Below are 230,686 nucleotides of genomic sequence, written 5' to 3' on the forward strand. Positions count from 1 at the left end.
GCACCTACGAGACCTTCGTCGAGGCCGGTCGCCAGCATTACGACGCCAACCTCAAGGGGCGCTGGGTCCTCACGGCCGGCCTGGGCGGCATGGGCGGTGCGCAGCCGTTGGCCGCGACCCTGGCCGGTGCTTGCTCGCTGAACATCGAATGCCAGCAGGTGAGCATCGATTTCCGCCTCAAGACTCGTTATGTCGACGAACAGGCCACTGATCTGGACGACGCCCTGGCCCGTATCGAGAAATACACCGCAGAAGGCAAGGCGATCTCCATCGCGCTCTGTGGCAACGCCGCCGAAATCCTGCCGGAAATGGTCCGTCGCGGTGTGCGCCCGGACATGGTCACCGACCAGACCAGCGCCCACGACCCGCTCAACGGTTACCTGCCGGCCGGCTGGACCTGGGACGAGTACCGCGCCCGCGCCAAGACTGAGCCTGCTGCCGTGGTCAAAGCGGCCAAACAATCGATGGCCGTCCACGTCAAAGCCATGCTGGCCTTCCAGAAAATAGGCGTGCCGACCTTCGACTACGGCAACAACATCCGTCAGATGGCCCAGGAAGAGGGCGTCGAAAATGCCTTCGATTTCCCAGGGTTCGTGCCGGCGTATATCCGTCCGCTGTTCTGCCGTGGCATCGGTCCGTTCCGCTGGGCTGCGCTGTCGGGCGACCCGCAGGACATCTACAAGACCGACGCCAAGGTCAAGGAACTGATCCCCGACGACGCCCATCTGCACAACTGGCTGGACATGGCCCGCGAGCGCATCAGCTTCCAGGGTCTGCCGGCGCGTATCTGCTGGGTCGGCCTGGGCCAGCGTGCCAAGCTGGGCCTGGCGTTCAACGAAATGGTGCGCAGCGGCGAATTGTCGGCCCCTATCGTGATCGGCCGCGACCACCTGGACTCCGGTTCCGTGGCCAGCCCCAACCGCGAAACCGAAGCCATGCAGGACGGTTCCGATGCCGTGTCCGATTGGCCGTTGCTCAACGCCTTGCTCAACACCGCCAGCGGCGCGACCTGGGTGTCGCTGCACCATGGCGGCGGCGTCGGCATGGGCTTCTCCCAGCATTCGGGCATGGTCATTGTCTGCGACGGCACCGACGAAGCGGCCGAGCGAATTGCCCGCGTGCTGCACAACGATCCGGGTACTGGGGTGATGCGCCATGCTGATGCTGGCTACCAGATCGCGATTGATTGCGCCAAGGAACAGGGGCTGAACCTGCCGATGATCACCGGCAAGTAACCCCGGAGCCCATGTGGGAGCGAGCTTGCTCGCGATGTGGCCGGCACATTCAACACTTGTGTTGGCTGATAGGCCGCCATCGCGAGCAGGCTCGCTCCCACAAAAAAGCAACGCTCGAACTAGGACAATCCACAGAGGTTGAACCATGGCCGTCACCCGCACACGCGCAAGCAGCAAGCCGTTGATCGAGAGGCGTTCGATCGACTACATACCGGAAGCGGAGAGACACGGCCGATTGTTGAGCCAGTTCACCCTCTGGATGGGTGCCAACCTGCAAATCACTGCCATTGTCACCGGCGCATTGGCGGTGGTGCTGGGTGGTGATGTGTTCTGGTCGTTGATCGGTTTGCTGATCGGCCAACTGCTCGGCGGTGGCGTCATGGCGTTGCATGCCGCGCAAGGGCCCAAGCTTGGCCTGCCGCAGATGATCTCCAGCCGGGTGCAGTTCGGTGTGTACGGCGCGGCCATCCCGATCGTGCTGGTGTGCCTGATGTACCTGGGTTTCACCGCAACCGGAACCGTGCTTTCCGGCCAGGCGCTGGGCCAGTTGTTTGGTGTCAGCGACAGTGTCGGCATCCTCATTTTCGCCAGTACCATCGTGCTGGTCACGGTGCTCGGTTATCGGGTGATTCACTTCATTGGCCGTGTCGCCAGCGTCATTGGTGTGATCGCCTTTGTTTACCTGTTCGCTCGCCTGATGAGCCAGACGGACGTTGGCGCACTCCTGCAAATCCGCCATTTCAGCTGGAGCAGTTTCCTGCTTGCGGTGTCGCTCGCGGCTTCCTGGCAGATCGCCTTCGGCCCCTACGTGGCGGACTATTCGCGTTACCTGCCGAGCAAGACTTCCTCGGTGAAAACCTTTTTTGCCGCAGGCGCAGGTTCAGTCATCGGCGCGCAGGTGGCGATGATCCTTGGCGTGTTTGCCGCCGCCTCGGCCAATGGGCAGTTCGCGGGTCACGAAGTGGCCTACATCGTTGGCCTGGGTGGTACCGGTGCCACCGCTGCGCTGCTGTACTTCAGCATCGCTTTTGGCAAGGTCACTATCTCCACGCTGAACTCCTACGGCAGCTTCATGTGCATTGCGACCATCATCAGTGGTTTTCGGGGTCACCTGAACGTCACGCGCTTGCAGCGTCTAGGCTTCGTGCTGGTCATCGTCGGCGCGGCGACCCTGATCGCGCTGCTCGGTCAGCACTCGTTCCTCGGTGCGTTCAAGTCTTTCATCCTGTTCTTGCTGGCGTTCTTTACGCCTTGGAGCGCGATCAATCTGGTGGACTACTACTGCATCACTCGCGAGCGCTATGACGTGCCGGCGCTGGCCGACCCGAACGGTCGCTACGGTCGTTGGAATGCCCTTGGTATCAGCGTCTATGTCTTCGGTGTACTGGTTCAACTGCCGTTCATCGCCACCAAGTTCTATACCGGTCCGCTGGTGGAAGCGATGGGGGGTGTGGATATTTCCTGGATCATCGGCCTGGTGGTTCCGGCGGTGTTGTATTACCTCGCCGCCAGGAAGTGGCACAGCGCTGTACCCGATCAATTGATCCTGCCGGTCGAGCAGGACGCGGTTGACGCACAACCGAGCAGGGCGGGTCGCATCCAAGCGGCCTGATGGGATGTTGACAGGGCTGGATGCCTCTTGACTGCCGTAAGCCAATTCACTGATTAGGAGCGTCACATAATGAAATCGAACAAGACCCTGCTGACCACATTGCTTTGCATGGGCCTGCTGGCCAGTGCCGGCGCCACGCAAGCGGCGGGTTGGTGCGAGTCGGGCAAGCCGGTGAAATTCGCCGGTCTGAACTGGGAAAGCGGCATGTTGCTGACCGACGTCATGCAAGTGGTGCTGGAAAAAGGCTACGGCTGCAAGACCGACAGTTTGCCAGGCAACTCCATCACCATGGAGAACGCCTTGAGCAGCAACGACATTCAGGTGTTCGCCGAAGAATGGGTCGGTCGCAGTGAAGTCTGGAACAAGGCCGAGAAGGCCGGCAAGGTCGTCGGCGTCGGCGCCCCGGTCGTAGGCGCCATCGAAGGCTGGTACGTGCCGCGCTATGTGATCGAGGGTGACGCCAAGCGTAAGCTTGAAGCCAAGGCGCCGGGCCTGAAGAACATCGCCGACCTGGGCCAGTACGCCGCTGTGTTCAAGGACCAGGAAGAGCCATCCAAGGGCCGCTTCTATAACTGCCCGGCCGGCTGGACCTGTGAGCTGGACAACAGCGAAATGCTGAAAAGCTATGGCCTGGAAAAAACCTACACCAACTTCCGCCCCGGCACCGGTCCGGCCCTGGATGCGGCGGTGCTGTCGAGCTACAAGCGCGGCGAGCCGATCCTGTTCTACTACTGGTCGCCAACCCCGCTCATGGGTCAGGTGGACCTGGTGAAACTGGAAGAAAAACCGGGCGTGGACAAAAGCGTGACCATCAAGGTCGGCCTGTCCAAGACCTTCCACGACGAAGCGCCTGAACTGGTGGCGGTGCTGGAAAAGGTCAATCTGCCCATCGATATCCTGAACCAGAACCTCGGGCGCATGGCCAAGGAGCGGATCGAGTCGCCGAAACTGGCGAAGATCTTCCTGAAGGAACATCCTGAAGTCTGGCACGCCTGGGTCAGTGAAGACGCGGCCAAGAAAATCGACGCGGCTCTGTAGGTCGAATACACCCGGCCAACCCTAGGGCTGGCCGGGACGTTCACTGCATCCACTTGATCGAGAGTCTCTTATGTTTCCCGAAAGCTTTACCTTCTCCATCGCCGACTGGGTCAACAGTTGGGTCGACTCCCTGGTGACCAACTACGGCGATGTGTTCCGGCACATTTCCGACACCTTGCTGTGGGCCATCGTCAACCTCGAAGGCCTGCTGCGCATGGCACCCTGGTGGTTGATGCTGGCCATCGTCGGCGGCATAGCCTGGCACGCCACCCGCAAGGTCGCGACTACGGCGGTGATTGTCGGCCTGCTGTTCCTGGTGGGCGCGGTGGGCCTGTGGGACAAACTGATGCAGACCCTCGCCCTGATGCTGGTGGCGACATTTATTTCGGTGTTGATCGGCATTCCGCTGGGCATCCTCTCGGCCCGCAGCAATCGCCTGCGTTCGGTGTTGATGCCGTTGTTGGACATCATGCAGACCATGCCGAGCTTCGTGTACCTGATTCCGGTATTGATGCTGTTTGGCCTGGGCAAGGTCCCGGCGATTTTCGCCACGGTGATCTACGCCGCGCCGCCATTGATTCGTCTGACCGACCTGGGCATTCGCCAGGTGGACGGCGAAGTGATGGAAGCCATCAATGCGTTCGGCGCCAACCGTTGGCAACAGCTGTTCGGCGTGCAACTGCCCCTGGCCCTGCCAAGCATCATGGCCGGGATCAACCAGACCACCATGATGGCCCTGTCCATGGTCGTCATCGCTTCGATGATCGGCGCCCGTGGCCTGGGCGAAGATGTGCTGGTGGGCATCCAGACCCTCAACGTCGGACGCGGCCTGGAAGCCGGGCTGGCGATCGTGATTCTCGCCGTGGTCATCGACCGCATTACCCAGGCCTATGGTCGTCCTCGGCATGAGGTGAGCAAATGAACAACGCAGCCATCAGCAAGATCGAAGTCAAGAACGTCTTCAAGATTTTCGGCAATCGCTCCAAGGAGGCTTTGGAGCTGATCCGCCAGAACAAGACCAAGGACCAGGTACTGGCCGAAACCGGTTGCGTGGTCGGTGTGAACGACTTGTCGTTGAGCATTGGCACCGGTGAGATCTTCGTGATCATGGGGCTTTCCGGCTCCGGCAAGTCCACTTTAGTGCGCCACTTCAACCGGCTGATCGATCCTACCAGCGGCGCGATCCTGGTGGACGGCGAAGACATTCTGCAACTGGACATGGAAGCCCTGCGCGAATTTCGCCGGCACAAGATCAGCATGGTGTTCCAGAGCTTCGGCCTGTTGCCCCACAAGAGCGTGCTGGACAACGTCGCCTATGGCTTGAAAGTGCGTGGCGAGAGCAAGCAGGTCTGCACTGAGCGTGCGCTGCACTGGATCAACACCGTGGGCCTGAAGGGCTACGAGAACAAATATCCGCACCAGCTCTCCGGCGGCATGCGCCAGCGCGTGGGCCTGGCCCGTGCCTTGGCGGCGGATACCGACATCATCCTGATGGACGAAGCGTTCAGCGCCCTCGACCCGCTGATCCGCGCGGAAATGCAGGACCAGTTGCTGGAACTGCAAAAGACCCTGCACAAGACCATCGTGTTCATCACCCACGACCTCGACGAAGCCGTGCGCATCGGCAACCGCATCGCGATTCTCAAGGATGGCAAGCTGATCCAGGTCGGCACACCCCGAGAGATCCTGCACTCGCCGGCGGATGAGTATGTTGATCGGTTTGTGCAGCGCAGGGCTGCGGTGGTTTGAGGGATTTGTGGTGGCTGGGCTGCTCCCATCGCGAGCAGGCTCGCTCCCACAATGGGGTCTTTTTTGTTCACCCCATTTTGTGTCCAAAGCAAATCCCTGTGGGAGCGAGCCTGCTCGCGATGGCGCCGGTAAAGCTGCATCAATGTTCAGGTTATAGGCATGAGGTTGAAGATGTCCCAGGCTGAAAAAATCGTAATCGCCGACGCGCCGTTGCGTTGGCAGGATGTGGTCGCGGTCGCCCGCTTCGGTGCCGAGCTTGAGCTGTCGGCCCAGGCCTGGGCGCGGATCGACAATGCCCAGGCCATCGTCCAGCGCATCGTCGAAAGCGGCGAGCGCGCTTATGGCGTCAACACCGGCCTGGGTGCCCTGTGCAATGTCTCGCTCAAGGACGAACAGCTCAGCCAATTGTCGCGCAACACACTGCTCAGCCATGCCTGTGGCGTTGGCGCGCCGCTGGCCGATGAACAGACCCGGGCGATTGTCTGCGCGGCCATCCTCAACTACAGCCAGGGCAAGTCCGGCATTCATCGCCGGGTGGTCGAAGCCCTGCTGGCGCTGCTCAATCGCGGCATCACCCCGCAAGTGCCGTCCCAGGGTTCGGTGGGCTACCTGACCCACATGGCCCATATCAGCATCGCGTTGTTGGGCGTTGGCAATGTCAGCTATCGCGGGCAAATCGTCTCGGCGCAACAGGCTCTGGCCGCAGAGGGCTTGCAACCGGTGCAACTGGGGGCCAAGGACGGTTTGTGCCTGGTCAACGGCACGCCGTGCATGACCGGCCTCAGTTGCCTGGCCCTGGCCGATGCGACGCGGCTGCTGCAATGGGCCGACGTGATCGGCGCCATGAGCTTCGAGGCCCAGCGCGGGCAGATCGCGGCGTTCGATGCCCAGATCATCGCCCTCAAGCCGCACCCTGGCATGCAACAGGTCGGCGTCAACTTGCGGGCACTGCTGGACGGCAGCGAAGTCATCGCTTCGAGCCTGGGCATTCGCACCCAGGATGCGTTGAGCATCCGCTCGATTCCTCAGGTCCACGGTGCCGCTCGCGACCAACTGGCCCATGCCCGGCAACAGATCGAAACCGAACTCAACGCCAGCACCGATAACCCGCTGTTGTTGGGCACGCCCGAGAGCTTCCGGGTCATGTCCCAGGCCAACCCCCACGGTCAGTCGGTGGCTTTGGCGGCGGATCTGCTGGCGATTGCCATGGCCGAAATCGGCTCCATCGCCGAACGTCGTCTCGACCGTTTGATCAACCCCCACGTCAGCGGCCTGCCGGCCTTTCTGGTGGCCAACCCCGGGGTAAATTCGGGGATGATGATCGTGCAATACGTCGCCGCGTCGCTGTGTGCGGAAAATCGCCAGCTGGCCCAGCCGGCGGTGCTCGACAACTTTGTCACCTCGGGCTTGCAGGAAGATCACCTGAGCATGGGCACCAACGCCGCCCTGAAGCTGCACCGGGCGTTGGAAAACTGCACGCAGATCCTCGCCATCGAATACCTGCTGGCCGCCCAGGCTTTTGAGTTTCTCAAGACGCAACGCTTCGGTGCCGGCACTGACGTTGCCTGGAAACTGCTGCGTGAGCATGTGCCGGCCTACGACCAGGACCGCTGGCTGGCGCCGGACATCGCCAGCGCTGCCGCGCTGCTTAAAGATCCAGCCGTGTTGCACAACGCCTTACCGAATTTGAATTGATCAAAAAACCGCCAGCGTGCCAAGGCATCCACCGCCCAAAAGGCGAGGGTGACGGATAACGGAACATTCCGGAGCGACTGGCGGGTGAAAACAAAACTCTCAAAAGGAGCAATACATGACTGCCTTAAACCTGATTCCCGGCCAATTGAGCCTGGCTCAATTGCGTGACATTTATCAGCAACCCGTGACCCTGAGCCTCGACGCCAGCGCGTCGGCGCAGATCGAAGCCAGCGTCGCCTGCGTGGAGCAGATTCTCGCCGAGAATCGCACGGCCTACGGCATCAACACCGGTTTTGGTTTGCTGGCCTCGACCCGCATCGCCAGTGAAGACCTGGAAAACCTGCAACGCTCTCTGGTGCTGTCCCATGCCGCTGGCGTGGGCGAGCCGATCAGCGATGCGCTGGTGCGCTTGGTCATGGTGCTCAAGGTCAATAGTCTGAGCCGGGGTTTTTCCGGCATCCGTCGGCAGGTGATCGATGCGCTGATTGCGCTGATCAATGCCGAGGTCTATCCACACATTCCGTTGAAAGGCTCGGTCGGCGCTTCGGGTGATCTGGCGCCGCTGGCCCACATGTCCCTGGTGCTGTTGGGCGAAGGCAAGGCCCGTTACAAAGGTGAATGGTTGCCGGCTGTCGAAGCGCTGAAAGTGGCCGGCCTTGCGCCGCTGACCCTGGCTGCAAAAGAAGGACTGGCGCTGCTCAACGGCACCCAGGTGTCCACGGCGTTTGCCTTGCGTGGCCTGTTCGAAGGCGAAGACCTGTTCGCCGGCGCCCTGGCTCTGGGCAGCTTGACGGTAGAAGCGGTGCTCGGTTCGCGTTCGCCATTCGATGCGCGTATTCACGCCGCGCGCGGCCAGAAAGGCCAGATCGATGCCGCCGCTGCTTATCGCGATCTGCTGGGCGAGCGCAGCGAAGTCTCCGCTTCCCACCAGAATTGCGACAAGGTCCAGGACCCGTATTCCCTGCGCTGCCAGCCACAAGTGATGGGCGCCTGTCTGACCCAGTTCCGCCAGGCCGCCGAGGTGCTGGTGATCGAAGCCAACGCCGTGTCGGATAACCCGCTGGTGTTCGCCGCCGAGGGCGACGTGATTTCCGGTGGCAACTTCCACGCCGAGCCGGTGGCAATGGCCGCTGACAACATGGCCCTGGCAATCGCCGAAATCGGTTCGCTGAGTGAGCGGCGTATTTCGCTGATGATGGACAAGCACATGTCGCAACTACCGCCGTTTCTGGTGGCCAATGGCGGGGTGAACTCCGGCTTCATGATCGCCCAGGTCACCGCTGCTGCCCTGGCCAGTGAAAACAAGGCGCTGTCCCATCCGCATTCGGTGGACAGCCTGCCGACTTCGGCCAACCAGGAAGACCATGTGTCCATGGCCCCCGCCGCCGGTAAGCGGCTGTGGGAAATGGCCGAGAACACCCGGGGGATTCTGGCGGTGGAATGGCTGGCGGCGTGCCAGGGGCTGGATCTGCGCGGCGGTTTGAAGACCTCTGCCAAGCTGGAGCAGGCCCGCGCCCTCTTGCGCGCAGAAGTGCCGTTCTATGAGAAAGACCGGTTCTTCGCGCCGGACATCAATGCGGCGAGCGAGTTGTTGGCCAGTCGTTGCCTGAATGAACTGGTCACGGCGCAGTTGTTGCCGAGCCTGTAAGGACCTCATCGCGAGCAAGCTCGCTCCCACAGGGGGTGGTGTAGAGCCCCGGTACACCAGAAGTCCTTGTGGGAGCGAGCCTGCTCGCGATTCGATCTTCAATAATTCGAGGAAACCGGGATGAAAACCCTCTGGCAAAACTGCCACGCCGCCACCATGGCCCAGGGCGTCTACTCGATCATCGAAGACGCCGCCATCGTCACCCACGGCGAGCTGATTCAATGGATCGGCCCGCGCGCCGAGCTGCCGGTCGGTGACTATCCGGCCGTCAACGACCTCAAGGGCGCCTGGGTCACTCCTGGGCTGATCGACTGTCACACCCACACGGTGTTCGGCGGCAACCGCAGCGGTGAATTCGAACAGCGCCTGCAGGGCGTCAGCTACGCCGAGATCGCAGCGGCCGGCGGGGGCATCGCCAGCACCGTGCGCGCTACCCGGGCCGCCAGCGAAGATGAACTGTTCAACAGCGCCGCCAAACGCCTGAAAAGCCTGATGCGCGATGGCGTGACCACGGTGGAAATCAAATCCGGCTACGGCCTTGACCTGGCCAGCGAACGCAAGATCCTGCGGGTCATCCGTCGCCTGGGTGAACAGCTGCCGGTCAGCGTGCGCAGCACCTGCCTGGCGGCCCACGCCTTGCCACCGGAATACGCTGATCGCGCCGATGACTACATCGAGCACATTTGCACCGAAATGCTCCCGGCCCTCGCCGCCGAAGGGTTGGTGGATGCGGTGGATGCATTTTGCGAGTACCTGGCGTTTTCCCCGGCGCAGGTCGAACGGGTGTTTATCACCGCCCAACAACTGGGCCTGCCGGTGAAGCTGCACGCTGAACAATTGTCGTCGCTGCACGGTTCAAGCCTGGCGGCCCGTTATCAGGCGCTGTCGGCCGATCATCTGGAATTCATGACCGAGGACGACGCCAGGGCCATGGCCGAATCCGGCACGGTGGCGGTGCTGCTGCCGGGGGCATTTTATTTCCTGCGCGAAACCCAGCTGCCGCCCATGGATGCCCTGCGCAAGCACGGCGTGAAGATCGCCGTGGCCAGCGACCTCAACCCCGGTACATCGCCGGCGCTGTCGTTGCGCTTGATGTTGAACATGGCCTGCACCTGCTTTCGCATGACCCCTGAGGAGGCCCTGGCGGGGGCGACGATTCATGCGGCCCAGGCCTTGGGCATGGCTGCCACTCACGGTTCGCTGGAAGTCGGCAAAGTCGCGGACTTTGTCGCCTGGCACATCGACCGCCCGGCCGACCTGTCGTACTGGCTGGGTGGCGATCTGGATAAACGCGTCGTGCGTCACGGCGTGGAAATCGATTAAGGAGAACGGTTGTGGAGAAGGTCCTGAATTTCAAGCAAGGGCGCGTGCCGCTGTTGATCAGCATGCCCCACGCCGGCCTGCGCCTGACCCCGGCGGTGAAGGCTGGTTTGATCCCTGAGGCCCAGAGCTTGCCGGACACCGACTGGCATATTCCCAAGCTTTACGAGTTCGCCGCCGAACTGGGCGCCAGCACCCTGGCCGCTGAATATTCACGGTTCGTGATCGATCTGAACCGCCCCGACGATGACAAGCCGATGTACGTCGGTGCCACCACCGGTTTGTATCCTTCGATCCTGTTCGATGGCGTACCGTTGTTTCGCCAGGGGCTGGAGCCGTCCGCCGCGGAGCGGGCGACTTATCTGCAACAGATCTGGGTGCCTTACCACCAGACCCTGCGGCAGGAACTGGCGCGGCTCAAGGCCGAATTCGGCTATGCCTTGCTGTTCGACGCCCACTCGATCCGTTCGGTGATCCCACACCTGTTCGACGGCAAGTTGCCGGACTTCAACCTCGGCACCTTCAACGGCGCCAGTTGCGCCCCGGCGCTGGCCAGCCAGCTCGAAGCCATCTGCGCCCGCCACGGCGAATTTACCCACGTGCTCAACGGACGTTTCAAGGGCGGACATATCACGCGGCACTACGGCAACCCGGCTGAGGACATCCACGCGGTGCAACTGGAACTGTGCCAGAGCACCTACATGGAAGAGTTCGAGCCGTTCAACTACCGTGCGGATCTGGCGGAACCGACCCAGGTGGTGCTCAGGGAATTGCTGGAAGGCTTGCTGGCGTGGGGGCAGCAGGCCTACAAGAAATAATGCCTGTTTCCTGGGGCTAGGGGGGGGTGGGAGCAAGCCTTGCTCCCTCAGATAGATGTGGCCTTGAGCCTCGCAGGGGAACGGTCGCCACCGTGCAAAACCGGGTCGCCACAGTTCATCTTCAGCCCCTCGACGCTGCGTAATGTTCCGGTCACGGTGCACTAAGACACCGACCTACAATAATCGCTGCCGCACGAGACCTTCCCGATGAAAAGACTGTTCAAACGCTGTCTGTCGATCCTCTGCGGTACCGCCATCCTGAGCAGCGGGGCAATGGCCGCCGAGCCGGCGTCCTGCCAGACGGTGCGCATGGGCGTGGTCAACTGGACCGACGTGATCGCCACCAGTGGCATGGCCGATGTGTTGCTCACCGGTCTGGGTTATGAAAGCAAACAGACCAGCGCCGTGCAGCAGATCATCTTCGCTGGCATTCGTGACAAGCGCCTCGATATCTTCCTGGGCTACTGGAAACCGGCGATGGACAACAACATCGCTCCGTTCCTGGCGGCCAACCAGGTGAGAGTCCTGGACCAGCCAAGCCTTGCCGATGCCCAAGCCACGCTGGCGGTGCCGGACTACGTGGCCGCAGCGGGCCTCAAGACTTTCGCCGACATCGCCCGGTTCAAGGAGCAGCTCGGCGGAAAAATCTACGGCATCGAGCCGGGCAGCGGCGCCAACACCACCATCAAGACCATGATTGAAACCAATCACTTTGGCCTCAAGGACTTCAAGCTGATCGAGTCCGGTGAGGCCGGGATGCTGGCGGCGGTGCAGCGGGCGGTGAATCGCAAGGAGTTCGTGGTGTTCGTCGGCTGGACCCCGCACCCGATGAACATCAATATGAACATCACCTACCTGACGGGCAGCGAAGACGTCTACGGCCCGAACGAAGGCGCCGCGACGGTCTCCACCGTCACCGCGCCGGACTACGCCCAGCGTTGTCCGAACGTGAACCGCTTGCTGGAAAACCTCACTTTCACCGCCGCCCAGGAAAGTCAGTTGATGGTGCCGATCATGGCGCGCAAGACACCCCAGGACGTCGCCCGGCAATGGCTGCGTGAGCACCCCGAGGATCTTCAGCGCTGGCTCACCGGGGTGACCAGTTTTGACGGCAAGGATGGCGTGGCGGCGGTGCAGGCCAGTCTCAAGAATTGACGATTAGATGATCGTGGCGAGGGGATTTATCTGTAGGAGCAAGGCTTGCCCGCGACGGCGATATGTCAGTCGACACTGATGTTGAATGTACCGCCGTCATCGCGGGCAAGCCTTGCTCCCACTTAGATCCCCTCGTCTCATAATCAGCGCCCATCCCGATCCTCTATGTTGGCGTCGTTCCATGGCTACTTATCCACTCTCCCAGGCAATGTCCGCCTTCATCGACCAAACCCTGAGCTTCAACGCCCCGGACAACAGCCTCCCTGGTCTACGCCAGGCCTACAGCCAGATGTGCCGGGCCTTCACCCCGCCATGCCCGCAAGCGCTGGCAGTCGAGGATTTCGAGCTGGCCGGGGTAGCCGTGCGGGCTTACTGCCCTCGGAGCGCGCCGCCGTCCGAAGGCTGGCCATGCATCCTTTATCTGCACGGTGGCGGCTGGGTGGTGGGTGATCTGGACTCCCACGACTTCATCTGCATGGAACTGGCCGCGACCCTCGGCGTGCTGGTGCTGGCGGTAGATTATCGACTGGCGCCGGAGCATCCGTTCCCCGCCGGCTTTGAAGACTGCCTCGCCGTGTGGCATCACCTGGCGGCCACCCCCTTTGCCATCGACCCTCGCCGTCGGCTGGTGGCCGGTGACAGCGCCGGAGGCAATCTCGCCGCCGCGTTATGCCTGGCCTTGCGCGATGCCGGGCAAGCGCTGCCACGGGGTCAGGTGCTGATTTATCCCGCCCTCGGTGGCCCGGCCCATCTGCCCTCGCGGCGCGAATGTGCCGATGCGCCACTGTTGAGCAGCAGCGATCTGGACAGTTATCACGCCCTCTATCTGAGCGACGCTCAACCGTCTTCCCTCGCCATGCCGTTGCTCGCCGATGACCTGAGCGGCCTGCCGCCAGCGCTGGTCGTCGTGGCGCAATGGGACCCGTTGCGCGACGACGGCGTCCTTTATAGCGAGCGGCTGAACAGCGCAGGTGTGGATGCTGTGCTGTATGTCGGGGGAGGATTGGTTCACGGCTGTTTACGTGGCCGGGGCCAAGTGCCGGAGGTCGATCAGATGTATCGCACACTGCTGGCGTATCTGGCTGACACGCTTTGACTGCGCAGGGGACATGCTCATTCGGGTAATTCGGGTTTATGATGCCGGACGGCAGATTAAATAGAAGTCCCCCCAGGGATGACTCGACCCCTTACGGAGCGCGCAATGCAGACTTTGTACCCGCAGATCAAACCTCATGCCCGGCACGATCTGGCTGTCGATGACACCCACACGCTCTATGTCGATGAAAGCGGTTCCCCGGAAGGCCTGCCTGTGGTGTTCATTCACGGTGGCCCGGGTGCCGGTTGCGATGCCCAGAGCCGTCGCTACTTCGATCCGAACCTGTACCGCATCGTTACCTTCGACCAGCGCGGCTGTGGCCGCTCCACCCCTCATGCCAGCCTTGAAAACAACACCACTTGGGATCTGGTCGAAGATCTGGAGCGCATCCGCAAACATTTGGGCATCGAAAAATGGGTGCTGTTTGGCGGCTCCTGGGGCTCGACCCTGGCCTTGGCTTACGCCCAGACCCATCCCGAGCGGGTACACGGCCTGATTCTGCGTGGGATCTTTCTCTGCCGTCCGCAGGAAATCGAGTGGTTCTACCAGGCCGGCGCCAGTCGCCTGTTCCCCGATTACTGGCAGGATTACATCGCACCGATCCCCCTGGACGAGCGCGACGACCTGCTCGCTGCTTTCCACAAACGCCTGACAGGCAATGACCAGATCGCCCAGATGCACGCGGCCAAGGCCTGGTCGACCTGGGAAGGCCGTACGGCGACCCTGCGCCCGAACCCGCTGGTGGTCGATCGCTTCTCCGAGCCGCAGCGCGCGCTGTCGATTGCCCGGATCGAGTGCCACTACTTCACCAATAACGCATTCCTTGAACCCAACCAGTTGATCCGAGACATGGGCAAGATCGCCCATCTACCGGGCGTCATCGTGCACGGGCGCTACGATGTGATCTGCCCGCTGGACAATGCCTGGGAACTGCATCAGAACTGGCCCAACAGCGAACTGCAGGTGATCCGCGACGCCGGTCACGCCGCTTCGGAGCCGGGTATTACCGATGCGTTGGTGCGCGCCGCCGCCCAAATGGCCCGGCGCCTGCTCGACCTGCCGCCCGAAGAAGCATGAAGGGGCTGTTGCAACGGGTCCGCGGCGCCCGGGTCGAGGTCGCAGGGGAAGTCGTTGGCGCGGTGGACCAAGGCCTGCTGGTCCTGGTAGCGGTCGAGCCCGAGGACACCCGGGCCAGCGCCGACAAGCTGCTGCACAAGCTGCTGAACTACAGGGTGTTCAGCGACGCTGATGGCAAGATGAACCTGTCCCTGGCAGATGTCGGCGGTGGCTTGCTGTTGGTGTCGCAGTTCACCCTGGCGGCGGACACCAAAAGCGGATTACGCCCGAGCTTTTCGACGGCCGCACCTCCGGCCTTGGGCGAGGAACTCTTTGACTACCTGCTCACCCACGCGAAACAGGTGCATGGCACTGTGGCATCAGGTAGATTCGGCGCCGACATGCAGGTGCATCTGGTTAACGACGGCCCGGTAACCTTCCTGTTACAGGTCTGAAAGTGTTTGAAACATCTTTTCGGTCCTGTTTCGAGGCAAAACAGGGAGTTTTCTCGATAAATACTTTGTTACCCCTGATGCGTTGTCACGCGGGCTACTAGATAATCGCGCGCTACGGGGGACCAGCGTTCGCTGGTCCATTTGACTTAGGTAGAGACTTGTCCTGGGCCGTTTGGGGAATCATTTTGTCCCATCGGAGTCGGAACAATGCTCGCCAACTTGGCAAGAGTGGCCTGCAGGTGCGGATTTCAATGCCGATACCTTGCAGATACTTTATCTGGCCGTTGGTTTTTTGATCTGTTTTCGGCGAGGGTTGCTCGTGATTGTTAGTCCCTGTAATGCACCAAAAATGACTGCCAAACGGTTTAGAAACGCTCTGGTAGCGGGCTCGGCCCTGCTGTGCCTGTTTGGCGCGGGCCAACTGTGGGCATTCAGCCTGGATGATGTATCGGCGAAGGCTCAAGAACTGGCCGGGCAAAAATTCGAAGCCCCGCGCAGCAATCTGCCGAACGAATTCCGCGAAATGAAATTCGCTGACTATCAAAAAATCCGTTTCCGCACCGAAAAAGCCGAGTGGGCCGATCAGAAGACGCCGTTCAGGCTGTCCTTCTATCACCAAGGCATGCATTTCGACACGCCGGTGAAGATCAACGAGATCACCGCGACCACCGTCGATGAAATCAAGTATGACCCGACGCGCTTCGATTTCGGTGACGTCAAGTTCGATCCCAAGTCCACGGAGAAACTGGGCTACGCGGGTTTTCGCGTGCTGTACCCGATCAACAAGGCTGACAAGCAAGACGAAATCATGACCATGCTGGGCGCGAGCTACTTCCGCGTCATCGGCAAGGGCCAGGTTTATGGTTTGTCCGCCCGTGGCCTGGCCATCGATACCGCCCTGCCATCGGGTGAAGAATTCCCGCGCTTTCGCGAGTTCTGGATCCAGCGTCCGAAGCCGACCGATAAGCACCTGGTGATCTTCGCCCTGCTGGATTCGCCACGGGCTACCGGTGCCTATCGCATGATCCTGCGTCCGGGCACCGACACCGTCGTCGACGTGAAGTCGCGCGTGTTCCTGCGAGATCGCGTCACCAAGCTGGGCATTGCTCCGTTGACCAGCATGTTCCTGTTCGGCGCCAACCAGCCGTCCAAGATCCTGAACTACCGTCGAGAGCTGCACGACTCCAGCGGCTTGTCGATCCATGCCGGCAACGGCGAGTGGATCTGGCGCCCGTTGAACAACCCGAAACACCTGGCCGTGAGCAATTTCTCGGTAGAAAACCCGCGTGGTTTCGGCCTGCTGCAACGCGGTCGTGACTTCAGCCACTACGAAGACCTCGATGACCGCTACGACAAGCGTCCAAGTGCCTGGATCGAACCGAAAGGCGATTGGGGCAAGGGCTCCGTCGATCTGGTTGAAATTCCGACCGCTGACGAAACCAACGACAACATCGTGGCGTTCTGGAGCCCGGAAAAGCTGCCTGAGCCAGGTCAGCCGCTGGACTTCGCCTACCGCCTGCACTGGACCCTCGACGAAGCCAACCTGCATTCGCCGGACAGCGCCTGGGTCAAGCAGACCCTGCGTTCGACCGGTGACGTGAAGCAGTCCAACCTGATCCGTCAGCCGGACGGCAGCGTGGCTTATCTGGTGGACTTCGAAGGTCCTTCTCTGCAAGCCCTGCCGGAAGACGCCGAAGTGCGTAGTCAGGTGAGCGTCGGCGAAAACGGCGAGATCGTCGAGAATAATGTGCGTTACAACCCTGAAACCAAGGGCTGGCGCCTGACCCTGCGACTGAAGATCAAAGACCCGAAACAGTCCACTGAATTGCGCGCCGCGCTGGTCCGTCCGTTGGTTCCGGTTGAAGCGCCGGCCGCGTCCCATGCGGTGACCACGACCCTTGCCAAGGCTGACAAGGTCGCCAGGCAGCAGAGCGATAAGGAAACCGCGCAAGAGAAAGAGCAGGAAAAAGAAGCCAAGGCCGACAACGCGTCCACTGCCGCTGAGTCGACCCCAACCCCGCAGGAACCGGAACCGACTGAACAAGTCCTGACCGAGACCTGGAGCTATCAGTTGCCAGCCGATGAGTAATACTCCAGTACAGCCAGAGACGCTCAGCGAGTATCTGGCCCATTTGCCCATGACCGATGCGCAGCGTGCCGAGCTGGCGGGCTGCAAGTCTTTCAGCGAGTTGCACGAGCGCCTTTCGTCGTCGACCTTCGATGCACCCACCGAGGCGGCGCAAGCCTCGGTGGGTCGTCGGCTGACCCTGAGCACCGCCGAAGAACTCGAAGACGCCGAAATGCTGGCGCTCGACGCCAGCGGGCGTGTCTGTCTCAAAGCCACGCCGCCGATTCGTCGGACCAAGGTGGTACCGGAGCCGTGGCGCACCAATATCCTGGTGCGCGCCTGGCGTCGCCTGACAGGTCGCACCAACCCGCCGAAGCCACCCAAGGACGAGCGCGTGCTGCCGCACGCACGCTGGCGCACCGTGGGTTCGATCCGTCGCTATATCCTGCTGATCCTGATGCTCGGCCAGACCATCGTCGCCGGCTGGTACATGAAGGGCATCATGCCGTACCAGGGCTGGTCGTTGGTGGACCTGGACGAAGTCCTGCACCAGCCGCTGTTGCAGACCGCTACCCAGGTGCTGCCCTATGCATTGCAGACCAGCATCCTGATTCTGTTCGGGATCCTGTTCTGCTGGGTATCGGCCGGTTTCTGGACGGCGCTGATGGGTTTTCTCGAGTTGCTGACCGGTCACGACAAGTACCGCATCTCCGGTGCCAGTGCCGGCAACGAGCCAATTCCCAAGGACGCCCGCACCGCGCTGGTGATGCCGATCTGCAACGAGGACGTGCCGCGAGTGTTCGCCGGTTTGCGCGCCACGTTCGAGTCGGTTGCGGCCACCGGGGACCTGGATCGTTTCGACTTCTTCGTACTCAGCGACAGTAACGAAACCGATATCTGTGTCGCCGAGCAGCAAGCCTGGCTGGACGTCTGCCGTGAAGCCGGGGGCTTTGGCAAGATTTTCTATCGCCGCCGCCGTCGTCGCGTCAAGCGCAAGAGCGGTAACCTCGACGACTTCTGCCGTCGCTGGGGCAGTGACTACAAGTACATGGTCGTGCTCGACGCCGACAGCGTGATGAGCGGCGAGTGCCTGACCAGCCTGGTGCGCCTGATGGAAGCTACGCCGGATGCTGGCATCATCCAGACCGCGCCACGCGCCTCGGGCATGGACACGCTGTATGCGCGTATGCAGCAATTCGCCACCCGGGTGTACGGTCCGCTGTTCACCGCCGGCCTGCACTTCTGGCAGTTGGGGGAATCCCACTACTGGGGTCACAACGCGATCATCCGCATGAAGCCGTTCATCGAGCACTGCGCCCTGGCGCCGTTGCCTGGTAAAGGGGCGTTCGCCGGAGCCATCCTGTCCCACGACTTCGTTGAAGCAGCGCTGATGCGCCGTGCCGGCTGGGGCGTCTGGATTGCCTATGACTTACCGGGCAGCTATGAAGAGTTGCCGCCGAACCTGCTGGACGAACTCAAGCGTGACCGTCGCTGGTGCCACGGTAACCTGATGAACTTCCGGCTGTTTCTGGTCAAGGGCATGCACCCGGTGCATCGCGCGGTATTCCTGACCGGCGTGATGTCCTATCTGTCGGCGCCGCTGTGGTTCTTCTTCCTGGTGCTATCCACCGCGCTGCTGGCGGTGAACACGCTGATGGAACCGCAATACTTCCTCGAGCCACGCCAGCTGTACCCGTTGTGGCCGCAGTGGCATCCGGAAAAAGCCATCGCGCTGTTCTCCACCACCATCGTGTTGCTGTTCCTGCCCAAGCTGCTGAGCATCATCCTGATCTGGGCCAAGGGCGCGAAAGAGTTTGGTGGCAAGTTCAAGGTAACGATGTCGATGCTGCTGGAGATGTTGTTCTCCATGCTGCTGGCGCCGGTGCGGATGATTTTCCACACCCGCTTCGTGCTCGCCGCCTTCCTGGGTTGGGCCGCTACCTGGAATTCACCCAAGCGTGACGACGACTCCACGCCCTGGAGCGAAGCCGTCAAGCGCCACGGCCCGCAAACCCTGCTGGGCTTCTTCTGGGCCTTGCTGGTGATCTGGCTGAACCCGAGCTTTTTGTGGTGGTTGGTGCCGATCGTCGGTTCGCTGATGCTGTCGATTCCGGTGTCGGTGATCTCCAGCCGAGTGGGCCTTGGCTTGAAGTCCCGCGATGAAAGCCTGTTCCTGATCCCCGAGGAATACGCACCGCCACAGGAACTGCTGTCGACCGACCAGTACACCCATGAAAACCGTTGGCACGCGCTGAACGACGGTTTCATCCGCGCAGTGGTCGATCCGCAACAGAACGCCCTGGCCTTTGCGCTGGCCACCTCGCGTCACGGCCAGGCCGAGCCGATCGAATGGCTGCGGATCGAACGGGTTCGTCATGCCCTCAAGGTTGGCCCGGCGGGCCTGAACAACAGCGAGCGACTGGCGCTGCTGAGCGACCCGGTGGCCCTGTCCCGCCTGCATGAGCAGGTCTGGAGCGAGGGGCATACCGAATGGCTGTCGGCGTGGCGTGCATCGGTCAAGGCCGATCCCCACGCTCCGTTACTGCCGCTTCAGCCCATGAGCGCACAGCCTCAACTGGCCTGATACGCAAAAAGCCCCGCTTCTGAAAGGAAGCGGGGCTTTTTGTTGGGGGCTGTTTGAGTATGTGAATACCGCCCGAATGGACCCTATGCGCAGACCATTACCCTAACCGTAACAGTTCGCCACTTAGCTTGATTGATGCCCTCGCCACAACACTCCTAATGTGGCCTCCACGACAGCGAACCCGTGGAGTGGTCATGACAACAACAATATCCCCCGACTCGCGCTGGACGCGGCGGCGTTGCGAAAAGCAGCGGCGTCTCGAGCTGGTGAAGGGGCTTGCCGACGGTGTGGTGTTGCCCACCGACAAGATCGTTGCGGCGCTGGAGGCGTTGATCCTTCCGGGCGATCGCGTGGTGCTGGAAGGCAATAACCAGAAGCAGGCGGATTTCCTGTCACGCTCTCTGGCCAAAGTCGATCCGGCGAAGCTGCACGACCTGCACATGATCATGCCCAGCGTCGGTCGCTCCGAACACCTGGACCTGTTCGAACGCGGCATTGCCCGCAAGCTGGATTTTTCCTTCGCCGGAACCCAGAGCCTGCGCATCAGCCAGTTGCTCGAAGACGGTCTGCTGGAAGTCGGCGCGATCCACACCTACATCGAGCTCTATGCCCGGTTGGTGGTGGACCTGATTCCCAACGTGGTGCTCTCGGCCGGGTTCATGGCCGACCGTGCCGGCAATATCTACACCGGCCCCAGCACCGAAGATACCCCCGCGCTGATCGAGCCGGCGGCCTTCAGCGATGGCATCGTCATCGTCCAGGTCAACCAATTGGTGGACGATGTCAGCGACCTGCCACGGGTTGATATCCCGGCGTCCTGGGTCGATTTCGTGGTGGTGGCCGACAAGCCGTTCTACATCGAACCGTTGTTCACTCGCGACCCGCGCCACATCAAGCCGGTGCATGTGTTGATGGCGATGATGGCCATCCGCGGGATCTACGAAAAACACAATGTCCAGTCCCTCAATCACGGCATCGGGTTCAACACCGCCGCCATCGAGCTGATCCTGCCGACCTACGGCGAGTCCCTCGGCCTGAAGGGCAAGATCTGCCGTAACTGGACCCTCAATCCCCATCCAACCCTGATTCCGGCCATCGAAAGCGGCTGGGTCGAAAGCGTGCATTGCTTTGGCACCGAACTGGGCATGGAAAACTACATCGCCGCGCGGCCGGACGTGTTCTTCACCGGTCATGACGGCTCGCTGCGCTCCAACCGCATGGTCTGCCAACTGGCCGGGCAATACGCGGTGGACCTGTTCATCGGCGCCACTTTGCAGGTGGACGGTGACGGACATTCTTCGACGGTGACCCGTGGCCGACTGGCCGGTTTCGGCGGTGCGCCGAACATGGGCCACGACCCGCGGGGGCGCCGTCACGGCACGTCGGCCTGGCTCGACATGCGCCACGGCGATGGTGAGGCGCCGCTGCTTGAGCGCGGCAAGAAACTGGTGGTGCAGATGGTCGAGACCTTCCAGGAGGGCGGCAAACCCACCTTCGTCGAAACCCTCGACGCGGTGGAGGTGGCGAAAAAAGCCGGCATGCCCCTGGCACCGATCATGATCTACGGCGACGACGTCACCCATTTGCTCACCGAAGAAGGCATCGCCTACCTGTACAAGGCCCGCTCGCTGGAAGAGCGTCAGGCAATGATCGCGGCCGTGGCCGGGGTCACTGCCATCGGTTTGCGCCATAACCCGAAAGACACTGCCCGTATGCGCCGCGAAGGCTTGATTGCCCTGCCTGAAGACCTCGGCATTCGTCGCACCGATGCCACCCGCGAGTTGCTCGCCGCCAAGAGCGTGGCCGATCTGGTGGAGTGGTCCGGTGGTCTCTACAACCCGCCCGCCAAGTTCAGGAGTTGGTAAATGCACGCCTTCAACCTGCAACCGAAAAAATTGTCCTTGGCCGAGCGCTTGGCGGATATGGCCGTGGACGCGCTGATCGACGAAGCCGACCTGTCACCCAAACCGGCCCTGGTGGATCGGCGCGGCAATGGCGCCCACACTGATCTGCACTTGGGGCTGATGCACGCTTCGGCGCTGTCGCTGTGGCCGGCATTCAAGGAAATGGCCGACGCCGCCCTTGAATGCGGCGAGATCGGCCTGCCGTTGCGCGAAGCCCTTGGGCGGATCGGCCGTGAGGGGGAAGCGGCGATGCTCGCTACCACCGATGGTGTGAACACCCACCGCGGCGCGATCTGGGCGTTGGGGTTGTTGGTAGCTGCGGCCGCGCTGGAACCTGAATCCAGCGTCGCCAGCGCCGTCACCTTACGTGCCGCCCGTCTGGCCTTGCTCAACGATCGCTACGCCCCCAAACCTTTCAGCCATGGCGCTCAAGTGGCCCAACGCTACGGCGTGCGCGGTGCCCGGGAAGAAGCACAACTGGCATTCCCGGCCGTCACCGGCCTGGGCCTGCCACAACTCAAGCGCAGTCGCGCGGCGGGGGCGGGAGAACAGAACGCTCGGCTCGATGCCTTGTTGGCGATCATGACGACGTTGGCCGACACCTGCGTGCTCTACCGCGCCGGTGAGCCGGGTTTGCAGGCCATGCAGCACGGTGCCAGAGCGGTGCTCGACGCCGGTGGCAGTGCCAGCCTGGGCGGTCGTCGCCAGTTGCATGCGCTGGACCAACAACTGATTGCCATGAACGCCTCGCCCGGCGGCGCTGCTGACTTGCTCGCCGCCTGCCTGTTCCTCGACCGTATCGAGCGCGGCGATGGCCTCTTCCCAGGAGTGTGCTGATGCAAACCTTATCCTTTGAATTTCCCGCCGGGCAGCCGCCACGGGGCCGGGCGCTGGTGGGCTGTGTCGGCTCGGGCGACCTGGAAGTGCTGATCGAGCCGGGCCTGGCGGGCAAGTTGACCATTCAGGTGCAGACCTCGGTCAACGGCAGTGAACAACGCTGGCAACACCTGTTCGCCCGCATGTTCGACGGCCAGATGCCGCCGGCCCTGGCGATCGACATCCACGATTTCGGCGCCACCCCCGGGGTGGTGCGGTTGCGCCTGGAACAAGGCTTCGAGGAGATCGGCCATGACTGACAGCGCCGCGTTGCTCAACAAACACAGCTTCGTCGAGCTGGGTGCCCGGCAACGGGCCAAGGCCTTGCTGGATAACGGTTCATTCCGTGAACTGCTCGACCCCTTTCAGCGAGTCATGTCGCCGTGGCTGCTGCGCCAGGGCGTGGTGCCGCAAAGCGACGACGGTGTGGTGATCGCCAAGGGTTTGCTGGATGGCCTGCCGGTGGTGATCGCGGCCATCGAAGGCGCGTTCCAGGGCGGCAGCCTTGGCGAAGTCGGCGGGGCGAAGATCGCCGGCGCGCTGGAGCTGGCCGCTGAAGACAACCGCAAGGGCATCCCGACCCGCGCCGTGTTGCTGCTGGAAACCGGCGGCGTGCGTCTGCAAGAGGCCAATCTGGGGCTGGCGGCGATTGCCGAGATTCATTCGGCGATTGTCGACTTGCGCCAGTACCAGCCCGTCATCGGCGTGGTGGCCGGCAGCGTCGGTTGTTTTGGCGGCATGTCCATCGCCGCCGGGCTGTGCAGCTATCTGCTGGTGACCCAGGAAGCGCGACTGGGCCTGAACGGTCCGCAAGTGATCGAGCAAGAAGCCGGGATCGACGAGTACGACTCGCGTGATCGGCCGTTCATCTGGAGCCTGACCGGCGGTGAGCAACGCTTCGCCACCGGGTTGGTGGACCGCTATGTGGCTGATGACGTGGCGCAGATCCGCGAGCAAGTCAGCCAGTTGTTGCAGTTGGGTGTACCCGCCGAGCACCGCAGCGGTCAGGCCGAAGTGTTCCTGCAACGTTTGGCCCGACTGGACACTGAAGTGCAAATCGAACCGGCCGCGGTTCGCCAGCTGTATCAGGGAGAACGCCCATGAATTCGTATTCGTTGAGAGGCTTGCGCTGGTTCGAGGCTCTGAGCGACGGCGCCACGCCGTTGGCAGGATTGCCCGCTTCTCTGAAAGTGGCCGACGTCACGCTGGGCGAGCAGAACGTGCGGCTGTTGGCCGTCGTGGCCGATCCCGATAGCCGTTTCCCTCGTGCCCGCAACGGCGAAGTCGGTTTGCTGGAAGGCTGGGGCTTGGCCAAGGCCGTGGATGAGGCTATTGACGCCGACCGTGATGCGTCCAGCAAGCGCGCGCTGATTGCCATCGTCGATGTGCCGAGCCAGGCCTATGGTCGTCGCGAAGAAGCCCTCGGCATTCATCAGGCCCTGGCCGGTGCCGCAGACAGTTATGCCCGAGCGCGGCTGGCCGGGCATCCGGTGATTGGTTTGCTGGTGGGCAAGGCGATGTCCGGGGCGTTCCTGGCCCACGGTTATCAGGCCAACCGGTTGATCGCCTTGCGTGATCCGGGTGTGATGGTCCACGCCATGGGCAAGGCCTCGGCGGCGCGGGTGACCCTGCGCAGTGTCGAAGAGCTTGAGGCCCTGGCCGCCAGCGTGCCGCCGATGGCCTACGACATCGACAGTTTCGCCAGCCTCGGTTTGCTCTGGGAAACCCTGTCGGTGGAGCAGATCGAACAGCCAAACGCGGCGGATCTGGCACGGGTCAGGGATTGTCTGCAACAGGCGATCAACGAAGTGGCAGGTGCGCCTCGGGACCTGAGCAGCCGTCTCGGGGCGACGCATCGTGCGGCTTCCAGCACCGTTCGCCAATTGTTGAGAGCGCAGTGGTGAGCACCTTCCTGGCCCACGACCTGCTATGGGGAATGACTCCACAGGCGTTGCCTGCGGATGCGCCGGCGTGGGTCATTGAGTCCTTGAGCCTTGAGCAGCCGGTGGTGGTGCGGCGAGCGATCACCGCGCCGGGACACATTGCCGTGGGCGTGCGAGGCGTCTCGCGGGAACAGCGTTACGCCACGTCGATGCCGGTGGCGGCGATCCAGCGCCGGGTGCGCCCGGAGGACCTTTGCCATGTCGCATTGCGCCGTGACTTGCCGGCGTTGCAGGCGCTCGCTCAAGTGCGGCCAATGCTGGATGCCAGCGGCTGGATCTGGGGCGTCAGCGGCAGCGCCGGATTTGAACTGGCCAGTGGCATCCAGGCGCTGCATGCACGCAGCGATCTGGACTTGATCCTGCGCACACCGGATCCGCTGGATCGTATCCAGGCCAGGGATTTGTTGGCACAACTGGACGGTTCGACGTGCGCCGTGGACATGCAACTGCAAACCCCCTTCGGCGCCGTCGCCCTGCGCGAGTGGGCCGGCTCGGCGCGGCGGGTATTGCTCAAGGATAATCTTCAGGCGCGTCTGGTGACCGATCCATGGCAACCGGCGCTGGAGCAAGTGGCGTGAGCAGCCTTTTGGTATTCCCCGGCCAGGGTGCGCAGCGAGCGGGCATGCTCCAGGGCGTGTCGCCGCAACTGCTGGAACTGGCTTGTGAAGTGCTGGGCGAAAACGTACGACAGCTGGACAGCACCGAGGCGTTGCAATCGACCCGAGCCGTACAACTGTGTCTGTTGATCGCGGGTGTCGCGGCGGCCCGGCAATTGTTGGAACAGGCACCTGTGCCGGATTACGTCGCGGGCCTGTCCATCGGCGCGTACCCGGCGGCGGTGGTGGCTGGTGCGCTGGGGTTCGATGATGCATTGCGCCTGGTCAGCCTGCGTGGCGAACTGATGCAGCAGGCGTATCCGCGAGGCTACGGCATGACGGCGATCATCGGCCTTGATCTGGCGACAGTGGAGGCGTTGCTCGCGCAGGTACACAGCGCCATGACGCCGGTTTACCTGGCCAACATCAATGCCGATAACCAGGTGGTCATCGCTGGCAGTGACGAGGCCATGGCCAGCGTTGCCGAGAGAGCACGCCGCCAGGGCGCCGCGAAAGCGTGTCGGCTGGCGGTGAGCGTACCGTCCCACTGCCCGTTGCTGGAGGTCCCGGCCCGGGCGTTGGCCCAGGTGTTTGCCGACGTGTCGTTGAAAGCGCCCGCTTTGGGTTATCTGAGCGGCAGTCGTGCCCGGCCCGTGGTGAACACCGACGCCTTGCGTGAGGACCTGGCCTTCAACATGTGCCGCGTGGTGGATTGGCGCGGCACCGTGCAAAGCGCCTACGAGCGAGGCGTGCGGTTACAGATCGAACTGCCACCCGGTGCGGTTTTGACGGGACTGGCGCGTCGGGTGTTCGAGCAGGGCACCGTCATTGCCTTCGACGGTGCGCGCCTGGACACCTTGCAGACGCTGCTCAGAGAGGAGGGACGCCGCCGACCCTAAACCACCGACTCAAGCTGGCGAAGCACAAAAACAACAACTTCGACGATGCACTTTGAGGACTACAACAATGATTATTTACGGTGTGGCGTTTTTGGCCTTTTGTACCCTGGCGGGTATTTTCATCGGTGAGCTGCTGGGCAAACTGATCGGCGTGCCGGCCAACGTCGGCGGTGTCGGCATTGCGATGCTGCTGTTGATCGGCCTGGGCAGTTACCTGAGCAAACGCGGCCTGTTCAAGGGCAAGTCCGAAGCCGGCGTGGAATTCTGGAGTGCGATCTACATTCCTATCGTGGTCGCGATGGCGGCCCAGCAAAACGTCTATGGCGCGCTCAAGGGCGGGCCAATGGCGATTCTGGCTGGGACCCTGGCGGTGGTGATTGCCTTTGCGATGGTGCCGGTGCTGGTGCGCATCGGCAACAAAGGGCCTGAAACCGATGTTTCCGCCAAGACAGTCGGGTGATTGCCATGTACGAATCAATGATGAAAGTGATCACCGGCTACGGTCTGCTCAGTGGCTTTGCGATTGTCGGCATCACCATGTGGGTGTCGTACTGGATCAGCGACACGTTCACCAAGGGCCGCCTGCACGGTTCGGCCATCGCGATTCTCCTGGGGTTGGTGCTGTCGTACATCGGCGGTGCGATGACCGGCGGGCAGAAGGGTGTAGTAGACATTCCGCTGCTCTCAGGCATCGGCCTGCTGGGCGGCGCCATGCTGCGTGACTTCGCCATTGTCGCCACGGCGTTTGGGGTGAGTGTCGAGGAACTCAAGCGCGCCGGGTTCGTCGGGGTGCTGGCGTTGTTCGTCGGGGTGGCCACCTCGTTCATCGCCGGTGTCGGAGTGGCGATGGCCTTCGGTTACACCGACGCGGTGAGCCTGACCACCATCGGCGCCGGAGCGGTGACCTACATCGTCGGGCCGGTCACTGGCGCGGCGATCGGTGCCAGTTCCGAGGTGATGGCGCTGTCCATCGCCGCCGGTTTGATCAAGGCGATCCTGGTGATGGTGGCGACGCCGTTCGTGGCACCTTTTATCGGCCTTAACAATCCGCGCAGTGCGGTGATCTTTGGCGGGTTGATGGGCACATCCAGCGGCGTGGCCGGCGGCCTGGCGGCCACCGATCCGAAACTGGTGCCGTATGGTTGCCTGACGGCGGCGTTCTACACGGCGCTCGGGTGCTTGCTCGGGCCTTCGCTGTTGTATCTGATCATGCGGGGGTTGTTGGGCTAAGGCTTTGAATTTTCGCTGAGCGGGCTGTCCTCATCGCGAGCAGGCTCGCTCCCACATTGGATCGGTGTTCGCCATCCTGTGTGGGAGCGAGGCTGCTCGCGATGAAGGCGACTGGGTCTCAAGCCTGGCGATTGGCATACATCCGGCACTCCGCCAGCAACGCCAGCAAATTCGGATCGCGCTCCTTGGCCTTCAGGAATACCACGCCGATGTGCTGCTGCAGCCGATACTTTTCCTGCAACGGGATCAGTTTCACCCGGTTTTCATACACCGCCGCAATCCGTCCCGGCAGCAAGGCATAACCGACCCCGGAGCTGACCATGCTCAGCAGGGTGAAGATGTCGTTGACCTGCATCGCCACCTTCGGCTCGAACCCCGCCTGCTTGAACACTCGATTACCATCCTGATGGGTGGCGAAGCCCTGGGTGAGGGTGATGAAGGTTTCGTTGCACACTTCGGCCAAGTCCACTTCACTGCGTTGGGCGAAGGCGGAATCGGCTGGCGTGGCGAGAAAAATGTCGTCTGAAAACAGCTCGATATGCTCGCAGTCAGGGTCGTTCACGCTGTCGTCCAGGGAGATCAGGATGGCGTCCACCTCCATGTTCTTGAGCTTGTACAGCAGGTCGATGTTCGAGCCCAGGATCAGGTCGATGTTCAGTTCGCTGCGGCGGATTTTCAGGCCCATGATCAACTGCGGCACGGTCTTGACCGTCAGTGAATACAGCGAGCCGAGCTTGAACCGCTCCGCGGAAAACCCGGCGGCTTCACGGGTCAGGCGCACGCTTTCGATCACGTCCTGAATCAGCTTCTGTGTGCGTTCTTCCAGCACGTAAGCGCTTTCCAGGGGGGTGAGGTTGCGGCCCTCGTGCTTGAACAACGGGCAACGCAAGGCGCTTTCCAACGAGTGAATGGCCCGGTGTACGCTGACGTTGCTGGTCTGCAATTCGGCCGCCGCCCGCGCAAGATTGCCGGTGCGCATGAACGCCAGGAACACCTCGAGTTTTTTCAGGGTCAATTCTTCGTCGATCAGCATGGGGTGGACTCTTATTCGTATCGCCCGATTGTGCCCCAATCGGTAGGAGGATGTTGATCTGTGGGAGCAAAGCTTGCTCGCGATGCAGGCGACTAGGCTCCTGAGGCACCGCGTTATCTTCATCGCAGGCAAGCCTTGCTCCCACAGAGAGCTAAACATTGCACTTTGTAGCGCCAAGCCTGAGCCTTGGCGTCTGTTTTGGAATGTGAGGTGGGACTGGATGTATCACGGAGAGCGACTCAACGCCTGGACCCACCTGGTCGGGGCGGTGGCGGCTTTTATCGGGGCGGTGTGGTTGCTGGTAATTGCCGGGATGACGGGCGATGCGTGGAAAATCGTCAGCGTGGCGATCTACGGTTTCACCTTGCTGGTGCTGTACAGCGCTTCGACGGTTTACCACAGTGTGCGCGGGCGCAAGAAAGCAATCATGCAGAAGGTCGATCACTTTTCGATCTATCTGCTGATCGCCGGCAGCTATACGCCGTTCTGCCTGGTCACCCTGCGCGGGCCGTGGGGCTGGACCTTGTTCGGGATTGTCTGGGGGCTGGCGCTGATCGGGATCTTGCAGGAGATCAAGCCGCGCTCTGAAGCACGAATCCTGTCGATCGTGATCTACGCGGTGATGGGCTGGATCGTGCTGGTGGCGGTCAAACCGTTATTGGCCGCCTTGGGCAGCGCCGGCTTTGCCTGGCTGGCTTCGGGTGGTGTGTTGTACACCGTCGGCATTGTCTTTTTCGCGCTGGACCATCGGTTGCGGCACGCCCATGGCATCTGGCATCTGTTCGTGATCGCCGGCAGTTTGCTGCATTTTGTGGCGATCTTGTTCTATGTGCTCTAGCTCATAACCACCGCTGGTCCTGTGGGAGGGAGCAGGCTCGCTCCCACACGGCTTCTTCATTCGACTTTAGAAATCCCCCCACAGCTGCTGTGCCACGGCCAGTGCCACCACCGGTGCGGTTTCAGTGCGCAGCACGCGCGGGCCGAGGCGGGCGGCGTGGTAGCCGGCGGTCTTGGCTTGTGCCACTTCGGCATCCGACAAACCGCCTTCGGGGCCGATCAGGAAGGCCAGGCTCGACGGTCTGGCATGGCTGACCAGCGGCTCGGCCACCGGGTGCAGCACCAGTTTCAGTTCGGCGTCGGTTTGCTTCAGCCAGTCGGCCAGTAGCAGCGGCGGGTGGATCACCGGCACGGTGGAGCGCCCGCACTGCTCGCAAGCGCTGATCGCCACCTGGCGCCAGTGCAACAGGCGTTTGTCGGCGCGTTCGTCCTTGAGGCGCACTTCGCAGCGCTCGCTGAAAATCGGCGTGATCTCGTTGACGCCCAGTTCGGTAGCTTTCTGGATCGCCCAGTCCATGCGCTCGCCCCGGGACAGGCCCTGACCGAGGTGGATGCGCAAGGGCGATTCAACCTGCCCGGCGAATTGTTCGTTCAACTGCACAAGCACGCGTTTTTTGCCGACTTCGGCCAGGGTGCCGCGAAACTCCTGGCCAGAGCCGTCGAACACCTGCACCGCATCGCCCTCGGCCATGCGCAGCACCCGACCGATGTAGTGGGCCTGGGCTTCGGGCAGTTCGTGAGCGCCGAGGCTGAGGGGGGCGTCGATGAAGAAGCGGGACAGTCTCATTTCGAATCTCTGAAAAAGTTAAACCTGTGGCGAGGGGATTTAGCGAAACGTCGCACCGCCCCGCTGGGCTGCGAAGCAACCCCAAATGCTTACAACGCGATTCGCCTGAAGTATCGGAGTGTCCGGTTTTAGGGCTGCTGCGCAGCCCAGCGGGGATAAATCCCCTCGCCACAACAGTATTCCAACAAGAACACCGGGGTTTAACCCGGATCACGGAAACCGGGATGAAAATCCTTCGGCACCGCCACGCTGACCTTGTCCCGGGTGGCGATGTCGATGCCCTCGCTGGCCACTTCAGCCAGGAAGTCGATTTGCTCGGGGGTGATGACATACGGCGGCAGGAAATACACCACGCTGCCCAGCGGCCGCAGCAATGCGCCGCGCTCCAGAGCATGCTGGAAGACCGTCAGGCCGCGACGTTCCTGCCATGGGTAAGCGGTCTTGCTCGCCTTGTCCTTGACCATCTCGATGGCCAGGACCATGCCGGTCTGGCGCACTTCGGCCACATTCGGGTGATCGGCCAGGTGCGCGGTGGCGCTTGCCATGCGTTGGGCGAGGGCCTTGTTGTTTTCGATGACGTTGTCTTCTTCGAAGATATCCAGCGTCGCCAGGGCCGCCGCGCAGGCCAACGGGTTGCCCGTGTAGCTGTGGGAATGCAGGAAGGCGCGCAGGGTCGGGTAGTCGTCGTAGAACGCGCTGTAGACCTCATCGGTCGTCACGCACGCCGCCAGCGGCAGGTAGCCGCCGGTCAGGGCCTTGGACAAACAAAGGAAGTCCGGGGTGATACCGGCCTGTTCACAGGCGAACATCGTGCCGGTGCGGCCGAAGCCGACGGCGATTTCGTCGTGGATCAGGTGCACGCCATAGCGATCACACGCCTCGCGCAGCAGCTTCAGGTACACCGGGTGATACATGCGCATGCCGCCGGCGCCCTGGATCAGCGGCTCGACGATTACAGCGGCCACGGTGTCGTGGTGTTCGGCCAAGGTCTGTTCCATGGCCGCGAACAGATTGCGCGAATGCTCTTCCCAGCTCATGCCTTCGGGGCGGAGGTAGCAATCGGGGCTCGGCACTTTGATCGTGTCCAGCAGCAACGCCTTGTAGGTTTCGGTGAACAGCGGCACGTCGCCCACCGACATCGCTGCGATGGTTTCGCCGTGGTAGCTGTTGCTCAGGGTGACGAAGCGCTTCTTGGCCGGCTGGCCACGATTGATCCAGTAGTGAAAGCTCATCTTCATCGCCACTTCGATGCAGGACGAGCCGTTATCGGCGTAGAAACACCGGGTCAGGCCTTCAGGTGTCATCTTCACCAGGCGCTCGGACAGTTCGATCACCGGCTGGTGACTGAATCCGGCGAGGATCACATGCTCCAGTTGATCGACCTGGTCCTTGATGCGCTGGTTGATCCGCGGGTTGGCATGGCCGAACACGTTGACCCACCAGGAACTGACGGCATCGAGGTAGCGCTTGCCTTCGAAGTCTTCCAGCCACACGCCTTCACCGCGCTTGATCGGGATCAGCGGCAGCTTTTCGTGGTCTTTCATCTGGGTGCAGGGATGCCATAGCACCGCGAGGTCGCGTTGCATCCACTGGTTATTCAGGCCCATATACAGTCTCCTCGAGGCGGCTCGCGGCGGGCGCGGGCAAAACAATCGGGCAAGCCTATGCAATGGCAGCCCCGGGGACAACCCATTGTGTCATTCCTGCTACCTTGAGTAAGGCGATAGACGCCGCTGGCGGCGCTGGGGTGGCTGACGTATTCTTCGCCGTTCTCTGAGCCGTCTGGCTCGAAAAACTGATCGTTCCTGCGTTTTATTCCGGAGTTCGCTGAATGTCTGTTGGTTGGCTGCGCGCCTGTGCGCTGGTGGTGATAGGGCTGTTCAGCGTGTGTGCGCTGGCCAAGGACAAGCAACCGACGGTGATCGTCATCGGCGGCGGCCTGGCGGGGCTCACGGCGGCCTACGAGCTGCAGAACAAAGGCTGGCAGGTAACCCTGCTGGAAGCCAAGCCAAGCCTGGGCGGTCGTTCGGGCATGGCCACCAGTGAATGGATCGGCAACGAAAAAACTCAGCCGGTACTGAACAAGTACATCTCGACCTTCAAGCTGAGCACCACACCGGCCCCGGAGTTCGTGCGCACCCCCAGCTATTTGATCGACGGCACCTACCTCACCGCCGCTGACCTGGCGACCAAGCAACCGGCCACGGCTGAGGCCCTCAAACGTTACGAAACCACCCTGGACGACCTGGCCCGTTCCATTGAAGACCCACAGAACCCGTCGGCCAACAACACGTTGCACGCACTGGACCAGATCAGTGTCTCCAACTGGCTCGACCGTCTGCAATTGCCGACCACCGCGCGGCAGTTGGTGAACCAGCAGATCCGCACCCGCTATGACGAGCCGTCGCGACTGTCGTTGCTGTATTTTGCCCAGCAAACCCGGGTCTACCGTGGTGTGTCCGACCGTGACCTGCGCGCCGCGCGCCTGCTGGGTGGCAGCCCTGTGTTGGCCCAGGCTTTCGTCAAGCAACTGAAAACCATCAAGACCAGCTCGCCCGTCTCGGCCATCTCCCAGGACAAGGACGGCGTTACCGTCAAGGTTGGCAGCGTCGGCTATCAAGCTGACTACGTAGTGCTGGCGGTGCCGTTGCGAGCCCTGAACAAAATCCAGCTGACCCCGGCCCTGGACGCCCGGCATCAGGGCGCGATCAAGGGCACCAACTACGGCTGGCGCGACCAGATCATGCTCAAGTTCAAGACCCCGGTCTGGGACAGCAAGGCGCGCATGTCGGGTGAGATCTACAGCAACACCGGTCTGGGCATGATGTGGATCGAGCCGGCCATGAAGGGCGGCGCCAATGTGGTCATCAATCTGTCCGGCGACAACGCCCGGGTGATGCAGGCCTTTGGTGACAAGCAGATGGCCGATCAGGTGCTGATTCGCTTGCACGCGTTTTACCCGCAGGCCCGGGGTGCTTTCACCGGTTATGAAATTCGCCGCTACAGCACCGACCCGTCCATGGGCGGCGCGTACCTGGCCTTCGGACCGGGCCAGATCAGCAAGTACTGGCGCCTGTGGGAAATGCCGTTGCAGCGCGTAGCCTTTGCCGGCGAACACACCGATACCTTGTATCCGGGCACCCTGGAGGGCGCGTTGCGTAGCGGTCAGCGGGCAGCCAGCCAGGTTGAAGACCTGGCGGCGGGCAAATCGTTTGAACCGGCCAAGGTCGTGCCGGTGGCAGCGGCAGCAGCTGCCGGTGCGGTGGCGGCGAAGAAGGGTAATTTTTTCTCCAACCTGTTTGGTGGCTCGGATGACGACAAGAAGCCGGAGCCGGTCAAGGCTCCGGAGCCGGTAGCGCCTGCTCCAGTGCCGGCACCCGCCCCAGCGCCTGCACCGGTGGCACCATCCGCGCCAGCCCCGGCGAAAGTTGAGCCCGCCAAGAAAGCAACCACCAAACCAGCGGTGAAAAAACCAGCCGCCAAGACCCCGGCCAAAAAAGCCCCGGCCAAGGCTCCGGTGAAAAAGGCCCCGCCGGCGAAGAAGCCGGCAGTCAAACCGACGACGACTACTGAAACCAAGGCTCAGTAACGATCAGGTGGAAAGAACGCGGCTCAAGGGCCGCGTTTTTTATCCAGTATCAAGCGTACCGGCGGCGCCACTCAAAGCCCGGCGTCGCTTAATAAGCGCTACGTCCTACACGCCTTGGCGATATATCGGAAACTTCCCACCCTTTAACCAGAAGCAGGCTATAGCGCTTACCAAGCCATAAGTCTAGGCTCCTCGAAAAACAGGAGCGCGTATGAAAATACTAATGGCAGTGGTTGTATTGGTTTCGATATATGGATGTGTGTATGGCGAATGCCGGGATCCTTTGACAATTCCGATGATTCCAAAAAGAGATCCGCAGTTAGCACACAAATGCTCCATCGATCCATATAAGCCTGAGTGTTCGGTAAACTAATTCTTCAAGTTTCAGGCTCGTAAACTGGAGCGACCATGAAACCGATAGAAGCTTTGATGTTCTTTATAATGCTCGCCAGTAGAGGCTTTACTGACGGTCGTATGACGCTTAAAAAATACGACCCTCAATTGGCGTACAGATGCGATATGGATCCACAGGTCCGAGTACCCCATTAAGTAACATTACCTAAGAGAATTTTTAGAGGGGGGGTAACGAAAATGACCACGTATGAATTGGCACGTCCTCAAACAGGATCCTGACCCGCTTCGGCTTCGACATACGTCCCGGAACGAAGCCAAAGCGGGCCCAGCAGAGGTTGCCTGTTCGCATGTCAAAAATGACTAGGTTTCCATCGTCCTGCATGGTCATACAAGTGTTATACCAAAGTGACTTATCAGTACTGTGGGTGCTTTCGGCGATCCACAATCGCCGTCTGGACGGATCATAAAGAAAGCCGCTGTTGCTGACGACGAATTGTAGAGGTTCACGCATTCTCCTTGGATACAACGTGACGCTGTGAGGTTGTTTATCACCAGCGGTCCAGATAATTGCCTCGCGGTCCTTGATTACCAAGTTTCCATCGGCCTGCAATATCAATCGGAACCGCCCATTACTGGATTTTAGGTATTGCCCCGGGGACATCGTTTGATTAGGGGGTAATTGCGGCGAGCCGTTAGCTTTAAAATGGGTATAACGAACAGCCATTTTGTTCACCTTGTTCAATGAGTTGTGGAGCGCTCATTTGATCAAGGGTGAAAGTGAAAATGGCGATAGATATATATTGAATGGAACAAATAGTTGGACGGCGGTGACGGCTCCGGTGCGGTCCCCTGTGGGAGCGAACCTGCTCGTGATGAGGTCCATACAGGCCCCAAAGGCTGCCTGATCGCCTCGCCATCACCCGCCGTTTCCCCTTTAATCTTTCCTTAACCCACCCCCTCCAGACTGATGATCGTATTTCTCGATATTTCAAAGCAAAATTTTCCGCTTTAAATCGATAGATAACTCGCTAGTCTTGGTCGCAGTTTTCACAGGATATGAGCAATGCAGCTACGCAACTCTTCTTCTCGCTATGGCTGGGTCAGCATCGTTTTGCACTGGGGCATTGCACTGGTGGTGTACGGGCTGTTCGCGCTGGGGCTGTGGATGGTCGGCTTGGATTACTACAGCACTTGGCGTAAAGACGCGCCGGACCTGCACAAGAGCATTGGCTTGGTGCTGCTGGCGGTCATGTTGCTGCGGGTGATCTGGCGGGTTGTCAGTCCGCCACCACCGACCTTGTCAACCTATGGCCGCCTGACCCGCGTCGGCGCCAAGCTTGGCCATAGCGCACTGTATCTCGGGTTGTTCGCCGTGATGATTGCCGGTTACCTGATTTCCACCGCAGACGGTGTCGGGATTCCGGTGTTTGGTCTGTTTGAAGTACCCGCGCTGGTGTCCGGACTGCCCGATCAGGCAGACGTTGCCGGCCAGATTCACTTCTACCTGGCATGGGCGCTGGTAATTTTCTCCGGCCTCCATGCGTTGGCAGCATTGAAACACCACTTTATCGATCGTGACGCGACCCTCAAGCGCATGCTGGGACGCCAAGCCTGATGTTCAACCTCGACTCCAAAGGAATAGAAAGCATGTTGAAAAAAACGCTCGCCGCCCTGGCAATCGGTTCTGCCCTGCTGTCGGCCGGTCAGGCCATGGCTGCCGACTACGTGGTCGACAAGGAAGGCCAACACGCCTTCGTCGACTTCAAGATCAGCCACCTGGGCTATAGCTACATCACCGGTACCTTCAAGGACATCGACGGCAAGTTCAGCTTCGACGCCGCCAAGCCTGAAGACAGCAAGATCGAGTTCAACGTGAACACCGCCAGCGTGTTCACCAACCACGCCGAGCGCGACAAGCACATCGCCAGTGCTGACTTCCTGAACGCGAGCAAATTTGCCAAGGCCACCTTCGTGTCCACCAGCGTCAAATCCACCGGCAAGAACGCTGATGGCAAGGAAACCGCCGACGTGGCTGGTGACCTGACCCTGCTGGGCGTGACCAAGCCTGTCGTGGTCAAAGCCACCTTCCTGGGTGAAGGCAAGGACCCGTGGGGCGGCTACCGTGCCGGCTTCGAAGGGACCACCAGCATCAAGCGTTCCGATTTCGGCAAGCAGAAAGACCTGGGCCCAACGTCCGACGTGGTCGAGCTGTACGTTTCGTTTGAAGGTGTCAAAGCGAAATAACATTCGCGCCTGACAAAAAACGCCCCTGATCTTGGATCAGGGGCGTTTTTTATTGCCGTATGGAATCTTGTGAACCGCACATGACCCCTTGTGGGAGCGAGCCTGCTCGCGATTGCCATGGGTCAGTCAACCTCTGTACTGGCTGAACCGACGCAATCGCGAGCAGGCTCGCTCCCACAGGGTGAAGTCGGCGTCACTCAAAAAAATCTATGGTCACCCCCATTTTTGCAATACTGATTAATGGGTGAAGTGGTTGGCTTGCTTAAATCTATCCGGCGTCGATCCAGGGCATGCCCCGCGCCACGATGAGAGTCGCGCCTGACGATCCTGAAAAATGCCGCGGCTTCTGAAGCCGATTTTTATGTCAGGTTCTTCGTCAGGCCGGTGGGCCGTTCACGTCATCCGTTGTTCAGCTATCGCAAAACCTGAAGGGTGATTCGTGGTACTGCAACAACCGCAGGGTCAGGCGTTCAGCGCGTCTGGCCCTGCTTCATATTGCGTATGGTGAGCCGCTAGCGCCCACGCGATCCGCGCCAGCTTGTTAGCCAGGGCGCAGGCCACCACGTTCGAGTGTCGTCGCCCAAGCAATGAGCGCACCCAGTCGGCCAGAGCCCCTTTCTGGTGTTCTAGCCTCTGCATATAGACCCGAGCACATTGAACCAGCAACTGCCTGAGGTGCTTGTCGCCGCGCTTGCTGATACCCAGCAAATTAGCCCTGCCGCCGGTGCTGTACTGCCTGGGTACCAAGCCCACGGAGGCGGCGAAGTCACGGCTGCATCGGTACTGCCTGCCGTCCCCCATCTCTACAGCCAGCAGGCTGGCGGTGATCGGCCCGACACACGGCAAGCTCAGCAAGCGGCTGCCGAGATCATCGTCGGCCAGTTGGCTTGCCAGCTCTTTATCCAGCGCCTTGATCTGTTCATCCAGATAACAGAAATGCTCATGCAAGCGCTGTAACAGCACTGTCAACCGAACGGGCAACTCATGCTCAGCCAAAATACTCGCCAACCGCTTCATGATCGCCAGGCCCTTGGGCAGGCTGATGCCGAACTCCAGTAGGAAACCATGCATTTGATTGGCGGTTTTGGTGCGATCGCGTACCAGCGACTCGCGCAGGCGATGCAGAACGGAAAGCGTCTGCTGTGCCTCGGTTTTAGGCGAAACGAAGCGCATCGATGGACGCGAAGCCGCCTCGCAAATGGCTTCGGCATCCACGAAGTCATTTTTGTTGCCTTTGACGAAGGGGCGGACGAATTGCGGGGAAATCAGTTTGGCTTCATGCCCCATGGCCATCAGCTGGCGAGCGACGAAATGCGCCCCGGCACAAGCTTCCATCACCACGGTACAGGCCGGCAGATTGCCGAAGAGCGTCATCATCTGTTGACGCGAGAACTTCTTGCGAAACACCTCTCGGCCCAATTTGTCTTGGCCGTGCAGGTGGAAACTGTGTTTACCGAGATCGATCCCGATCAGCGCTGACTCGCTCATAATGATGGCCTCCGAAAACAAAACACCCTGCGAAAGCGTAGCCCTCGCAGGGTGTGGGGGTGACCATCTCATTAATGCCCCTGATCGCGAGATCAGGGGCATTTTTACGGCTTGGAGAAACTCAGCGATTGCGGGTCAGCAGTGCCGGCTTCTCGCCCCGTGGACGGCTTGGCAGTTGATCCAGCTGTTCAGGCGTCGGGAATCGATCGATCTTCGATTCCTTGTGCATGATCTTCGGCTGGTTACCACGAGGGGCTTGCACGGCAGGTTCCTGACGAGGCTGCTCGTCACGTGCCGGGCGGCGAGGGCGGGAGTCTTCGCGGCGGGCCTGGCCGTCACGAGGTGCGCCGTTGCGCGGGCCGCTGCGCTTGGCCGGCGGGGTGCCGGTGGACGAGCCGTTGCTGTTGCGCGGGCCGTTCTGACGCCCCTGGGATTGGCCACGAGGAGCACCTGCGCCCGCCGCGCCCTGTGCCGGTGCGCCAGGACGACGTCCGCGACCCTGGGCGGGTTTCTGCTGCGGCACGTAATCGACGCGGTTGCCGAAGTTATCGATATCGTCGTCCAGGAACTCGTCCGGTGCGCGATCGGCAGCGGCACGTGGTGCCGGGCGTTGCTGTTCACGGGCCGGGGTACCTTCGCGAGGCTTGTGCTCGCGAGCTGGGCGTTCGCCGCGACTGGTGCTGGCCGATTTTTCCTTGCCCTTGTCCTTGCCTTTGTCTTTACGGCCACCACCACCACCGCCGCCGCCATTTGGACCGTCACCGCGAGGGCCACGGGCATTGCGTGGGTTGCGCACGTCCGGACGTTCACGCACTTCAGGCTTCTCGGCCTCGATGGTGCTGGCATCGAAGCCCATCAGGTCGCCATCGGCGATTTTCTGCTTGGTCATGCGCTCGATGCTTTTGAGCAGTTTCTCTTCGTCCGGCGCGACCAGCGAGATCGCTTCGCCCGAACGGCCGGCCCGGCCAGTACGGCCGATACGGTGTACGTAGTCTTCATCGACGTTCGGCAACTCGAAGTTGACCACGTGGGGCAACTGGTCGATGTCCAGACCGCGAGCGGCGATGTCGGTGGCAACCAGAATGCGCACTTCGCCGGCCTTGAAGTCGGCCAAGGCCTTGGTGCGGGCGTTCTGGCTCTTGTTACCGTGGATCGCCACGGCCGGCAGGCCATGTTTGTCCAGGTACTCGGCCAGACGGTTGGCGCCGTGCTTGGTGCGGGTGAACACCAGGACCTGTTCCCAGGCGCCGGCGGTAATCAGGTGCGCCAACAGGGCACGCTTGTGGCTGGCCGCCAGGCGGAACACACGTTGTTCGATGCGCTCGACCGTGGTGTTTGGCGGTGTGACTTCAATGCGTTCCGGGTTGTGCAGCAGCTTGCCGGCCAGGTCGGTGATGTCCTTGGAGAACGTCGCCGAGAACAGCAGGTTCTGACGCTTGGCGGGCAGGCGGGCCAGCACTTTCTTCACGTCATGGACAAAGCCCATGTCGAGCATGCGGTCGGCTTCGTCCAGCACGAGGATTTCCACGTGGGACAGATCGACGCTGCCCTGGCCGGCCAGGTCGAGCAAACGACCCGGACAGGCCACCAGCACGTCGACGCCACGGGCCATGGCCTGGACCTGAGGGTTCATGCCAACGCCGCCGAAAATGCAGGCACTGACGAATTTCAGGTCGCGAGCATAGATCTTGAAGCTCTCGTGTACCTGGGCCGCCAGTTCGCGGGTAGGGGTCAGGACCAGGACGCGCGGTTGGCGCGGGCCGTGACGCTGGGATTTGTCTGGGTGACCGTTGGGGAAAAGCCGCTCCAGGATAGGGAGGGCAAAACCACCGGTTTTACCAGTGCCTGTCTGCGCCGCGACCATCAGATCGCGACCTTGCAACACGGCGGGGATGGCCCGCTGTTGCACCGGGGTAGGCTGGGTGTAGCCGGCAGCCTCGATGGCGCGGACTAAAGCCTCGGAGAGACCGAGGGAAGCAAAGGACATGAGTAATCCTGTTTTAGTGAGGGCCTGGCCCAATGGGATAGTCTTGCCGGGCGCGAATGACGTTCAACAAAAAGACGTCATCCCGTCCGGTCCTGCCGAGTCTGGAAGGCAGGTCCGGACAGGGCTCGCGCGGGCTGGAAGCTGCGCTGTAGCGGTGTCGGGATGCCTTTTGCAAGACCGGGCGTCCGGGCGTGAGCCTGGCGGGAAGGCCGGAGTATAACAGAGCAAACGCCGTGCGCCGCTTTCCTGCTGCTCAACGGTTTATTTCAACGCTGCACCGGGCTGGACGGTTCGGTCCTGGCAGACGGAACGGCGCCATAGCGGGCGATCAGCTCGGCATAGGCCGGTTCGCGCTTGAAGCGCTTGAGCTCGGCGCTGAAGCGCTGCACCAGCAGATCCATCCCGGCGTTGCGCCGCACCGCCAGGTATTGGCTTTGACGGCTCACAACCACGGGGTTTTCGGTGATCTGGTCGCCCAGTTGCATTTGCTTGAGTACGTGCCGACCCACCCGGCGGTCGGTGATGAGCAGGTCAATCCGGCCCAGTTGCAACTTGCCAAAGTTGGCTTCATGGGTGGGTGCCGTCTCACGTTTGAACAGGGGCGATTCTCTGAAGGCCTGGCTGTACAGATAACCGGGCGAGGTGCCCACGGTCAGGCCGACCAAGTCATCGAGCGTGCGAAAGGGATGGGGGCGGGCGTTGGCGTAGAACATCACGAACTCCACGTCCGAGAGCGGTTCGCTGGGGTAAAGCAGCATGGCGTCGCGTTCGTTGCTGTGGAAAATGTCCAGCGCACCGTCCGCCAGGCCCTGCTCAAGCATCGCCAGGCAACGTTTCCACGGCAGCAGTTGCCATTGCACATCAATGCCCAGGCGCTTGAACACAATGGCGGTGGTTTCGTAGTCGAGTCCCAGGACCTGGCCGTTCTCTTCGTAGACATAAGGCGCCCAGGGTTCGGTGACAATGCGCAACTTCTCGGCCCGGGCATCCATGCTCAGGTACAGGAGGACAAAGGTGGTCAGTAACCGGGTGATGAAGGGCATGGCCTGAGGTTACGACGAGAGCTCATCAAATAGCTAGAGCCCTCTGGCCCGCGGCTTAATTGCCTTTTGCCTGCATTAGGTGCCGATAGATGGCTTCGCGGCGCTCGCCCAGCACCCAGCGAATCAGTGGGTGGTTGAGCCATCGTTTGAGTTCATGGTCTTTCAAAGGCTCTTTCAGGCGATTTTCAACGTTCTCCCTGGCCTTTTCCCACCAGACCGGCGCGCAGGCCTGGTCGAACGGGTTGGTGTGACGGTAGCAGCCGTAGAGAATTTCGCGCATGAATTGCCGTTTATGGCTGGGTAACGCCACGGTAATCAATTTATAAGCCAGACGTTGCAATGTGGGCGGTCGGGGTAACGTCGCGGTGACTTGTCGGGTTTCATCCAGGGCCGATTGGCACATGGGCGCGGCATGATGTTTGTCGAGCCAAGCCTTGGTTTTGGCGCGGAACAGCTGTTTGCGGCTCCAGTAATGGTGAATCAGGTCCGGACATTCGCGCACGTGTACCGAACGATAGGCCGCCACCGAAAGGCAAAACTCTTCCAGCGTGTAGGCTCCGTTCGCCATGGGATAAAACTCGTCCATCAGGGCAATCGAGCGATCCAGAACTGATGCGTCGGTCCAATGAAGACCAATCACGCCCGAGTTCAACTGCGGCATGTTGTCATCCGCCAGTTGCCGTCGTTGCAGGGCTTGCGCCAGCGTTACGTAAAGTACGGCATCCTTGTTGGCGCCATAGTTCAGATCTACCGCGTTGCAGAGCAACGTGCCGGGCTGAATGCGCCGAAACAGCTCCAGAGGAGAGCAGTGGAAGAAGGTGTCGGTGTCGATCAGCAGTGCCAGCTCGACTTCCTCAAGCACCTTTTGCATGACTACATGCTTTGCGCGAAAGTGATAGCCATGCGGCTCGATCCAGGTCTGACGGGTTTCGTTGTCGAGGTGGCGTACGCGCACCGGGAGTCCAGCGTAGGGCATGGGATTGTCGGTAAATACTTGGATGTCCAATGCCTCACCCGGGCTCTCGCGCAGTCCGGCCAAGGCGCTGGCAATGCTGAACACGGCTTCTTGATGATAGGTCTCGGCCCCGTAGACCAGATAAATGAGTTGTGGGGTCGTTAACCTTTGACCAATAGGCATCTACTGCATCCCTCCAGATATTTCGGGTAGAAAAAAGGCCTTGGGTTTTCGCCAAGGCCTCTTTGTACCGCCCAATTAAGACATTAACGCGGCAGCTTGAGGTTATTCCATACTGCGAGGCTGGGCTCGGCCTGGTTCAGGGTATAGAAATGCAGCCCCGGTGCCCCGCCCTGTAACAAACGTTCACACATTTGTGTGATGACTTGCTCTCCGAAGCTTTGGATGCTGGATGTGTCGTCGCCGTAGGCTTCCAGCTGCTTGCGGATCCAGCGTGGGATTTCTGCCCCGCAGGCGTCGGAAAAACGCGCGAGTTTGCTGTAGTTGGTGATCGGCATGATCCCCGGCACGACAGGAATGTCGACGCCCATCTTGCGTACGCGGTCGACAAAGTAGAAGTAGCTGTCAGCGTTGAAGAAGTACTGGGTGATCGCGCTGTTGGCGCCGGCGTTGGCCTTGCGTACGAAGTTGAGCAGGTCGTCTTCGAAGTTGCGTGCCTGGGGGTGCATCTCTGGGTAGGCCGCCACTTCGATATGGAAGTGCTCACCGGTTTCTTCACGAATGAATTCAACCAGGTCGTTGGCGTGGCGCAGTTCACCGCTCGCCATGCCCATACCCGAGGGCAGGTCACCGCGCAGGGCCACGATACGGGTGATGCCGGCAGCCTTGTACTGGCTCAACAGGCTGCGCAGATCGGCTTTGCTGTCACCCACGCAGGACAGGTGCGGGGCGGCGGGGATTTTGACTTCACTTTCGAGCTGCAACACGGTGTTGATCGTGCGGTCACGGGTCGAACCGCCAGCGCCATAGGTGCAGGAGAAGAAGTCGGGGTTGTAGCTCGCCAACTGACGGGCAGTGGCGATCAGTTTTTCATGCCCAGCATCGGTCTTCGTCGGGAAGAACTCGAAGCTGTAGCGACGGTCTTGGGACATGGTCATATCCTTGGAAACTCGTAGGCCGGTGAGGCTTGCATATCCCTTGTGGAAGCGGACTCATGTGGGAGCGAGCCTGCTCGCGATTGGCATCACCTCGGTCTGACAGTCAGATCAAGGTGTCTGCATCGCGAGCAGGCTCGCTCCCACAGGTCCGCTCCACCAACGAGACAGCGCCGATCAGTAGCGGTAAGCGTGCGGCTTGAACGGGCCTTCGACGGTCACGCCGATGTAGTCAGCCTGTTGCTTGGTCAGTTTGGTGACCACGCCGCCGAAACCGCGGACCATTTCCAGGGCCACTTCTTCGTCGAGTTTCTTGGGCAGCACTTCCACGGTCAGGCGCTCGGCTTTCTGGGCTGGCGACAGGTCGGCGTATTTCTGGCCGAACAGGAAAATCTGCGCCAGGACCTGGTTGGCAAACGAGCCGTCCATGATGCGGCTTGGGTGGCCGGTGGCGTTGCCCAGGTTCACCAGGCGGCCTTCGGCCAGCAGGATCAGGTAGTCATCGTTCTGTGGGTCGAAGCTGCCGGCGCCGGTGCGATGCACCTTGTGGACCTGTGGCTTCACTTCTTCCCATGCCCAGTTCTTGCGCATGAAAGCGGTGTCGATTTCATTGTCGAAGTGGCCGATGTTGCAGACCACGGCGCGCTTTTTCAGGGCCTTGAGCATGTTCGCGTCGCAGACATTGACGTTACCGGTGGTGGTCACGATCAAGTCGATCTTGCCCAGCAGCGCTTTGTCGATGCTTGCTTCGGTGCCATCGTTGTTACCGTCGATGAATGGCGAAACCAGCTCGAAGCCGTCCATGCAGGCCTGCATGGCGCAGATCGGGTCGACTTCCGACACCTTGACGATCATGCCTTCCTGGCGCAGGGACTGAGCCGAGCCCTTGCCCACGTCACCGTAGCCGATCACCAGCGCCTGCTTGCCCGACAGCAGGTGGTCGGTACCGCGCTTGATGGCGTCGTTGAGGCTGTGACGGCAGCCGTACTTGTTGTCGTTCTTGCTCTTGGTCACCGAGTCGTTGACGTTGATGGCCGGGATTTTCAGTTCGCCCTTGGCCAGCATGTCCAGCAGGCGGTGTACGCCGGTGGTGGTCTCTTCGGTCACGCCGTGGACGTTGTCCAGTACGGCTGGGTATTTCTTGTGCAGCAGTTCGGTCAGGTCGCCGCCGTCGTCAAGAATCATGTTGGTGGCCCATGGCTGGCCATCCTTGAGGATGGTCTGCTCCAGGCACCATTCGTATTCCTCTTCGGTCTCGCCCTTCCAGGCAAATACCGGGATACCGGCAGCGGCAATGGCGGCAGCGGCCTGGTCCTGGGTCGAGAAGATGTTGCAGGACGACCAGCGCACTTCCGCACCCAGGGCAACCAGGGTTTCGATCAGCACGGCGGTCTGAATGGTCATGTGGATGCAGCCGAGGATCTTCGCGCCCTTGAGCGGTTGCTCGCCGGCGTATTTGCGACGCAGGCCCATCAGGGCTGGCATTTCGGATTCGGCGATGATGATTTCGCGACGACCCCAGGCAGCCAGGGACATGTCGGCGACTTTGTAATCGGTAAAATCTGCAGGCGTGATAACAGCGCTCATGAAGAGCCTCCATTCGTAATGTATGCGAATGGGCGCCGTTGTGCGTTTAGTGTCCGTGCGGGGTGCCCCGTACAAACAACGCCCCATCCGAGCCTGACAGGTCGAACCTGCTGCAGCGCCCCTCGGACAGGTGGCGGGAACGGTCCAAAGCGAGGACCGAGATAAAGCGGTGGCGATTATAACGGGCTAATCGGATCTTCCAAAGGGTTTCTGTCGGCAAATCAAAATTGCCGATGATCGTTATTGGGACCCCGACATAGAGCCACGCTGCCCGGTCTGCCATGATGCAGGCATCCATCGGCCAGACGCTCAGGAGTGAACATGAATTTCCACACCCGCAAGTGGGTCAAGCCCGAAGACCTCAACCCCAACGGCACGCTGTTTGGCGGCAGTCTGTTGCGCTGGATCGACGAGGAAGCGGCGATCTATGCCATTGTCCAGCTCGGCAACCAGCGTGTGGTTACCAAATACATCTCCGAAATCAACTTCGTCAGCGCTTCGCGCCAGGGCGACATCATCGAACTGGGCATCACCGCCACCGAATTCGGCCGCACCTCGATCACCCTGACCTGCGAAGTGCGCAACAAGATCACCCGTAAAAGCATCCTCACCGTGGAGAAGATGGTCTTCGTCAATCTTGGGGAAGATGGCCTGCCGGCGCCGCACGGCCGGACCGAGATCAAGTACGTCAAGGATCAGTTCCAGGACGATATTGCCAGTGCATGAGATCGGCGGCGTCGCCAATCGCGCGCAGGCTCGCTCTCACATGGACTTGCGGTCGGTCGCAGCATTGTTGTCTACCACCCATCCCTTGTGAGAGCGAGCCTACTCGCGACGGCAGTGCTTCAAGCTCCTGGATTTCATCCGCCACTGAACAGCTCCGAAGGCCGCGTGTCGTAGGTACATCACGCCACCGGTTCAGGAGCTCCATGGACACTCGTAAAGACGGCAAGACACCTGATCTTTCGGCACAGGAAAAGCACGAAGTCGACCGCAATCAGCCACCGCGGGCCGCAGTGCTGCATGAAATTATCCGGACCCAGGGCAATCAGGAACTGGAGCGCAGTGTCGCCGCGCTTTGGTGGTCGGCCCTGGCCGCCGGGTTGACCATGGGCCTGTCGCTGATGGCGATGGGGCTGCTCAATTCCCGCTTGCCCGAGGGTGAAGCCTTCAAGGTGATCGCCAGCTTCGGCTACTGCGCCGGTTTTCTCGCGGTGATTCTTGCCCGCCAGCAGTTGTTCACCGAAAACACCTTGACCGCCGTGCTGCCCATCATGAGCAAACCCACCTTGGGCAACTTCGGCCGTCTGTTCCGCCTGTGGGGGGTGGTGCTGGTGGGGAACCTGTGCGGGACCTTGCTGGTGGCCTATGTGATGCTGCATCTGCCGATTTTCGACCGCCGCACCGATATGGCTTTTCTGGAGATCGGTCGCAAGGTCATGGAAAACGACACTGGCCAGATGTTCGCCAAGGGCATCATTTCAGGCTGGATGATCGCCACCATGGTCTGGATGATCCCGTCCATGGAGAGCGCCAAGATGTGGATCATCATCCTCATCACCTACCTGATGGCGCTTGGGGATTTCACCCACATTGTCGTCGGCTCGGCCGAAGTGTCCTATCTGGTGTTCGCCGGCCAGCTGTCGTGGGAGGACTTCTGGATGGTGTTTGCCGGGCCGACCCTGGCAGGGAACATCATTGGTGGCAGTTTCATCTTTGCGCTGCTGAGTCATGCCCAGGTGCGGAGCGAGACCGGCCAGCCTAGTCGGCCACACCCACCAGGGCGTCCTGACGACGCTGACGATAAATAAAATACAGTGCTGTCAACACGGTCAGCCCGCCCACCAGAGCGCCGGTCCATGGCAGGTCCGCCAGGTCGGCGCCGCTGGCCACCACCAGGCCGCCAATCCAGGCACCCGCCGCGTTGCCAAGGTTGAACGCGCTCTGGTTCAGGGTCGAGCCCAGGTTTGGCGCTTCTTGGGCCTGGTCGATGATCAGCAATTGCAGGATCGGACACAGTGCAAAGGCGAACACACCCCATAGGACCAGGGTAATCGCTGCTGGAACCACCGACCGGCTGGTCTGGCTGAACGCGGCCAGTACCAGCACCACCGCCAGGGCCATGGCTACCAGCGAAGGCAGCAGGCGTCGGTCCGCCAGCCGTCCGCCGAGGAAACTGCCCGCTGTCAGGCCGACACCGAACAGCAGCAGCATGAGCGTGATGCCGTGGGGGCTGACCCCCGTGATGTCCTGCAGGATCGGCGCGATGTAGGTGAACACGCTGAACAGGCTGGTGGAGGCCAGCACGCTCATGCCCAGGGCCAGCAGCACGTTGGCCTTGCCCAGCACTCTGAACTCGCTGGCCAGATTGGCCTTCTCCATGGGAATTTCCCGGGGCAGCCAGACCCATTGGGCAAGGGCGGCAATGATCCCGATGACCGATACCGCCCAGAAGGTCGAGCGCCAGCCGGCATATTGGCCCAACGCAGTGCCCAAGGGCACGCCCAGTACATTGGCCAGGGTCAGTCCTGTGAACATCATCGCAATGGCTTGGGCCCGTTTGTTCGGTGCCACCAGTCCGGCCGCGACCACCGAGCCGATCCCGAAGAATGCCCCGTGGCACAGTGCGGTGATGACCCGGGCGGCCATCAGCGTGGCGTAGTTCGGCGCCAGGGCGCAGAGCACGTTGCCGACGATGAACATCAGCGTCATGCCCAGCAGCGTTGCCTTGCGCGGCATGTTGGCGGTGCCGATGGCCAGGATCGGCGCGCCGAACACCACGCCCAGGGCGTACCCGGTAATCAGCAGCCCGGCCTGGGGAATGCTCACGGCCAGGTCACGGGCGACATCGGGCAACAGCCCCATGATGACGAATTCGGTGGTGCCGATGCCAAAAGCGGCGACGGCCAAAGCAAGCAAGGCGAGTGGCATGCGCAAGGTCTCTGTCTGTAGTCTTGACGCTCTGATCAGGCATACGCATGCCGATGCGCCGGTTCGGATGAAACGGGGCAGCAGCAAAATTATTGGAATTGGTTTATGCGCAACTGAGTGCGGCGTGGTCGTTTGCAGTATAAACGGGCGCTGATGGATGGCGAATCAATTCTCTGGACGCAATAAGGAGCGTGCTGTGCTGGCAACGGCCTTGGTATTGGTCGCCGCGCTGTTGCATGCGGCATGGAATACGCTGATCAAGTTCAGTGGCGAGCGTTTGCTGGTGGTGGCGTGCATGGACAGCGTCGCGTTGCTGTTAGTGGTGCTGGCGCTGGGCTTCTTGGCGTTGCCACCGCTGGAGATCTGGCCGTGGATCCTGGCGTCGGCGGCATTCGAGCTGTTGTACCGCTATCTGTTGATTCAGGCGTATCGGGTGGGTGACCTGGGGCTGGTCTATCCGCTGATGCGTGGTCTGTCGCCATTGGTGGTGCTGGCTTTGACGTTGATCTTCGCCGGAGAAGTGCTGACAACCCATCAGATCATCGGCATCTTGCTGATCCCGTTCGGCATGCTGTGCCTGTTGTGGCAGGGCGGTGGTGGCGAACGGTTGCCCTGGTCGATGCTACCGGTGGTGGCGCTGATCGGCCTGTGCATCGGCTGCTACACCTTTATTGACGGCCATGCCCTGCGGCGCTGGCCCCGGCCACTGGATTACCTGGCCTGGGTCACGCTGCTCAGTGCCTGGCCCTTTCCGTTGCTGGCGCTGGTGCGCAAACGACCTGCGTTCATGCTGTTCTGGCGTGAACAGTGGCGGCTGGGGTTGGCGGTCGGGTTTTGCGTATTGTTGAGCTACGCTCTGGTGCTGTGGGCCATGCAACTGGGCTCGATTGCCGAAGCGGCTGCGCTGCGGGAGATCAGCGTGATCCTGGTAGTCTTGTTTGGCATGCGCTACCTGAAAGAACCTTTCGGCCGGCCGCGGCTCTTAGCCTGCGGGCTGGTGCTGATTGGCATGTTGGTGATGAAATTCTGACCAGTGCCTCGATTCTTGTTTTTCTATAACACTCAAAGAAGGAACTGCTTCATGACGGTTGCCCTGTGGTGCATTTTGATTGCCTTTCTCCTGCCTTACCTGTGCATTGCGATCGCCAAGGCCGGTGGAAAGTACCGGTTGAGCGACAACCACGACCCTCGGGATTTTCTGGACTCGCTCGAAGGAGCCCCCCGGCGTGCATACGCCGCGCAACTGAACAGCTTTGAAATCGCCCCGTTTTTCGCCGCTGCCGTGATCGTCGCGCACCTGGCCGGCAATGCCGAGCTTGTGACCATCAACGTGCTGGCGGTGCTGTTTATCACCAGTCGTCTGCTGTACATCATCTGCTATCTGGCGGACTGGGCGATCTTGCGTTCGCTGGTGTGGTTCGTGGGGGTAGGGTTGGTGTTGAGTTTCTTCTTCGTTTCGGTCTGAGCCTGGCGGTTGAGTCCCGTTGTCTGTGCTGGCCCCATCGCGAGCAGGCTCGCTCCCACAGTTGATCTCCAGTGGACACATGTTTTGTGTACGACTAGATCCAATGTGGGAGCGAGCCTGCTCGCGATGGGGCCGGTACAGTCAGCCCACTTCTCAGGGATTGGCGGTGACCGTATTGGCAACCTGCGGCACCTGCGGCAATGCCATGCCCTTGGGCCACAGCATCCAGATCTGCCCTTGTTGTTTCATATCCCCGGCCAGGTTTCCTGCTGCTTCGCCAGTACCCCAGAACAGATCTGCCCGTACTTCGCCGGCAATTGCGCCGCCGGTGTCCTGAGCCGCGACCGGGCGGTTCAATGCACTGCCGTCAGGGCGGGTGGTGGACAACCACAACAGGCTTCCCAGAGGAATCACCTTGCGATCCACCGCCACGCTGTAGCCGGCGGTCAACGGCACATTCAGTGAGCCCCGTGGCCCTTCGTTGCTGTCGGGGTTGCGGTTGAAAAACACGTAGCTGGGGTTGCTGCCGAGTAATTCGGGAATCCGGTTCGGGTTGGCTTTTGCCCAGGCACTGATGGTGCCCATGGTCACCTCTTCTTTCTTCAGTTCGCCCTGTTCGACCAGCCAGCGCCCGATGGGCCGGTAGGGGTGGCCGTTCTGGTCGGCATAGCCGATGCGCAACTGGCGGCCGTCATCGAGTCGAATGCGGCCCGAGCCCTGGATTTGCAGGAATTGCAGGTTCATCGGGTCTGTCAGCCAGGCGATCACCGGCGCCTTTACCCCGTTGGTTTCGATGGTGGCCGCGTCGTCGTAGGGCTTGAGCACTCGGCCTTCGAGGCGACCGCGCAGGCGCTTGCCCTTGAGCTCGGGGTAAATACTGTCCAGCGACACGATGATCATGTCCTCCGGAACCCCGTACACCGGGATGTTGGCGCTGGCAGTCTGGGTGAGGCTGCCGGGGTAGACCGGTTCGTAGTAACCAGTAATCAGACCGTTGGGGCTGTTGTCACCCGAGCGCAGGCCGTAGACATCCAGGTTCTGCTTCAGAAAGCTGCGCACATCTACAGCGGTCAGCGGCACATTGGCCGCCGCCGCGCAGGTGGCACCCCACACCGCGTCGGCCTTGAGCCGGTTGCAGGCGCTGCGCCAGGAGCCAAAGCCCGCCAGCAGGTCCTCGTCGGACACCGATGGCAAGGCTTCCCACGGTGCGCTGACATAAGTAGCGACGGCGTGAGTCTGGGGCTCTTCGGCTTTGTCGCCGCGATTGCAACCGGCCAACAGCGCGATAAGCGGTAGGGTCAGCGCCAGGCCTTTGTGCCAGGTCTTGAAACTGTGCATGAGATTTCCTTGCCGGTCGTACGGACGCTCCAGGCGTCCAGACAACCCGTATTGATAATAGGGCTATTGGTCTTTGCCGATGACCCGAGGATACTAACCGCCGTTTCCTGCTCCGAGGCCAAGATGTTTGTAAAACGATTTTCCATGGCCGTGCTGGCCTGCCTGATGTTGTCCGCCTGTGGCGGTGTCGATCCCAATTCCCCGCTGGGCCAACGCAAAGCGATCTTCAAGCAGATGCTCAAGACCAACGAAGAGCTCGGTGGCATGCTGCGCGGTCGCATCCCGTTCGACGGCCCGCGCTTTGCCGAGGGCGCGGTGCAACTTGATCAACTGTCCCGCGAGCCGTGGAAGCATTTCCCGCAAGTGCGTGAAGAAGACCACACCAGTGCCCGGGATGAGGTCTGGCAAAAACAGGCGCGTTTCCAGGAACTGGCCCGCAGCCTTGAAGCCGCCACCGGTGAGTTGGTAACCGCCAGCAAGGTCCAGCCGTACAGGGCCAGCAACCTGGGGCCTGCGGTGCAGAAAGTAGAGGACGCGTGCAGTGCCTGCCATAAAGAGTTTCGGGATTATTGAGTAGGGGCAGCTGCAAGTTTTTAGCTGCAAGCTGCAAGCTGCAAGTGTGAAGCTTGGGGCTTGCAGCTTGAAACTTGCCGCTTATTTATCCAACTCATCCACCGCTTCCTGCAACTCTTTGCGCGAAGCCGCCAGCTTGTCCTTGCGTTTGTTGATCCGCTGCGCGTCGCCTTTTTTCATGGCTTTGTCCAGATCGGCCTGACGCTGGTTGACTTCGTGCTTGGCTTCAAGAACCTTGTTTTCACGTTCCTTGCGCAGGGACGCGTCGGTGCAATGGGTGGTGACCTGGCTTAATGCTGTTTCCAGGCCGGCTTGCTGGTCTTTGTTGTCGCGGGACTTGGCCAGCTCGATTTGATTGATGATGCCCTGGCGCTTGGCTGCGCAGCCGGTGAGCTCCGGTGTTTGCTCGGCTGCCATCAGGGGGGCGGCCATAGCGCTGCATAGTGTCAGCAGTGCGATAGGAGACAGGAAATTCATAGCAACTCCGTGAAAACTCGCGAACGGTTGGTATAGATGCGCTGTTGGAGCGCATGTTTACCCCTTGGGTTCAACTGTGGGACCTGGATTAAAAACCGTCGACCCCGGCACCCCTTAGTACTTCACTTAACGCCAGCACCTGTGGGTCGCGAAAAAAAGCCCTCAGTTGCGCGGCGCGTCCCGGGCCGATACCGGCTTCGGCTTGCCAATGTTCGATGTCGCGCTCGGCAAGCACCTGCCATGGCCCTTCCAGCCGGACCTCGCCGGTGGGTGGCAGGCCAAGAGCCTTGAGCCACTGCCCAAACGGACGTTGACGGGCGCTGTGCAGGCTGTCGAGCAAGCGGGCGCTGCTGCGTTCGCCGAAGCCGGCAATGTTAGCAAGCTCGTCGGCATCGAGGGTCATCCAATCCAGCAATCCATTGAGTCGACCGGCGGCCAGGAGTTTTTCCCAGGTGCCCGGGCCGACATGGGGCAGGGCTAACCCGTGCTTGCCGCTGAGCCAGCCCAGGCGCGCCAGGAACTGGCTTTCGCAGCCGGGTGTCGGCTGCCAGCAACTTAAAAAGTGATAATCGGCTGCCGCTGGGGCGTTCACGTCCTGGCGCTCGACACTACGCAACACGACGCTGTCCAGGCGTGGAATGGTCAGCCCGGCCAGGCTGATGGCGACCCGGTCGCCAGGACGAATGTCCATTTGCTCCCAGCGTTTGAGGGTGCTGACGCTCACGCGGCGGATTCGTCGGTCGTCGAGCATGGCAGGTTCAAGTTCCAGCACGGGCGTGATGCGCCCGGTACGACCGATCTTGAAGCGCACGTTGCGCACCTCGGCAAGGGCCTGGGCATAGGGGTACTTCCAGGCCACGCTCCAGAACGGCGCCCGGGCTTGCCAGCGGTCAGCCGGTGGGCGGCGGCTTTGGCGCAGGACGATGCCATCGCTGGCAAAGGGCAGGGGCGTGCGATACCAGTGGTTGCGCCAGTGCTCGACGTCGGCCAATGCCTGAACGGGCTGGCTGTAGCCGATGGTGTCGGCGAAGCCCAGCGCCTGCAGGGTCGCCTCCCGTTCGGGCAGCGTGGCCGGTCCGTCAGGCCAGTCCCAGACAAACAGGCCGATGTCCGCCCCTTCTTGCGCGGTCAAATTCGCGCGCGCCATCAGCCCCGCCACGGTCGCCCGGGCGTTGAGACTGCCGTTGCTGGCCTGGACATGGGCAATCAGCCGCCAGTACAGCTCACCCTGAACGACCAGGTCCAATGGCTGATTCAGCCGTTGCGGGATGACGTTGATTTTGTGCGCAGCCCAGGTCCAGTCTTGCCCCTGGACACCATCACCGCGGCTGATCGCCTGATGCAGGCGCCCCCCGCGATAGATCAGAGTCACGGCCACGCCATCGACTTTCGGTTGGACCCAGAGGTCTTCTCGGCCTTGTAGCCACGCCTTGACCGCGGCGGCATCCTTGAGTTTGTCCAGGCCGGTGTGTGCAACCGGGTGTGGCACTTTCCCGCCCGCCGTACGCAGGGGGAAACTGGGTGTCACAAGGTCAAAGCAGTCGCGCCAATGGCCCAGCTGGATGCGGGATTGATCGTAGAGTTCATCGGCTACCAGTGATCGGCCGAGACGGTGATAGCTGTCATCCCACGAATCGATTCGCTGTTGCAGGGCGGTGATTTCCGCCTGGGCGCGTCCGAGGGGCCAGTCGGGACAAGGCGCGGCGATGACAGGGGAGCAGATGAATATAAAACAGGCCAATAGGCGTGATAACGGCAGCATCGAAGCATCCTTGCTTGGTGGTGTGCTTGAAGGCTAGTCACTGCCACAGAACGTGCGAGGCTGGGAGCGTTACCGGATTTTGCGAGGGGTGATGGCGAAGTCGCGGCGGTACAGTGCAGGGTGATTTGGTTGTGCAACTGTGCCTTGAACCCATCATGGGCGAGTGCAGAATGGGGGCTCGATCCGCTCTGCCAGGCGTGCATCCCTATGGACCTGACGACCCTCGCTGTTTTCATCCCGGCCTGCTTCGCGCTGAACATGGCGCCGGGGCCGAATAACCTGCTGTCCATCAGCAACGCCTCGCGTTATGGCTTCGTCCGGGCGTGCAGCGGTGGCATTGGCCGGTTGCTGGCGTTTGCACTCATGATTGCCCTGGCAGCGGTGGGATTGACCGCTGTGCTGCATACCTCGGAACTGTTGTTCCTGGGGATCAAGTTCGTGGGTGCCGCTTATCTGTTCTACCTTGCCGTGCAATTGTGGCGGGCGCAGCCAGAAACCGGAGCTGAAACGGCGGTCACTTCGATGAGCGTGACCCGCCTGGCACGCCAGGAGTTTCTGGTGGCGATCGGCAACCCGAAGGCGATCCTGTTGTTCACCGCCTTCCTGCCGCAGTTCGTCGACCGCGCCAGCACTGTCACCCAGCAGTTCGCCGTGCTGGGCGGCCTGTTCCTGGCGCTGGAGTGCATTGCCATCGGGTTGTATTGCTACATGGGGATTTATGCGCGGCGGCTGTTTGCCCGGCCGAGCGGCAAACGTCTGTTCAATCGCCTGTGTGCGGGGCTGCTGGCCAGTGCGGCTTCGTTCTTGCTGGTGGCGCGACGGTCCTGAAGTCGATGGTCCCTTGCTCCCACAGATAAGTGCCCAAGCGACAAATCCTTGCATGGCTTAAACCCCCCTGAATGGGTATGAGCCGGACATGAAAAAGCCCCTGACGACCCAGTCGCCAGGGGCTTTTCGTACCCGCAGTTTTTACAGGCCGGCAGCGGCGCGCAGGGCGTCGGCGCGGTCGGTTTTTTCCCAGGTGAAGGTGGTGAAGGTGTCGTCACCGACCGTCTTGGTCTGCGGCGTACGACCGAAGTGGCCGTAGGCGGCAGTGTCCTGGTACATCGGGTGCAGCAGGTCGAGCATGGTGGTGATGGCGTACGGACGCAGATCGAACACTTCACGAACCAGCTTGATGATCTTGTCATCGCCGATCTTGCCGGTGCCGAAGGTGTTCAGCGAGATCGAGGTAGGCTGAGCAACGCCGATGGCATAGGAAACCTGGATCTCGCAGCGCTCGGCCAGGCCGGCGGCCACGATGTTCTTGGCCACATAACGACCGGCATAGGCTGCCGAACGGTCGACCTTCGATGGATCCTTGCCGGAGAACGCGCCACCGCCGTGACGGGCCATGCCGCCGTAGCTGTCGACGATGATCTTGCGACCGGTCAGGCCACAGTCGCCTACCGGGCCACCGATGATGAACTGGCCGGTCGGGTTGATGTGGAACTGGGTGTCCTTGGACAGCAGCTCGGCAGGCAGTACGTGCTTGACGATCAGCTCCATCACGCCTTCACGCAGGTCTTTATAGGACACTTCGGGGTTGTGCTGGGTCGACAGTACGACGGCATCGATACCGACAACCTTGCCGCCTTCGTAACGGCAAGTCACCTGGGACTTGGCATCCGGGCGCAGCCAAGGCAGCAGGCCGGATTTACGGGCTTCAGCCTGGCGTTGAACCAACTGGTGCGAGAAGGTGATCGGTGCTGGCATCAGCACGTCGGTCTCGTTGCTGGCGTAGCCGAACATCAGGCCCTGGTCGCCGGCACCCTGGTCTTCAGGCTTGGCGCGGTCAACACCCTGGTTGATGTCGGGGGACTGCTTGCCGATGATGTTCATCACGCCGCAGGTCGCGCCATCGAAGCCGACGTCGGAGCTGTTGTAGCCAATGCCCAGGATGACGTCACGGACGATCTGTTCCAGGTCGACCCAGGCTGAAGTGGTGACTTCGCCAGCGATGATCGCCACGCCCGTTTTCACCAGAGTTTCGCACGCCACGCGGGCGAACTTGTCTTCAGCAATGATGGCGTCCAGCACCGCATCAGAAATCTGGTCGGCGATTTTGTCCGGATGCCCTTCAGACACGGACTCGGAGGTGAAAAGGGAGTATTCGCTCATCTCGATGTTTTCCTACAAGTTACCGATGGTGAGTGTCGCCAGCCGGTCGCTGAAAATGGCGGACCTGGATCTGGAAACCATTACGTAAGCCCACATAGAGGCTTTCCCCGGGCACGAGGCCCGCAGCGGTGGCCCAACGGGCCAGATCGTCCTGTTCAAACCCCAGCCAGAGATCACCGCAGGCCTCCTTGGCCCAACTCTGGTTGTGGCTGCATAACTCTGTCACTAACAGGCTACCGCCCGGTTGCAGCAAGTCGGCCATGTGCTTGAGCGCATCGGCCGGCGCGGCGAAATGGTGAAGCACCATGTTCAATACAACACAATCGGCCTGCAGGCTCACACCATTCAAGGCATCGGCCAGTTGCAGGCTGACATTAGCCAGTGTTTCACGTTCGCACACCTGGCGTGCCAGCTCGAGCATGGCCGGGCTGTTGTCCAGCGCCGTCACTTGGCTGAAACGCCGCGCCAGCTCCGGCAGAAACGCGCCGTCGCCAGGGCCGACTTCAATGGCCGTGGCGGTGGGCTCGAATCCCAGTTTGTCGAGCAGCGCCACGACGCTTTCACGGTATTGCGGCAACCCGGCAATCAGGTCCTGCTGGGCGCGAAACTTCTCGGCCACCCGGGCAAAAAAATCCTGGCTGGCAGCGGCTCGCTGCCCGTGTACCTGGGCGATGCGGGCCTGCACGTCTGCCGGCAGGTCCAGCTCATCCACCTCTTCGAGCAACGCGGCATGCAGCTTGCCGCCCAGCAGATCGGTATGGGGCAGGGCGCGGCGGTAAAAAATCGCATTGCCTTCACGACGGGTCGCCACCAGGTCCGCCTGGGCCAGGACCTTGAGGTGGTGGCTCATGCCGGATTGACCGATGCCGAAGATCTGCGCCAGTTCCAGCACGCCGAACGAATCGTTGGCCAAGGCGCGCAATACATTGAGCCGCAGCGGATCGCCGCCGGCCTTGCAAAGGGCCGCCAGCTCATCGCAATCGTCATGGCGAATGGAAGGCACGCGTAAATTCATAGGGCGGCAGTCTAGTGAGGGGGATGGATCACCGCAAGGTCAATATCAAAAAGTTTTGATATTGCTCGATAAATGGCACTTCCCAAGGCGTGCTTGACTCTACAAACCTTCAGCGGAAAGGTTTCACCTGGCGAATGCGACTTTATCCACCGGAAAAAAGCCTCTGGATGACTATCTGTCATTGCCCCGGGGCGGGTGGGTGAGGGAAAATGCTCGCCTTTTTTCAGTTTCACAATTCAAAACCCAGGAGATCAGCGATGCCCAGCCGTCGTGAGCGTGCCAATGCCATCCGTGCACTCAGCATGGATGCCGTGCAAAAAGCCAACAGCGGCCATCCCGGTGCCCCTATGGGTATGGCGGATATCGCCGAGGTGCTTTGGCGCGACTACCTCAAGCACAGCCCGAGCAACCCGTCGTTTGCCGACCGTGACCGCTTCGTGCTGTCCAACGGCCACGGCTCGATGTTGATCTATTCATTGCTGCACCTGACCGGTTATGACCTGTCGATCGATGACCTGAAGAATTTCCGCCAGTTGCACAGCCGCACTCCGGGCCACCCGGAATATGGCTACACCCCAGGCGTGGAAACCACCACCGGTCCACTGGGCCAGGGCCTGGCCAACGCCGTGGGCTTTGCCCTGGCGGAAAAAGTCCTGGCGGCGCAGTTCAATCGCCCAGGCCATAACGTTGTCGATCACCACACCTACGTGTTCCTGGGTGATGGCTGCATGATGGAAGGCATTTCCCACGAAGTCGCCTCCCTGGCCGGCACCTTGGGCCTGAACAAGCTGATCGCTTTCTACGATGACAACGGCATTTCCATCGACGGCGAAGTCGAAGGCTGGTTCACCGACGACACCCCCAAGCGTTTCGAAGCCTACAACTGGCTGGTCATCCGCAATGTCGACGGCCACGACCCGGAAGAAATCAAGACCGCCATCGAGACGGCGCGCAAGAGCGCCCAGCCGACCCTGATCTGCTGCAAGACCACCATTGGTTTCGGTTCGCCCAACAAACAAGGCAAGGAAGACTGCCACGGCGCGCCACTGGGTGCCGAGGAAATCGCCCTGACCCGCGCTGCGTTGAAGTGGGAACACGGTCCGTTCGAAATCCCGGCCGACATTTATGCCGAGTGGGACGCCAAGGAAAAAGGCCGTGCCGCCGAAGCCGAGTGGGACCAGCGCTTTGCCGCCTACTCCGCGCAATTCCCTGAGCTGGCCAATGAACTGGTGCGTCGCCTCAGCGGCGAGCTGCCTGCCGATTTCGCTGAAAAAGCCTCGGCTTACATCGCGGAAGTCGCCGCCAAAGGCGAAACCATTGCCAGCCGCAAGGCCAGCCAGAACACCCTCAACGCTTTTGGCCCGCTGCTGCCGGAGCTGCTCGGCGGTTCGGCCGACCTGGCCGGTTCCAACCTGACCTTGTGGAAGGGCTGCAAAGGCGTCAGCGCCGAAGATGCCAGCGGCAACTACATGTACTACGGTGTTCGTGAGTTCGGCATGAGCGCGATCATGAACGGTGTGGCTCTGCACGGCGGCCTGGTGCCTTACGGCGCTACCTTCCTGATGTTCATGGAATACGCCCGCAACGCAGTGCGCATGTCGGCCCTGATGAAGAAGCGCGTGCTTTATGTGTTCACCCACGACTCCATCGGCCTGGGCGAAGACGGCCCGACTCACCAGCCGATCGAGCAACTGGCAAGCCTGCGCTGCACGCCGAACCTGGACACCTGGCGCCCATGTGACGCCGTGGAATCGGCAGTGGCCTGGAAATACGCCATCGAGCGTAACGACGGTCCATCGGCGCTGATCTTCTCCCGCCAGAACCTGCAGCACCAGAACCGCGATGCCGACCAGATCGGCGACATCACCCGCGGCGGCTACGTGCTCAAGGACTGCATTGGCGAGCCTGAACTGATCCTGATCGCCACCGGCTCCGAAGTCGGCCTGGCCGTCCAGGCCTACGACAAACTGACCGCGCAGGGCCGCAACGTACGTGTGGTGTCCATGCCGTGCACCAGCGTGTTCGATGCCCAGGACGCCGGCTATAAGCAAGCGGTATTGCCGTTGCAAGTCAGCGCCCGGATCGCCATCGAAGCCGCTCACGCCGATTATTGGTACAAGTACGTCGGCCTGGAAGGTCGCGTGATCGGCATGACCACCTACGGCGAATCGGCGCCCGCGCCGGCGTTGTTCGAGGAGTTCGGCTTTACCCTGGAAAACATCCTGGGTCAGGCTGAAGAGCTGTTGGAAGACTGATCCGAAGTCGCGTCGTCCGGGCTGACGCCATCGCGAGCAAGCTCGCTCCCACAAGGATCTCCACCGACCCTGTGGGAGCGAGCTTGCTCGCGATGGCGATGGCTCAGGCAACGCTGCCCTGATGGATTCACCCAAGTCAGAGAACCCCATGCCCCAACCGCGTCCCTACAAAGTTGCACTCAACGGCTACGGCCGGATTGGTCGTTGCGTCTTGCGTGCGTTGTTCGAGCGAGGGGCCAGGGCCGGGTTCGAGATTGTGGCGATCAACGATCTGGCCGACATGGCCAGCATCGAATACCTGACACGCTTTGACTCCACCCACGGCCGGTTTCCGGGCGAGGTGCGGGTCGAGGGCGATTGTCTGCACATTAATGGCGATTGCGTGAAAGTCCTGCGCAGTGCCACCCCCGAAGGTATCGATTGGGCATCCTTGGGTGTCGACCTGGTGCTTGAATGCTCCGGCGCCTACAACACCCGTGAAGATGGCCAGCGTTTCATCGCGGCCGGCGCGTCGCGGGTGTTGTTCTCCCAGCCGATGGCCAGCGAAGCGGATGTCGACGCGACCATCGTCTACGGCGTGAACCAGGACTGCCTGAGCGGCGACGAGCTGCTGGTATCCAACGCGTCCTGCACCACCAACTGCGGCGTGCCGCTATTGCGCCTGCTGGACCAGGCCATTGGCCTGGAATACGTGTCGATCACCACCATTCACTCGGCGATGAACGATCAACCTGTGATCGACGCCTATCACCACGAAGACTTGCGGCGGACCCGTTCGGCGTTCCAGTCGGTGATTCCGGTGTCCACTGGTCTGGCGCGCGGCATTGAACGGCTGCTGCCGGAACTTGCGGGGCGAATTCAGGCCAAAGCCGTGCGGGTGCCGACGGTCAACGTGTCCTGCCTCGACATTACGATGCAGACCGTGAGCGATACCGACGCCACCGAGGTCAACCGGATCTTGCGCGAAGCCGCCACCAGCGGTCCGCTCAAAGGCCTTCTGGCTTACACCGAGTTGCCCCATGCCAGCTGTGATTTTAACCATGACCCACATTCGGCCATCGTCGATGCCAGCCAGACCCGGGTTTCCGGGCCACGGCTTGTGAACATCCTGGCTTGGTTCGACAACGAATGGGGGTTTGCCAACCGAATGCTGGACGTTGCCGAGCATTACCTGCAAACCGCTTCTAAAAAACCTGCTCTCTAAACAGTTACCCAGGAATTGCGACCCATGACCGTGTTGAAGATGTCCGACCTCGATCTGCAAGGTAAGCGCGTACTGATCCGCGAAGACCTCAACGTCCCCGTCAAGGACGGTGTTGTCACCAGCGACGCGCGTATCCTGGCTTCGCTGCCGACCATCAAGCTGGCCCTGGAAAAAGGCGCGGCCGTGATGGTCTGCTCCCACCTGGGCCGTCCGACCGAAGGCGAATTCTCGGCCGAAAACAGCCTCAAGCCGGTCGCCGCTTACCTGAGCAAAGCCTTGGGCCGTGATGTACCGCTGGTGGCTGACTACCTGGGCGGTGTGGACGTGAAGGCTGGCGATGTCGTGCTGTTCGAAAACGTGCGCTTCAATAAAGGCGAGAAAAAGAACGCTGACGAACTGGCCAAGCAGTATGCAGCCCTGTGCGACGTGTTTGTGATGGACGCGTTCGGCACCGCCCACCGCGCCGAGGGTTCGACCCACGGCGTGGCGAAGTTCGCCAAAGTGGCCGCTGCTGGCCCGCTGCTGGCCGCCGAACTGGACGCACTGGGCAAGGCCCTGGGCTCCCCGGCCCAGCCGATGGCTGCCATTGTTGCCGGCTCCAAGGTCTCCACCAAGCTCGACGTGCTTAACAGCCTGAGCCAGGTGTGCAACCAGTTGATCGTCGGCGGCGGCATTGCCAACACCTTCCTTGCTGCGGCCGGTCACCCGGTCGGCAAATCCCTGTACGAGCCGGACCTGCTGGACACCGCCCGGGAAATCGCCGCCAAGGTCAGCGTGCCGTTGCCGGTGGACGTGGTGGTTGCCAAGGAATTTGCCGAAGGCGCCACCGCCACCGTCAAGCTGATCGCTGACGTGGCCGAAGACGACATGATCCTCGACATTGGCCCGCAAACCGCAGCCAATTTCGCCGAACTGTTGAAATCTTCCAAGACTATCCTGTGGAACGGTCCGGTCGGCGTGTTCGAGTTCGACCAGTTTGGCAACGGCACCAAAGTGCTGGCCCAGGCCATCGCCGAGAGTGACGCTTTCTCCATCGCTGGCGGCGGCGACACCCTGGCGGCGATCGATAAATATGGCGTGGCCGAGCAGATCTCCTACATTTCTACCGGCGGCGGTGCGTTCCTCGAATTCGTCGAAGGCAAAGTACTGCCAGCCGTGGAAGTCCTGGAAAGCCGGGCCAAGGCCTGAGGTTTCGTTGACCAGGCAAAGGAGTGTTGTGATGGTCAAGACGTTCACGTTGCTGTTGACGACGACGCTGTTAGTGGCCTGTTCGAGCAGCCCAAAGGCCACGGCTCCGGAAACCGGGACGCCAACGCCTGAAGGCGGCTGTTACCAGGCCGACTGGCAGGCCGAGACCAATCCGGTGCTGAACAAGCGTTCGGGGCCGGATGGCCTGGATAAATATGAGACGCAAAACCCGGCCAAGGAACATGGTTGTCCTTGACGGGTCAGACTCTTTAACTCATGGCTGGCGGCACGGGTCGTCAGTCGAGGAACACGGATGAAAGGCTTTATCGCCGTTGTGGCGCTGGCAATGCTGGCCGGTTGTGCGCAGCTGGATCGGTTTCGTTCGTCCGAGCCTGTCGTAGAGGGCTGGACAACCTGGACCTGTGACAGTCAGGCCAAGGTGCTGTGGCGCTATACCGATGACACCCGCAAGGAAGTCGACGTTCGCCTCGGCGGTGCCGAGCAGGTCTATCACCTGAAGGAAGAGCCGGGCGCATCGGGTACGCTGTACAGCGACGACATGCTGGCGTTTCACGTCAAAGGTGAGGAAGGCCTGGTTTACTGGGTCGCCACCAATGACTTGATTGGCCGGGGCTGCAAGGCTGACTGATTCAATAGAGATCCAATGTGGGAGCGAGCCTGCTCGCGATAGCGATGTATCAGGCATCAGTGATGTTGACTGTCGGGCCCTCATCGCGAGCAGGCTCGCTCCCACAGGGGCCTCTTATAGTTTCGAGATTTTGTTTCACCGAACACACAGGGCGGACCCACCCCCGACCTGCAATGACTTGAATAGCCGCCGCCGCTCCGGCAGGCTGGCACGATTAACGACCCTCGACCGGGAGAGACACACTAATGGCACTTATCAGCATGCGTCAGATGCTGGACCACGCAGCCGAGTTCGGCTACGGCGTCCCAGCCTTTAACGTCAACAACCTTGAGCAGATGCGCGCCATCATGGAAGCCGCTGACAAGACTGACTCCCCGGTGATCGTCCAGGCTTCGGCCGGCGCCCGCAAATACGCCGGCGCGCCATTCCTGCGTCACCTGATCCTGGCTGCCATCGAAGAATTCCCGCACATCCCGGTGTGCATGCACCAGGACCACGGCACCAGCCCTGACGTCTGCCAGCGCTCCATCCAACTGGGCTTCAGCTCGGTCATGATGGATGGCTCCCTGGGCGAAGACGGCAAGACCCCGACCGACTACGAATATAACGTTCGCGTCACCCAGCAGACCGTCGCCATGGCCCATGCCTGCGGCGTCTCGGTGGAAGGCGAACTGGGTTGCCTGGGCTCGCTGGAAACCGGCATGGCCGGTGAAGAAGACGGCATCGGCGCCGAAGGCGTGCTGGACCACAGCCAGATGCTGACCGACCCGGAAGAAGCCGCGGACTTCGTCAAGAAGACCCAGGTCGACGCCCTGGCCATCGCCATCGGTACCAGCCACGGCGCCTACAAGTTCACCAAGCCGCCTACCGGCGACGTGCTGGCCATTGACCGCATCAAGGAAATCCACAAACGCATCCCCAACACTCACCTGGTGATGCACGGTTCTTCCTCGGTTCCGCAAGAGTGGCTGGCGATCATCAACCAGTACGGCGGCGACATCAAAGAAACCTACGGCGTGCCGGTTGAAGAAATCGTCGAAGGTATCAAGTACGGCGTGCGCAAGGTCAACATCGACACCGACCTGCGCCTGGCCTCTACCGGTGCCATGCGTCGTTTGATGGCGACCAATCCGAGCGAATTTGATCCGCGTAAGTTCTTCGGTGCGACCGTGACGGCGATGCGTGATGTGTGTATTGCGCGTTACGAAGCTTTCGGTACTGCGGGTAATGCTTCGAAGATCAAGCCGATCTCTTTGGAAGCGATGTATCAGCGGTATTTGAAGGGTGAGTTGAACGCTAAGGTTAACTAAGGCTTCAGCGTTGTGGTTGTGAGAAAACCCGCAGTGATGCGGGTTTTTTTATGTGTGGGATTTGTGTGTATATCCGTTTTTTGGGTAACGGCTGCTTATGGTTCCGCCCTTACGGCGGGTCACTTTTGGCAAACGCCCCAAAAGTAACCAAAAGGTCTTGCCCCACCACTCGGTGCCGAGCCTAGGCGAGGCACCGAGTGGTGGGGCAGGAGCGTTTTGGTTACTTTTGCGCTCTTCAAAAGTGACCCGCCGTAAGGGCGGAACCCTAAGTAGCCGTTACCAAAGAAATGGATATACACACAGATCCTGATAGCGCTGTGTCAGTCGCCATCCATGCTGCTGACCCAGCGCTATCGCGAGCAAGCTCGCTCCCACAGGGGATCATCTCCCGCCGGGAGGGCTCTATTGGTCTTCGAGGCCGCGTTGTTCAATGACGCCGAACACATCGGTGACATCCTGAACCAGGATCCGGGCGACATTGGTGAGGGTATTGAGGTCGCTGGCGGCCGAATCGCGCAGGGTGGCGCAGGCCATGAGCGTCAGGTAATCAAGGGTGGCGTGCAGGCGTTCACTGGCGCAGGCGTGGAGTTCAGTCAGTGGGGCAGTGCTGTCGATGAACAGGATGGGTTGGGTGGTGGCGATTGGAGTGAGCGGGGTGAAGCGGCTGAGTGATTGAGTCGTCGTCATAAGGTTTGGGCTCTATTAATAAAATTTATTGCCACCTTCTTGCTGCGAAACAAATGGGTGGCAGTTGCGCGCGGGTTCGCAGACCGAGATAGAGACCAAACCCGGCAGACCCGAAGGTCTCCCGCGCGCAACCGCCATAAAATGAACGCAGGCGAGTTTGCCTGAATTTTCATTTGACGGCGCAAAGTCTCTGTTCTGTCAGTGGGCTGCGAAACCCGTGCCCGCTGACCAAAGCCAGCAGACGAACCCGAACTATAGAGGAGATTTTCGAGCCCAAAATCGACCTGTAGGACGCACCGCGCCCACGTGGCGAGGGAGCTTGCTCCCGCTCGGGGGCGCAGCCGCTGCAAAACCGGCGCATGCGGTTGGTCTGACGAAAGGAGGGGGCTGCTGCGCAGCCCAGCGGGGATAAATCCCCTCGCCACAAAGGTAAATTCCTACGAGATTTTCGGAGCTGAAAATCTCAGGTGTTGTGATCGATATCCAGCTTGCTGAACGTCACTTTCCCGCCTTCGCTGGTATAGCCCGTATTGTCTTGCACATACACGCCAGCCTTGAAATACAGCGGCTTGACCTTCCATTTGGCGCTCATGGTGGTGTACCAGCTACGACCCGCCGCGGTGATGCCCAGGTCGCCGGTACGATCAAGATGGATCCGGTAAGAAAAGGACCGATCAAGCTTCACCCCCGTGGCAACGGTAATGACCCGGCCGTCGTCGTCATCGGGGCGCATGCGCACTTTGGCGACGATGTTGCCGGTCTTGCTGTCGTCCTTGTACTGGTATTCCAATTTCAGCATGGGTTTGTTGCTGTCCTTGGCGTGGATCTGACCGATCACGATCTTGCCGCTGCTGGGCACCTGATTGACTGCCAGGGTCGCCTGCAGATAGTTGTCGGCGTCGGGGTACAGCCAGTTGCGCAAGGTGCCGTCTTTATAGGTTTCCCGCAGCTCGCTGCGCGGGTATATGGCGTTTTCCGTCTTGGCGCCGGTCACCGGTGCCCAGAAATACACCGTCTGGCCTTCAGAGTTGAAATATTTGTTCTTGAAACCGTCCACCAGTCGAGGGGTTTCGATGGTTTTGGGTGGGCTTCCTTCGGGGATGCTCAGGTTCCAGGTTGCAAGATCGACCATGTTCGGATCCTTTCTGTACATAAGAAATGATTTACGCCACAGCCGAAGGCTCTAGGACGCGCTTTCGCCGACGCCACAAGGAAATGGATCGAACGTTTGTCACGTAGATCCGGCGGCGGGTTGGCGTCAGCAGACCGTCAGAGTTGTGTTTGCCGCTTTGGTGCCCGAGACAGGTGACCGTTAGTCGGCTGGCAGGAAAATTTTTTGAACGATGGCGATATGGCACCGCGCACATGGCCTGTGCTCGAAGGCGGGGCTGAGGGGGGCAGGCAGCATCCGTGCTGCTATGGCGCCAGGAAAAGCGATCAGATGTTGTGATCGATATCCAGCTGGCTGAACGTCACTTTTCCACCTTCGGTGGTGTAGCCGGTGTTGTCCTGCACGTACACGCCCGCCTTGAAATACAGCGGTTTGACCTTCCAGGACGGGTCGATAGTGGTTCTCCAGTTGTAACCCGCCGCGCTGATGCCCAGCGCGCCCTTGGGGCTGAGATGGATCATGTAGGTAAAGCTGCGGTCGAGTTTCACACCGGTGGCGATGGTGATGACTTGGCCGGTTTCGTCGTCGGGGCGTATGCGCACTTTGGCGACGATGTTGCCGGTGGAGCTGTAGGTTTTGTACTGGTACTCCAGTTTCACCATGGGGCTGGTGCTGTCTTTGGCGTGGATCTGACCGATCACGATCTTGCCGGTGCTGGGTACTTGGTTGACGGTTACGGCGGCACGCAGGATGTTGTCCGCCGCCGGATACAGCCAGTTGCGCAGGGTGCCGTCGCTGTAGGTTTCCCGCAGTTCGCTGCGCGGGTAAATGGCGTTTGCAGTCTTGCTGCCGGTCACCGGCGCCCAGAAGAACAGCGTGCCGGTGTCGGAGTGGAAATAGTCGTCCTTGAAGCCCTGGGCTAGCCGCGGTGTTTCGATGGTGATGGCGGGGCTGCCTTCGGGGATGCTCAAGTTCCAAGTGCTGAGATCGATCATGGTCGGATCCTGCGTAACGGGCGTAAAAGTGCTGAGGACCAAAGCGGGAGGCTCTACTCCAAGCATTTGGGGTGTGTTGATCACGCAGGAAGGAGTTTTTTGGATAACCATCCGGCGGATGTTTGACGTCAATTGTCCGTCGAATGGATCTTTTGCAGCATCTGTGCCTGGATGGTGAACCGTTAGTCGGCAGTTCGAATTTTCCCTGAACGATTTCGCATTGATAGGGTCGCCTGGGCGGGCAGCGCTGCGTTGCTGCCATGGCGCCATGCAAAGCGTCTAGATGTGATCGATATCCAGCAGGCTGAACGTCACGGTCCCGCCTTCGGTGGGATAACCGGTGTTGTCCTGCACGTACACGCCCGCCTTGAAGTACAGCGGCTTGTCGCTCCAAGTGGAGCTGATGGGGGAACTCCACTGGTAACCCGCACCATTGATGGTCAGGACGCCGGCGGGGCTGAGGTGGATCAGGTAAGAGAAGGACTGATTGAGCTTTATGCCTGTGGCGATGGTGATGACCTGGCCCGATTCGTCGTCGGGACGCATGCGCACTTTGGCGACGATGTTGCCGGTGGAGCTGTAGGTTTTGTACTGGTACTCCAGTTTCACCATGGGGCTGGTGCTGTCTTTGGCGTGGATCTGACCAATGACGAGCTTGCCAGTGCTGGGGACTTGGTTGACGGTCAGCGTGGCGGCCAGCTTGTTATCCGCCGCTGAGTACAACCAGTTGCGCTGGGTACCGTTGCTATAGGTTTCCCGCAGTTCGCTGCGTGGGTAAATCGCGTTGGCAGTCTTGGCGCCGGTGACCGGTGCCCAGAAAAACACCGTACCGGAGTCGGCGTGGAAATACTGGTTCTGGAACCCCTGCACCAGTTGAGAGGTTTCGATGGTCGTTGGTGGGCTGCCTTCGGGGATGCTCAGGTTCCAGGTGGCGAGATCAATCATGGTCGGATCCTACGTAACGGAGTGAAAATGCTGAACGCCCAGCCAGAGGCTCTAGCTCAAGCTTTTTGGGCGTGTTAATCACGCAGGGAGAAATTTTTTAATGACCGCCCAGCGGATGATTGACGTCAATTGTCCGTCGAAGGTGTCATTGCAGGTTTTGTGCCCGAGGTGGGTGACCGTTAGTCGGCTATTTTGGGCTTTGTCTGGATGATGGCGGGATGACACCTACTGCTTTTCAGAATCACGGTCTAGAGTGAGATCACAGTATTTGTCCGCCTTGCTACGTCAGGTCGGACGTGACGCCCGATAAGAGAAGCAGCATGGAATGCGTGCAACCACCGCTTGGCGAAGACAGTTCCGTCCTTTTGATAGTTGATGATTACCCTGAAAACCTGCTCAGCATGCGAGCGTTGTTGCAGCGTCAGGACTGGAAGGTGATGACCGCGTCCTCGGGTGTCGAAGCCCTTAACCTTCTACTCGAACATGACATCGACCTGGTCCTGCTGGATGTGCAGATGCCCGACATGGACGGTTTTGAAGTGGCGCGTCTGATGCGCGGCAGCCAGCGGACACGGCTGACCCCGATCATTTTCCTGACCGCTAACGAGCAATCCCAGGATGCGGTGATCAAGGGTTACGCCAGCGGCGCCGTGGATTACCTGTTCAAACCATTCGATCCGCAGATTCTCAAGCCCAAGGTTCATGCCCTGCTCGAACACCAGCGCAATCGCCGGGCCTTGCAGCGCCTGAGCCAGGATCTGGAAGCCGCCAGGGCTTTCAACGCCTCGGTGCTGGATAACGCCGCCGAAGGCATCCTCGTGGTGGACGAAAGCGGGTGTATTCGCTTCGCCAATCCGTCTACCTGTCGCCTGCTTAATGCCACCGCCGAGCAGTTGCAGGGAATGCCGCTCCTGGATTTCCTGCAAAAACCCCACATCCCCGAGTGGGCCGGCTCCGATATCCATGTCGCCTACTGCCGGGGGCAGACCTGGCGCCTGCACGATGCGGTCTTGCGCACCGCGCCCGGCCAGCAGGTGTCGGTGGCCTTGTCTTGTGCGCCCCTGCCTGCGGAGCAGAAGGCCATGGTGGTAACGCTTCAAGACATGTCGGTGGTGCGTCACTTGCACCAGCAACTCGAATACCAGGCCGTCACTGACCCGCTGACCGGTCTGCTCAACCGCAGGGGGTTTTATCAGACAGCCGAAAACCTGCTGATGCGCAGCGAGCGGCTGGAAAGCAACTGGGTGCTGCTGTACCTGGATCTTGATGGCTTCAAACGGGTCAATGATTCGTTGGGCCATGATGCCGGTGATCGCGTGTTGCGCTGGGTGTCGGAACAACTGAAGGCGTGCCTGCGCCCGTTCGACATTCTGGCGCGTCTGGGCGGCGATGAGTTCACCGCCCTGCTGGATCTGGAAGTGCCCGAGCAAGCGGCCAAGATTGCCGAGAAACTCATCGAACGAGTGTCTATCTGCCAACAGATCGAGGGCATGGACGTAGCGCTGGGGGCCAGCATCGGCATCGCGACCTACCCCGACTGCGGCGCCAATCTCGACGGTCTGCTGCGCGCGTCCGACATCGCCATGTACGAGGCCAAGCGCGCTGGCCGTCAGCAATACCGGTTTTACGATCACGAAATGAACGGTCGAGCCCGTTCACGGCTGATGCTCGAAGAAAGTGTGCGCTCGGCCATCGAAAACCGCGATTTCAATATGGTCTACCAGCCCCAGGTGGGGGTGGGCGACGGGCGCATCCGTGGCTTCGAGGCGCTGTTGCGCTGGCAGCACCCCAGCGTCGGTGATGTGCCGCCGGGGTTGTTCCTGCCATTACTGGAAGAGGCCCGGTTGATCAGTCGGCTGGGGAGCTGGATTTATCATCGCAGCGCGGCCCAGCGTAAAGTCTGGGAGCGCTTGTTCGCTGATGATCTGGTACTGGGGGTGAGCCTGAGCAGCACCCAGTTCGGTTTGCCCAATCTGGTGACCGAATTGCGCCAGGTCCTGGAGCGACATGCCCTCAAACCGCGGCAACTTGAGGTCGAGGTGACTGAAGATGCACTGATGCGCAACCCCGACGAAACCCATAAACAACTGCGGTTGCTGCATAACCTCGGGGTGCGAGTGGCGTTGGATGATTTCGGTTCCGGGCCTTGCTCGCTGGCGCACCTGCGCGACCTGGAACTCGATACCCTCAAGCTTGATCGACACCTGATCGCCCGTCTGCCGGATTCGCCCCGGGATGCGGCACTGGCGGCGTCGGTCATCGATTTGTGCAAGCAATTGGGGTTGCGGGTGATCGCCGAGGGCGTAGAGACGCCTGAGCAATATAAGTGGCTCAAGGCCCACGGCTGCGAATATGTGCAGGGGTTCCTGGTAGCGCGGCCCTTGATGGCCGAAGACACCGATGCCTTTGCCCGGCCATTTGACTGGAGCGCGATGCAGGTCTGAATTCGCTACACTGGCGGCTTTTGTGACTGTGTTGCCGCCGATGATCGCGCTCAAATACCTCCAGGCTTACCCCGCCGCCCTGCAAGCCCAAGTGCAGCAACTGATTGCCCAGGATCGGCTGGGCGACTACTTGCAGCAGCGCTATCCCGACCGGCATTCGGTCCAGAGCGACAAGGCCCTGTACGGTTATGCGCTGGATCTCAAGCAACAATACCTGCGTAACGCGCCCGCTATCGACAAGGTGCTGTTCGACAATCGTCTGGACCTGACTCACCGCGCCCTGGGCTTGCACACTGCCATTTCACGGGTGCAGGGCGGCAAGCTCAAGGCCAAGAAAGAAATTCGTATCGCTGCGCTGTTCAAGGACGCGGCACCTGAGTTTTTGAAAATGATCGTGGTGCACGAACTGGCTCACTTCAAGGAGTCGGACCACAACAAAGCGTTCTACCAACTCTGCGAGCACATGCTGCCGGGGTATCACCAGTTGGAATTCGACTTGCGGGTGTACCTGACCTGGCGCGATCTGCAACCCCCCAAGGAATGACCGAATGGACGTCAGCAAGACCAAAAGCAGCTTCTATCGTCGTTTGTATGTGGCTTACCTGATTGATAGCGGCGTGGCCAGCAACATTCCCTCGCTCACCGAAGTCACCGGCATGCCGCGACGCACCGCCCAGGACACCGTGGCAGCGCTGGCGGACCTGGATATCGTGTGTGAATTCGAGCAGCTAGAGGGCGCCCGTAACCATGCCGGGCATTATCGGATCCGTGATTGGGGGGCGATTGATCGGCGCTGGATCGAGGGGAATTTGCCGCGCATTAAAGCGGTGTTGGAGTATCCCTGAACATTGGCGGCTTCTGGGGAGGCGTTATCGCGAGCCTGCTCGCGAAGAGGGCATCAAGGCCGGTGCATGCCAATGTGTGGAATCCCGTCTTCCATGTACTCGATACCCACCACTCCAAACCCATACCGCGAGTAATACCCCTGCAGATGCGCCTGTGCCGACAGTGAGATCGATGTACCGGGCCAGTGCTTCTCGGCCTGCTTGAGACCCTGTTCCATCAGTTTGTGGCCCAGCCCCTGTCCCCGTGCTTGGGGGGCGATGACCACGCGCCCGATGACCACGTCACTGTTTTGCGAGTGCGGATCGAGCAAGCGAAGGTAAGCCACCAGACGATTGTCCTGCCAGGCCATCAGGTGGCAGGTGTCGCCCTCCAGGTCCAGGCCGTCGACGTCCAGGTAGGGGCAATTCTGCTCCACGACGAATACTTCGGCGCGCAATTTGAGGATGGCGTACAGCTGTTCCTTGCTCAGGTCACTGTGATGTTTGCAGACCCAGTCGATATCCATTTTTTGAATTTCCAGAAGAACCTGATGCCGATATTAAGCGGGCTGGCTGCGGAAGTCTCTTTCTTGGACAACTGTAAAAATCTGTGACAAAGGCCAAAATGCCATCATCGAATTGTCGCGGCGTGGCCTTCTTTGTGTAATCTTCGATTCAACGCTGCGCAGCGGTTCCACTGAGCTAATGTTAGGACCGGATGTCTGACGACATCTCTTGAGATTCGGCTAAAAACAAACCGGGCTTTGAACCCGTCAAGGATGTTTGGCATGCCGCGATTGCATCGAGCTCTTGCTTTGGTCGGGTTGCTGTTGCTGAGCCACAACGCCTGCGCGCAAAAGTTGCGTCTGGTGGCAGATGGCTGGCCACCCTTTACCGACACCACGCTGGTCAATGGTGGCCTGGCGACCGATATCGTCAGTACCGCTCTGGCGCGAGCCGGTTATGCCAGTGACTTTGAGCAGGTGCCTTGGGCCCGGGCGATGCTGGGCATCGGCGAGGGGCGCTATGACGTGCTGATCAATGCCTGGTACAGCGAAGAACGTACCCATGTGGGCCGTTTCTCGGCTGAGTACCTGCTCAACCGCGTGCGCTTCATCAAGCGCAAGGACGCACCCATCCAGTACGAGAACTTGCAGCAGCTGCATGCCTATCCCATCGCCGTGGTCCGCGGATACGCCTACTCCAAGGCGTTCGATGAGGATCAGCAATTGCAGAAAGTCCCTGTGCATAACTTTGCAATGGCCGTGCGCATGCTCGCTGCCGGTCGGGTGAAGCTGACCCTGGAAGATGAGTTCGTCGCCCGTTATTACTTGTCTCGTGAGTCGGCCAAGGTGCGCAACGCCGTGGAGTTCATGCCCAAGCCACTGAGTGAAAACAGCCTGCACATCCTGGTCAGCCTGAAGAACCCGCAGCACGAGCAGATTGTCGCGGGATTCGATCGGGAGATTGCGGCGATGAAGGCCGATGGTAGTTATGCGCGGTTATTGAAGGCGCACGGGATGTGATCTTGCTGTGCCTGGACTGGCGCTATCGCGAGCAGGCTCGCTCCCACAGTTGATCTAGAGCGGACACTTAAATTTTGTACGGCTGAGGTCCACTGTGGGAGCGAGCCCGCTCGCGATGGCTGTGGTGCGAGCACCACACTCCTCAAGCCTCGCTAGTATCCTTGACCAGATGCGCCGCCAACGTGCGCAGCGGCCCCAACTGACGGCAGATCAACCCCAGTTGCGTCTGCACCAGCCGCTGACCCTCGTCGATTTCATCGGGCATCTGCTCAAGCTCACTGGCCAAGGCTTCTTCCTCGTCGCTTTGGACCGCTATCGGTTGTTTGCTCGCCAGGCCCTGGGCGATTTCGTCGATGCTCGCGGCCAGTTTCACCCCCGCGCCGTCGATCAGGTGTTCGCGCACGTCCGCAGGCAATGGGGTGTCCCGATGGGCGCCCAGGCCTGACAAGTAGCTGAGCAGGGTGTGGGACAGCACCAGGAAGCGGAACCCGACATCGGCTTCCTTACGGAAATGCCCCGGCTCCATCAGCATGTTTGCCAGGGTGGTGGACAATGCGGCGTCGGCGTTGTGGGCGTTGCGTCGGGCCAGGCGATAGGCCAGGTCGTCGCTTTTGCCCGCGGCGTATTGCTGCATGATCTGGCGCAGGTAAATGCTGTTGCAGGTCAGCGTGTTGGCCAGCACCTTGTTCAACCGGCGGCCTTGCCAGTCCGGCAGGAACAGGAATACCGCAAGGCCGGCGATCAGGCTGCCGAGCAGCGTATCGAACAGGCGTGGCAGCAGCAGTCCATAGCCGTCGCCCACCTGGTTGAAGCAGAACAGCACCATGATCGTGATCGCGGCGGTTGCCAGGGTGTAGCGGGTCGTGCGGTTGGTAAAGAACACCACCCCGGCGGCGATGGCGAAAGACGATTGCACCAGCGGGTTGGGAAACAGATCGAACAGCGCCCAGGCCACCGTCAGGCCGATGGCGGTGCCGATGATCCGTTGGCCGAGCTTGCGCCGGGTGGCGCCGTAGTTGGGTTGGCACACGAACAGCGTGGTGAGAATGATCCAGTAGCCTTGGGACGGGTGGATCAGATGCACCATGGCATAACCCACACTCAGCGCCAGGGGCAGGCGCAGGGCATGTCGGAACAGCAGCGAGGTGGGCGTGAGCTGTGTGCGCAAGCGGACCCAGACGTCCTTCAGGTTGCGCGGTGAGCGATCCAGCAGGCTGCTATCGGTGGCGTCGGCCAGGGCGTCGGGGTTGCTCGCGTCGCTGAGCAGGCGGTCCATGGTGCCAAGGTTCGCCGACAAGGCCCGTAGCGAACGCAGCAATCCGCGCCAGGCCGGGTTGCTCTGGATCCGCAGGTGTTCGAGGGAGGCGTGCAGGTCATTCAAGGCCTCGGCGAAGCTGGCGTCATAGACGAATGGCTGGCGCAGTTGGATCGACTCGGCCAACGCTTGGCAGGCTTTACCTTGCTGGCGCAGCAGGCGTTGGCAGCGGAACAGCACGTCGCTGTGAAAGAACGCCTCGGCCAGTGCGTTGTAGGGGTAGTGGGAAGAGCTGGCGCGCTCGTGGATATCCTGGGCGAGGAAGTACAGCTTCAGGTAGCGGCTGACCTTCGAGCCTGGTCGCCCATTGCCTACGCGGTGCAGGATGATTTCCTTCGCCGCGTTAAGCGCGGCGACGACCCGGCCGTTCTGTTGGGCCAGTTCCAGGCGTCGGGCTTCGACGTCCAGTTGACGGATCGGCTCGAAGAGCGATGATTTGAGCTTCAGATAGCGTCCCAGCTCGCGGAACAGCCGCGCCAGGCTTTGCTGCACCGGCTGGTTGGAAAACAGCGCCTGCCACAGCACCGAGAGCAGGCCGTACCAAGCCGCACCGGCCACCAGCAGCAAAGGTTCGTGCCAGAAATCGGTGACCGCGCCACCGCGCTGGTCTACGCCGATCATGGTGTAGACCGAGAGAATCAACGTGGCCGAGGCAATCGCGCCATAGCGCTCGCCCAGCGCACCGAGCATAGTCAGGGCGAAACTCGCCAGCGCCAGGGCAACGATGAACAGAACCGGATAAGGAAACAGCAATTCCACCGACAGCGCTGCGATGGTGAAGCACACCAGCGTCACGGCCAGCGCGTTGAGGCGGCCCTGCCAGCTGTCATCGGTCTCGGCCAGGGCGCTGGCGATGATGCCCAGGAACAGCGGGATCAACAGCGCCATCTCATCCAGATACCAACACAGCGCCATGCTGCCGGTCAGGGCGATGAACACCCGCACGCTATAACTGAATTTATCCAACGCCCAAAGGCGACGCAGAGACTGACTAAACGAGGTCGATGACATGAAGTGCACGGGCCTGACGGGCAATGACGCTAAATTGAGGCAGTAATGACGCCGACGCAATGGCGGCGATCACATCCGGCAGCAAAAAGTGTTCCGGGATGCTCCAGCAAACCCCAGTGGGAGCGAGCCTGCTCGCGATGAGGCCGGTACATTCAACATTGATGTTGTCTGATAGTCCGCCATCGCGAGCAGGCTCGCTCCCACAGGATCATCATCCCCATTGGATTCTATGCATCCCTTCAATCAGACGTATTGCGCAGCCGCATACCCCGACGCCCAGGCCCATTGGAAGTTGAACCCGCCCAGGTGCCCGGTGACGTCCAGTACTTCGCCAATGAAATACAGGCCCGGGCTTTTCAGTGATTCCATGGTCTTGGACGAGACTTCCCGCGTATCGACACCGCCCAGGGTCACTTCGGCGGTGCGGTAGCCTTCGGTGCCGGCCGGGACGACATTCCAGCTCGACAGTTTCTCGGCAATGTCTGCCAGTTCGGCGTGGGTGTATTGCTTCATGGGTTTGGAGACGAACCAAGTGTCGGCCAGCAGGGTGGCCATCTTTTTGGTGAACAATTCGCCCAGCAGGGTTTTCAGTTCGCTGTTGGGGCGTTCGGCCTGTTGCTGTTGCAGCCAGCTCGGCACGTCGTGGTCCGGCAGCAGGTTGATCTGCACCGTGTCACCCGGTTCCCAGAACGAGGAAATCTGCAGGATCGCCGGGCCGCTGAGGCCGCGGTGGGTGAACAGGATGTTCTCGCGAAAACTCTGCTCGTTGCAGCTCACCAGGCAATCCACTGAAGTGCCTGAAAGTTCGGTGCACAACGCCTTGAGCTGGTCGGTGATGGTGAACGGTACCAGCCCAGCGCGGGTGGGCAGCAGTTGGTGGCCGAACTGTTTGGCCACCTGGTAACCGAAACCGGTCGCGCCCAGCGTCGGGATCGACAGCCCGCCCGTGGCAATCACCAAGGATTGGCAGGTGATGGCCCCGAGGGTGGTTTGCAGCAGGTAGCCGCTCTCGGTTTTCTCGATGCGCTCGATCGAGGTGTCCAGGTGCAGGTTGACACCGGCTTGGTCGCATTCGTCCAGCAGCAGGCCGAGGATGTCGCTGGACTTGTTATCACAGAACAACTGGCCGAGTTTTTTCTCGTGATAGGGCACGCCGTGCTTGGCCACCAGGGCGATGAAATCCCACTGGGTGTAACGGGCCAGGGCCGACTTGCAGAAATGTGGGTTCTGCGAGAGGAAATTGCCCGGTTCGCTGTACATGTTGGTGAAATTGCAGCGCCCACCGCCGGACATGAGGATTTTCTTGCCGGCTTTGTTGGCGTGGTCCAGCAACATCACCTGCCGTCCGCGCCCTGCGGCGGTCAACGCGCACATCAACCCCGCGGCGCCAGCGCCAATGATCACGACTTCGGTAGAGCGCAAAACGGTGTCCCTCTAAATGTCACCACAAAACCCATTGTGGGAGCGAGCCTGCTCGCGATGAGGCCGGTACATTCAACATTGATGTTGTCTGACAGTCCGTCATCGCGAGCAGGCTCGCTCCCACAGTTTGATCTCTGTTGGAGTTACAGGATCCGCACCCGCAACGAACGGCCCTTGATCTTGCCATCGTTCAGGCGTTGCAGCGCCTGTTTGGCGATTGCGCGCTCCACGGCGACATAGGCCTGGAAGTCGAAAATCGCGATCTTACCGACCTGGGCGCCGGGGATGCCGGCCTCGCCGGTGAGGGCGCCGAGAATGTCGCCGGGGCGGACTTTGTCTTTGCGCCCGGCACCAATGCACAGGGTGCTCATGGCCGGCAGCAGCGGGCCGCCGCCCTGGGGCTTGAGGTTGTCGAGTTGGTCCCAGCTCAGTGGCGACTTCTGCAACTGTTCGATCGCTTGGGCGCGGTGGGCTTCGGACGGCGCCACCAGGCTGATGGCGATGCCTTTTTCACCCGCACGCCCGGTGCGGCCGACGCGGTGAATGTGAATTTCCGAGTCACGGGCCAGTTCGACGTTGATCACCATGTCCAGTGCGTCGATGTCCAGGCCACGGGCCGCCACATCGGTGGCGACCAGCACCGAGGTGCTGCGGTTGGCGAACATCGCCAGCACCTGATCGCGGTCGCGCTGTTCCAGATCGCCATGCAGGCCGACCGCCGAGATACCTTTGGATGTCAGATGGTCGACGGTTTCCTGAACCTGCTGCTTGGTGAAGCAGAACGCCACGCAGGAGGCCGGACGGAAATGCGCCAGCACCTTGACCACGGCGTCCATGCGCTCCTCGGGGGAGATTTCATAGAAACGCTGCTCGATCTGCGCGTCGGAGTGAAAGGCTTCGGCCTTGACCTGCTGCGGGTTGCGCATGAACTTGGACGACAGTTGCTTGATGCCCACCGGGTAGGTGGCGGAGAACAGCAAGGTCTGACGGCGTTCCGGGGTCTGCTGGATGATGTCTTCGATGGCGTCGTAGAAGCCCATGTCGAGCATGCGGTCGGCTTCATCGAGGATCAGCGTGTTGAGGCCGTCCAGCACCAGCGAGCCCTTGCGCAGGTGCTGCTGGATGCGCCCTGGCGTGCCGACGATGATGTGGGCGCCATGCTCCAGGGAAGCGATCTGCGGGCCAAACGACACGCCGCCACACAGGGTCAGGACCTTGATGTTGTCTTCGGCGCGGGCCAGGCGCCTGATTTCCTTGGCAACCTGATCGGCCAGCTCACGAGTCGGGCAGATCACCAGTGCCTGGCAGCCGAAGAAGCGCGGGTTGATCGGGTTCAGCAGGCCGATGCCGAAGGCCGCGGTCTTGCCGCTGCCGGTCTTGGCCTGGGCGATCAGATCCATGCCCTTGAGGATCACCGGCAAGCTCTGCGCCTGGATCGGCGTCATCTGGGCATAACCGAGGGATTCGAGGTTAGCCAGCATGGCGGCGGACAGCGGCAGAGTATTAAAAGCGGTGGCAATGGTGGTCACGGGACTGGCCTGCAAAACAAAATGTCGCGCAGTGTAGCAGCCTCGTGCCACTTTTCTCGAAAGTTCTGGACGAGCTGTGAGGGCCACGCTTGTGTTGGGGGCTGGTGGATCCAGAAACTGTGGGGCTCTGGAACTGTGGGAGCAAAGCTTGCTCGCGACGAAGGTGGCGCGCTATTTCAGGAAACCGAGTCGCCTGTATCGCGGGCAAGCCTTGCTCCCACAAAAAGCGCCAAGCCACGACGCCTCTTAGTCAGTGCTCGATATGCTCATCCGGCCGCTTGGCCCGCCGCCCATCCTCTTTCGACAGCTGCGAAAAAATCGTCGCCGCCAGCATCGCCATGATGCCCACCGTCAGGAACGTCAACTGGAACGCGCCAAGCACGGTGTCCACCCCGTCGTTGCCGACCTGGGCGGTAAAACCGCCGAGCAGCGCACCAGCACAGGCCACGCCCAGGCTCAGGGACAGTTGCGCCACCACCGACAGCAGGCTGTTGCCGCTGCTGGCGCTGGCGTCGTCCAGGTCAATCAGGGTCACGGTGTTCATCGCGGTGAACTGCAACGAGTTGATCGCCCCCAGCACCGCCAGTTGCGCCAGCAGCAGCCAGTACGGCGTCTGTTCGCTGACCAGGCCCATGCTCGCCAGCATCAGGCCCAGGGCCAGGGTATTGGCGGTCAATACGCTGCGGTAGCCGAAGCGCTCGATCAACGGCCGGGCCACGGACTTGGCGACCATCGCCGCCGCGGCCAGAGGTAACATGCTCATCCCGGCCTGGGACGGTGAATAGCCCAGGGCCACTTGCAGCAGCAACGGCACCAGGAACGGCAGGGCGCCGCTGCCCAGGCGCGCGAACAGATTGCCGAGAATCCCCACGGCGAAGGTCCGGGTCTTGAACAGCGACGGTGCGAACAGCGGGTTTTCGATGTGCCCGGCCCGTAGCCAATAAGCGGCCAGGCAGGCCATGCCGCCGAACAACAGCAACATCACGCGCAAGTGCGGCAGGTGCAGTTCACCGAGGCCTTCCATGGCGATGGTGATCAGCACCATGGCCGCGCCAAACAGCAGAAAACCCAGGCCATCGAACCGGGTACGCTCGCTGCCGCGCAGGTCCGGGATGAATTTCCACACCGCGTAGCAACCCAGCACGCCCACCGGCAGGTTGATGATGAAGATCCAGTGCCAGGTCAGGTACTCCACCATCCAGCCGCCCATGGTCGGGCCGATCAGCGGGCCGAGCAGGCCGGGAATGGTGATGAAACCCATGATCCGCACCAGTTCCGAGCGTGGGTAGGCCCGCAGCACGACCAACCGGCCCACCGGCAGCATCAGCGCGCCGCCCAGGCCCTGGATCACCCGGGCGCCGATCAGCATGGACAACGAATTGGACAAGGCGCAGAGCAACGAGCCGAAACTGAACAGCAGGATCGCGCCGAAGAAAATCTTCTTGGTCCCGAAGCGGTCGGCGATCCAGCCAGAGGCCGGGATCAGCAGCGCCACGGTGAGCATGTAGGCAATGATCACGCCCTGCATGCGCAGCGGGTTTTCCGCCAGGTCGCTGGCCATGGCGGGCAGGGCGGTGTTGAGGATGGTCCCGTCCAGGGACTGCATGAAGAAGGCAATCGCCACGACCCAAGGAAGCCAGCGGGCGGTGACAGCGTCGAGCGGTGCGCGGTTGGGCATGGGACCTCTTGTACGGAGTGTTGATCAGGAACAGATGCCGCTGTTGTGGCGAGGGGATTTATCCCCGCTGGGCTGCGAAGCAGCCCCAGAACTGTCGCCTCGGTGAGTCAGGCAGAACGCATTTACCCTTTGGGGGTCGCTTCGCAACCCCGCGGGGATAAATCCCCTCGCCACAGGTCCTGTGTTTGGTTGGCTACAACGTCAAGGTCAAGCGCTTGACCAATGCCCCCGGCAACAGCATCGAAGCCGTGGCCCGCTGGCTGTAGGTGCTGGCCGATAGCAGCAGTTCCCGCTCCCGGGTCAGGCCTTCGAGTTGCGAGCCGAGCAGGCTGTAGACGCTGTCGTCGAAACGCATGGTGCTGACCGGCGCGACGATCTGGCCGTTCTCGACCCAGAACGTGGCGAAGCGGGTCATGCCGGTCATGCGCGCGGCCGGTTGGTCCGAGTAGTTCAGGTACCAGAGGTTGCTGATGTACAGCCCGGTGCCAAGGTGCTCGAGGATGTCTTGCTGCTCGAGCTGGCCTTCGTTCATCACCAGCGCCGTGGGGTATTCGTAGCTGCTGGCGCCGTTGGCGTTCAGGCCGTGCTCGGCGGCGCTGCGGGAGTTGATCAACTGTGCACCGGCCATGCCTTTGACGATCAGGCCCAAGTCATCGCGCGGATAACCTTCGTCGGAAAACGCCGGGCTCAAAGAGCCGCTGACCTGCTCACTGAGCCATACGTCGGGGCTCAAGCTTGCTTCGTTCGCGTAGAACTTCTGCAACGGACTTTGCTTGCTGGCAATCGCCCGGGCCGAAAACCCGCCCCAGCTGAGCATGCCCATGATTTCTTCCATCGCCGCTGGTGCCAGGTAGGCGCGGTATTCACCGGGCGGCAGGGTGCGCAAGGGGCGGCCCAAAAACGCCAACTGCTCGCGGGCCTGTTCAAAGCGCCTGGCAAAGCCTTCGCTGCTCCATTCGTGCCCGGCGTAGCTGGCTTTTACCGCCTGGCCGTTTTCATGGAACAGGCTGAAATCGAAGTTGAAGCTGTTGGCCTGATGCCAGCCGAGCGCCCCCGAAGAACTGGCAAAGCCCCGGCTGATGGGGCCGGCGGCATAGAAACCGACCAAATCCAGACCGTCGGCGGCGCGGGTGATTTCGGCCACGGCCTGGTCGGTGTCCGGCAGTGGATGGTCCTGCACGTTGTGGCTCTGCCAGTGATTGTGGTTGAGCAGCAGGTACGGATCGGGTGGCAGCAGTGGCAGGGTTTCGCGCAACTGTTGCAGACCTTCGGCCAGGCGATGCAGGTCGGTTTCGACTTCGCCGGACAAGGTGATCTGCAAGTCGGCGTGGCGCCCGTCGTTGATCAGTTTGAAGCTGACGCTGGCCTGCTGCACCTGCCCGGCCTGACGGACCTTGCCATGGTTGAAACGCACAAAAGCAGAGGATTCGGCGGCGTAGCCGAGGGTGAACTGCTCGGCTTCGCGCAGTGCATTGCGCAGCCAGTCGACCAACGCCTTGAAGGCCTCGGCCTGATTGTTGCCGGTGCTCATATTGCCGGTGCTCATCAGGCATCTCCCCCAAACACTGCGACATTGCTGAATACGCACGCCGGCGAGGCATGGCCGACGCGAATGACCTGGTTCGGTTCGCCCTTGCCACAATTTGGCGTGCCCAGTACCTGGGCGGTACTGGCGTCGCCCACCGCCCGCAGGCTTTTCCAGAATTGCGCGGAAATGCCTCGGTAGTTGGGGTTTTTCACCACGCCCTTGAGCTCGCCATTTTCGATCAATTGACCCCACTCGCAACCGAACTGGAATTTGTTGCGGGCATCGTCGATGGACCAGGAGCGGTTGGTGCGCATCAGCACGCCGTGTTCGATGCCCTGGATCAGTTGCTCCAACGATTGGTCGCCGGGCTCGATGTTCAGGTTCGCCATGCGGTCGATGGGCGGGCGATTCCAGCCACAGGCGCGGCTGTTGGCGACCCCGCTCAGGCCTGCGCGAAATTGCGACAGCGCACCACCCAGGGGGCGCAGCAAAAGCCCTTCACGAATCAGAAATTCTTTGCTGGCGGCGGTGCCGTCGTCGTCATGGCTGTAGCTGGCCAGCTCTTCGGGAACGTTCGGGTCGAAGGTCACGTTCAATAGCTGGGAGCCGTATTGCAGATGCCCGAAGTCGCCGGTCGTGACGAAACTGGTGCCGGCGTAATTGCGCTCGTCTCCCAGGATGCGGTCCAGTTCCAACGGGTGACCGATGGACTCATGGATCTGCAGCATCATCTGGTCAGGCATCAACAGCAGGTCACGGGGGCCTTGCGGGGTGTTCGGCGCCAGGAGCAATTGCAGGGCCTGGTCGGCGATCTTTGGTGCGGCACCGATCAGGCCGCAGCGGCGGATGACATCGAAGCCGCCTTGCTGGCCGAAGTTCTCACGGCCCAGGGTGCGGGTCTGGCTGTCGTTACCGTCGAAGGCGGTGACGTCCAGGGCCGGATAAACAAAGCGTTGGGCCTGGCGCAGTTCGGCGCCGGCGCTGTTGAGGTAGATCTGCTCGACCTGGGTCAGGCCGATGCTGACCTGCCAGTTCACCAGGCGCTCATCCTTGGGCACCGCGGCGGATTCGTCGCCCAGTAACTGATAGCAGTCGTTGAGGGACGGGAACGCCTGGTCGAAGTGAGGCGAGAAGTAATCGGCGCGGTCGCTGGAGACCGCCTGCTCGCGCAAGTCGAGCAGGGCGTGTGGCTTGAGCCGGCGGGCTTGTTGCTCGGCCCGCTCCAGCGCCGCTTGCAGGCCGGCCTGGGACAGGTCGTTGGTGGCCGCATAGGCCTCGACACCGTTGACCCGCACGGTCAGCATCGCCCCTTCGTCACGGCCCAGGCTGGGCGGTTCGGCAATGTTCTTGCGCACCGACAGATGCTGGCCGGACTCGCGCACGTAGCGCAGGGAAAAGAACTCAGCGCCCGTGCGCAAGGCAGCAAACCGCTGCTTGAGCTGGGGGTGGACATCGAACATGGAACCTCCTTGTCTGGAGTGGCGGTGCAGCGAGGTGCGGCGCATTGACGCGACGGCTCTAGATTAGGCCTGGGCGGGGGAGGGATCAAGGCAGATGGGAATATGGAGTGTCAGGCCGGACGCCATCGCGAGCAGGCTCGCTCCCACAGTTGACGGTTGTCGGGCACAAGATCTGTGTCCGCCGCAGATCCACTGTGGGAGCGAGCTTGCTCGCGATAGCGGTGTAATGCCTTACTGCGCCAGAGGCCCGACTTCGCGCATCGGCTTGCCGCGCACCGGCGCGTCGCCGGCCACGTAGTACGGCGCGGTGCTACGTGGCAGTGGCTGGCGGCCACGGATCTTGTCGGCGATTTTCTCGGCGATCATGATCGTTGGCGCATTCAGGTTGCCGGTGGTGATGATCGGCATGATCGAGGCATCGACCACGCGCAGCCCTTGCATGCCATGCACGCGGCCTTCGCCGTCCACCACCGCCATGTCGTCGGTGCCCATCTTGCACGAGCAGGACGGATGGAAAGCGGTTTCGGCGTGCTCGCGGATGAACTGGTCCAACTGCTCGTCAGTCTGCACCTCGATGCCCGGACTGATTTCGCGACCGCGGAACGGGTCGAGCGCCGGCTGCTGCATGATCTCGCGGGTCAGGCGGATGCCGTCGCGAAACTCCTGCCAGTCCTGCTCGGTGGCCATGTAGTTGAACAGAATGCTCGGGTGCTGGCGCGGGTCCTTGGACTTGGCCTGGATCCGGCCACGGCTTGGCGAACGCATCGAGCCCATGTGTGCCTGGAAACCGTGTTCCTTCACGCCGTTGCTGCCGTTGTAGTTAATCGCCACCGGCAGGAAGTGATATTGAATGTTCGGCCAATCGAAGTCCGGGCGGGTGCGGATGAAACCGCCGGCTTCGAACTGGTTGCTGGCGCCGATGCCGGTGCCGTTGAACAGCCATTCGGCACCGATGGCCGGCTGGTTGTACCAGAGCAGCGACGGGTACAGCGAAACCGGCTGGGTGCAGGCGTATTGCAGGTACAGCTCCAGGTGGTCCTGGAGGTTTTCACCGACGCCTGGCAGGTCATGGACCACCGGGATGTCGAGGCTTTCCAGCAGTTTGGCCGGGCCGACGCCGGAGCGTTGCAAAATCTGCGGCGAGGCGATGGCGCCGGAGCAGAGCAATACTTCCTTGCGGGCGCGGGCCTCGACGCGCTCTTCAGCAGCGCCCACCAGATAACGCACGCCGACCGCACGTTTGCCTTCGAACACGATCTTGTCGGTCAGGGCATGGGTGACGATGGTCAGTGTCGAGCGCTTCTTGGCCACGTCCAGGTAACCGCGCGCGGTGCTGGCGCGACGACCATTGGGCGTGACGGTACGGTCCATCGGGCCGAAACCTTCCTGCTGATAACCGTTGAGGTCTTCGGTGCGCGGGTAACCGGCCTGAACGCCGGCTTCGACCATGGCATGGAACAGCGGGTTGTTGCCGGCCTTGGGCGTGGTCACGCTGACCGGGCCGTCACCACCGTGGTAGTCGTTCGGGCCGATGTCGCGGGTTTCGGCTTTGCGAAAATACGGCAGGCAGTCCAGGTAGGCCCAGTCTTCCAGGCCCGGCAGCTTGGCCCAATTGTCGTAGTCCAGGGCGTTGCCGCGGATGTAGCACATACCGTTGATCAGCGAAGACCCACCCAGGCCCTTGCCGCGACCGCATTCCATGCGACGGCCGTTCATGTGCGGCTCCGGGTCGGTCTCGTAGGCCCAGTTGTAGCGACGACCCTGCAGCGGGAACGCCAGGGCGGCGGGCATTTGCGTGCGGAAATCCAGGCGATAGTCCGGCCCACCGGCTTCGAGCAGCAGGACGGTGACGCCTTCGTCTTCGGTCAGGCGGGTGGCCAGGGTGTTACCGGCCGAACCGGCACCGATGATGATGTAATCGAATTCTTGGGACATGAAATGCACCCTCTTTTTGAATTGGGTTCAGGTCGCGATTGCCTTGACGCCGCGCAACCTGTGGCGAGGGGATTTATCCCCGTTCGGCTGCGCAGCAGTCGTAAATCAGCGACTGGGTTTGTCTGAAGAATGGGGGGCCTTGGGGAGGGGGCTGCTACGCAGCCCCACGGGGATAAATCCCCTCGCCACAACGGCGTTCACTCAAGGCCTCATGTCAGATCAGAACACCGACGCGTAATCGCCCAGTTCGACCTGTACCGATTTGATACGGGTGAAGTTGTTCAGCGAACTGATGCCGTTCTCCCGGCCCACGCCCGATTGCTTGTAACCGCCGACCGGCATTTCGGCGGCCGATTCGCCCCAGGCGTTGATCCAGCAGATGCCGGCTTCGAGCTGATGAATCACGCGGTGCGCGCGGTTCAGGTCGCGGGTCACGACGCCGGCGGCCAGGCCGAAGTCGGTGTCGTTGGCGCGGCGGATCACTTCTTCTTCGGTTTCATAGGTGAGGATGCTCATCACCGGACCAAAGATTTCTTCGCGCACGATGGTCATCTCGTCGGTGCAATCGGTGAACACGGTCGGGGCGATGAACGCGCCCTTGGCCAATTCGCCTTCAGTCAAACGACCGCCGCCGCACAGCAGGCGCGCGCCCTCGGCCTTGCCTTTCTCGATGTAGCCCAACACGCTTTCCATGTGGGCGAAGCTGACCAGCGGCCCGAAGTTGGTGTTTTCATCTTCTGGATTGCCGATGCGAATACGTGCCACGCGCTCGGCGATCTTGGCTTCGAAAGCTGCCTTGAGATGGCTCGGCACGAACACCCGGGTGCCGTTGGTGCAGACCTGGCCGGAGCTGTAGAAGTTGGCCATCATCGCGGTGTCGGCGGCGCGATCCAGGTCGGCGTCGTCGAAGATGATCAGCGGTGACTTGCCGCCCAGTTCCATGGTCACGTCCTTGAGCGACGAGCTCGAGGCGCTGGCCATGACTTTCTTGCCGGTGTCGGTGCCGCCGGTGAACGAGATTTTCTCGATGCGCGGGTGCTCGGTCAGCCAGGTGCCGACTTCACGGCCGCTGCCCGTCAGCACGTTGAACACCCCCGCTGGAACGCCGGCTTCGGTGTAGATCTCGGCCAGTTTCAGGGTGGTCAGCGAGGTGACTTCGCTCGGCTTGAAGATCATCGCGTTGCCAGCGGCCAGGGCCGGGGCCGATTTCCACAACGCGATCTGGATCGGGTAGTTCCACGCGCCGATGCCGGCCACCACGCCCAGGGGTTCGCGACGGGTGTAGACGAACGAAGTGGTGCGCAGCGGCACCTGCTCGCCTTCGATGGCGGGCACCAGGCCGGCGTAGTATTCCAGCACGTCGGCGCCGGTGACGATGTCGACGTAGCGGGTTTCGGAATAGGCTTTGCCAGTGTCGAGGGTTTCCAGGGCGGCCAACTCATCGTTGCGCTCGCGCAGGATCTCTACGGCGCGGCGCAGGATGCGTGAACGCTGCATGGCGGTCATGGCGGCCCAGACTTTCTGGCCTTTTTCGGCGCTGACCACGGCGCGCTCGACGTCTTCTTTGGTGGCCCGCTGCACCTGGGCGAGTACTTCACCGTTGGCCGGGTTGATGGCTTCGAAAGTGGCGTCGCCGCTGGCATCGCTGTACGCGCCATCGATGTAGAGTTTTTGCAGTTCGAAACGGGCCATAAAGTCCTCGCAAGTGCATGAGTGGTTGGCTGACCACCGGGGCGTGTCGTCTACAGCTGACTACGCGGTTCGGTGGCGGTTCAGGAGCCGAGCGGTTCTGTGTGCTCTGTTACCCCTGCCTTGGCCAATTGGAAATCCATGTATTCGTAAGCGATCCGGTGCGCCTGGGCGGTATCGAACGCGTCTCCCGACAGCGCCCCGCGCAGCCACAAACCGTCAATCAACGCGGCCAGGCCCCGTGCCGCGCTACGTGCCTCATCGAGGGGCAACACGCGGCGGAACTGGCAACACAGGTTGGAATACAGACGGTGATCGTTGATCCGCTGCAACCTGTGCAAAGACGGGTGGTGCATGCTGGTGGCCCAAAAGGCCAACCAGGTTTTCATTGCCGGGCCATTGACCTGGCTGGCGTCGAAGTTGCCTTCGATGATCACCTGCAGGTGAGCCCGTGGGCTTGGGTCCTCCAGCGCCTGACGGCGTGCAGTGACGTTCTCGCTCAGGACACTCATCAGGTACTGGGCCGTGGCCGCGATCAGGCCATTCTTGTCCTTGAAGTAGTGGCTGATGATGCCGTTGGAGACACCGGCCAAACGGGCGATCAGCGCAATGCTGGCGTCCCCCATCCCGACCTGATCGACCGCTTGCATAGTGGCTTCGATCAATTGCTGGCGGCGGATGGGTTGCATACCGACCTTGGGCATCTGGTACATCTCCTTAGGCCATCCGATGGATGAGTGTTGTCTATCGGAATGAAGGCCAGTCTATTTTGTTTTGATTGAACGTTCAATCAACAAAAATAAGTTCTATGACAAGTCGTCGCTATTTGCCGGGGCGAGGACTTTTGGGGATGTCTTTATAACACTCGTCGGTTGGCATGTAGGCCAAATGCGCTTGATAGCTGGAATACTGTTGTGGTGAGGGGATTTGCATTCCAAGTCAAGCTGGTCAGCAGTTCAGAATCACCCAAACAAAAACGCCGCGATCGTCTCACGGCGTTTTTTTCGGTTTCGCTTAGCCCAGGTTTTTGCCGAGCAGTGCGTGGTACAGCTCACTGTCGCCAAGAATCCCGACGACCTGCTGGTTGTCGTGAAGCACCAGCTTGTTGCCGGTCTGGTAGCGAATCTGCAGCGCGTCGCGCATGCCGATGTTGGAGTCCACCAGGGTCGGACGACGGCCCAGGCCTTCGACGGCTTGGCCCGGGGCCCAGTTTTGCAGGTCCAGCACCGCTCCGTTCTGGCGGGCGCCCTTGATGGTGTTGCCTTCGGCCAGATCGAGCCAGGAGTCGCCGCCCGGATCCAGGCACACCGAACCGTTGATGCGCTTGCAGTTGTCCAGGGTGCGCATCAGGCTGCGGCCACAGAGCACGTTGAGCGGGTTGGTGTGGGCGACGAAGGTGCGCACGTAATCGTCGGCCGGGTTCAGCACGATTTCTTCCGGCTTGCTGTACTGGATGATCCGGCCGTCTTTCATGATCGCGATCCGGCTGCCCAGCTTCAAGGCTTCGTCCAGGTCATGGCTGACGAACACGATGGTCTTGCTCAGTTTGCGTTGCAATTCCAGCAATTCGTCCTGCAAGCCCTGGCGGATCAGTGGGTCGAGGGCCGAGAAAGGTTCGTCCATCAGCAGGATATCGGCGTCCATCGCCAGGGCGCGGGCCAGACCGACCCGTTGCTGCATGCCGCCGGACAACTCGTCCGGTTTCTTGTTGCGCCACTGGGTCAGGCCAACCAGCTCAAGTTTTTCATCCACCAGCTTCTTGCGTTCCTTTTCCGGCCGGCCCTGCATTTCCAGGCCGAAGCTGATGTTTTCGCGCACCGTAAGCCAGGGCATCAGGGCGAACTTCTGGAACACCATGGCAATGCGCTTGGTGCGCATCATCTTCAGTTCGGCCGGGCTGCAGGAGGCGATGTCGATCTGCCGGCCTTCATGCTCGACGAACAACTTCCCGCGACTGACGGTGTTCAAGCCGTTGATGCAACGCAGCAGGCTGGATTTACCGGAGCCGGACAGCCCCATCAGTACGCAGATTTCGCCTTTTTCAATGTCCAGGCTGGCTTTTTCCACACCGACGATTTGCCCGGTTTTCTTCAGGATTTCGTTGCGCGTCATGCCTTGGTCGAGCAGCTTGAGGGCTTCACGTGGATCTTTGGAGAAGATCACGTCGACCTCTTCGAAGCGGATTATGCTCATGCGTCACCCCCTACTTTGGCGTCGGGTTGCTTGCAGATTCGGTCGAGCATGATTGCCAGCAATACGATCGCCAGGCCTGCTTCGAAGCCCAGGGCGATATCAGCGGTGTTCAGTGCGTTGACCACGGGTTTGCCCAGGCCGTCGGCACCCACCAGCGCGGCGATGACCACCATCGACAACGACAGCATGATGCATTGGGTGATACCGGCCGCGATGCTGGGCATCGCATGGGGCAGTTCGATACGGGACAGCAGTTGGCGACGGGAGCAGCCGAAGGCTTTGCCGGCGTCCATCAGTTCGTCCGGAACGTCGCGGATACCCAGGTAGGTCAAGCGGATGGGCGCGGCAATCGCGAACACCACCGTCGAGATCAGACCGGGGACCACACCCAGCCCGAAAAGGGTCAGGGTAGGAATGAGGTAAACGAAGGTCGGTACGGTCTGCATCAGATCGAGCACCGGACGCATCATGGTGTAGAACAGCGGCTTGTGCGCGGCAACAATGCCCAGCGGCACGCCGATCAAGACACAGACCAGGGTCGCGAACAGCACCTGGGCCAGGGTTTCCATGGTTTCCTGCCAGTAACCCAGGTTCAGGATAAGCAGAAAGGCTGCGATAACGAAGACCGTCAGGCCCCACTTGCGCTGGATAAAATGCGCCAGTAGAGCGATGAGGCCGATCAAGACAAGCGGGTTGAACCAGGTCAGCGCAAACGTCACGCCGTGAATCATCGTTTCCAGTGACAAGGCGATGGCATCGAATGTGTTGGCGCCGTGTTGCGTCAACCAGTCGACAAAGCCCGCAATGTACTGGCCCAAGGGTATTTTCTGATCAATCAGCATGGTAGTGAACATCCGCATGCAAGGAATAAACAGCCCGGACGAGCGAACCCGCCCGGCATAAAAGCATTACTGCGCAAGCTTGGCTTTCACGGCTTCCAGGCCGGGTTTACCGTCAATGGTGGTCACGCCAGCGAGCCAGGTATCGAGTACCTGTGGGTTTTTCTTCAGCCAGGCCTTGGCGGCTGCGTCAGGCTTCATCTTGTCGTCAAGCACGTTGCCCATCAGCGTGCTTTCCATGTCCAGGGTGAAGGTCAGGTTTTTCAACAACTGACCTACGTTGCTGCATTCCTGGACGTAGCCTTTGCGGGTATTGGTGTAGATGGTTGCCTGGCCGAAATTCGGACCGAAGTACTCGTCACCACCGGTGAGGTACTTCATTTTGAAGCGGGTGTTCATCGGATGAGGTTCCCAGCCCAGGAACACCACGGCGGTGCTGCGGCGCTCGGCGCGATCGACCTGTGACAACATGCCGGCTTCGCTGGACTCGACGATCTTGAAGCCGGCGTCCTTCAGGCCGAAGGCATTCTTGTCGATCATGCTCTGGATCAGGCGGTTGCCGTCGTTACCCGGTTCGATGCCGTAGATCTTGCCGTCCAGTTCCTTCTTGAACTTGGCGATGTCGGCGAAATCCTTCAGCCCTTTGTTATAGAGCTCTTCGGGCACCGCCAGGGTGTACTTGGCGTTCTCCAGGTTGGCCCGCACCGTATCCACGGTGCCGGCTTCGCGGTAGGCCTTGATGTCGTTTTCCATCGTCGGCATCCAGTTGCCGAGGAACACATCCATGTTCTTGCCGTCGGCCAGGGACTTGTAGGTCACCGGTACGGAAATCATGGTGGTCTTGGTTTTGTAGCCCAGGGCCTCAAGTACCACGCTGGTGGTGGCGGTGGTCACGGTGATGTCGGTCCAGCCGACATCGGAGAAGTTGACGGTGCTGCACTGCGCGGGTTCAGCAGCGTTGGCCAGCATCGGAAGACTCAGCATGGCGGCCAACAACAACGGCGTGGAACCTTTCATGGGTGGACTCCTGGTGTTTTATCGGCGGTGTCCGGTCAGGACCACCGCGCTTATTGGGGTTGCGGTTGGTGGCGCGTGGGCACTCTTCGACACGCGGCCTTGCAAACGAGCCGTAACCGATCATGTACCAGTGCAAATCTGTCGCCTACAGGGTGCGTCGTATCCAGTACAGGGAGGGTCGCATCCAGTGTCAGTGACGTCGTTTACAGATTTTTTTCACCCTTGGCTGGCCTCTGATACGCAAAAAACGTCGTAAAACCGGGGCAAAGGGCGGGCGACGTCGGTGGGCATGATTGCGTCGGTGTCAGACGTCGAACGCCCTGGCAAAAGCCGGATGATGCGGGCATCCCGGCGTTGAGCGTAGCAGCTCCGCCACCGGGCGCTCCTGCGCCCGGATGTGCCTGTTCTGGAGGTTCTCGGCAATGGCAATCAGCGTGTTCGACCTGTTCAAAATTGGTATCGGCCCGTCCAGTTCCCACACCGTGGGGCCCATGCGCGCTGCAGCGTTGTTCGTTGAAGCGATGCGCGCGAAGTCGTTGCTGCGCGATGTGCGTCGGGTCGAGGTGCAGCTGTTCGGCTCGTTGTCAGCAACAGGCATCGGCCATGGCAGTGACAACGCGGTGATCATGGGTTTGATGGGCGAGTGGCCAGACGCGATCGATCCGTCGCAGATTGGCCCGCGCATCGAGTTGTTGCGCCAAACCCAGACCCTACTGCTGGACGGTCGCCTGCCGGTGCCTTTCGTCTGGTCCCGGGATATGCGCCTGCTCGACGAAAACCTGCCGTTCCACCCCAACGCGATGACGCTGGTGGCCGAGGGTGACCACGGCGAGTTGCACCGCGACACCTATTATTCAGTCGGCGGTGGCTTCGTCGTCGATCAGGCCCAGGCGTCCAGCGGCGTGGTGGATCTGGACGTCACTGAACTGCCTTACGATTTTTCCAGTGCCGAAGAACTGCTCCAGTTGTGTAGCACCCACAACCTTCGGGTGGCCGAGCTCATGATGGCCAACGAAAAGGTCTGGCGCTCGGAGGAGGAGATCCGCAGCGGCCTGATGAAACTCTGGCGGGCGATGCAGGATTGCGTCGAGCAGGGTCTCAAGCATGAGGGCATCTTGCCCGGCGGTTTGAATGTGCGCCGGCGAGCGGCCAAGCTGCACCGCAGCCTGCAAGAGCTGAACAAGCCCAATGTCATCGGCTCGACTCTCAGCGCCATGGAATGGGTCAACCTGTTCGCCCTGGCGGTCAATGAAGAAAACGCCGCCGGTGGGCGCATGGTCACGGCCCCGACCAATGGTGCGGCGGGGATCATTCCGGCGGTGCTGCATTACTTCATGAAATTCAGCGAAGCGGTCACCGATGCCCACGTCGTGGATTACTTCCTCGGCGCGGCGGCGGTGGGCATCCTGTGTAAAAAGAACGCCTCTATCTCCGGTGCCGAAGTCGGTTGCCAAGGAGAGGTGGGCTCGGCCTGCGCCATGGCGGCGGCCGGCCTGGCGGAGATCCTCGGTGCGACGCCTGAGCAACTGTGCAACGCGGCGGAAATCGGCCTGGAGCACAACCTTGGCCTGACCTGCGATCCGGTGGGCGGCCTGGTACAGGTGCCGTGTATCGAGCGCAACGCGATAGCCGCGGTGAAAGCCATCAACGCCGCGCAGATGGCGCTGCGCGGAGACGGCCAGCACTTCATCTCTCTGGACCGGGTGATCCGCACCATGCGCGATACCGGCGCCGACATGCATGACAAATATAAAGAGACATCGCGCGGTGGACTGGCGGTCAGTGCGGTGGAGTGCTGATCGCCTCGCCCGAGGCGATCGCATATCGCTCACAAAATGCCCACCGATCCACAAACGCGCCACCTTTTAGCGCGTCGCAAACAGACATGACAGCGTTTGTCGGACCCACCGCTGTTCGTCCCTCGACCGTTCGTCATTCGCACCTGTGGTGATACCGGTTGCGCAGGTGGCGCAGCCCAGTTCCCACAAGTGCTACCGTTCTGCTCACGGCCAACGGTGGCGGGTGCCTGCCGCCCCTGATGGCACCTATAACCCACACTCATTGCGTGCCTTATTTAGACTGGCCGCAATGTCGTTTTCAGGATTTATTGAACACGCATTCAATTTAGGCATGGCAATTGCTCTATCGATGCAAAGCCCGTCTCTTGCGTAGAGACCGAGGGCAACAACCAATAAAAAGAGCCTCCGCCTGAGGCCATCACTTGCTTTGTGTGAGGAGATACCGCGATGACGACGTCCAACTCAGGGGCCCAACCCCAGAACCGTGCGCCTCAATCCATCGGCTTTTTGCTGCTGGACAATTTCACGCTCATTTCCCTGGCGTCCGCGGTGGAGCCGCTGCGCATGGCCAACCAGCTGTCCGGTCGTGAGCTGTATCGCTGGACCACCCTCACTGTTGATGGCGGCCAGGTCTGGGCCAGTGATGGCTTGCAAATCACGCCGGACGCGGCCATGCACAAAGCGCCGCCCATCGACACCGTCATTGTGTGTGGCGGCGTCGGCATTCAGCGCACCGTCACCCGTGAACACGTGTCATGGCTGCAGAGCCAGGCCCGTCAGTCCCGGCGCCTCGGCGCGGTCTGCACCGGCAGTTGGGCCTTGGCCTGCGCGGGTCTGCTGGATGGCTTCGATTGCAGTGTGCACTGGGAATGTCTGGCGGCAATGCAGGAAGCCTTTCCGCGGGTATCGATGAGTACCCGTCTGTTCACCCTCGACCGCAACCGCTTCACCAGTTCCGGCGGCACCGCGCCACTGGACATGATGCTGCACCTGATCAGCCGCGATCACGGCCGCGAGTTGTCGGCAGCGATCTCCGAAATGTTTGTCTATGAGCGCATTCGCAACGAGCAGGATCACCAGCGCGTGCCACTCAAGCACATGCTGGGCACCAATCAGCCGAAGTTGCAGGAAATCGTCGCGCTGATGGAAGCCAATCTCGAAGAGCCGATCGACCTGGACGAACTGGCGGTGTACGTCGCCGTCTCCCGGCGCCAGTTGGAGCGCTTGTTCCAGAAATACCTGCATTGCTCGCCGTCGCGCTATTACCTCAAGCTGCGGCTGATCCGGGCGCGGCAACTGCTCAAGCAGACGCCGATGTCGATCATCGAAGTGGCGTCGGTGTGCGGTTTCGTTTCCACGCCGCACTTCTCCAAGTGCTACCGCGAATACTTCGGCATTCCACCGCGCGACGAGCGCGTCGGCTCCAACACCGCGCAGCAGGTGGCGATGATGCCGCTGCCACAGGCGCTGGTGCTGTCGCCATTGTCTGGCCCGTTGTCAGCGTTGAGCCAGGCGCGTAATGAGTCGACGTTTGCCAGTGTGAGGCTTTAAGACCGAGGCGCCGTCAATCGCGAGCAGGCTCGCTCCCACAGGTTCTGTGATCGACACCGAATCACTGTGGGAGCGAGCCTGCTCGCGATAGGTTTTTCAGACGTTCTGGTTTTTCTGATACTCCGCCAAAGCCGGCAGCAGCTGCAGATCAATCGCCCGACGCACGGCGGGCAGGATGGTGGCGCCGCTGATGTACATGTCCTTGACCATCTTGCGCAGTTCATTGGCGCGGGCCGTGTCCAGCCCGCGCACCGCACACTCGCAGGCCTGTTCGGCGGTGGAGCCGCTGGGTATTTGCAGCCCCAGGGCCTTGAGCTGGCCCAGCAGGTCTTCCTGGTCGATCAAATCGGCGTACATCATGACGCTTTTCCTTGTTCAGGGATTGGGGTCGTGACTCGATTCTGGTAGCCGGCCGAAGCGGCGGCAAGGGCAAATGGTCGCGATGTCATGAATGACTATGGGGGCGTCGTTTTCGGCTAACTTGCCCAGGCCTGGACTGGGCACACTGGCCCCAAGCTGAATCACGACGGTTTGGTCACCCTCGCGCAACAGCTCCTCCAGTAACGCAACTGCCCCGATCCAGTCACGGCTTGATCGGGGATTTTTTTGCCTGGGTGAATCAGAGGGTGATGGGGTGTTGGACAGACCGCTATCGCGAGCAGGCTCGCTCCCACAGGCGCTCTGTGTCGTGCACAAGGTCTGTGGGAGCGAGCCTGCTCGCGATGAACGATGACGCGGTCTACCGTTGCAACACCAGAATCTTCGACAGCAACTCATCGCGATCCACATAGCACCCTTGGAAATGTCGAGCTCCGGTGGCCGGGTCGAACGCATTGCGGGCGTGCAGGGTACGGCGGTTGTCGAAACACCACAGTTGGCCGGGTTCAAGCCTTTGCATCAGGCGGAACTGCGGCTCGCGAGTCAGCGCTATGAAGCGGCGGTAGGCACGGTAGAGCCTGGGCATCTGCTCGACCGAGGTGTCGAACGGCCCGCGCAGAAAGTTCGCCATGCGGATCTCCGAGACCTGTCCCAGGGCATCCAGCGCGATAATGGGCGCCAGGCAGCGGTAATCACTGTGGCGGTCCTTGTTGCGAAACTCCACCGGGATTTCACACAGCGCGGCAAAGGCCTCGGGGTCTTCCTGGCGCAGCGCCTCGGCGATGGCGAAACCGTCGACAAATAGGCTCTCGCCGCCGTCGGCGTCATTCACCAGGCAATGCAGAAACTGTAATCCTGGTTGCAGCTCCCGGGTGGGCAGGTCGCTGTGCAGTGGCAGGTTGAAAGCGGTGTAGGCGTTACTGTCGGCATCGGCCTTGGATTGCACGTTGAACAGCACGCCGAAGTTGCTCTGGCGGATGAACGAAATCTGCTGGGCGATCAGTTTCAGCGAGCCGGGTTCGGTGGGTACGCCGCGCACCTGGGTCAGGCCAATGTCGCGCACCGCCAGCAACCATTGCAACAACGTATCGGTGTCGTCCATCAGTGCCTGGTAATCGAACACCGGCAGTTGCAGATCGTGCCGCCAGAGCTGGCGCTTGGGCTTGCTCGCCAGGCGTTCAGCCCTGGACTGATCATCGTAGGCATGGGCACGCAGCCAGCCTGGGTCGAAACGGCTTTGGTGGCCGTCCTGCCAATCCACGCACAGGCAGCCTTCACTGTCGAGGCGGGTCGCGCCGGGGGCCAGGTCTTCAGGTACATCGACGATTTCCAGCACCTGCTCGCGGGTCACGGTGTAGACGCATTGCGGGCAGGGGCAGTTGTCCCGCAGCCACTGATGATGGAAGGGGCTGATCCGACCGTCGGCCCAGGTGACCCGCACCCGGTCGGTCAAGGGCGTCACTGCGGTCAATGCACAGATCAGGGGGTAACGACGGAAGTCGGCAAAAGCGGCGGCGGTGTTCATGGCGATCTCCTGTTCGGGTTTTATCGGGCCGGCGGCAATGCGATGACCCGGCCGATATAGGCCGGCGGCGACAGGTCGGATTGCTCCGTGAGCAGGGCTTTGAGCTTGCCCAGGGTCTGTTCCGTGAAGGGCGCCGAGCGCGGGCCGGCCAGGTCGACGTGCAGCAGCATCTGCTCGTTGCCGGCCAGTTCCTTATCGCCGCCGACCAGGTGCAGGCTGTGGTAGAGATGCAGGCGTTTGGCGTCGTGGCCGATGATCTGTGTACGCACCTCGACCTGGGCGTCGAGCTTCACTTCGTGCAGGTAGTTCAAGTGCAGTTCGAGGGTGAACAGCGAGTGGCCGCTGGCTTCGCGGTTCTGGCTGTCCATGCCCAGGTGATCCATCAGTGCGTCGGTCGCGTAGCTGAAGATCAACAGGTAATAGGCATCGCGCAGATGGCCGTTGTAATCGACCCATTCGGGGAGGATGCGGGTTTGGTAGGTGGTGAGGGTGGGCATGTTTCTGGTTCCGACAGTTGTGGTGACTGGGCTGGCGTTATCGCGAGCAGGCTCGCTCCCACAATGAACTTCTGGGTGAGACAGATCGCATTCACACCTCAAATCCTGTGGGAGCGAGCCTGCTCGCGATGGGGCCAGACCTGCTGATCCAAAAGCCAAGGTTTACTCGCTGAAGGCCATCCCATGCTTTTCTTTGGTGGTCTTCACCGCTTCCAGCACTGCCAGCAGGCAATCATCACGATAGCGCTCCAGGGCCGAGATGCTGCGGCTGCCCAGTTGCTCGCTCGTGCCGTCCACCACATCGTCGATCAGCTTGTCGGTCAGCTCCGGCGCCGGCAGGTAGGTCCACGGCAACTGCAACGCAGGGCCGAATTGAGCCATGAAATGGCGCATTCCGGCATCGCCACCGGCCAGTGTGTAAGTCAGGAACGTGCCCATGAACGACCAGCGCAAGCCGGCGCCAAAACGGATGGCATCGTCGATTTCGCCGGTGGTAGCCACACCGTCGTTGACCAGGTGCAGGGCTTCGCGCCAGAGCGCTTCGAGCAACCGGTCGGCAATGAAACCGGGCACTTCCTTGCGTACATGCAGTGGGCGCATGCCGAGGGATTCGTAGACTTTCATCGCCGCTTGCACCGCTTCGGGCGCGGTGTTTTTGCCGCCGACGACTTCCACCAGCGGCAGCAGGTAGACCGGGTTGAACGGGTGCCCGACCACGCAGCGTTCCGGGTGGGTGGAACCTTCATAGAACTCGCTTGGCAGCAGTCCCGATGTGCTGGAACCAATCAGCGCATTGGGCTTGGCGGCGGCGCTGATCTGGCCGTGCAGCTCGAGCTTCAGCTCCAGGCGCTCGGGGGCGCTTTCCTGGATGAAATCGGCGTCGCGCACGCATTCTTCGATGGTCGCGACAAAGCGCAGCCGATCCTGGGAGGCACCGGGTGCCAGGCCTTGTTTCTCCAGTGCGCCCCAAGCGTTGGCCACGCGTTTGCGCAGCGCTGCCTCGGCACCCGGCGCCGGGTCCCAGGCCACGACGTCCAGGCCATGGGCCAGGGCGCGACTGACCCAGCCGCTGCCGATAACACCGCTGCCCAGGGCGGCGAAGGTCTTGATGTCGGTGATAAAGCTCATGGTGATTTCCTGAAAGGGTTCGCTGATCTAAATGTGGGAGCGAGCCTGCTCGCGATGGCGCTGTGTCAGTCGGCACATCAGTCGCCTGTTTCACCGCTATCGCGAGCAGGCTCGCTCCCACAGGGGAAGGTGTCGGTTGGGTTTAGCCGCGGGTGGTCAGCCCCATCTTCTTGCGCCCCTCCGCCGGCGTGAGCACGCGCGCGCCGAGGCGGCTGAGGATTTCGCTGGCGCGCTCCACCAGTTGGCCATTGGTGGCGAGCACGCCTTTGTCCAGCCACAGGTTGTCTTCCAGGCCGACCCGCACGTTGCCCCCCAGCAGCACGGCCTGGGCGGCCATCGGCATTTGCATGCGGCCGATGCCGAAGCCGGCCCACACCGCGTCCGCCGGCAAGTTGTCGACCATGGCTTTCATGGTGGTGGTGTCGGCCGGCGCTCCCCACGGGATGCCCAGGCAAAGCTGGAACAGCGGGTTGTCCAACAGGCCTTCCTTGATCATCTGCTTGGCGAACCACAGGTGGCCGGTGTCGAAGATCTCCAGCTCGGCCTTGACCCCCAGTTCGGTGATGCGCTTGGCCCCGGCCCGCAGTTGCGCCGGGGTGGAAACATAAATGGTGTCGCCGTCGCCGAAGTTCAGAGTGCCGCAATCCAGAGTGCAGATTTCCGGCAGCAACTCCTCGACGTGGGCCAGGCGGGTCAGCGGGCCCACCAGGTCGGTATTGGGGCCGAACTCCATGGGATTTTCGCCGCCGCCGATCTCCAGATCGCCGCCCATGCCGGCGGTGAGGTTGACGATGATGTCCACGTCCGCCTCTCTGATGCGTTCCATCACTTCGCGGTACAGCGCCACGTCACGGCTGAACTTGCCGGTCTGCGGATCGCGAACGTGGCAGTGGACCACCGTGGCGCCGGCCTTGGCGGCCTCGACGGCGGCTGCGGCGATCTGTTTCGGGGTGACCGGCACGTGTGGGCTTTTGGCGGTCGTGTCGCCAGCACCGGTGAGTGCGCAGGTGATGATGACGTCGTGGTTCATGGTGCAGGTTCCTTACAGGCGTGATGAGTCACTGCGCAGCCGATTGGCGCTGCGCAGATGGATGGCGTTTGTTCAGTTGCTGGTCAGTTTCAGGTTGTCGGCGGCAGGCTTGCCATCGAAGGTGGTGACGCCTTCGAGCCAGCGTTGCTTGTCTTGCGGATTATCCTTGAGCCATTGCTTGGCCGATTCGAGCGGGTCCTTGTGATCCAGCAGTGGCTGCATCATCCGGCTCTCGTCTTCGGCGGTGAACGTCAGGTTGCTCAGCAGACGGCTGACGTTCGGGCATTTTTGCGCGTAGTCCGGCGCGGTGACGGTCCATACGGTGGCCATGCCTTCGTTCGGGCCGAGGGCGTCTTCGCTGCCGGTGAGGTAGGTCATTTGCACGTTGACGTTCATCGGGTGCGGCGCCCAGCCGAAGAACACCACGGCTTCCTTGCGCCGCACGGCGCGGTCCACGGCGGCGAGCATGCCGGCTTCGCTGGATTCCACCACTTGGAATTTGCCCAGGCCGAACTGGTTCTTGGCGATCATCGCCTTGATCTGGGTGTTGGCGCCGGAACCGGGTTCGATGCCGTAGATCTTGCCGCCCAGTTCTTTCTCGAATTTGGCGATGTCAGCGAAAGTCTTCAGCCCTTTGTCGGCCAGATAAGTCGGCACGGCCAGGGTGGCGCGGGCGTCCTTGAGGCTGGGTTGCTCCAGGACCTTGACCTGTTTGGCCTCGACAAACGGGGTGATGGTCTGGGTCATCAGTGGGTTCCAATAGCCCAGGAACATGTCCAGGCGTTGGTCGCGGATGCCGGCGAAAATGATTTGCTGGGAGGCGCTGGTCTGTTTGGTCTTGTAGCCGAGGCCGTCGAGCAACACTTGGGTCATGGCGCTGGTGGCGATGACATCGGTCCAGTTGACCACACCCAGGCGCACGTTCTGGCACGCGGCGGGATCGGCCGCCATCGCAGCGGAACTCAGGAAGGTGGTGGTGCTGAGTGCAAGAACGCAGGAGCTGATCAGTCGTTTCATGTCGGGTTCCTCGGCAGTCTTTGTTATGGGTTCCGGCATCTGCGCGCCGGTAATGCCAAGTTACGCAGCCAGCCCGCCGGCAAAACGCACAGCGGCGACTCGCTCTTGCACTGCAGCGACCTGTGGCGTATCAAGGACCGCACGCTACCCGCCAACCGAGTGCGCTACATGTCCCAGGATTTCTACTTCTTGTTGATGCCGGGTTTTTCGGCCATCGGTTTCATTTCGGCCATCGAACCGTTGCGGGTCGCCAACCGCTTTCGCGGTGAGTTGTATCGTTGGCATGTGTTGAGCGCCGATGGCGGGGCGGTGCTGGCAAGCAATGGCATGTCGGTCAACGCCGATGCCGCGTTGGAGCCATTGAAGAAAGGCGCGACCCTCTGGGTGGTGGCGGGGTTCGAACCGCTCAAGTTCGTGACCCCGGCGTTGGAGCGCTGGCTGCATCGGCTGGACAACGAGGGCGTCACCCTGGGCGGCATCGACACCGGCAGTGTGGTCCTGGCTGAGGCGGGGCTGCTGGAAGGCCATCGCGTAACCCTGCACTGGGAAGCGATCGAGGCGTTCAAGGAATCTTATCCACAGCTGAGTGTGACCCAGGAACTGTTCGAAATTGACCGCCGGCGCATCACCTGCGCCGGCGGCACTGCGTCCATCGACCTGATGCTGGACCTGATCGGCCAGGCCCATGGCCCGCAACTGGCGATTGAGGTCAGCGAACAATTCGTGCTCGGCCGCATCCGTCCGCGCAAAGACCACCAGCGCATGGAAATTGCCAGCCGCTATGGCATTCGCAACAAGAAGCTGGTGCACGTCATCGGCGAGATGGAAACCCACAGCGAGCCGCCCCTGAGCACCTTGGCCCTGGCCGAATCCATCAACGTCACCCGCCGCCAGCTCGAACGCCTGTTCCGCCTGCACCTGAACGACACTCCCAGCAACTTCTACCTGCGCCTGCGCCTGGAAAAGGCCCGGCAACTGTTGCGCCAGACCGACATGAGTGTGCTGGAAGTGAGCATCGCCTGCGGTTTCGAGTCACCGTCGTACTTCACCCGCAGTTATCGGGCGAGGTTTGAACGGTGCCCGCGGGAAGATCGGCGGCGCCAAGGGGATGGGCGGGAGGTGGTTTGACAGGTTTTTATACTCAACTATGTTCGCGACTATAAATTACACCTGTCGCCATAATTGAGTATGAAAGCATGCGTTGACCACCGAGGCAGGGGGCAACGCCATGTTCACCGGCTCCAATCGCGACAAGCTCGTTCGGACCTCTGTGGGAGCAAGGCTTGCCCGCCACGAAAGCGGCGCGGTGCATGGGAGAGCGAGGCGCCTGTATCGCGGGCAAGCCTTGCTCCCACACACAAAACTGCCGCAAGTCCAGTGTTTGGCTGAAAGAGGCTTACTTCTTTACCAGCGCCGAACACGCCGCCTTATAAGCCTCATGCTGATACTTGTTCAGCGTCGCGGGCAATGCGAAGTCGTGTTTCTTGTTCTGCGCATTGATGGTCTGCGGCGACAGCAGCGTCACCTCACAACCCTCAAGCAACTGGAAAACCCCTTCGATCTTGAACGTGGTCGGCCCGCCGGCGAACTCGCCTTTCTTGCTGCGCTTCTTGATGGCGATGCGGTCGATACCGTTATCCACCACGAACGCCCGGACCTGGGCGGCGAACGCCTTGACGTTGGCGGCCTCGTCATCATCGTCCAGGGCGATTTTCTTGGTATTCAGCGCGACGTGACTCAACGCCTGTGGATCCAGCGAGGCAACGGCAATGATCGCTTCGCTGCCTTTGATTTCGATGCCGCAGATTTTCATGTGAATTCCTTTGCTCGATAGTGGCGTGCAGCTTACAGCTCCAACTGATCGGCATGGATACCAAAGGCGGCGGCAATTTTTTCGCGAGTTGCCCGGCGAGGTTTGGCGACTGATTCCTGCTGGGCAAACGCCGGTTGAGAAATACCCAGGCGCCTGGCGACCTCATCCTGGGTCAAGTTCAGATGTTCGCGCCATGCGCGGATGGGCGTGGCGCCGTCGACGATACGACTGACCACTTCATGAGGAATCAGATCAGGTTCCAGTTTTTTTTGCGCAACGTATTGGGCATACGGAATGACCACGAATGCAGGATTCCCGTTTGCGTCGTTTATGATCTGAATATCAGTAGGTACGTTCATCGCGTTTCTTGACCTCTTGAATGCTGACGACCTTGATCGCCCCGTCCCAATCGAACATGACCCGATAGCTACCCACCCGTAGGCGGTACGCGTAGTCATGGCCGACAAGTGCTTTGACATTCACCACGTCAGGCATCTCGGCGAGCGCCGTAACGGCGTCCCGAACCTGGGCCTGATGCAGAGAGTGCATTTTCAGAAGCTGCTTAACGGCCTTTCTGGTCCAGTGAATAGTGTTCATGGAAGAATATAAGTCTTTTATAAGATTTGCTAATCCTGACTTATATTTTCTCTAGGACCAACGTATGAACGGTGTCTGAATATTGCTCCGTAAGCGGCCCTTTATTCCTGCCCAATCGACTCCAAAAACTCCGACCGGTCATCACTCACCTGGGCCATGCAGTCGTTTTCGGCGATTTTGTAGGCTTCGCTGCCGGGTTTGGCCGGGAAGGCGGCGATGGCGCAGTCGGCATCGCGTTGTTTTTGCCACAGTTGCTGGGCAACTCTGATTTTGCTGGTGATGTCGTTGAGCTGGGCCTTGTTGTCGGCGTAGAGGGTTTGCAGGCGTTCGTTGAGGCTCTGCAGGTTGTCGGCGAGCAGTTGTTCGGCGGCGGCTTTGCCGTAGGCCGAACAGGCCAGGGTCTGGACGTCGTTTTCCACGGCGTCGCAGGGGTTGTGTTCGGTGTCTTCGGTCGCGTGGGCGACGGTGCTGATCAGGGCCAAAGCCAGGATGATTGATTTCATTGCGTTGCCGCTCGAGTCCAGTGAAAACCAGTGATGCGGCGGATTCTGGCGTAAGCCTCGGGTAAAGAACAGACGGGTAGGGTGGCCCGCTCATAGCCCTTTGTCGTGGATTGACGCTTTCGGCAATTCCCCTGTCGTTTTTGCACCCGGTCGCCAATGCACCGAGGCATATGCTGGCCCCAAAGCGCCGGCACACGATTCGGCGCATGAATCGCTGACAAAAGGGGACTGCCTGATGAGCCCAGCCGAATTGCACGCCGACAGCATCGTTATCGACGGGCTGATCATTGCCAAGTGGAACCGTGACCTGTTCGAAGACATGCGCAAGGGCGGCCTGACTGCCGCCAACTGCACGGTGTCGGTGTGGGAAGGTTTTCAGGCCACCATCAACAATATTGTGGCCAGCCAGAAACTGATCCGCGAAAACAGCGATCTGGTGATCCCGGTGAAAACCACCGCCGATATCCAGCGCGCCAAGGCTCAAGGCAAGACCGGCATCATCTTTGGCTTCCAGAACGCCCACGCTTTCGAAGACCAGCTTGGCTACGTCGAGATCTTCAAGCAGCTCGGCGTTGGCGTGGTGCAGATGTGCTACAACACCCAGAACCTGGTGGGCACCGGCTGCTACGAGCGTGACGGCGGCCTGTCGGGCTTCGGTCGTGAAATCGTCGCCGAGATGAATCGGGTCGGCATCATGTGCGACCTGTCCCACGTCGGCTCCAAGACCTCCGAAGAGGTCATCCTCGAATCGAAGAAACCGGTCTGCTACTCCCACTGCCTGCCCTCGGGCCTGAAGGAGCACCCGCGCAACAAATCCGATGAAGAGCTGAAGTTCATCGCCGACCACGGCGGTTTTGTCGGCGTGACCATGTTTGCGCCGTTCCTGGCCAAGGGCATCGATTCGACCATCGACGACTACGCCGAGGCCATCGAATACACCATGAACATCGTCGGTGAGGACGCCATCGGCATCGGCACCGATTTCACTCAGGGTCACGGTCAGGATTTCTTCGAAATGCTGACCCACGACAAAGGCTATGCCCGTCGGCTGACCAGCTTCGGCAAGATCATCAACCCCCTGGGCATCCGCACCGTGGGCGAGTTCCCGAACCTCACCGAGACGCTGCTCAAGCGCGGCCATCCAGAGCGGGTGGTGCGCAAGATCATGGGCGAGAACTGGGTCAACGTCCTGAAAGACGTCTGGGGCGAATAAAGCCGCCGCATCACTGAATCCTTAACCTGCGGCCATTAGCGCCGCAGGCATACCACGAATTTTCGGAGTTAAGTTTCCATGGCCAAAATCGCCCCTCAATTGCCTATCGAAGTCGACAGTGAAACCGGTGTCTGGACCTCTGATGCCCTGCCGATGCTCTACGTGCCGCGGCACTTTTTCGTCAATAACCACATGGGCATCGAAGAAGTGCTGGGCGCCGACGCCTACGCCGAGATTCTCTACAAGGCCGGCTACAAATCCGCCTGGCACTGGTGTGAAAAAGAAGCCGAATGCCATGGCCTGGAAGGCGTCGCGGTGTTTGAGCATTACATGAAGCGTCTGTCCCAGCGCGGTTGGGGCCTGTTCAAGATCCAGGACATCGACCTGGATAAAGGCACCGCCAGCGTCAAGCTGGAACACTCGGCGTTCGTCTACGTGTACGGCAAGGTCGGGCGCAAGGTCGACTACATGTTCACCGGCTGGTTTGCCGGCGCCATGGACCAGATTCTCGCCGCCCGTGGCAGTTCGATCCGCACCGTGGCCGAGCAGGTCTACGGCGGTTCCGAAGAAGGCCACGACGACGGCCTGTTTATCGTCAAGCCGTTGTAAGTCGAGGATCGCGCCATGGCTTTTGAAGCAATGTTCCAGCCGATCCAGATCGGCAAACTGACCATCCGCAACCGCGTGCTCAGCACCGCTCACGCCGAGGTCTACGCCACTGACGGCGGCATGACCACCGACCGGTACGTGAAGTATTACGAAGAGAAGGCCAAGGGCGGCATCGGCCTGGCGATCTGTGGTGGATCGTCGGTGGTTGCCATCGACAGTCCGCAGGAATGGTGGAGTTCGGTGAACCTGTCCACCGACCGCATCATCCCGCACTTCCAGAACCTGGCCGACGCCATGCACAAGCATGGCGCCAAGATCATGATCCAGATTACCCACATGGGGCGTCGCTCGCGCTGGGACGGCTTCAACTGGCCGACCCTGATGTCGCCGTCCGGCGTGCGCGAGCCGGTGCACCGTGCGACCTGCAAGACCATCGAGCCGGAAGAAATCTGGCGGGTGATCGGTAACTACGCCCAGGCGGCACGGCGTGCCAAGGCCGGTGGCCTGGACGGCGTCGAGCTGTCCGCCGTGCACCAGCACATGATCGACCAGTTCTGGAGCCCACGGGTCAACAAGCGTACCGACGAATGGGGCGGCAGCTTCGAGGGGCGGATGAAGTTCGGCCTGGAAGTGCTCAAAGCCGTACGCGCCGAAGTGGGCGACGACTTCTGCGTGGGCATGCGCATCTGCGGTGATGAGTTCCACCCGGACGGCCTGTCCCACGAGGACATGAAGCAGATCGCCAAGTACTACGACGACACCGGCATGCTGGATTTCATCGGTGTGGTGGGCTCGGGTTGCGACACCCATAACACCCTGGCCAACGTTATCCCGAACATGAGTTATCCACCGGAGCCGTTCCTGCACCTGGCCGCCGGTATCAAGGAAGTGGTCAAGGTTCCGGTGCTGCACGCGCAGAACATCAAGGACCCGAACCAGGCCACGCGGATCCTCGAGGGCGGTTACGTCGACATGGTCGGTATGACCCGTGCCCACATCGCCGACCCGCACCTGATCGCCAAGATCAAGATGGGCCAGATCGACCAGATCAAGCAGTGCGTCGGCGCCAACTACTGCATCGACCGCCAGTACCAGGGCCTGGATGTGCTGTGCATCCAGAACGCTGCGACCTCCCGTGAATACATGGGCGTGCCGCACATCATCGAAAAATCCACCGGGCCCAAGCGCAAAGTGGTCGTCGTCGGTGCCGGCCCGGCCGGGATGGAAGCGGCGCGTGTGGCCGCCGAACGTGGCCACGACGTGACCCTGTTCGAGAAGAAGGAATTCATCGGCGGGCAGATCACCACCGCTTCGAAAGCCCCGCAACGGGACCAGATCGCCGGCATTACCCGCTGGTTCCAGCTGGAACTGGCCCGGCTGAAAGTCGACCTGCGCCTGGGCGTGGCGGCGGACGCGGCGACCATCATGGACCTGCGTCCGGATGTGGTGGTGCTGGCCGTCGGCGGGCATCCATTCCTCGAGCAGAACGAACACTGGGGCGCCGCCGAAGGGCTGGTGGTCAGCAGCTGGGACGTGCTCGATGGCAAGGTTGCACCGGGTAAGAACGTACTGGTCTACGACACCATTTGTGAATTCACCGGCATGTCGGTGGCCGACTTCCTCGCCGACAAGGGCAGCCAGGTCGAAATCGTTACCGACGACATCAAGCCGGGCGTGGCCATTGGCGGGACTTCGTTCCCCACTTACTACCGCAGCATGTACCCCAAGGAAGTGATCATGACCGGGGACATGATGCTGGAGAAGGTCTACCGCGAAGGCGACAAGCTGGTGGCGGTGCTGGAGAACGAATACACCGGTGCCAAGGAAGAGCGCGTGGTGGATCAGGTGGTGGTGGAAAACGGCGTGCGGCCGGATGAAGAAATCTACTACGCGCTCAAGGAAGGTTCGCGCAACAAGGGCCAGATCGACGTCGAAGCCTTGTTCGCGATCAAGCCCCAACCGTGCCTGGAGCAGAGCGGCGATGGTTACCTGCTGTTCCGCATCGGTGATTGCGTAGCGCAGCGTAATACCCACGCCGCCATCTACGACGCGCTGCGGTTGTGCAAGGATTTCTAACGGCTTGCACATAGCCCTGTGGGAGCGAGCCTGCTCGCGATGAACGATAACGCGGTCTGCCTGAGGCACCGCGGCGCCTGAATCGCGAGCAGGCTCGCTCCCACGGGAACCGAGTAAGGCATCTCGACCTGCAAGACCTGAGGTCTTTGGGAGCTTCACCATGCTGAACACCCTTCTTCCCATCCTGCTGTTCGCTGCCCTGGGCCTTGCGGTCCTTGGCGCTTTGCGGCGGGTGAACATGTGGCGCCGGGGGCGACCGTCCAAGGTCGACCTGATCGGTGGTCTTTTCGCCATGCCCAAGCGCTACATGGTGGATTTGCACCATGTGGTGGCGCGGGACAAATACATCGCCAACACCCACGTCGCCACGGCGGGTGGTTTTGTGCTGGCGGCGCTGCTGGCGATTCTGGTGCATGGTTTCGGCCTGCAGAACCGCATTCTGGGCTATGCCTTGCTGTTCGCCACGCTGCTGATGTTCAGCGGCGCGATCTTCATTGCCCTGCGTCGTCGCAATCCACCGTCACGGCTGTCCAAAGGGCCGTGGATGCGCTTGCCCAAGAGCCTGTTCGCGTTTTCCATCAGTTTTTTTCTGGTGACCTTGCCGGTCGCCGGGATCTTGCCGGCGGACTTCGGGGGCTGGGTGTTGGTGGCGCTGTTGGGCCTGGGCGTGCTTTGGGGTGTGTCGGAAATGTTCTTCGGCATGACCTGGGGCGGGCCGATGAAACATGCCTTTGCCGGGGCCCTGCACCTGGCCTGGCACCGCCGCGCCGAACGCTTTGGTGGCGGCCGCTCAACCGGTCTCAAACCTTTGGACCTGAACGACCCCGCTGCACCGCTGGGCGTTGAGAAGCCCAAGGATTTCACCTGGAACCAGTTGCTCGGTTTCGACGCTTGCGTGCAGTGCGGCAAGTGCGAAGCCGCGTGCCCGGCCTTTGCCGCCGGCCAGCCGCTGAACCCGAAAAAACTCATCCAGGACATGGTCGTCGGCCTGGCCGGCGGCACCGATGCGAAATTCGCCGGCAGCCCCTACCCATCCCTTGACGGCAGGGGTAAACCGGTGGGCGAACACAGCGGCAATCCACACCAGCCGATCGTCAACGGCCTGGTGGACGCCGAGACGCTGTGGTCCTGCACCACTTGCCGGGCGTGCGTCGAGGAATGCCCGATGATGATCGAGCACGTCGATGCCATCGTCGACATGCGTCGTCACCTGACCCTGGAGAAAGGCGCCACGCCGAACAAGGGCGCTGAAGTACTGGAAAATCTCATCGCCACCGACAACCCTGGCGGCTTCGCCCCGGGCGGGCGGATGAACTGGGCGGCGGACCTGAACCTGAACCTGCTCAGCGAGGTGAAATCCACCGACGTGCTGTTCTGGGTCGGCGACGGTGCCTTCGACATGCGCAACCAACGCACCTTGCGCGCCTTCGTCAAAGTGCTCAAGGCGGCGAACATCGACTTCGCCGTGCTCGGCCTCGAAGAGCGCGACAGCGGCGATGTGGCCCGGCGCCTGGGTGATGAAGCGACCTTCCAGCTGTTGGCCAAGCGCAACATCCAGACCCTGGGCAAATACAGCTTCAACCGGATCGTCACCTGCGACCCTCACAGCTTCCACGTGCTGAAAAACGAATACGGCGCCTTCGATGGCAACTACCGGGTGCAGCACCACAGCACCTACCTGGCAGAAGTCATCGAGGCCGGCGCCCTGAACCTCGGCCAGCACAAGGGCGACAGCGTGACCTATCACGACCCCTGCTACCTGGGCCGTTACAACGGCGAATACGAGGCGCCACGCCAGGTGCTGCGTGCGCTGGGCATCGAGATCAAGGAGATGCAGCGTTCCGGTTTCCGCTCCCGTTGCTGCGGCGGTGGCGGCGGCGCGCCGATCACTGACATTCCGGGCAAGCAGCGTATCCCCGATATGCGCATGGAAGACATCCGCGAAACCGGCGCCGAACTGGTGGCAGTGGGTTGTCCACAGTGCACCGCGATGCTTGAGGGTGTGGTTGAGCCACGCCCGATGATCAAGGACATCGCTGAACTGGTGGCCGACGCTCTGCTCGAAGACGCGGTTGCGAACAAACCAGCGGCTCCGGCCAAACGTGAACCTGCGGAGGTGCACTAATGAGCGACATCATCCGCCGCGACCCTCGCGCCGAGTGGATCGCCCGTAACCGCCTGCACCCACTGCACGCGGCCATGCAACCGGTCCAGCACAGCTGGATGGGTCCCAACGGTGTCATCCGCAAGAACGTTCATGGTGTCGGATTCATCGGCCCCAACGGCATCAAGCGTATCGACCGCAGCGGCGCCCAGCAGGGCGGCGCGACCAAGCGCACCGCGGCAATTGAAGTGCAATTGCCGCTGCATCAGGTGCCGCAACCGGCGTTTTATATCTGCGTGGTGCCGGACATGGTGGGCGGTCGTCTCAGCAGCCACGACCGCGATCTGCTGGGCCTGGCCCATCAATTGGCCGGTACCGACGGCGCGGTGCTGGCGGTGGTGTTCGGCGAGCACAAGGAAAGCACCTTTGCCACGGCCGGTGTCGACCGCTTGCTGGTACTGGAAGGCGAGGCGTTCAGCGGTTATGCACCGGAACAGCGAGTCCAGGGTCTGCGGGCTGTGGATAACCAATTCAACCCACGCCATTGGCTGCTGCCTGACAGCCGCACCGGTGGCGGCGAACTGGGCCGGCGGTTTGCCGCAGCCCTGGGCGAGCGCCCGGCCACACGGGTCTGGCAGGTCAAGGGTGAGGAGTGCATCGGTCGGGCCGGTGCCGGCCTGCAAGACCTGGCGCGGCCTTTGGCGCGGTTGATCCTGGCCGCGGCCGAATGCGCCGAACCGGTCAGCGAAACCCGCCACGAAGCCTTGCCGGTGGAGTTATCCACAGGCGTGGCCCGCAGCTTGTCGCGCATCGAAGACCTGGGCGCGGTGGCGGTGGACCCGGGCGCGATTCCGATGGCCGAAGCCGAATTCATTTTTTCCGGCGGCAACGGGGTCAAGGACTGGGCGCTGTTCCACCAGACCGCTGCGGCCCTGGGCGCCACCGAGGGTGCTTCGCGGGTAGCGGTGGACGATGGCTTCATGGCGCGGGATCGCCAGGTTGGCGCGTCCGGCACCTGGGTTACGGCGCGGGTCTACGTCGCGGTGGGGATTTCCGGGGCTATCCAGCACCTGCAGGGCATCGGCGCCTGCGACAAGGTGGTGGCGATCAACCTCGATCCGGGCTGCGACATGATCAAACGGGCAGACCTGTCGGTGATTGGCGACAGCGCGGCGATTCTCCAGGCCTTGATCGCGGCGGTAGAGGCGTACCGCAACGAAGCCAAGCGCGATGCGGCTTAAGCTAAGGATTCAACCATGAGTACTCAAGTGATCAGCCTGGTGTCCATCGGCGCCCACCCCACTTCCGGTCGGCCCCGGCGCGCCGAGCAGGATGCGCGGGCCGTGGAACTGGGCCTGCAACTGGCTGGCAACGACCTGCAAGTGCTGCACGCAGGCGACGTGGCTGAACCGGCCCTGCGCGCCTATCTGGGCATGGGTCTGGACGAACTCTACGTACTGGACAACCCCGCAGGCGCCGACGCACTGCCGGCCCTGACCGACTATCTGCGTGACGCGGGAGCCCAAGTGGTGCTCACCGGCAGTCAGGCGGAAACCGGCGAGGGTTCCGGCATGTTGCCGTTCCTGCTGGCAGAAAATCTCGGCTGGCCGCTGGTGGTGGGGTTGGCCCAGGTCGAATCCATCGACAGTGGCGTAGCCTTGGTTCTGCAAGCCTTGCCCCGCGGCCAGCGGCGACGTCTCAAAGTGCGCCTGCCGTTCCTCGCCACGGTGGATAACGCGGCCCCCAAACCCCGGCAAAGCGCCTACGGCCCGGCCCGACGCGGGGCGTTGCACGCTGAAGAAGTCGAGGTGATCGACGACGCCCTGTTGGCGGTGGCGACCCTGCAACCGGCCAAACCACGGCCCAAACGCCTGAAAGTGATCAAGGCCAAGAGCGGCGCCGACCGCATGAAAGCCGCCACGGCCAAGGCCAGCGGCGGAGGTGGGCAGGTGCTCAAAGGCGTGAGCCCGGAGGCGGGCGCCGAGGCGATTCTCAAGTTGCTGATTGAGGAAGGGGTGGTTCGCTAAATCCAGGCTCACCTTGTCCCTTGTGGGAGCGAGCCTGCTCGCGATAGCGGTCTTCCATTCACCTCCAGGTTGACTGACATGGCCCCATCGCGAGCAGGCTCGCTCCCACAAGGGCTGAGGTTTACCCACAATCCCTGTGCGCGCCTCTGTGGATAACCTGTTCGATCCTATCCAGACACCGCGCAAATCAGGCCTTTCAAGCCTTCGCTCAAAAAACGTCCAATCTGACCCGCTGCAACATCCAGCCATAAAACCGCTGCCCTGGCATGTTGTCGTGACTCAAACCTGCGCCTAAAAAAAGCTATTTGATAGCTAATGGAGCCACATCAATGGAAGTTGAATTTCGTCCGGCGTTGCCCACGGATACACGGGAGATCGCTCGTCTGTTCCGGATTTCCTCAGAGGGCGCGTCGGATTACATCTGGAGCCAGCTGGCGGAGTCCGGGCAGGATCTGCTGGAGGTAGGGGCTGCTCGCTATGCCCGTGAGGATGTCGATTTTTCCTACCAGAACTGCCTTATTGCAGAAGCCGGCGGACAGGTCATCGGCATGATGCATTGTTACGTGACGCGTGAGGATCCGCTGGCGACTCCCGTCACTGATCCGATCCTGGCGCCCTACGCCGACATGGAAGTCCCCGATACCCTCTATATATCGAGCCTGGCCCTGCATGAAGGGTGGCGTAACAAGGGGCTCGGCGTGCGCTTTCTCGAGCGAGCGCAACAACGTGCCGATCAACTGGCGCTCAAAGGCCTCAGTTTGATCGACTACGCAGCGAACACCGGCGCCCGGCGCTTTTATGAGCGCCACGGTTTTGGCATCGTCAAAACCTGCCAGGTCGTCCCGCATCCGCTGATTCGGGTGACGGGGGAGGCGTATTTGATGCATCGGCCTTAACCATTACGACGGCCTCACCAGACACCCTTGTGGGAGCGAGCCTGCTCGCGATAGCGGTCTTCCATTCACCTCCATGTTGACTGGCATGGCCTTATCGCGAGCAGGCTCGCTCCCACAAGGGGCTGAGGTTTACCCACAATCCCTGTGCGCGCCTCTGTGGATAACCTGTTCGCCCCTCGCCACACCCCACGCAGATCAAGCTCCCCAAGCCTCGCTTAAAAAACAACCAGCCTAACTCACGGTTTTTCCTGGATTTTGTTTGTGAATAAGCGTGAGCGCAGGACGCTACTTGCCCCCAATCTCTGTTGGCGCTTCTGTGGATAAGATGTTCGCTACCCTCTACAGGCCATACGGAACGGGGCTTTCATGGGGTTGATCATAAAATGATCAATTGGTCATTTTTATCCGGAAAATTCCGCTAAAACCTCGATTTACCGGCCATAGTCGCGGTTTTCCACAGAACCGTCAGAATTACCCCCAAACACTGTTGGCGCTTCTGTGGATAAGGTGTTCGCTCTCCTCCAGAAGCCAGGCTAGATAAGGCTTTCAGGTGGCTGATCAGTTTTTGACCTATATGGAAAGGAAACGCTCTTTGTTCATAAGTCACGGTTTTTCTTTAGCTTTTACTTAAAAAAATCAGTCGCAATGATGCACTTGTCCCCATTAGCTGTGGGTGGACATGTGGATAACTTGTTTGCGAAAGCGTAGGGGCCACGGCGGGTATAGGCCCAGACGCTATAGATCAAATTTCATACAGTTCTAAGGATCCACCTTGACGTGGCCCTGGCAGCTGTCTTCACTCATGGCACAAGGACACCGCCACTTTATCCACATCTGGTTCAGGGAGAACGCATGATGGATAGCAAGCCCCCCTGCTGGTACCCGATCTCGGCTGCGACCTGTACTCCGACCCCTCCCACCCGGTTACCCAAACGCAGACGTCGTCGTGCCACCAATCAGCGTGCGCGTCTATAGCGCCTCGTTGAGCCCTGAGTTTCCCCTGTAACACCGTTGACTGCCGCTCCAACCCGTACGGGATAGTGGCCAGGCGTTCGTGCGCCTGTCGATTTGCAGGCAACCGCAGAGTTGCCCCATCTGCCTGAGAGGACTTGAACATGACACGGATCTCGACCCCCATTAGCGAAATCAAGGAGCATTACGACGTTATCGTCATTGGTTCCGGCTACGGCGGTGGCATTGCTGCGTCACGCCTGTCCCGGGCTGGGCGCAAGGTTTGTCTGCTGGAGCGGGGCCGGGAGATCCAGCCCGGCGAATACCCCAACACCATGCTTGCGGCCACCGAAGAGTTGCAGGTGCATGACCCGGACGGTCACATCGGGTCGCGCACCGGACTGTTCGACCTGCACGTCAACGCCCAGCAGAACGTGGTGGTCGGTTGCGGCCTGGGCGGCACTTCGCTGATCAATGCCAACGTTTCGCTGGAGCCGGAGCCCGGTGTGTTCGAGGACTCCCGCTGGCCGCAGGCGGTGCGTGACCATTGCGACACGCTGCTCAAGGACGGTTATGCGCGGGCTCGGGAAATGCTCAAGCCCAACCCTTACCCAGATGCGGCGCCGAACCTGCCCAAGCTCGACGCCAACCGCAAGTCGGCGAGTTATCTCAAGCAGGACGCACATTTCTACAAACCGCCCATCAACGTGACATTCGACAAGTTGCCCAACAACCTCAACCACGTCGGCGTCGAGCAGTTGCCGTGCAACGGCTGTGGGGATTGCGTCTCGGGCTGTAACAACAAGGCCAAGAACACCACGCTGATGAATTACCTGCCGGATGCCTGGAACCATGGTGCGGAGATTTTCTGTCAGGCCCAGGTGCGGCACCTGGAGCGCGACGGCGACGGCTGGATCGTGCATTTCCAGTACCTGGACAGCGGCCGTGAGCTGTTCTCGGCGCCAACCCTGTTCGTGCGCGCCGACATCGTGGTGGTGTCCGCCGGCACCCTGGGCTCTACCGAGATCATGCTGCGTTCCCGGGACAAAGGCCTGTCGATGTCCAGTCAACTGGGCGAGAACATGAGCGGCAACGGCGACATCCTCGGGTTTGGCCACAACTGCGACCAGACCATCAACGGTATCGGTTTCGGCGCCCACTCGGCCAAGGAGCTGGAGCCGGTGGGACCGTGCATCACCTCGATCATCGACATGCGTACCGAGGGTGACTGGCGCAGCCGCATGGTCATCGAGGAAGGCTCGATCCCCGGCGCACTCGGTCGGCCCATGGTGCCGAGCATGGCGGCGTTCGCCGGGATGATCGGCGTGCCCACCGACACGGGCCTGGGTGCCAGCCTCAAGTACAAGGCCCGGGAAGCCGAGAGCTTTCTGCGCGGCCCGTACTATGGCGCGCTGCATAACATGCAGACCTACCTGATCATGAGTCACGACAACGGCAAGGGGCGCATGGTGCTCGACAACAAGGACCAGCTGCGCATCGACTGGCCCGGCGTCGGCGAGCAGGAAAACGTGACCCTGGGCAATGAGCGTTTGCACCAGAGCACCAAGGCGTTGGGCGGGATCTGGGTCGAAAATCCGATCTGGACCAAGCTGCTCAAGCACAGCATCGTTTCGGTCCATCCCTTGGGCGGCTGCGTGATGGGGGAAGACGCGACGCAAGGCGTGGTCAACCACAAGGGCCAGGTATTCAGTGGTGCCAGCGGGACGGATGTCTATCCCGGTCTGTACGTGACGGACGGTGCGGTGATCCCGACTTCCCTGGCGGTGAACCCGTTGTTGACCATCTCGGCGGTGAGCGAGCGCAACATGGGGCTGCTGGCGGCCGATCGTGGCTGGATCATCGACTACACCCTGCCTTCGGCCCCGCGCAAACCGGTGGCGGCGCCGACCCTTGGCGTGCAGTTCACTGAAACCATGAAGGGCTACTTTTCCACAGCCTTCACCCAGCCTCAGGGCACTGATCTTTCGCTTTACGAAGCCGCGGCCAAGCGCGGCAAAGCCGATAACTCGCCCATCGAATTCACCCTGACCATCACTGCCGCCGATCTCAATCGCCTGATCAAGGAACCGGAACACGCCGCCACCCTGGTGGGTACGCTGGATGCGCCGATGCTTTCGCCCAAGCCGCTGGTCGCCAGCAACGGAGTGTTCAACCTGTTCGAGCAATACCAGGAACAGGTGGATGTGCGGCACATGAACTACGACATGAAACTGACCGCCGAGGATGGCAGCGATTATTACTTCAGCGCCTTCAAGACCGTGCCCGAGGACAACGGGGTGCTGAACATCTGGCACGACACCAGCACGCTCTATGTCACGCTGTATCGCGGGCCGGACAAGAGCGGCGAGGTCATCGGCTCGGGGGGGATGCACATTCTGCCGGCCGACTTCGCCAAGCAGATGACCACCATGAAAGTGCTCAACGCACGTAACGAGCGTGAGCGAGTGGAAGCGTTGGCCCGCTTCGGCAAGTTCTTCGCCGGCATTTTGTGGGAGAGCTACGGCGGGGTGTTTGCAGGCGATGTGTACTTCAACCCGGACGCGCCGCCTCGCAGCAAGCGGCCGCTGGACGCACCGGCGCCGACCGTGCATTTCTTCCAGACCGAGGACAACGTCGAGCTACGCCTGACTCGCTATCAAGCGGGCAGCAAAGGCCCGGTGATGCTGGTGCATGGCCTGGGGGTGGGGTCGAATATTTTCTCCACCGACACCATCCAGACCAACTTGCTGGAGTACCTGTGCAAGCACGAGTACGACGTTTGGTTGCTGGACTTGCGGGTGAGCATCCTGCTGCCGGCCAGCAAGCATGAATGGAACGGCGACCAGGTGGCCCAGCACGACTTCAAGGCTGCTATCAAGCAGATCCAGCAGGCCACGCTGGCCCGTGACGTGCAGTGCGTGGTGCATTGCTACGGTGCGACGACGTTCTTCATGTCGATGCTGGCGGGGCTGCAAGGGGTTCGCTCGGTGGTCTGCTCGCAGATCGCCGCCGACACGGTGGTCGCCACCGCCACCGGACTGAAGGCCGGTTTGCATTTGCCGGGGATGCTCGATGCCATCGGCATCAAGTCCCTCACGGCCTACGCCGACACCAAGGAAAGCTGGTTCAACAAACTCTACGACAAGGCCCTCAACGGTTATGCCCGGATCGAGGCCCAGGGCTATTGCACCAACCCGGTCTGCCACCGCATCACGTTCATGTATGCGTCGCTGTACCGCCACGACACCCTCAACGAAACCCTGCACGACAACCTGCATGAATTGTTCGGTGAGTCGAACATCCAGACCTTCGAGCACCTGGCGCTGATCGTGCGCAAGGGGCACCTGGTGGACTTCAAGGGCAACGACGTCTACATGCCGCATTTCGATCGGTTGAAATTGCCGATCTGCTTCATCAGCGGCGCCGAGAACCAGTGCTACCTCCCTCAAAGCACCCTCAAGACCTACGAGCGACTGTGCGATATGCACGGCCCGCAACTGTTCAGCCGTCACGAAGTGCCGGGCTACGGCCACATCGACTGCATTTTTGGCAAGGACGCGGTGGTGGATGTGTACCCGATCATCCTTGAACACCTGGAGAAGACGGCGCTGGGCTAGTTCTAGACCGCATCGCGAGCAGGCTCGCTCCCACACGGGGTTTGTGCCGTACGCAGGTTCGGTGGCCCACACCGTTCAATGTGGGAGCGAGCCCGCTCGCGATGCGATCGTCTGGACGCTGCATCTCGTGAGTCAGGAATAAGGAAAAAGGATGCCATGAACACTTACATCCGTTGGTTCCAACGCATCATCTGGGTGGGCATTGTGATGAACATGGTCTTCGCGATTCCGGCGCTGTTCGCGCCGGCGTTGCTGACGTCCATGCTCGGCCTGCCGCCCGTGCTGTCCGATCCCTGGCTGGAAAACACCGGCATGTTGCTGGTGGGGATCAGCCTGTTCTACATGCCCTCGGGGTTCAACGCGCCGCGTTTCGTGGTGCATTCGTGGTTGTGCGTGCTGTCGCGGCTGGTGGCGGTGGTGTTCTGGATCTACCTGATCAACACTAACAACCAGGGTCAGTTGTTCGTGCCGATGTTGATGGGCGACTTGAGCATGTTCCTGATTCTGGGCGTGCTGCTGTACCTGGGCAGCCCGGTGGCCCATCGTCCACTGGCCTTGCTCTGCGCCGGTTGGCGGGAGTGGCGCGCCGGCTGGGCGCGGCGCTGGCACAGTCATGGTTTCAAGGTCGGCACGCTGGTGGTGGTATTGCTGCTGGGTTTCATCGGCTACCAGACCTGGTACCAGATGATACGAGAGGTGCCCCAGCCAGACTTCGCTTCCGACGAGGACCACTACAAATACGCCGCCATCGGCCTGGGCATCGAAGCGCGGATCCCTTATTACCTGTTCGCCGTGCTGCCGCAGATGTGCCCGGAAAAACTGCCCAAGCCCGGCGGTTATGAGGTGTTCGGGTTTCTCTATGAGAACGGCAACGACCTGCCGATTGGCATGGCCAAGCGGCAACTGGGCTACCCCACCGTGGAGCCGAACTGCGCGCTGTGCCACACCGGCTCGTACCGGGCCAATGCCAGTGACATAGCGGTTCCGGTCGCCAGCGCGCCGGCCAACACCCTGCAACTGCAGGCCTTCCAGTGGTTTGCCTACGATTGTGCCAGCGACCCGAAATTCACCCCAGATGCGGTCATGGCGGCGATCAACAGCAAGTTCCAGCTCGGTTTTTTCGAAAAACTGTACAACCGTTACCTGATCATCCCGATGGCCAAGAGCGCGCTACTCAAGCAGAAGCAGGCCTACGCCTGGCAGAAACTGCGCCCGGCCCAAGGTCCGGGGCGGACCGATACCTTCAACCCGACCAAAATGGTGGTGTTCGGCTTCCCGGATGACTCCACCATCGGCACCGTGGACTTGCCGCAGGTCTGGAACCAGAAACCCCGTGAGTCGATGTATCTGCATTGGGACGGCAATAACAACAAGATTCACGAACGCAACTACGCGGCGGCCATGGCCGTGGGCGCGACACCGCAATCGGTGCTGCCGCCGAGTTTCAACCGGGTGACCAATTGGCTGCTGGGCCACAAGGCGCCGGCGTGGCCGTTCGCCCTGGACCAGGCGAAAGTCGCCCAGGGCAAACCGATCTGGGAGCAGAACTGTGCCGCTTGCCACGACTTCGGCCGTGCCGACACAGGACAGGTCACTACCAACATCGACCAGTTGGGCACCGATCCCCATCGCCTGAACTCCTTCACCGTCGGGCTGGTGACGGCGTTCCACGGCTTCAAGAAACCGCCGTTCGACTTCGGCGCGTACCGCAAGACCCAGAGCTACAGCAACACCCCCACCGACGGCATCTGGCTAAGGGCGCCGTACCTGCACAACGGCTCGGTGCCGACCCTGTGGGACTTGTTGCAACCGCCCGAGTTGCGGCCGCAAGTGTTCTACACCGGCTCCGATATCTACGACCAGGAGAAGGTCGGCTTCATCACCAGCGGCGCGCAGATGAAGGCGTCGGCGGATTTCAAATACGACACCCGCCTGGAAGGCAACCACAACGGCGGCCACCTGTATGGCACGCAGTTGTCGGATGTCGACAAACGGGCCCTGATCGAATTCATGAAAACCCTGTAGCCCAGGGCACTGCGAAGGAGCGTTCACATGTCATTACTGCACCATTGGGAACATGAGTTCGACAAGGTCAAAGTCCGCCTGCACGGGTTGGTCACGCGGCTGGAGATGTCCTGGAAAAAACTCGTCAACGACCTGGAGCCCGAAGAGTTCGAGGCCATCGTCAAGCTGCTCCAGCGTGGCCACGATCAGGCCCGGCACGTCATCGATCACGGCGACCTGCCGGATGACGAACCGGCCGTGCCGTGGGAGCTGGCCCACGGTCTTTCGATCCTGAAGATTGGCAATGCCAGCGCCTTGCCGCAAACCGAGGACGAGCTGCCGACCCGCGTGCTCAAGGACGGCACCTTGCTCGGTTGCCGCAAATGGGAGTTGCTCGACCTGTTGTGGAGTGAGGCGTTGCTCAAGTGGATCGAGAACCTGCGCCATCACGCGCCGTTCGCCACTAACCCGGCGCTGGTGAAAATGGACAGCGACGTGGTGTTGGCGATTGCCGGCGACTGGGGCACCGGACCGTTCGACAGTCATGCTCCGGCCGTGGCTGTCGCCAATCAGATGCAACTGGCCGAGGCCGACTTCACCATCCATCTGGGCGATGTGTATTACGCCGGCACCCATTCCCAGGAGGACGTCGACATGGTCGGCTGGCCCCAGGGCAAGCACGGCTCGTTCACGCTCAATTCCAACCACGAGATGTACAGCGGCGCCCACGGTTATTTCAAGGAGCTGGCCAAGCGTTTCCCGGTGCAACAGGGCACCAGTTACTTTGCCCTGTACAACGACGATTGGCTGGTGGTCGGCCTCGACAGTGCCTACGCCTCGGACGCGATGAATCTGTACATGGATGGCACCCTCAACGCGCAACAGATCGACTGGATGAAAAACCTGCCCAAGCGCAAAAAGCTGATGGTGCTCAGTCATCACCAGGGCTTCGATATTTCCGGGCACCACAAGACCGCGCTTTACCAACCGGTCTGCGATGCACTGGGGCGTGAGCCGGACTACTGGTATTGGGGGCATCTGCACAATGGCATCTGCTACGCGCCCCAAGGCGGGCTGCACGCACGCTGTGCCGGGCACGGAGCGATTCCCTACGGCACCACCAGCGAGTTGAACGGACATGCCGGGGTGTTGTGGTCGGAAACGCAACTGGCGGGGGATGAGGCGTACCCGGAACGGGTGTTGAACGGGTATGTGAAGGTGCGGCTGGTGGGGGAGGAGATTGTCGAGACGTTTTATGGGGAGGATGGGTCGGTGCGGTGGTCTTCACAGTAATCGGGTGAATGTGAGGCCGCTATCGCGAGCAGGCTCGCTCCCACATTTGATCTTCGGTGCGCCAAAGATCCTTTGTGGGAGCGAGCCTGCTCGCGATGCTTTTGCTGTCAGCCCTGGACCGGAACGCCCTTGAGGTACGGCGCAGGTTCCGCCCCCAGGTTGTTGAGCATGCGCTCGCTGTACCAGTCGACGAAGTTCACCACGCCGAACTCATAAGTCTTGGAGTACGGGCCTGGCTGGTAGGCGGTGGAGTTGATGCCGCGCTGGTTTTCTTCGGCCAGGCGACGGTCCTGGTCGTTGGTGGCGTCCCAGACCTGGCGCATGCGTGCCACGTCGTAGTCCACGCCTTCGACCGCGTCCTTGTGTACGATCCACTTGGTGGTGACCATGGTCTCCTGGGCGCTGATCGGCCACACAGTGAACACGATGATGTGGTCGCCCATGCAGTGGTTCCACGAGTGGGGCAGGTGCAGGATACGCATCGAGCCCAGGTCCGGGTTCTTGATGCGGCCCATCAGTTTGGCGCAGCCCTGCTTGCCGTCCATGGTCATCGACACGGTGCCCTTGAGCAGCGGCATGCGCACGATACGGTTGCGCAGGCCGAAACTGGCGTGGGCGTAAGGGATTTTCTCGGCTTCCCAGGCTGCGGCGGAGGCCGCTACATGGTCCTTGAATGCCTGGTCGGCCCGTGGGTCGGTGACGTCGTCCCATTCCAGCAGGGTCTTGAGCAGTTCCGGGTGCGCGCCGCCGCAGTGGTAGCACTCGCGGTTGTTTTCCAGCACCAGCTTCCAGTTGGCCTTTTCCATCAAGGTGGTTTGCACCGCCACCTTGGTGTTTTCCATGTCATAGGGTTCCATGTAATGGGTCAAGGTCGCCAGGAAGTCGTCGATGGCCGGTGGGTTCTCCGCCAGGCTGATGAAGATGTAGCCACCGGCGGTCTTCACGTTCACTGGCTTCAAGCCGTACTGGTTCATGTCGAAATCGGCGCCCATTTCGGTGCCGGCGAACAATAGGCGACCGTCCAGCTCGTAGGTCCACTGGTGGTAATGGCAGACCAGCTTGGCGACCTTGCCCTTGTCGCTGGTGCACAGCCGCGAGCCCCGGTGCCGGCAGACGTTGTGGAACGCATGCACCACGCCGTCGGCGCCGCGAATCACGATGATCGGGTTCTTGCCAACCTGCAGGGTCAGGTAGTTGCCCTTGGTCGGAATTTCGCAGGTCATGCCGGCGATCAACCATTCCTTCTGGAAGATTTCCTGCATGTCGATATCAAACAGGCGCTCATCGGAGTAGAACGGCTGCGGCAGCGAGAAAGTGCGCTCGCGTTCCTGCAGCATTTGCGCGGTGGCCTTGCGTGCGGGTTCCAGCGGATCGCCCAGGCTCAGGGTTGCGGTGACGTCCATCGTTTTATCCTCATGGCCCTCTACGTGGCCGGCGAAAGTGGCTAATCAAATGTGCTACGCAAGGCAGAAAATATTATTTATCTGTTGGGGCGAGTGTGGGGCCGCGCAGGGGGCGAACCTTATCCATGGGCGACATGGCCCAATCTGTTCCCGACGCGCAAGGTCCGGTCGTTGGGGGCTGGTCGCGGTAAGCATGTGAATGTCGCAGATAGGTAAATGGGCGATTCGCGCTATACGCAGAATCGCCTCATAAGAGGCCGACAGTCGGCCGTGGAGATCAGCATGTCCAACAGCTTCCTGAACCCGGTAACCACCCAGACCTGGGCCAATGGTCGTCACATTGTCCGTTGCGTCAAAGTCATCCAGGAAACCTGGGATGTGCGCACCTTTTGTTTCATGGCTGATCAGCCGATTCTGTTCTTTTTCAAGCCGGGGCAATTCGTCACCCTGGAGCTTGAAATCGAAGGTCAGCCGATCATGCGCTCCTACACCATCTCCAGCTCGCCGTCGGTGCCCTACAGTTTTTCGGTGACCATCAAGCGCGTACCGGGGGGCAAGGTTTCCAACTGGCTGCACGACACCCTGCACGAAGGCCAGGAGCTGGCGGTGCACGGGCCGGTCGGCCTGTTCAATGCCATCGACTTCTCCAACCCCAAGGTGCTTTACCTCAGTGGCGGTGTCGGCATCACGCCGGTGATGTCCATGGCGCGCTGGTACTACGACACCAATGCCAACGTCGACATGGTGTTTATCCACAGCGCCCGCTCGCCCAAGGACATCATCTATCACCGCGAGCTGGAACACATGGCGTCGCGGATCGATAACTTCAACCTGCACCTGATCTGCGAAAAACATGGGCTGGGCGAGCCTTGGGCCGGGTATCGCGGCTATCTGAACCACAAGATGCTGGAGCTGATGGCGCCGGACTTCCTGGAGCGCGAAGTGTTTTGCTGTGGCCCGACGCCCTACATGAACGCGGTCAAGCGCCTGCTGGAAGCCGCTGGCTTCGACATGACGCGTTACCACGAGGAGTCCTTCGGCGCCACGCCACCGGAAGCTCGCGCCGACGCGGTGGAACAGGCCGAACAGGCTGCCGACGCCCCGGAAGTCGATGTGGCGGACCTACATCTGGTGGAGTTCACCGCCTCTGGCAAGAGTATTCGCGTGGGGCCGGGAGAAACCGTCCACGCCGCCGCCGCCAAGCTCGGCATGATGATTCCCAAAGCCTGCGGTATGGGCATCTGCGGCACCTGCAAGGTTTTGAAACTGGGCGGGGAAGTGGAGATGGACCACAACGGCGGTATCACCGAAGACGACGAGGCCGAAGGTTACATCCTGTCGTGCTGCAGCGTGCCGAAGGGGGATGTGCGGATCGAGTTCTGACACATGCTCGGCGCAAGGGGAGCGCGGAGCGTCCCGGGCTGCATTCCCACGCAGAGCGTGAGGAACGATCGATTTCACAGCCATCGCGACCTGATCGTTCCCACGCTCCTGCGTGGGAATGCAACCAGGGGCGCTCTGCGTCCCAGCTTCGTCGCAGTCTGCTGTCTATGGGCTAATACCACCGCTGAATCTCAATCAACCCTTCCATTCCCGCATAATTACGCGCACTGGAATAGCGCCAATGTTCCGGTAATTCCACATATCCACGTTTCACCGGGTTGAAATGGATGTAGTCCAGCTTCTGGCGCATTACCGTTTCGCTATAAATCTGCTCCGCGTGTGAGCCTTCTTGCCAGAGCTGATAAACCCTGTCCTGCTTATGGGCTCGTTTGCTGAACCGCAGGCGTTGCAAAGCTCGCTCAGCGCCTTTGCTTTGCAGGTCGTCGATAATCTGGCGTGCCGTAAAGGATTTGAACTGACGCAGACACTTGCTCAGGTTCGGAGCCTGGGCAACGAAATGCAGATGGTTTTCCAGAACGACATAGCCGAACAGTTGCAAATTCTGATGGGTTTGCTGATAGCGCCAGCACCCGAGCAAGTGATCGACGAGGTAGGGGCGAATGAACAGCGGCAGCCATTCCATCAATGTGCAGGTGAGAAAGTGGGGCTTGTCGGGTTCGGTGATGACGTAGCGGCTCCGGCCCATGGGATGCATTCCTTTGCTGCGGGGAATGACCATGTTGCAGTCTTCGAGACGTTTGGCGATAGACGAAGAGGGCACGAGGCGGGTGGGAATAGTCCGCACACCCTCGATGATCATTCCCACGCTCCTGCGTGGGAATGCAGCCAGGGACGCTCTGCGTCCCCAAGAGCCGAACGCGGAGCGTCCGTAGAGGCGTTCCCACGCAGAGCGTGGGAACGATCATCATGTCAGTCGTTGCCTCAGGCGCTCATCACTTCCCGAATATCCACCGCCAATTCCCGCACTCGCGCTTCTTCGGTGTCCCACGAGCACATGAACCGCGCGCCGCCCTTGCCGATGAAGGTGTAGAAGCGCCAGCCCTTGGCGGTCAGCGCGGCGATGGCCGGTTCCGAGAGTTGCAGGAATACGCCGTTGGCCTGGACCGGGAACATCAGTTCCACGCCTGGGATGTCGCTTACCAGTTGCGCCAGCAGTTGGGCGCAGTGGTTGGCGTGCCGGGCGTGCTTGAGCCAGGCGTCGTTTTGCAGCAGGCCGACCCAGGGCGCCGAGAGAAAGCGCATCTTCGAGGCCAACTGCCCGGCCTGTTTGCAGCGATAGTCGAAGTCTTCTGCCAGGTCGTGGTTGAAGAACAGGATCGCTTCACCCACCGCCATGCCGTTTTTCGTCCCGCCAAAGCACAGCACATCCACCCCGGCTTTCCAGGTCAGGTCTGCCGGTGAGCAGCCAAGGAAGGCGCAGGCGTTGGAGAATCGTGCGCCGTCCATGTGCAGGTTCAGCCCCAGTTCCTTGCAGGTGGCGCTGATGGCGCGGATTTCTTCCGGGGTATAGACGCTGCCAACTTCCGTGGCCTGGGTCAGGGTCACAACGCGGGGCTTGGGGTAGTGGATGTCCTGGCGCTTGAGGGCGATCTCGCGGATCGAGTCCGGGGTCAGCTTGCCATTTTCGGTGCGCGCCACCAGCAGCTTGGAACCATTGGAAAAGAACTCCGGCGCGCCGCATTCGTCAGTTTCGACGTGGGCGGTTTCCGAGCAGATCACGCTGTGGTAACTCTGGCACAGCGAGGACAGCGCCAGGGAGTTGGCCGCGGTGCCGTTGAACGCGAAGAATACTTCGCAGTCGGTTTCGAACAAGGCACGGAAATCATCCGCCGCGCGGTGGGTCCACTCATCATCGCCATAGGCGCGCTGATGACCCTGGTTGGCTTCTTCCATGGCCGCCCAGGCTTCGGGGCAAATGCCGGAATAGTTGTCGCTGGCGAATTGTTGACTCTTGTCGGTCATGGCCTTGCTCCTGAAATAGAGAGTCCTGGGTAAGAGATCCCTGACAGAATTCCCGGATGGAGAATTCCGTGGTCCGGCGTGCTTTGAGTCCGGCACGCGGTGGTCGATAGTGGTGCGCACTTTACCCAAGATTCGCGGGGGAACACACTGGATGTTTCTGTCAGAAACTCACAAAACCGCTAGGGCGGCTGTACCCATGAACCGACGCGACGGAGCCTTGGACCTGCTCAAGTGGTTGGCTCTGTTGGCGATGGTGCTCGATCATCTGCGATATGTCGGTTACTCCGCCGATTGGTTGTATGTGCCGGGACGTCTGGCGTTTCCCTGGTTCTGCCTGGCGATGGCGGCGAACCTGGCGCGCAACGGGGCCAGTGCGAGCTCATGGCGTTACCTGGGCTGGCTGTTGCTGTTCAGCTCAGTGAGCGAAATTCCTTATCGGTTATTTATTCCTGTGCCGGCTACCTTGAACGTGCTGCCGACCCTGACCCTCGGGTTGCTGGTGGCGCGTAGTTGGCAAACCCATACGCTGGAAGCGCATTTGCTGGCGGCGGGGGCGTTGCTGCTGGCGGCGCTGTTTTCCTCGCGGCTGATGTTCGGTTTTTTCGGCGTCCTGCTGCCGCTAGCGATGTTGCTGGTATTTCGCCGGCCCTGGTATTTCGCGTTGTTGCCAGGCTTGGTGTGCCTGGCGGCCAACCAGTGGCGGGTGCTGTATGGCGCGGCCTGGCTGGGGGATGCGGTGGCGATCGGCGGGTTGGTGGCGTGTCTGTTTGCGCCATGGCTTGGGCTGGTGCTTTTGCGACACGCTGGTCGTTTTCATCCTCCGCCCATGCGGCGCTGGGCCTACGGTCTGTATCCCGCGCATTTCCTGCTGTTGCTCGCGGTTCGCCAGATCGCCGCATAGCCCTATGGGAGCAAGGCCTGTGGGATAACACAGTGCTATCCCACAGGCCTTGCTCCCCGACTCTTTGAGCGCATGTCGTAAACGCACCTTTGCGTGGCGTCCATAGGCATTTGACCTGCCTGCGCCGGCCATACCATCGCTTCCAAAGGGCACGACCGAACGGTGGTCAGTGCCTCACCGAGACGAAAGGCGCACCGCCGCCGCTGGGAGAGACGCGATGTTCAGCAAGCAAGACCAGATCCAGGGTTACGACGATGCACTGCTGGCGGCGATGAATGCCGAGGAGCAACGCCAGGAAGATCACATCGAGCTGATCGCGTCAGAGAACTACACCAGCAAGCGTGTGATGCAGGCCCAGGGCAGCGGCTTGACCAACAAATACGCCGAAGGCTATCCGGGCAAGCGCTACTACGGTGGCTGCGAACACGTCGACAAAGTCGAGGCCCTGGCTATCGAGCGCGCCAAGCAGTTGTTCGGCGCCGACTACGCCAACGTCCAGCCGCACTCCGGGTCTTCGGCCAACAGCGCCGTGTACCTGGCCTTGCTGCAGGCCGGCGATACCATCCTGGGCATGAGCCTGGCCCACGGCGGTCACCTGACCCACGGTGCCAAGGTGTCGTCTTCGGGCAAGCTCTACAACGCGGTTCAGTACGGCATCGACACCACCACCGGCCTGATCGACTACGACGAAGTCGAGCGCCTGGCGGTCGAGCACAAGCCGAAGATGATCGTCGCCGGCTTCTCGGCTTACTCCAAGACCCTGGATTTCCCACGTTTCCGCCAGATCGCCGACAAGGTCGGTGCCCTGCTGTTCGTCGACATGGCCCACGTCGCCGGTCTGGTCGCTGCCGGTCTGTACCCGAACCCACTGCCTTACGCCGACGTGGTCACCACCACCACTCACAAGACTCTGCGCGGTCCGCGTGGTGGCCTGATCCTGGCCAAGGCCAACGAAGAGATCGAGAAGAAGCTCAACGCTGCGGTATTCCCCGGTGCCCAGGGCGGCCCGCTGATGCACGTCATCGCCGGCAAGGCGGTGTGCTTCAAGGAAGCGGCGGAGCCAGGCTTCAAGGCCTACCAGCAGCAAGTAATCGATAACGCCCAGGCCATGGCTGGCGTGTTCATCAAGCGCGGCTACGATGTAGTGTCCGGCGGTACCGATAACCACCTGTTCCTGGTCAGCCTGATTCGTCAGGGCCTGACCGGCAAGGACGCCGACGCCGCCCTGGGCCGCGCGCACATCACTGTCAACAAGAATGCCGTGCCGAACGACCCGCAATCGCCGTTCGTGACCTCGGGCCTGCGCATTGGCACCCCGGCGGTGACCACGCGCGGCTTCAAGGTCACCCAGTGCGTGACGCTGGCCGGCTGGATCTGCGACATCCTCGACAACCTCGGCGACGCCGATGTCGAGGCCAATGTTGCCCAGCAAGTGGCGGCGCTGTGCGCGGACTTCCCGGTTTATCGCTGAGTCGGTTTTGGAGTAATCACTATGCAACGCTATTCGGGCTTCGGCCTCTTCAAACACTCTCTCAGCCATCATGAAAACTGGCAGCGGATGTGGCGCACGCCGACCCCGAAAAAGGTCTACGACGTGGTCATTGTCGGCGGTGGCGGGCATGGTCTGGCGACCGCCTACTACCTGGCCAAGGAACACGGCATCACCAACGTGGCCGTGGTCGAGAAGGGCTGGCTGGGCGGCGGTAACACCGCGCGCAACACCACCATCGTGCGCTCCAACTACCTGTGGGACGAATCGGCCCACCTGTACGAACATGCGATGAAACTCTGGGAAGGCCTGTCCCAGGACCTGAACTACAACGTGATGTTCTCCCAGCGTGGTGTCTACAACCTGTGCCATACCCTGCAGGACATTCGTGATTCCGAGCGTCGCGTCAGTGCCAACCGCCTCAACGGCGTGGACGGCGAGCTGCTCAACGCCAAACAAGTGGCCGACGAGATTCCGTACCTGGATTGCTCGAAAAACACCCGCTACCCGGTGATGGGCGCCACCGTCCAGCGTCGCGGCGGCGTGGCCCGTCACGATGCCGTGGCCTGGGGCTTTGCCCGGGCGGCGGACGCGTTGGGCGTGGACCTGATCCAGCAGACCGAAGTGATCGGTTTCCGCAAGGAAAACGGCGTGTGCATCGGTGTGGAAACCAACAAGGGCTTCATCGGCGCCAAGCGCGTCGGTGTGGTCACCGCCGGTAACTCCGGACACATGGCCAAGCTCGCGGGCTTCCGCCTGCCGATCGAATCCCACCCGCTGCAAGCGCTGGTGTCCGAGCCGATCAAGCCGATTATCGACAGCGTGATCATGTCCAACGCGGTGCACGGCTACATCAGCCAGTCCGACAAGGGCGACCTGGTGATCGGTGCCGGTATCGACGGCTACAACGGCTACGGCCAGCGTGGCTCGTACCCGGTGATCGAACACACGGTTCAGGCCATCGTCGAGATGTTCCCGGTGTTGTCCCGTGTACGCATGAACCGCCAATGGGGCGGCATCGTCGACACTACGCCGGACGCCTGCCCGATCATTTCCAAGACCCCGGTGCCGAACATGTTCTTCAACTGCGGTTGGGGCACTGGCGGCTTCAAGGCCACCCCGGGCTCGGGCAACGTCTTCGCTGCAAGCCTGGCCAAGGGTGAAATGCACCCGCTGGCCGCGCCGTTTTCCATCGACCGTTTCCACAACGGTGCACTGATCGACGAACACGGCGCTGCTGCCGTCGCCCACTAACAGGAGAAATCCCTATGTTGCACATCTTCTGTCCTCACTGCGGCGAACTGCGCTCCGAAGAGGAATTCCATGCATCCGGCCAGGCGCACATCCCGCGTCCGCTGGATCCGAATGCCTGCACCGACGAGCAGTGGGGCGACTACATGTTCTTTCGTGACAACCCGCGCGGGTTGCACCATGAGCTGTGGGACCACGTCGCCGGCTGCCGCCAGTATTTCAACGTGACCCGTGACACCGTGACCTACGAGATTCTGGAAACCTACAAGATCGGCCAAAAGCCGCAATTCACCGACAAGGCTGACAGTCCGAAAGCGGCCGCGCAGGCTCTGGGAGAGAAGGTATGAGCCAGATCAATCGCCTGTCCAACGGCGGACGGATCGACCGCAACAAAGTGCTGAGCTTCACCTTCAACGGTCAGACCTATAAAGGCTTCGAGGGCGATTCCCTGGCCGCTGCACTGCTGGCCAACGGCGTTGACATCATCGGCCGCAGCTTCAAGTATTCCCGTCCGCGTGGCATCTTTGCCGCCGGCGCCGAAGAGCCGAACGCGGTACTGCAGATCGGCGCCACCGAAGCCACGCAGATCCCTAACGTGCGCGCCACGCAACAGGCGCTGTATCAAGGGTTGGTCGCCACCAGCACCAACGGCTGGCCGAACGTGAACAACGACATGATGGGTATTCTCGGCAAGGTCGGCGGCAAGCTGATGCCGCCGGGCTTCTACTACAAAACCTTCATGTACCCGCAATCGTTCTGGATGACTTACGAAAAGTACATCCGCAAGGCCGCGGGCCTGGGTCGCTCGCCGACCGAGAACGACCCGGACACCTACGACTACATGAACCGTCATTGCGACGTGCTGGTTGTCGGCGCCGGCCCTGCTGGCCTGGCCGCCGCATTGGCCGCGGCCCGCAGCGGTGCGCGGGTGATCCTGGCCGACGAGCAGGAAGAGTTCGGCGGCAGCCTGCTCGATTCCCGCGAGAGCCTGGATGGCAAACCGGCGACCGAATGGGTGGCTGCTGTTGTTGCTGAGCTCAAGTCGATGCCAGATGTGGTGCTGTTGCCGCGCGCCACGGTGAACGGTTACCACGACCATAACTTCCTGACCATCCACGAGCGCCTCACCGACCACCTGGGTGATCGCGCGCCAATCGGCCAGGTCCGCCAGCGCATCAACCGGGTCCGCGCCAAGCGCGTGGTGCTGGCGACTGGTGCCTGCGAACGGCCGCTGGTCTACGGCAACAACGACGTACCGGGCAACATGCTGGCCGGCGCGGTCTCCACCTACGTGCGCCGCTATGGCGTGGCACCGGGCAAGAAACTGGTACTGAGCACCAACAACGACCACGCCTATCGCGTGGCGCTGGACTGGCTCGACGCCAGCCTGCAAGTGGTGGCCATCGCCGACGCCCGCAGCAACCCGCGTGGTGCGCTGGTGGAAGAGGCGCGTGCCAAAGGCATCCGCATCCTCACCGGCAGCGCCGTGATCGAGGCTCGTGGCAGCAAGCGCGTCACCGGGGCCCGCATCGCCGCCATCGACGTCAAGGCGCACAAGGTCACCAGTCCCGGCGAATGGCTGGACTGCGACCTGGTGGCCAGCTCCGGCGGCTACAGCCCAGTGGTTCACCTGGCTTCGCACCTGGGCGGCAAGCCGATCTGGCGCGAAGACATCCTTGGTTTCGTACCGGGCGAAGCACCGCAGAAGCGCGTGTGCGTCGGCGGCGTGAATGGCGTCTACAGCCTGGGTGACACCTTGGCCGATGGTTTCGAAGGTGGCGTGCGCGCGGCCAACGAAGCCGGTTTCAAAGCGGTGGAGGGTGTGTTGCCCAAAGCCCTGAGCCGCCAGGAAGAACCGACCCTGGCGCTGTTCCAGGTGCCGCATGAAAAATCCACTGCACGGGCGCCGAAGCAATTCGTCGACCTGCAGAACGACGTCACTGCCGCCGCCATCGAACTCGCCACCCGCGAAGGCTTCGAGTCGGTCGAACACGTCAAGCGCTACACCGCACTGGGCTTTGGTACTGACCAGGGCAAGCTGGGCAACGTCAACGGCCTGGCCATCGCGGCTCGCTCGCTGAACGTGAGCATCCCGCAGATGGGCACCACCATGTTCCGCCCGAACTACACGCCGGTGACCTTCGGCGCGATAGCCGGGCGGCACTGCGGGCACATCTTCGAACCGGTACGCTTCACCGCGCTGCATGCCTGGCATGTGAAAAACGGTGCTGAATTCGAAGACGTCGGCCAGTGGAAGCGCCCTTGGTACTTCCCGAAGAACGGCGAAGACATGCACGCTGCTGTCAAGCGCGAATGCAAAGCCGTGCGCGATAGCGTCGGCCTGCTGGATGCCTCGACTCTGGGCAAGATCGATATCCAGGGCCCGGACGCCCGCGAGTTCCTTAACCGCGTGTACACCAACGCCTGGACCAAGCTCGACGTGGGCAAGGCCCGCTACGGTTTGATGTGCAAGGAAGACGGCATGGTCTTCGACGATGGCGTGACGGCCTGTCTGGCGGACAACCATTTCGTGATGACCACCACCACTGGCGGCGCGGCGCGCGTGCTGCAATGGCTGGAGATCTATCACCAGACCGAATGGCCGGACCTGAAGGTGTACTTCACTTCGGTTACCGACCACTGGGCGACCATGACTCTGTCGGGCCCCAACAGCCGCAAGCTGCTGAGCGAAGTCACCGACATCGACCTGGACAAGGACGCTTTCCCGTTCATGACCTGGAAAGAAGGCCTGGTGGGTGGTGTACCGGCGCGGGTGTTCCGTATCTCGTTCACCGGTGAACTGTCGTACGAAGTCAACGTGCAGGCCGACTACGCCATGGGCGTGCTCGAGCAGATCGTCGAGGCCGGGAAGAAATACAACCTGACCCCGTATGGCACCGAGACCATGCACGTATTGCGGGCCGAGAAGGGCTTCATCATTGTCGGTCAGGACACTGACAGCTCGATGACCCCGGACGACCTGAACATGGGCTGGTGTGTAGGCCGGACCAAACCGTTCTCGTGGATCGGCTGGCGTGGCATGAATCGCGAAGACTGTGTGCGTGAGGACCGCAAGCAACTGGTGGGCCTCAAGCCGATCGACCCGAATGTCTGGCTGCCGGAAGGTGCGCAACTGGTGTTCAACACCAAGCAGGCGATCCCGATGACCATGGTCGGTCATGTGACGTCCAGCTACGCCCACAACTCCCTGGGTTATTCATTTGCCATGGGCGTGGTCAAGGGCGGCCTCAAGCGGATGGGCGAACGCGTGTTCGCGCCACTGGCCGACGGCAGCGTGATCGAGGCAGAGATTGTTTCTTCGGTGTTCTTCGATCCGAAGGGGGATCGGCAGAATATTTGATACCTGATCGTTCCCACGCTCCGCGTGGGAATGCATCCCGGGACGCTCCGCGTCCCAAAAGCGGACGCAGAGCGTCCATGGCGGCATTCCCACGCAGAGCGTGGGAACGATCAATCTACGAGACAGGTGCTCCATATGACCGCAGTCAACGTGTACCAACAACGCCCAACCACCGGGGCCAAGGCCGAGTCGTCGCTGCACCATGCCGACCTCGCCAGCCTGGTGGGCAAGGGTCGCAAGAACGCCGGCGTGACCGTGCGCGAGAAGAAACTCCTGGGCCACTTGACCATCCGTGGCGATGGTCATGACCCTGCGTTCGCTGCTGGCGTGCACAAGGCCCTGGGCCTGGAGCTGCCGGGCGCGCTGACCGTCATCGTCAAGGGCGAAACCAGCCTGCAATGGCTCGGCCCGGACGAGTGGCTGCTGGTGGTGCCCAGTGGCGAAGAATTTGCCGCCGAGAAAAACCTGCGCGAAGCCCTGGGCGATCTGCATATCCAGATCGTCAACGTCAGCGGCGGTCAGCAGATCCTCGAACTGTCCGGCCCGAATGTGCGCGACGTGCTGATGAAATCCACCAGCTATGACGTACACCCAAGCAATTTCCCGGTGGGCAAAGCCGTGGGCACGGTGTTCGCCAAGTCGCAACTGGTGATCCGCCACACGGGCGAAGACACCTGGGAACTGGTGATTCGCCGCAGCTTCTCCGATTACTGGTGGCTGTGGTTGCAGGATGCCGCGGCTGAGTATGGGTTGAGCGTGCAGGCCTGACTAGGGTTGGACGCTGTCCTTTTGTGGCGAGGGGATTTATCCCCGTTGGGCTGCGCAGCAGACCCCAAACCTGCCACCTCAGTACGTCAGGCCGATCACATCAAGCTTTTTGGGGCTGCTTCGCAGCCCGACGGGGATAAATCCCCTCGCCACAGGAGTCACTGCAATGAGCCGCGCCCCAGACACATGGATCTTGACTGCCGACTGCCCCAGCGTGCTCGGCACGGTGGACGCGGTGACGCGCTTTCTGTTCGAGCAGGGCTGCTACGTCACCGAGCATCATTCCTTCGACGACCGGCTCTCAGCGCGTTTTTTCATTCGTGTGGAGTTCCGCCAACCCGACGGTTTTGATGAGCAAAACTTCCGGGCCGGCCTGGCCGAACGTGCGCAAGCCTTTGGCATGATCTTCGAACTGACGCCACCCAACTACCGGCCCAAAGTGGTGATCATGGTCTCCAAGGCCGATCACTGCCTCAACGACTTGCTCTACCGTCAGCGCATCGGCCAGTTGTCCATGGACGTCGTGGCCGTGGTGTCCAACCACCCGGACCTCAAGCCGCTGGCCGACTGGCACCAGATTCCGTACTACCATTTCCCCTTGGACCCGAACGACAAGCCCTCCCAGGAGCGGCAGGTGTGGCAGGTGATCGAAGACACCGGCGCCGAGCTGGTGATTCTCGCCCGCTACATGCAAGTGCTGTCGCCGGAGCTGTGTCGCAAGCTCGACGGCAAGGCGATCAACATCCATCACTCGCTGCTGCCGGGCTTCAAGGGCGCCAAGCCGTATCACCAGGCCTACAACAAAGGCGTGAAACTGGTCGGCGCCACGGCGCACTACATCAACAACGACCTGGACGAAGGCCCGATCATCGCCCAGGGCGTGGAAGTGGTGGACCACAGCCACTATCCCGAAGACCTGATCGCCAAGGGCCGGGACATCGAAGGGCTGACCCTGGCCCGGGCGGTGGGGTATCACATTGAGAAAAGGGTGTTTTTGAACGCCAATCGCACGGTCGTTCTTTAGATTTTTGGGGCCGCTTCGCAGCCCATTCGCGAGCAAGCTCGCTCCCACAGGATCTGCGTCGTTATACAGATTCTGATGACACCCACAATCCACTGTGGGAGCGAGCTTGCTCGCGATGAGGCCCTTACAGACAACAAAGAAACAAGACACAAGCACTACCCGAGCAATCAACGCGCTGCCTGCCTGGGCAACGCAGTTTCATAAAAACAACAGCGAGGTGAAAGCATGTCTGGCAATCGTGGTGTCGTGTATCTCGGCAACGGCAAGGTCGAAGTACAGAAAATCGACTATCCAAAAATGCAGGACCCGCGTGGCAGGAAGATCGAGCACGGCGTCATCCTGCGCGTGGTATCCACCAACATCTGCGGCTCCGACCAGCACATGGTGCGCGGCCGCACCACCGCTCAGACCGGCCTGGTCCTGGGCCACGAAATCACCGGTGAAGTGATCGAAAAGGGCAACGACGTCGAAAACCTGAAGATCGGCGACCTGGTGTCTGTTCCGTTCAACGTGGCCTGCGGGCGCTGCCGTTCCTGCAAAGAACAACACACCGGCGTCTGCCTGACCGTCAACCCGGCCCGTGCCGGCGGTGCCTACGGTTATGTGGACATGGGTGACTGGACCGGCGGCCAGGCCGAATACGTGCTGGTGCCATACGCGGATTTCAACCTGTTGAAGCTGCCGGACCGCGACAAGGCCATGGAGAAAATCCGCGACCTGACCTGCCTGTCCGACATCCTGCCGACCGGCTACCACGGCGCCGTCACCGCCGGCGTTGGTCCTGGCAGCTCCGTCTACATCGCGGGTGCCGGTCCGGTTGGCCTGGCGGCTGCCGCTTCCGCCCGCCTGCTGGGTGCCGCTGTGGTCATTATCGGTGACGTCAACCCGATCCGCCTGGCCCACGCCAAGGCCCAGGGTTTTGAAATCGCCGACCTGTCCAAAGACACCCCGCTGCACGAACAGATCGCCGCGCTGCTGGGCGAACCGGAAGTCGACTGCGCCGTTGACGCGGTGGGCTTCGAAGCCCGTGGTCACGGCCATGAAGGCGTCAAGCACGAAGCTCCGGCCACCGTGCTCAACTCGTTGATGGGTGTGGTTCGCGTAGCCGGCAAGATCGGCATCCCCGGCCTCTACGTCACCGAAGACCCGGGCGCGGTCGATGCCGCGGCAAAAATGGGTAGCCTGAGCATCCGTTTCGGTCTGGGCTGGGCCAAGTCCCACAGCTTCCACACCGGCCAGACCCCGGTGATGAAGTACAACCGCCAACTGATGCAAGCCATCATGTGGGATCGCATCAACATCGCAGAAATCGTCGGCGTACAGGTCATCAGCCTGGACGACGCGCCTAAAGGCTACGGCGAGTTCGATGCAGGCGTACCGAAGAAGTTTGTGATCGATCCGCACAAGATGTTCAGTGCGGCCTAAGCGGTAGGCAAGACGGAAAAAGGGCGACAGTGATGTCGCCCTTTTTATTTGATAGGTTGCCCTCAAGGTTGTTTATTGAGTGTCAGCTGTTTATTCCTCCAAGCCTGCTGAGGGGGAGGGCCCTCATCCACATACTGCTCCCGGTAACTATATAAGCAGGTGTTTGCTACAGGCGTGGGCGTTGTTAACGTCATTTGGTACATCGGTTGTAGAAAGTTAGGGCCCACGGCCTCGCCCCGCCAGATAACTTTTCCAGAGGAGTCCTTCACAGAATACTCCTCGTAGACCGGTCGGCCGGGAATGGTCTCTGGCATTAAACGAAACACAATTTCCCCTACGGCGGGACAGCTTGTTGCGTTCGCAGCATGGGTCACGCCCAGGAGTCCAGCGACGGAAAGTAAGCAAACTATTAAACCGCGCATTTCAGGTACTCGCTTGTTGATTGGAGCAACGATGATCGCTGAGCGTCGTGCTTGGGCCTACTGTCAGAAATGACAGTGGGTCAGACTAAAAGGAAATAGCCTTGCGGGTTTTCATGCGACGTTTCAGGGGAAGGACCTGAATAAACCGAGGGTTATTCCGGCGTCACTCTCAGAGCCTGCATGCCTTTATCACCCTTCTCGATTTCAAACGAAACAGTCTGTTTCTGTTTCAATGTTTTATAACCCTCGCCAGCTATTGCCGAGTAATGAACGAACAACTCCTCGCCTCCTTTGCCGCAGGTAATGAAGCCATAGCCCTTTGCATCGTTAAACCATTTAACGGTTCCTTTGATTCGGTCGTTCATTTTTATTCTTCCTGCTTGCCCGAATGAAGAAAGGCACAGGGACTGTGGTTTGCCCATAGCCTTGTTTTTCGTTGTCACGGCTGCAGCTTAGAGTCCGTATGAACAGCTGCCTACTGTCAACATTGACAGTAGGCAATACCGAAGTCGTGGAGGACGTCGAGGGCTTGGGGGCGATGAGCAGGGCAGCAGGGAACAATCCCCCTGGACCCCAGTCCAACGCACGCTTTACGCCGCTCTTTATGAGCGGTTTTTTCATGCTCAAGAGGATGTCCCGGATGAAGGTTTCACGAGGTTTTGCACTGTCTTGCCTGCTCGCGCTGGCAAGCAGCCCGGCCTTCGCGCAGTTCAGCCTCAGTGATGCGGCCAATGCGGTGGCGGCGATGCAGGGCGATCAGCCGGGGGAGGGCGCGGTGGCAGCTGCGCCGCAAGCCGCCGGGTTGCTCAATACCCTGGGCTCGGAGCTCAAGATCACCCCGGAACAGGCCATCGGCGGTGCTGGTGCGATGCTGGGGCTGGCGAAGAACCGACTCAGTGAGCCGCAGTTTTCCGAATTGAGCAAAAGCGTGCCGGGCCTGGATCAGATCGCTGGCAACAACGCTATCGGTGGGCTGAATGGCTTGGGTGGCCTGGGCGGTTTGCTCGGTGGCGGGTCGGACAAGAACGCCTTGCTCGACGGCCTGCTGGGTAACGTCAAGGACACCCACGACCTGAACAACGCCTTCAGCGCGCTGGGCATGGACAGCGGCATGATCGGCCAGTTTGCCCCGGTGATCCTTGAATACCTCGGCCAGCAGGGCGTGGCCAGTTCGCTGCTGCAGAACCTGGGTGGCATCTGGGGGGCAGGCGCGGGTATCTGATCAGCCGCGCTCGTTGCGCAAGGCAGCGATGCGCTGATCTTTTTCGATCCAGAGCTGGTTCACCCAGTTCTGGACATGCTGGCGAAACACCGGATCGTTTTCGTAATCGCCCTGCCACAGCGCCGGGTCCAGCTCGCGGGTCTGGATGTCGATAATGACCTTCGGCACCGCACCGCTGATTAAATCCCAGAACCCCGGCGTCCGTTCCTGGGGGTACACCACCGTCACGTCCAGCACCGCGTCCAGTTGCTCGCCCAGCGCCGCCAGCACGAATGCCACGCCACCGGCCTTGGGTTTGAGCAGGTGTGTGAAGGGAGACTGTTGCTGTTGGCTCTTGGCGGCGGTGAAGCGTGTGCCTTCGAGGTAATTCACCACGGTGACTCGTTGGCGCTTGAACAGCTCGCAGGCCTGACGGGTGATTTCCAGGTCTTTGCCTGCCAGCTCCGGATTTTTTGCCAGGAAGGCCTTGGTGTAGCGTTTCATGAAAGGGTAATCCAGCGCCCACCAGGCCAGGCCCAGGAACGGTACCCAGATCAGCTCTTTCTTGAGGAAAAACTTGAAGAACGGCGTATGCCGGTTGAGGGCCTGGATCAGCGCGGGGATGTCGACCCAGGACTGGTGATTGCTGATCACCAGATAAGAGGTGTCGCGGCGCAAGTCGCCGCCGCCGCGTATGTCCCAGCGGGTGGGGATGCACAGGGCGAAGATCAGTTTGTCGATTTCGGCCCAGGTTTCGGCGATCCACATCACTGCCCACGAGGCGCAGTCGCGAAGACGCCCGGGCAGGACCAGTTTGAGCAACGCGAACACCATCAACGGCCCGAACAGCACCAGGGTGTTGAGTAACAGCAGAAGGGTGACAAAACAGCCGGTGAGCAGGCGGCGCATAAATAACTCTTGCAAACAGGTGGGCGGGCCATGATAAGCAGCTTCGGGCGGCAGGCCAAATCGAGGTGAAACGAGCAACCTGTGGCGAGCGAAGTGATCTGTGGGAGCAAAGCTTGCTCGCGATGAAAGTAACGCTATTTCTCTGGAACCGTGGTGGCCGTATCGCGAGCAAGCTTTGCTCCCACAGACCCCCTTTCCCCGGCAGAGATGTTCTTGACGCCAACCGAACGAATTCACAGCCCACGGTCTAAAATCCCGCTGCCCACCCATACAAAGGAAGTCCATTACGTGAAATCCCTTCTCGCTCTGCTTTCCCTGGTGGCCCTTCCAGTGCTGGCCGCCGAACCGACTCTTTACGGGCGCTACGAATACATCGCGCTGCCGGAAATCGGCGGTGAGGTGCTCAAGGCCAAGATGGACACCGGCGCCCTGACGGCCTCGCTGTCGGCCAAGGACATCGAAACCTTTACTCGCGACGGCGAGGACTGGGTGCGTTTCCGCCTGGCGACCAAAGGTGCGAGCAACAAGCTCTTTGAGCACAAGGTCGCACGCATCAGCAAGATCAAGACCCGTTCGGAAGAAGATGAAGACGACGAATCGGCTGCCCCCAGCAAACGTCCGGTGGTGGAGCTTGAAATGTGCCTGGGTGATGTCAAGCGGACCGTTGAGGTCAACCTGACGGACCGCAGCAGCTTCAACTACCCGCTGCTGATCGGCGCCAAGGCCCTGCGCGAGTTTGATGCGGCGGTGAACCCGGCCCGACGTTTTACCGCTGACAAGCCCGACTGCTGATTTCCCTGATTGACGTGCCCCCGGGGTTGGGGCACCGTTCCGGCAACTTTACTGTCGGGCGCGGACGCCATGCCTCACATTCTGATTGTCGAAGACGAAGCCGCCATTGCCGATACGCTGGTGTTTGCCCTGCAAGGGGAGGGTTTCGGCACCACCTGGCTGAGCCTTGGCGCGGCTGCGCTTGAGCATCAGAAAAGCACCCCGGCGGACCTGATCATCCTCGACGTGGGCCTGCCGGATATCAGTGGATTCGAGACGTGCAAAAATCTCAGACGTTTCAGCGACGTTCCGGTCATCTTTCTTACAGCCCGGGATGCTGAGATCGACCGGGTAGTGGGGCTGGAGATCGGGGCCGACGATTATGTGGTCAAACCGTTCAGCCCTCGGGAAGTGGCGGCGAGGGTCCGCGCCATCCTCAAGCGCGTCGCGCCGCGACCGCCCACGGATCTGGGCGCCGGGCTATTTCAGGTCGACACAGAGCGGGTGCAGATCCACTATCGTGGCCGACCGCTGAACCTCACCCGTCACGAATTCCGCCTGTTGAACTGTCTGCTGGAGCAACCCGAGCGTGTGTTCAGCCGCGAACAACTGCTCGACGCCCTGGGTGTGGCCAGTGATGCCGGCTACGAGCGCAGCATCGACAGCCACATCAAGAGCGTGCGCGCCAAATTGCGTCTGGTCAGGGCCGAGGCTGAACCGATCCAGACTCACCGTGGCCTCGGCTACAGCTACAGCCCGGGGCAGAGCTGATGTCGCTGGGCATCCGGATTTTCCTGGTGTATGTGCTGTTCATCGGTTTGACCGGGTATTTCGTCCTCAACACAGTGATGGAAGAAATACGCCCCGGCGTGCGCCAGTCCACCGAAGAAACCCTGGTGGACACCGCTAACCTGATGGCCGAGATCCTGCGGGACGATTTCAAGGCCGGCACCCTCAACCAGAACCGCTGGCCGCAACTGCTCAAGGCTTACGGTGAGCGCCAGCCTGCAGCATCGATCTGGGGGTTGCCAAAGAACCAGGTCAACCATCGCATCTACGTCACGGACGCCAAGGGGATTGTGGTGCTCGACTCCAGCGGTGTGGCGGTGGGCCAGGATTATTCGCGCTGGAACGACGTCTACCTGACCCTGCGCGGGCAATACGGCGCACGCTCGACCCGCAGCGTTGCCGATGATCCGACGTCTTCGGTGATGCACGTTGGCGCGCCGATTCGCGACAACGGCCGGATTATCGGCGTGGTCACCGTGGCCAAGCCCAACAGTTCGCTGCAACCCTATGTCGACCGCACCGAGCGGCGCCTGTTGGCTTACGGCGCCGGGTTGATCGGCCTGGGGCTGCTGTTGGGCGCCTTGTTGTCGTGGTGGCTGAGCGCGGCGCTACGGCGTTTGACTGTTTATGCCGAGGCCGTCAGCCAAGGGCAACGGGTAGAGGTGCCGCATTATCGCGGTGGCGAGTTCGAGCAACTGGCCGGTGCGGTGGAACACATGCGCACCCAACTGGAAGGCAAGGCTTACGTCGAGCGCTACGTGCACACCCTGACTCACGAACTCAAGAGCCCGCTGGCGGCAATCCGTGGTGCCGCCGAGTTGCTGCAGAGCGACATGCCGACGGCCCAGCGTCTGCGTTTCGTCAGCAACATCGACAACGAAAGCGTGCGCATGCAGCAGTTGATCGAGCGTTTGCTCAACCTGGCCCAGGTCGAGCAGCGACAGGGACTGGAAGAAGAGGTTGCCGTGCCGCTGGCGGCATTGATGGACGAACTGCTGGAGGCCCGCAGTGGCTGGATCGAAAGCCGGCAGTTGCAGATCGAGCGGCACATTGCCGTGGACCTGACATTGACGGGGGAGCCGTTTCTGTTGCGTCAGGCCCTGGGCAATCTGCTGGAAAACGCCCTGGACTTCACGCCCGTCAACGGGTTGTTGCGCATGAGTGCCGAGCGTGTCGGCAACCGCGTCGAGATCCGGCTGTTCAATCAGGCCGAACCGATTCCCGACTACGCCTTGCCGCGTCTGAGCGAACGCTTCTACTCCCTGCCGCGTCCGGACAGCGGTCGCAAGAGCACCGGGTTGGGCCTCAACTTTGTGGAGGAAGTGGTGCAGTTGCATGCCGGGGAGTTCAGTATTGGCAATGTCGAGGGTGGGGTTGAGGTGGTTTTGCGGTTGCCTTGAAACCGCCTCTGCCGCCTGACAGAACACAACCCTGTGGGAGCGAGCCTTGGGCAGTCTCCACACAATCTCCACAATCTCTCCATAACCCCAGCACACAGCCGGCTCAAGCTCTCCCTCATTCGAACAGGGAGAGCCCCACATGAACCGCAGCCTCGCCGTAAAACTGGGCATGATTGCCCTATTGATCCTCCTGCTGATGATCCCGTTGTTGATGATCAACGGCCTCATCGACGAGCGTCAGGAACTGCGCGACGGTGTACTGCAGGACATCGCCCGCAGTTCCAGTCACAGCCAGCAACTCATCGGGCCGATGATCGTGGTGCCGTTTCGCAAGGATGTGCGGGTCTGGAATACCAACGAGAAGACCGGCGCGCGTTTCCTGGAAACTGTCGAGCAAAGCGGTGAGTTGTATTTTCTGCCGGAGCAATTGGACGTCGACGGCCAGATCCGCACAGAAACCCGTGCACGCGGGATCTACGAGGCGCGGTTGTTTCATGCCGACAACCGGATCGACGGCCACTTCAAGGTGCCTGAGCGTTTCGGCGTGGCCACCAAGGATTTTGCCGACTACCGCTTTGACGAGCCCTATCTGAGCGTGGGCATCAGCGACATCCGCGGTATCGAGAATGCACTGACCCTGAAGCTCAACCAGCAGACCGTCGATTTCCTGCCCGGCTCGCGGATCGGCTGGCTGGGGCAGGGCGTGCATGTGCCGCTGCCAATGGTCACGGCCCAGGGCAGCACTGAGCTGACCTTCGGTTTCGACCTGCGGCTGCAAGGCACCGGTCAGTTCCAGATTCTGCCGGTAGGTAAGTCCACCCAAGTGCACCTGTCGGCCGACTGGCCGCACCCCAGCTTTATCGGCAACTACTTGCCTACCCAGCGCGACATCAATGAGCAGGGCTTCAGTGCCGACTGGCAGACCTCGTTTTTCTCTACCAACCTGCTGGAAACCTTGCAAGCCTGCGAGCCAAGCGATGGCTGTGAAGCGTTTCGCAGCCGTGCCTTTGGTGTGAGTTTCATCGACCCGGTGGACCAATACCTCAAGAGCGACCGGGCGATCAAATATGCACTGCTGTTCATAGCGTTGACGTTTGCCGGGTTCTTTCTCTTCGAAGTGCTCAAGAGCCTGGCGGTGCATCCGGTCCAGTACGCCTTGGTAGGCGTGGCTCTGGCGTTCTTTTACCTGTTGCTGCTGTCCCTGTCGGAACACATCGGTTTTGCCCTGGCGTATTTGCTGTCAGCCAGCGCCTGTGTGCTGCTGATCGGGTTCTATGTCTGTCATGTGTTGCGCAGCGTGAGCCACGGCCTGGGGTTTTCGGCGGGGTTGGCGGGCTTGTACGGTTTGCTCTATGGATTGTTGAGTGCCGAGGACTACGCGTTGCTGATGGGCTCGCTGTTGCTGTTCGGTCTGCTCGGTGTGTTCATGGTATTGACCCGTAAGCTGGACTGGTACCGGGTGGGAGCGAAGCCGACGGCTGCGATGACGTTCGATCTGGGAGAGGTGAAATGAGCCGGTCGCTGGGGTTGCGCGAGGACCGGCAATGGCGAGCAGTGCTGGTGACGCGCATAGGGCAGTTGTTTCCCTTGGATCCGCTGCGCTGCCATCGCGGGCAAGCCTTGCTCCCACAGGCGGAGCAAGGTCTATGTGGGAGCAAGGCTTGCCCGCGACAAGGCCAGTATGGCTAACGCAGGGCTAGATTCTAGGCACTGTCTCGACCATCGAAGGCCGCAAGCTCACTTCGGCAAACCACGCTGCCAATTGTGGATTGGCCTTGCGCCATTCCAGATCGGGATGGCGCAGGTCCAGGTAACCCAGGGCGCAGGCCACGCTGATGGACGCAATGTCGAAATGGCAGGCCAGTTCGGCTATTGCCTCGGCTTCGAGCATGCCCAGGGCGCGGCGGATCTTGTCTCGTTGCGCATCGAGCCACTCGGCCCAGTGTTTTTCTGAAGGTCGCAGGGCGGTTTCGTAGCGAATCATCACCGCGGCATCCATGATTCCGTCAGCCAGGGACGCCAGGGTCAGGCGTCGCCACCGGGCTGCGCCGTCCCGGGGAATCAGCGGATTGCCGACGTGCTGGTGGTCGAGGTAATCAAGAATGACGCGACTGTCGTGGAGCACATTGCCATTGGCCAGGCGCAGGGCCGGGATCTTGCTCAGGGGGTTGTCATCAATGAGTGCCTGGTCCGGCCTGACCGGCGTGAGCTGGCTGAGCTGCAACGCCACGCGGTCTTGCTGGCCGGTTTCGTGCAGCAGCACCAGGACCTTGCGCACGAAAGGCGAAGCGGGGTTGTGGAACAACGTCATGCTGGGGGCCGACATGCAGGTATCCTCGATTAACGGGCAAGGGCTTAGCCTAGACAGTTCCGGTTCGGCTGGCGAGGCCGATTGGATGCCAGTGTGGGAGCGAGCCTGCTCGCGATAGCGCAGTGTCAGTCGATATCAATGTGACTGGTTCACCGCATCGCGAGCAGGCTCGCTCCCACATTGGGTCCGCGTCGGGCTGAAGTTATCTGCGTTTGATCAGCCCCCAGGTTCCCAGCACCGTCGGCACGCCCAAACCCACCCAACTCACGGCATCCCAGGCCCCATCGCCGAGCAATGCCGAAAACAACCCCGCCGCGCTCAGCACGCCGATTGCCACGGGAATACCAAACACTTTCCAGAAACTCGACTGCCGGGGCCTCACGAGACCACCTGCGCTGCGACCGCTGCGCGCTTGGCCGCTTTTCGCCGCACGACCCAAAGGTAGACGCCGCTGCCGAGGACGATGATGGTCAGCACGTCCAGGGTCGCCCAGAAAATCTGCATCGGCCGACCGCCGTAGTCGCCGAAGTGCAGCGGCAGGGACAGGCTCATCATATCCATGTACCACGGCCGTTCAGCCACGGCGGTGACGTCCAGGGTGCTGGCGTCGATCAATACGGGTGTCAGCAGATGGGAGGTCAGGTGGGTGTCACCTTTCATGAACACGCTGTAGTGGTGTTCGCTGGAAAACAGCGTACCGGGGAAGGCGATGAAGCTGGGTTCCATGCCCGGCGCAACCTCTTTGGCGATGTCCAGCAAGCGGGTCGCTGGGGCCAGTTGCGTCAGCGGCGGGGCGTCGCGATAGGGCTCGACCATGGCGCTGAGGCTGTCATTGCGCCAGGCGGCGATGATCAGGTCGGCGCACGCCGCGATGACGCCGGTCACGCCCACCGTCAGCGCCCAGACCAGCGTGACCACGCCGATCAGGTTGTGCAAATCGAGCCAGCGCAGGCGCGTGGATTTGTCCTGGCGCACCGTGGCGAATTTCAGGCGGCGCATGAACGGCAGGTACAACACCACACCGGAAACGATGGCGATCACGAACAACAGGCCCATGAACGCCAACAGCAACTTGCCTGGCAAGCCGGCGAACATGTCCACATGCAGGCGCAGCATCACCATCATGAAACCGCCGTTGGCCGAGGGCATTTCCAGGGCCTCGCCGGTGCGGGCATCGAGCATGAACGTGTGGGAGGAATTGGGTTCGGTGCCCGGCGTCGGCGCCATGATGGTGATGACACCGTTGGGATCATCCTCGTCCCAGCCAAAATACTGGACCACCTCACCGGGGCGATGGGCCTTGGCTTTTTCCACCAGTTGCGCAAGGTCCAATGGCGGTGTGTCGGCCGGCATTTCGCGAAGCTCGGGGGCGTCGCCCAGCAGATGCTCGATTTCGTGATGAAAAATCAACGGCAGCCCGGTGATTGCCAGCATCAGCAGAAATACCGTGCAGATCAGGCTGGTCCAGGTGTGGACGAAGGACCAGCGACGGATGGTTTTGCTTTTCATGATTGATCCGAATGCAAAAAGGGCCACAGGTGGCCCTTCAAAAGGTTTACGCAAATGCTAACCGTTTACCATTTGTAATTCACGCTGGCGACGACGCTGCGTTGATCGCCGTAGTAGCAGTAGAAACCGTCACACGTGGACAGGTAGTCCTTGTTGAAGACGTTTTTTGCATCCACCGCCACCGATACCCCTTTGAGCGAGTTGTTCAGGCGACCCAGGTCGTAATGGGCCGAGGCGTCATACACGGTATAGGAACCGACATGGCCCCAGTCGGTGTTGGTGGTGTTGCCATAGGTGTCGCCGACGTAACGCACACCCGCACCGACACCAAAGCCGTCCAGCGGGCCGTTGTGCCAGGTGTAGTCCGCCCAGGCGGTGGCTTGGTTACGCGGCACCTGGGCCATGCGCTTGCCTTTTTCCGCCGTCGTGCCTTTGGTGATTTCACTGTCGTTGTAGGTGTAGGAGCCGATGAGCTTCAGGTTGTCGGTCACGTCGCCCGAGGCCTCCAACTCCAGGCCACGTACCTGTACTTCACCCACTTGGCGGGTGACGTTGTTTTCGGTGACAGAGTTGTTTTTCTGGGTCAGGTCGAACACCGCCGCCGTCAGCAGGGTTTTGGTGCCGGGTGGCTGGTACTTGATGCCCGCTTCGTACTGTTCGCCTTCGGTCGGCTTGAATGCATCGGTGCTGTTGACGTTGGTACCGGCCGCTGCCTGGAAGGACTGGGCGAAAGAAATGTACGGCGTCACGCCATTGTCGAAGACGTAGCTCAGCGCCGCGTTACCGCTGAATTTCTTGTCGCGCTGGGTGTTGGTCGCGCCGGCCTGGTTGTGGAACTCGGTGCCGGTGTGGATCCAGTCTTCACGACCACCGAGGGTCAGACGCCAGTTGTCCAGGGCGATCTGGTCCTGGATGTAGAGACCGGTTTGCTGGGTCTTCTGGTTGTAGTCGTACATGGTGAAGTACTGGACGTTGGAGAAATCCTGTCCGTAGGTCGGGTTGTGGATATTGCTGGCCGGTACGCCAGTCGAGCCCCACAGCCAGCGCGAGTTGCTGTTGGAGCGCTGGTGATCCAGGCCCAGCAACAAGGTGTGGCTCAGGGCTGCGGTTTGGAAGTCGGCCTGGAAGTTGTTGTCCACGGCGAACTGGCTGACGTCTTCATCGACGATACCCGCTGTTCGCTGCACGGTTCCGTCGGCGCTGACCGCTTCGTCGGGGCCGGCCGGCCAGATCTGCCCGCCCGCAGTGACACCCTGAAACTCCAGGTCGCTCTTGGTATAGCGCAGGTTCTGGCGGAACTGCCAAGTGTCGTTCAGACGATGTTCAAACGCATAACCGAGGGCGTAGTAGGTGCGGTCGTAGAATTCCCAGTCCGGGTCACCCAGGTTTTTGTGGTGGGAAATCTTGCCGGCCGGCGACGACAGCTTGGTGCCTTGCAGCGGCAGGAATTGCCCGGTGATGCCGGTGTCGTCGCGGGTGTACTGAGACAGGAAGGTCAGACGGGTGTCGTCGTTGATGTTCCAGGTCAGGCTGGGGGCGATGTTGTAGCGTTTGTCCGGGATGTGATCGACCTGGGCGTTGCTGTCGCGCACCGTGCCGCTGACCCGATACAGGAACTGGCCTTCGTCATCGACCTTGCCGGTGCTGTCGAAGTTGATCTGCTTGTGTTCGTAGCTGCCGGCTTGCAGTTCGACCTCGTGGCTGCTTTGAGCTTGCGGGCGACGGCTGACCATGTCCAGCATGCCGCCGGGTGGCGTCTGGCCGTAGATCGAAGACGCCGGACCACGCAGCACGGCGATGCGTTCGAGGTTCCAGGGCTCGATTTTCGGCGTGACGTAGTTGCCCTTGGGCAGCGGCAGACCATCGAGGAACTGCGTCGGTACAAAACCGCGCACCAGCAGCCAGTCGTTGCGTGAGTCCGAGCCGTAGCCGCTGCTCTGCACGCCAGCGGTGTAGCGCAGGGCGTCATTGAGGTTGAGGACCGAGCGATCTTCCATCTGCTGGCGTGTGACCACGGAAACCGAGCGCGGCAGTTCGACAATCGGCGTATCGGTCTTGGTGCCGGCTGCCGTGCGAGTGGCGACATAGCCATCGGTCGGACCCCACGCGGTCTCGCTGAGGCCGGCGCCGATCACGCTGGTTTCCGGCAAAGCCATGACGCCTTCGGGCACGGCCACCAGGCTGTAGGTGCCGGCGCTGCTTTGTTGCAGCTGAAGACCGGTGCCGCGCAACGCCTCACGCAATGCGCCAATGGCATCGAACTGGCCCTGGACCGGTGCCGAGGTTTTGCCCGAGGCCAGGGACGGGGTCAGACTCAGGGCGAGCCCGGCCTGACTGGCGATCTGGTTCAGGGTGCTGGCCAATGGTGCGGCGGGCAGGTTGTAGGTGCGCACGCTCGAGGCTTGTTCGGCGGCCAGCAACGGGCCGCTGACCAACGGGGCGGCAAAAGCGATGGCAACGGCCAACAGACTGGGGCGCAACAGGGTGTCTAGCGGGCGGGACATACGGCGGCTCCTGAATGGAAATATTTCTCAATTGCCTTGGTGCCGGATGAAAATTCAAAAGTGATAGGGCTGGATGAAAATAATTTAGATTCAGGTTGGGGTGAGGTGTCCAACGGGTCTTCGGATCGGGACGGCTTCATCGCGAGCAGGCTCGCTCCCACAGCGGATCACTGAAGATCAAATGTGGGAGCGAGCCTGCTCGCGATGGGGCCTCAAGGCTTGGTCTCGGCCCTCGGCCCCACCATCACCCACCAGCGCGTGTGATGCTCGACCTGTACCGGCAAGGTCGGGAGCAGGGCGCTGAGTGCCAGATCGGTGTCGTGCAGCGGGAAGCTGCCAGTGATGCGCAGGTCTGCCACCTGTGGCTCGACACCCAGGTAGCCGCGACGATAGCGTCCCAGCTCATGGACCAGGTCTTCGAGGCGGGCGTTGTCCACCACCAGCATGCCGCGGGTCCAGGCATCGGCACCCGGATTCAGGGCCATCGTCGGCCCGAGGCCGTCGCGACGCATCAACACCTGCTGGCCTTCGCGCAGGATCTGCTCTTCGTCGGTGGCCTGCGGATGCGCCGCCACTGCCGACTTCAACACGCTCAGGCGCGTGCCTTCTGCTTCTCGCTTGACCAAAAAACGGGTGCCCAGGGCGCGCATGTTGCCTTCGCGGGTTTCAACGATAAACGGACGCGGATCGTTGTGGCCGGTTTCCACCAGGATCTCGCCTTCTTGCAGGACAATGCGGCGCTGCTTGTCATCGAAACGCACGTCCAGCGCACTGTGGGTGTTGAGGTTGATCAGCGTGCCGTCGGCCAGGCGCAGGACGCGTTGCTCGCCGGTGGCGGTGCGCTGGTCGGCCAGCCAGTAATCCAGCGGCAAGTAACGATCTCCGGCAAACAACGCCAGGCCGATCACTGCAACAATGCTGGCCAGGCTGCTACCGAGCTTGCGCACCCGGCGACGGATGTTTGCTCTGGATTGCAACAACGCGGCTCGCCCAGGGCCGTTGGCGACACTGAAGCGTTGGTCAAGCATGCCCAGTTGACGCCAGGCCCGGGCATGTTCTTCGTCGGCGGCATGCCATTGGGCGAACGCTTCCCGCTCCTGGGCACTACCGCCGCCTGAGTCCAGGGACAGTTGCCAGGCAATGGCCGCATCCAGAACCCCGGTCGAGACGGGTTTGGAAGAAGGCGTGCTCATGTCGGCTCACCATAAAGCGCGATGTAGCACTGGCGCATGCCCTGGGCCAGGTACTGCCGCACCCGGGGCACGGAAACCCCCAGGCGCTCGGCGATTTCTGCATGGCTGAGGCCGTCGAGGCGGTTGTAAAGGAAGGCGGCGCGGGCCTTGCTCGACAATTTGCCAAGCAGCCGATCGATAGCCTTGAGGTCTTCGACGATCAGTTGCTGCTCTTCCAACGACGGCTGTTCGTTTTCCGGGATCAGCATCAGCTCGGTGAGGTAGGCCTGCTCCAGCGCCGCCCGACGGAAATAATCGAACAGCAGTCCCTTGGCGATCGCCACCAGAAACGCCCTGGGCTCTCGGGGCGCTGTCAGTTCCTCCCGGCCCAGCAGGCGCACGAAGGTGTCCTGGCTCAGATCTTCGGCCCGCTGCGGGCAGGCCACGTTGCGGCGCAGCCATGCCAATAGCCACCCGCGATGGTCACGGTACAACGCACCAACCAGATCACTGTGGGGGCTTGGGACTGACGACACGAAGCATCACCGACGTTTTAAGTAACGAGAATTGTTCGCGATTGTCGCAGAGGCGGGGGAGAGAAAGCAATTGGCGCTGGTCGGAGCACGATCCGCAGATTCAGGAGAGTCTGGAGCAAGGCTTGCCCGCGATGGCATCGCCGGGACTGGCAGCCTGGCCGAGTCGCCTGCATCAAGGGCAAGCCTTGCTCCCACAGGTCAACCACCTTGGGCTAAAGCGAAGGCGCCCGTTGCCGTCGCTTCCATTGGCTCAGGTGCTGTTGCAGCTCAAGCGGGCTATGGATCTGCTGCTGACGGGCACGGCTGAACAGAATGAGCGCCAATTCGGCGGTGGCCAGGGCGTCGGCGCTGGCGTTATGACGGTCGAAGACTTGCAATTTGCACCAGTCGATCCAGTCGTCCAGGCCGGCCTTGCGCAGGTGCGCTTGAGGGCAGAGCATCGGCGCCAGGTCAGCGACATCCAGAAACGAATGCTGCAAGCGATAACCGAGGTAATCCTTCAGTGCTCGCCCCAGCATGTGGGAGTCGAACGGCGCATGAAATGCCAGCAGAGGGCTGTCGCCGACGAATTCCATGAACGCCAGCAGCGCCTCGGCGGGGTCGCTGCCGGCGGCAATTTCACTCGGCGCCAGGCCATGGATCAATACGCTGGGTCCCAGCTTCTGCTTGTCGCACTGCAAGGTGCGTTCGAACTGTTGGCTGAAGTCGATGGCGCCGTCTTCTATGACCACCGCACCGATGGACAGCACCTGATCCTTGTTCAGGTTCAACCCCGTGGTTTCCAGATCCAGCACCACCCAGCGTTGCTCCCTCAGGCTGCATTCACCCAGGGGCGCAGGGGCCGGCAGGCGCTCCAGGCGCTGTTGCACGTCTTCAGGCAACATCGGTTGGACCGGGCGTAACCAGGAAAAAATGCTCACAACTGGTACCTCAGCGTCAGGCTGCTTTGCAGCCGTTGGGCCTGGCGCAGGGATTCGCGCAGAATGCGCCGGTCCAGATGATTAAGGCTGTCGGGGTCGACCCGGTTGGAGTAGGGCAGGTTTTCGCGGGTCTGCAGTTGATGTTGTTGCATGCGGGTTTGCTGGATGAAGTGGTAGGCCTCTTCATAGGCCGCGCCATCGAGCGGTTGGATCACGTCCTTGATGACCAGTTGCCGCAAGCGCTCCAGGGTATTGTTGGCTTCGATGCCATTGGCCAGGGCCAGCAGGCGAGCGCCGTCGACAAAAGGCGTCAGGCCTTGCACTTTCAGGTCCAGGGTGGCTTTTTCGCCGTTCTTGCGGCTGAGCACGAAATCCCTGAAGCGTCCCACCGGTGGACGATGACGCAGCGCGTTCTCGGCCATCATGCGCTGGAACAAACGGTTATCGGCCACCTGTTCGAGCACTTGCTGGCGCAACTGCTCACAGCCTTGCTCATCGCCCCAGACCACCCGCAGGTCGAAATAGATACTCGAGCTCAATAGGTTTTCCGGCGTCGCTTCACGAATGAATGCGGCAAAGCGTCGGGCCCATTCGGCGCGGGACAGGCACAGCTCCGGGTTGCCGGCCATGATGTTGCCCTTGCACAAGGTGAAACCACAGAGGGCCAGGCTCTGGTTGATCTGTTGGGCGATGGGCAGCAGCAGCCCGCGGATCTGCGCCGCATGGGCGGCGTCCCGGGCTTCGAACAGGATGCCGTTGTCCTGGTCGGTGTGCAGGGTCTGCTCGCGCCGGCCTTCACTGCCGAAACACAACCAACTGAACGGCACGCCCGGGTCACCCTTGTCGGCCAGGGTCAGTTCGATGACCCGGCACACGGTGTGGTCGTTGAGCAGTGTGATGATCTGGGTGATCTGCGTCGACGACGCACCATGGGCCAGCATGCGCTCGACCAATTGACCGATCTCGCCGCGCAGGGCCACCAGGGTCTCGACTTTCGGGGCGCTGCTGATGGTCCGTGCCAGATGCACCAGGTCGACCCGCTGCAGGGAAAACAGATCGCGCTCGGACACCACGCCGCACAAGCGATGGTCCTTGACCAGACAAACATGGGCAATGTGGCGCTCAGTCATGGCGATGGCCGCGTCGAAGGCGCTGTGGTCCGGCGAGAGATAGAAGGGTGTCGGGGTCATGTGCGCGGCGATGGCTTCGGAAAAATCCCCGGAGCCGTCGGCGACCACATGCCGCAGGTCGCGCAGGGTAAAAATCCCTACCGGCGCTTTTTGCTCGTTCACCACCACAATGCTTCCGACCTGCTGTTCGTGCATCAGTTTCACGGCTTCGCGCAGGGGCATGTCGGGGTTGCAACTCACCGGATGACGCATCGCCAGCTCGCCCAGCCGGGTGTTGAGGGAGTATTGGGTGCCGAGGGTTTGCGCGGACTTCTGCTGGACTTGCTGATTGAACTGGTCGAGCAGGCTGCTAACTCCACGCAGCGCGAAATCACGAAACGGGCTCGACAGGGCGAACAGCTTGATGAATGCCTGCTTGTTCAATTGCAGGCAGAAGGTGTCCTCGCCGGCACGGTGTTCGGTGCGCGTGGCCCGCTCGCCCAGCAGCGCGGCAAGGGGGAAGCATTCGCCGGTGGTGATTTCGAAGGTGGTCTCGGTGCCACCTTTTGCCGAATGCGGACGCTCGCCCACGACCCGGCCCTGCTTGACGATATAAAAGTGTTCCACCGTGCCGTCGGCCGGTTTGATGATGGTGTCCCCCGGTGCGTAAAAACGCAGCAGGCATTGCTCCACCAGATAAGCCAGGTGAGCGTTTTCCATTTGGTTGAACGGGGGAAAACGCTGAAGGAATTGCAGCGTTCCCTGGATGTTCTGCAACACCGCGGTTTTCCCAGCCTGGGTAAAGGCGTCCGTTTTTTTCATAACCATGGCGCAGTCTTTTTTGAATTGTTGTGGTCGGATCTGTCCCCATGGTCAACCCCTGAGGGTAGGGTGCCCATTGGACGTAAGTCTAGGTCAACGCAAAAGGCTGGGAACGATAGAAAAATCCCTCGTGTGGTCTATCCGAAGCCTGCAATAAATGTACTTGGAAAAAAATCCGACGAAGTGCACATTGAAGCGACGCAGAACGATGTCTGACCACTGTGCCAGGGGATCGATTAAAGAACGTAGAGAGCATCATGTCCGACCACGATATTTTGAGTGACGCCGAGCGCGAGGCGCTGAGTGCCGTCATGCTGGAACCCGACCTGCCGCCGCAACGAGTCTTGATTGTCGATGACGACAAGGACGCCCGTGAGCTGCTATCGGAAATTCTGGCCCTGGACGGCATTCACTGCATGACCGCCGCCAGCGGTGAAACGGCGCTCAAGTTGCTGGAAACCAAGCCGTCGATTGGCCTATTGATCACTGACTTGCGTATGGGCAATGTCGATGGCCTTGAACTGGTCCGCCTGGTCCGTGAGTCGGAGCGGGCAGCGCTGCCGATCATCCTCGTCTCCGGCGATGCCGACGTGAAGGACGCCATCGAAGCGATGCACCTGAGCGTAGTGGATTTTTTGCTCAAGCCTATTGATACGGAAAAATTGCTGGGTCTGGTCAAGCATGAGCTGGGGATGGATCTTTAAAATTGTCTGTGGGAGCCGATGAATCCCACAATGACTAGAGCATCAGCTAGGGCTTGGTGATTTTGCAATGAAAAAGCCCTGATCTTTCGATCAGGGCTTTTTCTTGTGCTGCGTTTTACCCTTCAATCACAGCCCATTGGCTGCCTTGAACTCGCGACGACGACGGTGCAGCACCGGCTCGGTATAGCCGTTAGGCTGCCGGGTGCCTTCGATCACCAACTCCACTGCCGCCTGGAAGGCGATGTTGCTGTCGAAGTCCGGCGCCAGTGGACGGTACAGCGGGTCGCTGGCGTTCTGGCGGTCCACCACCGGCGCCATGCGCTTGAGGCTTTCCATCACCTGGTCCTGGGTGACGATGCCATGGCGCAGCCAGTTGGCGATGTGCTGGCTGGAAATACGCAGCGTCGCACGGTCTTCCATCAGGCCAATATCGTTGATGTCCGGCACCTTGGAGCAACCTACGCCCTGGTCGATCCAGCGCACCACGTAACCGAGGATGCCCTGGGCATTGTTGTCCAGTTCGTTCCTGATCTGCTCCGGCGTCCAGTTCGGGTTCACGGCCAACGGGATGGTCAGGATGTCGTCCACCGAGGCGCGGGCACGTTGGGCCAGTTCGGCCTGACGGGCGAACACGTCGACCTTGTGATAATGCAGCGCGTGCAGCGCTGCAGCGGTCGGCGACGGAACCCACGCGGTGTTGGCACCGGCCATGGGATGAGCGATTTTCTGCTCCAGCATCGCTGCCATCAGGTCCGGCATGGCCCACATGCCCTTGCCGATCTGTGCGCGACCCTGCAGGCCGGTGCTCAGGCCGATATCGACGTTCCAATTCTCATACGCGGCGATCCACTTCTCGGCTTTCATATCAGCCTTGCGCACCATCGGGCCGGCTTCCATGGAGGTGTGGATTTCGTCGCCGGTGCGGTCCAGGAAGCCGGTGTTGATGAACACCACGCGTTCACTGGCGGCCTTGATGCAGGCCTTGAGGTTGACCGTGGTCCGGCGCTCCTCGTCCATGATCCCGACCTTGAGGGTGTTGCGCGGCAGGTTCAGCACGTCCTCGACGCGACCGAACAGTTCGTTGGTGAACGCCGCTTCTTCCGGCCCGTGCATCTTCGGCTTGACGATGTACACCGAGCCGGTACGGCTGTTGCGGCGCGAAGTATTGCCGTTGAGGCTGTGGATTGCCGCCAGGCTGGTGACCAGGCCATCCAGGATGCCTTCCGGTACTTCCTGACCGTCCTTGTCCAGGATCGCGTCGATAGTCATCAGATGACCGACGTTGCGCACGAACAGGAGCGAGCGGCCATGCAGGGTCAGGCCCGAACCGTCGACCGTCGTGTACGCACGATCGGGGTTCATGGTGCGGGTAAACGTCTGACCGCCCTTGGCGACCTGTTCCGACAGATCGCCCTTCATCAGGCCGAGCCAGTTACGGTAGATCACCACTTTGTCATCGGCATCGACGGCGGCGACCGAGTCTTCGCAGTCCATGATGGTGGTCAGCGCCGCTTCCATCAGGATGTCTTTGACGCCGGCGGCATCGGTCTGGCCGACGGGGGTGCTGGCGTCGATCTGGATTTCAAAGTGCAGGCCGTTGTGCTTCAACAGCACGGTGGTCGGTGCCGAAGCGTCGCCCTGGAAACCGATCAGTTGCGCGTCGTCACGCAGGCCGCTGTTGCTGCCGCCCTTGAGGGCAACCACCAGTTTGCCATCGACGATCTTGTAAGCGGTGGAATCGACATGGGAGCCGGCGGCCAACGGCGCGGCTTCGTCGAGGAAGGCGCGGGCAAAGGCAATGACCTTGTCGCCGCGTACCTTGTTGTAGCCTTTGCCTTTCTCCGCGCCGTCGGCTTCGCTGATGGCATCGGTGCCGTACAGCGCGTCGTACAAAGAACCCCAGCGGGCGTTCGAGGCATTGAGGGCGAAGCGGGCATTCATCACCGGCACGACCAGTTGCGGGCCGGCCATGCGGGCGATTTCGTCATCGACATTTTGCGTCGTGGCCTGGAAATCCGCCGCTTCTGGCAGCAGATAACCGATGTCTTGCAGGAAGGCTTTGTAAGCCACGGCGTCGTGGGCCTGGCCGGCACGGGCCTGGTGCCAGGCATCGATCTGTGCCTGGAAATCGTCGCGTTTGGCGAGTAGGGCTTTGTTCTTCGGGGCCAGGTCGTGGATGACTTTGTCGGCACCGGCCCAGAACGCATCGGCGGTGAGGCCGGTTCCGGGGATAGCTTCGTTATTCACGAAGTCGAACAGGACTTTGGCGACCCGCAGGCCACCGACTTGAACGTGTTCAGTCATTGCTTGCCTCACTCTGCTCAGCTATTTCGCTTTTCAGCTCTTCGATTTTGACAATGAAGCCTCGGGACATTTAAACCACAAACCCCGGAACCAGTACATGCCATCGCTGGCGGCTGGGTGGGACCTGTCACGGGCGTTAAGCCTTGCTGACGGGGCTTTCAGGGATGCGACCGCGCCTTGAACAGTCATTGGTCCAACATTATGTAGTGCGCGCTGCGGCATACTACATGATCAATTGCGGTTGTGAAAATTAGACTAATTGCGTCGTTCCGCGACCCACTAAAGTGTTACGGTCACGACGAGGCACGGGATGTTCTCAAAAAACGTATGGATTGTTCCATATAAATCTTGATCTTTGTACACGATGTGTCTGGTTTCATCCTGTGGGAGCAAGCTTTGCTCTCACAGGAGCGAGGTATATATCTTTAGGCCATCAGTCTGCTCGCGACCACCTGCCTATACTCTTCTTTCCACAACAAGAGGGCTCGCGCCATGGACCATCTCGTCATCACTGTTTTCGCCCCGGACAAGCCCGGGTTGGTCGAGCAGATCGCCCTTTGCATCGCCGAGCACGGCGGTAACTGGCTGGAAAGCCGCATGTCCCGTCTGGCGGGACAATTTGCCGGGATCCTGCGCCTGAGCGTTCCGGCTGAATCCCATGATGAATTGATCGAAGCCTTGCAAGGCCTGTCGGCCCACAACATCCGCGTGCTGATCGCCGAGGGCATCGTCGAAGAGTCCTGCACTTGGAAGCCTATCGCGATGGAGCTGGTGGGTAATGATCGCCCGGGGATCGTGCGCGACATCACGCGCTTGCTGAGTGAGCAGGGCGTCAACGTCGAGCGACTGGTCACGGACGTGCGGCCGGCGCCGATGAGCAGCGAGTTGCTGTTTCATGCCGAAGCGATCCTCGGGGTGCCGGTGACCTTGTCCCTGGACACTTTGCAGGAACGTTTGGAAACCCTGGCCGATGAGTTGATGGTGGAGCTGAAACTCAGCGACGAGAACTGATACGGGTTATCCAAGGAAAAACTGCGCCTGCCTGTGGATAACCTGTAGAGACACCTCGCCAGCCCACGTCCGCCGGGCGCTGGCGGGATATGATTAAAAAATCACCAGTTTTCAAGGGCTTGTGCACAAACGGCGGGGATCACGCTGTGGATAACCTTGGGAAGGATAAGCGCAGGCCACGCCAGACGTGGCCTGTGGAGGTTCGTACGTTTTTTGATCAGTTGCGCCGGCGCATGCTGATCACGGCATCGACGCTATACACCGCAAGCCCAGCCCAGATAAACAGGAACGCCACCAATGTGCTGGACGACAGGTGCTCACCGAACAGCAGCACGGCGAGCAACAACACCAGCGTCGGTGCGATGTACTGGAGGAACCCGAGGGTGGTGTAGGGCAAATGCCGCGCCGCAGCGTTAAAGCACACCAACGGCACCAGCGTCACGGGCCCTGCCGCCACCAGCCACCAGGCTTCGGAGGTGGTCCAGAAAACGGCTTGGGCGCTGGTAGCCGCCGGGTTGAACAACAACCAGGCAATGGCGATCGGCACCAGCATCCAGGTTTCCACTACCAGTCCGGGTAAAGCCTTGACCGGCGCCTGCTTGCGGATCAGCCCATAAAAGCCGAAGGTCAGCGCCAGCACCAGCGACACCCAAGGCAGGCTGCCCACTTGCCAGACCTGCTGCGCCACACCGACCGCGGCCAACCCCACCGCCAGCCACTGCATGCGTCGCAACCGTTCACCCAGGATCAACATGCCGAGCAATACGTTCACCAGCGGGTTGATGTAGTACCCCAGGCTCGCTTCGAGCATGCGCTCGTTGTTCACCGCCCAGACATAGGTCAACCAGTTGGCCGCGATCAACGTACCGCTCAGGGCCAGGATTGCCAGCCGCTGTGGATTGTCCCGCAGTTCGCGCCACCAGCCCGGGTGTTTCCAGACCATCAGCAACGCCGCGCCGAACAGCGCCGACCACAGCACCCGGTGGATGATGATCTCCACGGACGGCACATTGGCGATGGCTTTGAAATAGATCGGGAACAGACCCCAGATGATGTAGGCACTCAGGCCCAGGATATACCCGCGACGCGGGTTGGCGGCTTGCATGCAGAATCCTTGCTTAGGCAGCTAACAAAAGAGTGATTGTAAGGAGATTTGTCAGATTGTGCTGTGAACCTTTATGCGCGCCATCGCCGGCCCCTGTGGGAGCGAGCTCGCTCGCGATGACGACGGCCCATTCAACATGGACATCGACTGACCTACCGCGATCGCGAGCAGGCTCGCTCCCACAGGGGGGCGGCAGTGGCAAATCAGAACAACTTCAACGGCTCCTCATTGAGCGCCGCCAGTTGCTCGCGCAACGCCAACACCTGGTCGCCCCAGTAGCGTTCGCTGCCGAACCACGGGAAGCTGCGCGGGAACGCCGGATCGTCCCAACGGCGCGCCAGCCAGGCGCTGTAGTGCATCAGGCGCAAGGCCCGCAGTGGCTCGATCAAGGCCAGTTCACGCGGGTCAAAGTCATGAAACTCGCGGTAGCCGTCCATCAATTCCGACAACTGCCCCAGGCATTCCTGGCGATCACCGGCGAGCATCATCCACAAATCCTGTACCGCCGGGCCCATGCGGCAGTCGTCCAGGTCGACGATATGAAAAACCTCGTCGCGGCACATCATGTTGCCGGGGTGGCAGTCGCCGTGCATGCGGATGTTCTGGTGAGGCGTGGCGGCATAAACCTCTTCAACCCGTTTGAGCAGGTCCCGGGCCACCGACTCGTAGGCCGGAAGCAGGCTGCGGGGTACGAAACCGCTTTGCAGCACGGTGGCCAGCGAATCGTGGCCGAAGTTTTTCACGCCCAACGCTTCACGATGCTCGAACGGACGGGTCGACCCGACCGCGTGCAGACGCCCGAGCAATTGCCCCAGGCGATAGAGTTGGTCGAGGTTGCCCGGCTCAGGCGCGCGGCCGCCGCGCCGGGGAAACAGGGTGAAACGAAACCCGGCGTGTTCGTGCAGACTGACGCCGTTGTGAATCAGCGGCGCTACCACCGGCACGTCGCATTCGGCCAGTTCGAAGGTGAAGCGGTGCTCTTCCAGAATCGCTTCGTTGGTCCAGCGCTGAGGGCGATAGAACTTGGCGATCAGCGGCTCGGCGTCTTCGATACCCACCTGATAGACACGGTTTTCATAGCTATTGAGGGCCAGCACACGGGCATCGCTGAGCAAGCCCATGCTTTCAACGGCATCGAGCACCAGGTCGGGTGTGAGGGTTTCAAACGGATGGGACATGCTGACTCCTGCGCAGCGGCAGGGCTGCCGCGTCCGGCCCAGCATGGTAGCGCAGACGGAGGGAGATAGGTGACGGCTGTCGGTGATCGTTCCCACGCTCTGCGTGGGAACGCCTCATGTGACGCTCCGCGTTACTCTTTGGGACGCGGAGCGTCCCTGGCTGCATCCCCACGCAGAGCGTGGGAACGATCAGCGTGAGGGCTATCAGGCGCCGATGACCCCGCCATCCTCACGAGTAATCACCATCACCGACGACCGCGGCTTACCGTTGGGCAGGTGCTCAGGGAACGTCGAGCTGCCGCTGGGATGCTGGATGCCGACGAACAGGGTTTTGTAGTCTGGCGAGAAGCTGATGCCGGTCACTTCGCAACCCACCGGCCCGACCAGGAATCGACGGATTTCGCCACTGTCGGGGTCGGCGCAGAGCATCTGGTTGTTGCCCATGCCGGCGAAGTCCCCGGTATTGCTGAAATCACCGTCGGTCTGAATCCACAGCCGCCCGGCCTTGTCGAAGCCCAGGCCATCGGGGCTGTTGAACATGTTCTGGGCGTTGATGTTGGACGAGCCGGCTTTCGGCGTGCCGGCGTGTACCGCCGGGTTGCCGGCGACCACGAACAGATCCCAGGAGAAGGTCTTGGAGGCATGATCGTCGCGGTCGGTGCGCCAGCGCAGGATCTGCCCGTAGACGTTCTTGGCCCGAGGGTTTGGCCCTTCCACCGGTTGACCGGCATCACCGCGCTTGGAGTTGTTGGTCAGGGTGCAATAGACCTGGCCGTCCTTGGGGCTGACCACGATCCACTCGGGGCGGTCCATGCGCGTGGCGCCAACGGCACTGGCGGCCAGGCGCGCATGGATCAGCACTTCGGCCTGGTCAGCGAAACCGCTGCTGGCGTCGATGCCGTTCTTGCCGTGGGTCAGCTCGATCCACTGGCCCTTGCCTTTGGGGTGGTCCGGGTTGCCGTCGCCGGCATCGAAGCGCGCCACATACAAGGTGCCGTGGTCCAGCAGGTTGCGGTTGGCTTTGGCATTGCGATGGTTGATGCGCTCGCGGCTGACGAACTTGTAGATGAATTCGCCGCGCTCGTCATCGCCCATGTACACCACGGCGCGACCGTCATTGGTCTGCGCGAGGGCGGCGTTTTCGTGTTTGAAACGGCCCAGAGCAGTGCGTTTTACCGGGGTGGATTGCGGGTCGAACGGATCGATTTCCACCACCCAGCCATGGCGATTGAGTTCGTTGGGGTTCTTCGCCAGATCAAAACGCGGGTCGTGCAGGTGCCAGTTGATTTCACTGCTGGTGACAGTGGCGCCATAGCGTTTTTGTGCCGCGTCGAACTGCAGGTCCGCCTTGCTGCTGCCGAAGCAGTCAGTGAAGTTCTCTTCGCAGGTCAGGTACGTGCCCCACGGCGTCATGCCGTTGGCGCAGTTCTGGAAAGTCCCCAGCACTTTTTTGCCGCTCTTGTCGGCGCTGGTTTTCAGCAGGTCGTGGCCGGCTGCCGGACCACGCAGGCGAATCGGCGTGTTGCCGTGGATCCGGCGGTTGTAGCGCGATTCCTGGACGAACTGCCACTGGCCGCGACGACGCTGGATCTCGATCACCGACACGCCTTCGGCGGCTTGGGCCTTGCGCACGTCTTCGGCCGACTGCGGCTGGCCGCCGTGAGGGAACAGGTATTGGTAGTTGGTGTACTCGTTGTTGATCGCCATCAGCGCCCGGTTCTTGTCGCCGGGGAATTCGAACAGGCTCATGCCGTCGGTGTTGTCGCCAAACTGCTCTTCCTGAGCGCGGGCTGTTCCATTGCCACTGGGGTCGAACGCCGGTGCATTTTTGCGCAGTGGCTGGCCCCAACTGATCAGCACCGAGGCTTTGTAGCCCGGAGGCAGGGTAATGGTGTCGGCCGTGGCGGCGGCGATGCTTTTAAAGCCCAGCAGCTTGCTGTTGCCTTCGCTCACGGCGGCGGCCAGCACGCTGCGGCTCAGCAGGTTGCCGCCCAGGAACATCGCCGCGCCGCACAGGGCGCCGGCGCTGATGAAGCTTCGACGGCTCAGGCCGACGATCTTTTCCAGGTCGGTGGATTGGTTTTCTTCTAATAGGCTCATCATCAGGCTCCCTGCTGGTTTTGGCAGTCACCTTAAAGCGGGTCGATGAAACTATTGTTGCAGCGCGCTACAGCGGTGTGCCGAGCAGCACATTTGTCGGTGAAAACGCGACGTGCACCGCAGAACCGGTAGCGAGGTTTCGCTCATGCAATTGGAGCGGATCGGCCAGGGCGCACAATGTCTGGCCGTTGGGCAGGCCGATACGCACTTCACTGGGGCCGTCTTCGGCGGCGGCAACCTGCTCGATCACGCCGCGCAACGTGTTGATTCCCGATTGCTCCGCTGACTCGATGGGGTGCAACTCCAACCAGCCGGCCTTGATCAGGGCCACCACTTCGGTGCCGATAGCCAGCTCCAGGCGTAAGGTGCTGTCATGGGTGATTTGCGCCTCGATGACCAGACCCCGGGCCAGTTCCAGGCGTACCCGGTCATTGTGGCCCTGGGCCTCGATCCCCAGGACTTTGCCATGCAGTTGATTGCGCGCGCTGGTGCGCAGCATCAAGCGACTGAGCAGGCCCAGATCCCCGGCGTCCTCGCTGGCTTCCAGTAACTGCGCCTGCAGCGCTTGCAAGCGCTGATACAGACGCAGCACGCGTTGCCCCTCCTCTGACAGCTTGGCGCCGCCACCGCCCCTGCCGCCGACGCTGCGTTCCACCAGCGGCTGGTCCGCCAGGTTATTCAACTCGTCGATGGCATCCCACGCCGCCTTGTAGCTCAGGCCCGCGCTCTTGGCGGCGCGGGTGATCGAGCCTTGTTCGGCAATGTGCTGCAACAAGGCGATGCGTTGTGGGCGCCGGACGATGTGCTGGGTCAGGAGCGGGGGCAATGACATGATGGAGAACTGCGCCAAGGAATCATGAGCGGACGTTGGCGCCTCGCAGGCGGCGCGTCAAGCCGGCTCACCGGGTTTCGGCGTGCGGGCCAGGCAATACACATCGACCCGGGCGGCGCCGGCATCCAATAGTAGGCGAGCCAGCGCCTGGGCTGTGGCGCCGGTCGTGAGCACATCGTCGACCAACGCCAGATGACGGTTGCCGAGCACGGCGTCGGGTGTGATGGCAAAGGCTTGACGCAGGTTTCGGCGCCGGGCCCTGGCATCGAGTGCCTGCTGGGCGGGGGTGTCCAGGACGCGCCGCAGCAATTGTTCTTCGCAAGGGATCTTCAATGTCGCGCTGAGCCAGCGTGCAAGCATCGAGGCCTGATTGAAACCCCGTTGACGCAAGCGCCGATTGGCAAGCGGTACTGGCACCAGTGCGTCGGGTGGCTCCAGTCCTTCATTGAAGTGATGCTGCAGGGACTGCGCCAGCAGTTCGCCCATCAACCGACCGAGCGGCCATTTGGCCTGATGTTTGAAGCGTGCGATCAGGCTGTCGATAGGAAAGTCGTAGGCCCATGGCGCCAGGACCCGCTCGAAGGCTGGCGGTTGAGTGGCGCACTGGCCACAACGCAGCCCGGCCATGGGCAGTGGCAAGGCGCAGATACTGCACTGGTCACCGAGCCAGGGCAGTTCGCTCTCGCAGGGGGTGCAAATGGGTTGGGGCGTATCGGTGGTTTCGCCACACAACAGACAAGATTGTTTGTTTTTTAACCAGATGTAAACCGCCCCATCGTATCGTGGTTGACAGCGCATGACTCTTCCTTAAATATGCCGAACATCCGTGTCGCGCCTGTGGGTATTCCATGTCCCCAGGTGCCAGCCAAGCATAATCAAGGAAATGCCCATGAGCGCCAGCACCACTGCCAACCTGCGTCATGACTGGTCTTTGGCCGAAGTCAAAGCTCTCTTCGTCCAGCCCTTCAATGACCTGTTGTTCCAGGCGCAGACCGTGCACCGCGCGCATTTCGACGCCAACCGCGTCCAGGTGTCCACGCTGCTGTCGATCAAGACCGGCGCCTGCCCGGAAGATTGCAAATATTGTCCGCAGTCCGGCCACTACAACACCGGGCTGGAAAAAGAAAAGTTGCTGGAAGTGCAGAAAGTCCTCGAAGAGGCCGCCCGTGCCAAGGCCATCGGCTCGACCCGTTTCTGCATGGGCGCGGCGTGGAAGCATCCGTCGGCCAAGGACATGCCTTATGTGCTGGAGATGGTCAAAGGCGTGAAGGCCATGGGCCTGGAGACCTGCATGACCCTGGGCCGCCTCGATCAGGACCAGACCCAGGCCCTGGCCCAGGCCGGCCTGGACTACTACAACCACAACCTCGACACGTCGCCGGAGTTCTACGGCAGCATCATCACCACTCGTACCTACAGCGAGCGTCTGCAAACCCTGGCTTACGTGCGAGATTCGGGGATGAAGATCTGCTCCGGCGGCATCCTGGGCATGGGCGAGTCCCTGGACGATCGCGCCAACCTGCTGATCCAGCTGGCGAACCTGCCGGAGCATCCGGAATCGGTGCCGATCAACATGCTGGTAAAAGTCGCCGGCACGCCATTGGAAAACGCCGAAGACGTCGACCCGTTCGATTTCATTCGCATGCTCGCCGTAGCGCGGATCCTGATGCCCCAGTCCCATGTACGCCTGTCCGCCGGCCGCGAAGCGATGAACGAACAGATGCAGGCCCTGGCATTTTTCGCCGGTGCCAACTCGATTTTTTATGGCGACAAACTCCTGACCACCGCCAACCCGCAAGCCGACAAGGACATGCAACTGTTCGCTCGCCTGGGCATCCAGCCGGAGGCCCGCGAAGAGCATGCTGATGAAGTGCATCAGGCGGCTATTGAACAGGCGCTGGTGGAGCAGAAGAGCAGCGAGCAGTTCTACAACGCCGCCCTCTGAGCTGACGCAAAAAAAATGTGGGAGCGAGCCTGCTCGCGATGGCGATGGAGCATTCAACATTTATGTTGACTGGCACGCCGCTATCGCGAGCAGGCTCGCTCCCACAGGGGGATCTCCTCCAGTCTTTAAATAGCGGTTCACCCCGAGGCCTGCATGCCCTTCGATCTCGCCGCACGCCTGACTGCCCGTCGTGCCGAAAACCTCTATCGCCAGCGCCCGCTGCTCGAAAGCCCACAGGGGCCAGAGGTGGTGGTGGACGGCCAGCCGCTGCTGGCGTTCTGCAACAATGATTACCTGGGCCTGGCCAATCATCCGCAAGTGATCGAAGCCTGGCGCGCCGGTGCGGCGCGATGGGGAGTGGGTGGCGGTGCTTCCCATCTGGTGATCGGCCACAGCGGGCCTCATCATGCCCTGGAAGAAGCCCTGGCTGACTTGACTGGCCGCCCGCGGGCACTGCTGTTCACCACTGGCTACATGGCCAACCTTGGCGCTGTCACCGCATTGGTGGGGCAGGGTGATACGGTGCTGGAGGATCGACTCAACCACGCTTCGTTGCTCGACGCCGGGTTGCTGTCCGGCGCGCGCTTCAACCGTTATCTGCACAACGATGCCCAGAGCCTGGCCAACCGTCTGGAGAAAGCCACCGGCAATACGTTGGTGGTTACCGATGGTGTGTTCAGCATGGACGGTGACATCGCCGATCTGCCGGCCCTGGCCCGTGCAGCCAGGGCCAAGGGCGCCTGGCTGATGGTCGATGATGCCCACGGTTTCGGCCCGTTGGGGGCCAATGGCGGCGGGATCGTCGAACATTTTGGCCTGAGCCAGGATGACGTGCCGGTATTGGTCGGCACCCTGGGCAAAGCCTTCGGTACTGCCGGTGCTTTTGTCGCCGGCAGTGAAGACCTGATCGAAAGCCTGATCCAGTTCGCTCGTCCCTACATCTACACCACCAGTCAACCGCCGGCTCTGGCCTGCGCTACGCTCAAGAGCCTTGAGCTGCTGCGCAGCGAGCATTGGCGGCGCGAACATTTGCAGGTGCTGATCCGCCAGTTTCGCCACGGTGCCGAGCAGATCGGCCTGCAATTGATGGACAGTTTCACGCCGATTCAGCCGATCCTGATCGGCGATGCGGGGCGGGCGATGCGCTTGTCGCAGATGCTGCGTGAGCGGGGACTGATGGTCACTGCGATCCGCCCACCCACCGTGCCGGCCGGCAGCGCTCGTCTGCGCGTGACCTTGACCGCCGCTCACAGTGAGGCTCAGGTGCAGCTACTGCTGGAGGCATTGGCCGAGTGTTTTGCACAACTGGGACCGGAGCCAAGCCATGCGTGATCGACTGATATTGCTGCCTGGTTGGGGCTTGGGCGTTTCCCCGCTGGAGCCTCTGGCGGCTGCGCTGCAAGGGCTCGATGAACATCTGCGGGTCGAGATCGAGCCGTTGCCGGCACTGACCTCAAGCGACCTCAATGAATGGCTCGATGAGCTGGATGCCACATTGCCCCAGGATGCCTGGTTGGGTGGCTGGTCGCTGGGCGGCATGCTGGCCGGCGAGCTGGCGGCGCGTCGGGGCGAGCGCTGTTGCGGCTTGTTGACCCTGGCGAGCAACCCTTCTTTCGTGGCCCACGATCAATGGCCGAGCGCGATGGCCGGTGAAACCTTTGATGGGTTTCTCGCCGGGTGCGCCGCCGACCCGCGCCAGACCCTCAAGCGCTTCAGTTTGTTATGTGCCCAGGGTTGCAGCGATCCGCGCGGCTTGTCGCGATTGTTGCTGGCGGGTGCGCCTGTCACTTCGCCCGATGTGTTGATGGCCGGGCTCGAGCTGCTGGCGCAACTGGATACCCGCGCCGCCTTGCAGGGCTTCGGCGGCCCGCAGCTCCACGTGTTTGCCGGGCTCGACGCCCTGGTACCGGCTGAGGCAGCGGGTGAATTGCTGGTGTTGCTGCCCGATGTTGAAATCGGTCTGATCGAACAGACCGGCCACGGATTCCCTCTGGAAGACCCCCACGGTGTGGCGGGGGCGATTCAGGCTTTTTTGCATGAGTCCGATGATGACTGATTTGTCTGTTGCCAAATTGCCCGGTGCCTTGCCGGACAAGCGCCAGGTGGCGGCCTCGTTTTCCCGGGCGGCGACCAGTTACGACAGCGTGGCCGAGCTGCAGCGCGACGTAGGCCAGCAGTTGCTGGACCGGCTGCCTGCTTCGATCATGCCTGAGCGCTGGATGGACCTGGGTTGTGGCACCGGCTATTTCACGCGGGCGCTGGGTACGCGCTTCGGCGAGGTGACCGGGTTGGCGCTGGATATCGCCGAAGGTATGCTCAACCATGCTCGCCCTCAGGGCGGGGCTGCGCACTTTATAGCCGGTGATGCCGAGCGGTTGCCCTTGCAGGCCTCCAGCTGCGATTTGGTGTTCTCTAGCCTGGCGGTGCAGTGGTGCGCGGATTTTGCCTCGGTGTTGAACGAAGTCCATCGGGTTTTGAAACCCGGTGGCGTGTTTGCCTTTACAAGCCTTTGCGTCGGCACGTTGTACGAACTGCGCGACAGCTGGCGTCAGGTGGATGGCCTAGTGCACGTCAACCGTTTTCGCGGGTTCGAAACGTATCAACAGCTATGTGAGGCCAGCGGGCTGAACGTTATCAGCTTGGAAAACCGTCCCCATGTGATGTATTACCCGGACGTGCGCGGTCTGACCCATGAATTGAAAGCCCTCGGCGCCCACAATCTGAACCCCGGCCGGCCCGGCGGGTTGACGGGTAGGGCGCGGATCCTCGCACTGGTTGACGCTTACGAACAGTTTCGTCAGGTACAGGGTTTGCCCGCGACCTACCGGGTGGTTTACGCCGTGCTGGAGAAACCGCTATGAGCCAGGCTTATTTCATCACCGGTACCGACACCGACGTGGGCAAAACCACCGTCGCGGCTGGCCTGCTGCATGCTGCGCGACAGGCTGGCATGTGCACCGCCGCGGGTAAGCCCGTGGCCTCTGGTTGTGAAGTAACGCCCAAGGGCCTGCGCAACGCCGATGCCTTGGCGCTGTTGGCCGAATGCTCGGTGCCGCTTGAGTATGCCCAGGTCAATCCGGTGGCGTTCGAGCCGGCCATCGCGCCTCACCTGGCCGCTCGGGAAGCCGGCGTGGCCTTGACTGTGCAATCGTTGCTGGGGCCGATGCGTGAAGTGTTGGCCTTGGAGGCCGATTTCACTCTGATCGAAGGCGCGGGCGGCTGGCGCGTTCCGCTGGCCGATCAGGACAACCTCTCGGACTTGGCGATGGCGCTGGGGCTACCGGTGATCCTGGTGGTGGGCGTGCGCCTGGGCTGCATCAGCCACGCCCTGTTGACCGCCGAAGCCATCGCCCGGGACGGCCTGCAACTGGCGGGTTGGGTGGCCAATATCATCGACCCCAAGACATCGCGGCTGGAAGAAAATCTGGCGACCCTGGCCGAACGCCTGCCGGCGCCGTGCTTGGGGCGTGTGCCGAGAATCAAGGGCATCACCGCCGAAGCCGTAGCTGCGCATCTGCACCTGGATTTGCTGGACTACTAAGGTTTTCACTATGACAAGGCACTGTGCCATTAGTGTTTTTGTCGGGCCTTTTCCCCAGGCTTCTGTTTCAATGTCCGCTGTCTACCCTTCAAGAAGACGAGTTCTGCCATGGAAATCTCAGGAAATACCGCGTTCTATGCCGGTCTGAGCACTATTCAGACAGGGCAGAACCGTGTCGATCAGGCCTCTAGCCAGATTGCCAACAATACGATCGAGCGTTCGGTCACCAGCCAGTCGTCCGAACTGCAAGCCGATCGCTTGCGGTCGGTGGATCGCAGCCAGCAATCGGACTTGGCCAGCAACATGGTTGAAATGTCCCAGGGCAAATTTCAGGTCGAACTGGGCGTGAACGTGGCCAAGGCTTCCGATGAAATGCTCGGTACGTTGATCGACACTTTCGTCTGATTCTCTACTTCAGGTTTGTCAAAACGCCGCGATTATTCGCGGCGTTTTCGTCTCTAACTCCTTCTGGCTCAACTAATCTTTTCCTACGGACGCTGTGAGTGTTTCGCTGCGGTGAATTGCTGTGCCTGGGATTTTTTCAGGGACGATGACGAACGGCAAAAGATCGACGCTTGACAAGATTTAGGCGTAAACGTATGTTTCAAACAACTGTTTGACCGTCACAACAAATCCATGCGGTCGTTCATTCCCGGTTACATCAGCAGAGGTTTATCGCTATGCCTGACTACAAGGCCCCCTTGCGTGATATTCGCTTCGTTCGTGACGAACTGCTTGGCTATGAAGCGCACTATCAGAGCCTTCCGGCTTGCCAGGACGCAACGCCAGACATGGTTGACGCCATTCTCGAAGAAGGCGCCAAGTTTTGTGAGCAGGTGCTGGCACCGCTGAACCGTGTGGGCGACATCGAGGGCTGCACCTGGAGCGAATCCGGTGTGAAGACCCCGAGCGGCTTCAAGGAAGCCTACAAGCAATTCGTCGAAGGCGGCTGGCCAAGCCTGGCCCACGACGTTGAGCATGGTGGTCAAGGCCTGCCGGAGTCCCTGGGCCTGGCGGTCAGCGAGATGGTCGGCGAAGCCAACTGGTCGTGGGGCATGTACCCAGGCCTGTCCCATGGCGCGATGAACACTATTTCCGAGCACGGTACGCCCGAGCAGCAAGAGGCCTACCTGACCAAGCTGGTTTCCGGCGAATGGACCGGGACCATGTGCCTGACCGAGCCGCACTGCGGCACTGACCTGGGCATGCTGCGCACCAAGGCCGAGCCTCAGGCCGACGGTTCGTACAAGGTCAGCGGCACCAAGATCTTCATTTCGGCCGGCGAACACGACATGGCCGACAACATCGTCCACATCGTTCTGGCACGCCTGCCAGACGCACCGGCCGGTACCAAAGGTATTTCGCTGTTCATCGTTCCCAAGTTCCTGCCTAACGCCGACGGCTCCATCGGTCAGCGCAATGCGGTGAGCTGCGGTTCGCTGGAACACAAGATGGGCATCCACGGCAACGCCACTTGCGTGATGAACTTTGACGCGGCCACCGGTTTCCTGATTGGCCCGGCGAACAAAGGCTTGAACTGCATGTTCACCTTCATGAACACCGCACGCCTGGGCACCGCGCTGCAAGGTCTGGCTCATGCCGAAATCGGTTTCCAGGGTGGCCTGAAGTACGCCCGTGACCGTCTGCAAATGCGTTCCCTGACTGGCCCGAAAGCGCCGGACAAGGCTGCCGACCCGATCATCGTGCACCCCGACGTGCGTCGCATGCTGCTGACCATGAAGGCCTTCGCCGAAGGTAACCGGGCGATGGTTTACTTCACCGCCAAGCAAGTGGACATCGTCAAATACGGCGTCGATGAAGAAGAGAAGAAAAAAGCCGATGCACTGCTGGCGTTCATGACGCCGATCGCCAAGGCGTTCATGACTGAAGTCGGCTTCGAATCGGCCAACCACGGCGTGCAGATTTATGGCGGTCACGGTTTCATTGCCGAGTGGGGCATGGAGCAGAACGTTCGCGACAGCCGCATTTCGATGCTGTACGAAGGCACCACCGGCATCCAGGCCCTCGACCTGCTGGGCCGCAAAGTGCTGATGACCCAGGGCGAAGCGCTCAAGGGCTTCACCAAGATCGTTCACAAGTTCTGCCAAAGCAACGAAGGCAACGACGCGGTCAAAGAGTTCGTAGAACCTCTGGCTGCGCTGAACAAGGAATGGGGCGAGCTGACCATGAAGGTCGGTATGGCGGCCATGAAAGACCGCGAAGAAGTTGGCGCGGCCTCGGTGGATTACCTGATGTACTCCGGTTACGCCTGCCTGGCCTACTTCTGGGCTGACATGGCGCGCCTGGCGGCGGAAAAACTCGCCGCCGGCACCACCGAAGAAGCTTTCTACACCGCCAAGCTGCAGACCGCGCGCTTCTACTTCCAGCGCATCCTGCCACGCACCCGCACTCACGTGGCAACCATGTTGTCGGGCGCCAACAACCTGATGGACATGAAAGAAGAAGACTTCGCACTGGGCTACTAAGCCTTACGCGGTTCTTCTAAAAAAGCCGCTGCTTCCTTCGGGAGCAGCGGCTTTTTTGCGTCTGACCGCAACCCCTGTGGGAGCGAGCCTGCTCGCGATGACGGCGGCATATCCAACATCATTGTGGGCTGACCCACCGCTATCGCGAGCAGGCTCGCTCCCACAGGAGTTGTTGGCAATCGTGGAACAACATTCATCCAACAAAACCCTAAGAAAACATCCCCCCCTGCCGTTACAAGGATGGCAGTGTGACATCTGTCACATCTCGCGTGCCTTAATGCCCCAGTAGCAGGCACAATGCCATCTTTGATCAGCCGGGTCGGAGCTTTTACCCTTGCCGCGTTCTTCCGCTGTACGTCTCAGTCATTTCCTACCGTCATTGGTGCTATTGCTGGCGGGGCTTGCGGCTGCCTACGTCAAGGATCTCAATGTCTTTTTCACCTCCCTGTTCAACGTTCTTCCTACATTGGTGTTGTTGCTCGGAGGGGCGTACTGCGCCGTTTACCGACGTCAGCGTGAGCTGTTTCTGATGATCACGGTGTACATCGCCTATTTCCTGCTGGACACCCAGACCGACTTCTATCGCGACAACGGCAAGGTGCGCGATGACGCAGCGGTGGTGTTTCACCTCGTCTGCCTGTTGTTGCCGCTGTTGTTTGGCCTGTTCGCCGCGTGGCAGGAGCGGACTCATTTGTTCCAGGACATGGTGGCGCGGTTCGCGGTGCTGCTGATCTTTGGAAGCGTGGCGCTGGCCCTGGAGCAAAGTTTTCCCCAGGCACTGCTGTTGTGGCTTTCGGAGATCCGCTGGCCAGCGTTGCACGGTGCCTGGATGAGCCTGATCCAGTTGTCCTACCCGGTGTTCATCGCCGCCTTTGTGTTGCTGGCCTGGCAATACTGGCGCCATCCGCGACCGTTGCATGCCGCGCAATTGGTGGGTTTGCTCGGCGTGTTCTGGATGTTGCCCAAGACCTTCATCCTGCCATTCACCCTGAACATCATGTGCAGCCAGGTGATGCTGATGATCGCGGCGGCGGTCGCCCACGAGGCTTATCAGATGGCGTTCCGTGACGAACTGACCGGCCTGCCGGGGCGTCGGGCGCTGAATGAGCGCATGCAGCGCCTGGGTCGCAATTATGTCTTGGCGATGAGCGACGTGGACCATTTCAAGAAATTCAATGACACCCACGGCCACGACGTGGGCGACCAGGTGTTGCGTCTGGTCGCCAGCAAACTGTCGAAAATCAGCGGTGGCGGTAGGGCTTATCGCTACGGTGGAGAGGAATTTGCGCTGGTATTCGCAGGAAAAACCATCGAAGAGTGCATGCCTCATCTGGAAGTCATTCGCGAATCCATCGCGAACTACAGCATCCAGCTACGCAATCCCGACAGTCGTCCCCAGGATGATCAACAAGGTCGCCAGCGTCGTGCCGGTGCCGGGGCATCCAGTGTATCGGTGACGGTCAGCATCGGTGTGGCCGAGCGCATCGAACAGCGCACCCCCGAAGAAGTGCTCAAATCCGCTGACCAGGCTCTCTACAACGCCAAGGGAGCCGGGCGTAACTGTGTGATTGCCTATGGGCAGAACCGTCGCGGTGCGGTGCGCATGGAAGCGGCCGCGGGTTGAGTGATGATGGCGCATTCAGCGTCTGGACTGTGATTGTGAGCCTCGGTGGCCGGCAGTAGGTTTCAACGACCTGTTACCGGAGAAAACCACCATGCCCGAGTACAAAGCCCCGCTGCGCGACATGCGCTTTCTGATCGATCACGTCTTCGATTTCCCTGGCCGCTATGCCGAACTGGGCGCCAGCGATGCCAGCCCGGACATGGTCAGCGCGATCCTCGAGGAAGGCGCCAGGTTCTGTGAGAATGTGCTGGCGCCGCTCAATCGCTCCGGTGACGAAGAAGGCTGCCATTTCGACAACGGCGTGGTCACCACGCCTACAGGCTTCAAGCAGGCTTTCGCACAGTACGTGGAGGGCGGCTGGCACGGGCTGGCGGCGGACCCGACTTACGGCGGCCAAGGATTGCCCAGTTCCCTGGGCCTGGTCATCAGCGAAATGGTCGGCTCCAGCAACACCTCCTGGGGCATGTACCCGGGCCTGACCCATGGTGCGATGTCGGCCATTCATGCCCACGGCACCGAAGAGCAGAAACAGGCCTACCTCACCAAGCTCACGGCCGGTCAATGGACCGGCACGATGTGCCTCACCGAAGCCCATTGCGGCACGGACCTGGGCATCATCAAGACCCGAGCCTTGCCTCAGGCCGATGGCAGCTACGCGATTACCGGCAGCAAGATTTTCATTTCCGCCGGCGAACACGACATGAGCGACAACATCATTCACTTGGTGCTCGCCAAACTGCCGGATGCGCCTGCCGGGACCAAAGGTATCTCGCTGTTCATCGTGCCCAAGTTCCTGCCGGACGCCAGTGGCGAAGCGGGACCGCGCAATGGCGTCTCCTGCGGCTCGATCGAGCACAAGATGGGCATCAAGGCGTCCGCCACCTGCGTGCTTAATTTCGACGGGGCCAAGGGATTCTTGATCGGCGAGCCGAACAAGGGTCTGAACTGCATGTTCACCATGATGAACCATGCCCGGCTGGGCACCGGCATGCAGGGCCTGTGCCTCGGGGAAGCGAGCTTCCAGGGCGCGATCAAATATGCCAACGACCGTTTGCAGATGCGCTCGCTGACCGGCCCCAAGGCGCCGGAAAAAGCCGCCGATCCGATCATCGTCCACCCCGATGTGCGCCGGATGTTGCTGACCATGAAAGCCTTCAACGAGGGCAACCGGGCACTGACTTACTTCACCGCGCAACTGCTGGATATCGCACACCTGAGCAGCGACGAAACCGCCCGCCAGGAGGCCGAAGACCTGCTGGCGTTCCTCACCCCGATCTGCAAGGCTTTCATGACCGATACTGGCCTGGAAGTAACCAACCACGGCATGCAGGTGTTTGGCGGCCATGGTTTCATTCGTGAGTGGGGCATGGAACAGCTGGTGCGCGACTGCCGTATTGCGCCGATCTATGAAGGCACCAACGGCATCCAGGCCTTGGATCTATTGGGGCGCAAGGTGCTGGGCAGCCAGGGCAAGTTGCTGCGAGGGTTCACCAAAATCGTCCATAAGTTCTGCGCCGCCAACGCTGAACATCCACAGCTCAAGGATTACGTCGCGCAACTCAACGGGCTCAACCAGCAATGGGGCGAACTGACCACCCGGGTTGGCATGGCGGCCATGAAGAACCCCGATGAAGTCGGCGCCGCTTCGGTGGACTATCTGATGTACAGCGGTTACATCATCCTGGCCTATCTGTGGTTGCGCATGGCGTTGGTGGCCCAGGCGCAACTGGATGCAGGCGAAGGTGACGCTGATTTCTGCCGGGGCAAACTGGCGACCTGTGAGTTTTACTTCAAGCGCCTGCTGCCAAGGACCGCTGCCCATCGGGCCGCGGTGGAGGCGGGGAGCGATTGCTTGATGAAGTTGCCGGCGGAGTTGTTTGCCCTTTGATGTGAGGGGGACAAAGATCGCAGGCTTCGCCAGCGCCTACAGACGTGCGCATATTCCCTGTAGGAACTGGCGAAGCCTGCGATCTTTTCTGCGGTGACTAAAAATAACAAAACAGTCACTGGCTGACCCTATGTGTCGCAAAAGTTGTTGGGGTACACTCAGGCCACTGCAAAAACCGTTTTCTTACGAACCAATTGTTTAGATCTTGCGAGGTTTGCCATGGCTGACTACAAAGCGCCCCTGCGCGATATGCGCTTCGTCCTCAATGAAGTGTTCGAGGTCGCGAAGCTCTGGGCTCAACTGCCGGCGCTGGCCGAGACCGTAGACGCTGAAACCGTCGAGGCGATCCTTGAGGAAGCCGGCAAAGTCACCAGCAAAAGCGTTGCCCCCCTCAGCCGTGCAGCTGACGAAGAAGGTTGCCACTGGGCTGACGGTGCCGTCACCACGCCAGCCGGTTTCCCACAGGCCTACAAGACTTACGCTGAAGGCGGCTGGGTCGGTGTCGGTGGTGATCCGACCTACGGCGGCATGGGCATGCCCAAGGCTGTTTCGGCTCAGGTCGAAGAAATGGTCAACTCCGCCAGCCTGTCCTTCGGCCTGTACCCCATGCTGACCGCCGGGGCTTGCCTGTCGATCAATGCTCACGCCAGTGAAGAGCTGAAAGCAGCCTACCTGCCGAACATGTACGCCGGCGTCTGGGCCGGTTCCATGTGCCTGACCGAGCCGCATGCCGGTACGGACCTGGGCATCATTCGCACCAAGGCCGAACCTCAGGCCGACGGTTCCTACAAGGTCAGCGGCACCAAGATCTTCATTACTGGCGGCGAACACGATCTCACCGAAAACATCATCCACCTGGTGCTGGCAAAGTTGCCGGACGCACCGGCAGGCCCTAAAGGCATCTCGCTGTTCCTGGTGCCCAAGTTCATGGTTAACGCCGACGGCAGCCTGGGGGCGCGTAACGCGGCCAATTGCGGGTCGATCGAACACAAGATGGGCATCCAGGCGTCCGCCACCTGTGTGATGAACTTTGACGACGCCGTGGGTTATCTGGTCGGCGAGCCGAACAAAGGCCTGGCGGCGATGTTCACCATGATGAACTACGAGCGTTTGGGTGTGGGTATCCAGGGCCTGGCCACCGGTGAGCGCTCCTACCAGAACGCCATCGAATACGCCCGTGACCGCCTGCAAAGTCGTTCGCCAACCGGTGCGCAGAACAAAGACAAAGTCGCTGACCCGATCATCGTCCACCCGGACGTGCGCCGGATGTTGCTGACCATGAAAGCTTCGAACGAAGGTGGCCGGGCATTTTCCACCTACGTGGCGATGCAACTGGACACCGCCAAGTTCAGCGAAGACCCGGCCACCCGCAAGCGTGCCGAAGATCTGGTGGCCTTGCTGACCCCGGTGGCGAAGGCGTTCCTGACTGATCTGGGACTGGAAACCACTGTCCATGGCCAGCAGATTTTCGGCGGCCACGGCTACATTCGCGAATGGGGTCAGGAGCAACTGGTGCGTGACGTGCGCATCACCCAGATCTACGAAGGCACCAACGGTATCCAGGCGCTGGACCTGGTAGGGCGCAAGATCGTCGGCAGTGGCGGGGTGTTCTACAAGCTGTTCGCTGACGAAATCCGCCACTTCACGGCTACCGCGAGCAGTGATCTGGCCGAGTTCACCAAGCCGTTGAACGACGCTGTCGGTACGCTGGATGAGCTGACCGAATGGCTGCTGGACCGGGCGAAAAGCAACCCGAACGAAATCGGCGCGGCTTCGGTGGAATACCTCCAGGCGTTCGGCTACACCGCCTACGCCTATATGTGGGCACTGATGGCCAAGGCGGCCTTGGGCAAAGAAGCGCAGGATGATTTCTATGCGAGCAAACTGGGCACGGCGCGGTTCTACTTCGCCCGTCTGCTGCCGCGCATCCACTCCCTGAGTGCCTCGGTGAAGGCGGGTAGCGAGTCACTGTTCCTGCTGGACGCTGGGCAGTTTTGAAATCTGACGGCGTGTAAGCAAATGCTTACACGCCGTGCTGGCGTTTTCCCTCTATCGGCTGATTGGATCCAGAGCTAATCTACTTCACATGGACGTCGCGCAGGATGCGCAAAGCAAAAACACGGACACGTAGGATTCTGCCAGGATGGCGGAGCGAAATGGATGTCAGGGAAACAGTCTGCAAAGCCCCGCTTCGGCGGGGTTTTCTTTTGTCCGCGTTTTTATCTTCCCGCGCTTTATCCCTTCTGGATGGCTTCGCACTGAACCCTGACGAGCGGTCGGGTGTCCATGTGCTATATGGCAATGTGGCCATCGCCAATCAGGAGTCATCCATGGATATCATTCGAATCATCATCGCCATCCTGCTGCCGCCATTGGGTGTGTTTCTGCAAGTGGGCTTCGGCGGGGCATTCTGGCTCAACATCCTGCTGACTCTGTTGGGTTACATCCCGGGTATCGTGCATGCGGTGTACATCATCGCCAAGCGCTGAATTTGTTGGTTTGCACAAATCCCCTGTGGGAGCGAGCCTGCTCGCGATAGCAGTAGATCCAGTCAAAATCTCCATGGACTGATCCACCGTTGTCGCGAGCAGGCTCGCTCCCACATTTGGTTTTGCATTTGCCCTATAGGGGGCCATCCATCACCCTGCGATAGAACAACCATTCATGTTCCAGCGCATGAGCCTGGTTGATCGCCTTGCGAAAGCCATGGCGCTCATCGGCGTAGTAATGCGCTTCTACCGCGATGCCGTTGTTCTGCAATGCCTCGACCATATCGCGTGTCTGCTGCGGCACGACCACGGCATCCAGTTCACCCTGGAAAAATATCACCGGGGTGCGGATCTGATCAGCGTGCAGCAGTGGCGTGCGGTCCCGATAGCGTTCGGCGTCCTGTTGCGGGTCGCCGATCAGCCAGTCCAGATAATCGCCTTCGAATTTGTGCGTGGCCTGGCCCAGGGCGACGGGGTCGCTGACACCATAGAGACTGGCGCCGGCACGGAACACGTCATGGAACGCCAGGGCGCAAAGAGTCGTGTAGCCGCCGGCACTGCCGCCACGAATGAACGCGCGACGGCCATTGATCAAGCCTTGTTCCTCAAGGTACGTGACCGCCGCGCAGGCATCCTCGACGTCCACCACCCCCCAATTCAAACACAGCGCCTGTCGATAGGCCCGGCCATAACCGCTGCTGCCGCGGTAATTGAGATCGGCTACGGCAAAGCCGCGCTGGGTCCAGTACTGGATGCGCGGATCAAAAATGGGATAACACGCCGAGGTCGGCCCGCCATGGATGAACACCACCAATGGCGGCTTCTCTTCGGCGTTCATGGCCGGGTAAAAGAACCCATGGGCTTGGCTGGAAGCCGAGGGATAGCGCAGGGTTCGGGGGCGACTGATGTGTTCGACGGGCAACGGCGCAACGCCACCGGCGAGCACCACCACTGCATGGTTTTGCCGCTCAATGGCTATCACCGCCGACGGGCTGATTGGCGAAGCGGCGATGGCATAAATGAACCGCTCATCGAGTGCCAGGCTGCGAAAACGCGAATAGGAGCCGCTGAAATCCTCGTATACGCCGTCACTGCGGCAGAGGCCCAGTCGCCCGAACCCCGCCTCGGTCCAGCTCGCCAGGTAAGCGCTTTCGCCCAGCGGCAGCCAGGTACAGCCGCCCAGTTGCCAGGGTGCTGGGGCGTGATCGGCTTCGGCGGCGGGCAGCGGCTCCAGGCCGTCGGCGGATTCAATCCAGGGCTGCCAATAACCGTCACGATCACTCAGGCAATAAAGGCGACCGGAATCATCAAAACGCGGTTGCTGAATGGACTCCTCGTGACCGCTGCCCGCGACGCAACGCGGCTCATTCCAGGCGCCAGCGTTGCGCTCGGCCAGCATCAGTCTCGTTGACGTCCACGGTTGATGGGGGCGGCTCCACTCAATCCAGGCCAGTCGTCGACCATCTGGACTCAAGGTCGGCGCGGCGTAGAAGTCCGCACCTTCGGCCAGCAGATGTCGCTGATGATCTGCCAGGCCGATCGAGACCAGGCGATGCTGATTGGCCTGCTCCTCCACCGCCAGCACCTGGCCGCAAGCGAAGTGAAGATCGCCATAACGACAATCACCTGAGGTCAGCGCCACGGGTTGTTCGCCGGCCAGCGACTGGTGATACACCTGCTGATCGGCCTCATTGACGAACAGCACACTGTCGTCGCTCAGGCAGAACGAACCGCCGCCGTATTCATAAACCCGGCTGCGGACACTGAACCCGTCCGGGGTCAGGCATCGGGCCTTGGCATCCTGCCAATGCCAGATCCGGCAGGCACCGTCTTCGGGACGGTATTGATTCCAGAACAGTCCAAGGGGCCCGGCTTGCAGCTCAGTGAAGTCGATGCCTGCCGCAACGGCCTGGGCTGCGCTGAAAGAATCAGCCTTTGGCGATGAGGCGTGAGTTTCGTTCATTGCGAAAGGCCAGTTGTTCAATCGTCTGAGTGGCATGCTCGGCGTCTTCCCGAGCCTGAAGAATCATCCCGTGATGCTCGGATTTGCTGCACACCGGGTCGGCATTGCTCGCATCGCCCGTGAGCATGAACGCCTGGCAGCGACAGCCGCCGAAGTCCTTTTCTTTTTCATCACACGAGCGGCACGGCTCGGGCATCCAGTCATAGCCGCGGAAACGATTGAAGCCGAACGAGTCGTACCAGATGTGCTGCATGCTGTGGTCACGCACGTTGGGAAATTGCACGGGCATCTGACGGGCGCCGTGACAGGGCAATGCGGTGCCGTCCGGCGTGACGGTCAGGAAAATGCTGCCCCAGCCGTTCATGCAGGCCTTGGGGCGTTCTTCATAATAGTCCGGGGTGACGAAGATCAACTTGCACGGATGCCCTTGGGCTTCCAGTTTGGCGCGGTATTCGTTGGTGATACGTTCGGCACGCACCAGTTGTTCCCGGGTGGGCAGCAGGCCGACGCGGTTGAGCTGCGCCCAGCCGTAGAACTGGCAGGTGGCGAGTTCGACGAAGTCGGCTTCAAGGGCGATGCACAGCTCGATAATGCGGTCGATCTTGTCGATGTTGTGCCGATGGGTGACGAAGTTCAGCACCATCGGATAGCCGTGGGCCTTGACCGCCCGGGCCATTTCCAGTTTTTGCGCGAAGGCTTTCTTTGAGCCGGCCAGCAGGTTGTTCACCTGTTCGTCGCTGGCCTGGAAACTGATCTGGATGTGGTCGAGGCCGGCCTTTTTGAAATCGCTGATTTTCTGCTCGGTCAAGCCGATGCCTGAGGTGATCAGGTTGGTGTAGAAACCCAGCCTGCGCGCCTCGGCGATCAGTTCGGCCAGGTCCTGGCGCACCAGCGGCTCGCCGCCGGAAAAGCCCAATTGCGCGGCGCCCATCTCACGCGCCTCGCGAAACACCTTGAACCACTGCTCGGTACTCAGCTCCTTGCCCTGTTCGGCGAAGTCCAGCGGATTGGAGCAGTACGGGCATTGCAACGGGCAACGGTAGGTCAGCTCGGCCAACAGCCACAGCGGCAGGCCGACTTCAGGCTTGGGCGGCAGGCTTGTGGCGTCAGACAAGTTCGATCCAATGCTCTGCACGGGCGACCTCCATGAATTGCTCGATGTCGTCACCGAGTTCCGGCACGTCGGGGAACTGTTTGGCCAACTCGCCAATGATGGCGGCCACATCCCGTTCACCGTCGATCAGGCCGCCAATCAGCGAAGCGCTGTCGTTGAGCTTGATCATGCCTTCAGGATAGAGCAGCACGTGGCCCTTCTGTGCCGGCTCGTACTGGAAACGATAGCCGGGGCGCCAGCGTGGGGTCTTGCTGCGATCGAAACTCATAAGGTAATTCCTTTGTGCCACACCCGTTGCCCGGTCACGCTGTGATAGGGCGGGCGGTTCAATTCGTAGGCCATGCTCATGGCATCGAGCATGCTCCAGAGGATGTCCAGTTTGAACTGGAGAATCTCCAGCATGCGCTCCTGGCCTTCGCGGGTGGTGTAATGCTGCAAGGTAATCGCCAGGCCGTGCTCCACGTCACGCCGGGCCTGGCCCAGGCGGGTGCGGAAATATTCGTAGCCGGCGGGGTCGATCCAGGGGTAATGCTGCGGCCAGCTGTCCAGGCGCGACTGATGGATCTGCGGTGCGAACATTTCGGTCAGGGAGCTGCTGGCGGCTTCCTGCCAAGAGGCGCGGCGGGCGAAGTTGACGTAGGCATCCACCGCGAAGCGCACGCCCGGCAGCACCAGTTCCTGGGAGCGCAGTTGATCGGGATCCAGGCCAACCGCCTGACCCAGCCGCAACCAGGCTTCGATGCCGCCGTCTTCGCCGGGCGCGCCGTCATGGTCGAGCAGGCGCTGGATCCACTCGCGGCGGATTTCCCGGTCCGGGCAGTTGGCCAGGATCGCGGCATCCTTGAGCGGGATGTTCACCTGATAGTAAAAACGGTTCGCGACCCAGCCCTGGATCTGCTCGCGAGTGGCGCGGCCCTCATACATCGCCACGTGATACGGGTGATGGATGTGGTAATACGCACCCTTGGCACGCAGGGCCGCTTCGAACTCGGCGGGGGACAGGGGGGTGTCAGTCATTGCGGTTCTCCGGGCAATTCCCGTGGATTCTGTGGCGTCAGGGTTGGCCCCATCGCGAGCAGGCTCGCTGCCACACTTGATCTGTAACGCATGAAATATCCGGTACGACTCAAACTTCTGTGGGGCGATCCTGCTCGCGATGGCGTCTCATCAGCCAGCAGCGATTGGCTGACTCAGCGCACACCCACTCCCACAATCGTCGCGCCCGTCCTACAACTCAATACTCATTCCGTCGTAAGCCACTTCAATCTTTCGACGTACAAGCTCGGCCAGCTCGGGCGAGTCTTCGTCGAGGATCGGGTTGGTATTGTTGATATGAATAAGGACCTTGCGCGGCTCGGGCAGTTGCTCCAGCACTTCGATCATCCCGCCAGGCCCGTTCTGTGCCAGATGGCCCATCTCGCGACCGGTGCGGGTGCCGACGCCACGACGCTGCATTTCATCGTCGTCCCACATCGTGCCGTCCACCAACAGGCAATCGCTGCCGGCCATGATCTCCAGCAAAGGCTCGTCGACTTTGCCCAGGCCTGGGGCGTAAAACAGCTTGCCGCCGGTGCGCAGGTCTTCGACGATCAGGCCGATGTTGTCGCCTGGGTGCGGATCGAAGCGGTGCGGTGAATAGGGCGGCGCTGCGCTGCGCAGCGGCAGGGGAGTGAAGCGCAGGTTCGGGCAGGCCGGGATGGTGAACGGCTGGTCGAGTTCGATGCGGTTCCAGCTCAGCCCGCCGTTCCAGTGGGTCAGCATGTTGAACAGCGGAAAACCGGTGCTCAGGTCTTCATGGACCATGTCGGTGCACCAGACTTGATGCGGGCAGCCTTCGCGCAGGCTGAGCAGGCCGGTGGTGTGGTCGATCTGGCTGTCCATCAGAATGATGGCGCCGATACCGGTGTCCCGCAGTGCCCGACCCGGTTGCATCGGGGCGAATCCTTGGAGCTGGGCGCGAATGTCCGGGGAGGCATTGCACAGCACCCAGTTCACGCCATCATCGGAAATCGCGATGGACGACTGAGTGCGTGCCTGGGCTCGCAGGCTGCCGTTGCGAAAACCTGCGCAATTGGCGCAGTTGCAATTCCACTGGGGGAAACCGCCGCCGGCGGCGGAACCTAGAATCTGGACAAACATGGCCGCTCCATCTGCAAACCGAAATAAAAAACGCCCCGGCTGACCGAGGCGTTGTGCTGCGCGTTCAACCGCCTGCAGCAATCAACGGCTGGCGAAGTACATGGTGACTTCGAAACCGATACGCAGGTCGATATATGCGGGTTTGGACCAAGACATGGAAATACTCCTTTAGGTGGGATGCTGTCATCAGGATGGGTCGGTTGAGACCTATACATATAGTCCACCTCCGAAGGGAGATGTTCAGATGCTTAGGCGGCTATGTTACTAAATCTGACATATTCGTTGGCTGCAATTCTCCAAGAAAGCTCATTGCACAGACTGTAATGATCATGGCACCGCGTGCCAGGGCTCTCCAGGGCAGGCTCCATTGGTCAGGCAGTAGCGTGCACTTTCGGCGCTAGTCAGATGCCGCACGGCGTCCATCAGCTGTTCTCGATTCACACGCATGATGGCGTCGGGCAATTGCTCAAGATAATCCGACGGGTGGCCAGCGAGTTTGCCCTGCCAGAGCAGTTCGGCCGCTTGGGCGCAGGGCAGGACGGCGCTCTGGAATTGGGCGGCGAGGGCCTGCTGCTGACTGGCCAGCGTCGAATCGTCGAGCTGCTGGAGCAGGTCCGGCAGGCCGCTCAGGAACTGGTCGATATGGGCGATCAACTGGGCCGCCGAGGCGCTGGGTGATTGGACACCGAACAACAAACCGGTCTGCCCATCGATCTGCTTCACACCGCTGAACACTGCGTAACCCAACTGCAACTCGACCCGCAGGCGCTGGTAAAACGCTGTTTGACACAGCTGTGCCAGCAACCGCCATGCGGCTTCGTCGCGCAGGGCTCGGGTAGGCGTGGGACAAAACAACAACACGGCCTGTTCGTCGCCGTGGGTCTGAAGGGTGTGCCAGATCGGCTGCCCGCAAGGGGAGGCCGGTTGGGCTTGCTGGCCGGCAATGCCGGGCACCCGGGCCAGCACCGGGCCCATTGCTCCCTGGGTGGCGGCCGAGAGACCGATGGCCAGTGCGTCCCAATGCGCCGTCGTCCACACGCTGTTGTCGCGATCGGGCAGCGCCAAGGCTGACGATGAGGAGTTTTGCTGGCAATGAATCGGCAGCTCCTTCAACAGGTGTCGAATCGGTATCAGTGCAGGTTCGCTCTTCGCTGGCGCCGGCGGCAGTGGTTGTCCCAGCTTCGTCAGGATGTGCTCGAGCACCAAGGGCATCGGTGCCTGCAGGCCAACCAGCTTCAGCAGCCATTGGTCGGCGCAGGGCTCAAAGGTGACTTCCACGCCGGCCTGCTGCGCATCTTCACGCAGATCCTGCAGGTGCCGATCAAGCCTGGCCGAGAGGTCGAGCGGGGGCAGCGTCGCCAGGCGCCAGCGCAGATACACCGCGCCTTGCGAGGTGTTGTCCGCCAGCCCTTGGCTGAACTGCATGGGGGAACGTTCCCGCCGGCCCCGGGAGCGGTCCTGGGCGAAGGTGCGCAGACCGCGATGGGCGCTGGTCTGGCCGCGTATCAACCCGGTACGGGGTGGTTCGCTTGCCGTTTGCAGGAACGGGTTGGGCGCGGGCAGTTGCCATTGCCCGGTGACGTGCTCCGCCGGGTGCAATTGCTTGAGAATTTCCCTGAGCCGCGACAGATCGTTTTCCGACAGTTGAACATCACGTTCTTCATTGTCCCAACGGGCCAGTTGCAACGCCGTCGCGGTCTCCTGCCGACGTTGCAGGCGGGCGCTGAACTCATCGCGCAAGGGCGCCCAGTCGTCCTGGGCGGCGAAAAATCCCAACCAATCGTGCAGCAATGGCTGAATGTCGTTCAGTGCGTGATCGTTGTCGAGTTTGAACTCGATGTGCAACAGCGCCTGCTCGGCAAACTCGTACAGCGCCGATGCCTTGAGGCTGTCAGCCAGACCGCGTTGACGCAAGGTGGCGAGCAGGCCCCCCGGTTTGCTGTTATTCAGCCATGTGCAGAGAAAATCCATGGTTTGCGGCGAGGCGACGGGCAAACCTTCGAAGGCGTACAGCAGATCGAGACGTCCTGGGCTGACCTGTTGATAACCGGACTGGTGCGATGCCATCAGCTCTGGCGCCGGCTGTCGGGTGACCGCTTCACCCGCAGGCACATCGCCGCTGAACTGCTCGGCCAGTGCCTTCATGGCTTCGATGCTTTGCGGGCCGGCTAGACTCAGCGTCATTTGGCCGCTCTGGTAGAACCTTCGATAAAAGTCTTGCAGTGCCATTTGGAACTCGGCCCGCTGCACCGCGAGGCTGTCGCGATTACCCGCATGGAAACCTCGCAGTGGATGAGCTGCGGACAGTCCTTCGTGCAGGGCCACTTGTCGCTGGGCCGTGGGGTCCTGAGACCAGGCGATGAATTCCGCGTGCAGCACTTCTCGCTCGCGCAATTGGACGGTTTCATCCAGGCGCGGATGGGAGAGCATGTCCCCGAGTCGCTCCAGGCCGCCGGCAAAGGCAGCCGGTGGTAATTCGAAGAAGAAATCGGTGGTGCGATCGCTGGTGCGGGCATTGACCTGGCCGCCATGCCGTTGCACGTAGGTCATCAGGTTCTGCTCTGTGGGAAACCGCTCAGTGCCGAGGAAGAAAAGATGTTCGAGCAAGTGCGCCAGTCCCGGCCAGGCGAGCGGCGCATCATGGCTGCCGACCGCCACCCGCAGCACCGCAGCGCTGCGCTTGAGGCCGGGGACATGGCGCAATGTCACTCGCAAGCCGTTGGCCAGGGTTTCAGTGTGGGGGCAGAAGGAATCGACGGCCGACATGAGCGTTTCCAGAACAGAGAAGCGCTCATGCTAGCGGATTAGGGAGCGTTCTCAATCAGTGTTTGTTCAAGTCGTCGTAAAGCTCAGGGCGGCGGTCATGCAGGTAGTTGTAGGCCGCACGGCAATCCTCAATCAGTTGCCGATCCAGTTCCCCCACGATCAAGGCCTCGTCCAGCCCGGCAAGGGCAGGGCGGCTGCCATCCGGGGCGGCGATGCTGCTTTGCCCGCAGTACTGCAATTCACCTTCATGACCGCAATAGTTGGCGTAAGCCACAAAACACTGGTTCTCGATGGCTCGGGCGCGCACGGTGACATCGGCGATGAACTCATAGGGCTGCATGTTGGCGGTGGGCACCAGGATCAGTTCGGCGCCGGCCAGGGCCAGGCGCCGGGCGTTTTCCGGAAACTCCAGGTCATAGCAGATCAGAAAGCCGAGCTTCCAGCCGTTAAGCTCGACGATGGGCAGCTCGCTATCGCCAGCGCTGAACATCGCGTGGTCCAGATCGCCAAACAGGTGACTCTTTCGATAATTTGCCAGGCGTTCGCCGTGGGCGTCGATCAGTTGCACCGCGTTGTAAATCTGCCCATCTTCGCTGCGTTCCGGGTAGCCATAGGCGATCGCCAGACTGGCCGCCTTGGCGATGCGAGCGATCTGCTGCGCCCATTCGCCGTTGTAGACCTCGGCCAATACATTCACCGCGTCGACGCCAATGTTGTAGCCGGTCAGGAACATTTCCGGCAACACCAACACATCGGCGCCCCTGGCCTCCAGCGCCACCTGATGCAGGCGTTGCAGGTTGGCGGCCGGGTCCAGCGGCAGCGGTGAACATTGGTAAAGGGCTACACGCATCAAAAACTCCTTTTATTCGGGCAGGGCGATCGGACCGATTTCGTCGAACACGTCACCTGGCCCCGGGTTCTCGGGGTGAGTTTCACCGCCGAAGTGCTTCATGATTCCCCACACGGCATTGAGTGAGGTTTGTACCGCGCCCTCAACCCAGGCCGGTGTCCATGAGACGTCATCGCCGGCGATAAAGATCCCTCGCTGTTCGGCCGGCATGTCGTCCTGCATGAAATGGGCGTACATGCGCTGGTTGTAGCGATAGTGGCCGGGCAGAGCACCTTTGAATGCGCCGAGGAAATGCGGGTCGGCTTCCCAGGAGACGGTGATCGGATCGCCGATGATCCGTGCGGCGATGTCCACCTTGGGGTAAATCTTCTTCAAGGCGTCGAGCGCCAGCTTCACGCGTTTTTCCACCGGATGGGGGAGCATTTTCAGCGCATCGCTCATCCACGAGTACGACAGGCAAATGACCCCTGGCTTGTCATCGCCATTGTCGAACAGATAGGTGCCACGGGTGAGGCGGTCAGTGAGGGTCATGCTCATCAGGTCGCGGCCGGTTTCCGGATCCTTGTCCTTCCAGAAGGGCCGGTCGACCATCACGAAAGTCTTCGACGATTGCATGTAGCGGGTGCGGTCCAGGGCCATCCACATTTTTTGCGAGAACAGCGCCTCTTCGCATTCGATCTGAGTGGTCAGCAGCCAGCTTTGGCAGGTGACCAGCACCGCGGCATATTCGCGGGTGTTGTCCCACACGTCGGTCACGCTGAACCGGCCATCGTCGGCGCGCGCGATGCGCTTCACACCGCTGCGCGGGGCGCCCAGGTGCAAGGAGTTGAGGCTGGTACCTTCTGGCCAGTGCGCGCAGCGCTCCGGCACATGCTTCCAGATGCCATGGGGCACCTGCTCGACGCCACCGACCACCAGATGCTGATGATCGTCGCAATTGGTCATCACCACGCGGAAAATTTCCAGCATCGAATTGGGGAAGTCCGAGTCCCAGCCGCCGGTGCCGAAACCCACCTGGCCGAACACTTCACGGTGCTGGAACGAGAGTTTGGCAAACGCCTTGGACGTGGCGACGAAGTCGTAAAAAGTGCGGTCGTCCCACAGGGGGACCAGGGTGTTCCACAGTTCCTTGAGGCGTGGCACGTCGCGGTCGCGAATCGCCTGCTGGATATCGCCGAAGCGCGAACCGTCCTCCAGCGCATCGGCCCAGGCGTCGGCCACTTCCTGGAACAATGCCGGCAGGTCGGCCAACTTTTGTGCGTAGTAGGTCTGGCCTTCCAGATCGATGACCGTGCTGCCCGAGGCCGGGGTCAAAGGGTTGGGAAACGGTTTGGTCTCCAGGCCCAGTTTGTCGACGTAGTGATAGAACGCCGTGGACGACACCGGAAACCGCATGCCCCCCAACTCGGCAACGACACCCTCGGCGCCGTTGAACGCTTGTGAGCGCAGGCGCCCACCCATTTTCGACGCTTCGTAGACCACCGGCTTGAGGCCCAGCTTCATCAACTCGTAGGCCGCCACCAGACCGGCGATCCCGGCACCGACAATCGCGACTTCTGCCCCGTGGTTGTGGGCGGGAATACTGCCCAGGCCGGCGGGATGCTCGATCCAGTCGTCAAAAGCGAAAGGAAAGTCCGGCCCGAAAATGGTGATGGGCTTCTTGCCGTCTGCTGGGTGGCGATTGTTCTTGTTCATGGCTGACCTTGATTGGGCGACTCGACGCGGCTTTCGCGTCTGAGTATAGGAAAGATGCCAGCCATTCTAGAGAGGGTGAAACACGTTAATAAGACGCAATGTGTCGTCGTTCTGGATTGTTATCAGTCATTTTGATGTGTGGGTTGGTCGTAGTGACGAGTCTGAGCCTGGTGAGTATGGGTATTCTGGCGAAGGCGGTGGGCGGTTACTGGGGAGGCTGGCTGTGCTCGGGTCTTCGTGAGCAAGCCCGCTCTGACAGGTAAGTCGCACCCCTCTAGACCGGCTGCCCCCGATCGATCTTGCTGCTGAGGATGATCGAAGTGGTGGTTTTCTCCACCCCATCCACACTGCCAATCTGATCCAGTAACTGATCCAGCTGCTCCGGTGAATCCGTGCGCAGCCAGGCCACATAGTCGAATTCGCCGCTGACCGCACACAGTTGCTGGACCTGGGCCATCGCACTCAAGCGCCGCAGCACGTCCTTGCCGGAGCGCGGTTGAACCTTGATGCCGACGTAAGCCTGTAACCCGCCGTCTATCACCCGCTGCCCCAGACGCACGCCGTACCCGGTGATGACCTTGGTTTTTTCCAGCCGTGCCAGCCGCGAAGTCACGGTGGTGCGGGCGATGCCCAATTGTCGGGCGAGCATGGCGACGCTTTCCCGGGCATTGATTTGCAGGGCGGCGATCAGTTGGCGGTCGATTTCGTCGAGGACGGGAGGGCGGGTGTCAGACAAGATGGGCTCCGGCGTGGATATCGGTGGCTGGCATGTTACAGGCTCGCATGCCTTTGCCACCTACTCCATTGGGATGCGCTCGGGAATGCCTGCCACCATGACGTTGGTCATGGTGGCAGTATCCGCAGATTTGACGATGCTGGCATCAGCCCGTTTCAGATGCGGCCGCAGCCCAATCCAGGCTGCGACCGGGCCGGGATCATTTCCAGCGATTGGTATCCCATGCCTTGCGGTCGAGATCGAGGTCGGGGAAATTTGCCGGATCGAAGACCGGCCTTGCCACACCGGCTTTCAACTGCGCGCGGAAGTCGTTGATCACCCGTATCGCGGTAGGGAACAGCATCAAAATCGCAATCAGGTTCACCAGTGCCAGAATGCCCATCATCGGATCTGAGAAGAAGAACACCGAGGTGGCGTTCGGGGCCGCAGCGCCGAGGAAAATCAAGCCCAGGATAAACACGCGCAGCACCAGCAGGGCCGGTTTGGATTTGGTGATGGCCGCCAGTGCGTTCTCACCCAGATAGACGTTGTAGATGATGGACGAGAAGGCGAAGAGCAGGATCGCCAGAGTCAACGCGTAGCGCGACCACTCACCAAAATGGCTGGCCAGTGACTGTTGTGTCAGTACGACACCGTCGATGCCTGTTGCACCGGCAACATAGACATCACCCAGCAGGATGATGAAAGCCGTGCACGAGCAAATCACGATCGTGTCGATGAAGACCGAGAACGATTGGGTGATGCCCTGGCTGACCGGGTGATGCACCAGCGCAGTTGCCGCGACGTTCGGTGCGGAACCAAGCCCCGCCTCGTTTGAGAACAGCCCGCGGCGCAAGCCTTGTGCAATCGCAGCCCCCATGCCACCGGCGATGGCTTCTTCATAGCCGAAGGCGCTAGAGACGATGCGTACGAAGAGCGCCGGAATTTCACCGATGTTCATCACGATGACGATCAGGGCAAGCGCCAGGTAACCCAGCGCCATGACGGGCACCACGACATCGGCCGCCTTGGCGATGCGCTTGATTCCACCAAAGATCACAAAACCGGTGACAAGCACCAGGAGTGCCCCGGTCACAAGGCGGCTGATCCCGAACGAATCCTGCATCGCGCCGGCCACAGTGTTGCCTTGGAAGGCATTGAAGCCAAGGCCGAAGGCTGCCAGCAGGCAGACTGCATAAACTATCGCCAGCCAGTTGTAGTTCGAGCCGAGGCCGTGCCGGATATAGTCGGCTGGGCCGCCACGGAAGGAGTGCTCCCCGTCGGTGCGCTTGTAGATCTGGGCAAGCGTACATTCGACGAGACTTGTCGCCATGCCGACGAGCGCGATGCACCACATCCAGAAAACCGCGCCGGGCCCACCGAGCGTGATCGCGACGGCTACACCGGCAATGTTTCCGCCGCCCACGCGGCCGCCCACGGATACGAGTAGCGCCTGTCGCGCGCTGAGGTTATTGGGGTCGCTGTTCTGGTTCTTCCCTGACAGCACGCGGAACATCCGGCCGAAGAATTCGAACTGGACGAAACCCGACATGATCGTGATGAACACTCCGAAGACCACGAGAATGGGTATGAGCGACCACCCCCACGTGAGGCTGTCGACATACCCAAACAGCGTTTGCAGGAATTCCATCTGTTTCTCCTATATTTCTTATTATCGGCGGAATCGCTCTCTTGAGCGTCCCGCGATCAGTTTATGCCTGGTTTTACATCCGATTTCGCGTCTTCGGACGTTTCGGTGCCGCCGATCGTTCCCGATCCGAAAACCCGCTATATGGCACCGTCGAGTCGTTCGAGGGCTAAACCGGCCTTTATCGCTGGCAGTGGCCGGGCCCTGGCGGGCGCAACTGTACTACAGAGCGGTACTTTCGGCGCCCTGAGAGTTGTGCTTAATCAGCCTCAGGGGCTGCCCAATGTCTGTTCAGTTGAGTGCTACTGCCAGTTTGATCTTCTAAACGTCCGGTATAGGCGAAATTCACTATAGCTGGGCGGGTATACATCGCATGGATGACGTGCTTATTGCGCAGCGGTTGTTTATGAAGACCTTTGGCCAGTGCGCCCAGTCTCGCCGCTCAAAAACGCAAAAGCCGCGCAATGCGCGGCTTTCAAGATGGTGGGCCCACACGGACTCGAACCGTGGACCAAAGGATTATGAGTCCTCTGCTCTAACCAACTGAGCTATAGGCCCTCAGTAGGCCGCGGATTATAGCGACGGTTTCTCGGCTGTGCTATCCGAAAAATCCGATACGGTCATACGAAGAAACGTTGCGGCGAACTCTTCGGCGCACAGGGGCAGGCTGACGATGTAGCCCTGGATCTGTTCGCACCCTTCTTCAGCCAGGAATTGTTGTTGGGCCAGGGTCTCGACGCCTTCGGCGATGATGGTGAATTGCATACTGCGGCCCAGCGCGATGATTGCCCGCACGATGGCCACGTCGTGCGGGTCATCGGGCAGGCCACGGACGAAGGACTGGTCGATCTTGAGGAAGTCCAGTGGCAAACGCTTGAGATAGCTCAGGGAGGAGTAGCCGGTGCCGAAGTCGTCTATCGCCAGTTGCACACCGAGTTTTTTCAGCTGGTGCAGCACCGCGAGGGCTTCTTCGGCCTGGCTCATGATGAAGTTTTCGGTAATTTCCAGTTGCAACAAGCCGGGCTTGAGGTGGTGCTCACGCAGCAACTGTTCGATACGCCCCAGCAGGTTGGGTTGGCGCAATTGGGCTCCGGCAAGGTTGACCGACAGCGGGCCGAGGCTTTCGTAGGCGTCGTTCCATTCGGACAGTTGTCGACAGGCATGTTCCAGTACCCAGTCGCCAATCTGCAGGATCATGCCGTTTTCTTCGGCCAGCGGGATGAAATGCTCCGGCGGTACGTCGCCAAATGTGGGGTGGGTCCAGCGAATCAGCGCCTCGGCGCCCACCAGGCGATTGTCGGCAAGGCTGAATTTGGGTTGGAAGGACAACGATAATTCGTTGCGCTCGATGGCGCGTCGCAACTCGTGTTCCAGTGCCACCCGCTCACTGGCCTGGGCGGTGAGGTCGCGGGTGTAGCTTTCAACCCGGTTGCGGCCCTTGGCCTTGGAGCGGTACATCGCCGCGTCGGCATTCTTGACCAGCGTGGCGACGTCGCAGCCATCCTGTGGGTAAAGACTGGTGCCGATGCTGGCGCTGATGAAAAACTCATGTTCCCCGGCCTGGAACGGTGCGGCAAAGCAATTCAACAGTTTTTGGGCAATGTGTTCGGCGTCGCTGGGTTGTTGCAGGCCTGGCAGCAGGATGATGAATTCGTCACCCCCCAGGCGCGCCACGGTATCGATATCGCGCAACTGCTCGCGCAGGCGCACGGCGATACCCTTGAGCAGCAGATCTCCCACCGGGTGTCCCAAGCTGTCATTGATGTGCTTGAAGCGGTCCAGGTCCAGGAACAGCACCGCACCCTGGCCGCCATCTTCCTGCTGGCTGTTGAGCGCCGTCAGTAATCGGCTTTCGAACAATGTGCGATTTGGCAGGCCGGTGAGCGGGTCGTGGTGCGCCTGGTAATCGAGTCGGGCCTGGGCGTGCTTGAGGCTGGAAATATCGGCAAAGACCGCAACGAAATGGGTGATTTCCCGATCCCGGTTACGCACCGCGCTGATGGTCAGCCAACTGGGATACAACTCGCCGTTTTTACGCCGGTTGGAAATCTCCCCCTGCCAGTGTCCCTCGGCGGTCAACTGGTGCCACATCGCGGCATAGAACGCACTGTCATGCAGGCCGGAAGCCAACAGCCGCGGCGTGTGACCCAAGGCTTCGGTTTCGCTATAGCCGGTGATCTCGCTGAAGGCGCGGTTCACCGCGCTGATGTGCTGTTGTGTATCGGTGATCAGCACGCCTTCGGCAGTGCTTTCGAACACGGTGGCTGCCTGTTGCAGTTTTTCCTGCATCAGGTGGCGTTCGGTGATGTCCCGGGCGATGGTCAGCATGCAGTCTTCGTTGCCGATGGGCAGAGGGCGGCTGGACACTTCGCAGAGCCTTATCTGCCCATCGTTACGGCGGATATGACATCTGAAGTCCCTGACATAACCGTCTCGTTGCAATTGGTCGAGCATCTGTTTGCGCTCATTGAGGTTGACCCAGATACCCAGGTCCAGGGTGGAACGGTCCACCGACAAGGCGCTATTGAAACCGGTAATACGGCTGAAGCCTTCGTTGACCTCAATCAGCAGGCCGTCGCTTTGCCGGGACAGTAGCAGGCCGTCGGGCGAGGCATGAAAGGCCTTGGCGAACTTCTCTTCGGAAGTCTGCAACTGCTGCTGGGTTTCCTTGAGCTGGCTGATATCACGGACTACCACGACCAGGGCTGGGGTGGTGTCGAGGTCGAAGGGTTCGGCCGAGATCAGCCCGGTGAACACCTGGCCATTGCTGCGGCGGAAAGGCATCTCCAGATTGCGGATACTGCCGGCCTGTAATCGTTGCAGCAGGCCCGGGCCGACGTCCTGGATGCCCCAGATGTTCAGTTCGGTCGCGGTTTGGCCCACCACCTCTGCGGCGCTCAGGCCAATCTGCTCCTCGAAGGCTTTGTTGACCTCCAGCAGGCAACCGTCCATCAGGCGCGCTATCACCAGGATGTCCGGACATTGACGGAATACCGAGGCGAATTTTTGCTCGGAGAGGCGCAGCGCTTCCTCGGTGCGTTTGGCTTCGCTGATGTCGATCATCAACCCGCGCATCACCGGTTCGTGGCCGTGTTCGATCAGGCTGACAATGTCGCGCACCCACAGGCAGCGGCCGTCAGCAGTGATCACGCGGTAATCAATGCAATGGTCCCGGCCCGCCAGCACTTCATGCTCACAATAGCTCTGGGCGCGGATCAGGTCGGCAGGATGAATGATGTTGCGCCAGAACCCTGGAATCAGCCAGTGGGAGAGGGGATAACCGAGCAGATCTTCGGCGTGAGGCGACACGTAGCTGTAGGTGAAGTCACTGACCCTTGCCTCCCAGGCAATTGCTGAAAGGCTCTCCACCAGCCCGCGGTAGTGGTATTCGCTGCTGCGCAGTTCTTGTTCCAGATCGACTCGTCGCGCGATCTCTGAGCTGAGGCGGCGATTGATGCGAATCACCGCCGCAAGGACACCGCTCAAGAGGAGCAGCGCAGGCAAGCCGTAAACCAGCAGGTCTGACCAGAACCTTCGGTAATCTCGGACATTGCCGACCCATTTCTCCTGGATTTCGCTGATCTGGGCCGGGCTCATGTCCGCTATCACCTTGTCCAGGATACCCACCAGTATCCTGTTCTCCCGGGGGACGCCCATGGCCAGTTGATAGCGATAGGGTGTTTCTCCGCTGACATAGAGCCCGTCAAGCTTGAGTTGGCGCAGGCTCCAGACACTGGAAGCCAGGTCGCCCACCACCGCATCCACTTTATCTGTGGCCAAGGCTTGCAAGGCTGAGCTGACATTGGGCAGCGCCACCAGATTCAGGTCTGGATGGTGGTTGCGCAACAGTTCGTGGGGCGCATAGTTTTCCACCACGGCGATTTTCAGCCCGTACAAATCCTCAAGGTTATGAGGTTCTGCACCGCCATGATGGGCCAGGATGACGATGGGGAAGTCCAGATATGGGCGGGTGAAGGCCAGGTAGTTCTGACGTTCGGGCGTGGACATGATGCCGGGTAAAAGATCGATTTTGCCCTGTGCGACCTGCTCCAGCACCATCGTCCAGCTGACGGGCTCGATAGGCGTGAGCGTGACAGCCAGCCGCTCGCGGATAACATCCACGTAGTCGGCGGCCAGGCCCTGATACCGCCCCTGATCGTCGCGAAATTCGAACGGTGGCCAGGAGGCGTCGACACCCAGGCGCAGGTCGGGGTGGTCCTTGAGCCAGCGGCGCTCTTCGTCGGTGAGCGTCAGCGCGCCAGCCGTTGCGGTCCAGCTCATCAATGACAGCAAAATCACGGCCGTCAGTCTGGGCATCACGGTCTCGTCATGGCTTGGGGAGGATGTTTCGAGTGTAGACGGGCAATAGGGCGGGGGGGCGTAGCGGGGGGATTTTATCTGCACATAACAAAACCCCCGGCAGGGCCGGGGGTTTTTAACATCACTCGTCGAGGAAGGAGCGCAGGTGCTCGCTTCGCGTCGGGTGGCGCAATTTGCGCAAGGCCTTGGCCTCGATCTGACGAATCCGCTCGCGGGTTACGTCAAACTGCTTACCGACTTCCTCAAGGGTGTGGTCGGTATTCATGTCGATGCCGAAACGCATGCGCAGTACCTTGGCTTCACGGGCAGTGAGGCCGGAGAGTACTTCGCGAGTCGCTTCCTTGAGGCTCTCAACGGTGGCGACATCAATCGGCGACTGCATGGTGGAGTCTTCGATGAAGTCACCCAGATGGGAGTCTTCGTCATCACCGATCGGGGTTTCCATGGAGATCGGCTCTTTGGCGATCTTCAATACCTTGCGGATTTTGTCCTCAGGCATTTCCATGCGTTCGCCCAGCTCTTCCGGAGTCGGTTCACGACCCATCTCCTGCAACATCTGCCGGGAAATGCGGTTGAGCTTGTTGATGGTCTCGATCATGTGCACCGGAATACGGATGGTGCGGGCCTGGTCGGCGATCGAGCGAGTGATCGCCTGACGGATCCACCAGGTGGCATAAGTCGAGAACTTGTAGCCGCGACGGTATTCGAACTTGTCCACCGCTTTCATCAGGCCGATGTTGCCTTCCTGGATCAGATCGAGGAATTGCAGGCCGCGGTTGGTGTACTTCTTGGCGATGGAGATCACCAGACGCAAGTTCGCTTCGACCATCTCTTTCTTCGCGCGGCGGGCCTTGGCCTCACCGATCGACATGCGACGGTTGATGTCCTTGATCTCGGCGACGGTCAGGCCGGTTTCGGCCTCCAGCGCGGTCAGCTTCTGCTGGCAACGAATGATGTCCGGTTGCAGGCGGGCAATGGCTTCAGCGTATTTGCTTTTGCCTTTGGCCAGTGCATCGGTCCAGCTTTCGTCGACTTCGTGGCCAGGGAACTGACGCAGGAAATCAGCACGTGGCATGCGGGCATCACGCACGCACAGTTGCATGATCGCGCGCTCTTGCTGACGCAGACGATCCAGGGCGCCGCGGACACGCTCGACCAGGCCTTCGAATTGCTTTGGCACCAGTTTGATCGGCATGAACAGCTCGGCCAGTGCCAACAGCTCGGCAATTGCCTGCTTGTTGTTGCGGCCATGCTTCTTCAGCGCCTTGCGGGTGATTTCCATCTGGTCGGCCACAGCGCCGAAACGCTGGGCAGCGATGACCGGATCCGGACCGCTTTCGGCTTCTTCTTCGTCGTCGCTGGCTTCGGCGTCGTCGTCATCGGTGTCGTCGTCGGCCTTGGCGGCTTTCGCGTCGATCGGCGGCGGCACTTCGGCTGCAGGCGGCGCGATACCGTCGTCCGGGTCGATGTAACCGCTCAGGACGTCGGACAGGCGGCCACCTTCGGTGGTTACGCGGGTGTACTCGGAGAGAATATGGTCAACCGTGCCAGGGAAGTGCGCGATTGCGCCCATCACTTCGCGGATGCCTTCTTCAATGCGCTTGGCGATTTCGATTTCGCCTTCACGCGTGAGGAGCTCTACCGTACCCATTTCACGCATGTACATGCGCACGGGATCGGTGGTGCGACCAATGTCGGTCTCGACCGCTGCCAACGCTGCGGCCGCTTCTTCAGCGGCCGCCTCGTCGGTATCGGCGTCGGCCAGCATAAGGGCATCCTTATCTGGAGCAACCTCGAATACGTTGATCCCCATGTCGTTGATCATGCGGATGATATCTTCCACCTGTTCCGGATCTGAAATATCCTCCGGCAGGTGGTCGTTGACCTCCGCGTAAGTCAGGTAGCCCTGCTCACGACCCAATAGGATCAACTCTTTGATACGAGACTGCTGTTGCGCTTTTCCGGACATAACACCCTATCCACTGAAGGTCTTGGCGGGCAAAAAACAAGCCGAGGATTATACCTGAGCTGTGACCTCACGCGCCAGTTGAGGTCGGGTTTGATGCGCAAACATTGCGGCTGAGTAAATCGCGCAATTGGTTTTTCTCTTCGCTGGTCAACTCGCTCTGGCGAGCTTTTCGCAGAAGTTGTTCCAGATTTCGCTCGCGTTGGCGGGCGGACAAGCTAGTAATGGTGTCGAAAAACTGTTGTTCAAGGTTGTCTCCATCAATCAACCATTCCTTCTCGGCCAGGGCCTTCAACAGGCGCCCTTGTTCGGTGCCGTGCCACCGGGCGATCAACTGGAAAGAGTTAAGTTTGGGGTTCTTCTGCACGGCTTCAAGGAGTGCGATCAGCAATTGCGTATTGCTGTGGTCCTCGGCGGCGAAGTGCCCAGCGTCCTCGACCTTTTCAGCCAGTTGCGGGTGGTGCAGCAAAGTCCGCAGGGCGGCCAGTGTTGGTGGTTCGACGGCGGCCGGCACGCGCGGGGCACGTGGCTGGTCGCGATCGCCGCGCTTACCGTTCTTGTCCCAGGGTTTTTTGTCCCATTTCTTGCCGCCGCTGCCCGGTTTCTTGGGTGTCCATTCCTGCGCAGGTGCGTAGTCCTGCTGAGGTTGATGATAGTCGGCGAAATCCGGCATCGCGTCGTAATCAATGCCTGGGTCGTAAGCCGGCGGTGCTTCCTGGGGGGCGCTGTGGACCAACTGATTGACCGCTTCGCTGTTCAGGCCGGTGATTTCGGTCAGACGCTGGCGCATCAGTGTGCGCAAGTTGGCGCCGGGTACCTTGTCGATCAGCGGTGCCGCGAGGGTGGCCATATGGGCCTTGCCTTCGAGGGAGCGTGGATCGGCTTCTTCGGTCAACTGCTGGAAAAAATAATCGGCCAGCGGTTGCGCGTGCTGGTTGATCCGCGCACGGAAAGCATCGGTGCCTTCGGAGCGCACCAGGGTATCCGGGTCCTCGCCCTCGGGTAAAAACAGAAAGCGCGCTCGCCGCCCATCCTGCAGGCATGGCAATGTCGCTTCCAGTGCTCGCCAGGCGGCATTGCGGCCGGCCTGATCACCGTCGAAGCAGAACAGCACGCTGGGCACGACGCGAAACAGGCGCTTCATGTGCTCTTCGCTGGTGGCGGTGCCCAGGGTCGCAACGGCATTGCGCAAACCTTGCTGGGCCAGGGCGATCACGTCCATGTAACCTTCGACGACGATGATTTCGTCGAGGTTGCGGTTGTTCTTGCGCGCTTCGTACAGCCCGTAGAGTTCCTGTCCTTTATGGAATACCGGGGTCTCCGGGGAGTTCAGATACTTGGGTTTGTCGTCGCCCAGGACCCTGCCGCCAAACGCGATGATCCGTCCGCGCGTGTCACGGATCGGGAACATTACCCGGTCGCGGAAGCGATCATAGCGCTTGCCGGTTTCGGCATTCTCGATCAGCAGGCCGGCGTCGATCATCGCGCGTTGCTGCAAGGTGTCGCTGCTTAAGTGCTTGTACAGATTGTCCCAGCCGGGTGGGGCAAAGCCGAGGCCGAAATCCCGGGCGATTTCCCCGGTCAGGCCGCGGCCCTTGAGATAATCCACGGCTGCCTTGCGGGCAGGATGGCTTTTGAGGGCCTGGCGATAAAAATCGGCCGCCGCGGTTAGCAATGGGTAGAGCGGCGAGTCGGTGGGTTGGCGCGGTTTGTGCGCTCGGCCACTTTCCTCGCGGGGAATTTCCATGCCGGCGGCTTTGGCCAGTTCTTCGACAGCCTGGGGGAAGTCCAGGTTGTCGTGGTCCATGATGAAGCCGAGGGCATTGCCGCCAGCGCCACAGCCGAAACAGTAGTAAAACTGTTTGTCGGGGCTGACGCTGAAGGACGGGGTCTTTTCCTTGTGGAACGGGCAGCAGGCCGTGTAATTCTTGCCGGCTTTTTTCATTTGCAGGCGAGAGCTGACCACATCGACGATGTCGGTGCGGTTCAGGAGGTCGTCAATAAAGCTCTGGGGAATCAGCCCGGCCATGGCGTTCTCATCATCACTGCGCGAAATATGGACCCGAAATCAGCAGGCGTAACCGACTCTTGGTCTTGAGGCACGGTAAAACGGTGGCTCGACCGGGTCGTCTGCATCATCGCTGTCGGGAAGTGTATCTGCCGATAGTCCACTGACGTTAATCACTAATCAGTATTCGACTGTTTGAATATGTTGCGCTGAGTCCGGTAACGGCCGTTCAGGCCACGGATCATCAGGCGGGCACGCAAGCAGGTGCCTTGGGCTGATCGTCGTTAGAGGAATCAGGGTGTGCTCGTCAGTAGCCTTGGAAGGCTCGTCAGAAGAGACGTGCACCGCTGGCAAAAGAGCCAGGTCTGACGTGGTAAAGCAGGTTGTCTCGGTCGCATGTGCGACTTTGACAGTGAAGCATCAAGCGTTTTCCGCAAATGCCATAAGCCCGGCTTGAGGGCCGGGCTTGGCAGAAGCTTGCTACGGACGTCTGTGTATTAGTACAGACGTACGGCGCGGCGCTGTTCGCGCTGAACTTTCTTGGCGTGACGCTTAACAGCGGCTGCTGCTTTGCGCTTACGCTCGGAAGTCGGCTTCTCGTAGAATTCGCGGCTACGAACTTCAGCCAGAACACCGGCTTTTTCGCAGGAGCGCTTGAAACGACGCAGAGCTACGTCGAAGGGTTCGTTCTCTTTTACTTTGACGGCTGGCATCCAGAGCTACCTTCATTCATTACCGGGGTCAACATCCTCGCGGCAAAAGAGCACTTGAAGACGTCGGTTTTTAAGGGTTGCGGATGTTAACCCCTCATCGCTCGGAATGCAAAGCCTCTGATCGAAAACCGCTGGTCGGGGCACAACGCGACGACTATTATGCGCGCCTTCGAATTCAGCCTCTACAAGGCGCAAACCCATGCTAGTACTGGGATTAGAAACCTCCTGCGACGAAACCGGTGTCGCATTATACGACAGTGAACGCGGCCTGTTGGCCGATGCGCTGTTCAGCCAGATCGACCTGCACCGCGCCTATGGCGGCGTGGTGCCCGAGCTTGCGTCCCGCGATCACGTCAAGCGCATGCTGCCCTTGATTCGCCAGGTCCTGGCCGAGGCCGGCTGTGTGCCGACCGAGATCGACGCCATTGCCTACACCGCCGGGCCGGGCCTGGTGGGCGCGCTGCTGGTGGGTGCTTCCTGTGCCCAGGCGCTCGCCTTCGCCTGGGGTATCCCGGCCTTGGGTGTGCATCACATGGAAGGTCATTTGCTGGCGCCGATGCTGGAGCCGCAACCGCCTGAGTTTCCGTTCGTCGCTTTGTTGGTCTCTGGCGGTCATACCCAGTTGGTCCGGGTCGATGGCATCGGCCAATACGAACTGTTGGGGGAAACCCTGGACGACGCTGCCGGTGAAGCCTTCGACAAGACCGCGAAGATGATGGGCCTCAATTACCCGGGCGGACCGGAAATCGCACGGTTGGCGGCCCACGGAGTGGAGGGGCGTTTCGTCTTCCCGCGGCCGATGTGTGACCGCCCCGGCCTGGATTTCAGCTTCAGCGGCCTGAAAACCTTCGCCCTGAACACCTGGCAGCAATGCGTCAGCGCCGGAGACGACGGCGAGCAAGCCCGTTGCGACATCTCGCTGGCGTTCCAGCAGGCGGTGGTGGAGACTTTGACCATCAAGTGCAAGCGCGTCCTGAAACAGGCCGGACTCAAGCGTCTGGTGATCGCTGGCGGAGTCAGTGCGAACAAGGCTTTGCGCGTGTCACTAGAGAACATGCTTGGCAGCATGAACGGCGACGTTTACTACGCCAGGCCGGAGTTCTGCACAGATAACGGGGCGATGATTGCCTTCGCCGGATGCCAGCGTTTGCAAGCCGGCCAGCACGAAAGCCTGGCAATCAGCGTGCAGGCGCGCTGGCCCATGGAGCAGTTGTCACCGCTGTAGGGCGATTGGATTAAAAATGCCGTTCGCGCCCGGCAAACAGGTCGCGTAGATTGCCCCGGTGGCGCCAGACGATCAGTGCAACGAGTGCCGTCACCGGCAGCAAGGCCGCCGGCTCCTGCCAGGCCAGCAATGGCAGAATCAGCGGTGTGGCGATCAGGGCGGCCAGGGAGCTGGTGCGGGTCAGGTAGAACGTCAGCAGCCAGGCAGCGACGGCCAGCAGGGCGGCGGGGGGATACAGACCCAGCAGCATGCCGGCGGCGGTGGCGACGCCCTTGCCGCCGCGAAAGCGAAAGTACAGCGGGAACAAGTGACCGATGACGGCGCAGACACCGATCCAGGCCTGTTGCTGCAACGAAAGTCCTGCAAGATTGGCGAGCAGAACCGGGACAAGGCCTTTGCAGAGGTCGCCAAGCAAGGTCAGGATGGCAAGTTTGCGTCCGGCCAGGCGCAGCATGTTGGTGGCGCCGGCATTGCCCGAGCCACTCATTCGCGGATCCGGGCGACCGGTCAGGCGGCTGAGCAAAATGGCGAAGGACAGCGAGCCAAGCAGGTAGGCGAAAGTCGCCAGTAACCAAAACATGCTAACTATTCCGGGCGAGGACGCCCTGATTCTAACGGCGCATTGCGCCCTTGTCGTGCTGCGGAGAAGAGTGCTTGGACAGAGTGTTTATCGAAGGCCTGGAAGTCGACACGGTCATTGGTGCCTACGACTGGGAGCGCGGCATCCGCCAGTGTCTGCGGCTGGATCTGAGTTTCGCCTGGGATAACCGTCCGGCCGCCGCCGGCGATGACCTGACCCTGGCGCTCGATTACGCCAGCGTATCGTCGCGCATCCAGGCATTTGCCGAGCAAGCCCAGTTCCAATTGGTTGAGACCTTTGCCGAACGACTGGCTCAGGCGCTGATGGACGAGTTCAAGATTACCTGGCTGCGTCTGAAAGTGACCAAGCCCGGCGCTGTGCCGGCCGCCAGTGGCGTGGGCGTGGAGATCGAGCGCGGATGTCGCTGACTCAGGTTTTTCTCGGGCTCGGCAGCAATATCGAGCGCGAAGCCCACTTGTGCGCAGGTCTTGAAGCCCTTGCCGGTTTCCTGGTGGACATACGCTGTTCGGCGGTGTTCGAGAGCCAGCCGGTGGGGATCAAGAGCGGGCCTTTTTTCAATTTCGTCGTAGCTGCCTACACGGATCTGCCGCTGATGGAGCTGGACCGTCGCCTCAAGTTCATCGAAGCAGACAACGGTCGTTATGCGCCGGACCGTAAAGGGCTGCCGCTGGATATCGACGTGTTGTTGTATGGCGAGCAGGTCGGCAATTTCGACGGCTTGATCCTGCCCCGCGCCGAAATTCTCAAGAACGCCTTTGTCCTGTGGCCATTGTCGTTGATTGCACCCGATCGGATACATCCTGGCGTAGGCAAAAGCTTCGCGACTTTGTGGGATGAGTCGCAGATTGACCAGGTGTTGGCTCCGGTGGCTTTTGAATGGCGGGGTGTACCGCTCACGCCTTTGGAGCTGCTGTCAGGCCTCTGACGTCATCGCGAGCAGGCTCGCTCCGACATTGCGCCTGAGCGGCCCGCGATGCCTGTGGGAGCGAGCCTGCTCGCGATGGCCGAGATGCAAGCCGACACAAAGCTTTCTCAGCTCGCCGCGTCTTTATACGCTTTCAATGCCCGAAGACGCTCACGCTTGATCGCCTCGCCCAATTCAGGTCCCTTGAAGCCTTTTTCCAGCAAGGGCTGCACCGCTACTCCGCGTGCGGCCGCTGCCGCTCCACGCAGGTAATCCGCCTGTGGATAACTTCGACTCTCCAGGCCCTTGCGGCCGCGCGCATCCATCTCGCACGCGGCGATGAACTCCTCGAAGCGCTGAGGGCGGCGATACACGTCAAAACTCTGCAACAGCTCAAGCAAAGTGGATGCCTTCAGCTCAAGCGCACGATGGCCGTGGGTATGGTATTGACCGACCAATAAAGCCAACTCCTGACAGTCGCGCGGTGCCTTGAAACGTTCATTGACCGCCTTGATCAGCTTCAGGCCCGTGTGTTCATGGGCGATATGCCGGGGCCATTCGTGCGCGGGCGTCAGGCCTTTGCCCAAGTCATGCAGTAGGCACGCCCAACGAACCGTCAGGGGCTGTTCATGCAGCGCGGCCTGCTCCAGCACGCTCAGGGTGTGGACGCCAGTGTCGATTTCAGGGTGATGGGCCTCGGGTTGCGGCACGCCGAACAGTGCATCCACCTCGGGCATCAAGACTTTGAGGGCTGTGCAATCGCGCAGGACCTGGATAAACACCTGCGGTTGTTTTTCCATGAGGGCGCGGGAAATTTCTTTCCAGCTGCGTTCGGCGGTCAAGGCTTGCAGTTCGCCCGAGTCGCTGAGCTGGCGCATCAGTTCCAGGGTTTCGTCCGCCACTTTGAAACCGAGCGGAGCATAGCGCGCGGCAAAGCGGGCAACCCGCAGGACCCTGAGTGGATCTTCGGCGAACGCGGGGGAAACATGGCGTAGCAGGCGGGCTTTGAGATCGCGTTGGCCGTGATACGGGTCGGTAAGATTGCCATGGTCATCTTCGGCCATGGCGTTGATCGTCAGGTCCCTGCGGATCAGGTCTTCTTCGAGGGTCACTTCAGGGCTGGCATGGAACACGAAGCCGCCATAACCGCGGCCACTTTTGCGTTCGGTGCGGGCGAGGGCGTATTCCTCCCCGGTCTTGGGATCAAGGAATACCGGAAAGTCAGCTCCCACCGGGCGAAAGCCCTTGGCGAGCATATCCTCGGCCGTAGCCCCCACCACGACCCAATCAATGTCGGTGACAGGAATGCCCAGCAGGCGATCGCGAACGGCGCCGCCGACTTTATAGATCTGCATAAAAAACCTCCGTTGGTCTGACAGGATAACCTTTGCGCCAGGCCTTCGGAGGTGAAAACGGGTTCAAAGATGAATGACAGCCAAGTCCAACCGGCCATAATCTCCTTCGGTTTGCTCGGTTCTGGGGGGCACGTGATGGGTTTTCATCACCTGCTCGCCTTGCAGGGTTTCGAGATGGATGTCGAAACCCCAGAGGCGGTGCAGGTGCTTGAGGACTTCATCGGTTGAGTCGCCCAACGGTTTGCGATCATGCGCCTGATGGCGCAGCGTCAGCGAGCGATCGCCCCGGCGATCGATGCTGTAGATCTGAACGTTGGGTTCGCGGTTGCCCAGGTTGTATTGCGCCGCCAGTGTCTCGCGGATGACGCGATAACCGCTTTCATCGTGGATGGCAGGCACCAGCAGGTCATCTTTCTGGTCATCATCGAGGATGCTGAACAGTTTCAGGTCGCGGATGACCTTGGGCGAGAGGTACTGGAGGATGAAGCTCTCGTCCTTGAAGCTGCTCATGGCGAATTTGATAGCGGACAACCAGTCCGAGCCGGCGATGTCCGGGAACCAGCGCCGATCCTCCTCTGTGGGGTTTTCACACATGCGCCGGATATCGCGGTACATGGCAAAGCCCAGTGCATAAGGGTTGATGCCGCTGTAATACGGGCTGTCGAAACCGGGCTGGAACACCACGCTGGTGTGGGACGTGAGGAACTCCATCATAAAACCGTCGGTGACCAGGCCTTCGTCGTACAGGTCGTTCATGAGCGTGTAATGCCAGAACGTGGCCCAGCCTTCGTTCATGACCTGGGTCTGGCGTTGCGGATAAAAATATTGAGCGATCTTGCGCACGATGCGCACGATCTCCCTCTGCCACGGCTCCAGCAGCGGAGCGTGTTTTTCAATGAAATAGAGGATGTTTTCCTGAGGCTCGGCAGGGAAGCGCGCGTTGTCTTTCTCGCTGTACTTGTCGGCCCCTTTGGGAATGGTGCGCCACAGATCGTTGATCTGCTTTTGCAGATGTTCTTCGCGATCCTTTTGACGCCGGCGTTCTTCTTCGGCGGAAATCGGATACGGTCGTTTGTAGCGGTCCACGCCGTAGTTCATCAGCGCGTGGCAGGAGTCCAGCAGGTCTTCCACGGCATCGATGCCGTGACGCTCCTCGCATTGCATGATGTATTGCTTGGCAAATACCAGGTAATCGATGATTGAGCTGGCATCGGTCCAGGTGCGAAACAGGTAATTACCCTTGAAGAAGCTGTTGTGGCCGTAGCAAGCATGGGCCACCACCAAGGCCTGCATGCAGATGGTGTTTTCTTCCATCAGGTAGGCGATGCAAGGGTCGGAGTTGATCACGATCTCATAGGCCAACCCCATCTGGCCGCGGCTGTAGGACTTCTCGGTACTGAGGAAGTGCTTGCCGTAGGACCAGTGGTGATAGCCCAAAGGCATGCCGACCGACGCGTAGGCGTCCATCATCTGCTCGGCGGTGATCACCTCGATCTGGTTCGGGTAAGTGTCCAGGGCATAACGGTCCGCGATACGGCTGATTTCCCGGTCGTAGGCCTGGATCAGCTCGAACGTCCATTCGGAGCCGGTGGAGATGGGTTGACGCTTCTGCTCTTTTTTGGCGGTCATGTCACTAACCTGCGCTGGAAGAGTTCACGGAAGACCGGGTAGATGTCCCCGGCCGAGACCAGTTGCTGCTGGGCAAATGTGTCGGAAAACGCTTCGGCAATGCGTTCATATTCGTACCACAAGGCCTGATGTTCCCGTGGAGTAATTTCCACATAGGTGTAGTACTGGACGAACGGCATGATCTGGTTGATCAGGATGTCGCGGCAAATGGGTGAATCATCGTTCCAGTTGTCGCCGTCGGACGCCTGGGCGGCGTAGATGTTCCATTCATTGGCCGGATAGCGTTCGGCCATGATTTCCTGCATCAGCTTCAGGGCACTGGAAACGATCGTGCCGCCGGTTTCCCGGGAATAGAAGAACTCCTCTTCGTCGACTTCCCTGGCGCTGGTGTGGTGGCGGATGAACACCACATCGATCTTGTCGTAGTTCCGTTTGAGGAACAGGTACAACAGGATGAAGAAACGCTTGGCAATATCCTTGGTGGCCTGGGTCATGGACCCCGACACGTCCATCAGGCAGAACATCACGGCCTTGGAGCTGGGGTTGGGTTGTTTCACCAGCAGGTTGTACTTGAGGTCGAAGGTATCGAGAAATGGCACACGGTGAATCCGCGCGCTAAGTTTTTCGATCTCCGCTTCCAGCTCCTGAATATCGCCAAAATTGTCGGGTTCTTCGCGCTTGAGGCGGGCGAGCTCCTCCTTTGTCTCGCGCAACTTTGCCCGGCTGCTGCCAGACAGCGCGATGCGCCGGGCATGGGCCGAGCGAAGCGTACGGATAATGTTGATACGCGAAGGATTGCCTTCATTGCTGATGCCGGCGCGCACCGTCTTGAACGTATCGGTGCCGGTCAGGTTGCGCTTGACCAGATTCGGCAGCTCGAGGTCCTCGAACATGAACTCCAGGAATTCCTCCTGGGTAATCTGGAACACGAATTCGTCCATGCCCTCGCCGGAGTTACCGGCCTTGCCCGGACCTCTCCCGCCACCTCCGCCTTGCGGACGCGGAATGTGTTCGCCGCTAGTGAATTCCTTGTTGCCGGGGTGCACGACAGTCTGTTTGCCGCCACGCCCGTGGTGAAGCACCGGCTCGTCGATGTCGCGTCCGGGGATGCTGATCTGCTCGCCATGTTCCATGTCGGTAATGGAACGGCGACTGACCGCCTCTTCGACGGCCTTCTTGATATGGTCGCGGTAACGCCGCAGAAACCGCTGGCGGTTCACCGTGCTTTTGTTCTTGCCATTAAGGCGTCGGTCGATCACATAGCTCATAGGTGGCCCTCTGGGCAGCTTCAAGTTCTCAGCTTCAAGCTGCAAGCCGCAAGCGCAGGGACGGTGAGCGCCCCTGCAGCTCAAGGCTTGAAGCTTGCCGCTGCTTCACTGCCTCACTGCGATTTCCGGACCCGCAGGTACCACTCGGAGAGCAGTCGTACCTGTTTGTCGGTGTAGCCACGTTCGACCATGCGTGTGACGAAGTCGTTGTGTTTTTGCTGGTCCTCCTTGCTGGCCTTGGCGTTGAAACTGATGACTGGCAGCAGGTCTTCGGTGTTGGAGAACATTTTCTTCTCGATGACCACCCGCAGCTTCTCGTAGCTGAGCCAGGTCGGGTTCTTGCCGTTGTTGTTGGCCCGGGCCCGCAAGACGAAGTTGACGATTTCGTTGCGGAAATCCTTGGGGTTGCTGATCCCGGCCGGTTTCTCGATTTTTTCCAGTTCCTCGTTCAGCGCCACGCGGTTGAGGATTTCGCCGGTTTCCGGATCGCGGTATTCCTGATCCTGGATCCAGAAGTCCGCGTAAAGCACGTAGCGATCGAAGATGTTCTGCCCATATTCGCTGTAGGACTCCAGGTACGCGGTCTGGATTTCCTTGCCGATGAACTCGATATAACGCGGAGCCAGATACTCCTTCAGGAAACGCAGGTAACGCTCGCGGGTTTCCGCCTGGAATTGTTCCTGCTCGATCTGCTGTTCCAACACATACAGCAGGTGAACCGGGTTGGCTGCGATCTCGTGTGGATCGAAGTTGAAGACCTTGGACAGAATCTTGAAGGCAAAACGTGTGGACAGACCATTCATCCCTTCATCGACTCCCGCGTTGTCGCGGTATTCCTGGATCGACTTGGCCTTCGGATCAGTGTCCTTGAGGTTCTCACCGTCATAGACGCGCATCTTCGAATAGATGTTGGAGTTTTCCGGCTCCTTCAGGCGCGACAGCACCGTGAACTGGGCAAGCATCTTCAGTGTGTCGGGGGCGCAGTGGGCCTTGGACAACGAGCTGTTGAACAGGAGCTTGTCGTAGATCTTGACCTCATCGGTGACTCGCAGGCAGTAGGGCACCTTGACGATGTAGATCCGGTCGATGAAGGCTTCGTTGTTCTTGTTGTTGCGGAAGGTGTGCCATTCCGATTCGTTGGAGTGCGCCAGCAGGATGCCGCTGAACGGAATCGCCCCGAGGCCTTCAGTGCTGTTGTAGTTGCCTTCCTGGGTTGCGGTCAGCAGGGGGTGCAGCACTTTGATGGGCGCCTTGAACATTTCGACGAATTCCATCAGGCCTTGGTTGGCCCGGCACAGCGCACCCGAATAGCTGTAGGCGTCGGCGTCGTTTTGAGGAAACTCTTCCAGCTTGCGGATATCGACCTTGCCCACGAGGGCCGAAATGTCCTGGTTGTTTTCATCCCCCGGTTCGGTCTTGGCCACCGCGATCTGGTTGAGGATCGAAGGGTAGAGCTTGACCACCCGGAACTGGCTGATGTCACCGCCGAACTCGGCCAGGCGCTTGGTGGCCCATGGCGACATGATGGTATTGAGGTAGCGGCGCGGAATACCGAAGTCTTCTTCCAGAATCGCGCCATCTTCGGTAGCGTTGAACAGCCCCAGGGGGGATTCGAACACGGGAGAACCCTTGATGGCGTAGAAGGGCACCTTTTCGATCAGTTCCTTGAGCTTCTCGGCCAGGGACGATTTACCGCCACCGACGGGACCAAGCAGGTACAGGATCTGTTTCTTTTCTTCCAGACCCTGAGCTGCGTGGCGGAAATAGGACACGATCTGGTCGATGCACTCTTCCATGCCATGGAAGTCCTGGAAGGTCGGATAGCGGCGAATCACCTTGTTGGAAAAGATCCGCGAAAGCCTCGAATTGGCCGAGGTATCCAGCAGTTCCGGTTCTCCGATTGCCAGCAACAGGCGTTCCGCAGCCGATGCGTAGGCGCTGCGGTCCTGCTTGCAGAGATCGAGGTATTCCTGCAGCGAGTATTCCTCCTGCCGCGTGGACTCGAAACGTTGCTGGAAGTGGCTAAAAATACTCATGACGTCACCTCGCTCGATACGTGGAGCCGGTGTCGGATCAATCAGTCGATGCTGGTCGGCCGCTGGGAACCCAGCTGCCGTTTACCCCCCAGAATGCTTTCAGAAATGCCGTCTCCTGAAAGCTGTCTCCCGATGAACCCGCGCGCCGGTGTACCGGCTCTCCCCTGTTTTGGATGGCCTGAGGCTAAGGATAGTTCGGAATCGGAGAGGTAAAGGTTGAATGCGTAATTAGTTGTGGCAGACCGTTCGTCCGCCATCACCCAAACCCGCGGTTCACGTGGGCTTGGGCGTCATAAAAATTATTCCGGGTTACCTGGGGCTGTTTCTGCAGGATAAGTCGTGCGCCACAGTTCAAAACCGCCGTCCAGGCTATAGACATCGGAGAAGCCTTGGCTGACCAGGTAAGCGGCTGCGCTCTGGCTGGAGTTGCCGTGATAACAGACCACCACCACGGGGGCATCGAGGTCCGCATTGCGGATGAAATCGGAGAGGGAGTGGTTATCCAGATGGGTCGAGCCGCTGATGTGCAGGGCGGCGAAGGTGGCCGGATCTCGAACGTCGACGACAACCGCGCCTGTTTCACGCAGGGCCTGGGCCTGCTCTGGGGGGATGCGTTTAAAAGCGGTCATTTGGGACTCCTGTAGCCTGACGCGCGGCACCGATCAAACGATGGTAGCGGCCGTTACTGATGCAATGGTCGGATGATGAAGGGATTTGGCGTGACCCTGTTCGTCACACTCGCAACGCAGTTGCTCGCCCGAGTCGACGTTCATCAGCGTCATCGCGCTACCCCATACGCATCCGGTGTCGAGGGCGAAAACCCCAGGTTCGTCGGATTGGCCTTCCAGTGCCGCCCAGTGTCCGAAAATGATCTTCAGATTACGGGTCTTGCGCTCTTTGTGTTTGAACCAAGGGGCGTAGCCAGGTGGCGCGGTCTCGATGCCTTCCTTGCCCTTGAGGTCCAGCTTACCGTCGCGGGTGCAGAAGCGCATGCGGGTGAAATAATTGGTGATGACTCGCAGACGGGCGGTGCCGGTGAGATCGTTGTCCCATTTGACCGGTTCATTGCCGTACATGCCATCCAGGTAGGGGCCGAACAGGTTGTCGTCGCGTAGCGCGTGTTCGACTTCGCCGGCGTACTTGAGCGCCTTGCGCAAGGACCACTGGGGTGGGATGCCGGCGTGCACCAGCGCCAGATTGCGTTGCTCGTCGTAGTGCATGAGCTTTTGCAGGCGCAGCCATTCCAGCAGCTCGACGCAATCGGGGGCATCGAGGATCTCGCTCAAGGTATCGGATTTTTTCAGGCGCTCGATGTTCTGCCAGGCGGCCAGCAGGTGCAGGTCGTGATTACCGAGCACGCAGACCAGCGAATCGCGGATGTTGTAGAGAAAGCGCAAGGTCTCAAGCGATTGTGGGCCGCGATTGACCAGATCGCCCACCAGCCACAGCGTGTCTTTCTGTGGGTCGAAGGCGACCCGTTCCAGCAGGCATTTGAGCGGGTCCAGGCAACCTTGCAGATCGCCGACCGCATACGTCGCCATCAGTGCAGGGCTCCGGGTACCGCCAGGCGAAACGGCTTGATGATCGCGTCGAAACGCGTGCCGTCCTCCGCCAGCATCTGGTACGTGCCCTGCATGGTGCCGACCTTGGTCGTCATCACCGTCCCGCTGCTGTAGCTGTGGCTTTTTCCAGCGTCGATCAGCGGTTGCTGACCGACCACACCCTCGCCCCGCACGTGCTCAACATGACCATCGCCGTCGGTGATGACCCAGTGGCGTGATAGCAGGCGGGCTGGCAATGAGCCGTTGTTGCTCACGGTAATGGTATAGGCGAAGGCGAAACGGTTGTGCTCAGGTTGCGACTGTTCTGCCAGAAAGCGGGTGGCGACGCTGACGTCGACCTGATAACGAAGATCGGACATGCAAAAAGGCCTTAAAAGCGAAGCGGGACGCGGGCGTAGCTGAGAAGATCAGTCTAGGCCATGTATCGGGTAGTAGACCAGACGTCCCACCCGATAGCGATGAGCTTGTCAGATGGCGTCGGCTTTGGGCGTTACCTGTTCGCTGAGTTTGTCGGCCAGGCGCACGAACGCCGCCAGGTCCAATTGCTCGGGACGCAGGCTGCCGTCAACGCCGGCGGCTTCGATTTCGGCGCTGCTGAGCAATAGCTTCAGGGTGTTGCGCAGGGTTTTGCGACGCTGATTGAAAGCTTCGCGTACGACGCGCTCCAGCAGGCGATGATCCTTGGCCGGGTGCGGCAGGACGGCATGGGGTACCAGGCGGACGATGGCCGAGTCGACTTTGGGGGGCGGGTTGAATGCCCCGGGGCCTACGTTGAACAGATGTTCGACCCGGCAATGGTACTGAACCATGATCGACAGGCGACCCCAGTCACCGCCGCCAGGGCCAGCAGCGAGCCGTTCGACCACCTCTTTTTGCAACATGAAGTGCATGTCGCGGATCAGGCCAGCGTTGCTCAGCAGATGAAAGATCAGCGGCGTGGAGATGTTGTACGGCAGATTCCCCACCACCCGCAGGCTATTGGGCGCAGCCTCCAGGCTATTGAAGTCAAACTTCAGCGCGTCGCCCTGGTGCAGGTTGAAATTGCTCATGCCAGCGAACTGCTGGTTGAGGATCGGGATCAGATCCTTGTCCAGTTCCACCACATCCAGTTGCGCACCGCTGCCGAGCAGGCCTTCGGTCAGCGCGCCCTGGCCCGGGCCAATCTCCAGCAGGCGATCGTCGGGTTTGGCATTGATGGAGCGCAGGATGCGATCGATTACGCCAGCGTCATGCAGGAAGTTCTGGCCGAAGCGCTTACGCGCGCGGTGTTGGTATTGCTCGGTCATAAATGGGTCTCGGCCATCTGGTAGGCGGTTTCCAAGGCGACCTGCAGGCTGCCGGTATCGATCCTGCCACTGCCGGCCAGGTCCAGGGCGGTGCCATGGTCCACCGATGTGCGGATGATCGGCAGGCCCAGGGTTACGTTGACTGCCGCGCCGAAGCCTTTGTACTTCAGTACGGGCAGGCCCTGATCGTGGTACATCGCCAGCACCGCGTCGCAGTGCTCCAGATATTTGGGGGTGAACAGAGTGTCGGCAGGCAGCGGGCCACGCAGGTCCATGCCCTCGCTGCGCAAGCGCTCCAAGGTGGGTTCTATGGTGTCGATTTCTTCATGGCCCAGATGTCCGCCTTCACCGGCATGGGGGTTGAGCCCGCACACCAGGATACGGGGCCGGGCGATGCCGAACTTTTCCTGCAGGTCGGCGTGCAATATCCGCGTGACCCGCTCCAGGCGTTGCGGGGTGATGGCCTCGGCGACGTCCCGCAAGGGCAGGTGCGTGGTCACCAGTGCCACGCGCAGGCCGCGGGTGGCGAGCATCATTACCACCTGCGTGGTGTGGGTCAGGTCCGCCAGGAACTCGGTATGCCCGGAAAAGGCAATCCCGGATTCGTTGATCACGCCCTTGTGCACCGGAGCGGTGATCATGCCGGCGAAACTCCCGTCCAGGCAGCCCTGGCCAGCGCGGGTCAGGGTTTGCAGGACGAATGCCGCGTTGGTCTTGTCCAGTTGCCCGATAACCACCGGGGCGCCCAGTGGCGTATCCCAGACATACAGGCTGTTGGCGGGTGCCGGGACATCCGGCCAGGCTCCCGGTGTCACCAGCAGCAGGTCGACGACCACCCCCAGCTGCGCAGCCCGCTCGAGGAGCAGGTCGCGGCTGGTGATGGCTATCAGGGGATGTGGCTGGGGTTGCGAGGCGAGCAGCAGGCACAGGTCGGGACCGATGCCGGCAGGCTCGCCGGGTGTCAGCGCGAAACGCTTGGGTTTCACTGCGCTGCCTGGTCTGCACCAGGGAGTTTGATTTCGACGTAGGCTTCATCGCGAATCTGACGCAGCCAGGTTTGCAGCTCTTCGTCGTATTTGCGGTTGCGCAGCACGGTCATCGCCTGTTGTTCACGAGCCTGGGTGGTGCTGTCGGTGGCGCGGCGGCCAAGGACTTCCAGTACGTGCCAGCCATAAGGGCTCTTGAACGGCTTGGACAACTGGCCTTGTGGTGTCTCGGCCATCACCTGGCGGAACTCGGGCACCAGTGCGTTCGGGTCAACCCAGTTCAGGTCGCCGCCGTTGAGGGCTGAACCCGGGTCTTCCGAGAAGCTCTTGGCCAGCTCGGCGAAATCTTCACCCGCTTCGATGCGCTCATAAAGCTTTTGCGCCAGACGCTGGGTCTCGGCTTCGCTGCGGATCTCGCTTGGCTTGATCAGGATATGACGAACATGCACTTCGTCACGCACCTGAGCACCGCCACCGCGCTTTTCCAACAGCTTGAGGATAATGAAGCCGCCGGGCGTGCGGGCTGGTTGAGTGATGTCACCCACGGCCATGCTGCTCAGTTCGCGATCGAACGGAGGGGGCAATTGGGCGGCTTTGCGCCAGCCCATATCACCACCTTCCAGGGCGTTGTCACTGCCAGACCTGGCAATGGCCATCTGACCGAAGTCGGCGCCTTGCTTGAGCTGCTGGTAGATGTCCATCGCCTGGCGGTAAGCATTCTGGATGGCTTCGGAGTTGGCGCTTTCCGGGGTAGGAACCAGGATGTTCGCCAGGTGCAGTTCCTCGGAAAGCTGCATCTTGCCCAGATCGGAGGCGAGGAAGTTTTTCACTTCCTGCTCGGACACCTGGATGCGTTCGGCTACACGACGCTGGCGCACACGGCTGATGATCATCTCGCGGCGGATCTGATCGCGAGCGTCCTCGTAAGAGAGGCCGTCGCGAGCCAGGGCGGCGCGGAACTGATCGACGCTCATGTTGTTGCGCTGGGCAATGGTGCCGACGGCCTGGTTCAATTCTTCATCAGTGATGCGGATGCCCGAGCGTTCGCCAATCTGCAATTGCAGGTTTTCGACGATCAGGCGTTCGAGCACCTGTTGATCCAATACGCCCGGAGGCGGCAGGCCACCACCGCGCTTGGCGATGGTCTGCTGCACTTCATGGACGCGCTGGTCCAGCTGGCTTTGCATGACCACGTCGTTGTCGACGATAGCCACCACTTTGTCGATGGGCTGTACCGCGGCGTTGGCCGCAGTACCCAGGAACAGCGCGCCCAGCATCAGCGGGCGCAGACAATCAGAAAGCTTGGTCTTCACGTTCACGATAACCTTGGATGCCTTTGTCGAGGAAGCTCTCTACCTTGGCGCCGGTGAGGCCGCCGAGTCCCTTCAGGACAATTTGGAGGAAGATGCCGTGGTCGCCCTTCTCGTTTTCCGGGGCGGCTTGACTGAACTCTTCATAGTCGACCCAGTAACGGTTGATCAGGCGCAGTTTCCAGCAGCAGTTGTCGTATTCGAAACCACCGAAGGCTTCCAGGGTGCGGTTGCGGTTGTAGTCATACTGCCAGCGGCTGATGAGATTCCACTGCGGCACGACCGGCCAGATGACCGAGAAGTCGTGCTGCTGGATCTTGTAGTAGTCCTTCACGTAGCCCGGAGTGCCCGGAGTGCCATAGTCGCCGCCACCCACTTGCCATTGTCCCGTGGCCTCGTCATAACGAACCTGATCGTTGCGATAGCGATAACCGGCGTTGATGACCTTGTTCGGGTTGTCCTCAGGCTGGTAATGGAACATTGCGCTGCCCGAGCGAGGGCTGTGACTGTCCGGATCCCAGTTGTAGGTGGCAGTGGTTCGCCAATCGCGGTTCCAACGGTATTCGTACTCGAGGGCATACGGGGAGACGTCTGACTTGGCGTCTTCACGTGTCTTGAAGTCGATACCTGGTAGTTGGACTTCGCGATCCTTGAAATAAAGGGCCTGACCGACGCTGATGCGCTGGCGCTCGAAGCCGTTCTCTTCTATCCAACGGCTGGTCACGCCCAATGACAGCTTGTTCTCGTCGCCGACACGGTCGGAGCCGGTGAAGCGGTTATCCCGGAACAGCGAGGAATAGCTGAAGGTCGATTCGCTGGTATCGAATACTGGAATATCGCTCTGATCCTTCTCCGGTACATAGAGGTAGAACAGGCGAGGTTCAAGAGTCTGGCGATAGTTGGAGCCGAACCACTGGGTATCTCGGTCGAAATACAGACCGCTGTCGATGCTGGCGATCGGAACGCCTCGGCTCTGGTTGCTGCTGTAGGTGCCGCGCAGGCGATCCTGCTCTGCGGTCTGCCCAGCGATATCACCTTTGCCTTCACCATCCAAGTCCAGATCATATTGGGTGTACTGGTACTTGAGCGACGGCTTGATATAGCCATAACTGGCGGTCATCGGCAGGCTGACGACAGGTGCAAGATTCAAGCGATTGCCGGTCGCCCGGGCAAGGCCCCACACGCGAGTATCCAGCCACGGCCTCGTGGCGCCTTCCTCGTTGCGGTATAGCCCGTCGCGCAAATCCCGATCAAACCGCACCAGCTCCGTCTTGTAGGCGAAATCCAGACCATACGGGTGCTGCGGCAGTTCGCCGTTGAAGGTGATCTGCGGCAGGCGGTTATACGGCGTGATCTTCGAAATCGTCGCCATCTGGTAAGCCTGGGCATTCACACGTGCAACGTAGTTGTCACCCCGATAGCTGACGGCGCCCTGCTGGTTGACATAGTCATTGGACTCGACACCAATCTGGTCGGACTCCAGATCCTGGAAGTAATAAGGGTCGCTGATCTTGGTGTAGTCGACTTCCGTCAGCACGCGCGAGTCGAGCCCGCCCTTGTGCTGCCAGTTATACATGTAACGGGTCTTACTGTAGTCGGACTGCTTGCTACGTTCGTCCTCTTCATCGTTGAGGTACGCCGCACCGAACTGACCTTCGCTGGACTTGGTCAGGTAGCGGAATTCGCCTTCCATCAACAGGCCGCGCTTGCTCATGTAACGTGGGTACAACGTGGCATCGTAGTTGGGTGCCAGGTTGAAGTAATACGGGGTGACAAGCAAAAAGCCGGTATCGCTGCCGGTGCCGATGGTCGGCGGCAGGAAGCCGGACTGGCGGCGGTCATCGATCGGGAAATAGATGTACGGCGTATACAGGACCGGGAAGTCCTTGACCCGCAGCGTCACGTTGGTGGCGGTGCCGAAGCCGGTAGCCGGGTTCAGGGTGATGTTGTTGCCCTTGAGTGTCCAGGCGTTGCTGCCCGGCTCGCACGTGGTGTACGTACCGTCCTTGAGGCGGATGATCGCGTTTTCAGCACGCTTGGCGTACAGCGCGTTACCGCGGATGCGCGACTTGTGCATCACGTATTCGGCGTTGTCGACCTTGGCTTCGCCAGTGTCCAACTGCACATCGGCGTGGTCGCCGACGATGAGCGCACCGTTATCGCGAACGCGCACGTTGCCGCTCAGCTCGCCGCGGTTTTCAGCCTGGTACAGGTTGGCCTCGTCGGCCTCGACCTGCATGCTGCCTTGACGCATGACCACGTCGCCGGCCAGCGTTGCCACCTGCTCTTCCTGCTGGTAGCGCGATGCTTTGGCGCCAAGGAAGGTCGGAGCGTCGCTTTTGTCCGTCTTGTCATTCATGCCAGGACGAACGGGCTCGATATAGGCGCCGGCGCAATAAGGACCGGTTTCGGCCAATTGGGCAGGGGTGAGGTTCTCCCGTGGAACCCAGTCCAGGTGACTGTAGTCCGCACTGCGAGACTTCAGGCCGCGGCCTTTGGCTTCGGTGACGAGCACGGGCTTGTCGCCGGCTTCTTCGCCCGAGCTGCTGTCGGCCGGGGCCTCGCCGCTGGCGGAAACCGCACTGCCGTCATGCACCGGACGTGGCGGCAATGCAGCAGCCGGCGTCTTGGGCGAACAGTCCCAGGCACCCGAAGCGGAGACGGAGCAGTCATACTGCTCTGCCGCGACGACGAATGAAGAGGCCAAGGGTTGCAGGGCCAGCAGACTGCCGGTGACCAGCAACGGAAATTTTTTACGAAACGCGGGGGATTTCAATGCCATCTTATTAGTCCGGGCTTCCTGCGTGCCATCTGCCCGCGGTGTGGGCCGCACGCCTCTCGATGGTCTGAAAAAGATGCTGGATAATAAAGCATGACCCGCTTGACGGCTAGCGCCGTCGGAGACCCTTGCAATGCCTGACCAAGATGTACGCCTGCAACACCTGAAAGTTTGGCTCGATGAGCAGCTGCCGATCCTTTTTGTTCAGCAGGGCTGGGGCGCCGTACCCCCGGCCACGTTGACTGCGGCCAGCAGCGACGCGAGTTTTCGCCGTTATTTCCGCTGGGAAGGCGAGGGCCGCAGTTTGATCGTGATGGATGCGCCACCGCCCCAGGAAAACTGCAAACCCTTCGTGGACATTGCTTTTTTGCTGGCTAAATCCGGCATCAACGTGCCAAAAATTTATGCCGAAGACCTTGAGCGCGGTTTTCTTTTGCTCAATGACCTGGGCAATCAGACGTATCTGGACGTGATCAACGGCGACAATGCCGACCCATTATTCCGTGACGCCCTGCAGGCCCTGCTGGCTTTCCAGCAACTGCCGATGGTCGCGCCACTGCCCAGCTACGACGTCGCTTTGCTGCGCCGGGAGCTGGAGCTGTTTCCTGAGTGGTACGTCAAGCATGAGCTGGGTATCGAATTCGATGCTGCTCAACAAGCGCTCTGGCAGCAGGCCAGCGACCTGCTGATCAACAGCGCGCTGGCTCAGCCGAAAGTGCTGGTTCATCGCGACTACATGCCGCGCAACCTGATGCTCAGCGAACCGAACCCCGGCGTACTGGACTTTCAGGATGCGGTCTACGGCCCGGTGACCTATGACGTCACGTGTCTGTTCAAGGATGCCTTTCTCAGTTGGCCCGAGGAGCGCGTGCGTGGCTGGCTCGAGGATTACTGGCAGCAGGCCGGTGCGCTTGGCATCCCGGTCCAGCCGGACTTCGAGGATTTCCTGCGGGCCAGCGACCTGATGGGCGTGCAGCGCCATCTCAAGGTCATCGGGATTTTCGCGCGTATTTGCCACCGCGACGGCAAGCCGCGCTATCTGGGCGATGTGCCGCGCTTCTTTGCCTATATAGAAGCGGTCATTGCCCGTCGCCCTGAACTGGCGGAACTGGATCAGTTGCTCTCCAGCCTGCGTCAGTCGGCCGGAGCGACGGCATGAAAGCGATGATCCTGGCGGCGGGTAAAGGGGAGCGGATGCGGCCCTTGACCCTCACCACGCCCAAGCCGCTGGTTCGTGCCGGCGGTGTTCCCTTGATCGAATACCATCTGCGTGCCTTGGTTCGGGCCGGGTTCAAGGACATTGTGATCAATCACGCCTGGCTCGGTCAGCAAATCGAAGATTATCTAGGGGACGGTTCACGTTTTGGCGTGAGCATTCATTTCTCGCCCGAAGGTGAGCCGCTGGAAACCGGCGGTGGCATTTTCCGCGCCCTGCCGTTGTTGGGCGACGAGGCGTTCCTGGTGGTCAACGGCGACATCTGGACCGATTACGATTTCAGCGCCTTGCGCCGACCTCTGGACGGCTTGGCGCACCTGGTACTGGTGGATAATCCCGAACACCATCCGGGCGGCGATTTCCTCCTGGCCGACGGACAGATTCATGATGGCGGGGCGGCTGCCGACAAACTGACCTACAGCGGCATTGCCGTCTTGCATCCGCGGTTGTTCGAGGGTTGCCTGGACGGCGCGTTCAAACTCGCACCGCTGCTACGCAAGGCCATGGCCGAGGGCCAGGTCAGCGGCGAGCACCTGAAGGGACACTGGGTGGATGTGGGGACTCATGAACGTTTGGCGCAGGTTGAAACCTTGATAGAAGCGAGCCGTTGATATGTGGTGGCCAGGGACTCTGATTGGAGCCGGGGCGGGCTTTGCCATAGCCAGCATTCCGGGGGCCATGCTGGGAGCGTTATTAGGACAGGCGCTGGATCGGCGACTTAATCTGCAAGGCTGGGCGCAGCTGCGCGAGCGTTTGGGTGGCCGTCCGGCATTACGCAACGATGAGTTGCTGTTTGTATTGCTGGGCCGGCTGGCCAAGAGCGATGGACGAGTGGTGGATGGGCACATCCAGCAGGCGCGTCAGGAGATGCGCGCGCTGGACCTGAGCGAGCCAGCGCAACGCCGGGCCGTCGCCGCATTCAACCGGGGCAAAACCGGAAACGACCATTTGCGCGGTTATTTGCGTCGCCTTGCGACCCAGCCCCATGCGGCTGAGGGTGTGCTGCGCGCCTGCTGGCGGATGGTCTGGGCCGACGGTCGCGCGGGCATAGCCGAGCGTGAGTTGCTTGCTCAGTGGGGCAAATGGCTGGGGTGGACGCCGCAACAGGTCCAGGCACTGGCGGCGGATTACGAACCACACAAACAGTCGTTGCCCAACAGCGGCGCGACCTATCAGGAGGCGTTACGCTTGCTGGGAGTTTCGGCCACCAGCGAGCCGTCGCAGATCAAGCGGGCTTATCGCCGTCTGCTCAGTCGTCACCACCCGGACAAGATTGCCGGCAGTGGGGCGACGCCGTTGCAAGTGCGTGACGCCACCGACAAGACCCGGGAGTTGCACAACGCCTATCGGTTGATCCGCGAGCGCCGGGACTTTCGCTAGAAGGGGATCACCACGGTGGCTGGCTTGGGGCTTGTCTAAGCCTCACTCCCCCGGCTTCTGCGGGTTCAACCAACCCCGTACCCGACGAAACAGCTGTTCTTGCTGCGCCGATGAGTTGGGCACCGCTTTGAGTGACACCTGACTGAAGCTCGACCCTTTAAGACGCTTACTGGCCTGTAAACGCTCCAGCGCTGCATTGCGATCCTGCGGTTTGTCCATGTAGAAGATGTCGGCGGTGGCCAGTTTCAAGGTGGGAGTCAGTTCGGCCAGGGCGGGCTTGACTGCGAGCGGGGTCTGGGCGGCGACCATCACGAAACGCTCGATCTGCGAGGGCTGTTTTTCATTCAGGTAACGTGCCGCCCAATAGGCGCCGGTGCCGTGGCCCAGCAGAACAATGCTGCGGGCGCCCTGCTGTTCGGCGTAGGCCAGTGCCGCATCGATGCGGGCAAAGATACGTTCGGCATCGGCCAGGAGGTGTTCCTCGCTGGTTTGGGCAACGACCGGATCCACAGCGTCAGCCTCGCCGCCCGCCACTTGTTCAATCGGTGCTGCGGTCGTGGCGTCCGGTGCCGCGCCAGCCACGTCGGCCGGTTTGGTCTCGGGCGGTGTTTCCACCACGCGCGGTGCGATGACGTCGCTTTGCAGGTCCGGCAGGGTGATACTCAGGCTGCTCCACTCGATATCCGGTAACTTTTTGCGCATCGGGCCGATCACTTGAGGCCAGTCAGCGGTTTCGCCGGCGCCGGGGACTATGATGACCGCGCCCTTGGGGTCGCTGGTGTTGGCCGGCTTCCAGAGAGCCAGGAAGGTGTCGCTGCCGGTTTGTAGCTGTTGTTGCTCCTGGGCCGGGATCTCCCGTTCAAGCGCTGTCGCTTCTTCTTCGCTGCGCTCGAGCAAAGGCGGACGTTCGACCGGTTTTTCCTCGGTGGCTTGATCCGCCGCCGCGGGCGCCGGTTCTTCAGCCTGTACAGAAAAGGCACTCGGCAGGATCAGCGACAGGCACAATGCTGGCAATGCCAGGCGATAAACAAAGGGCATCGGATATTCCATGACCAGAAGTATTTCCGGCAGCCTAATGGGTTGGTCAGTATTTGTCAGTGCATGAGACTTCGATGATGCGTTTTTGCTGCCTGTGGGTTATCGGCTGTTTATGGCTTCCCTTGATGGCGTGGGCCGCGCCCGCACCGTCGTTGACTGGGGTGCAACTGGACGCGGGCCAGCGACAATGGCTGCTCCAGCATCCGCAACTGCGCGTCGGCCTCGTGTTGCAGGCGCCCTATGCGCAATATGACCGGCGCTTGCAGCGTCTGTCCGGCACCAATGTCGAGCTGATGCAGTGGTTGGGCAAGGCGTTGAATGTCGAACTGACCTGGCGCAATTTCCAGGACGTGGCGCAGTTGGAAGCCGCGTTGCGCTCCGGTGAGGTGGATATTGCCCCAGGGCTGACCCAGACCCCGGCCGGGCTGCGACTCTGGCGGTTTTCCGACCCCTACATGCGCGTGCCGCAATTGATCGTGGGCCAGAAGAAGGGCGCCGAAGGGGTCGAGCTGGAAAAGCTCGATGCTCAAGTGCGGGTGGCGGTGCGCATGCCCAGTACCACGGCCGATTATTTGCGTAGCAACTACCCGACGTTGAATCTTCAAGGCGTACCGTTGGAGCGTCAGGCGTTGCAACTGTTGTTGAGCCAGCAGGCCGGTTACGCGGTGGTCGATGAGGCGCAGTTGGGGCGACTGATGGTCGAGCCTGAATTCGCCGGGCTGGTGGTCGTAGGCGATATCGGCCTGCCGCAACTGTTGCGCGTCGCCACTCGCCGGGATTGGCCTGAGTTGGCCGACATCATCGAGAGCGGTTTGCAGGCGATCCCGGCCAAGGAACTTGAGCAACTGCACAGTCGCTGGCTCAAGCCCAAATATCCACGTCTGACCGACACCCCGGGTTTCTGGCAAAACCTGACCCTGTTGCTGCTGGCCCTGCTCTTGAGTTGCGTGGCCATCGTGTTCTGGCAGCGCCGCGAGCAAAGGGCGCTGGAGCGGCGCCTGCGCAATGCGCGAAATGACATCGCCCAGCGGGCCGCCAGCGAGGAAGCCCTGCGCCTGACACAATTTTCCATCGACCAAAGCACTGTCGGCATTCTCTGGGTCAATTGGGATAGCCATGTACGGTATGCCAACCGCGCCGCCGAAATCATGCTGGGCTATGCGCCGGGCGCGATCATTGAGCGCCCCTTGATCGACTTCGAACCGGGCCTGCACATGGATCGCTGGCTGAACCTGTGGAAACGCGCCCGGGCCAGCGAGGAGGGGCCACAGAGTTTCGAAACCGAATGCGTGCGGGCTGATGGAAGCATCCTTCCGGCCGATGTTTCCTTGAGCTTCCTGCGCTTTCGCGATGCCGAATACCTGGTGGTCTACATAAACGACGTCACCGAGCGCCGTCGCGCGTTGGCGGCGCTGCGCGAAAGCGAGGCGCGCTTGCAGGGGATCGCTGCCAACGTCCCGGGCCTGGTCTTTCGCCTGGAGCGGGCGCCGGTAACCGGGCAGATCGACTTTGCCTACATCAGTGAGGGTAGCGAAAGCCTCGTGGGGTATTCGCCCGCGACCCTGGCCCGTAGCGACACCGGCCTGCGCAGCCTCGTACACCCCCAGGACAAGGCCAGTTATCACCGCACTCAGGATCAGGCGCTGGACAGCGACAGCGACTGGTCGTGGCAGGGGCGTATCCTGACCCGCGAAGGCCGGGAGCGCTGGGCCGAGATCAAGGCCATTACCCGTCGTCTCGAAGACGGCGCTTACGTGTGGGACGGTATCGTCTGGGACATCACCGAAAGCAAGCGCATCGAACTGGAACTGGCCAGCTCCAGGGAGCAACTGCGCGAATTGTCGGCGCACCTGGAGAGCGTGCGGGAAGAGGAAAAGGCGCGCATAGCTCGGGAAGTCCACGACGAGTTGGGGCAAATGTTGACCGTCTTGAAGCTGGAAACGTCCATGTGCGAACTGGCCTATGCGCAGCTCGATCCGGGCCTGCAAGAGCGGCTCAACAGCATGAAGCGCCTGATTGCCCAGTTGTTCCAGTTGGTGCGGGACGTGGCGACGGCATTGCGACCTCCGATCCTTGATGCGGGCATCGCCTCGGCCATCGAATGGCAGGCGCGGCGTTTCGAGGCGCGCACGCAGATCCCATGCCTGGTACAGGTGCCGGACAATCTTCCGCCCTTGAGCGACGCCAAGGCCATCGGTCTGTTTCGAATTCTCCAGGAAGCGCTGACCAATGTGATGCGCCATGCTCAGGCGCATACTGTAGAACTGACGCTGGTGCAGGAAGACGACCAGCTTTGTCTGACGGTGAGCGACGACGGTGTAGGATTCGTTCCCGCCACGGGGCGGCCGACCTCCTTTGGTCTGGTCGGCATGCGGGAACGGGTGTTGATCATGGGCGGGCAGTTATCGTTGGAAAGTGAGCCTGGGGAGGGGACGACCCTGGCGGTGCGGGTACCGGTGAATGAGGCCTGATGATTTTTGTTTGGCTTGGCTTGGCTTGGCTGACGCTATCGCGAGCAGGCTCGCTCCCACATTGATTGAGATGCACACACGCACAACCCTGTGGGAGCGAGCCTGCTCGCGATGAGATTCTGAATCTGGAGAAAAACGTGATCCGTGTACTGGTAGCCGAAGACCACACCATCGTGCGCGAAGGCATCAAGCAGTTGATCGGCCTGGCGAAGGACCTGGTGGTCGTGGGGGAGGCGAGCAATGGCGAACAATTGCTGGAGACCCTGCGGCATGTGCCCTGCGAAGTGGTGCTGTTGGATATCTCCATGCCTGGCGTCAATGGTCTGGAGGCGATCCCGCGGATCCGTGCGTTGAACAATCCGCCGGCCATCCTGGTGTTGTCGATGCACGACGAGGCGCAAATGGCGGCGCGCGCGCTGAAGGTCGGTGCCGCCGGCTACGCGACCAAGGACAGCGACCCGGCCTTGCTGCTCATGGCGATTCGCAAGGTCGCGGCCGGCGGACGTTACATCGACCCGGAACTGGCCGACCGCATGGTTTTCGAAGTGGGCCTGACCGACAGCCGACCGCTGCACTCGCTGCTGTCCGAGCGCGAATTCTCGGTCTTCGAGCGCCTGGCCCAAGGGGCCAACGTCAACGACATCGCCCAGCAATTGGCCCTGAGCAGCAAAACCATCAGCACTCACAAAGCGCGGCTGATGCAGAAACTCAACATCACTTCCTTGGCGGAACTGGTGAAGTATGCGATGGAGCATAAGTTGCTCTAAGCCCACCACAATCCCCTGTGGGAGCGAGCCTGCTCGCGATGGCGGTGTGTCAGTCAACCACGATGCTGGCTGATCCGCCGCCATCGCGAGCAGGCTCGCTCCCACACGGGCAGTGTGTCGGCATATCCATTTGCGACACGCCCCAACACCGCTTTTGTCCCTGCTTGCAGCTTGCAGCTCATAACTCACGACTGTCCTTATCCAATCCCGCCATCCTTGTAGGGAAATCCCTACACCGACTCTTCCATCCGGCTGAGGCGATTCTCTCCTGCGCCCCGATTTGCGCAGGCCCCAGGCTCCACTAGGCTTGATTCACAAGCAGTCATCAATACAAAAGGTGTGGGTATGAGCCAGGTCGATTCAAGCGCGGGGGCCAGTGATGTACTGGTCAGCTTTCGTGGTGTGCAAAAGAGCTACGACGGCGAGAACCTGATCGTCAAGGACCTCAACCTGGACATTCGCAAAGGCGAATTCCTGACTCTGCTCGGGCCGTCCGGTTCCGGCAAAACCACCAGCCTGATGATGCTCGCCGGGTTTGAAACACCCACTGCCGGTGAGATCCAGCTGGCCGGACGCTCCATCAACAACGTGCCGCCCCACAAGCGTGACATCGGCATGGTGTTCCAGAACTACGCTTTGTTCCCGCACATGACCGTTGCCGAGAACCTGGCCTTCCCGCTGACCGTGCGCGGCTTGAACAAAAGCGACGTGAGTGATCGGGTCAAGCGCGTCTTGAGCATGGTCCAGCTGGACACGTTTGCCCAACGCTACCCGGCTCAGTTGTCCGGCGGCCAGCAACAGCGCGTGGCCCTGGCCCGGGCGCTGGTGTTCGAACCGCAACTGGTGCTGATGGACGAACCCCTTGGCGCCCTGGACAAACAACTGCGTGAACACATGCAGATGGAGATCAAGCATCTGCATCAGCGCCTCGGTGTGACAGTGGTCTATGTGACTCACGACCAGGGCGAAGCCTTGACCATGTCCGACCGGGTAGCGGTGTTCCATCAAGGCGAAATCCAGCAGATTGCCCCGCCACGCACCCTCTACGAAGAGCCAAGGAACACCTTCGTCGCCAACTTCATCGGCGAGAACAACCGTCTCAACGGCCGCCTGCACAGCCAGACCGGCGATCGTTGCCTGGTGGAGCTGGGGCGTGGTGAAAAGGTCGAGGCCCTGGCGGTGAACGTCGGCAAACCCGGCGAGCCGGTGACCCTGTCGATCCGCCCGGAGCGGGTGAGCCTCAACGGCGCAAGCGAACAATGTGTCAACCGCTTCTCAGGGAGGGTGGCGGAATTCATCTATCTGGGCGACCACGTCCGGGTTCGCCTGGAGGTCTGTGGCAAGAATGACTTCTTCGTGAAACAACCGATTGCCGAACTCGATCCCGGGCTCGCTGTTGGGGACGTGGTTCCGCTTGGCTGGCAAGTCGAGCATGTGCGTGCGCTCGATCCCCTTCTAGAGGCGAATTGATCGCCCCCTGCTGTACCAACACCAACCCTGCACGTGGAGAGAACAATAAATGTTGAGATCCCTGAAGTTCACAGCCCTGACCCTGGGCATGATGGGTGCGGCAAGCGCGATGGCGGCGGGCCCGGACCTGACTGTGGTGTCTTTCGGTGGGGCGAACAAGGCGGCTCAGGCCAAAGCCTTCTACGCGCCGTGGGAAGCAGCCGGCAACGGCAAGATCATCGCTGGCGAATACAACGGTGAAATGGCCAAGGTCAAGGCCATGGTCGACACCAAGAGCGTTTCGTGGGACTTGGTGGAAGTCGAGTCCCCGGAGCTGTCCCGAGGTTGTGACGAAGACATGTTCGAGCAACTGGACCCGGCTCTGTTCGGCAAGGCCGAAGACTACGTCAAGGGCGCCATCCAGCCTTGCGGCGTGGGCTTCTTCGTGTGGTCCACCGTGCTGGCCTACAACGCCGACAAACTGAAAACCGCACCGACCAGTTGGGCGGATTTCTGGGACACCAAGCAATTCCCAGGCAAGCGTGGCCTGCGCAAAGGCGCCAAGTACACCCTGGAATTTGCCTTGATGGCTGACGGCGTCGCGCCGAAAGACGTGTACAAAGTGCTGGCCGGCAAAGATGGCCAGGATCGTGCCTTCAAGAAGCTCGACGAACTCAAGCCGAACATCCAGTGGTGGGAGGCCGGCGCCCAGCCGCCGCAGTACCTGGCTTCCGGTGACGTGGTCATGAGCTCGGCCTACAACGGTCGGATCGCTGCGGTGCAGAAGGAAAGCAATCTGAAAGTGGTGTGGAACGGCGGCATCTACGACTTCGACGCGTGGGCAATTCCACGCGGTCTGGACAAGACCCGCGCCGAAGCTGCGAAGAAATTCATCGCTTTCTCGGTGGCACCGCAGCAGCAAAAGATCTACTCGGAAAACATCGCCTACGGCCCGGCCAATACCCAGGCTGTACCGCTGTTGTCCAAGGATGTCTTGAAAGACATGCCGACCACCCCGGAAAACATCGCCAACCAGGTGCAGATCGACGTCAGCTTCTGGGCTGACAACGGTGAGCAACTGGAGCAGCGCTTCAACTCCTGGGCGGCGAAGTAACCGCTGACAGAGATCGTTCCCACGCTCCGCGTGGGAATGCCGCCCAGGACGCTTCGCGTCCTTTGTGACGCAGAGCGTCATTGGATGCATTCCCACGCGGAGCGTGGGAACGATCGGCTCAGAGGCCAACGTTTCAAAAGAACAGAAGCGGCACGCCGCTTCTGTAACGATCAAAAAGATTTGCGGAGTTCGCCATGGCCATCGCCGTTCCACTGAACGCGGGCACCAGCCCCACCCTGAAGCAACGGCTCAAGCGCGCCGAGCGGGTCAACCGCTGGAAGGCCCAGGCCTTGATCGCGCCGCTGGTGTTGTTTCTGTTGCTGGTGTTCCTGGTGCCAATCGTGGCGCTGCTGTTCAAAAGCGTCAGCAACCCGGAAGTGGTCAACGGCATGCCGCGCACTGTCGCCGCGGTCGCTGCCTGGGACGGACGTGGGTTGCCAGGCGAGCCGGTATACAAAGCCGCCAGCGAAGACCTGGCCGAAGCGCGCAAGAATCAGACCTTGGGCGATTTGTCCAAGCGCCTGAACATGGAACTGGCCGGCTATCGCAGTCTGCTGACCAAGACCGCCCGTGCGCTGCCGTTCGCCACCGAGCCGGTTTCCTATAAAGAAGCGATGGAGAGCCTCGACGAACGCTGGGGGGATCCGGCGTATTGGCAGGTGATCCGCCGCAACACCAGTGATGTCACCCCGTATTACCTGCTGGCGGCCGTCGATCATCGCATCGATGATCTTGGCGAACTGGCCCCGGCCACCCCCGACCAGGCGATCTACCTGGATATTTTTGCCCGTACGTTCTGGATGGGCCTGGTGATTACCGCGATCTGCCTGGTGCTGGCCTATCCGTTGGCCTACCTGCTGGCGAACCTGCCGTCGCGCCAAAGCAACCTGCTGATGATTTTGGTGCTGTTGCCGTTCTGGACGTCGATCCTGGTGCGGGTGGCGGCGTGGATCGTGCTGCTGCAATCGGGCGGGCTGATCAACAGTGGCCTGATGGCCATGGGCATTATCGATAAGCCTCTGGAGTTGGTGTTCAACCGCGCCGGTGTCTACATCTCCATGGTCCATATCCTGCTGCCGTTCATGATCCTGCCGATTTACAGCGTGATGAAAGGCATCTCTCCGACTTACATGCGTGCGGCGATTTCCCTGGGCTGCCATCCGTTCGCCAGCTTCTGGCGCGTGTATTTCCCGCAGACCTATGCCGGTGTCGGCGCCGGTTGCCTGTTGGTGTTCATCCTCGCCATCGGCTACTACATCACTCCGGCGCTGCTGGGCAGCCCGAGCGATCAGATGGTCAGCTATTTTGTCGCGTTCTACACCAACACCAGCATCAACTGGGGTATGGCCACGGCGCTCGGCGGGTTGTTGTTGCTGGCAACCGTCGTGCTTTATCTGATTTACAACTGGCTGGTGGGCGCCAGCCGCCTGCGCCTGAGCTGAGGGGAGATTGAAATGCTGAGTCCTTACATGTCCCCCGTCGAGCGGGTGTGGTTCTACAGCTTGCGCATATTCTGCGGGCTGATCCTGTTGTTCCTGATCCTGCCGGTGCTGGTGATCATTCCATTGTCGTTCAACTCCGGCAGCTTCCTGGTGTACCCGTTGCAAGGCTTTTCGTTGCAGTGGTACCACGATTTCTTCGCTTCGGCGGAGTGGATGCGGGCGCTGAGGAACAGCGTCATCGTCGCCCCGGCGGCGACGGTACTGGCGATGGTCTTCGGTACCCTGGCGGCGATTGGCCTGACCCGTGGTGATTTCCCAGGCAAGGCGCTGGTGATGGCCCTGGTGATCTCGCCGATGGTGGTGCCGGTGGTGATCATCGGGGTGGCCAGTTACCTGTTCTTCGCGCCGCTGGGAATGGGCAACAGTTTCTTCTCGCTGATCGTGGTCCATGCCGTGCTGGGCGTGCCGTTCGTCATCATCACGGTATCGGCGACTCTGCAGGGCTTTAACTACAACCTGGTTCGGGCCGCCGCCAGCCTTGGAGCTTCGCCGTTGACGGCGTTTCGTCGAGTGACCTTGCCTTTGATCGCCCCGGGCGTGATCTCCGGCGCACTGTTCGCCTTCGCGACCTCGTTCGATGAAGTGGTGGTGACGCTGTTCCTGGCCGGTCCCGAGCAGGCAACTCTGCCAAGGCAGATGTTCAGCGGTATCCGCGAGAACCTCAGCCCCACCATCGCCGCCGCCGCGACGCTGCTGATCGCCTTTTCGGTGATCCTGTTGCTGACTCTGGAGTGGTTGCGTGGGCGTAGCGAGAAGCTGCGTACTGCGCAGGTCTGACGGTCAGTGTTGTACCCTGTGGGAGCGAGCCTGCTCGCGATAGCGGGAGTGTCAGTCGATAAAAATGTCGAATGTTCTACCGCCATCGCGAGCAGGCTCGCTCCCACAGGGGATTTGCGGTGTATTCATGGGCTGAATGGAAGACAACCTTAAATACCGAGCTATCCTTGTGCCAGCCCATACGCGAATAAGAGGCCGCGCACATGAGTCTTTCCTCATTCAAGATCGCCCACAAACTGATCACCGGTGCGGCTGCCATCGAGCAACTGGCGGCCGAGCTGACGCGGCTGGATGTCGATAACCCGCTGATCGTCACCGACGCTGCGCTGGTCAAGTCCGGCACCGTGGAGCTGGCGCTGCAGCATCTGGGCGGGCGCGACTACGAAATTTTCGACCGGGTCATGCCGGACCCGGAAATCGCCATCGTTGAAGACTGCATGCAGGCCTACCGTGACGGCGGCCATGATGGCTTGATCGGCCTGGGCGGCGGCAGTGCCATCGACATTGCCAAATGCGTGGGGGTCTACGCCGGTTACCACGGCGAGCTGCAGGATATGTTCGGGGTCGATCAGGTCCCGCGCAAAGGCGCGCCCATGATCGCCATCCCCACCACGGCCGGGACCGGCTCTGAAGTCACCAACGTGGCCATCCTCTCCGACAAGGCCGCGCAACTCAAGAAAGGTATCGTCAGCGATTATCTGCTGCCGGACGTGGCGCTGGTCAGCCCGCAGATGACCCTCACCTGTCCCCGGAGCGTGACCGCCGCCAGTGGCGTCGATGCACTGGTGCATGCCATCGAGTCCTACCTGTCGCTCAATGCCTCGCCGATCACCGATGCCTTGGCTATCGGCGCAATAAAACTGATCACCCGCGCCTTGCCCAAGGCCTACGCCAACCCCGCTCATTTGCAAGCTCGCGAAGACATGGCCACTGCAAGCCTGATGGCCGGCATGGCGTTCGGCAATGCCGGGGTCGGGGCGGTACATGCGCTGGCGTATCCGCTGGGGGGGCGCTTTCACGTGTCCCATGGTGTGGCAAACGCCTTGTTGCTGCCGTATGTCATGGCGTGGAACAAGATGGCTTGCGTCGAGCGCATGCGCGACATTGCCGAAGCCATGGGCATAAAGACCGCGCACCTGAGTGACCTTGAAGCCGCTGACGAAGCCGTGGAGGCCATGGTTGCGCTGTGTGCTGCCGTGGAAATCCCCCAGGGCCTGAGCAGCCTTGGGGTGACGGACGAAGTGATACCGTCCATGGCGGTGGAAGCAGCCGGGATCGAGCGACTGATGCGCAATAACCCACGCAAACTGAGCGCCAGCGATATCGAGAAGATCTACCGCGCGGCGTATTGATCGTCTGCCACGGTGGGCGCGCCAAATCTTGAGGTATACAATGCGCGCCATCGTGATTTCGCTCAAAACAGGTGCGTCATGCAGCCCTTCGCTATTGCTCCGTCGATTCTCTCCGCCGACTTCGCCCGCCTGGGCGAAGAAGTGGACAACGTTCTGGCCGCCGGCGCCGACATCGTGCACTTCGATGTCATGGACAACCATTACGTACCCAACCTGACCATCGGCCCGATGGTCTGCGCAGCGCTGCGCAAGTACGGCGTCACGGCGCCGATCGACGCGCACCTGATGGTCAGTCCGGTGGATCGCATCGTCGGCGACTTCATCGAGGCCGGTGCCACCTACATCACCTTCCACCCCGAAGCCACCCAGCACATCGACCGCTCCCTGCAGTTGATTCGCGAAGGCGGATGCAAGGCCGGCCTGGTGTTCAACCCGGCCACGCCCCTGGACGTGCTCAAGTACGTGATGGACAAGGTCGACATGATCCTGCTGATGAGCGTCAACCCCGGCTTCGGCGGGCAGAAGTTCATTCCTGGTACCCTCGACAAGCTGCGCGAAGCCCGCGCGCTGATCAAGGCATCGGGCCGTGATATCCGCCTGGAGATCGACGGTGGCGTGAACGTCAATAACATCCGCGAAATCGCAGAGGCCGGTGCCGACACCTTTGTCGCAGGCTCGGCCATTTTCAATGCGCCGGACTACAAAGAGGTCATTGAAAAGATGCGTGCCGAACTGGCCCTGGCCCGTCTATGAGCGGCTTTGAGCAGCTGTTCCCCGGCAGCCTGCCGCGTCTGGTGATGTTCGACCTCGACGGCACGCTGGTCGACTCGGTGCCGGACCTGGCGGCGGCCGTGGACAACATGCTGCTCAAGCTCGGTCGTCCGGCCGCCGGAATTGACGCCGTGCGCCACTGGGTCGGCAACGGCGCGCCCATGCTGGTGCGGCGGGCCTTGGCCAACCATATCGATGCCCAGGGCGTCGATGACGCCGAGGCCGAGCGGGCGTTGGAGTTGTTCAACGAAGCCTATGAAGGCAATCACGAACTGACGGTCGTCTACCCCGGTGTGCGTTCCACCCTCAAGTGGCTGCACAAGCAAGGCGTGGAAATGGCCCTGATCACCAACAAGCCGGAGCGCTTTGTCGCGCCGCTGCTGGATCAGATGAAAATCGGTCGTTATTTTCGCTGGATCATCGGTGGCGATACCCTGCCACAGAAAAAACCTGACCCGGCCGCGCTGTTTTTCGTGATGAAAATGGCCAACATCCCGGCCTCTCAATCGCTGTTCGTCGGCGACTCGCGCAGCGATGTGTTGGCGGCGAAAGCCGCCGGGGTCAAATGTGTGGCACTGAGCTACGGCTACAACCATGGCCGGCCGATCGCCGAAGAGTTTCCCGCGCTGGTGATCGACGATTTGCGCCTGTTAATTCCCGGTTGCCTGGACCCGGCCGCTGAGATAACGTTGCCCGACGCTGTTCAATCCTCTTCTGGAAACGCCATCGTGGTGGTCACTCGCAAACTCTGGATGAAAGTCATGAAGGCCCTGGCCCGCTGGCGTTGGCGCGCCTGACCTGATCCTGGCCGGTTATCCGGCGCGTTTGCATACCTGACTGTCAGCTCCTCCTGCCACGAGGCACACCATGATCCGCGAAGAATTCCTGCGTCTAGCCGCTGCCGGCTATAACCGTATCCCGCTTGCCTGCGAAACCCTGGCCGACTTCGACACGCCGCTGTCGATCTACCTCAAGCTGGCCGATGAGCCCAACGCATACCTGCTCGAATCGGTGCAGGGCGGTGAGAAATGGGGCCGTTATTCCATCATCGGCCTGCCGTGCCGCACGGTGCTGCGGGTCCATGACCATCGTGTCAGCGTGACCCATGACGGCGTCGAGATCGAAAGCCTGGAGGTCGAAGATCCGCTGGCCTTCGTCGAAACCTTCAAGGCTCGCTACAACGTGCCTACCATCCCCGGCCTGCCGCGGTTCAACGGGGGCCTGGTGGGTTATTTCGGCTACGACTGCGTACGCTATGTGGAAAAGCGTCTGGGCACCTGCCCGAACCCGGACCCGCTGGGCGTGCCGGACATTTTGCTGATGGTCTCTGACGCAGTGGTCGTCTTCGATAACCTCGCCGGCAAGATGCACGCGATTGTCCTGGCTGATCCGTCCCGGGAAGACGCCTACGAGCAAGGTCAGAAAAGTCTTCAGGCGCTGCTGGAAAAACTCCGGCAGCCGATCACGCCGCGTCCTGGCCTGGATTTCAGCAAACAGTCGGCGGCCGACCCGGTGTTCCGTTCCAGTTTCACTCAGAACGATTACGAAAGGGCCGTCGATACCATCAAGGAATACATCCTGGCCGGCGACTGCATGCAAGTGGTGCCGTCGCAACGGATGTCCATCGACTTCAAGGCCGCGCCCATCGACCTGTACCGGGCACTGCGCTGTTTCAATCCGACGCCTTACATGTACTTCTTCAACTTCGGTGACTTCCACGTTGTAGGCAGTTCACCCGAAGTGCTGGTGCGGGTCGAAGACAACCTGATCACTGTGCGGCCTATCGCTGGCACCCGCCCTCGTGGGGCCACGGAGGAGGCCGACCGGGCGCTGGAAGAGGACCTGCTGTCGGATGACAAGGAAATCGCCGAGCACCTGATGCTGATCGACCTGGGCCGCAATGACACCGGGCGCGTCTCGGAAGTCGGTTCGGTGAAGCTTACCGAAAAGATGGTCATCGAGCGTTATTCCAACGTGATGCACATCGTCTCCAACGTCACGGGCCAGTTGAAGGCCGGGCTGACGGCGATGGACGCCCTGCGGGCCATCCTGCCGGCAGGAACGTTGTCTGGCGCCCCGAAAATCCGCGCCATGGAAATCATCGACGAACTGGAGCCGGTCAAGCGTGGGGTGTACGGCGGGGCCGTGGGCTATTTTGCCTGGAACGGCAACATGGACACTGCCATTGCCATCCGCACCGCCGTCATCAAGGACGGTGAGCTGCACGTGCAGGCCGGCGGCGGGATCGTGGCCGACTCGGTGCCGGTGCTGGAGTGGGAAGAAACCCTGAACAAGCGCCGGGCAATGTTCCGTGCCGTGGCGCTGGCCGAGCAGACCCCAAGCGACTGAATGGAAGCTGATCAACTGTGGGAGCGAGCCTGCTCGCGAGGCGATGCATGTGTCGAACATGCCGGCCTCATCGCGAGCAGGCTCGCTCCCACACAGGGTTATCTCGATCAGAAATCCAGGCTGACCCCGACATTCACGCCCTGCTGGGTAAAGTCATCGTCCTTGCGCAGCGTATAACCGCCCCGCAGGGCCAGATCGTTGGTCAACTTGTGGCTGACCCCCAGGCTCAGGCGATTCAAATGACTCTGCGGCGTATAGCCTTCAAGCGTGAAATCATTGGCCGGCAGACTGTTGAGGGCGATGTTCACTTTTTGGGTGTCGTCTTCGTACTCGCGTTCGTGGGCATATTCGCCATACACCTGGGTCTGACGGGTGAAGTTGTATTTGCCTTGCAAGCCAATGCCCAAGCGTTTCGAGTCGCGGGTCTGGTCATCGAAAGTCAGGGCGGTGGAGCGGCTGCTCTTTTCTGAATACCCGTCGACTTCCACCTTCGCATAATCGGCGCTGATAAACGGTGACAGGTGCCACTGACTGCCCGGCTGGGCAATGTCGTAGCCCAGGCGCGTGCTGAATGCCCACAGGTGACCGTCGGTGTCACCTTTCTCTTGCGCCTGGTTGACGCCCAGGTCGAACTTGCGCTCCAGGTTGTCGTAGTCGAGCTTGCCGCCGGTCAACGCGGCATCGGCCCACCAGCGGTTCTGCTGGAACTGGGCGAAAGCGGTGGCCAGGTAGCTGTTGAGTTTGTAGTCCGAATCGGCGCTGCCTGCCTCCATGTCCTGGCGGTAGAAACCGGCGGCTACACCCACGCGCCAAGCCTCGTTGAGACGATAGCTGCCACCGACGTTCAGGCTGTAGCCGCTGCCGTCGGCGCTGGCGCCACTGCTTTGGCTGTCGATGTCCAGGTGCTGGCCGCCGCCTGCGACGATCGCCCGCCATTGGCCGACGGCTTGCCAGTTCTCCCAGTCCGATTGCCACTGGCTGCGTAATTCATCCTGGTGGGCGCGCAGGGTCGAGTGGGCCATTTCCGGCAGCAATGTCAGCTCCCATGGCGCCGCGAGCAGGGAAAAGGCGTAATCGGCGATCAGTTGCTGTCCGGTCTCGGTGGGGTGGACCGAGTCGTTATAGATCAGCTTGGTGGGGTCTGGCGTCGCGCTGTTGATGCCATAGGTGGGGTTTTCCGTGCAGCCGTTGCCGCTGAAGCAGGTGGCGGTGAGGTTCTCGCCGGTGGCGAGGCCGAATCGTGCTGGATCGGCGAAACTTTCCTGCAGCAGTAGCGGAACGTTCAGTGGAATGATTTCGGCATCAATGCCTTGCAGCCGCGTGACCAGTTGCTGGTTGAACTGGTTGCTGAGCTGCGAAACGGCGTCTTGCAAAGGCGTGCCATTGAGCGCAGGGGTCAGGCCCAGGTCGGGCAGCAGCCAGACCATCACATAACGGGCTCCGGCGGTTTGCAGCACCTGGACACTGTCGGCCAGGCGGTCCGCGGCGGCGTTCGCCTGGGCGGGGGTCAGTACCAGACCCTGGAGGAAGTCGTTACCGCCCCCGGAAAGGTAGTACAGCGCGTTCGGGTCGGCACGCAGGCCGTTGGACAGCAGGTATCCGTCACGGCTGCGTTCGCCAGTGTCGGAAACGCCGGTAATCGACTCGAGGATCTGGTCGGTACGATACCCGCCCACGGCCCAGTTGTTGCCATCGGCCTGGCCTTCGCTGGCACGAACCGCCGAGGTGGATGCCGCGGTTTCATCATCGGAAAAGCCCAACCGTCCGCCCAGCAGTTGGGTGGAATTGAGGGAATAGGATTCGCCGCTTCCGTCGAGATAGAGCGGGCCGGTGCGGTTGGTAAAGCGTTGCGTGGCCCCGGACGGACCGTTCGGGTCGGCAAACTGGCCGGCATCGTTGAGGCTGTCGCCAAACACGATGAAGCTGGAGTAGGGATTGGGCGCGGCGCTCGCCTGGGCGCAGGCCATTGCCAGCAGACAGCCGGCCATTGGTACGAATAACGTTTTTCTTAGCATGAGAAAGTCCGTTTTTATCTTATTGTTGTTAGAAAACGAAACGACAGTACCAAAAACTTCCGGCGTTTTGCCATCCATCAGGTTCGTCGCGATTGTTTCAAAGCCCTTCGGGGGTCGTCATATTGCGTGCACCGTCCAGCTAAGCTACTGTGCCGGAACGTATGAACGAGACTTCCCCTGTGTCGATTGTCAGCAAACTTCTGGATCAATTGATCAAGGCACACGCCCGTTGGCGTTGGCGCGCCTGAACGTTCTCTGCCGGCCTGGCCGGACCTGTACCGATTTGCCTTCTTTACCCGCTTGAAAGTCGCTTCGCTGGCCCATCACACGCCTCGCCAAGCGCAACACCGCGCGGGTCACTCTCCGAAGGCTGTATTTCAAGTCAGTGAATTCAATAGGTTGCTTACGCCATGTTGCTGATGATCGATAACTACGACTCTTTTACCTACAACGTTGTGCAGTACCTGGGCGAGCTGGGCTCCGAGGTCAAGGTCGTGCGCAACGACGAACTGACCATCGCCGAAATCGAAGCCCTCAAGCCCGAGCGCATCGTGGTCTCTCCCGGTCCTTGCACGCCGACCGAAGCGGGCATTTCCATCGAAGCCATCAAGTATTTCGCCGGCAAGCTGCCGATCCTGGGTGTCTGCCTGGGGCACCAGTCGATCGGCCAGGCCTTTGGCGGCGACGTGGTGCGCGCCCGGCAAGTCATGCACGGTAAGACTAGCCCGGTATTTCACGAGAACAAGGGCGTGTTCGAAGGTCTGAATCTTCCGCTGACCGTCACCCGCTACCACTCCCTGATCGTCAAGCGCCAAACCCTGCCAGATTGTCTGGAACTGACCGCCTGGACTCAGCTCGAGGACGGCTCTGTGGATGAAATCATGGGGCTTCGTCACAAAACGTTGAATATCGAAGGCGTGCAATTTCACCCCGAGTCTATTCTCACCGAACAGGGTCACGAGCTGTTCGCCAACTTCCTCAAACAAACCGGCGGCACGCGCTAAGGACTTTTCATGGATATCAAGACAGCCCTGAGCCGTATCGTCGGCCATCTCGACCTGAGCACCGACGAAATGCGCGATGTGATGCGCGAAATCATGACCGGCCAATGCTCGGATGCGCAGATCGGCGCATTCATGATGGCCATGCGCATGAAGAGCGAGAGCATCGATGAGATCGTCGGCGCGGTTTCGGTCATGCGCGAGCTGGCGGACCAGGTCGAACTCAAGACCCTGGATGGCGTGGTGGATGTGGTGGGCACCGGCGGTGACGGCGCCAATATCTTCAACGTTTCCACTGCCTCGGCCTTCGTCGTCGCCGCGGCCGGTTGTACCGTTGCCAAGCATGGCAATCGTGCGGTCTCCGGCAAGAGTGGCAGCGCCGACCTGCTGGAGGCGGCCGGGATCTACCTGAACCTGACGCCAGTACAGGTGGCGCGTTGCATCGATAACGTGGGCATCGGTTTCATGTTCGCCCAGACCCACCACCGCGCCATGAAGTACGCCGCCGCGCCGCGTCGTGATCTGGGCCTGCGGACGATGTTCAATATGCTCGGCCCGCTTACGAATCCGGCCGGCGTGAAGCATCAAGTGGTCGGTGTGTTCAGCCAGGCATTGTGCCGGCCCCTGGCCGAGGTCTTGCAACGTCTGGGCAGCAAGCACGTGCTGGTGGTCCATTCGAAGGATGGCCTGGACGAATTCAGCCTGGCTGCACCCACGTACGTGGCTGAATTAAAAAATGATCAGATCAGCGAGTATTGGGTCGAACCTGAAGACCTGGGCATGAAGAGCCAGAGCCTGCATGGGCTGGCGGTGGATGGGCCGGCCCAGTCGCTGGAGCTGATTCGCGATGCCTTGGGGCGCCGCAAGACTGAAAATGGCCAGAAGGCCGCCGAGATGATCGTGCTCAATGCGGGCGCCGCGTTGTATGCGGCGGATCACGCCAGCAGCCTCAAGCAGGGCGTGGAACTGGCCCATGA

193 protein-coding genes, 1 tRNA gene and 1 riboswitch (2 of these 195 cut by a window edge) are annotated in these 230,686 nt (G+C 60.9%); of the genes, 102 read left to right on the plus strand and 92 right to left on the minus strand.

Annotated features, from left to right (window positions below):
- The 24 genes from hutU to madM all read left to right on the plus strand — a co-directional run.
- Positions 1-1,235, plus strand: the 3' portion of a protein-coding gene (hutU, locus tag HQ912_RS02960; RefSeq protein WP_173406457.1) for a urocanate hydratase. 454 nt of this gene lie to the left of the window's left edge; 1,235 of the gene's 1,689 nt are visible here — the last part of the coding sequence; the start codon falls outside the window, past its left edge; its stop codon occupies positions 1,233-1,235.
- A 145-nt stretch (positions 1,236-1,380) separates the two neighbouring features.
- Positions 1,381-2,847 carry a purine-cytosine permease family protein gene (locus HQ912_RS02965; RefSeq protein WP_076383360.1) on the plus strand — a complete coding sequence of 489 codons (1,467 nt, stop codon included), beginning with the start codon at positions 1,381-1,383 and terminating at the stop codon, positions 2,845-2,847.
- A 69-nt stretch (positions 2,848-2,916) separates the two neighbouring features.
- A complete protein-coding gene (locus tag HQ912_RS02970; protein ID WP_047226933.1) occupies positions 2,917-3,885 on the plus strand; it encodes an ABC transporter substrate-binding protein in 969 nt (322 codons plus the stop codon).
- A 70-nt stretch (positions 3,886-3,955) separates the two neighbouring features.
- Entirely contained in the window at positions 3,956-4,807 is an 852-nt protein-coding gene (locus HQ912_RS02975; RefSeq protein WP_047226934.1) for an ABC transporter permease, read from the plus strand.
- A complete protein-coding gene (locus tag HQ912_RS02980) occupies positions 4,804-5,634 on the plus strand; it encodes a glycine betaine/L-proline ABC transporter ATP-binding protein (RefSeq protein WP_052915294.1) in 831 nt (276 codons plus the stop codon). The genes HQ912_RS02975 and HQ912_RS02980 overlap by 4 nt, the downstream gene beginning before the upstream one ends.
- A 171-nt stretch (positions 5,635-5,805) precedes the next feature.
- Positions 5,806-7,329, plus strand: a complete 1,524-nt coding sequence (hutH, locus tag HQ912_RS02985; RefSeq protein WP_076383361.1) for a histidine ammonia-lyase — start codon at positions 5,806-5,808, stop codon at positions 7,327-7,329.
- Between the two features lie 115 nt (positions 7,330-7,444).
- Positions 7,445-8,977: a histidine ammonia-lyase gene (gene hutH, locus HQ912_RS02990; protein ID WP_047226936.1), complete on the plus strand. Its 1,533-nt coding sequence runs from the start codon at positions 7,445-7,447 to the stop codon at positions 8,975-8,977.
- Between the two features lie 120 nt (positions 8,978-9,097).
- Positions 9,098-10,300, plus strand: coding sequence for an imidazolonepropionase (gene hutI / locus HQ912_RS02995; RefSeq protein WP_173406458.1), 1,203 nt, complete (start codon positions 9,098-9,100; stop codon positions 10,298-10,300).
- Positions 10,301-10,311: 11 nt separating this feature from the next.
- Positions 10,312-11,115 (plus strand): N-formylglutamate deformylase, encoded by an 804-nt coding sequence (gene hutG / locus HQ912_RS03000; protein WP_173406459.1) that lies wholly within the window; start codon positions 10,312-10,314, stop codon positions 11,113-11,115.
- Positions 11,116-11,322: 207 nt separating this feature from the next.
- Positions 11,323-12,270, plus strand: a complete 948-nt coding sequence (locus tag HQ912_RS03005) for a choline ABC transporter substrate-binding protein (protein ID WP_047226939.1) — start codon at positions 11,323-11,325, stop codon at positions 12,268-12,270.
- Positions 12,271-12,451: 181 nt separating this feature from the next.
- Positions 12,452-13,366 carry an alpha/beta hydrolase gene (locus tag HQ912_RS03010; protein ID WP_047226940.1) on the plus strand — a complete coding sequence of 305 codons (915 nt, stop codon included), beginning with the start codon at positions 12,452-12,454 and terminating at the stop codon, positions 13,364-13,366.
- A gap of 105 nt (positions 13,367-13,471) precedes the next feature.
- Positions 13,472-14,443, plus strand: a complete 972-nt coding sequence (pip, locus tag HQ912_RS03015) for a prolyl aminopeptidase (protein WP_047226941.1) — start codon at positions 13,472-13,474, stop codon at positions 14,441-14,443.
- Positions 14,440-14,877 carry a D-aminoacyl-tRNA deacylase gene (gene dtd, locus HQ912_RS03020; protein ID WP_076383364.1) on the plus strand — a complete coding sequence of 146 codons (438 nt, stop codon included), beginning with the start codon at positions 14,440-14,442 and terminating at the stop codon, positions 14,875-14,877. The genes pip and dtd overlap by 4 nt, the downstream gene beginning before the upstream one ends.
- 349 nt (positions 14,878-15,226) lie before the next feature.
- Positions 15,227-16,966 carry a glucan biosynthesis protein G gene (locus HQ912_RS03025; RefSeq protein ID WP_218277732.1) on the plus strand — a complete coding sequence of 580 codons (1,740 nt, stop codon included), beginning with the start codon at positions 15,227-15,229 and terminating at the stop codon, positions 16,964-16,966.
- Positions 16,959-19,529, plus strand: a complete 2,571-nt coding sequence (gene mdoH, locus HQ912_RS03030; protein ID WP_047226943.1) for a glucans biosynthesis glucosyltransferase MdoH — start codon at positions 16,959-16,961, stop codon at positions 19,527-19,529. The genes HQ912_RS03025 and mdoH overlap by 8 nt, the downstream gene beginning before the upstream one ends.
- Positions 19,530-19,723: 194 nt before the next feature.
- On the plus strand, positions 19,724-21,394 hold the full coding sequence (mdcA, locus tag HQ912_RS03035) for a malonate decarboxylase subunit alpha (protein ID WP_173406460.1): 1,671 nt from the start codon (positions 19,724-19,726) through the stop codon (positions 21,392-21,394).
- Complete coding sequence (locus tag HQ912_RS03040) at positions 21,395-22,270, plus strand: triphosphoribosyl-dephospho-CoA synthase (protein ID WP_047226945.1); 876 nt, start codon at positions 21,395-21,397, stop codon at positions 22,268-22,270.
- On the plus strand, positions 22,270-22,569 hold the full coding sequence (locus HQ912_RS03045) for a malonate decarboxylase subunit delta (protein WP_047226946.1): 300 nt from the start codon (positions 22,270-22,272) through the stop codon (positions 22,567-22,569). The genes HQ912_RS03040 and HQ912_RS03045 overlap by 1 nt, the downstream gene beginning before the upstream one ends.
- Complete coding sequence (locus tag HQ912_RS03050) at positions 22,562-23,413, plus strand: biotin-independent malonate decarboxylase subunit beta (protein ID WP_047226947.1); 852 nt, start codon at positions 22,562-22,564, stop codon at positions 23,411-23,413. Before HQ912_RS03045 ends, HQ912_RS03050 begins: the two co-directional genes overlap by 8 nt.
- The gene (gene mdcE / locus HQ912_RS03055; protein ID WP_047226948.1) at positions 23,410-24,213 is read left to right on the plus strand and encodes a biotin-independent malonate decarboxylase subunit gamma; all 804 of its coding nucleotides are present in this window, start codon (positions 23,410-23,412) and stop codon (positions 24,211-24,213) included. Before HQ912_RS03050 ends, mdcE begins: the two co-directional genes overlap by 4 nt.
- Complete coding sequence (locus tag HQ912_RS03060; RefSeq protein WP_260990062.1) at positions 24,207-24,830, plus strand: malonate decarboxylase holo-ACP synthase; 624 nt, start codon at positions 24,207-24,209, stop codon at positions 24,828-24,830. The genes mdcE and HQ912_RS03060 overlap by 7 nt, the downstream gene beginning before the upstream one ends.
- The gene (gene mdcH / locus HQ912_RS03065; protein ID WP_076383367.1) at positions 24,827-25,747 is read left to right on the plus strand and encodes a malonate decarboxylase subunit epsilon; all 921 of its coding nucleotides are present in this window, start codon (positions 24,827-24,829) and stop codon (positions 25,745-25,747) included. The genes HQ912_RS03060 and mdcH overlap by 4 nt, the downstream gene beginning before the upstream one ends.
- Positions 25,748-25,814: 67 nt before the next feature.
- On the plus strand, positions 25,815-26,207 hold the full coding sequence (gene madL, locus HQ912_RS03070; protein ID WP_047226951.1) for a malonate transporter subunit MadL: 393 nt from the start codon (positions 25,815-25,817) through the stop codon (positions 26,205-26,207).
- A 5-nt stretch (positions 26,208-26,212) separates the two neighbouring features.
- A complete protein-coding gene (gene madM, locus HQ912_RS03075; protein WP_076386537.1) occupies positions 26,213-26,977 on the plus strand; it encodes a malonate transporter subunit MadM in 765 nt (254 codons plus the stop codon).
- A gap of 118 nt (positions 26,978-27,095) precedes the next feature.
- Here madM and HQ912_RS03080 read toward each other — a convergent pair whose 3' ends face one another.
- Positions 27,096-28,010, minus strand: a complete 915-nt coding sequence (locus HQ912_RS03080; protein WP_047226952.1) for a LysR substrate-binding domain-containing protein — start codon at positions 28,008-28,010, stop codon at positions 27,096-27,098.
- A 220-nt stretch (positions 28,011-28,230) separates the two neighbouring features.
- Here HQ912_RS03080 and trhA point away from each other — a divergent pair, with 220 nt between their 5' ends.
- Complete coding sequence (gene trhA, locus HQ912_RS03085; protein ID WP_047226953.1) at positions 28,231-28,848, plus strand: PAQR family membrane homeostasis protein TrhA; 618 nt, start codon at positions 28,231-28,233, stop codon at positions 28,846-28,848.
- Between the two features lie 66 nt (positions 28,849-28,914).
- Here trhA and HQ912_RS03090 read toward each other — a convergent pair whose 3' ends face one another.
- Positions 28,915-29,634 carry a 16S rRNA (uracil(1498)-N(3))-methyltransferase gene (locus tag HQ912_RS03090; RefSeq protein WP_173406461.1) on the minus strand — a complete coding sequence of 240 codons (720 nt, stop codon included), beginning with the start codon at positions 29,632-29,634 and terminating at the stop codon, positions 28,915-28,917.
- Positions 29,635-29,834: 200 nt separating this feature from the next.
- Positions 29,835-31,241, minus strand: a complete 1,407-nt coding sequence (locus HQ912_RS03095; protein WP_076383370.1) for an adenosylmethionine--8-amino-7-oxononanoate transaminase — start codon at positions 31,239-31,241, stop codon at positions 29,835-29,837.
- A 224-nt stretch (positions 31,242-31,465) separates the two neighbouring features.
- Between HQ912_RS03095 and HQ912_RS03100 the strand changes: the two genes are divergently transcribed.
- Entirely contained in the window at positions 31,466-33,223 is a 1,758-nt protein-coding gene (locus tag HQ912_RS03100) for a flavin monoamine oxidase family protein (protein WP_173406462.1), read from the plus strand.
- Positions 33,224-33,794: 571 nt separating this feature from the next.
- Here the strand turns inward: HQ912_RS03100 and HQ912_RS03105 are convergent.
- On the minus strand, positions 33,795-34,301 hold the full coding sequence (locus HQ912_RS03105) for a hypothetical protein (RefSeq protein WP_047226957.1): 507 nt from the start codon (positions 34,299-34,301) through the stop codon (positions 33,795-33,797).
- A gap of 339 nt (positions 34,302-34,640) precedes the next feature.
- On the opposite strand from HQ912_RS03105, the gene HQ912_RS03110 reads away from it, so the two are divergent.
- Positions 34,641-35,192 (plus strand): cytochrome b, encoded by a 552-nt coding sequence (locus HQ912_RS03110; RefSeq protein WP_047226958.1) that lies wholly within the window; start codon positions 34,641-34,643, stop codon positions 35,190-35,192.
- A gap of 32 nt (positions 35,193-35,224) precedes the next feature.
- Positions 35,225-35,821, plus strand: a complete 597-nt coding sequence (locus tag HQ912_RS03115) for a YceI family protein (protein WP_047226959.1) — start codon at positions 35,225-35,227, stop codon at positions 35,819-35,821.
- A gap of 462 nt (positions 35,822-36,283) precedes the next feature.
- On the opposite strand, the gene HQ912_RS03120 is transcribed toward HQ912_RS03115, so the two are convergent.
- The 6 genes from HQ912_RS03120 to ahcY all read right to left on the minus strand — a co-directional run bounded on the left by HQ912_RS03120 (position 36,284) and on the right by ahcY (position 43,996).
- Positions 36,284-37,309: an IS110 family transposase gene (locus HQ912_RS03120; protein WP_047230568.1), complete on the minus strand. Its 1,026-nt coding sequence runs from the start codon at positions 37,307-37,309 to the stop codon at positions 36,284-36,286.
- A 121-nt stretch (positions 37,310-37,430) separates the two neighbouring features.
- Positions 37,431-39,296, minus strand: a complete 1,866-nt coding sequence (locus HQ912_RS03125) for a DEAD/DEAH box helicase (RefSeq protein ID WP_047230429.1) — start codon at positions 39,294-39,296, stop codon at positions 37,431-37,433.
- 266 nt (positions 39,297-39,562) lie between these two features.
- Entirely contained in the window at positions 39,563-40,339 is a 777-nt protein-coding gene (locus tag HQ912_RS03130; RefSeq protein WP_076383372.1) for a substrate-binding periplasmic protein, read from the minus strand.
- Positions 40,340-40,394: 55 nt separating this feature from the next.
- A complete protein-coding gene (locus HQ912_RS03135) occupies positions 40,395-41,477 on the minus strand; it encodes a hypothetical protein (protein ID WP_047230427.1) in 1,083 nt (360 codons plus the stop codon).
- A gap of 83 nt (positions 41,478-41,560) precedes the next feature.
- Positions 41,561-42,406 (minus strand): methylenetetrahydrofolate reductase [NAD(P)H], encoded by an 846-nt coding sequence (gene metF / locus HQ912_RS03140; protein WP_047230426.1) that lies wholly within the window; start codon positions 42,404-42,406, stop codon positions 41,561-41,563.
- A gap of 180 nt (positions 42,407-42,586) precedes the next feature.
- Positions 42,587-43,996, minus strand: a complete 1,410-nt coding sequence (gene ahcY, locus HQ912_RS03145; RefSeq protein WP_076383373.1) for an adenosylhomocysteinase — start codon at positions 43,994-43,996, stop codon at positions 42,587-42,589.
- A 23-nt stretch (positions 43,997-44,019) separates the two neighbouring features.
- A riboswitch (S-adenosyl-L-homocysteine riboswitch) is annotated at positions 44,020-44,126 on the minus strand.
- Positions 44,127-44,317: 191 nt separating this feature from the next.
- Between ahcY and HQ912_RS03150 the strand changes: the two genes are divergently transcribed.
- Together HQ912_RS03150 and HQ912_RS03155 are read left to right on the plus strand one after the other, a co-directional pair.
- A complete protein-coding gene (locus tag HQ912_RS03150; protein WP_047230424.1) occupies positions 44,318-44,722 on the plus strand; it encodes an acyl-CoA thioesterase in 405 nt (134 codons plus the stop codon).
- A 203-nt stretch (positions 44,723-44,925) separates the two neighbouring features.
- A complete protein-coding gene (locus HQ912_RS03155; protein WP_047230423.1) occupies positions 44,926-45,807 on the plus strand; it encodes a formate/nitrite transporter family protein in 882 nt (293 codons plus the stop codon).
- On the opposite strand, the gene HQ912_RS03160 is transcribed toward HQ912_RS03155, so the two are convergent.
- Complete coding sequence (locus HQ912_RS03160; RefSeq protein ID WP_092401567.1) at positions 45,758-46,927, minus strand: MFS transporter; 1,170 nt, start codon at positions 46,925-46,927, stop codon at positions 45,758-45,760. The two genes, HQ912_RS03155 and HQ912_RS03160, sit on opposite strands and share 50 nt — an antisense overlap.
- Before the next feature lie 196 nt (positions 46,928-47,123).
- On the opposite strand from HQ912_RS03160, the gene HQ912_RS03165 reads away from it, so the two are divergent.
- Complete coding sequence (locus HQ912_RS03165) at positions 47,124-47,957, plus strand: EamA family transporter (protein ID WP_173406463.1); 834 nt, start codon at positions 47,124-47,126, stop codon at positions 47,955-47,957.
- 51 nt (positions 47,958-48,008) lie between these two features.
- Positions 48,009-48,392: an MAPEG family protein gene (locus HQ912_RS03170; protein ID WP_047230420.1), complete on the plus strand. Its 384-nt coding sequence runs from the start codon at positions 48,009-48,011 to the stop codon at positions 48,390-48,392.
- Positions 48,393-48,545: 153 nt separating this feature from the next.
- On the opposite strand, the gene HQ912_RS03175 is transcribed toward HQ912_RS03170, so the two are convergent.
- Entirely contained in the window at positions 48,546-49,730 is a 1,185-nt protein-coding gene (locus tag HQ912_RS03175) for a murein transglycosylase A (protein ID WP_076383375.1), read from the minus strand.
- Positions 49,731-49,853: 123 nt separating this feature from the next.
- Between HQ912_RS03175 and HQ912_RS03180 the strand changes: the two genes are divergently transcribed.
- Positions 49,854-50,303: a c-type cytochrome gene (locus tag HQ912_RS03180; RefSeq protein WP_047230418.1), complete on the plus strand. Its 450-nt coding sequence runs from the start codon at positions 49,854-49,856 to the stop codon at positions 50,301-50,303.
- Between the two features lie 81 nt (positions 50,304-50,384).
- Here the strand turns inward: HQ912_RS03180 and HQ912_RS03185 are convergent, their stop codons facing one another.
- Complete coding sequence (locus tag HQ912_RS03185) at positions 50,385-50,780, minus strand: DUF1090 domain-containing protein (RefSeq protein ID WP_047230417.1); 396 nt, start codon at positions 50,778-50,780, stop codon at positions 50,385-50,387.
- Positions 50,781-50,868: 88 nt separating this feature from the next.
- Positions 50,869-52,542 (minus strand): NAD-dependent DNA ligase LigB, encoded by a 1,674-nt coding sequence (ligB, locus tag HQ912_RS03190; protein WP_173406464.1) that lies wholly within the window; start codon positions 52,540-52,542, stop codon positions 50,869-50,871.
- Between the two features lie 207 nt (positions 52,543-52,749).
- Between ligB and HQ912_RS03195 the strand changes: the two genes are divergently transcribed.
- Entirely contained in the window at positions 52,750-53,370 is a 621-nt protein-coding gene (locus HQ912_RS03195; RefSeq protein WP_139048963.1) for a LysE family translocator, read from the plus strand.
- Between the two features lie 141 nt (positions 53,371-53,511).
- Here HQ912_RS03195 and metK read toward each other — a convergent pair whose 3' ends face one another.
- Both metK and HQ912_RS03205 read right to left on the minus strand, forming a co-directional pair.
- The gene (metK, locus tag HQ912_RS03200; RefSeq protein ID WP_047230414.1) at positions 53,512-54,702 is read right to left on the minus strand and encodes a methionine adenosyltransferase; all 1,191 of its coding nucleotides are present in this window, start codon (positions 54,700-54,702) and stop codon (positions 53,512-53,514) included.
- A gap of 19 nt (positions 54,703-54,721) precedes the next feature.
- Positions 54,722-55,717 carry an ArsR/SmtB family transcription factor gene (locus HQ912_RS03205; RefSeq protein ID WP_047230413.1) on the minus strand — a complete coding sequence of 332 codons (996 nt, stop codon included), beginning with the start codon at positions 55,715-55,717 and terminating at the stop codon, positions 54,722-54,724.
- A 257-nt stretch (positions 55,718-55,974) separates the two neighbouring features.
- Between HQ912_RS03205 and tkt the strand changes: the two genes are divergently transcribed.
- From tkt to fba, 6 genes are all read left to right on the plus strand, one after another.
- Complete coding sequence (gene tkt, locus HQ912_RS03210; RefSeq protein WP_047230412.1) at positions 55,975-57,972, plus strand: transketolase; 1,998 nt, start codon at positions 55,975-55,977, stop codon at positions 57,970-57,972.
- A gap of 148 nt (positions 57,973-58,120) precedes the next feature.
- A complete protein-coding gene (epd, locus tag HQ912_RS03215) occupies positions 58,121-59,176 on the plus strand; it encodes an erythrose-4-phosphate dehydrogenase (RefSeq protein ID WP_173406465.1) in 1,056 nt (351 codons plus the stop codon).
- 24 nt (positions 59,177-59,200) lie between these two features.
- Positions 59,201-60,364, plus strand: a complete 1,164-nt coding sequence (locus tag HQ912_RS03220; protein ID WP_139048965.1) for a phosphoglycerate kinase — start codon at positions 59,201-59,203, stop codon at positions 60,362-60,364.
- 31 nt (positions 60,365-60,395) lie between these two features.
- Positions 60,396-60,620 carry a hypothetical protein gene (locus tag HQ912_RS03225; protein WP_047230409.1) on the plus strand — a complete coding sequence of 75 codons (225 nt, stop codon included), beginning with the start codon at positions 60,396-60,398 and terminating at the stop codon, positions 60,618-60,620.
- 57 nt (positions 60,621-60,677) lie between these two features.
- A complete protein-coding gene (locus HQ912_RS03230; protein ID WP_047230408.1) occupies positions 60,678-61,013 on the plus strand; it encodes an MliC family protein in 336 nt (111 codons plus the stop codon).
- Between the two features lie 245 nt (positions 61,014-61,258).
- The gene (gene fba / locus HQ912_RS03235; RefSeq protein WP_003177554.1) at positions 61,259-62,323 is read left to right on the plus strand and encodes a class II fructose-bisphosphate aldolase; all 1,065 of its coding nucleotides are present in this window, start codon (positions 61,259-61,261) and stop codon (positions 62,321-62,323) included.
- Between the two features lie 402 nt (positions 62,324-62,725).
- Here fba and HQ912_RS03240 read toward each other — a convergent pair whose 3' ends face one another.
- From HQ912_RS03240 to HQ912_RS03255, 4 genes are all read right to left on the minus strand, one after another.
- Positions 62,726-63,010: a hypothetical protein gene (locus tag HQ912_RS03240; protein ID WP_047230501.1), complete on the minus strand. Its 285-nt coding sequence runs from the start codon at positions 63,008-63,010 to the stop codon at positions 62,726-62,728.
- Positions 63,011-63,473: 463 nt separating this feature from the next.
- A complete protein-coding gene (locus HQ912_RS03245) occupies positions 63,474-64,142 on the minus strand; it encodes a polysaccharide lyase family 7 protein (protein WP_139048969.1) in 669 nt (222 codons plus the stop codon).
- A 305-nt stretch (positions 64,143-64,447) separates the two neighbouring features.
- Positions 64,448-65,116 carry a polysaccharide lyase family 7 protein gene (locus tag HQ912_RS03250; protein WP_173406466.1) on the minus strand — a complete coding sequence of 223 codons (669 nt, stop codon included), beginning with the start codon at positions 65,114-65,116 and terminating at the stop codon, positions 64,448-64,450.
- 279 nt (positions 65,117-65,395) lie between these two features.
- Positions 65,396-66,061 (minus strand): polysaccharide lyase family 7 protein, encoded by a 666-nt coding sequence (locus HQ912_RS03255; protein WP_076383385.1) that lies wholly within the window; start codon positions 66,059-66,061, stop codon positions 65,396-65,398.
- A gap of 320 nt (positions 66,062-66,381) precedes the next feature.
- On the opposite strand from HQ912_RS03255, the gene HQ912_RS03260 reads away from it, so the two are divergent.
- The 3 genes from HQ912_RS03260 to HQ912_RS03270 are packed head-to-tail and all read left to right on the plus strand — an operon-like array spanning position 66,382 to position 69,350.
- Positions 66,382-68,505 carry a putative bifunctional diguanylate cyclase/phosphodiesterase gene (locus HQ912_RS03260; RefSeq protein WP_076383386.1) on the plus strand — a complete coding sequence of 708 codons (2,124 nt, stop codon included), beginning with the start codon at positions 66,382-66,384 and terminating at the stop codon, positions 68,503-68,505.
- Positions 68,506-68,545: 40 nt separating this feature from the next.
- Positions 68,546-69,049 carry a M48 family metallopeptidase gene (locus HQ912_RS03265; RefSeq protein WP_047230503.1) on the plus strand — a complete coding sequence of 168 codons (504 nt, stop codon included), beginning with the start codon at positions 68,546-68,548 and terminating at the stop codon, positions 69,047-69,049.
- A gap of 4 nt (positions 69,050-69,053) precedes the next feature.
- A complete protein-coding gene (locus tag HQ912_RS03270) occupies positions 69,054-69,350 on the plus strand; it encodes a helix-turn-helix domain-containing protein (protein ID WP_076383387.1) in 297 nt (98 codons plus the stop codon).
- Between the two features lie 53 nt (positions 69,351-69,403).
- Here HQ912_RS03270 and HQ912_RS03275 read toward each other — a convergent pair whose 3' ends face one another.
- On the minus strand, positions 69,404-69,856 hold the full coding sequence (locus tag HQ912_RS03275; protein ID WP_047230495.1) for a GNAT family N-acetyltransferase: 453 nt from the start codon (positions 69,854-69,856) through the stop codon (positions 69,404-69,406).
- 261 nt (positions 69,857-70,117) lie between these two features.
- On the opposite strand from HQ912_RS03275, the gene HQ912_RS03280 reads away from it, so the two are divergent.
- Positions 70,118-70,855, plus strand: coding sequence for a substrate-binding periplasmic protein (locus HQ912_RS03280; RefSeq protein ID WP_047230494.1), 738 nt, complete (start codon positions 70,118-70,120; stop codon positions 70,853-70,855).
- Between the two features lie 142 nt (positions 70,856-70,997).
- Here HQ912_RS03280 and yccS read toward each other — a convergent pair whose 3' ends face one another.
- The 12 genes from yccS to HQ912_RS03340 all read right to left on the minus strand — a co-directional run bounded on the left by yccS (position 70,998) and on the right by HQ912_RS03340 (position 88,471).
- Positions 70,998-73,181: a YccS family putative transporter gene (gene yccS, locus HQ912_RS03285; RefSeq protein WP_160893959.1), complete on the minus strand. Its 2,184-nt coding sequence runs from the start codon at positions 73,179-73,181 to the stop codon at positions 70,998-71,000.
- A 243-nt stretch (positions 73,182-73,424) separates the two neighbouring features.
- Entirely contained in the window at positions 73,425-74,603 is a 1,179-nt protein-coding gene (locus HQ912_RS03290; RefSeq protein ID WP_047230492.1) for an NAD(P)/FAD-dependent oxidoreductase, read from the minus strand.
- A gap of 143 nt (positions 74,604-74,746) precedes the next feature.
- Positions 74,747-76,084, minus strand: a complete 1,338-nt coding sequence (dbpA, locus tag HQ912_RS03295; RefSeq protein ID WP_230682660.1) for an ATP-dependent RNA helicase DbpA — start codon at positions 76,082-76,084, stop codon at positions 74,747-74,749.
- Between the two features lie 298 nt (positions 76,085-76,382).
- Complete coding sequence (mdtD, locus tag HQ912_RS03300) at positions 76,383-77,810, minus strand: multidrug transporter subunit MdtD (RefSeq protein ID WP_076383389.1); 1,428 nt, start codon at positions 77,808-77,810, stop codon at positions 76,383-76,385.
- A 193-nt stretch (positions 77,811-78,003) separates the two neighbouring features.
- Complete coding sequence (locus HQ912_RS03305; protein ID WP_173407508.1) at positions 78,004-79,341, minus strand: TldD/PmbA family protein; 1,338 nt, start codon at positions 79,339-79,341, stop codon at positions 78,004-78,006.
- Between the two features lie 14 nt (positions 79,342-79,355).
- Positions 79,356-80,798, minus strand: a complete 1,443-nt coding sequence (locus HQ912_RS03310) for a TldD/PmbA family protein (RefSeq protein WP_173406467.1) — start codon at positions 80,796-80,798, stop codon at positions 79,356-79,358.
- 231 nt (positions 80,799-81,029) lie between these two features.
- Complete coding sequence (gene betA, locus HQ912_RS03315) at positions 81,030-82,733, minus strand: choline dehydrogenase (RefSeq protein ID WP_076383391.1); 1,704 nt, start codon at positions 82,731-82,733, stop codon at positions 81,030-81,032.
- Positions 82,734-82,952: 219 nt separating this feature from the next.
- Positions 82,953-84,425 (minus strand): betaine-aldehyde dehydrogenase, encoded by a 1,473-nt coding sequence (betB, locus tag HQ912_RS03320; RefSeq protein WP_173406468.1) that lies wholly within the window; start codon positions 84,423-84,425, stop codon positions 82,953-82,955.
- A gap of 80 nt (positions 84,426-84,505) precedes the next feature.
- Entirely contained in the window at positions 84,506-85,126 is a 621-nt protein-coding gene (gene betI, locus HQ912_RS03325; protein WP_047230364.1) for a transcriptional regulator BetI, read from the minus strand.
- 310 nt (positions 85,127-85,436) lie between these two features.
- Complete coding sequence (gene choV, locus HQ912_RS03330) at positions 85,437-86,615, minus strand: choline ABC transporter ATP-binding protein (RefSeq protein ID WP_047230365.1); 1,179 nt, start codon at positions 86,613-86,615, stop codon at positions 85,437-85,439.
- Positions 86,612-87,457, minus strand: a complete 846-nt coding sequence (choW, locus tag HQ912_RS03335) for a choline ABC transporter permease subunit (RefSeq protein ID WP_047230366.1) — start codon at positions 87,455-87,457, stop codon at positions 86,612-86,614. The genes choV and choW overlap by 4 nt, the downstream gene beginning before the upstream one ends.
- Before the next feature lie 66 nt (positions 87,458-87,523).
- Positions 87,524-88,471, minus strand: coding sequence for a choline ABC transporter substrate-binding protein (locus HQ912_RS03340; RefSeq protein ID WP_047230367.1), 948 nt, complete (start codon positions 88,469-88,471; stop codon positions 87,524-87,526).
- A gap of 422 nt (positions 88,472-88,893) precedes the next feature.
- Between HQ912_RS03340 and HQ912_RS03345 the strand changes: the two genes are divergently transcribed.
- Both HQ912_RS03345 and HQ912_RS03350 read left to right on the plus strand, forming a co-directional pair.
- Positions 88,894-90,270 carry an L-serine ammonia-lyase gene (locus HQ912_RS03345; RefSeq protein WP_173406469.1) on the plus strand — a complete coding sequence of 459 codons (1,377 nt, stop codon included), beginning with the start codon at positions 88,894-88,896 and terminating at the stop codon, positions 90,268-90,270.
- Positions 90,271-90,717: 447 nt separating this feature from the next.
- Positions 90,718-91,821: a GlxA family transcriptional regulator gene (locus tag HQ912_RS03350; protein ID WP_047230369.1), complete on the plus strand. Its 1,104-nt coding sequence runs from the start codon at positions 90,718-90,720 to the stop codon at positions 91,819-91,821.
- A gap of 96 nt (positions 91,822-91,917) precedes the next feature.
- Here the strand turns inward: HQ912_RS03350 and HQ912_RS03355 are convergent, their stop codons facing one another.
- The 6 genes from HQ912_RS03355 to choX all read right to left on the minus strand — a co-directional run bounded on the left by HQ912_RS03355 (position 91,918) and on the right by choX (position 97,396).
- Complete coding sequence (locus HQ912_RS03355; protein WP_047230370.1) at positions 91,918-92,181, minus strand: hypothetical protein; 264 nt, start codon at positions 92,179-92,181, stop codon at positions 91,918-91,920.
- Positions 92,182-92,560: 379 nt separating this feature from the next.
- Positions 92,561-93,724 carry a gamma-butyrobetaine dioxygenase gene (locus HQ912_RS03360; protein ID WP_160893957.1) on the minus strand — a complete coding sequence of 388 codons (1,164 nt, stop codon included), beginning with the start codon at positions 93,722-93,724 and terminating at the stop codon, positions 92,561-92,563.
- Positions 93,725-93,744: 20 nt separating this feature from the next.
- Positions 93,745-94,221 (minus strand): thioesterase family protein, encoded by a 477-nt coding sequence (locus HQ912_RS03365; RefSeq protein WP_047230372.1) that lies wholly within the window; start codon positions 94,219-94,221, stop codon positions 93,745-93,747.
- A 162-nt stretch (positions 94,222-94,383) separates the two neighbouring features.
- Complete coding sequence (locus tag HQ912_RS03370) at positions 94,384-95,349, minus strand: L-carnitine dehydrogenase (protein ID WP_047230373.1); 966 nt, start codon at positions 95,347-95,349, stop codon at positions 94,384-94,386.
- Between the two features lie 142 nt (positions 95,350-95,491).
- Positions 95,492-96,379 carry a 3-keto-5-aminohexanoate cleavage protein gene (locus HQ912_RS03375; RefSeq protein WP_076383396.1) on the minus strand — a complete coding sequence of 296 codons (888 nt, stop codon included), beginning with the start codon at positions 96,377-96,379 and terminating at the stop codon, positions 95,492-95,494.
- Between the two features lie 72 nt (positions 96,380-96,451).
- The gene (gene choX, locus HQ912_RS03380) at positions 96,452-97,396 is read right to left on the minus strand and encodes a choline ABC transporter substrate-binding protein (RefSeq protein ID WP_173406470.1); all 945 of its coding nucleotides are present in this window, start codon (positions 97,394-97,396) and stop codon (positions 96,452-96,454) included.
- Between the two features lie 168 nt (positions 97,397-97,564).
- Between choX and HQ912_RS03385 the strand changes: the two genes are divergently transcribed.
- Positions 97,565-98,524 (plus strand): GlxA family transcriptional regulator, encoded by a 960-nt coding sequence (locus HQ912_RS03385; protein WP_047230376.1) that lies wholly within the window; start codon positions 97,565-97,567, stop codon positions 98,522-98,524.
- Between the two features lie 268 nt (positions 98,525-98,792).
- On the opposite strand, the gene HQ912_RS03390 is transcribed toward HQ912_RS03385, so the two are convergent.
- From HQ912_RS03390 to HQ912_RS03405, 4 genes are all read right to left on the minus strand, one after another.
- Positions 98,793-99,209 carry a DUF3010 family protein gene (locus HQ912_RS03390; RefSeq protein WP_047230377.1) on the minus strand — a complete coding sequence of 139 codons (417 nt, stop codon included), beginning with the start codon at positions 99,207-99,209 and terminating at the stop codon, positions 98,793-98,795.
- A gap of 32 nt (positions 99,210-99,241) precedes the next feature.
- Positions 99,242-99,568: a helix-turn-helix domain-containing protein gene (locus tag HQ912_RS03395; RefSeq protein WP_076383397.1), complete on the minus strand. Its 327-nt coding sequence runs from the start codon at positions 99,566-99,568 to the stop codon at positions 99,242-99,244.
- The gene (locus HQ912_RS03400) at positions 99,552-99,806 is read right to left on the minus strand and encodes a type II toxin-antitoxin system RelE family toxin (protein WP_047230379.1); all 255 of its coding nucleotides are present in this window, start codon (positions 99,804-99,806) and stop codon (positions 99,552-99,554) included. Before HQ912_RS03400 ends, HQ912_RS03395 begins: the two co-directional genes overlap by 17 nt.
- Before the next feature lie 101 nt (positions 99,807-99,907).
- Positions 99,908-100,309, minus strand: a complete 402-nt coding sequence (locus HQ912_RS03405; protein ID WP_047230380.1) for a lysozyme inhibitor LprI family protein — start codon at positions 100,307-100,309, stop codon at positions 99,908-99,910.
- A gap of 235 nt (positions 100,310-100,544) precedes the next feature.
- Between HQ912_RS03405 and HQ912_RS03410 the strand changes: the two genes are divergently transcribed.
- The 10 genes from HQ912_RS03410 (at position 100,545) to HQ912_RS03455 (ending at position 117,099) form a co-directional block, all read left to right on the plus strand.
- A complete protein-coding gene (locus HQ912_RS03410; RefSeq protein ID WP_047230381.1) occupies positions 100,545-101,522 on the plus strand; it encodes a dipeptidase in 978 nt (325 codons plus the stop codon).
- Between the two features lie 78 nt (positions 101,523-101,600).
- The gene (locus HQ912_RS03415; RefSeq protein ID WP_030139308.1) at positions 101,601-102,131 is read left to right on the plus strand and encodes a DUF5943 domain-containing protein; all 531 of its coding nucleotides are present in this window, start codon (positions 101,601-101,603) and stop codon (positions 102,129-102,131) included.
- A gap of 15 nt (positions 102,132-102,146) precedes the next feature.
- On the plus strand, positions 102,147-104,207 hold the full coding sequence (gene dgcA / locus HQ912_RS03420; protein ID WP_047230382.1) for a dimethylglycine demethylation protein DgcA: 2,061 nt from the start codon (positions 102,147-102,149) through the stop codon (positions 104,205-104,207).
- 160 nt (positions 104,208-104,367) lie between these two features.
- Positions 104,368-106,332: a dimethylglycine demethylation protein DgcB gene (gene dgcB, locus HQ912_RS03425; protein WP_047230383.1), complete on the plus strand. Its 1,965-nt coding sequence runs from the start codon at positions 104,368-104,370 to the stop codon at positions 106,330-106,332.
- Positions 106,332-107,552, plus strand: a complete 1,221-nt coding sequence (locus HQ912_RS03430; RefSeq protein ID WP_173406471.1) for an electron transfer flavoprotein subunit alpha/FixB family protein — start codon at positions 106,332-106,334, stop codon at positions 107,550-107,552. Before dgcB ends, HQ912_RS03430 begins: the two co-directional genes overlap by 1 nt.
- 15 nt (positions 107,553-107,567) lie before the next feature.
- Positions 107,568-108,338 (plus strand): electron transfer flavoprotein subunit beta, encoded by a 771-nt coding sequence (locus HQ912_RS03435; RefSeq protein WP_047230385.1) that lies wholly within the window; start codon positions 107,568-107,570, stop codon positions 108,336-108,338.
- Positions 108,339-108,667: 329 nt separating this feature from the next.
- Positions 108,668-109,234, plus strand: a complete 567-nt coding sequence (locus tag HQ912_RS03440) for a GNAT family N-acetyltransferase (protein ID WP_173406472.1) — start codon at positions 108,668-108,670, stop codon at positions 109,232-109,234.
- Between the two features lie 1,115 nt (positions 109,235-110,349).
- Positions 110,350-113,802: a GMC oxidoreductase gene (locus HQ912_RS03445; protein ID WP_173406473.1), complete on the plus strand. Its 3,453-nt coding sequence runs from the start codon at positions 110,350-110,352 to the stop codon at positions 113,800-113,802.
- 156 nt (positions 113,803-113,958) lie between these two features.
- Complete coding sequence (locus tag HQ912_RS03450; protein ID WP_160893955.1) at positions 113,959-115,827, plus strand: hypothetical protein; 1,869 nt, start codon at positions 113,959-113,961, stop codon at positions 115,825-115,827.
- A 27-nt stretch (positions 115,828-115,854) separates the two neighbouring features.
- Positions 115,855-117,099 carry a metallophosphoesterase family protein gene (locus HQ912_RS03455; protein WP_047228150.1) on the plus strand — a complete coding sequence of 415 codons (1,245 nt, stop codon included), beginning with the start codon at positions 115,855-115,857 and terminating at the stop codon, positions 117,097-117,099.
- Positions 117,100-117,206: 107 nt separating this feature from the next.
- On the opposite strand, the gene gbcA is transcribed toward HQ912_RS03455, so the two are convergent.
- Positions 117,207-118,502, minus strand: a complete 1,296-nt coding sequence (gene gbcA / locus HQ912_RS03460) for a glycine-betaine demethylase subunit GbcA (RefSeq protein WP_047228149.1) — start codon at positions 118,500-118,502, stop codon at positions 117,207-117,209.
- A gap of 282 nt (positions 118,503-118,784) precedes the next feature.
- On the opposite strand from gbcA, the gene gbcB reads away from it, so the two are divergent.
- Complete coding sequence (gene gbcB, locus HQ912_RS03465; RefSeq protein ID WP_047228148.1) at positions 118,785-119,885, plus strand: glycine-betaine demethylase subunit GbcB; 1,101 nt, start codon at positions 118,785-118,787, stop codon at positions 119,883-119,885.
- A gap of 172 nt (positions 119,886-120,057) precedes the next feature.
- On the opposite strand, the gene HQ912_RS03470 is transcribed toward gbcB, so the two are convergent.
- Positions 120,058-120,591, minus strand: coding sequence for an REP-associated tyrosine transposase (locus HQ912_RS03470; RefSeq protein WP_160894082.1), 534 nt, complete (start codon positions 120,589-120,591; stop codon positions 120,058-120,060).
- A 236-nt stretch (positions 120,592-120,827) separates the two neighbouring features.
- Positions 120,828-121,868: a threonine aldolase family protein gene (locus HQ912_RS03475; RefSeq protein ID WP_047228147.1), complete on the minus strand. Its 1,041-nt coding sequence runs from the start codon at positions 121,866-121,868 to the stop codon at positions 120,828-120,830.
- A 196-nt stretch (positions 121,869-122,064) separates the two neighbouring features.
- Here HQ912_RS03475 and HQ912_RS03480 point away from each other — a divergent pair, with 196 nt between their 5' ends.
- The 8 genes from HQ912_RS03480 (at position 122,065) to fdhA (ending at position 132,087) form a co-directional block, all read left to right on the plus strand.
- Complete coding sequence (locus HQ912_RS03480; protein ID WP_173406474.1) at positions 122,065-122,769, plus strand: TraX family protein; 705 nt, start codon at positions 122,065-122,067, stop codon at positions 122,767-122,769.
- A 217-nt stretch (positions 122,770-122,986) separates the two neighbouring features.
- Positions 122,987-124,240 carry a serine hydroxymethyltransferase gene (glyA, locus tag HQ912_RS03485; RefSeq protein ID WP_047228145.1) on the plus strand — a complete coding sequence of 418 codons (1,254 nt, stop codon included), beginning with the start codon at positions 122,987-122,989 and terminating at the stop codon, positions 124,238-124,240.
- A gap of 21 nt (positions 124,241-124,261) precedes the next feature.
- The gene (locus HQ912_RS03490) at positions 124,262-125,512 is read left to right on the plus strand and encodes a sarcosine oxidase subunit beta (protein WP_003177603.1); all 1,251 of its coding nucleotides are present in this window, start codon (positions 124,262-124,264) and stop codon (positions 125,510-125,512) included.
- A gap of 14 nt (positions 125,513-125,526) precedes the next feature.
- Positions 125,527-125,856: a sarcosine oxidase subunit delta gene (locus HQ912_RS03495; protein ID WP_003206305.1), complete on the plus strand. Its 330-nt coding sequence runs from the start codon at positions 125,527-125,529 to the stop codon at positions 125,854-125,856.
- Complete coding sequence (locus tag HQ912_RS03500) at positions 125,853-128,870, plus strand: sarcosine oxidase subunit alpha (protein WP_047228144.1); 3,018 nt, start codon at positions 125,853-125,855, stop codon at positions 128,868-128,870. Before HQ912_RS03495 ends, HQ912_RS03500 begins: the two co-directional genes overlap by 4 nt.
- A 135-nt stretch (positions 128,871-129,005) precedes the next feature.
- On the plus strand, positions 129,006-129,638 hold the full coding sequence (locus HQ912_RS03505; RefSeq protein WP_076383401.1) for a sarcosine oxidase subunit gamma: 633 nt from the start codon (positions 129,006-129,008) through the stop codon (positions 129,636-129,638).
- A 166-nt stretch (positions 129,639-129,804) separates the two neighbouring features.
- Entirely contained in the window at positions 129,805-130,662 is an 858-nt protein-coding gene (gene purU, locus HQ912_RS03510) for a formyltetrahydrofolate deformylase (RefSeq protein WP_160893951.1), read from the plus strand.
- 225 nt (positions 130,663-130,887) lie between these two features.
- Positions 130,888-132,087 carry a formaldehyde dehydrogenase, glutathione-independent gene (gene fdhA / locus HQ912_RS03515; RefSeq protein WP_047228141.1) on the plus strand — a complete coding sequence of 400 codons (1,200 nt, stop codon included), beginning with the start codon at positions 130,888-130,890 and terminating at the stop codon, positions 132,085-132,087.
- 574 nt (positions 132,088-132,661) lie between these two features.
- On the opposite strand, the gene HQ912_RS03520 is transcribed toward fdhA, so the two are convergent.
- Positions 132,662-132,874, minus strand: a complete 213-nt coding sequence (locus tag HQ912_RS03520) for a cold-shock protein (RefSeq protein ID WP_107323020.1) — start codon at positions 132,872-132,874, stop codon at positions 132,662-132,664.
- 275 nt (positions 132,875-133,149) lie between these two features.
- Between HQ912_RS03520 and HQ912_RS03525 the strand changes: the two genes are divergently transcribed.
- Entirely contained in the window at positions 133,150-133,731 is a 582-nt protein-coding gene (locus HQ912_RS03525) for a DUF2780 domain-containing protein (protein ID WP_047228139.1), read from the plus strand.
- Here HQ912_RS03525 and HQ912_RS03530 read toward each other — a convergent pair whose 3' ends face one another.
- Complete coding sequence (locus tag HQ912_RS03530; RefSeq protein ID WP_076383404.1) at positions 133,732-134,619, minus strand: acyltransferase; 888 nt, start codon at positions 134,617-134,619, stop codon at positions 133,732-133,734. It lies immediately after the preceding gene.
- A 288-nt stretch (positions 134,620-134,907) separates the two neighbouring features.
- On the opposite strand from HQ912_RS03530, the gene HQ912_RS03535 reads away from it, so the two are divergent.
- The 4 genes from HQ912_RS03535 (at position 134,908) to creD (ending at position 139,092) form a co-directional block, all read left to right on the plus strand.
- Positions 134,908-135,411, plus strand: coding sequence for an ATP-dependent zinc protease (locus tag HQ912_RS03535; RefSeq protein WP_047228137.1), 504 nt, complete (start codon positions 134,908-134,910; stop codon positions 135,409-135,411).
- Positions 135,412-135,480: 69 nt separating this feature from the next.
- Entirely contained in the window at positions 135,481-136,161 is a 681-nt protein-coding gene (creB, locus tag HQ912_RS03540; RefSeq protein WP_173406475.1) for a two-component system response regulator CreB, read from the plus strand.
- A complete protein-coding gene (creC, locus tag HQ912_RS03545) occupies positions 136,161-137,579 on the plus strand; it encodes a two-component system sensor histidine kinase CreC (RefSeq protein WP_173406476.1) in 1,419 nt (472 codons plus the stop codon). The genes creB and creC overlap by 1 nt, the downstream gene beginning before the upstream one ends.
- Positions 137,580-137,718: 139 nt before the next feature.
- Positions 137,719-139,092 (plus strand): cell envelope integrity protein CreD, encoded by a 1,374-nt coding sequence (gene creD, locus HQ912_RS03550; RefSeq protein ID WP_160893945.1) that lies wholly within the window; start codon positions 137,719-137,721, stop codon positions 139,090-139,092.
- A gap of 183 nt (positions 139,093-139,275) precedes the next feature.
- Here the strand turns inward: creD and HQ912_RS03555 are convergent, their stop codons facing one another.
- The 8 genes from HQ912_RS03555 to HQ912_RS03590 form a co-directional block, all read right to left on the minus strand.
- The gene (locus HQ912_RS03555; RefSeq protein WP_160893943.1) at positions 139,276-139,905 is read right to left on the minus strand and encodes a glutathione S-transferase; all 630 of its coding nucleotides are present in this window, start codon (positions 139,903-139,905) and stop codon (positions 139,276-139,278) included.
- A gap of 187 nt (positions 139,906-140,092) precedes the next feature.
- Positions 140,093-140,272, minus strand: coding sequence for a hypothetical protein (locus tag HQ912_RS03560; protein WP_076383409.1), 180 nt, complete (start codon positions 140,270-140,272; stop codon positions 140,093-140,095).
- Positions 140,269-141,399, minus strand: coding sequence for a PepSY-associated TM helix domain-containing protein (locus HQ912_RS03565; RefSeq protein WP_173406477.1), 1,131 nt, complete (start codon positions 141,397-141,399; stop codon positions 140,269-140,271). Before HQ912_RS03565 ends, HQ912_RS03560 begins: the two co-directional genes overlap by 4 nt.
- Positions 141,400-141,464: 65 nt before the next feature.
- Positions 141,465-143,903, minus strand: a complete 2,439-nt coding sequence (locus HQ912_RS03570) for a TonB-dependent siderophore receptor (RefSeq protein WP_160893940.1) — start codon at positions 143,901-143,903, stop codon at positions 141,465-141,467.
- Between the two features lie 212 nt (positions 143,904-144,115).
- Positions 144,116-145,096 carry a FecR domain-containing protein gene (locus HQ912_RS03575; protein WP_047228129.1) on the minus strand — a complete coding sequence of 327 codons (981 nt, stop codon included), beginning with the start codon at positions 145,094-145,096 and terminating at the stop codon, positions 144,116-144,118.
- Positions 145,093-145,611 carry an RNA polymerase sigma factor gene (locus tag HQ912_RS03580; RefSeq protein WP_173406478.1) on the minus strand — a complete coding sequence of 173 codons (519 nt, stop codon included), beginning with the start codon at positions 145,609-145,611 and terminating at the stop codon, positions 145,093-145,095. Before HQ912_RS03580 ends, HQ912_RS03575 begins: the two co-directional genes overlap by 4 nt.
- Positions 145,612-145,823: 212 nt before the next feature.
- Positions 145,824-146,531, minus strand: coding sequence for a PolC-type DNA polymerase III (locus HQ912_RS03585; protein WP_047228127.1), 708 nt, complete (start codon positions 146,529-146,531; stop codon positions 145,824-145,826).
- On the minus strand, positions 146,528-148,462 hold the full coding sequence (locus HQ912_RS03590; protein WP_305468590.1) for a putative nucleotidyltransferase substrate binding domain-containing protein: 1,935 nt from the start codon (positions 148,460-148,462) through the stop codon (positions 146,528-146,530). Before HQ912_RS03590 ends, HQ912_RS03585 begins: the two co-directional genes overlap by 4 nt.
- A gap of 257 nt (positions 148,463-148,719) precedes the next feature.
- Between HQ912_RS03590 and HQ912_RS03595 the strand changes: the two genes are divergently transcribed.
- The gene (locus tag HQ912_RS03595; RefSeq protein ID WP_047228125.1) at positions 148,720-149,166 is read left to right on the plus strand and encodes a response regulator; all 447 of its coding nucleotides are present in this window, start codon (positions 148,720-148,722) and stop codon (positions 149,164-149,166) included.
- A 126-nt stretch (positions 149,167-149,292) separates the two neighbouring features.
- On the opposite strand, the gene HQ912_RS03600 is transcribed toward HQ912_RS03595, so the two are convergent.
- Complete coding sequence (locus HQ912_RS03600) at positions 149,293-151,470, minus strand: malate synthase G (RefSeq protein ID WP_047228124.1); 2,178 nt, start codon at positions 151,468-151,470, stop codon at positions 149,293-149,295.
- A 492-nt stretch (positions 151,471-151,962) separates the two neighbouring features.
- On the opposite strand from HQ912_RS03600, the gene HQ912_RS03605 reads away from it, so the two are divergent.
- On the plus strand, positions 151,963-152,481 hold the full coding sequence (locus HQ912_RS03605) for a glycine cleavage system protein R (RefSeq protein WP_047228123.1): 519 nt from the start codon (positions 151,963-151,965) through the stop codon (positions 152,479-152,481).
- A 217-nt stretch (positions 152,482-152,698) separates the two neighbouring features.
- Here HQ912_RS03605 and rarD read toward each other — a convergent pair whose 3' ends face one another.
- The 5 genes from rarD to HQ912_RS03630 form a co-directional block, all read right to left on the minus strand.
- Positions 152,699-153,586, minus strand: a complete 888-nt coding sequence (gene rarD / locus HQ912_RS03610) for an EamA family transporter RarD (protein WP_047228122.1) — start codon at positions 153,584-153,586, stop codon at positions 152,699-152,701.
- A gap of 203 nt (positions 153,587-153,789) precedes the next feature.
- Positions 153,790-154,764: a serine/threonine protein kinase gene (locus HQ912_RS03615; protein WP_047228121.1), complete on the minus strand. Its 975-nt coding sequence runs from the start codon at positions 154,762-154,764 to the stop codon at positions 153,790-153,792.
- A 204-nt stretch (positions 154,765-154,968) separates the two neighbouring features.
- On the minus strand, positions 154,969-156,864 hold the full coding sequence (locus tag HQ912_RS03620) for a PhoX family protein (protein WP_107323012.1): 1,896 nt from the start codon (positions 156,862-156,864) through the stop codon (positions 154,969-154,971).
- A 67-nt stretch (positions 156,865-156,931) separates the two neighbouring features.
- Positions 156,932-157,696: a TOBE domain-containing protein gene (locus tag HQ912_RS03625; RefSeq protein WP_047228119.1), complete on the minus strand. Its 765-nt coding sequence runs from the start codon at positions 157,694-157,696 to the stop codon at positions 156,932-156,934.
- 57 nt (positions 157,697-157,753) lie between these two features.
- Positions 157,754-158,494, minus strand: coding sequence for a ComF family protein (locus tag HQ912_RS03630; RefSeq protein ID WP_107323011.1), 741 nt, complete (start codon positions 158,492-158,494; stop codon positions 157,754-157,756).
- Between the two features lie 91 nt (positions 158,495-158,585).
- Here HQ912_RS03630 and bioB point away from each other — a divergent pair, with 91 nt between their 5' ends.
- The 11 genes from bioB to HQ912_RS03685 all read left to right on the plus strand — a co-directional run bounded on the left by bioB (position 158,586) and on the right by HQ912_RS03685 (position 171,669).
- A complete protein-coding gene (gene bioB, locus HQ912_RS03635) occupies positions 158,586-159,641 on the plus strand; it encodes a biotin synthase BioB (RefSeq protein WP_076383416.1) in 1,056 nt (351 codons plus the stop codon).
- Between the two features lie 153 nt (positions 159,642-159,794).
- Positions 159,795-160,973 (plus strand): 8-amino-7-oxononanoate synthase, encoded by a 1,179-nt coding sequence (gene bioF, locus HQ912_RS03640; RefSeq protein WP_047228116.1) that lies wholly within the window; start codon positions 159,795-159,797, stop codon positions 160,971-160,973.
- Positions 160,966-161,697 carry an alpha/beta fold hydrolase gene (locus HQ912_RS03645; protein ID WP_076383417.1) on the plus strand — a complete coding sequence of 244 codons (732 nt, stop codon included), beginning with the start codon at positions 160,966-160,968 and terminating at the stop codon, positions 161,695-161,697. Before bioF ends, HQ912_RS03645 begins: the two co-directional genes overlap by 8 nt.
- Positions 161,690-162,502, plus strand: coding sequence for a malonyl-ACP O-methyltransferase BioC (bioC, locus tag HQ912_RS03650; protein WP_047228114.1), 813 nt, complete (start codon positions 161,690-161,692; stop codon positions 162,500-162,502). The genes HQ912_RS03645 and bioC overlap by 8 nt, the downstream gene beginning before the upstream one ends.
- Positions 162,499-163,182, plus strand: coding sequence for a dethiobiotin synthase (bioD, locus tag HQ912_RS03655; RefSeq protein ID WP_076383418.1), 684 nt, complete (start codon positions 162,499-162,501; stop codon positions 163,180-163,182). Before bioC ends, bioD begins: the two co-directional genes overlap by 4 nt.
- Before the next feature lie 108 nt (positions 163,183-163,290).
- Complete coding sequence (locus HQ912_RS03660; RefSeq protein ID WP_107323009.1) at positions 163,291-163,587, plus strand: pyrroloquinoline quinone biosynthesis protein PqqE; 297 nt, start codon at positions 163,291-163,293, stop codon at positions 163,585-163,587.
- A gap of 275 nt (positions 163,588-163,862) precedes the next feature.
- Entirely contained in the window at positions 163,863-165,668 is a 1,806-nt protein-coding gene (locus HQ912_RS03665) for a phenylacyl-CoA dehydrogenase (protein WP_047228111.1), read from the plus strand.
- A 334-nt stretch (positions 165,669-166,002) separates the two neighbouring features.
- On the plus strand, positions 166,003-167,292 hold the full coding sequence (locus HQ912_RS03670; protein ID WP_047228110.1) for a GGDEF domain-containing protein: 1,290 nt from the start codon (positions 166,003-166,005) through the stop codon (positions 167,290-167,292).
- Positions 167,293-167,383: 91 nt separating this feature from the next.
- On the plus strand, positions 167,384-169,180 hold the full coding sequence (locus HQ912_RS03675) for an acyl-CoA dehydrogenase C-terminal domain-containing protein (protein WP_047228109.1): 1,797 nt from the start codon (positions 167,384-167,386) through the stop codon (positions 169,178-169,180).
- Positions 169,181-169,399: 219 nt separating this feature from the next.
- Complete coding sequence (locus tag HQ912_RS03680; RefSeq protein ID WP_076383422.1) at positions 169,400-171,178, plus strand: acyl-CoA dehydrogenase C-terminal domain-containing protein; 1,779 nt, start codon at positions 169,400-169,402, stop codon at positions 171,176-171,178.
- Positions 171,179-171,510: 332 nt separating this feature from the next.
- Positions 171,511-171,669: a YqaE/Pmp3 family membrane protein gene (locus HQ912_RS03685; RefSeq protein WP_038436734.1), complete on the plus strand. Its 159-nt coding sequence runs from the start codon at positions 171,511-171,513 to the stop codon at positions 171,667-171,669.
- Positions 171,670-171,802: 133 nt separating this feature from the next.
- On the opposite strand, the gene HQ912_RS03690 is transcribed toward HQ912_RS03685, so the two are convergent.
- The 16 genes from HQ912_RS03690 to rpsU all read right to left on the minus strand — a co-directional run bounded on the left by HQ912_RS03690 (position 171,803) and on the right by rpsU (position 193,566).
- Entirely contained in the window at positions 171,803-173,632 is a 1,830-nt protein-coding gene (locus HQ912_RS03690; RefSeq protein ID WP_173406479.1) for a S9 family peptidase, read from the minus strand.
- Complete coding sequence (gene pqqE / locus HQ912_RS03695) at positions 173,598-174,767, minus strand: pyrroloquinoline quinone biosynthesis protein PqqE (protein ID WP_173406480.1); 1,170 nt, start codon at positions 174,765-174,767, stop codon at positions 173,598-173,600. Before pqqE ends, HQ912_RS03690 begins: the two co-directional genes overlap by 35 nt.
- Positions 174,739-175,014 carry a pyrroloquinoline quinone biosynthesis peptide chaperone PqqD gene (gene pqqD, locus HQ912_RS03700; RefSeq protein ID WP_047228106.1) on the minus strand — a complete coding sequence of 92 codons (276 nt, stop codon included), beginning with the start codon at positions 175,012-175,014 and terminating at the stop codon, positions 174,739-174,741. The genes pqqE and pqqD overlap by 29 nt, the downstream gene beginning before the upstream one ends.
- Positions 175,011-175,763 (minus strand): pyrroloquinoline-quinone synthase PqqC, encoded by a 753-nt coding sequence (gene pqqC, locus HQ912_RS03705; protein WP_047228105.1) that lies wholly within the window; start codon positions 175,761-175,763, stop codon positions 175,011-175,013. The genes pqqD and pqqC overlap by 4 nt, the downstream gene beginning before the upstream one ends.
- 210 nt (positions 175,764-175,973) lie before the next feature.
- Complete coding sequence (pqqB, locus tag HQ912_RS03710; RefSeq protein WP_173406481.1) at positions 175,974-176,885, minus strand: pyrroloquinoline quinone biosynthesis protein PqqB; 912 nt, start codon at positions 176,883-176,885, stop codon at positions 175,974-175,976.
- Between the two features lie 81 nt (positions 176,886-176,966).
- Complete coding sequence (gene pqqA / locus HQ912_RS03715) at positions 176,967-177,041, minus strand: pyrroloquinoline quinone precursor peptide PqqA (protein WP_003177660.1); 75 nt, start codon at positions 177,039-177,041, stop codon at positions 176,967-176,969.
- Positions 177,042-177,212: 171 nt separating this feature from the next.
- Complete coding sequence (gene pqqF, locus HQ912_RS03720) at positions 177,213-179,651, minus strand: pyrroloquinoline quinone biosynthesis protein PqqF (RefSeq protein ID WP_173406482.1); 2,439 nt, start codon at positions 179,649-179,651, stop codon at positions 177,213-177,215.
- 55 nt (positions 179,652-179,706) lie between these two features.
- The gene (locus HQ912_RS03725; protein ID WP_173406483.1) at positions 179,707-180,501 is read right to left on the minus strand and encodes a carbon-nitrogen hydrolase family protein; all 795 of its coding nucleotides are present in this window, start codon (positions 180,499-180,501) and stop codon (positions 179,707-179,709) included.
- A gap of 12 nt (positions 180,502-180,513) precedes the next feature.
- A complete protein-coding gene (locus HQ912_RS03730) occupies positions 180,514-182,196 on the minus strand; it encodes a flavin monoamine oxidase family protein (RefSeq protein WP_107323003.1) in 1,683 nt (560 codons plus the stop codon).
- 274 nt (positions 182,197-182,470) lie between these two features.
- Complete coding sequence (locus HQ912_RS03735) at positions 182,471-182,932, minus strand: Lrp/AsnC family transcriptional regulator (protein WP_024779396.1); 462 nt, start codon at positions 182,930-182,932, stop codon at positions 182,471-182,473.
- 199 nt (positions 182,933-183,131) lie between these two features.
- A complete protein-coding gene (locus tag HQ912_RS03740; protein WP_107323002.1) occupies positions 183,132-184,562 on the minus strand; it encodes an alanine/glycine:cation symporter family protein in 1,431 nt (476 codons plus the stop codon).
- 478 nt (positions 184,563-185,040) lie between these two features.
- Positions 185,041-185,117 (minus strand) — tRNA-Ile (locus HQ912_RS03745).
- Positions 185,118-185,132: 15 nt separating this feature from the next.
- The gene (locus HQ912_RS03750) at positions 185,133-188,876 is read right to left on the minus strand and encodes a bifunctional diguanylate cyclase/phosphodiesterase (RefSeq protein ID WP_047228084.1); all 3,744 of its coding nucleotides are present in this window, start codon (positions 188,874-188,876) and stop codon (positions 185,133-185,135) included.
- 124 nt (positions 188,877-189,000) lie between these two features.
- Positions 189,001-190,848 carry an RNA polymerase sigma factor RpoD gene (gene rpoD, locus HQ912_RS03755; RefSeq protein WP_047228083.1) on the minus strand — a complete coding sequence of 616 codons (1,848 nt, stop codon included), beginning with the start codon at positions 190,846-190,848 and terminating at the stop codon, positions 189,001-189,003.
- Positions 190,849-190,915: 67 nt separating this feature from the next.
- Positions 190,916-192,874 carry a DNA primase gene (gene dnaG / locus HQ912_RS03760; protein WP_047228082.1) on the minus strand — a complete coding sequence of 653 codons (1,959 nt, stop codon included), beginning with the start codon at positions 192,872-192,874 and terminating at the stop codon, positions 190,916-190,918.
- A gap of 476 nt (positions 192,875-193,350) precedes the next feature.
- The gene (gene rpsU / locus HQ912_RS03765; protein WP_002551877.1) at positions 193,351-193,566 is read right to left on the minus strand and encodes a 30S ribosomal protein S21; all 216 of its coding nucleotides are present in this window, start codon (positions 193,564-193,566) and stop codon (positions 193,351-193,353) included.
- A gap of 199 nt (positions 193,567-193,765) precedes the next feature.
- Between rpsU and tsaD the strand changes: the two genes are divergently transcribed.
- On the plus strand, positions 193,766-194,791 hold the full coding sequence (tsaD, locus tag HQ912_RS03770; RefSeq protein ID WP_173406484.1) for a tRNA (adenosine(37)-N6)-threonylcarbamoyltransferase complex transferase subunit TsaD: 1,026 nt from the start codon (positions 193,766-193,768) through the stop codon (positions 194,789-194,791).
- 10 nt (positions 194,792-194,801) lie between these two features.
- Here tsaD and plsY read toward each other — a convergent pair whose 3' ends face one another.
- The gene (gene plsY, locus HQ912_RS03775) at positions 194,802-195,371 is read right to left on the minus strand and encodes a glycerol-3-phosphate 1-O-acyltransferase PlsY (RefSeq protein WP_160893924.1); all 570 of its coding nucleotides are present in this window, start codon (positions 195,369-195,371) and stop codon (positions 194,802-194,804) included.
- A 74-nt stretch (positions 195,372-195,445) separates the two neighbouring features.
- On the opposite strand from plsY, the gene folB reads away from it, so the two are divergent.
- Both folB and folK read left to right on the plus strand, forming a co-directional pair.
- Positions 195,446-195,799 (plus strand): dihydroneopterin aldolase, encoded by a 354-nt coding sequence (folB, locus tag HQ912_RS03780; protein ID WP_018607238.1) that lies wholly within the window; start codon positions 195,446-195,448, stop codon positions 195,797-195,799.
- Entirely contained in the window at positions 195,790-196,317 is a 528-nt protein-coding gene (folK, locus tag HQ912_RS03785; RefSeq protein ID WP_047228079.1) for a 2-amino-4-hydroxy-6-hydroxymethyldihydropteridine diphosphokinase, read from the plus strand. The genes folB and folK overlap by 10 nt, the downstream gene beginning before the upstream one ends.
- A 107-nt stretch (positions 196,318-196,424) precedes the next feature.
- On the opposite strand, the gene HQ912_RS03790 is transcribed toward folK, so the two are convergent.
- The 11 genes from HQ912_RS03790 to HQ912_RS03840 all read right to left on the minus strand — a co-directional run bounded on the left by HQ912_RS03790 (position 196,425) and on the right by HQ912_RS03840 (position 210,510).
- Positions 196,425-197,651 (minus strand): multifunctional CCA addition/repair protein, encoded by a 1,227-nt coding sequence (locus tag HQ912_RS03790; RefSeq protein WP_107322999.1) that lies wholly within the window; start codon positions 197,649-197,651, stop codon positions 196,425-196,427.
- Between the two features lie 63 nt (positions 197,652-197,714).
- Entirely contained in the window at positions 197,715-199,280 is a 1,566-nt protein-coding gene (locus HQ912_RS03795) for a SpoVR family protein (RefSeq protein ID WP_047228077.1), read from the minus strand.
- Positions 199,277-200,548, minus strand: coding sequence for a YeaH/YhbH family protein (locus HQ912_RS03800; protein WP_047228076.1), 1,272 nt, complete (start codon positions 200,546-200,548; stop codon positions 199,277-199,279). Before HQ912_RS03800 ends, HQ912_RS03795 begins: the two co-directional genes overlap by 4 nt.
- Before the next feature lie 113 nt (positions 200,549-200,661).
- Positions 200,662-202,584, minus strand: a complete 1,923-nt coding sequence (locus HQ912_RS03805) for a PrkA family serine protein kinase (protein ID WP_047228075.1) — start codon at positions 202,582-202,584, stop codon at positions 200,662-200,664.
- Between the two features lie 299 nt (positions 202,585-202,883).
- Positions 202,884-203,213, minus strand: coding sequence for a thiosulfate sulfurtransferase GlpE (gene glpE, locus HQ912_RS03810; protein WP_047228074.1), 330 nt, complete (start codon positions 203,211-203,213; stop codon positions 202,884-202,886).
- A 33-nt stretch (positions 203,214-203,246) separates the two neighbouring features.
- Positions 203,247-204,125 carry a symmetrical bis(5'-nucleosyl)-tetraphosphatase gene (locus HQ912_RS03815; RefSeq protein WP_107322998.1) on the minus strand — a complete coding sequence of 293 codons (879 nt, stop codon included), beginning with the start codon at positions 204,123-204,125 and terminating at the stop codon, positions 203,247-203,249.
- Positions 204,125-204,505 (minus strand): Co2+/Mg2+ efflux protein ApaG, encoded by a 381-nt coding sequence (gene apaG / locus HQ912_RS03820; RefSeq protein ID WP_047228072.1) that lies wholly within the window; start codon positions 204,503-204,505, stop codon positions 204,125-204,127. The genes HQ912_RS03815 and apaG overlap by 1 nt, the downstream gene beginning before the upstream one ends.
- Before the next feature lie 108 nt (positions 204,506-204,613).
- Entirely contained in the window at positions 204,614-205,432 is an 819-nt protein-coding gene (gene rsmA / locus HQ912_RS03825; protein WP_047228071.1) for a 16S rRNA (adenine(1518)-N(6)/adenine(1519)-N(6))-dimethyltransferase RsmA, read from the minus strand.
- A complete protein-coding gene (pdxA, locus tag HQ912_RS03830; RefSeq protein ID WP_173406485.1) occupies positions 205,429-206,418 on the minus strand; it encodes a 4-hydroxythreonine-4-phosphate dehydrogenase PdxA in 990 nt (329 codons plus the stop codon). The genes rsmA and pdxA overlap by 4 nt, the downstream gene beginning before the upstream one ends.
- Positions 206,415-207,731: a peptidylprolyl isomerase SurA gene (gene surA / locus HQ912_RS03835; RefSeq protein WP_155417177.1), complete on the minus strand. Its 1,317-nt coding sequence runs from the start codon at positions 207,729-207,731 to the stop codon at positions 206,415-206,417. The genes pdxA and surA overlap by 4 nt, the downstream gene beginning before the upstream one ends.
- Positions 207,712-210,510, minus strand: a complete 2,799-nt coding sequence (locus tag HQ912_RS03840) for an LPS-assembly protein LptD (RefSeq protein ID WP_173406486.1) — start codon at positions 210,508-210,510, stop codon at positions 207,712-207,714. Before HQ912_RS03840 ends, surA begins: the two co-directional genes overlap by 20 nt.
- Positions 210,511-210,640: 130 nt before the next feature.
- Between HQ912_RS03840 and HQ912_RS03845 the strand changes: the two genes are divergently transcribed.
- Genes HQ912_RS03845 through HQ912_RS03855 form a run of 3 tightly spaced genes read left to right on the plus strand, consistent with a single transcriptional unit; the run spans position 210,641 to position 213,103 of the window.
- Complete coding sequence (locus HQ912_RS03845; RefSeq protein WP_047228068.1) at positions 210,641-211,666, plus strand: aminoglycoside phosphotransferase family protein; 1,026 nt, start codon at positions 210,641-210,643, stop codon at positions 211,664-211,666.
- Complete coding sequence (gene murU / locus HQ912_RS03850) at positions 211,663-212,334, plus strand: N-acetylmuramate alpha-1-phosphate uridylyltransferase MurU (RefSeq protein WP_047228067.1); 672 nt, start codon at positions 211,663-211,665, stop codon at positions 212,332-212,334. Before HQ912_RS03845 ends, murU begins: the two co-directional genes overlap by 4 nt.
- A gap of 1 nt (position 212,335) precedes the next feature.
- Positions 212,336-213,103, plus strand: coding sequence for a TerB family tellurite resistance protein (locus HQ912_RS03855; protein ID WP_047228066.1), 768 nt, complete (start codon positions 212,336-212,338; stop codon positions 213,101-213,103).
- A 42-nt stretch (positions 213,104-213,145) separates the two neighbouring features.
- Here HQ912_RS03855 and HQ912_RS03860 read toward each other — a convergent pair whose 3' ends face one another.
- A complete protein-coding gene (locus tag HQ912_RS03860; protein WP_173406487.1) occupies positions 213,146-214,141 on the minus strand; it encodes an alpha/beta hydrolase family protein in 996 nt (331 codons plus the stop codon).
- 74 nt (positions 214,142-214,215) lie between these two features.
- Between HQ912_RS03860 and HQ912_RS03865 the strand changes: the two genes are divergently transcribed.
- From HQ912_RS03865 to trpE, 10 genes are all read left to right on the plus strand, one after another.
- Complete coding sequence (locus HQ912_RS03865) at positions 214,216-216,612, plus strand: PAS domain S-box protein (protein WP_173406488.1); 2,397 nt, start codon at positions 214,216-214,218, stop codon at positions 216,610-216,612.
- A gap of 137 nt (positions 216,613-216,749) precedes the next feature.
- Positions 216,750-217,379 carry a response regulator transcription factor gene (locus HQ912_RS03870; RefSeq protein WP_076383435.1) on the plus strand — a complete coding sequence of 210 codons (630 nt, stop codon included), beginning with the start codon at positions 216,750-216,752 and terminating at the stop codon, positions 217,377-217,379.
- 345 nt (positions 217,380-217,724) lie between these two features.
- Positions 217,725-218,849, plus strand: coding sequence for an ABC transporter ATP-binding protein (locus HQ912_RS03875; protein ID WP_047228062.1), 1,125 nt, complete (start codon positions 217,725-217,727; stop codon positions 218,847-218,849).
- A 49-nt stretch (positions 218,850-218,898) separates the two neighbouring features.
- Entirely contained in the window at positions 218,899-219,942 is a 1,044-nt protein-coding gene (locus HQ912_RS03880; RefSeq protein WP_047228061.1) for an ABC transporter substrate-binding protein, read from the plus strand.
- A gap of 194 nt (positions 219,943-220,136) precedes the next feature.
- The gene (locus HQ912_RS03885) at positions 220,137-221,384 is read left to right on the plus strand and encodes an ABC transporter permease (RefSeq protein ID WP_047228060.1); all 1,248 of its coding nucleotides are present in this window, start codon (positions 220,137-220,139) and stop codon (positions 221,382-221,384) included.
- Positions 221,385-221,396: 12 nt separating this feature from the next.
- Positions 221,397-222,221, plus strand: a complete 825-nt coding sequence (locus HQ912_RS03890) for an ABC transporter permease (RefSeq protein ID WP_047228059.1) — start codon at positions 221,397-221,399, stop codon at positions 222,219-222,221.
- 203 nt (positions 222,222-222,424) lie between these two features.
- Positions 222,425-223,573, plus strand: a complete 1,149-nt coding sequence (locus HQ912_RS03895; protein WP_047228058.1) for an iron-containing alcohol dehydrogenase — start codon at positions 222,425-222,427, stop codon at positions 223,571-223,573.
- Between the two features lie 78 nt (positions 223,574-223,651).
- Positions 223,652-224,326 carry a ribulose-phosphate 3-epimerase gene (gene rpe / locus HQ912_RS03900; protein WP_047228057.1) on the plus strand — a complete coding sequence of 225 codons (675 nt, stop codon included), beginning with the start codon at positions 223,652-223,654 and terminating at the stop codon, positions 224,324-224,326.
- Positions 224,323-225,141 carry a phosphoglycolate phosphatase gene (locus HQ912_RS03905; RefSeq protein WP_047228056.1) on the plus strand — a complete coding sequence of 273 codons (819 nt, stop codon included), beginning with the start codon at positions 224,323-224,325 and terminating at the stop codon, positions 225,139-225,141. Before rpe ends, HQ912_RS03905 begins: the two co-directional genes overlap by 4 nt.
- A gap of 70 nt (positions 225,142-225,211) precedes the next feature.
- A complete protein-coding gene (trpE, locus tag HQ912_RS03910) occupies positions 225,212-226,693 on the plus strand; it encodes an anthranilate synthase component I (RefSeq protein ID WP_173406489.1) in 1,482 nt (493 codons plus the stop codon).
- A 107-nt stretch (positions 226,694-226,800) separates the two neighbouring features.
- Here the strand turns inward: trpE and estP are convergent, their stop codons facing one another.
- Complete coding sequence (estP, locus tag HQ912_RS03915) at positions 226,801-228,708, minus strand: esterase EstP (protein WP_076383438.1); 1,908 nt, start codon at positions 228,706-228,708, stop codon at positions 226,801-226,803.
- A 410-nt stretch (positions 228,709-229,118) separates the two neighbouring features.
- Here estP and HQ912_RS03920 point away from each other — a divergent pair, with 410 nt between their 5' ends.
- Positions 229,119-229,712: an aminodeoxychorismate/anthranilate synthase component II gene (locus HQ912_RS03920; protein ID WP_047228053.1), complete on the plus strand. Its 594-nt coding sequence runs from the start codon at positions 229,119-229,121 to the stop codon at positions 229,710-229,712.
- 9 nt (positions 229,713-229,721) lie between these two features.
- Positions 229,722-230,686 carry the 5' portion of an anthranilate phosphoribosyltransferase gene (trpD, locus tag HQ912_RS03925; protein WP_092400967.1) on the plus strand. Its footprint extends 85 nt past the window's final position, so only the first 965 of its 1,050 coding nucleotides appear in the window; it begins with the start codon at positions 229,722-229,724; its stop codon lies beyond the right edge, outside the window.

It is taken from the genome of Pseudomonas sp. MPDS (assembly GCF_013283895.1).
GTDB classification, from domain to species: domain Bacteria; phylum Pseudomonadota; class Gammaproteobacteria; order Pseudomonadales; family Pseudomonadaceae; genus Aquipseudomonas; species Aquipseudomonas rhizophila.

What these genes read in the sequence shown, in the direction of transcription:
- HQ912_RS02965 (WP_076383360.1), top strand. Translation starts at nt 1,381, where the DNA reads ATGGCCGTCACCCGCACACGCGCAAGCAGCAAGCCGTTGATCGAGAGG.
- HQ912_RS02970 (WP_047226933.1), top strand. Translation starts at nt 2,917, where the DNA reads ATGAAATCGAACAAGACCCTGCTGACCACATTGCTTTGCATGGGCCTG.
- HQ912_RS02975 (WP_047226934.1), top strand. Translation starts at nt 3,956, where the DNA reads ATGTTTCCCGAAAGCTTTACCTTCTCCATCGCCGACTGGGTCAACAGT.
- HQ912_RS02980 (WP_052915294.1), top strand. Translation starts at nt 4,804, where the DNA reads ATGAACAACGCAGCCATCAGCAAGATCGAAGTCAAGAACGTCTTCAAG.
- hutH (WP_076383361.1), top strand. Translation starts at nt 5,806, where the DNA reads ATGTCCCAGGCTGAAAAAATCGTAATCGCCGACGCGCCGTTGCGTTGG.
- hutH (WP_047226936.1), top strand. Translation starts at nt 7,445, where the DNA reads ATGACTGCCTTAAACCTGATTCCCGGCCAATTGAGCCTGGCTCAATTG.
- hutI (WP_173406458.1), top strand. Translation starts at nt 9,098, where the DNA reads ATGAAAACCCTCTGGCAAAACTGCCACGCCGCCACCATGGCCCAGGGC.
- HQ912_RS03005 (WP_047226939.1), top strand. Translation starts at nt 11,323, where the DNA reads ATGAAAAGACTGTTCAAACGCTGTCTGTCGATCCTCTGCGGTACCGCC.
- HQ912_RS03010 (WP_047226940.1), top strand. Translation starts at nt 12,452, where the DNA reads ATGGCTACTTATCCACTCTCCCAGGCAATGTCCGCCTTCATCGACCAA.
- pip (WP_047226941.1), top strand. Translation starts at nt 13,472, where the DNA reads ATGCAGACTTTGTACCCGCAGATCAAACCTCATGCCCGGCACGATCTG.
- dtd (WP_076383364.1), top strand. Translation starts at nt 14,440, where the DNA reads ATGAAGGGGCTGTTGCAACGGGTCCGCGGCGCCCGGGTCGAGGTCGCA.
- HQ912_RS03025 (WP_218277732.1), top strand. Translation starts at nt 15,227, where the DNA reads ATGACTGCCAAACGGTTTAGAAACGCTCTGGTAGCGGGCTCGGCCCTG.
- mdoH (WP_047226943.1), top strand. Translation starts at nt 16,959, where the DNA reads ATGAGTAATACTCCAGTACAGCCAGAGACGCTCAGCGAGTATCTGGCC.
- mdcA (WP_173406460.1), top strand. Translation starts at nt 19,724, where the DNA reads ATGACAACAACAATATCCCCCGACTCGCGCTGGACGCGGCGGCGTTGC.
- HQ912_RS03040 (WP_047226945.1), top strand. Translation starts at nt 21,395, where the DNA reads ATGCACGCCTTCAACCTGCAACCGAAAAAATTGTCCTTGGCCGAGCGC.
- HQ912_RS03045 (WP_047226946.1), top strand. Translation starts at nt 22,270, where the DNA reads ATGCAAACCTTATCCTTTGAATTTCCCGCCGGGCAGCCGCCACGGGGC.
- HQ912_RS03050 (WP_047226947.1), top strand. Translation starts at nt 22,562, where the DNA reads ATGACTGACAGCGCCGCGTTGCTCAACAAACACAGCTTCGTCGAGCTG.
- mdcE (WP_047226948.1), top strand. Translation starts at nt 23,410, where the DNA reads ATGAATTCGTATTCGTTGAGAGGCTTGCGCTGGTTCGAGGCTCTGAGC.
- madL (WP_047226951.1), top strand. Translation starts at nt 25,815, where the DNA reads ATGATTATTTACGGTGTGGCGTTTTTGGCCTTTTGTACCCTGGCGGGT.
- madM (WP_076386537.1), top strand. Translation starts at nt 26,213, where the DNA reads ATGTACGAATCAATGATGAAAGTGATCACCGGCTACGGTCTGCTCAGT.
- HQ912_RS03080 (WP_047226952.1), bottom strand. Translation starts at nt 28,010, where the DNA reads ATGCTGATCGACGAAGAATTGACCCTGAAAAAACTCGAGGTGTTCCTG.
- trhA (WP_047226953.1), top strand. Translation starts at nt 28,231, where the DNA reads ATGTATCACGGAGAGCGACTCAACGCCTGGACCCACCTGGTCGGGGCG.
- HQ912_RS03090 (WP_173406461.1), bottom strand. Translation starts at nt 29,634, where the DNA reads ATGAGACTGTCCCGCTTCTTCATCGACGCCCCCCTCAGCCTCGGCGCT.
- HQ912_RS03095 (WP_076383370.1), bottom strand. Translation starts at nt 31,241, where the DNA reads ATGGGCCTGAATAACCAGTGGATGCAACGCGACCTCGCGGTGCTATGG.
- HQ912_RS03100 (WP_173406462.1), top strand. Translation starts at nt 31,466, where the DNA reads ATGTCTGTTGGTTGGCTGCGCGCCTGTGCGCTGGTGGTGATAGGGCTG.
- HQ912_RS03105 (WP_047226957.1), bottom strand. Translation starts at nt 34,301, where the DNA reads ATGGCTGTTCGTTATACCCATTTTAAAGCTAACGGCTCGCCGCAATTA.
- HQ912_RS03110 (WP_047226958.1), top strand. Translation starts at nt 34,641, where the DNA reads ATGCAGCTACGCAACTCTTCTTCTCGCTATGGCTGGGTCAGCATCGTT.
- HQ912_RS03115 (WP_047226959.1), top strand. Translation starts at nt 35,225, where the DNA reads ATGTTGAAAAAAACGCTCGCCGCCCTGGCAATCGGTTCTGCCCTGCTG.
- HQ912_RS03120 (WP_047230568.1), bottom strand. Translation starts at nt 37,309, where the DNA reads ATGAGCGAGTCAGCGCTGATCGGGATCGATCTCGGTAAACACAGTTTC.
- HQ912_RS03125 (WP_047230429.1), bottom strand. Translation starts at nt 39,296, where the DNA reads ATGTCCTTTGCTTCCCTCGGTCTCTCCGAGGCTTTAGTCCGCGCCATC.
- HQ912_RS03130 (WP_076383372.1), bottom strand. Translation starts at nt 40,339, where the DNA reads ATGCCCTTCATCACCCGGTTACTGACCACCTTTGTCCTCCTGTACCTG.
- HQ912_RS03135 (WP_047230427.1), bottom strand. Translation starts at nt 41,477, where the DNA reads ATGCCTATTGGTCAAAGGTTAACGACCCCACAACTCATTTATCTGGTC.
- metF (WP_047230426.1), bottom strand. Translation starts at nt 42,406, where the DNA reads ATGTCCCAAGACCGTCGCTACAGCTTCGAGTTCTTCCCGACGAAGACC.
- ahcY (WP_076383373.1), bottom strand. Translation starts at nt 43,996, where the DNA reads ATGAGCGCTGTTATCACGCCTGCAGATTTTACCGATTACAAAGTCGCC.
- HQ912_RS03150 (WP_047230424.1), top strand. Translation starts at nt 44,318, where the DNA reads ATGAATTTCCACACCCGCAAGTGGGTCAAGCCCGAAGACCTCAACCCC.
- HQ912_RS03155 (WP_047230423.1), top strand. Translation starts at nt 44,926, where the DNA reads ATGGACACTCGTAAAGACGGCAAGACACCTGATCTTTCGGCACAGGAA.
- HQ912_RS03160 (WP_092401567.1), bottom strand. Translation starts at nt 46,927, where the DNA reads ATGCCACTCGCCTTGCTTGCTTTGGCCGTCGCCGCTTTTGGCATCGGC.
- HQ912_RS03170 (WP_047230420.1), top strand. Translation starts at nt 48,009, where the DNA reads ATGACGGTTGCCCTGTGGTGCATTTTGATTGCCTTTCTCCTGCCTTAC.
- HQ912_RS03175 (WP_076383375.1), bottom strand. Translation starts at nt 49,730, where the DNA reads ATGCACAGTTTCAAGACCTGGCACAAAGGCCTGGCGCTGACCCTACCG.
- HQ912_RS03180 (WP_047230418.1), top strand. Translation starts at nt 49,854, where the DNA reads ATGTTTGTAAAACGATTTTCCATGGCCGTGCTGGCCTGCCTGATGTTG.
- HQ912_RS03185 (WP_047230417.1), bottom strand. Translation starts at nt 50,780, where the DNA reads ATGAATTTCCTGTCTCCTATCGCACTGCTGACACTATGCAGCGCTATG.
- ligB (WP_173406464.1), bottom strand. Translation starts at nt 52,542, where the DNA reads ATGCTGCCGTTATCACGCCTATTGGCCTGTTTTATATTCATCTGCTCC.
- HQ912_RS03195 (WP_139048963.1), top strand. Translation starts at nt 52,750, where the DNA reads ATGGACCTGACGACCCTCGCTGTTTTCATCCCGGCCTGCTTCGCGCTG.
- metK (WP_047230414.1), bottom strand. Translation starts at nt 54,702, where the DNA reads ATGAGCGAATACTCCCTTTTCACCTCCGAGTCCGTGTCTGAAGGGCAT.
- HQ912_RS03205 (WP_047230413.1), bottom strand. Translation starts at nt 55,717, where the DNA reads ATGAATTTACGCGTGCCTTCCATTCGCCATGACGATTGCGATGAGCTG.
- tkt (WP_047230412.1), top strand. Translation starts at nt 55,975, where the DNA reads ATGCCCAGCCGTCGTGAGCGTGCCAATGCCATCCGTGCACTCAGCATG.
- epd (WP_173406465.1), top strand. Translation starts at nt 58,121, where the DNA reads ATGCCCCAACCGCGTCCCTACAAAGTTGCACTCAACGGCTACGGCCGG.
- HQ912_RS03220 (WP_139048965.1), top strand. Translation starts at nt 59,201, where the DNA reads ATGACCGTGTTGAAGATGTCCGACCTCGATCTGCAAGGTAAGCGCGTA.
- HQ912_RS03225 (WP_047230409.1), top strand. Translation starts at nt 60,396, where the DNA reads ATGGTCAAGACGTTCACGTTGCTGTTGACGACGACGCTGTTAGTGGCC.
- HQ912_RS03230 (WP_047230408.1), top strand. Translation starts at nt 60,678, where the DNA reads ATGAAAGGCTTTATCGCCGTTGTGGCGCTGGCAATGCTGGCCGGTTGT.
- fba (WP_003177554.1), top strand. Translation starts at nt 61,259, where the DNA reads ATGGCACTTATCAGCATGCGTCAGATGCTGGACCACGCAGCCGAGTTC.
- HQ912_RS03240 (WP_047230501.1), bottom strand. Translation starts at nt 63,010, where the DNA reads ATGACGACGACTCAATCACTCAGCCGCTTCACCCCGCTCACTCCAATC.
- HQ912_RS03245 (WP_139048969.1), bottom strand. Translation starts at nt 64,142, where the DNA reads ATGGTCGATCTTGCAACCTGGAACCTGAGCATCCCCGAAGGAAGCCCA.
- HQ912_RS03250 (WP_173406466.1), bottom strand. Translation starts at nt 65,116, where the DNA reads ATGATCGATCTCAGCACTTGGAACTTGAGCATCCCCGAAGGCAGCCCC.
- HQ912_RS03255 (WP_076383385.1), bottom strand. Translation starts at nt 66,061, where the DNA reads ATGATTGATCTCGCCACCTGGAACCTGAGCATCCCCGAAGGCAGCCCA.
- HQ912_RS03260 (WP_076383386.1), top strand. Translation starts at nt 66,382, where the DNA reads ATGGAATGCGTGCAACCACCGCTTGGCGAAGACAGTTCCGTCCTTTTG.
- HQ912_RS03265 (WP_047230503.1), top strand. Translation starts at nt 68,546, where the DNA reads ATGATCGCGCTCAAATACCTCCAGGCTTACCCCGCCGCCCTGCAAGCC.
- HQ912_RS03270 (WP_076383387.1), top strand. Translation starts at nt 69,054, where the DNA reads ATGGACGTCAGCAAGACCAAAAGCAGCTTCTATCGTCGTTTGTATGTG.
- HQ912_RS03275 (WP_047230495.1), bottom strand. Translation starts at nt 69,856, where the DNA reads ATGGATATCGACTGGGTCTGCAAACATCACAGTGACCTGAGCAAGGAA.
- HQ912_RS03280 (WP_047230494.1), top strand. Translation starts at nt 70,118, where the DNA reads ATGCCGCGATTGCATCGAGCTCTTGCTTTGGTCGGGTTGCTGTTGCTG.
- yccS (WP_160893959.1), bottom strand. Translation starts at nt 73,181, where the DNA reads ATGTCATCGACCTCGTTTAGTCAGTCTCTGCGTCGCCTTTGGGCGTTG.
- dbpA (WP_230682660.1), bottom strand. Translation starts at nt 76,084, where the DNA reads ATGCTGGCTAACCTCGAATCCCTCGGTTATGCCCAGATGACGCCGATC.
- mdtD (WP_076383389.1), bottom strand. Translation starts at nt 77,810, where the DNA reads ATGCCCAACCGCGCACCGCTCGACGCTGTCACCGCCCGCTGGCTTCCT.
- HQ912_RS03305 (WP_173407508.1), bottom strand. Translation starts at nt 79,341, where the DNA reads ATGAGCACCGGCAACAATCAGGCCGAGGCCTTCAAGGCGTTGGTCGAC.
- HQ912_RS03310 (WP_173406467.1), bottom strand. Translation starts at nt 80,798, where the DNA reads ATGTTCGATGTCCACCCCCAGCTCAAGCAGCGGTTTGCTGCCTTGCGC.
- betA (WP_076383391.1), bottom strand. Translation starts at nt 82,733, where the DNA reads ATGTCCCAAGAATTCGATTACATCATCATCGGTGCCGGTTCGGCCGGT.
- betB (WP_173406468.1), bottom strand. Translation starts at nt 84,425, where the DNA reads ATGGCCCGTTTCGAACTGCAAAAACTCTACATCGATGGCGCGTACAGC.
- betI (WP_047230364.1), bottom strand. Translation starts at nt 85,126, where the DNA reads ATGCCCAAGGTCGGTATGCAACCCATCCGCCGCCAGCAATTGATCGAA.
- choV (WP_047230365.1), bottom strand. Translation starts at nt 86,615, where the DNA reads ATGAGCATAATCCGCTTCGAAGAGGTCGACGTGATCTTCTCCAAAGAT.
- choW (WP_047230366.1), bottom strand. Translation starts at nt 87,457, where the DNA reads ATGCTGATTGATCAGAAAATACCCTTGGGCCAGTACATTGCGGGCTTT.
- HQ912_RS03340 (WP_047230367.1), bottom strand. Translation starts at nt 88,471, where the DNA reads ATGAAAGGTTCCACGCCGTTGTTGTTGGCCGCCATGCTGAGTCTTCCG.
- HQ912_RS03345 (WP_173406469.1), top strand. Translation starts at nt 88,894, where the DNA reads ATGGCAATCAGCGTGTTCGACCTGTTCAAAATTGGTATCGGCCCGTCC.
- HQ912_RS03350 (WP_047230369.1), top strand. Translation starts at nt 90,718, where the DNA reads ATGACGACGTCCAACTCAGGGGCCCAACCCCAGAACCGTGCGCCTCAA.
- HQ912_RS03355 (WP_047230370.1), bottom strand. Translation starts at nt 92,181, where the DNA reads ATGATGTACGCCGATTTGATCGACCAGGAAGACCTGCTGGGCCAGCTC.
- HQ912_RS03360 (WP_160893957.1), bottom strand. Translation starts at nt 93,724, where the DNA reads ATGAACACCGCCGCCGCTTTTGCCGACTTCCGTCGTTACCCCCTGATC.
- HQ912_RS03365 (WP_047230372.1), bottom strand. Translation starts at nt 94,221, where the DNA reads ATGCCCACCCTCACCACCTACCAAACCCGCATCCTCCCCGAATGGGTC.
- HQ912_RS03370 (WP_047230373.1), bottom strand. Translation starts at nt 95,349, where the DNA reads ATGAGCTTTATCACCGACATCAAGACCTTCGCCGCCCTGGGCAGCGGT.
- HQ912_RS03375 (WP_076383396.1), bottom strand. Translation starts at nt 96,379, where the DNA reads ATGAACCACGACGTCATCATCACCTGCGCACTCACCGGTGCTGGCGAC.
- choX (WP_173406470.1), bottom strand. Translation starts at nt 97,396, where the DNA reads ATGAAACGACTGATCAGCTCCTGCGTTCTTGCACTCAGCACCACCACC.
- HQ912_RS03385 (WP_047230376.1), top strand. Translation starts at nt 97,565, where the DNA reads ATGTCCCAGGATTTCTACTTCTTGTTGATGCCGGGTTTTTCGGCCATC.
- HQ912_RS03390 (WP_047230377.1), bottom strand. Translation starts at nt 99,209, where the DNA reads ATGAAAATCTGCGGCATCGAAATCAAAGGCAGCGAAGCGATCATTGCC.
- HQ912_RS03395 (WP_076383397.1), bottom strand. Translation starts at nt 99,568, where the DNA reads ATGAACGTACCTACTGATATTCAGATCATAAACGACGCAAACGGGAAT.
- HQ912_RS03400 (WP_047230379.1), bottom strand. Translation starts at nt 99,806, where the DNA reads ATGAACACTATTCACTGGACCAGAAAGGCCGTTAAGCAGCTTCTGAAA.
- HQ912_RS03405 (WP_047230380.1), bottom strand. Translation starts at nt 100,309, where the DNA reads ATGAAATCAATCATCCTGGCTTTGGCCCTGATCAGCACCGTCGCCCAC.
- HQ912_RS03410 (WP_047230381.1), top strand. Translation starts at nt 100,545, where the DNA reads ATGAGCCCAGCCGAATTGCACGCCGACAGCATCGTTATCGACGGGCTG.
- HQ912_RS03415 (WP_030139308.1), top strand. Translation starts at nt 101,601, where the DNA reads ATGGCCAAAATCGCCCCTCAATTGCCTATCGAAGTCGACAGTGAAACC.
- dgcA (WP_047230382.1), top strand. Translation starts at nt 102,147, where the DNA reads ATGGCTTTTGAAGCAATGTTCCAGCCGATCCAGATCGGCAAACTGACC.
- dgcB (WP_047230383.1), top strand. Translation starts at nt 104,368, where the DNA reads ATGCTGAACACCCTTCTTCCCATCCTGCTGTTCGCTGCCCTGGGCCTT.
- HQ912_RS03430 (WP_173406471.1), top strand. Translation starts at nt 106,332, where the DNA reads ATGAGCGACATCATCCGCCGCGACCCTCGCGCCGAGTGGATCGCCCGT.
- HQ912_RS03435 (WP_047230385.1), top strand. Translation starts at nt 107,568, where the DNA reads ATGAGTACTCAAGTGATCAGCCTGGTGTCCATCGGCGCCCACCCCACT.
- HQ912_RS03440 (WP_173406472.1), top strand. Translation starts at nt 108,668, where the DNA reads ATGGAAGTTGAATTTCGTCCGGCGTTGCCCACGGATACACGGGAGATC.
- HQ912_RS03445 (WP_173406473.1), top strand. Translation starts at nt 110,350, where the DNA reads ATGACACGGATCTCGACCCCCATTAGCGAAATCAAGGAGCATTACGAC.
- HQ912_RS03450 (WP_160893955.1), top strand. Translation starts at nt 113,959, where the DNA reads ATGAACACTTACATCCGTTGGTTCCAACGCATCATCTGGGTGGGCATT.
- HQ912_RS03455 (WP_047228150.1), top strand. Translation starts at nt 115,855, where the DNA reads ATGTCATTACTGCACCATTGGGAACATGAGTTCGACAAGGTCAAAGTC.
- gbcA (WP_047228149.1), bottom strand. Translation starts at nt 118,502, where the DNA reads ATGGACGTCACCGCAACCCTGAGCCTGGGCGATCCGCTGGAACCCGCA.
- gbcB (WP_047228148.1), top strand. Translation starts at nt 118,785, where the DNA reads ATGTCCAACAGCTTCCTGAACCCGGTAACCACCCAGACCTGGGCCAAT.
- HQ912_RS03470 (WP_160894082.1), bottom strand. Translation starts at nt 120,591, where the DNA reads ATGGGCCGGAGCCGCTACGTCATCACCGAACCCGACAAGCCCCACTTT.
- HQ912_RS03475 (WP_047228147.1), bottom strand. Translation starts at nt 121,868, where the DNA reads ATGACCGACAAGAGTCAACAATTCGCCAGCGACAACTATTCCGGCATT.
- HQ912_RS03480 (WP_173406474.1), top strand. Translation starts at nt 122,065, where the DNA reads ATGAACCGACGCGACGGAGCCTTGGACCTGCTCAAGTGGTTGGCTCTG.
- glyA (WP_047228145.1), top strand. Translation starts at nt 122,987, where the DNA reads ATGTTCAGCAAGCAAGACCAGATCCAGGGTTACGACGATGCACTGCTG.
- HQ912_RS03490 (WP_003177603.1), top strand. Translation starts at nt 124,262, where the DNA reads ATGCAACGCTATTCGGGCTTCGGCCTCTTCAAACACTCTCTCAGCCAT.
- HQ912_RS03495 (WP_003206305.1), top strand. Translation starts at nt 125,527, where the DNA reads ATGTTGCACATCTTCTGTCCTCACTGCGGCGAACTGCGCTCCGAAGAG.
- HQ912_RS03500 (WP_047228144.1), top strand. Translation starts at nt 125,853, where the DNA reads ATGAGCCAGATCAATCGCCTGTCCAACGGCGGACGGATCGACCGCAAC.
- HQ912_RS03505 (WP_076383401.1), top strand. Translation starts at nt 129,006, where the DNA reads ATGACCGCAGTCAACGTGTACCAACAACGCCCAACCACCGGGGCCAAG.
- purU (WP_160893951.1), top strand. Translation starts at nt 129,805, where the DNA reads ATGAGCCGCGCCCCAGACACATGGATCTTGACTGCCGACTGCCCCAGC.
- fdhA (WP_047228141.1), top strand. Translation starts at nt 130,888, where the DNA reads ATGTCTGGCAATCGTGGTGTCGTGTATCTCGGCAACGGCAAGGTCGAA.
- HQ912_RS03520 (WP_107323020.1), bottom strand. Translation starts at nt 132,874, where the DNA reads ATGAACGACCGAATCAAAGGAACCGTTAAATGGTTTAACGATGCAAAG.
- HQ912_RS03525 (WP_047228139.1), top strand. Translation starts at nt 133,150, where the DNA reads ATGAAGGTTTCACGAGGTTTTGCACTGTCTTGCCTGCTCGCGCTGGCA.
- HQ912_RS03530 (WP_076383404.1), bottom strand. Translation starts at nt 134,619, where the DNA reads ATGCGCCGCCTGCTCACCGGCTGTTTTGTCACCCTTCTGCTGTTACTC.
- creB (WP_173406475.1), top strand. Translation starts at nt 135,481, where the DNA reads ATGCCTCACATTCTGATTGTCGAAGACGAAGCCGCCATTGCCGATACG.
- creC (WP_173406476.1), top strand. Translation starts at nt 136,161, where the DNA reads ATGTCGCTGGGCATCCGGATTTTCCTGGTGTATGTGCTGTTCATCGGT.
- creD (WP_160893945.1), top strand. Translation starts at nt 137,719, where the DNA reads ATGAACCGCAGCCTCGCCGTAAAACTGGGCATGATTGCCCTATTGATC.
- HQ912_RS03555 (WP_160893943.1), bottom strand. Translation starts at nt 139,905, where the DNA reads ATGTCGGCCCCCAGCATGACGTTGTTCCACAACCCCGCTTCGCCTTTC.
- HQ912_RS03565 (WP_173406477.1), bottom strand. Translation starts at nt 141,399, where the DNA reads ATGAAAAGCAAAACCATCCGTCGCTGGTCCTTCGTCCACACCTGGACC.
- HQ912_RS03570 (WP_160893940.1), bottom strand. Translation starts at nt 143,903, where the DNA reads ATGTCCCGCCCGCTAGACACCCTGTTGCGCCCCAGTCTGTTGGCCGTT.
- HQ912_RS03575 (WP_047228129.1), bottom strand. Translation starts at nt 145,096, where the DNA reads ATGAGCACGCCTTCTTCCAAACCCGTCTCGACCGGGGTTCTGGATGCG.
- HQ912_RS03590 (WP_305468590.1), bottom strand. Translation starts at nt 148,462, where the DNA reads ATGAAAAAAACGGACGCCTTTACCCAGGCTGGGAAAACCGCGGTGTTG.
- HQ912_RS03595 (WP_047228125.1), top strand. Translation starts at nt 148,720, where the DNA reads ATGTCCGACCACGATATTTTGAGTGACGCCGAGCGCGAGGCGCTGAGT.
- HQ912_RS03600 (WP_047228124.1), bottom strand. Translation starts at nt 151,470, where the DNA reads ATGACTGAACACGTTCAAGTCGGTGGCCTGCGGGTCGCCAAAGTCCTG.
- HQ912_RS03605 (WP_047228123.1), top strand. Translation starts at nt 151,963, where the DNA reads ATGGACCATCTCGTCATCACTGTTTTCGCCCCGGACAAGCCCGGGTTG.
- rarD (WP_047228122.1), bottom strand. Translation starts at nt 153,586, where the DNA reads ATGCAAGCCGCCAACCCGCGTCGCGGGTATATCCTGGGCCTGAGTGCC.
- HQ912_RS03615 (WP_047228121.1), bottom strand. Translation starts at nt 154,764, where the DNA reads ATGTCCCATCCGTTTGAAACCCTCACACCCGACCTGGTGCTCGATGCC.
- HQ912_RS03620 (WP_107323012.1), bottom strand. Translation starts at nt 156,864, where the DNA reads ATGAGCCTATTAGAAGAAAACCAATCCACCGACCTGGAAAAGATCGTC.
- HQ912_RS03625 (WP_047228119.1), bottom strand. Translation starts at nt 157,696, where the DNA reads ATGTCATTGCCCCCGCTCCTGACCCAGCACATCGTCCGGCGCCCACAA.
- HQ912_RS03630 (WP_107323011.1), bottom strand. Translation starts at nt 158,494, where the DNA reads ATGCGCTGTCAACCACGATACGATGGGGCGGTTTACATCTGGTTAAAA.
- bioB (WP_076383416.1), top strand. Translation starts at nt 158,586, where the DNA reads ATGAGCGCCAGCACCACTGCCAACCTGCGTCATGACTGGTCTTTGGCC.
- bioF (WP_047228116.1), top strand. Translation starts at nt 159,795, where the DNA reads ATGCCCTTCGATCTCGCCGCACGCCTGACTGCCCGTCGTGCCGAAAAC.
- HQ912_RS03645 (WP_076383417.1), top strand. Translation starts at nt 160,966, where the DNA reads ATGCGTGATCGACTGATATTGCTGCCTGGTTGGGGCTTGGGCGTTTCC.
- bioC (WP_047228114.1), top strand. Translation starts at nt 161,690, where the DNA reads ATGACTGATTTGTCTGTTGCCAAATTGCCCGGTGCCTTGCCGGACAAG.
- bioD (WP_076383418.1), top strand. Translation starts at nt 162,499, where the DNA reads ATGAGCCAGGCTTATTTCATCACCGGTACCGACACCGACGTGGGCAAA.
- HQ912_RS03660 (WP_107323009.1), top strand. Translation starts at nt 163,291, where the DNA reads ATGGAAATCTCAGGAAATACCGCGTTCTATGCCGGTCTGAGCACTATT.
- HQ912_RS03665 (WP_047228111.1), top strand. Translation starts at nt 163,863, where the DNA reads ATGCCTGACTACAAGGCCCCCTTGCGTGATATTCGCTTCGTTCGTGAC.
- HQ912_RS03675 (WP_047228109.1), top strand. Translation starts at nt 167,384, where the DNA reads ATGCCCGAGTACAAAGCCCCGCTGCGCGACATGCGCTTTCTGATCGAT.
- HQ912_RS03680 (WP_076383422.1), top strand. Translation starts at nt 169,400, where the DNA reads ATGGCTGACTACAAAGCGCCCCTGCGCGATATGCGCTTCGTCCTCAAT.
- HQ912_RS03685 (WP_038436734.1), top strand. Translation starts at nt 171,511, where the DNA reads ATGGATATCATTCGAATCATCATCGCCATCCTGCTGCCGCCATTGGGT.
- HQ912_RS03690 (WP_173406479.1), bottom strand. Translation starts at nt 173,632, where the DNA reads ATGAACGAAACTCACGCCTCATCGCCAAAGGCTGATTCTTTCAGCGCA.
- pqqD (WP_047228106.1), bottom strand. Translation starts at nt 175,014, where the DNA reads ATGAGTTTCGATCGCAGCAAGACCCCACGCTGGCGCCCCGGCTATCGT.
- pqqC (WP_047228105.1), bottom strand. Translation starts at nt 175,763, where the DNA reads ATGACTGACACCCCCCTGTCCCCCGCCGAGTTCGAAGCGGCCCTGCGT.
- pqqB (WP_173406481.1), bottom strand. Translation starts at nt 176,885, where the DNA reads ATGTTTGTCCAGATTCTAGGTTCCGCCGCCGGCGGCGGTTTCCCCCAG.
- pqqF (WP_173406482.1), bottom strand. Translation starts at nt 179,651, where the DNA reads ATGTCGGCCGTCGATTCCTTCTGCCCCCACACTGAAACCCTGGCCAAC.
- HQ912_RS03725 (WP_173406483.1), bottom strand. Translation starts at nt 180,501, where the DNA reads ATGCGTGTAGCCCTTTACCAATGTTCACCGCTGCCGCTGGACCCGGCC.
- HQ912_RS03730 (WP_107323003.1), bottom strand. Translation starts at nt 182,196, where the DNA reads ATGAACAAGAACAATCGCCACCCAGCAGACGGCAAGAAGCCCATCACC.
- HQ912_RS03740 (WP_107323002.1), bottom strand. Translation starts at nt 184,562, where the DNA reads ATGGAATTCCTGCAAACGCTGTTTGGGTATGTCGACAGCCTCACGTGG.
- HQ912_RS03750 (WP_047228084.1), bottom strand. Translation starts at nt 188,876, where the DNA reads ATGCCCAGACTGACGGCCGTGATTTTGCTGTCATTGATGAGCTGGACC.
- rpoD (WP_047228083.1), bottom strand. Translation starts at nt 190,848, where the DNA reads ATGTCCGGAAAAGCGCAACAGCAGTCTCGTATCAAAGAGTTGATCCTA.
- dnaG (WP_047228082.1), bottom strand. Translation starts at nt 192,874, where the DNA reads ATGGCCGGGCTGATTCCCCAGAGCTTTATTGACGACCTCCTGAACCGC.
- rpsU (WP_002551877.1), bottom strand. Translation starts at nt 193,566, where the DNA reads ATGCCAGCCGTCAAAGTAAAAGAGAACGAACCCTTCGACGTAGCTCTG.
- tsaD (WP_173406484.1), top strand. Translation starts at nt 193,766, where the DNA reads ATGCTAGTACTGGGATTAGAAACCTCCTGCGACGAAACCGGTGTCGCA.
- plsY (WP_160893924.1), bottom strand. Translation starts at nt 195,371, where the DNA reads ATGTTTTGGTTACTGGCGACTTTCGCCTACCTGCTTGGCTCGCTGTCC.
- folK (WP_047228079.1), top strand. Translation starts at nt 195,790, where the DNA reads ATGTCGCTGACTCAGGTTTTTCTCGGGCTCGGCAGCAATATCGAGCGC.
- HQ912_RS03790 (WP_107322999.1), bottom strand. Translation starts at nt 197,651, where the DNA reads ATGCAGATCTATAAAGTCGGCGGCGCCGTTCGCGATCGCCTGCTGGGC.
- HQ912_RS03795 (WP_047228077.1), bottom strand. Translation starts at nt 199,280, where the DNA reads ATGACCGCCAAAAAAGAGCAGAAGCGTCAACCCATCTCCACCGGCTCC.
- HQ912_RS03800 (WP_047228076.1), bottom strand. Translation starts at nt 200,548, where the DNA reads ATGAGCTATGTGATCGACCGACGCCTTAATGGCAAGAACAAAAGCACG.
- HQ912_RS03805 (WP_047228075.1), bottom strand. Translation starts at nt 202,584, where the DNA reads ATGAGTATTTTTAGCCACTTCCAGCAACGTTTCGAGTCCACGCGGCAG.
- glpE (WP_047228074.1), bottom strand. Translation starts at nt 203,213, where the DNA reads ATGACCGCTTTTAAACGCATCCCCCCAGAGCAGGCCCAGGCCCTGCGT.
- HQ912_RS03815 (WP_107322998.1), bottom strand. Translation starts at nt 204,125, where the DNA reads ATGGCGACGTATGCGGTCGGCGATCTGCAAGGTTGCCTGGACCCGCTC.
- apaG (WP_047228072.1), bottom strand. Translation starts at nt 204,505, where the DNA reads ATGTCCGATCTTCGTTATCAGGTCGACGTCAGCGTCGCCACCCGCTTT.
- rsmA (WP_047228071.1), bottom strand. Translation starts at nt 205,432, where the DNA reads ATGACCGAGCAATACCAACACCGCGCGCGTAAGCGCTTCGGCCAGAAC.
- HQ912_RS03840 (WP_173406486.1), bottom strand. Translation starts at nt 210,510, where the DNA reads ATGGCATTGAAATCCCCCGCGTTTCGTAAAAAATTTCCGTTGCTGGTC.
- HQ912_RS03845 (WP_047228068.1), top strand. Translation starts at nt 210,641, where the DNA reads ATGCCTGACCAAGATGTACGCCTGCAACACCTGAAAGTTTGGCTCGAT.
- murU (WP_047228067.1), top strand. Translation starts at nt 211,663, where the DNA reads ATGAAAGCGATGATCCTGGCGGCGGGTAAAGGGGAGCGGATGCGGCCC.
- HQ912_RS03855 (WP_047228066.1), top strand. Translation starts at nt 212,336, where the DNA reads ATGTGGTGGCCAGGGACTCTGATTGGAGCCGGGGCGGGCTTTGCCATA.
- HQ912_RS03860 (WP_173406487.1), bottom strand. Translation starts at nt 214,141, where the DNA reads ATGCCCTTTGTTTATCGCCTGGCATTGCCAGCATTGTGCCTGTCGCTG.
- HQ912_RS03865 (WP_173406488.1), top strand. Translation starts at nt 214,216, where the DNA reads ATGATGCGTTTTTGCTGCCTGTGGGTTATCGGCTGTTTATGGCTTCCC.
- HQ912_RS03875 (WP_047228062.1), top strand. Translation starts at nt 217,725, where the DNA reads ATGAGCCAGGTCGATTCAAGCGCGGGGGCCAGTGATGTACTGGTCAGC.
- HQ912_RS03880 (WP_047228061.1), top strand. Translation starts at nt 218,899, where the DNA reads ATGTTGAGATCCCTGAAGTTCACAGCCCTGACCCTGGGCATGATGGGT.
- HQ912_RS03885 (WP_047228060.1), top strand. Translation starts at nt 220,137, where the DNA reads ATGGCCATCGCCGTTCCACTGAACGCGGGCACCAGCCCCACCCTGAAG.
- HQ912_RS03890 (WP_047228059.1), top strand. Translation starts at nt 221,397, where the DNA reads ATGCTGAGTCCTTACATGTCCCCCGTCGAGCGGGTGTGGTTCTACAGC.
- HQ912_RS03895 (WP_047228058.1), top strand. Translation starts at nt 222,425, where the DNA reads ATGAGTCTTTCCTCATTCAAGATCGCCCACAAACTGATCACCGGTGCG.
- rpe (WP_047228057.1), top strand. Translation starts at nt 223,652, where the DNA reads ATGCAGCCCTTCGCTATTGCTCCGTCGATTCTCTCCGCCGACTTCGCC.
- HQ912_RS03905 (WP_047228056.1), top strand. Translation starts at nt 224,323, where the DNA reads ATGAGCGGCTTTGAGCAGCTGTTCCCCGGCAGCCTGCCGCGTCTGGTG.
- trpE (WP_173406489.1), top strand. Translation starts at nt 225,212, where the DNA reads ATGATCCGCGAAGAATTCCTGCGTCTAGCCGCTGCCGGCTATAACCGT.
- estP (WP_076383438.1), bottom strand. Translation starts at nt 228,708, where the DNA reads ATGCTAAGAAAAACGTTATTCGTACCAATGGCCGGCTGTCTGCTGGCA.
- HQ912_RS03920 (WP_047228053.1), top strand. Translation starts at nt 229,119, where the DNA reads ATGTTGCTGATGATCGATAACTACGACTCTTTTACCTACAACGTTGTG.